General features: G+C 71.6%; 214 protein-coding genes and 4 pseudogenes (2 of these 218 cut by a window edge). 107 read left to right on the top strand and 111 right to left on the bottom strand.

The window, feature by feature from the left end; translation table 11 throughout:
- Positions 1-1,017 carry the 5' portion of an acyl-CoA dehydrogenase family protein gene (locus QRX60_RS30320; RefSeq protein ID WP_285994835.1) on the bottom strand. Its footprint begins 147 nt before the window's first position, so only the first 1,017 of its 1,164 coding nucleotides appear in the window; its start codon is at positions 1,015-1,017; its stop codon lies off the left edge, out of view.
- A 183-nt stretch (positions 1,018-1,200) separates the two neighbouring features.
- Between QRX60_RS30320 and QRX60_RS30325 the strand changes: the two genes are divergently transcribed.
- Positions 1,201-2,412 (top strand): oxygenase MpaB family protein, encoded by a 1,212-nt coding sequence (locus tag QRX60_RS30325; RefSeq protein ID WP_285994836.1) that lies wholly within the window; start codon positions 1,201-1,203, stop codon positions 2,410-2,412.
- A 38-nt stretch (positions 2,413-2,450) separates the two neighbouring features.
- On the opposite strand, the gene QRX60_RS30330 is transcribed toward QRX60_RS30325, so the two are convergent.
- Positions 2,451-3,620, bottom strand: coding sequence for a TetR/AcrR family transcriptional regulator (locus tag QRX60_RS30330; RefSeq protein ID WP_285994837.1), 1,170 nt, complete (start codon positions 3,618-3,620; stop codon positions 2,451-2,453).
- A 36-nt stretch (positions 3,621-3,656) separates the two neighbouring features.
- On the opposite strand from QRX60_RS30330, the gene QRX60_RS30335 reads away from it, so the two are divergent.
- Positions 3,657-4,094, top strand: coding sequence for an AMP-binding protein (locus QRX60_RS30335; RefSeq protein WP_285994838.1), 438 nt, complete (start codon positions 3,657-3,659; stop codon positions 4,092-4,094).
- A gap of 126 nt (positions 4,095-4,220) precedes the next feature.
- On the opposite strand, the gene QRX60_RS30340 is transcribed toward QRX60_RS30335, so the two are convergent.
- From QRX60_RS30340 to QRX60_RS30355, 4 genes are all read right to left on the bottom strand, one after another.
- Positions 4,221-5,114 carry an NAD(P)H-binding protein gene (locus QRX60_RS30340; protein WP_285994839.1) on the bottom strand — a complete coding sequence of 298 codons (894 nt, stop codon included), beginning with the start codon at positions 5,112-5,114 and terminating at the stop codon, positions 4,221-4,223.
- Positions 5,107-5,466: a muconolactone Delta-isomerase family protein gene (locus QRX60_RS30345; RefSeq protein WP_285994840.1), complete on the bottom strand. Its 360-nt coding sequence runs from the start codon at positions 5,464-5,466 to the stop codon at positions 5,107-5,109. Before QRX60_RS30345 ends, QRX60_RS30340 begins: the two co-directional genes overlap by 8 nt.
- Before the next feature lie 35 nt (positions 5,467-5,501).
- Positions 5,502-6,389: an ABC transporter substrate-binding protein gene (locus QRX60_RS30350; protein ID WP_285994841.1), complete on the bottom strand. Its 888-nt coding sequence runs from the start codon at positions 6,387-6,389 to the stop codon at positions 5,502-5,504.
- Between the two features lie 261 nt (positions 6,390-6,650).
- A complete protein-coding gene (locus QRX60_RS30355) occupies positions 6,651-7,265 on the bottom strand; it encodes a TetR/AcrR family transcriptional regulator (protein ID WP_285994842.1) in 615 nt (204 codons plus the stop codon).
- A gap of 131 nt (positions 7,266-7,396) precedes the next feature.
- Between QRX60_RS30355 and QRX60_RS30360 the strand changes: the two genes are divergently transcribed.
- Positions 7,397-7,717, top strand: a complete 321-nt coding sequence (locus QRX60_RS30360; RefSeq protein ID WP_285994843.1) for a hypothetical protein — start codon at positions 7,397-7,399, stop codon at positions 7,715-7,717.
- Between the two features lie 44 nt (positions 7,718-7,761).
- Here the strand turns inward: QRX60_RS30360 and QRX60_RS30365 are convergent, their stop codons facing one another.
- Complete coding sequence (locus tag QRX60_RS30365; protein WP_285994844.1) at positions 7,762-8,361, bottom strand: TetR/AcrR family transcriptional regulator; 600 nt, start codon at positions 8,359-8,361, stop codon at positions 7,762-7,764.
- A gap of 253 nt (positions 8,362-8,614) precedes the next feature.
- On the opposite strand from QRX60_RS30365, the gene QRX60_RS30370 reads away from it, so the two are divergent.
- Together QRX60_RS30370 and QRX60_RS30375 are read left to right on the top strand one after the other, a co-directional pair.
- Positions 8,615-12,133, top strand: a complete 3,519-nt coding sequence (locus QRX60_RS30370) for a multifunctional oxoglutarate decarboxylase/oxoglutarate dehydrogenase thiamine pyrophosphate-binding subunit/dihydrolipoyllysine-residue succinyltransferase subunit (RefSeq protein WP_285994845.1) — start codon at positions 8,615-8,617, stop codon at positions 12,131-12,133.
- Positions 12,126-12,938: an Fpg/Nei family DNA glycosylase gene (locus QRX60_RS30375; protein ID WP_285994846.1), complete on the top strand. Its 813-nt coding sequence runs from the start codon at positions 12,126-12,128 to the stop codon at positions 12,936-12,938. Before QRX60_RS30370 ends, QRX60_RS30375 begins: the two co-directional genes overlap by 8 nt.
- Positions 12,939-13,194: 256 nt before the next feature.
- Here QRX60_RS30375 and QRX60_RS30380 read toward each other — a convergent pair whose 3' ends face one another.
- From QRX60_RS30380 to QRX60_RS30435, 12 genes are read right to left on the bottom strand one after another with little or no spacing between them, the layout of a single operon-like run.
- On the bottom strand, positions 13,195-13,986 hold the full coding sequence (locus tag QRX60_RS30380) for an IclR family transcriptional regulator (protein ID WP_285994847.1): 792 nt from the start codon (positions 13,984-13,986) through the stop codon (positions 13,195-13,197).
- Between the two features lie 58 nt (positions 13,987-14,044).
- The gene (locus QRX60_RS30385) at positions 14,045-14,992 is read right to left on the bottom strand and encodes a DUF6282 family protein (RefSeq protein WP_285994848.1); all 948 of its coding nucleotides are present in this window, start codon (positions 14,990-14,992) and stop codon (positions 14,045-14,047) included.
- Between the two features lie 22 nt (positions 14,993-15,014).
- Complete coding sequence (locus QRX60_RS30390; protein ID WP_285994849.1) at positions 15,015-16,007, bottom strand: cyclase family protein; 993 nt, start codon at positions 16,005-16,007, stop codon at positions 15,015-15,017.
- On the bottom strand, positions 15,979-17,169 hold the full coding sequence (locus QRX60_RS30395; RefSeq protein WP_285994850.1) for an MFS transporter: 1,191 nt from the start codon (positions 17,167-17,169) through the stop codon (positions 15,979-15,981). Before QRX60_RS30395 ends, QRX60_RS30390 begins: the two co-directional genes overlap by 29 nt.
- 21 nt (positions 17,170-17,190) lie before the next feature.
- Entirely contained in the window at positions 17,191-18,540 is a 1,350-nt protein-coding gene (locus tag QRX60_RS30400) for an MFS transporter (protein WP_285994851.1), read from the bottom strand.
- Positions 18,541-18,570: 30 nt separating this feature from the next.
- The gene (locus QRX60_RS30405; protein WP_285994852.1) at positions 18,571-19,470 is read right to left on the bottom strand and encodes a cupin domain-containing protein; all 900 of its coding nucleotides are present in this window, start codon (positions 19,468-19,470) and stop codon (positions 18,571-18,573) included.
- A complete protein-coding gene (locus tag QRX60_RS30410; RefSeq protein WP_285994853.1) occupies positions 19,467-19,859 on the bottom strand; it encodes a Zn-ribbon domain-containing OB-fold protein in 393 nt (130 codons plus the stop codon). The genes QRX60_RS30405 and QRX60_RS30410 overlap by 4 nt, the downstream gene beginning before the upstream one ends.
- On the bottom strand, positions 19,856-21,013 hold the full coding sequence (locus QRX60_RS30415; RefSeq protein ID WP_285994854.1) for a thiolase domain-containing protein: 1,158 nt from the start codon (positions 21,011-21,013) through the stop codon (positions 19,856-19,858). The genes QRX60_RS30410 and QRX60_RS30415 overlap by 4 nt, the downstream gene beginning before the upstream one ends.
- Positions 21,010-21,681: a 3-oxoacid CoA-transferase subunit B gene (locus QRX60_RS30420; protein ID WP_285994855.1), complete on the bottom strand. Its 672-nt coding sequence runs from the start codon at positions 21,679-21,681 to the stop codon at positions 21,010-21,012. The genes QRX60_RS30415 and QRX60_RS30420 overlap by 4 nt, the downstream gene beginning before the upstream one ends.
- Positions 21,681-22,400, bottom strand: a complete 720-nt coding sequence (locus QRX60_RS30425) for a CoA transferase subunit A (RefSeq protein WP_285994856.1) — start codon at positions 22,398-22,400, stop codon at positions 21,681-21,683. Before QRX60_RS30425 ends, QRX60_RS30420 begins: the two co-directional genes overlap by 1 nt.
- Positions 22,397-23,011: an HpcH/HpaI aldolase family protein gene (locus QRX60_RS30430; protein WP_285994857.1), complete on the bottom strand. Its 615-nt coding sequence runs from the start codon at positions 23,009-23,011 to the stop codon at positions 22,397-22,399. The genes QRX60_RS30425 and QRX60_RS30430 overlap by 4 nt, the downstream gene beginning before the upstream one ends.
- 12 nt (positions 23,012-23,023) lie before the next feature.
- Entirely contained in the window at positions 23,024-23,179 is a 156-nt protein-coding gene (locus QRX60_RS30435) for an HpcH/HpaI aldolase family protein (protein WP_285994858.1), read from the bottom strand.
- 386 nt (positions 23,180-23,565) lie between these two features.
- On the opposite strand from QRX60_RS30435, the gene QRX60_RS30440 reads away from it, so the two are divergent.
- The 3 genes from QRX60_RS30440 to QRX60_RS30450 are packed head-to-tail and all read left to right on the top strand — an operon-like array spanning position 23,566 to position 25,734.
- Positions 23,566-24,003, top strand: coding sequence for a nitroreductase/quinone reductase family protein (locus QRX60_RS30440; RefSeq protein WP_285994859.1), 438 nt, complete (start codon positions 23,566-23,568; stop codon positions 24,001-24,003).
- Positions 24,000-25,235 (top strand): FAD-dependent oxidoreductase, encoded by a 1,236-nt coding sequence (locus tag QRX60_RS30445; RefSeq protein WP_285994860.1) that lies wholly within the window; start codon positions 24,000-24,002, stop codon positions 25,233-25,235. The genes QRX60_RS30440 and QRX60_RS30445 overlap by 4 nt, the downstream gene beginning before the upstream one ends.
- A gap of 22 nt (positions 25,236-25,257) precedes the next feature.
- Positions 25,258-25,734 (top strand): TspO/MBR family protein, encoded by a 477-nt coding sequence (locus QRX60_RS30450; protein ID WP_285994861.1) that lies wholly within the window; start codon positions 25,258-25,260, stop codon positions 25,732-25,734.
- 51 nt (positions 25,735-25,785) lie between these two features.
- Here QRX60_RS30450 and QRX60_RS30455 read toward each other — a convergent pair whose 3' ends face one another.
- Entirely contained in the window at positions 25,786-25,995 is a 210-nt protein-coding gene (locus QRX60_RS30455; protein ID WP_285994862.1) for a CsbD family protein, read from the bottom strand.
- A 186-nt stretch (positions 25,996-26,181) separates the two neighbouring features.
- Between QRX60_RS30455 and QRX60_RS30460 the strand changes: the two genes are divergently transcribed.
- The 5 genes from QRX60_RS30460 to QRX60_RS30480 all read left to right on the top strand — a co-directional run bounded on the left by QRX60_RS30460 (position 26,182) and on the right by QRX60_RS30480 (position 28,392).
- Positions 26,182-26,640, top strand: coding sequence for an Asp23/Gls24 family envelope stress response protein (locus QRX60_RS30460; RefSeq protein ID WP_285994863.1), 459 nt, complete (start codon positions 26,182-26,184; stop codon positions 26,638-26,640).
- Positions 26,641-26,752: 112 nt separating this feature from the next.
- Positions 26,753-26,929 (top strand): hypothetical protein, encoded by a 177-nt coding sequence (locus tag QRX60_RS30465; protein ID WP_285994864.1) that lies wholly within the window; start codon positions 26,753-26,755, stop codon positions 26,927-26,929.
- 4 nt (positions 26,930-26,933) lie between these two features.
- Complete coding sequence (locus tag QRX60_RS30470) at positions 26,934-27,308, top strand: Asp23/Gls24 family envelope stress response protein (protein WP_285994865.1); 375 nt, start codon at positions 26,934-26,936, stop codon at positions 27,306-27,308.
- Positions 27,305-27,832: a DUF6286 domain-containing protein gene (locus QRX60_RS30475; protein ID WP_285994866.1), complete on the top strand. Its 528-nt coding sequence runs from the start codon at positions 27,305-27,307 to the stop codon at positions 27,830-27,832. Before QRX60_RS30470 ends, QRX60_RS30475 begins: the two co-directional genes overlap by 4 nt.
- On the top strand, positions 27,829-28,392 hold the full coding sequence (locus tag QRX60_RS30480) for an Asp23/Gls24 family envelope stress response protein (RefSeq protein WP_285994867.1): 564 nt from the start codon (positions 27,829-27,831) through the stop codon (positions 28,390-28,392). Before QRX60_RS30475 ends, QRX60_RS30480 begins: the two co-directional genes overlap by 4 nt.
- Before the next feature lie 192 nt (positions 28,393-28,584).
- On the opposite strand, the gene QRX60_RS30485 is transcribed toward QRX60_RS30480, so the two are convergent.
- Complete coding sequence (locus tag QRX60_RS30485) at positions 28,585-30,597, bottom strand: APC family permease (protein WP_285994868.1); 2,013 nt, start codon at positions 30,595-30,597, stop codon at positions 28,585-28,587.
- Between the two features lie 176 nt (positions 30,598-30,773).
- On the opposite strand from QRX60_RS30485, the gene QRX60_RS30490 reads away from it, so the two are divergent.
- A complete protein-coding gene (locus tag QRX60_RS30490) occupies positions 30,774-31,079 on the top strand; it encodes a hypothetical protein (protein ID WP_285994869.1) in 306 nt (101 codons plus the stop codon).
- Here QRX60_RS30490 and QRX60_RS30495 read toward each other — a convergent pair.
- A complete protein-coding gene (locus QRX60_RS30495) occupies positions 31,069-31,302 on the bottom strand; it encodes a hypothetical protein (protein WP_285994870.1) in 234 nt (77 codons plus the stop codon). The genes QRX60_RS30490 and QRX60_RS30495 overlap by 11 nt on opposite strands.
- 436 nt (positions 31,303-31,738) lie before the next feature.
- On the opposite strand from QRX60_RS30495, the gene kdpF reads away from it, so the two are divergent.
- The 7 genes from kdpF (at position 31,739) to QRX60_RS30530 (ending at position 39,757) form a co-directional block, all read left to right on the top strand.
- Positions 31,739-31,840 carry a K(+)-transporting ATPase subunit F gene (kdpF, locus tag QRX60_RS30500; RefSeq protein WP_285994871.1) on the top strand — a complete coding sequence of 34 codons (102 nt, stop codon included), beginning with the start codon at positions 31,739-31,741 and terminating at the stop codon, positions 31,838-31,840.
- Positions 31,840-33,498, top strand: a complete 1,659-nt coding sequence (gene kdpA / locus QRX60_RS30505) for a potassium-transporting ATPase subunit KdpA (RefSeq protein WP_285994872.1) — start codon at positions 31,840-31,842, stop codon at positions 33,496-33,498. Before kdpF ends, kdpA begins: the two co-directional genes overlap by 1 nt.
- Entirely contained in the window at positions 33,495-35,585 is a 2,091-nt protein-coding gene (gene kdpB / locus QRX60_RS30510; RefSeq protein ID WP_285994873.1) for a potassium-transporting ATPase subunit KdpB, read from the top strand. The genes kdpA and kdpB overlap by 4 nt, the downstream gene beginning before the upstream one ends.
- Before the next feature lie 2 nt (positions 35,586-35,587).
- Complete coding sequence (locus tag QRX60_RS30515; protein ID WP_285994874.1) at positions 35,588-36,199, top strand: potassium-transporting ATPase subunit C; 612 nt, start codon at positions 35,588-35,590, stop codon at positions 36,197-36,199.
- Positions 36,200-36,202: 3 nt separating this feature from the next.
- Positions 36,203-38,731 (top strand): sensor histidine kinase, encoded by a 2,529-nt coding sequence (locus QRX60_RS30520; RefSeq protein WP_285994875.1) that lies wholly within the window; start codon positions 36,203-36,205, stop codon positions 38,729-38,731.
- The gene (locus QRX60_RS30525; protein ID WP_285994876.1) at positions 38,728-39,435 is read left to right on the top strand and encodes a response regulator; all 708 of its coding nucleotides are present in this window, start codon (positions 38,728-38,730) and stop codon (positions 39,433-39,435) included. Before QRX60_RS30520 ends, QRX60_RS30525 begins: the two co-directional genes overlap by 4 nt.
- Positions 39,436-39,622: 187 nt before the next feature.
- Positions 39,623-39,757: a hypothetical protein gene (locus tag QRX60_RS30530; RefSeq protein ID WP_285994877.1), complete on the top strand. Its 135-nt coding sequence runs from the start codon at positions 39,623-39,625 to the stop codon at positions 39,755-39,757.
- 31 nt (positions 39,758-39,788) lie between these two features.
- On the opposite strand, the gene QRX60_RS30535 is transcribed toward QRX60_RS30530, so the two are convergent.
- Positions 39,789-39,938 carry a hypothetical protein gene (locus tag QRX60_RS30535; RefSeq protein WP_285994878.1) on the bottom strand — a complete coding sequence of 50 codons (150 nt, stop codon included), beginning with the start codon at positions 39,936-39,938 and terminating at the stop codon, positions 39,789-39,791.
- 190 nt (positions 39,939-40,128) lie between these two features.
- Between QRX60_RS30535 and QRX60_RS30540 the strand changes: the two genes are divergently transcribed.
- Entirely contained in the window at positions 40,129-40,734 is a 606-nt protein-coding gene (locus QRX60_RS30540) for a phosphate signaling complex PhoU family protein (RefSeq protein WP_285994879.1), read from the top strand.
- Between the two features lie 50 nt (positions 40,735-40,784).
- Here the strand turns inward: QRX60_RS30540 and QRX60_RS30545 are convergent, their stop codons facing one another.
- Complete coding sequence (locus tag QRX60_RS30545; protein WP_285994880.1) at positions 40,785-41,366, bottom strand: hypothetical protein; 582 nt, start codon at positions 41,364-41,366, stop codon at positions 40,785-40,787.
- A 145-nt stretch (positions 41,367-41,511) separates the two neighbouring features.
- On the opposite strand from QRX60_RS30545, the gene QRX60_RS30550 reads away from it, so the two are divergent.
- Positions 41,512-42,447, top strand: a complete 936-nt coding sequence (locus QRX60_RS30550) for an ATP-binding cassette domain-containing protein (RefSeq protein ID WP_286003732.1) — start codon at positions 41,512-41,514, stop codon at positions 42,445-42,447.
- Complete coding sequence (locus QRX60_RS30555) at positions 42,444-43,220, top strand: ABC transporter permease (protein ID WP_285994881.1); 777 nt, start codon at positions 42,444-42,446, stop codon at positions 43,218-43,220. The genes QRX60_RS30550 and QRX60_RS30555 overlap by 4 nt, the downstream gene beginning before the upstream one ends.
- On the opposite strand, the gene QRX60_RS30560 is transcribed toward QRX60_RS30555, so the two are convergent.
- The 6 genes from QRX60_RS30560 to QRX60_RS30585 form a co-directional block, all read right to left on the bottom strand.
- On the bottom strand, positions 43,198-46,296 hold the full coding sequence (locus QRX60_RS30560) for an ATP-binding protein (RefSeq protein ID WP_285994882.1): 3,099 nt from the start codon (positions 46,294-46,296) through the stop codon (positions 43,198-43,200). The two genes, QRX60_RS30555 and QRX60_RS30560, sit on opposite strands and share 23 nt — an antisense overlap.
- Before the next feature lie 9 nt (positions 46,297-46,305).
- Entirely contained in the window at positions 46,306-48,087 is a 1,782-nt protein-coding gene (locus tag QRX60_RS30565) for an APC family permease (protein ID WP_285994883.1), read from the bottom strand.
- A gap of 138 nt (positions 48,088-48,225) precedes the next feature.
- The gene (locus tag QRX60_RS30570) at positions 48,226-49,392 is read right to left on the bottom strand and encodes an MFS transporter (protein ID WP_285994884.1); all 1,167 of its coding nucleotides are present in this window, start codon (positions 49,390-49,392) and stop codon (positions 48,226-48,228) included.
- A gap of 67 nt (positions 49,393-49,459) precedes the next feature.
- Positions 49,460-49,705, bottom strand: coding sequence for a hypothetical protein (locus tag QRX60_RS30575; protein ID WP_285994885.1), 246 nt, complete (start codon positions 49,703-49,705; stop codon positions 49,460-49,462).
- Between the two features lie 323 nt (positions 49,706-50,028).
- Positions 50,029-50,688, bottom strand: a complete 660-nt coding sequence (locus QRX60_RS30580) for a response regulator (RefSeq protein WP_285994886.1) — start codon at positions 50,686-50,688, stop codon at positions 50,029-50,031.
- A complete protein-coding gene (locus tag QRX60_RS30585; protein WP_285994887.1) occupies positions 50,685-51,836 on the bottom strand; it encodes a sensor histidine kinase in 1,152 nt (383 codons plus the stop codon). Before QRX60_RS30585 ends, QRX60_RS30580 begins: the two co-directional genes overlap by 4 nt.
- A gap of 210 nt (positions 51,837-52,046) precedes the next feature.
- On the opposite strand from QRX60_RS30585, the gene QRX60_RS30590 reads away from it, so the two are divergent.
- On the top strand, positions 52,047-52,958 hold the full coding sequence (locus tag QRX60_RS30590; protein WP_286003733.1) for an alpha/beta fold hydrolase: 912 nt from the start codon (positions 52,047-52,049) through the stop codon (positions 52,956-52,958).
- Here QRX60_RS30590 and QRX60_RS30595 read toward each other — a convergent pair.
- Positions 52,936-54,579 carry an FAD-dependent monooxygenase gene (locus tag QRX60_RS30595; protein ID WP_285994888.1) on the bottom strand — a complete coding sequence of 548 codons (1,644 nt, stop codon included), beginning with the start codon at positions 54,577-54,579 and terminating at the stop codon, positions 52,936-52,938. The genes QRX60_RS30590 and QRX60_RS30595 overlap by 23 nt on opposite strands.
- Positions 54,580-54,816: 237 nt before the next feature.
- Between QRX60_RS30595 and QRX60_RS30600 the strand changes: the two genes are divergently transcribed.
- A complete protein-coding gene (locus QRX60_RS30600; RefSeq protein WP_285994889.1) occupies positions 54,817-55,281 on the top strand; it encodes a hypothetical protein in 465 nt (154 codons plus the stop codon).
- Between the two features lie 186 nt (positions 55,282-55,467).
- On the opposite strand, the gene QRX60_RS30605 is transcribed toward QRX60_RS30600, so the two are convergent.
- Complete coding sequence (locus tag QRX60_RS30605; RefSeq protein WP_285994890.1) at positions 55,468-56,016, bottom strand: hypothetical protein; 549 nt, start codon at positions 56,014-56,016, stop codon at positions 55,468-55,470.
- 166 nt (positions 56,017-56,182) lie between these two features.
- Positions 56,183-57,133: an NADP-dependent oxidoreductase gene (locus QRX60_RS30610; protein WP_285994891.1), complete on the bottom strand. Its 951-nt coding sequence runs from the start codon at positions 57,131-57,133 to the stop codon at positions 56,183-56,185.
- A 130-nt stretch (positions 57,134-57,263) separates the two neighbouring features.
- Here QRX60_RS30610 and QRX60_RS30615 point away from each other — a divergent pair, with 130 nt between their 5' ends.
- Together QRX60_RS30615 and QRX60_RS30620 are read left to right on the top strand one after the other, a co-directional pair.
- Positions 57,264-58,190 (top strand): helix-turn-helix domain-containing protein, encoded by a 927-nt coding sequence (locus tag QRX60_RS30615; protein WP_285994892.1) that lies wholly within the window; start codon positions 57,264-57,266, stop codon positions 58,188-58,190.
- A 342-nt stretch (positions 58,191-58,532) separates the two neighbouring features.
- A complete protein-coding gene (locus QRX60_RS30620) occupies positions 58,533-59,492 on the top strand; it encodes an alpha/beta hydrolase family protein (protein WP_285994893.1) in 960 nt (319 codons plus the stop codon).
- 58 nt (positions 59,493-59,550) lie between these two features.
- Here the strand turns inward: QRX60_RS30620 and QRX60_RS30625 are convergent, their stop codons facing one another.
- Positions 59,551-60,147, bottom strand: a complete 597-nt coding sequence (locus QRX60_RS30625) for a LysE family translocator (RefSeq protein WP_285994894.1) — start codon at positions 60,145-60,147, stop codon at positions 59,551-59,553.
- 112 nt (positions 60,148-60,259) lie between these two features.
- On the opposite strand from QRX60_RS30625, the gene QRX60_RS30630 reads away from it, so the two are divergent.
- Both QRX60_RS30630 and QRX60_RS30635 read left to right on the top strand, forming a co-directional pair.
- Positions 60,260-60,721 (top strand): Lrp/AsnC family transcriptional regulator, encoded by a 462-nt coding sequence (locus QRX60_RS30630; protein ID WP_285994895.1) that lies wholly within the window; start codon positions 60,260-60,262, stop codon positions 60,719-60,721.
- A 301-nt stretch (positions 60,722-61,022) separates the two neighbouring features.
- Entirely contained in the window at positions 61,023-62,471 is a 1,449-nt protein-coding gene (locus tag QRX60_RS30635; RefSeq protein WP_285994896.1) for an amidase, read from the top strand.
- A gap of 18 nt (positions 62,472-62,489) precedes the next feature.
- Here the strand turns inward: QRX60_RS30635 and QRX60_RS30640 are convergent, their stop codons facing one another.
- Positions 62,490-63,425 carry an AraC family transcriptional regulator gene (locus tag QRX60_RS30640; protein WP_285994897.1) on the bottom strand — a complete coding sequence of 312 codons (936 nt, stop codon included), beginning with the start codon at positions 63,423-63,425 and terminating at the stop codon, positions 62,490-62,492.
- A 95-nt stretch (positions 63,426-63,520) separates the two neighbouring features.
- Between QRX60_RS30640 and QRX60_RS30645 the strand changes: the two genes are divergently transcribed.
- Positions 63,521-64,249 carry a class I SAM-dependent methyltransferase gene (locus QRX60_RS30645; protein ID WP_285994898.1) on the top strand — a complete coding sequence of 243 codons (729 nt, stop codon included), beginning with the start codon at positions 63,521-63,523 and terminating at the stop codon, positions 64,247-64,249.
- A gap of 35 nt (positions 64,250-64,284) precedes the next feature.
- Here QRX60_RS30645 and QRX60_RS30650 read toward each other — a convergent pair whose 3' ends face one another.
- Together QRX60_RS30650 and QRX60_RS30655 are read right to left on the bottom strand one after the other, a co-directional pair.
- The gene (locus tag QRX60_RS30650) at positions 64,285-64,746 is read right to left on the bottom strand and encodes a DUF4913 domain-containing protein (protein ID WP_285994899.1); all 462 of its coding nucleotides are present in this window, start codon (positions 64,744-64,746) and stop codon (positions 64,285-64,287) included.
- Positions 64,680-66,908, bottom strand: a complete 2,229-nt coding sequence (locus QRX60_RS30655) for a hypothetical protein (protein ID WP_285994900.1) — start codon at positions 66,906-66,908, stop codon at positions 64,680-64,682. Before QRX60_RS30655 ends, QRX60_RS30650 begins: the two co-directional genes overlap by 67 nt.
- Positions 66,909-67,133: 225 nt before the next feature.
- Here QRX60_RS30655 and QRX60_RS30660 point away from each other — a divergent pair, with 225 nt between their 5' ends.
- The 5 genes from QRX60_RS30660 to QRX60_RS30680 all read left to right on the top strand — a co-directional run bounded on the left by QRX60_RS30660 (position 67,134) and on the right by QRX60_RS30680 (position 72,429).
- Positions 67,134-67,616 carry a GNAT family N-acetyltransferase gene (locus tag QRX60_RS30660; RefSeq protein ID WP_285994901.1) on the top strand — a complete coding sequence of 161 codons (483 nt, stop codon included), beginning with the start codon at positions 67,134-67,136 and terminating at the stop codon, positions 67,614-67,616.
- Between the two features lie 144 nt (positions 67,617-67,760).
- The gene (locus tag QRX60_RS30665; protein ID WP_285994902.1) at positions 67,761-69,050 is read left to right on the top strand and encodes a hypothetical protein; all 1,290 of its coding nucleotides are present in this window, start codon (positions 67,761-67,763) and stop codon (positions 69,048-69,050) included.
- 74 nt (positions 69,051-69,124) lie between these two features.
- Complete coding sequence (locus QRX60_RS30670; RefSeq protein ID WP_285994903.1) at positions 69,125-70,348, top strand: AAA family ATPase; 1,224 nt, start codon at positions 69,125-69,127, stop codon at positions 70,346-70,348.
- Positions 70,345-71,562 (top strand): vWA domain-containing protein, encoded by a 1,218-nt coding sequence (locus tag QRX60_RS30675; protein WP_285994904.1) that lies wholly within the window; start codon positions 70,345-70,347, stop codon positions 71,560-71,562. The genes QRX60_RS30670 and QRX60_RS30675 overlap by 4 nt, the downstream gene beginning before the upstream one ends.
- A gap of 261 nt (positions 71,563-71,823) precedes the next feature.
- Positions 71,824-72,429, top strand: coding sequence for a hypothetical protein (locus QRX60_RS30680; RefSeq protein ID WP_285994905.1), 606 nt, complete (start codon positions 71,824-71,826; stop codon positions 72,427-72,429).
- Here the strand turns inward: QRX60_RS30680 and QRX60_RS30685 are convergent.
- Complete coding sequence (locus QRX60_RS30685; RefSeq protein WP_285994906.1) at positions 72,419-72,793, bottom strand: dihydrofolate reductase family protein; 375 nt, start codon at positions 72,791-72,793, stop codon at positions 72,419-72,421. The two genes, QRX60_RS30680 and QRX60_RS30685, sit on opposite strands and share 11 nt — an antisense overlap.
- An 8-nt stretch (positions 72,794-72,801) precedes the next feature.
- Positions 72,802-72,999 carry a hypothetical protein gene (locus tag QRX60_RS30690; protein ID WP_285994907.1) on the bottom strand — a complete coding sequence of 66 codons (198 nt, stop codon included), beginning with the start codon at positions 72,997-72,999 and terminating at the stop codon, positions 72,802-72,804.
- A gap of 130 nt (positions 73,000-73,129) precedes the next feature.
- Here QRX60_RS30690 and QRX60_RS30695 point away from each other — a divergent pair, with 130 nt between their 5' ends.
- Positions 73,130-73,279, top strand: a complete 150-nt coding sequence (locus QRX60_RS30695) for a YxiG-like protein (RefSeq protein ID WP_285994908.1) — start codon at positions 73,130-73,132, stop codon at positions 73,277-73,279.
- A 161-nt stretch (positions 73,280-73,440) separates the two neighbouring features.
- Here the strand turns inward: QRX60_RS30695 and QRX60_RS30700 are convergent, their stop codons facing one another.
- Together QRX60_RS30700 and QRX60_RS30705 are read right to left on the bottom strand one after the other, a co-directional pair.
- Complete coding sequence (locus QRX60_RS30700; RefSeq protein ID WP_285994909.1) at positions 73,441-74,040, bottom strand: hypothetical protein; 600 nt, start codon at positions 74,038-74,040, stop codon at positions 73,441-73,443.
- 194 nt (positions 74,041-74,234) lie between these two features.
- Entirely contained in the window at positions 74,235-74,795 is a 561-nt protein-coding gene (locus QRX60_RS30705) for a hypothetical protein (protein ID WP_285994910.1), read from the bottom strand.
- 446 nt (positions 74,796-75,241) lie between these two features.
- Between QRX60_RS30705 and QRX60_RS30710 the strand changes: the two genes are divergently transcribed.
- Positions 75,242-77,689 carry a glycoside hydrolase family 3 N-terminal domain-containing protein gene (locus QRX60_RS30710; protein ID WP_285994911.1) on the top strand — a complete coding sequence of 816 codons (2,448 nt, stop codon included), beginning with the start codon at positions 75,242-75,244 and terminating at the stop codon, positions 77,687-77,689.
- Positions 77,690-77,956: 267 nt separating this feature from the next.
- Positions 77,957-78,526: a dihydrofolate reductase family protein gene (locus QRX60_RS30715; RefSeq protein WP_285994912.1), complete on the top strand. Its 570-nt coding sequence runs from the start codon at positions 77,957-77,959 to the stop codon at positions 78,524-78,526.
- Between the two features lie 60 nt (positions 78,527-78,586).
- Here QRX60_RS30715 and QRX60_RS30720 read toward each other — a convergent pair whose 3' ends face one another.
- The 4 genes from QRX60_RS30720 to QRX60_RS30735 form a co-directional block, all read right to left on the bottom strand.
- Complete coding sequence (locus tag QRX60_RS30720) at positions 78,587-79,594, bottom strand: RNA polymerase subunit sigma-70 (protein WP_285994913.1); 1,008 nt, start codon at positions 79,592-79,594, stop codon at positions 78,587-78,589.
- A gap of 388 nt (positions 79,595-79,982) precedes the next feature.
- On the bottom strand, positions 79,983-80,882 hold the full coding sequence (locus QRX60_RS30725; RefSeq protein WP_285994914.1) for an NADP-dependent oxidoreductase: 900 nt from the start codon (positions 80,880-80,882) through the stop codon (positions 79,983-79,985).
- Between the two features lie 50 nt (positions 80,883-80,932).
- On the bottom strand, positions 80,933-81,532 hold the full coding sequence (locus tag QRX60_RS30730; protein WP_285994915.1) for a TetR/AcrR family transcriptional regulator: 600 nt from the start codon (positions 81,530-81,532) through the stop codon (positions 80,933-80,935).
- Between the two features lie 256 nt (positions 81,533-81,788).
- Positions 81,789-83,030 carry an MFS transporter gene (locus QRX60_RS30735; RefSeq protein WP_285994916.1) on the bottom strand — a complete coding sequence of 414 codons (1,242 nt, stop codon included), beginning with the start codon at positions 83,028-83,030 and terminating at the stop codon, positions 81,789-81,791.
- Positions 83,031-83,129: 99 nt separating this feature from the next.
- Here QRX60_RS30735 and QRX60_RS30740 point away from each other — a divergent pair, with 99 nt between their 5' ends.
- Entirely contained in the window at positions 83,130-84,215 is a 1,086-nt protein-coding gene (locus QRX60_RS30740) for a helix-turn-helix domain-containing protein (protein ID WP_285994917.1), read from the top strand.
- A gap of 49 nt (positions 84,216-84,264) precedes the next feature.
- Here QRX60_RS30740 and QRX60_RS30745 read toward each other — a convergent pair whose 3' ends face one another.
- Positions 84,265-85,098, bottom strand: a complete 834-nt coding sequence (locus tag QRX60_RS30745) for an SCO6745 family protein (protein WP_285994918.1) — start codon at positions 85,096-85,098, stop codon at positions 84,265-84,267.
- 466 nt (positions 85,099-85,564) lie between these two features.
- Between QRX60_RS30745 and QRX60_RS30750 the strand changes: the two genes are divergently transcribed.
- Complete coding sequence (locus QRX60_RS30750) at positions 85,565-86,326, top strand: SdrD B-like domain-containing protein (protein WP_286003734.1); 762 nt, start codon at positions 85,565-85,567, stop codon at positions 86,324-86,326.
- 56 nt (positions 86,327-86,382) lie between these two features.
- On the opposite strand, the gene QRX60_RS30755 is transcribed toward QRX60_RS30750, so the two are convergent.
- Positions 86,383-87,528 carry a hypothetical protein gene (locus QRX60_RS30755; protein ID WP_285994919.1) on the bottom strand — a complete coding sequence of 382 codons (1,146 nt, stop codon included), beginning with the start codon at positions 87,526-87,528 and terminating at the stop codon, positions 86,383-86,385.
- A 341-nt stretch (positions 87,529-87,869) separates the two neighbouring features.
- On the opposite strand from QRX60_RS30755, the gene add reads away from it, so the two are divergent.
- Entirely contained in the window at positions 87,870-88,871 is a 1,002-nt protein-coding gene (add, locus tag QRX60_RS30760) for an adenosine deaminase (protein ID WP_285994920.1), read from the top strand.
- 96 nt (positions 88,872-88,967) lie between these two features.
- On the opposite strand, the gene QRX60_RS30765 is transcribed toward add, so the two are convergent.
- Together QRX60_RS30765 and QRX60_RS30770 are read right to left on the bottom strand one after the other, a co-directional pair.
- Entirely contained in the window at positions 88,968-89,849 is an 882-nt protein-coding gene (locus QRX60_RS30765) for an aminoglycoside phosphotransferase family protein (protein ID WP_285994921.1), read from the bottom strand.
- 241 nt (positions 89,850-90,090) lie between these two features.
- Positions 90,091-90,561 carry a MarR family winged helix-turn-helix transcriptional regulator gene (locus QRX60_RS30770; RefSeq protein WP_285994922.1) on the bottom strand — a complete coding sequence of 157 codons (471 nt, stop codon included), beginning with the start codon at positions 90,559-90,561 and terminating at the stop codon, positions 90,091-90,093.
- A 36-nt stretch (positions 90,562-90,597) separates the two neighbouring features.
- Between QRX60_RS30770 and QRX60_RS30775 the strand changes: the two genes are divergently transcribed.
- From QRX60_RS30775 to QRX60_RS30790, 4 genes are all read left to right on the top strand, one after another.
- Positions 90,598-91,191: an NADPH-dependent FMN reductase gene (locus QRX60_RS30775; protein WP_285994923.1), complete on the top strand. Its 594-nt coding sequence runs from the start codon at positions 90,598-90,600 to the stop codon at positions 91,189-91,191.
- A complete protein-coding gene (locus tag QRX60_RS30780; RefSeq protein WP_285994924.1) occupies positions 91,188-92,171 on the top strand; it encodes an amidohydrolase family protein in 984 nt (327 codons plus the stop codon). The genes QRX60_RS30775 and QRX60_RS30780 overlap by 4 nt, the downstream gene beginning before the upstream one ends.
- Before the next feature lie 374 nt (positions 92,172-92,545).
- Positions 92,546-93,469, top strand: a complete 924-nt coding sequence (locus QRX60_RS30785; protein ID WP_285994925.1) for a carbon-nitrogen hydrolase family protein — start codon at positions 92,546-92,548, stop codon at positions 93,467-93,469.
- Positions 93,470-93,602: 133 nt separating this feature from the next.
- Positions 93,603-94,577 (top strand): phosphotransferase family protein, encoded by a 975-nt coding sequence (locus QRX60_RS30790; RefSeq protein WP_285994926.1) that lies wholly within the window; start codon positions 93,603-93,605, stop codon positions 94,575-94,577.
- A gap of 210 nt (positions 94,578-94,787) precedes the next feature.
- Here QRX60_RS30790 and QRX60_RS30795 read toward each other — a convergent pair whose 3' ends face one another.
- Complete coding sequence (locus QRX60_RS30795; RefSeq protein ID WP_285994927.1) at positions 94,788-95,135, bottom strand: nuclear transport factor 2 family protein; 348 nt, start codon at positions 95,133-95,135, stop codon at positions 94,788-94,790.
- A gap of 71 nt (positions 95,136-95,206) precedes the next feature.
- Between QRX60_RS30795 and QRX60_RS30800 the strand changes: the two genes are divergently transcribed.
- Both QRX60_RS30800 and QRX60_RS30805 read left to right on the top strand, forming a co-directional pair.
- On the top strand, positions 95,207-96,022 hold the full coding sequence (locus QRX60_RS30800; protein WP_285994928.1) for a MerR family transcriptional regulator: 816 nt from the start codon (positions 95,207-95,209) through the stop codon (positions 96,020-96,022).
- Between the two features lie 262 nt (positions 96,023-96,284).
- Positions 96,285-96,965: a hypothetical protein gene (locus tag QRX60_RS30805; protein WP_285994929.1), complete on the top strand. Its 681-nt coding sequence runs from the start codon at positions 96,285-96,287 to the stop codon at positions 96,963-96,965.
- 2 nt (positions 96,966-96,967) lie between these two features.
- Here the strand turns inward: QRX60_RS30805 and QRX60_RS30810 are convergent, their stop codons facing one another.
- Both QRX60_RS30810 and QRX60_RS30815 read right to left on the bottom strand, forming a co-directional pair.
- Complete coding sequence (locus QRX60_RS30810) at positions 96,968-97,234, bottom strand: hypothetical protein (RefSeq protein ID WP_285994930.1); 267 nt, start codon at positions 97,232-97,234, stop codon at positions 96,968-96,970.
- A gap of 120 nt (positions 97,235-97,354) precedes the next feature.
- The gene (locus tag QRX60_RS30815) at positions 97,355-98,041 is read right to left on the bottom strand and encodes a class I SAM-dependent methyltransferase (RefSeq protein WP_285994931.1); all 687 of its coding nucleotides are present in this window, start codon (positions 98,039-98,041) and stop codon (positions 97,355-97,357) included.
- A 45-nt stretch (positions 98,042-98,086) separates the two neighbouring features.
- Between QRX60_RS30815 and QRX60_RS30820 the strand changes: the two genes are divergently transcribed.
- Together QRX60_RS30820 and QRX60_RS30825 are read left to right on the top strand one after the other, a co-directional pair.
- Positions 98,087-98,518 carry a MarR family winged helix-turn-helix transcriptional regulator gene (locus QRX60_RS30820; protein WP_285994932.1) on the top strand — a complete coding sequence of 144 codons (432 nt, stop codon included), beginning with the start codon at positions 98,087-98,089 and terminating at the stop codon, positions 98,516-98,518.
- Positions 98,519-98,883: 365 nt separating this feature from the next.
- On the top strand, positions 98,884-99,021 hold the full coding sequence (locus QRX60_RS30825; RefSeq protein ID WP_285994933.1) for a hypothetical protein: 138 nt from the start codon (positions 98,884-98,886) through the stop codon (positions 99,019-99,021).
- Positions 99,022-99,164: 143 nt separating this feature from the next.
- On the opposite strand, the gene QRX60_RS30830 is transcribed toward QRX60_RS30825, so the two are convergent.
- The 4 genes from QRX60_RS30830 to QRX60_RS30845 all read right to left on the bottom strand — a co-directional run bounded on the left by QRX60_RS30830 (position 99,165) and on the right by QRX60_RS30845 (position 103,627).
- Positions 99,165-100,841: an alpha/beta hydrolase family protein gene (locus QRX60_RS30830; RefSeq protein WP_285994934.1), complete on the bottom strand. Its 1,677-nt coding sequence runs from the start codon at positions 100,839-100,841 to the stop codon at positions 99,165-99,167.
- 181 nt (positions 100,842-101,022) lie between these two features.
- On the bottom strand, positions 101,023-101,937 hold the full coding sequence (locus QRX60_RS30835; protein WP_285994935.1) for an IS3 family transposase: 915 nt from the start codon (positions 101,935-101,937) through the stop codon (positions 101,023-101,025).
- Entirely contained in the window at positions 101,937-102,260 is a 324-nt protein-coding gene (locus QRX60_RS30840; RefSeq protein ID WP_285994936.1) for a transposase, read from the bottom strand. The genes QRX60_RS30835 and QRX60_RS30840 overlap by 1 nt, the downstream gene beginning before the upstream one ends.
- A 626-nt stretch (positions 102,261-102,886) precedes the next feature.
- On the bottom strand, positions 102,887-103,627 hold the full coding sequence (locus tag QRX60_RS30845) for a 3-oxoacyl-ACP reductase family protein (protein WP_285994937.1): 741 nt from the start codon (positions 103,625-103,627) through the stop codon (positions 102,887-102,889).
- A 96-nt stretch (positions 103,628-103,723) separates the two neighbouring features.
- On the opposite strand from QRX60_RS30845, the gene QRX60_RS30850 reads away from it, so the two are divergent.
- Positions 103,724-104,320 carry a TetR/AcrR family transcriptional regulator gene (locus QRX60_RS30850; protein ID WP_285994938.1) on the top strand — a complete coding sequence of 199 codons (597 nt, stop codon included), beginning with the start codon at positions 103,724-103,726 and terminating at the stop codon, positions 104,318-104,320.
- 47 nt (positions 104,321-104,367) lie between these two features.
- Here the strand turns inward: QRX60_RS30850 and QRX60_RS30855 are convergent.
- The 5 genes and pseudogenes from QRX60_RS30855 to QRX60_RS30875 form a co-directional block, all read right to left on the bottom strand.
- Positions 104,368-105,145 (bottom strand): annotated as a pseudogene (locus QRX60_RS30855) (transposase family protein).
- 177 nt (positions 105,146-105,322) lie between these two features.
- A complete protein-coding gene (locus QRX60_RS30860; RefSeq protein ID WP_285994939.1) occupies positions 105,323-105,739 on the bottom strand; it encodes a TIGR03618 family F420-dependent PPOX class oxidoreductase in 417 nt (138 codons plus the stop codon).
- Between the two features lie 32 nt (positions 105,740-105,771).
- Positions 105,772-106,938 carry an epoxide hydrolase family protein gene (locus QRX60_RS30865; protein WP_285994940.1) on the bottom strand — a complete coding sequence of 389 codons (1,167 nt, stop codon included), beginning with the start codon at positions 106,936-106,938 and terminating at the stop codon, positions 105,772-105,774.
- Positions 106,939-106,968: 30 nt separating this feature from the next.
- Positions 106,969-107,562 carry a TetR/AcrR family transcriptional regulator gene (locus QRX60_RS30870; RefSeq protein WP_285994941.1) on the bottom strand — a complete coding sequence of 198 codons (594 nt, stop codon included), beginning with the start codon at positions 107,560-107,562 and terminating at the stop codon, positions 106,969-106,971.
- Positions 107,563-107,701: 139 nt separating this feature from the next.
- Positions 107,702-108,727 carry an SDR family oxidoreductase gene (locus QRX60_RS30875; RefSeq protein ID WP_285994942.1) on the bottom strand — a complete coding sequence of 342 codons (1,026 nt, stop codon included), beginning with the start codon at positions 108,725-108,727 and terminating at the stop codon, positions 107,702-107,704.
- Between the two features lie 107 nt (positions 108,728-108,834).
- On the opposite strand from QRX60_RS30875, the gene QRX60_RS30880 reads away from it, so the two are divergent.
- The gene (locus QRX60_RS30880) at positions 108,835-109,407 is read left to right on the top strand and encodes a TetR/AcrR family transcriptional regulator (RefSeq protein ID WP_285994943.1); all 573 of its coding nucleotides are present in this window, start codon (positions 108,835-108,837) and stop codon (positions 109,405-109,407) included.
- 483 nt (positions 109,408-109,890) lie between these two features.
- Here QRX60_RS30880 and QRX60_RS30885 read toward each other — a convergent pair.
- Positions 109,891-111,206, bottom strand: a protein-coding gene (locus QRX60_RS30885; protein ID WP_408630147.1) for an IS3 family transposase whose coding sequence is annotated in 2 segments (ribosomal slippage) — positions 109,891-110,912 and positions 110,912-111,206 — 1,317 coding nt in all. Because the reading frame shifts where the segments join, the coding sequence is not laid out codon by codon here.
- Between the two features lie 50 nt (positions 111,207-111,256).
- Here QRX60_RS30885 and QRX60_RS30890 point away from each other — a divergent pair.
- On the top strand, positions 111,257-111,598 hold the full coding sequence (locus tag QRX60_RS30890) for a hypothetical protein (RefSeq protein ID WP_285994945.1): 342 nt from the start codon (positions 111,257-111,259) through the stop codon (positions 111,596-111,598).
- A gap of 390 nt (positions 111,599-111,988) precedes the next feature.
- Positions 111,989-112,735 carry an SAM-dependent methyltransferase gene (locus QRX60_RS30895; protein ID WP_285994946.1) on the top strand — a complete coding sequence of 249 codons (747 nt, stop codon included), beginning with the start codon at positions 111,989-111,991 and terminating at the stop codon, positions 112,733-112,735.
- Between the two features lie 517 nt (positions 112,736-113,252).
- Here the strand turns inward: QRX60_RS30895 and QRX60_RS30900 are convergent.
- Positions 113,253-113,879, bottom strand: a complete 627-nt coding sequence (locus QRX60_RS30900) for a TetR/AcrR family transcriptional regulator (protein ID WP_285994947.1) — start codon at positions 113,877-113,879, stop codon at positions 113,253-113,255.
- Positions 113,880-114,002: 123 nt separating this feature from the next.
- Here QRX60_RS30900 and QRX60_RS30905 point away from each other — a divergent pair, with 123 nt between their 5' ends.
- Both QRX60_RS30905 and QRX60_RS30910 read left to right on the top strand, forming a co-directional pair.
- Positions 114,003-114,407: a Dabb family protein gene (locus tag QRX60_RS30905; RefSeq protein ID WP_285994948.1), complete on the top strand. Its 405-nt coding sequence runs from the start codon at positions 114,003-114,005 to the stop codon at positions 114,405-114,407.
- Positions 114,408-114,435: 28 nt separating this feature from the next.
- Positions 114,436-115,338, top strand: coding sequence for an NAD-dependent epimerase/dehydratase family protein (locus tag QRX60_RS30910; RefSeq protein ID WP_285994949.1), 903 nt, complete (start codon positions 114,436-114,438; stop codon positions 115,336-115,338).
- Between the two features lie 252 nt (positions 115,339-115,590).
- On the opposite strand, the gene QRX60_RS30915 is transcribed toward QRX60_RS30910, so the two are convergent.
- Positions 115,591-116,181 carry a TetR/AcrR family transcriptional regulator gene (locus QRX60_RS30915; RefSeq protein WP_285994950.1) on the bottom strand — a complete coding sequence of 197 codons (591 nt, stop codon included), beginning with the start codon at positions 116,179-116,181 and terminating at the stop codon, positions 115,591-115,593.
- A gap of 88 nt (positions 116,182-116,269) precedes the next feature.
- Here QRX60_RS30915 and QRX60_RS30920 point away from each other — a divergent pair, with 88 nt between their 5' ends.
- The 5 genes and pseudogenes from QRX60_RS30920 (at position 116,270) to QRX60_RS30940 (ending at position 120,831) form a co-directional block, all read left to right on the top strand.
- Positions 116,270-116,872: a nitroreductase gene (locus QRX60_RS30920; RefSeq protein ID WP_285994951.1), complete on the top strand. Its 603-nt coding sequence runs from the start codon at positions 116,270-116,272 to the stop codon at positions 116,870-116,872.
- A 466-nt stretch (positions 116,873-117,338) separates the two neighbouring features.
- A complete protein-coding gene (locus tag QRX60_RS30925) occupies positions 117,339-118,052 on the top strand; it encodes a GntR family transcriptional regulator (protein WP_285994952.1) in 714 nt (237 codons plus the stop codon).
- Positions 118,053-118,083: 31 nt separating this feature from the next.
- Complete coding sequence (locus tag QRX60_RS30930; protein WP_285994953.1) at positions 118,084-119,244, top strand: NAD(P)/FAD-dependent oxidoreductase; 1,161 nt, start codon at positions 118,084-118,086, stop codon at positions 119,242-119,244.
- Positions 119,245-119,318: 74 nt separating this feature from the next.
- A pseudogene (locus tag QRX60_RS30935) lies at positions 119,319-119,684 on the top strand (AbgT family transporter); the annotation flags it as partial.
- A gap of 61 nt (positions 119,685-119,745) precedes the next feature.
- Positions 119,746-120,831: an AbgT family transporter gene (locus tag QRX60_RS30940; protein WP_285994954.1), complete on the top strand. Its 1,086-nt coding sequence runs from the start codon at positions 119,746-119,748 to the stop codon at positions 120,829-120,831.
- A gap of 16 nt (positions 120,832-120,847) precedes the next feature.
- Here the strand turns inward: QRX60_RS30940 and QRX60_RS30945 are convergent, their stop codons facing one another.
- Both QRX60_RS30945 and wrbA read right to left on the bottom strand, forming a co-directional pair.
- Positions 120,848-122,248 (bottom strand): MFS transporter, encoded by a 1,401-nt coding sequence (locus tag QRX60_RS30945; RefSeq protein WP_285994955.1) that lies wholly within the window; start codon positions 122,246-122,248, stop codon positions 120,848-120,850.
- A 25-nt stretch (positions 122,249-122,273) separates the two neighbouring features.
- Positions 122,274-122,912, bottom strand: coding sequence for an NAD(P)H:quinone oxidoreductase (gene wrbA / locus QRX60_RS30950; protein WP_285994956.1), 639 nt, complete (start codon positions 122,910-122,912; stop codon positions 122,274-122,276).
- 79 nt (positions 122,913-122,991) lie between these two features.
- Between wrbA and QRX60_RS30955 the strand changes: the two genes are divergently transcribed.
- Positions 122,992-123,465: a MarR family winged helix-turn-helix transcriptional regulator gene (locus QRX60_RS30955; RefSeq protein WP_285994957.1), complete on the top strand. Its 474-nt coding sequence runs from the start codon at positions 122,992-122,994 to the stop codon at positions 123,463-123,465.
- 30 nt (positions 123,466-123,495) lie between these two features.
- On the opposite strand, the gene QRX60_RS30960 is transcribed toward QRX60_RS30955, so the two are convergent.
- The 3 genes from QRX60_RS30960 to QRX60_RS30970 are packed head-to-tail and all read right to left on the bottom strand — an operon-like array spanning position 123,496 to position 125,794.
- Entirely contained in the window at positions 123,496-124,701 is a 1,206-nt protein-coding gene (locus tag QRX60_RS30960) for an RNA polymerase sigma factor (protein ID WP_285994958.1), read from the bottom strand.
- A complete protein-coding gene (locus QRX60_RS30965) occupies positions 124,698-125,060 on the bottom strand; it encodes a YciI family protein (protein WP_285994959.1) in 363 nt (120 codons plus the stop codon). Before QRX60_RS30965 ends, QRX60_RS30960 begins: the two co-directional genes overlap by 4 nt.
- The gene (locus QRX60_RS30970; protein WP_285994960.1) at positions 125,057-125,794 is read right to left on the bottom strand and encodes a dihydrofolate reductase family protein; all 738 of its coding nucleotides are present in this window, start codon (positions 125,792-125,794) and stop codon (positions 125,057-125,059) included. Before QRX60_RS30970 ends, QRX60_RS30965 begins: the two co-directional genes overlap by 4 nt.
- Positions 125,795-126,011: 217 nt before the next feature.
- Here QRX60_RS30970 and QRX60_RS30975 point away from each other — a divergent pair, with 217 nt between their 5' ends.
- The gene (locus QRX60_RS30975; protein WP_285994961.1) at positions 126,012-126,230 is read left to right on the top strand and encodes an enoyl-CoA hydratase-related protein; all 219 of its coding nucleotides are present in this window, start codon (positions 126,012-126,014) and stop codon (positions 126,228-126,230) included.
- A gap of 89 nt (positions 126,231-126,319) precedes the next feature.
- On the opposite strand, the gene QRX60_RS30980 is transcribed toward QRX60_RS30975, so the two are convergent.
- Positions 126,320-127,255, bottom strand: a complete 936-nt coding sequence (locus tag QRX60_RS30980; RefSeq protein WP_285994962.1) for an alpha/beta fold hydrolase — start codon at positions 127,253-127,255, stop codon at positions 126,320-126,322.
- The gene (locus QRX60_RS30985; RefSeq protein WP_285994963.1) at positions 127,252-128,457 is read right to left on the bottom strand and encodes an MFS transporter; all 1,206 of its coding nucleotides are present in this window, start codon (positions 128,455-128,457) and stop codon (positions 127,252-127,254) included. Before QRX60_RS30985 ends, QRX60_RS30980 begins: the two co-directional genes overlap by 4 nt.
- Positions 128,458-128,561: 104 nt before the next feature.
- Here QRX60_RS30985 and QRX60_RS30990 point away from each other — a divergent pair, with 104 nt between their 5' ends.
- Complete coding sequence (locus tag QRX60_RS30990) at positions 128,562-129,158, top strand: TetR/AcrR family transcriptional regulator (RefSeq protein WP_285994964.1); 597 nt, start codon at positions 128,562-128,564, stop codon at positions 129,156-129,158.
- A 46-nt stretch (positions 129,159-129,204) separates the two neighbouring features.
- Here the strand turns inward: QRX60_RS30990 and ctaD are convergent, their stop codons facing one another.
- From ctaD to QRX60_RS31005, 3 genes are all read right to left on the bottom strand, one after another.
- Positions 129,205-130,908, bottom strand: coding sequence for an aa3-type cytochrome oxidase subunit I (gene ctaD, locus QRX60_RS30995; protein ID WP_285994965.1), 1,704 nt, complete (start codon positions 130,906-130,908; stop codon positions 129,205-129,207).
- Between the two features lie 181 nt (positions 130,909-131,089).
- The gene (locus tag QRX60_RS31000; RefSeq protein WP_285994966.1) at positions 131,090-132,673 is read right to left on the bottom strand and encodes an ABC transporter permease; all 1,584 of its coding nucleotides are present in this window, start codon (positions 132,671-132,673) and stop codon (positions 131,090-131,092) included.
- Positions 132,670-133,578: an ABC transporter ATP-binding protein gene (locus QRX60_RS31005; RefSeq protein WP_285994967.1), complete on the bottom strand. Its 909-nt coding sequence runs from the start codon at positions 133,576-133,578 to the stop codon at positions 132,670-132,672. Before QRX60_RS31005 ends, QRX60_RS31000 begins: the two co-directional genes overlap by 4 nt.
- 450 nt (positions 133,579-134,028) lie before the next feature.
- Here QRX60_RS31005 and QRX60_RS31010 point away from each other — a divergent pair, with 450 nt between their 5' ends.
- Both QRX60_RS31010 and QRX60_RS31015 read left to right on the top strand, forming a co-directional pair.
- On the top strand, positions 134,029-134,502 hold the full coding sequence (locus QRX60_RS31010; RefSeq protein ID WP_285994968.1) for a DUF2690 domain-containing protein: 474 nt from the start codon (positions 134,029-134,031) through the stop codon (positions 134,500-134,502).
- Positions 134,503-134,674: 172 nt separating this feature from the next.
- Positions 134,675-135,721, top strand: a complete 1,047-nt coding sequence (locus QRX60_RS31015; RefSeq protein ID WP_285994969.1) for a hypothetical protein — start codon at positions 134,675-134,677, stop codon at positions 135,719-135,721.
- 28 nt (positions 135,722-135,749) lie between these two features.
- Here the strand turns inward: QRX60_RS31015 and QRX60_RS31020 are convergent, their stop codons facing one another.
- From QRX60_RS31020 to QRX60_RS31035, 4 genes are read right to left on the bottom strand one after another with little or no spacing between them, the layout of a single operon-like run.
- Positions 135,750-137,054 carry an NADH-ubiquinone oxidoreductase-F iron-sulfur binding region domain-containing protein gene (locus QRX60_RS31020; protein ID WP_285994970.1) on the bottom strand — a complete coding sequence of 435 codons (1,305 nt, stop codon included), beginning with the start codon at positions 137,052-137,054 and terminating at the stop codon, positions 135,750-135,752.
- The gene (locus tag QRX60_RS31025; protein WP_285994971.1) at positions 137,051-137,611 is read right to left on the bottom strand and encodes a ferric reductase-like transmembrane domain-containing protein; all 561 of its coding nucleotides are present in this window, start codon (positions 137,609-137,611) and stop codon (positions 137,051-137,053) included. The genes QRX60_RS31020 and QRX60_RS31025 overlap by 4 nt, the downstream gene beginning before the upstream one ends.
- Positions 137,608-138,549 (bottom strand): FAD:protein FMN transferase, encoded by a 942-nt coding sequence (locus tag QRX60_RS31030; protein ID WP_285994972.1) that lies wholly within the window; start codon positions 138,547-138,549, stop codon positions 137,608-137,610. Before QRX60_RS31030 ends, QRX60_RS31025 begins: the two co-directional genes overlap by 4 nt.
- Complete coding sequence (locus tag QRX60_RS31035) at positions 138,546-138,902, bottom strand: hypothetical protein (RefSeq protein WP_285994973.1); 357 nt, start codon at positions 138,900-138,902, stop codon at positions 138,546-138,548. The genes QRX60_RS31030 and QRX60_RS31035 overlap by 4 nt, the downstream gene beginning before the upstream one ends.
- A gap of 157 nt (positions 138,903-139,059) precedes the next feature.
- Here QRX60_RS31035 and QRX60_RS31040 point away from each other — a divergent pair, with 157 nt between their 5' ends.
- Positions 139,060-139,785, top strand: coding sequence for a hypothetical protein (locus tag QRX60_RS31040; RefSeq protein ID WP_285994974.1), 726 nt, complete (start codon positions 139,060-139,062; stop codon positions 139,783-139,785).
- Between the two features lie 6 nt (positions 139,786-139,791).
- Here the strand turns inward: QRX60_RS31040 and QRX60_RS31045 are convergent, their stop codons facing one another.
- Both QRX60_RS31045 and QRX60_RS31050 read right to left on the bottom strand, forming a co-directional pair.
- Complete coding sequence (locus QRX60_RS31045) at positions 139,792-141,063, bottom strand: sensor histidine kinase (RefSeq protein WP_285994975.1); 1,272 nt, start codon at positions 141,061-141,063, stop codon at positions 139,792-139,794.
- Positions 141,060-141,734 (bottom strand): response regulator transcription factor, encoded by a 675-nt coding sequence (locus tag QRX60_RS31050; protein WP_285994976.1) that lies wholly within the window; start codon positions 141,732-141,734, stop codon positions 141,060-141,062. The genes QRX60_RS31045 and QRX60_RS31050 overlap by 4 nt, the downstream gene beginning before the upstream one ends.
- A 368-nt stretch (positions 141,735-142,102) precedes the next feature.
- Between QRX60_RS31050 and QRX60_RS31055 the strand changes: the two genes are divergently transcribed.
- Positions 142,103-142,537 (top strand): DoxX family protein, encoded by a 435-nt coding sequence (locus tag QRX60_RS31055; protein WP_285994977.1) that lies wholly within the window; start codon positions 142,103-142,105, stop codon positions 142,535-142,537.
- A gap of 67 nt (positions 142,538-142,604) precedes the next feature.
- Here QRX60_RS31055 and QRX60_RS31060 read toward each other — a convergent pair whose 3' ends face one another.
- Entirely contained in the window at positions 142,605-143,564 is a 960-nt protein-coding gene (locus QRX60_RS31060) for a LysR family transcriptional regulator (protein ID WP_285994978.1), read from the bottom strand.
- Between the two features lie 106 nt (positions 143,565-143,670).
- Here QRX60_RS31060 and QRX60_RS31065 point away from each other — a divergent pair, with 106 nt between their 5' ends.
- Positions 143,671-144,192 carry an RICIN domain-containing protein gene (locus QRX60_RS31065; protein ID WP_285994979.1) on the top strand — a complete coding sequence of 174 codons (522 nt, stop codon included), beginning with the start codon at positions 143,671-143,673 and terminating at the stop codon, positions 144,190-144,192.
- A gap of 83 nt (positions 144,193-144,275) precedes the next feature.
- On the opposite strand, the gene QRX60_RS31070 is transcribed toward QRX60_RS31065, so the two are convergent.
- Positions 144,276-144,599 (bottom strand): hypothetical protein, encoded by a 324-nt coding sequence (locus QRX60_RS31070; RefSeq protein WP_285994980.1) that lies wholly within the window; start codon positions 144,597-144,599, stop codon positions 144,276-144,278.
- Between the two features lie 777 nt (positions 144,600-145,376).
- Between QRX60_RS31070 and QRX60_RS31075 the strand changes: the two genes are divergently transcribed.
- The 5 genes from QRX60_RS31075 (at position 145,377) to QRX60_RS31095 (ending at position 149,509) form a co-directional block, all read left to right on the top strand.
- Positions 145,377-146,813: a sensor histidine kinase gene (locus QRX60_RS31075; protein WP_285994981.1), complete on the top strand. Its 1,437-nt coding sequence runs from the start codon at positions 145,377-145,379 to the stop codon at positions 146,811-146,813.
- A gap of 75 nt (positions 146,814-146,888) precedes the next feature.
- On the top strand, positions 146,889-147,308 hold the full coding sequence (locus tag QRX60_RS31080; protein ID WP_285994982.1) for a roadblock/LC7 domain-containing protein: 420 nt from the start codon (positions 146,889-146,891) through the stop codon (positions 147,306-147,308).
- Positions 147,305-147,664, top strand: a complete 360-nt coding sequence (locus tag QRX60_RS31085; protein WP_285994983.1) for a DUF742 domain-containing protein — start codon at positions 147,305-147,307, stop codon at positions 147,662-147,664. Before QRX60_RS31080 ends, QRX60_RS31085 begins: the two co-directional genes overlap by 4 nt.
- Positions 147,645-148,253 carry a GTP-binding protein gene (locus QRX60_RS31090; protein ID WP_408630148.1) on the top strand — a complete coding sequence of 203 codons (609 nt, stop codon included), beginning with the start codon at positions 147,645-147,647 and terminating at the stop codon, positions 148,251-148,253. Before QRX60_RS31085 ends, QRX60_RS31090 begins: the two co-directional genes overlap by 20 nt.
- Positions 148,250-149,509 (top strand): cytochrome P450, encoded by a 1,260-nt coding sequence (locus QRX60_RS31095; RefSeq protein ID WP_285994984.1) that lies wholly within the window; start codon positions 148,250-148,252, stop codon positions 149,507-149,509. The genes QRX60_RS31090 and QRX60_RS31095 overlap by 4 nt, the downstream gene beginning before the upstream one ends.
- Before the next feature lie 12 nt (positions 149,510-149,521).
- Here QRX60_RS31095 and QRX60_RS31100 read toward each other — a convergent pair whose 3' ends face one another.
- Both QRX60_RS31100 and QRX60_RS31105 read right to left on the bottom strand, forming a co-directional pair.
- Positions 149,522-150,736 (bottom strand): cytochrome P450, encoded by a 1,215-nt coding sequence (locus tag QRX60_RS31100; RefSeq protein WP_285994985.1) that lies wholly within the window; start codon positions 150,734-150,736, stop codon positions 149,522-149,524.
- A 204-nt stretch (positions 150,737-150,940) separates the two neighbouring features.
- A complete protein-coding gene (locus tag QRX60_RS31105; protein WP_285994986.1) occupies positions 150,941-151,756 on the bottom strand; it encodes a class I SAM-dependent methyltransferase in 816 nt (271 codons plus the stop codon).
- A gap of 133 nt (positions 151,757-151,889) precedes the next feature.
- Here QRX60_RS31105 and QRX60_RS31110 point away from each other — a divergent pair, with 133 nt between their 5' ends.
- Positions 151,890-152,078, top strand: coding sequence for a hypothetical protein (locus tag QRX60_RS31110; RefSeq protein ID WP_285994987.1), 189 nt, complete (start codon positions 151,890-151,892; stop codon positions 152,076-152,078).
- Positions 152,075-152,461 carry a peptidase inhibitor family I36 protein gene (locus QRX60_RS31115; protein ID WP_285994988.1) on the top strand — a complete coding sequence of 129 codons (387 nt, stop codon included), beginning with the start codon at positions 152,075-152,077 and terminating at the stop codon, positions 152,459-152,461. Before QRX60_RS31110 ends, QRX60_RS31115 begins: the two co-directional genes overlap by 4 nt.
- A gap of 91 nt (positions 152,462-152,552) precedes the next feature.
- Here QRX60_RS31115 and QRX60_RS31120 read toward each other — a convergent pair whose 3' ends face one another.
- Positions 152,553-154,145 (bottom strand): SMI1/KNR4 family protein, encoded by a 1,593-nt coding sequence (locus tag QRX60_RS31120; protein ID WP_285994989.1) that lies wholly within the window; start codon positions 154,143-154,145, stop codon positions 152,553-152,555.
- A 114-nt stretch (positions 154,146-154,259) separates the two neighbouring features.
- Between QRX60_RS31120 and QRX60_RS31125 the strand changes: the two genes are divergently transcribed.
- The gene (locus tag QRX60_RS31125) at positions 154,260-157,655 is read left to right on the top strand and encodes a TM0106 family RecB-like putative nuclease (protein WP_285994990.1); all 3,396 of its coding nucleotides are present in this window, start codon (positions 154,260-154,262) and stop codon (positions 157,653-157,655) included.
- A gap of 16 nt (positions 157,656-157,671) precedes the next feature.
- On the opposite strand, the gene QRX60_RS31130 is transcribed toward QRX60_RS31125, so the two are convergent.
- Complete coding sequence (locus QRX60_RS31130; RefSeq protein ID WP_285994991.1) at positions 157,672-158,376, bottom strand: TetR/AcrR family transcriptional regulator; 705 nt, start codon at positions 158,374-158,376, stop codon at positions 157,672-157,674.
- Between the two features lie 140 nt (positions 158,377-158,516).
- Between QRX60_RS31130 and QRX60_RS31135 the strand changes: the two genes are divergently transcribed.
- Positions 158,517-159,425, top strand: coding sequence for an SMP-30/gluconolactonase/LRE family protein (locus QRX60_RS31135; RefSeq protein WP_285994992.1), 909 nt, complete (start codon positions 158,517-158,519; stop codon positions 159,423-159,425).
- Positions 159,426-159,454: 29 nt separating this feature from the next.
- Positions 159,455-160,444, top strand: a complete 990-nt coding sequence (locus tag QRX60_RS31140) for an LLM class flavin-dependent oxidoreductase (protein WP_285994993.1) — start codon at positions 159,455-159,457, stop codon at positions 160,442-160,444.
- A gap of 27 nt (positions 160,445-160,471) precedes the next feature.
- On the opposite strand, the gene QRX60_RS31145 is transcribed toward QRX60_RS31140, so the two are convergent.
- Both QRX60_RS31145 and QRX60_RS31150 read right to left on the bottom strand, forming a co-directional pair.
- Complete coding sequence (locus tag QRX60_RS31145) at positions 160,472-161,680, bottom strand: MFS transporter (protein WP_285994994.1); 1,209 nt, start codon at positions 161,678-161,680, stop codon at positions 160,472-160,474.
- Positions 161,681-161,765: 85 nt separating this feature from the next.
- Positions 161,766-162,710 (bottom strand): LysR family transcriptional regulator, encoded by a 945-nt coding sequence (locus QRX60_RS31150; RefSeq protein ID WP_285994995.1) that lies wholly within the window; start codon positions 162,708-162,710, stop codon positions 161,766-161,768.
- 218 nt (positions 162,711-162,928) lie between these two features.
- On the opposite strand from QRX60_RS31150, the gene QRX60_RS31155 reads away from it, so the two are divergent.
- Positions 162,929-164,374 (top strand): nitronate monooxygenase, encoded by a 1,446-nt coding sequence (locus QRX60_RS31155; RefSeq protein WP_285994996.1) that lies wholly within the window; start codon positions 162,929-162,931, stop codon positions 164,372-164,374.
- Between the two features lie 104 nt (positions 164,375-164,478).
- On the opposite strand, the gene QRX60_RS31160 is transcribed toward QRX60_RS31155, so the two are convergent.
- Positions 164,479-165,012 (bottom strand): hypothetical protein, encoded by a 534-nt coding sequence (locus tag QRX60_RS31160; protein ID WP_285994997.1) that lies wholly within the window; start codon positions 165,010-165,012, stop codon positions 164,479-164,481.
- Positions 165,013-165,283: 271 nt separating this feature from the next.
- Here QRX60_RS31160 and QRX60_RS31165 point away from each other — a divergent pair, with 271 nt between their 5' ends.
- The 6 genes from QRX60_RS31165 (at position 165,284) to QRX60_RS31190 (ending at position 173,501) form a co-directional block, all read left to right on the top strand.
- Positions 165,284-166,600 (top strand): outer membrane protein assembly factor BamB family protein, encoded by a 1,317-nt coding sequence (locus QRX60_RS31165; RefSeq protein ID WP_285994998.1) that lies wholly within the window; start codon positions 165,284-165,286, stop codon positions 166,598-166,600.
- A 146-nt stretch (positions 166,601-166,746) separates the two neighbouring features.
- Positions 166,747-169,002: a protein kinase domain-containing protein gene (locus tag QRX60_RS31170; protein WP_285994999.1), complete on the top strand. Its 2,256-nt coding sequence runs from the start codon at positions 166,747-166,749 to the stop codon at positions 169,000-169,002.
- Between the two features lie 139 nt (positions 169,003-169,141).
- Positions 169,142-170,059 (top strand): ABC transporter ATP-binding protein, encoded by a 918-nt coding sequence (locus tag QRX60_RS31175; protein WP_285995000.1) that lies wholly within the window; start codon positions 169,142-169,144, stop codon positions 170,057-170,059.
- Complete coding sequence (locus tag QRX60_RS31180; RefSeq protein ID WP_285995001.1) at positions 170,059-170,808, top strand: ABC transporter permease; 750 nt, start codon at positions 170,059-170,061, stop codon at positions 170,806-170,808. Before QRX60_RS31175 ends, QRX60_RS31180 begins: the two co-directional genes overlap by 1 nt.
- A 4-nt stretch (positions 170,809-170,812) precedes the next feature.
- Entirely contained in the window at positions 170,813-172,162 is a 1,350-nt protein-coding gene (locus tag QRX60_RS31185) for a wax ester/triacylglycerol synthase domain-containing protein (RefSeq protein ID WP_285995002.1), read from the top strand.
- A gap of 199 nt (positions 172,163-172,361) precedes the next feature.
- Positions 172,362-173,501, top strand: a complete 1,140-nt coding sequence (locus QRX60_RS31190; protein ID WP_285995003.1) for a nitroreductase/quinone reductase family protein — start codon at positions 172,362-172,364, stop codon at positions 173,499-173,501.
- Positions 173,502-173,574: 73 nt separating this feature from the next.
- On the opposite strand, the gene QRX60_RS31195 is transcribed toward QRX60_RS31190, so the two are convergent.
- Together QRX60_RS31195 and QRX60_RS31200 are read right to left on the bottom strand one after the other, a co-directional pair.
- A complete protein-coding gene (locus QRX60_RS31195; protein ID WP_285995004.1) occupies positions 173,575-174,093 on the bottom strand; it encodes a flavodoxin domain-containing protein in 519 nt (172 codons plus the stop codon).
- 74 nt (positions 174,094-174,167) lie between these two features.
- The gene (locus tag QRX60_RS31200) at positions 174,168-175,337 is read right to left on the bottom strand and encodes a C2 family cysteine protease (RefSeq protein WP_285995005.1); all 1,170 of its coding nucleotides are present in this window, start codon (positions 175,335-175,337) and stop codon (positions 174,168-174,170) included.
- 650 nt (positions 175,338-175,987) lie between these two features.
- Between QRX60_RS31200 and QRX60_RS31205 the strand changes: the two genes are divergently transcribed.
- Positions 175,988-178,387 carry a glycoside hydrolase family 32 protein gene (locus QRX60_RS31205; RefSeq protein ID WP_285995006.1) on the top strand — a complete coding sequence of 800 codons (2,400 nt, stop codon included), beginning with the start codon at positions 175,988-175,990 and terminating at the stop codon, positions 178,385-178,387.
- 10 nt (positions 178,388-178,397) lie between these two features.
- Here QRX60_RS31205 and QRX60_RS31210 read toward each other — a convergent pair whose 3' ends face one another.
- The 3 genes from QRX60_RS31210 to QRX60_RS31220 are packed head-to-tail and all read right to left on the bottom strand — an operon-like array spanning position 178,398 to position 180,286.
- A complete protein-coding gene (locus QRX60_RS31210; RefSeq protein WP_285995007.1) occupies positions 178,398-179,633 on the bottom strand; it encodes an RNA polymerase sigma factor in 1,236 nt (411 codons plus the stop codon).
- Entirely contained in the window at positions 179,630-179,944 is a 315-nt protein-coding gene (locus QRX60_RS31215; protein ID WP_285995008.1) for a YciI family protein, read from the bottom strand. Before QRX60_RS31215 ends, QRX60_RS31210 begins: the two co-directional genes overlap by 4 nt.
- A 3-nt stretch (positions 179,945-179,947) precedes the next feature.
- Complete coding sequence (locus QRX60_RS31220) at positions 179,948-180,286, bottom strand: YciI family protein (protein WP_285995009.1); 339 nt, start codon at positions 180,284-180,286, stop codon at positions 179,948-179,950.
- Here QRX60_RS31220 and QRX60_RS31225 point away from each other — a divergent pair.
- Together QRX60_RS31225 and QRX60_RS31230 are read left to right on the top strand one after the other, a co-directional pair.
- Complete coding sequence (locus tag QRX60_RS31225; RefSeq protein ID WP_285995010.1) at positions 180,276-180,881, top strand: hypothetical protein; 606 nt, start codon at positions 180,276-180,278, stop codon at positions 180,879-180,881. The genes QRX60_RS31220 and QRX60_RS31225 overlap by 11 nt on opposite strands.
- 132 nt (positions 180,882-181,013) lie before the next feature.
- Complete coding sequence (locus QRX60_RS31230) at positions 181,014-182,237, top strand: cytochrome P450 (protein ID WP_285995011.1); 1,224 nt, start codon at positions 181,014-181,016, stop codon at positions 182,235-182,237.
- A 26-nt stretch (positions 182,238-182,263) separates the two neighbouring features.
- Here QRX60_RS31230 and QRX60_RS31235 read toward each other — a convergent pair whose 3' ends face one another.
- Positions 182,264-182,926 carry a response regulator gene (locus QRX60_RS31235; RefSeq protein ID WP_285995012.1) on the bottom strand — a complete coding sequence of 221 codons (663 nt, stop codon included), beginning with the start codon at positions 182,924-182,926 and terminating at the stop codon, positions 182,264-182,266.
- Complete coding sequence (locus tag QRX60_RS31240; protein WP_285995013.1) at positions 182,923-184,038, bottom strand: sensor histidine kinase; 1,116 nt, start codon at positions 184,036-184,038, stop codon at positions 182,923-182,925. Before QRX60_RS31240 ends, QRX60_RS31235 begins: the two co-directional genes overlap by 4 nt.
- A gap of 188 nt (positions 184,039-184,226) precedes the next feature.
- On the opposite strand from QRX60_RS31240, the gene QRX60_RS31245 reads away from it, so the two are divergent.
- Positions 184,227-184,592: a DUF6223 family protein gene (locus QRX60_RS31245; protein WP_285995014.1), complete on the top strand. Its 366-nt coding sequence runs from the start codon at positions 184,227-184,229 to the stop codon at positions 184,590-184,592.
- Here QRX60_RS31245 and QRX60_RS31250 read toward each other — a convergent pair.
- Positions 184,546-185,769, bottom strand: a complete 1,224-nt coding sequence (locus QRX60_RS31250; protein WP_285995015.1) for an MFS transporter — start codon at positions 185,767-185,769, stop codon at positions 184,546-184,548. The two genes, QRX60_RS31245 and QRX60_RS31250, sit on opposite strands and share 47 nt — an antisense overlap.
- A gap of 70 nt (positions 185,770-185,839) precedes the next feature.
- On the opposite strand from QRX60_RS31250, the gene QRX60_RS31255 reads away from it, so the two are divergent.
- Entirely contained in the window at positions 185,840-186,796 is a 957-nt protein-coding gene (locus QRX60_RS31255) for a GlxA family transcriptional regulator (protein WP_285995016.1), read from the top strand.
- Positions 186,797-186,807: 11 nt separating this feature from the next.
- On the opposite strand, the gene QRX60_RS31260 is transcribed toward QRX60_RS31255, so the two are convergent.
- Positions 186,808-187,866 (bottom strand): aldo/keto reductase, encoded by a 1,059-nt coding sequence (locus QRX60_RS31260; protein WP_285995017.1) that lies wholly within the window; start codon positions 187,864-187,866, stop codon positions 186,808-186,810.
- A gap of 116 nt (positions 187,867-187,982) precedes the next feature.
- On the opposite strand from QRX60_RS31260, the gene QRX60_RS31265 reads away from it, so the two are divergent.
- Positions 187,983-188,816 carry a helix-turn-helix transcriptional regulator gene (locus QRX60_RS31265; protein WP_285995018.1) on the top strand — a complete coding sequence of 278 codons (834 nt, stop codon included), beginning with the start codon at positions 187,983-187,985 and terminating at the stop codon, positions 188,814-188,816.
- Between the two features lie 6 nt (positions 188,817-188,822).
- Here QRX60_RS31265 and QRX60_RS31270 read toward each other — a convergent pair whose 3' ends face one another.
- The 8 genes from QRX60_RS31270 to QRX60_RS31305 form a co-directional block, all read right to left on the bottom strand.
- Positions 188,823-190,979: a carbohydrate-binding protein gene (locus tag QRX60_RS31270; RefSeq protein ID WP_285995019.1), complete on the bottom strand. Its 2,157-nt coding sequence runs from the start codon at positions 190,977-190,979 to the stop codon at positions 188,823-188,825.
- A gap of 27 nt (positions 190,980-191,006) precedes the next feature.
- Positions 191,007-192,854 (bottom strand): glycoside hydrolase family 3 protein, encoded by a 1,848-nt coding sequence (locus tag QRX60_RS31275; RefSeq protein WP_285995020.1) that lies wholly within the window; start codon positions 192,852-192,854, stop codon positions 191,007-191,009.
- Positions 192,851-194,050 (bottom strand): glycoside hydrolase family 1 protein, encoded by a 1,200-nt coding sequence (locus tag QRX60_RS31280; protein WP_285995021.1) that lies wholly within the window; start codon positions 194,048-194,050, stop codon positions 192,851-192,853. The genes QRX60_RS31275 and QRX60_RS31280 overlap by 4 nt, the downstream gene beginning before the upstream one ends.
- 47 nt (positions 194,051-194,097) lie before the next feature.
- Positions 194,098-194,994, bottom strand: a complete 897-nt coding sequence (locus QRX60_RS31285; protein ID WP_285995022.1) for a carbohydrate ABC transporter permease — start codon at positions 194,992-194,994, stop codon at positions 194,098-194,100.
- Between the two features lie 4 nt (positions 194,995-194,998).
- Complete coding sequence (locus QRX60_RS31290) at positions 194,999-195,907, bottom strand: carbohydrate ABC transporter permease (RefSeq protein WP_285995023.1); 909 nt, start codon at positions 195,905-195,907, stop codon at positions 194,999-195,001.
- Between the two features lie 3 nt (positions 195,908-195,910).
- Positions 195,911-197,161: a sugar ABC transporter substrate-binding protein gene (locus QRX60_RS31295; protein WP_285995024.1), complete on the bottom strand. Its 1,251-nt coding sequence runs from the start codon at positions 197,159-197,161 to the stop codon at positions 195,911-195,913.
- A 472-nt stretch (positions 197,162-197,633) separates the two neighbouring features.
- Positions 197,634-198,761 carry a LacI family DNA-binding transcriptional regulator gene (locus tag QRX60_RS31300; RefSeq protein ID WP_285995025.1) on the bottom strand — a complete coding sequence of 376 codons (1,128 nt, stop codon included), beginning with the start codon at positions 198,759-198,761 and terminating at the stop codon, positions 197,634-197,636.
- Between the two features lie 17 nt (positions 198,762-198,778).
- Positions 198,779-199,744, bottom strand: coding sequence for an alpha/beta fold hydrolase (locus QRX60_RS31305; RefSeq protein ID WP_285995026.1), 966 nt, complete (start codon positions 199,742-199,744; stop codon positions 198,779-198,781).
- A gap of 97 nt (positions 199,745-199,841) precedes the next feature.
- Here QRX60_RS31305 and QRX60_RS31310 point away from each other — a divergent pair, with 97 nt between their 5' ends.
- Entirely contained in the window at positions 199,842-200,297 is a 456-nt protein-coding gene (locus tag QRX60_RS31310; RefSeq protein ID WP_285995027.1) for a MarR family winged helix-turn-helix transcriptional regulator, read from the top strand.
- 3 nt (positions 200,298-200,300) lie between these two features.
- Here the strand turns inward: QRX60_RS31310 and QRX60_RS31315 are convergent, their stop codons facing one another.
- The gene (locus QRX60_RS31315) at positions 200,301-201,887 is read right to left on the bottom strand and encodes an ABC transporter substrate-binding protein (RefSeq protein ID WP_285995028.1); all 1,587 of its coding nucleotides are present in this window, start codon (positions 201,885-201,887) and stop codon (positions 200,301-200,303) included.
- Positions 201,888-202,142: 255 nt separating this feature from the next.
- On the opposite strand from QRX60_RS31315, the gene QRX60_RS31320 reads away from it, so the two are divergent.
- The 6 genes and pseudogenes from QRX60_RS31320 (at position 202,143) to QRX60_RS31345 (ending at position 209,709) form a co-directional block, all read left to right on the top strand.
- Positions 202,143-203,531: a serine hydrolase domain-containing protein gene (locus tag QRX60_RS31320; RefSeq protein WP_285995029.1), complete on the top strand. Its 1,389-nt coding sequence runs from the start codon at positions 202,143-202,145 to the stop codon at positions 203,529-203,531.
- Between the two features lie 29 nt (positions 203,532-203,560).
- Entirely contained in the window at positions 203,561-205,156 is a 1,596-nt protein-coding gene (locus QRX60_RS31325) for an ABC transporter substrate-binding protein (RefSeq protein ID WP_285995030.1), read from the top strand.
- Between the two features lie 18 nt (positions 205,157-205,174).
- Positions 205,175-206,182, top strand: coding sequence for an ABC transporter permease (locus tag QRX60_RS31330; RefSeq protein WP_285995031.1), 1,008 nt, complete (start codon positions 205,175-205,177; stop codon positions 206,180-206,182).
- Positions 206,182-208,112, top strand: a pseudogene (locus QRX60_RS31335) (dipeptide/oligopeptide/nickel ABC transporter permease/ATP-binding protein). The gene QRX60_RS31330 and the pseudogene QRX60_RS31335 overlap by 1 nt, the downstream one beginning before the upstream one ends.
- Positions 208,109-208,825, top strand: a pseudogene (locus tag QRX60_RS31340) (ABC transporter ATP-binding protein); the annotation flags it as partial. The pseudogenes QRX60_RS31335 and QRX60_RS31340, both read left to right, overlap by 4 nt.
- Before the next feature lie 20 nt (positions 208,826-208,845).
- Entirely contained in the window at positions 208,846-209,709 is an 864-nt protein-coding gene (locus QRX60_RS31345; protein WP_285995032.1) for a GNAT family N-acetyltransferase, read from the top strand.
- A 21-nt stretch (positions 209,710-209,730) separates the two neighbouring features.
- On the opposite strand, the gene QRX60_RS31350 is transcribed toward QRX60_RS31345, so the two are convergent.
- On the bottom strand, positions 209,731-211,083 hold the full coding sequence (locus QRX60_RS31350; RefSeq protein WP_285995033.1) for a cytochrome P450: 1,353 nt from the start codon (positions 211,081-211,083) through the stop codon (positions 209,731-209,733).
- A gap of 92 nt (positions 211,084-211,175) precedes the next feature.
- Here QRX60_RS31350 and QRX60_RS31355 point away from each other — a divergent pair, with 92 nt between their 5' ends.
- Positions 211,176-211,793, top strand: coding sequence for a TetR/AcrR family transcriptional regulator (locus tag QRX60_RS31355; protein ID WP_285995034.1), 618 nt, complete (start codon positions 211,176-211,178; stop codon positions 211,791-211,793).
- A 25-nt stretch (positions 211,794-211,818) separates the two neighbouring features.
- On the opposite strand, the gene QRX60_RS31360 is transcribed toward QRX60_RS31355, so the two are convergent.
- Positions 211,819-212,871: a sensor histidine kinase gene (locus QRX60_RS31360; protein ID WP_285995035.1), complete on the bottom strand. Its 1,053-nt coding sequence runs from the start codon at positions 212,869-212,871 to the stop codon at positions 211,819-211,821.
- A 34-nt stretch (positions 212,872-212,905) separates the two neighbouring features.
- Entirely contained in the window at positions 212,906-213,580 is a 675-nt protein-coding gene (locus tag QRX60_RS31365; protein ID WP_285995036.1) for a response regulator transcription factor, read from the bottom strand.
- Positions 213,581-213,801: 221 nt separating this feature from the next.
- Between QRX60_RS31365 and QRX60_RS31370 the strand changes: the two genes are divergently transcribed.
- The 7 genes from QRX60_RS31370 (at position 213,802) to QRX60_RS31400 (ending at position 227,284) form a co-directional block, all read left to right on the top strand.
- A complete protein-coding gene (locus QRX60_RS31370; RefSeq protein ID WP_285995037.1) occupies positions 213,802-218,901 on the top strand; it encodes a hypothetical protein in 5,100 nt (1,699 codons plus the stop codon).
- A gap of 109 nt (positions 218,902-219,010) precedes the next feature.
- Positions 219,011-220,294, top strand: a complete 1,284-nt coding sequence (locus QRX60_RS31375) for a multicopper oxidase domain-containing protein (protein WP_285995038.1) — start codon at positions 219,011-219,013, stop codon at positions 220,292-220,294.
- Between the two features lie 12 nt (positions 220,295-220,306).
- The gene (locus QRX60_RS31380; RefSeq protein ID WP_285995039.1) at positions 220,307-221,605 is read left to right on the top strand and encodes a multicopper oxidase domain-containing protein; all 1,299 of its coding nucleotides are present in this window, start codon (positions 220,307-220,309) and stop codon (positions 221,603-221,605) included.
- Positions 221,606-221,631: 26 nt separating this feature from the next.
- Positions 221,632-224,619, top strand: coding sequence for a multicopper oxidase domain-containing protein (locus tag QRX60_RS31385; RefSeq protein WP_285995040.1), 2,988 nt, complete (start codon positions 221,632-221,634; stop codon positions 224,617-224,619).
- A gap of 25 nt (positions 224,620-224,644) precedes the next feature.
- Entirely contained in the window at positions 224,645-225,118 is a 474-nt protein-coding gene (locus QRX60_RS31390) for a hypothetical protein (protein WP_285995041.1), read from the top strand.
- Between the two features lie 4 nt (positions 225,119-225,122).
- Complete coding sequence (locus QRX60_RS31395) at positions 225,123-226,937, top strand: copper resistance CopC/CopD family protein (protein WP_285995042.1); 1,815 nt, start codon at positions 225,123-225,125, stop codon at positions 226,935-226,937.
- Entirely contained in the window at positions 226,934-227,284 is a 351-nt protein-coding gene (locus QRX60_RS31400) for an STAS domain-containing protein (RefSeq protein ID WP_285995043.1), read from the top strand. The genes QRX60_RS31395 and QRX60_RS31400 overlap by 4 nt, the downstream gene beginning before the upstream one ends.
- A gap of 33 nt (positions 227,285-227,317) precedes the next feature.
- On the opposite strand, the gene QRX60_RS31405 is transcribed toward QRX60_RS31400, so the two are convergent.
- Positions 227,318-228,029 carry the 3' portion of a serine hydrolase domain-containing protein gene (locus QRX60_RS31405; protein WP_285995044.1) on the bottom strand. Its footprint extends 296 nt past the window's final position, so only the last 712 of its 1,008 coding nucleotides appear in the window; its start codon lies beyond the right edge, outside the window — the gene reads right to left on this strand; the stop codon is at positions 227,318-227,320.

Here is a 228,029-nt window from a genome sequence, read left to right on the forward strand (position 1 = left end):
GACGATGTCGACGTACTGCTCCGTGGTCCAGAACTTCGCCGCCGCGGCGTCCACTGCGGACAGTTCGCCGCGGGAATGCCGGGCCAGCAGGTCATCGATGTAGCTGCGGCTCACCCGCACGGCGGTGACCATTTCCGCCAGCTCGAAGCGCGTGTTCTGGAACGAGCCGATCGGCTTGCCGAACGCCGTGCGCTGCTTGACGTAGTCCAGGGTGCGCTCCAGCACGCCCTCCGAAGACGCCACGGCGTTGGCGGCGATCGAGATCCGCTCCTGGGGCAGGTTGCGCATCAGGCCGGGGAAGCCCGCTCCCTCCTCGCCGAGCAGGTTGGCGGCAGGCACCCGGACGCCCTGGAAGAAGAGCTCGCTGGTGTCCTGGGCGTGCAGGCCGATCTTCTCCAGGTTGCGGCCGCGGGAAAAGCCGGCCCGGTCGGCCTCGATGACCAGCAGGCTGAGCCCGCCGTGGCGGTCCGGGCCGGTCCGGACCGCGGTGACGACCAGGTCGGCGTTCTGGCCGTTGGAGATGAAGGCCTTGCTGCCGTCGACCACGTAGTCGTCGCCGTCGCGGACGGCGGTGGTGCTGATCCCGGCCAGGTCGCTCCCGGTGCCGGGCTCGGTCATCGCGATCGCGACGACGAGCTCTCCGGCGGCGATCCCGGGTAGCCAGCGCGCCTTCTGCTCGTCGTCGGTCAGGTCGGTGAAGTAGGGCACGACGATGTCGTTGGACAGCGCCACGCAGGCGAGCCCGTCCGAGACGGGGTTGCGCGAGAACTCCTCACCGATCACGGCGTTGAAGCGGTAGTCGGTGATGCCGCCCCCGCCGTACTCCTCGGGGATGGAGAAGCCGAGGATGCCGGCGCGGGCGGCCTCCCGGAAGAGCTCGCGGTCGACCTTGCCCTCCGCTTTCCACCGCTCGGCGTGGGGCGCGGCGTGCTTGTCGACGAAGGCGCGGACCGTGTCCCGCAGGAGCTCGTGGTCCTCGTCGTAGAGCGGCCGCTTGGCCGGGAAGACAGTGGTCACCACGAACTCCTTTGACGTCGCGAACCGGTTCCGGCCGGTGCGGGCCTTGCTGACGGACACCCAGCTTCGATATGTTAACGAGAAATCGCACCGGCGGACAAGCTCGGTCACGATGTCGTGACACCAAGTCCAGGCCAGACAGCAGAGATGCACGGTTACGCCTCCAAGGAAGCAGGTAAGTAAATGAGCAATCTCAGCAGGCGGAGCGTCTTGTCCCTCGGCGCGGCCCTGGGGCTGGCGGGTGTGGCGAGCACGGCCGCCCCCGCGTGGGCCTGGTCGTCGACGGGCTCGGTGGCCGGCACCGGCTCGGGAGCCGACCCGTGGCAGGTCTGGGACGACCCGGTCGACGGTCTGGTGGCGGGGCTCCTCGACAACGGCCAGGTGCCGGCGGTCAACGCCGCGCTGGCGGCGTGGGCGAACAACGACGACCCGGTGCCCGGCGGCCTGCCGGCCGCGCTCGCCACCCACCTCCAGCAGGCCGCCACCCTGCCCTCTTGGGCCGATCGCGCCAAGCTCCGCCTCGCCGCCGACTTCAACCGGCGCAAGGACACCTACCTGTTCATGCTGTACGGCCTCGGCAGCGGCATCATGAGCACGGTCATCCCGCGGGAGGCCGAGTCGGTCTACTGGTCGGCGGGCGGCGCCACCATGAAGGACCGCGCGGCCAAGACCTTCACCTTCGGCTACGACCTCAGCGAACTGACCGCCTTCGAACCCACCGGTCAGTTCGTGGTCACCGCCAACAAGACGCGCCTGGTGCACGCCGCGGTGCGGCACCTGCTGCCGCAGTCGACGCACTGGCGGGCGGTCACCGACACGCAGATCCCGATCAGCAACGGCGACATCCTGGTCACCTTCCACAGCCTGGGCACCTTCGTGCACCGGAAGCTGCTCGAGTGGAAGGTACCGATGACGGCCGCGGAAGAGGACGCCTTCCTGCACATGTGGCAGGTCGCCATCCACCTGCTCGGCGTGCGGGACGAGTTCATCCCGAAGACGTGGGCCGACGCGAACGCGCAGTCGGCGTACGCGCTCACGCCGATCCTCGCCCCGACGACCGAAGGCAAGGAACTGGCCCAGGACCTGCTCGGCCTGAGCGCACAGGTCGACCTGGGCGTCACTCGCGGGTTCCTCAACGAGTTCGTGCGCTACGTGCTGAACGACAAGATCGGCGACTGGCTCTCCCTGCCGCGTGACTACGCGGCGGCCGCCCTGGTCCGCACCGGGTGGCCGGCCTACATCGCGTTCCGCGAGGGGCTGCTGCCCGTCATACCCGTGGGCTTCTACATGTTCGACCAGTTCGTGCGCGCGCTGGCGATGCTGTTCCTCAACAACGGGACCTCACCGACCAGCACCACCATCGTGATCCCCACCGCGAACCGGCCCGGCGCCTGACCGGCGCGTCCGACCGCGTGACGGCCCGCCGCCGGCCGTCACGCCGGGAGCCCCAACGCACCCACGACCAAGGCGGTGACGGTGGCACGGTGGTCCGGGCTGTCCTGCCAGCGCAGTCGTCGTCCGGCCTCGACCACCACGCCGAACCCCGCGTGCACCAGGGCCCGGGCCTGGCGCGGGTCGAGGTCCGGGCGAACCAGCCGCAGCTGCTGCTCCCAGATGGCGATGTGCTCGCGCTGGGCGTCGGCCAACGGGCGCTGCAAGCCGGCCGGCAACCCGGCGACCTCGGCGTCGGCGACGCTGGTGAGGGCGGTGTGCTCGAAGCTGTAGGCCACGTACGTCGCCGCCAGGGCGACCACGGCCTCGTGCGGGCCGGCCACTCCCTGCAGGTTCTGCTCCACCGCTTGGGCCAGCAGCCCCGCCGCTTGCAGGCAGGCCGCCGCCAGGATGTCGGCCTTGCCGGGGAAGTGGCGGTAGAGCGTCGACGGGACCAGCCCCGCGGCGTCGGCGATCCGGCCGTTCGTGACGGTGGCGAAGCCGTCCCGTTCGAACAGCGGGATGGCGGCGGCGAGGATCTCCGCGCGCCGGGTGCGCGGCACGGGCAGGACAGGCAGCTCGACGGAGCGCGCGCTCCCGGCGGCCGCCGCGGGGTCGGTCGCGACGACGCGCAGGGCGGACGCCAGCAGCAGGTCCTCGGCCCGGCGCGGGGCGATCGAGGTGCGGTGCATCGTGATCGACGCGATCGCGCCGAGGGCCGCCACCGCCCGCAGGTGCTCGTCCGGCAGCGGGTACTCGCGCCGCACCACCTCGGTCACCCGCTCGACGACGTGCGCGAACTTCGCCCTGAGGACCCGGCGGTCCTCGCGGTCGAGGTAGCGCGCCTCCCACCGGTACAGCCCGCCCGACGCGCGATGGGCGACGGTGACCCGGGTGACGGCGGCGAGCAGGTCCGCCAAGGCCGCCTCGGGTGGCACCTCGTCGACGGCGGCGACGAGCCGATCCACCATGACGTTCGCGCACTCGGCGAACAGCGCGTACTTGTTCGGGAAGTGCCGGTACAGGGCCGCCGCGGTGATGCCCACGGTGGTGGCGATCTCCTCCATGGACGCGGCGTGGTAGCCGCGCTCGCTGAACACGCGGCCCGCCGCCTCGACGATGAGCTGTTTGCGGTTGCGCGGACGGGTGGCCGCGGGCGACTCGGCGGTCACCGGCGGACCCGAGCGCACGGACGCGGGAACAGGGCCATGCGTGCCAGTCAATCACGAGCCGGACCGAGCGCCCGGGATCAGCACGACCTGGCCGTCGACGCACGGCTGCTGCCGCTGCTGCGGGCCGCACCGGCCGCCGCGTCGATCGGCACGGTGATCGTCATCGGCGAGCCGGCCGCCGACGAGAGCGTGATCGGGTACGAGGAGTTCCTGTCCGCCCACGAGCCGATGGAGCTGCCCGACGTCAGCGAAGAGTCGACGGAGCTGATCATGTACACCTCGGGCACCACCGGCCGGCCGAAGGGAGTGCTGCTGTCCCACCGGAACATGCAGCTGCAGGCGATCAAGTGCATCCGCGCGATGGAGATGTCCGACGACTCCGACGTCGGCTTCCCGACCGCGCCCTTCTTCCACATCCCCGGGCCTGGGCGCCCCGGCGCCGGAGTCACGCCCCGCCGCCACCTAAAGCCGTGAATGTCGCATTGAGGGACTCTAAGTCCCTCAATGCGACATTCACGGACCGTCAGGCCTGAGGCGGAACTCGGGTGCGGTACCCACCGCCTGCGGTCACGGGAAAGACCAGCTCCATTCGCTCCGCGTTCAGCGGGTGCCTCGCGCGGTTTTCGGCGCGGGCCACCAGGCCGCGTCCGAGATCGGGGTCGCCGGCGAGCCGGTGAGCCGGGGAACGACGTCGGTGACCAGGGAAACCTCGCCCTTTTCGATGGCCTGGAACCATGAGATCCACGTCTCGATCTGGTCCCCGCGCATGCCCAGTCGCCATCGCCGTGCGAAGGCTTGCTCCAGGGTCTCCGTTTCGTAGCGGTAGGGGCGGCCGGTGGCCGCGGCGATCCGGGTGACGGCTTCCTCGAGGGTCAGGGCCTCGGGCCCGGTGATCTCGAGGGTCGCGCCGTCGTGCTCGGAGCGGGGCCCCTGGTCGAGGGCGACGGCCGTGATCGCGTCGGCGATGTCGTCGTGGGTGACGAAGGCGGCCCGGCCGGTGCTCGCTGGGCCGCTCACGACGAATTCCTCGTCGGCGAGGGCGGCCGGCGTCGACGTGTAGAAGCCCGCCCGGAGCACCGTGTGGCGGATCCCGGACCCGGCCAGGAACTGCTCGGTCAGCCACTGGTCGCGGGCGTTCAGGTAGGTGGCGGTGGGCGCCGCGCCGACGAGGGACACGTACAGGACCCGGTCCACGCCGACCTCGACGGCGGCTTCGACCGCGGTGGCGTGTTCCTCGAGCCGGCGCCCCGTGCGGTGTCCGGAGACCAGGACGAGGGTTGACGCGCCGTCGAGTGCCTTGCGCATGTCCGGGGCGTCGGCGTAGGCGGCCGGACCGCGCCGCTGGGCGCCGGGCAGTTCGGGGATGCGGTCGGGGCTGCGGCCGACGAGGAGCTGGGGGACGCCGTGGCCGGCCAGCCGGGCCGCGATCCGGCCGCCCAGTGCCCCGGTCACGCCGGTGACCGCCACCGTGGCGTGGTTGTTCCGCTCAGACACAGGTTCCTCCCCAGCCGGCGCCGCCGTCGATCGCGGTGGTCCGGCCCGCGGCCACGGCCCAGGCGGCCTGGACCGGATCTTGGGGGTGGGGTTGCAGGGCGGTGATCACCGCGGTCGCCCAAGGCCACATCGGCAGGCTTTCGAGGACCTTCTCCCGCAACTCGGTCTCGTCGTCGGCGCGCCAGACGGCGACGACACGAGGCTCCCCGGCCGTGCGCCACAGTCGCGACAGGTGACCTTCGGCGGCGAGCTCGCCGGCCCGCACGGCTTCGGCGGCGCGGCGCCGGTCGACTTCCGCTTGATCGGTCCCTTCGGGAACAGTGACGGTCAGCTCGACCAGGAACTCCTTCATGGTTCCTTCCTCCCTTGTCGCTCCGGGTGTTTCTGTTACTGAGGGCGTCCCGCAGGAGTCGCGGTGCGGTAGAACTCGGCCGCGGTGAAGGTGGCGGGGACGCCGAGTTCGGCGGCGACGGCGGTGATCGCGTCGGCGCCGATGGCACTGTCGACCCGGCCGTCGGTGGTGAACTGCCGTGCGATGTACGCCTCGTAGTGGGCCCGGACTTCGTCCTCGGTGTGCCGGCCGAGGAAGGTCCGCAGGTGCCGGACCGTGGTGCCGGGGTCGTCGCGGATCACCCGCAGGGCGCGCAGGTGGGCTCGCACGACGGCCTCGACGGCGGGGTCGTCCGGCCGGAGGTGGGTGGGGTCCACGGCCACGCCCACGGTGGGGATCCGGAAGTGGTCGCCGAAGAAGGCCAGCACCTGCCAGCCGTGTTCGGCGGCGACCGCCTCCGGCGCGATGGTGTCGCCGACCACGGCGGCGTCGATACTGCCCTCCGCCAGCCGGCGCAGGTCCATGCCGAAGTCGCCGGGCCAGCGGACGGTGGTCCGGACGTCGTGGTCCGGGTCGAGGCCGGCCTGGCGCAGCACGATCCGGGTGAAGCAGCCAGGGCCGGTGTGCGGCGGGTGCACGGTGAGCCGCCGGCCGGCCAGGTCGGCCACCGAGGAAATGCCGGGACGGGCGAGGATCCAGAACAGCGGGCGGTAGGTGTTGACGTTCAGCGCGACCCAGGGGATGCCGTCGATCAGCCGGGACAGCACTGTCCGGCCGAGTCCGATGACCGCGCCCCGGCGTAGCCGCTGTGCGTCCCAGGTGCAGCCGTCGCGCAGGGCGACGTGGACGCCCTCGTCGGCGTAGAAGTCCTCCTGGTCGGCGATGTAGGTGACCAGTTCCTCGTGCGGGCCCCGCCCGACGTAGGCGAGATCGATCGTGTGCATGGACATTTTCCTTCGAGATGCGGGTTCTCGGGGTGCGGTGGAACTCGGCCGCGGGCACACCGACGGCCTGGCCGCCGGTGGCGAACTTCGGTGTGATGAAAGACTTGCAGTGGGTGCGGGGAAGGCGATCGCATCAGCGACGTCTGTGAGGCGGCCCGGCGGGGTAGCCCACCTGCTGCCGCATACCGTGCGTGGCCGGCGGACGCGTGCCGATTCTGCTGCCGGAGCCGGTCACCCCTGCCACGCTGCCGGTTGCCCTGGTCACGAGCCCGTTTCCGGTTCAGGGCGGATCGCCCCGTAGAGCACCGTGTGGACGGTGGCGCGCAGCAGATCGGCCGCGGTGCGGTCGAGTTCGCGCGGCACCTGCGAGTTCAGCAGCCGTTCCACCGCGCCCCGGGTGATCTCGCCCAGCAGTTCGGGCGGTGCCGAGAGCAGCCCACGCCGGTGGCCGTCCCGGAACAGCTCGTCGAGCCGCCGGTAGACCACCGCGTCGATCCGTTGTTCCACGTGTCGGCGCAGGACCGCGTCGCCGCGCCCGGTGGCGAGCTGGGCCGCGCCGATCCGCTCGAGCTCACCGCATGCCGCGACCAGGAACCGCTGGACCTGCTCACCGAACGGCCTGCCTTCCGCGTCTTCGGCCGCCGCGAGCAGCGTGCGCTCGATGGCGCCGAACTGCCGGTCCAGCACGGCGGTCATCAGGGCGTGCTTGTCGGGGAAGTGGCGGTAGATCGTCTTCTTGCTCATCCCGAGCTCACCGGCGAAGTCGTCCATGCTCACCCGCCCCGGGCCCGGCGCGAGGAACAGCCGGGCGGCCGCGTCGACGATCATCTCGGCGCGGCGCTGGTCGGAAACGGAGGAAACTAACTTGGTTTCCATAGTTTCCATAGTTGCTCGCCGCTCTTTCGCTGTCAAGCCAGCCGGTCGGGTGCCGTCAAGATCGTCACACCTGATTGACGCGCCGAAGCCGGGCTCCTACGCTACGTTCGTGAGAACGATCGTTCTCAACGATGACGGGAGCGGAGCTGGTGGAAGTGGCGGCGCAGCAGGTCCGGGTCGAGCGGCTCGCGGAGCACGATTTCCTGGTCGGTGTCCCGAGTGGAGAGGACGAAGTCCTGATCCGCCTGCGGTCCGCCGCCGGCACGGTGTCCCGGCTGGAGTTCGGCGATCTCGACGAGCAGTGCCTGGTGCGCGCGATCATGGCCTACCTGCTGGCCCGTCAGGACGCCGACGACCTGCCGCAGGATCTCGACCTGGACGAAATCGCGGCGGCGTACGAAGACTTCGCCGAATCCGTGCGCGCGGCGGTGGACGCCGACGGTGCCGAGTAGCGGCGTCCGCGGCTGCCCGGACCGCACTGAAAGCGAGCTGATCCTCAGCGAGCCGAGCTGCGACGTTGTTTGCCCGGCTTCTCGGCCGCGATGAGGATCTCGGCCGCGCGGCGGGCCTCGGTCGCCGGCGCCGCGGTGTGCTGAACGGCGGCCGTCGACACGGCGCCCTCGGCCAGGAGGTGGATGGCGTTCCCGGTTTCGCGGGAGTACCCGGCGTCCACCACGATGCCGGAGAGCAGCTTGCGGAACTCGCGCTGGTGGTAGTGCACCTCGGCCGCCACGGCCGGGTTGGTCGCGCCGAGCTCGCCGAACACGTTCATCCACGGGCAGCCGCGGAAATCCGGCTCGCAGAACCACTTGTGCAGCCAGGTGAAGATCGCCGACACGCGCGCGGCGCCGTCGTCGGGCTTGCCGGCGAACTCCGCGATGCTCGCCATCATCCGCAGGTGGCGGCGGCGGAGGAACGCCACCACGAGGTCGTCCTTGCTGGGGAACAGCTGGTAGATCCGGCGCAGGGGCAGGTTCGCCGCGGTCCGCAGCCGATCCATGCCCACGGCCTGCACGCCCCGCGAGTAGAACACCTGCTCGGCGGCGTCCAGCAGCTGCTCGCGGACGGGGTCGTGGGTTTCCTCGACGCTGGTCACGGTACCTCGAGACGTTGACGGTCACAGCAACGCCGTTCAGGCTACCATCTCAGGCGAGAATGGCCGTTCTCATTCAGGGTGACGGCGGAGGTGCCATCCATCTCGAAGCCAGCCGGAAGACTCACGACCCTTGTGCGCTGCAAGGCCTTGGTCGCAGTACACCTCGTCGATCGGCTGCCGGAGGCGTAGACTCGGGTTGAGCAATGAGAACGAGCGTTCTCATATTGAACGGAGAGGAACCAGGCGAGTCGAGATGGCTGGAACAGACGTCGACGAGGAAACTCCGGCGGCCTTCGGGGCCAACGAATGGATGGTCGAGGAGCTCTACGAGCGGTACCTGCAGAACCGCGACTCGGTGGACCGGGCCTGGTGGCCGGTCTTCGAGGACTACCGGCCCGGCCCAGCCGCCGCCCCCGAGCGCGTGGCCGCTCCGACGGCTTCCCGGCCCCAGGGCGACGTCACCGTGCTGCGCGGGCCGGCCAAGACGCTCGCCGCCACCATGGACGCCAGCCTGGCCGTGCCGACCGCGACCAGCGTCCGGACCGTCCCCGCGAAGCTCATGGCCGACAACCGCGTCGTCGTCAACAACCACCTGCGGCGCACGTCGGGGGGCAAGGTCAGCTACACCCACCTGCTCGGCTGGGCGCTGGTCCAGGCCGTCAAGCGGTTCCCGAGCCAGAACGTCCACTACGACGTGGTGGACGGCAAGCCGGTCGCCGTCGCGCCGGAGCACCTGGGCCTGGGGATCGCGATCGACCTGCCGCGGTCGGACGGGCAGCGGTCCCTGCTCGTGCCGGTGATCAAGGACGCCGACACGCTGACCTTCAAGGAGTTCCTGGCGTCCTACGAGGATCTCGTCCACCGCGCCCGGGAGAACGCGCTGACCGTCGCCGACTTCGCCGGCGCCACGATGACGCTGACCAACCCCGGCGGCATCGGGACCGAGCACTCCGTGCCGCGCCTCACCCGCGGGCAGGGGTGCATCATCGGCGCGGGCGCGCTCGAGTACCCGGCCGCGTTCCAGGGTGCGAGCCAGGAATGGCTGGCGGACAACGGTGTCGGCAAGACCATGACGCTGACGAGCACGTACGACCACCGGGTGATCCAGGGCGCGGGGAGCGGTGAGTTCCTCCGCCTGGTCCACGACCTGCTCATCGGCGAGCACGACTTCTACGACGACCTCTTCACCGCGCTGCGGATCCCGTACGAGCCGATCCGGTGGGCGGCCGACACCCATGTGGACGAAGCCGTCGCGCCGGGCAAGGAAACCCGGGTGCACGACCTCGTCAACGCCTACCGCGTGCGCGGCCACCTGATGGCCGACACCGATCCGCTGGTGTACCGGCAGCGGTCGCACCCCGATCTCGAGGTGACGAACCACGGGCTCACCCTGTGGGACCTCGACCGCGAGTTCGTCACCGGGGACTTCGGCGGCGACCGGCGGCGGATGCCGCTGCGCGAGATCCTCGGCGTCCTGCGCGACGCCTACTGCCGCACCACCGGCATCGAGTACATGCACCTGGAGGACCCGGCGCAGCGCCGCTGGATCCAGGACCGGGTGGAGCGGCCGTACGAGAAGCCCACCCACACCGAACAGATGCGCATCCTCGGCAAGCTCACCGAAGCCGAGGCGTTCGAGACCTTCCTGCAGACGAAGTACGTCGGGCAGACGCGATTCAGCCTCGAAGGCGGCGAGTCCGCGATCGCGCTCCTCGACGCGATCCTGCGGAGCGCGGCGGAAGAGGGGCTGGCCGGCGCGACGATCGCGATGGCGCACCGCGGGCGGCTCAACGTCCTGGCCAACATCGCCGGCAAGACCTACCGCCAGATCTTCGCCGAGTTCGAGGACAACCGGGACCGGGAGACGGCCGACGGGTCCGGGGACGTCAAGTACCACCTCGGCACCGAAGGCGTCTTCGCCGGCCTGCACGGGTCCGAGCTGCCGGTGCACCTCGCGGCCAACCCCTCGCACCTCGACGCGGTCGACGGGGTCCTCCTCGGCGCGACCCGCGCGCGGCAGGACCGGGCCGGGGACGGGCGCTTCTCGACGTTGCCGATCATCGTGCACGGGGACGCCGCGCTCGCCGGTGAGGGAGTGGTGAGCGAGACGCTGCAGATGTCGCAGCTGCGCGGCTACCGCGTCGGTGGCACGATCCGCATCACCATCAACAACCAGGTCGGGTTCACGACCACGCCGCAGGACGGCCGCTCCTCGGTTTACTCGACGGACGTCGCGAAGACGATCCAGGCGCCGGTCCTGCACGTCAACGGCGACGACCCCGAAGCGGTCGTGCGCGCCGGGCAGCTGGCTTTCGCCTACCGGCAGGAGTTCGGGCGCGACGTGGTGATCGACCTGATCTGCTACCGGCGGCGCGGGCACAACGAGGCCGACGACCCGTCGATGACGCAGCCGCGGATGTACGCGCTGATCGAGCACAAGCGCTCGGTCCGCGAGCTGTACACCGAAGCCCTCGTCGGGCGGGGCGACATCACCGCCGACGAGTACGAACAGGCCCACCGCGACTTCCAGCGGACGCTGGAGCGGTCGTTCAGGGAAACCAAGGACAGCACTCCGGGCGCCGGCCCGGTGGACCGGCGTGCCGCCGCCGGACCGGCCCGGCCGACAGCCACCACGGACCTCGTCGTGAAGAAGGTCGCGACCGTGTTCGGCGACGCGCCGGCCGGGTTCACGGTGCACCCCAAGCTCGCCCCGCTGCTCGCGAAGCGGGCGGAGATGGCCGAGCGCGGCGGCATCGACTGGGCGTTCGCGGAGCTGCTGGCGTTCGGCTCGCTGGTGCTGGACGGGGTGCCGGTGCGGCTCGCGGGCCAGGACAGCCGGCGCGGGACCTTCGTGCAGCGGCACGCCGTCCTCCACGACCAGGCCACCGGCCGGGAGTGGACGCCGCTGGCGCACCTGGGGGAGGGGCAGGCGCCGTTCAGCGTCTACGACTCCCTGCTGAGCGAATACGCGGCACTGGGGTTCGAGTACGGCTACTCCGTCGAACGCCCGGACGCGCTCGTCCTGTGGGAGGCCCAGTTCGGGGACTTCGTCAACGGCGCCCAGGTGATCGTCGACGAGTTCGTCAGCTCGGCGGAGCAGAAGTGGGGCCAGCCCTCGTCGCTCGTCCTGCTGCTGCCGCACGGGTACGAAGGCCGGGGCCCCGACCACTCGTCGGCGCGGATCGAGCGGTTCCTCCAGCTGTGCGCCGAAGACAACCTGATCGTCGCCCAGCCCTCGACCCCGGCGTCGTACTTCCACCTGCTGCGCCGCCAGGCCCTCGCCCCGGTGCGCCGGCCGCTGGTCGTGTTCACCCCGAAGAGCATGCTCCGGCTGAAGGCGGCCACCAGCTCCGTCGCGGACTTCACCGACGGCGCGTTCGCCCCGGTGCTCGACGAGCACCGGCCGCTGGACCGGGATCGGGTCGAGCGCGTGGTGCTGGTGTCCGGCAAGCTGTACTACGACCTGCTCACGCAGCTGGAAAAGACCGGCAGGACGGACGTCGCGCTGGTGCGGCTCGAGCAGTTCTTCCCGCTGCCGCAGGCCGAGCTGACGGAGATCTTGTCGGCCTATCCGAACGCCGAGTTCCTGTGGGCGCAGGAGGAGCCGAAGAACCAGGGGGCCTGGACGTTCCTGAACAGCGAGCTCGAACTCCCCGGCGGCAAGCGGCTTTCGGTGGTGTCCCGGCCCGCTTCGGCTTCCCCCGCAACGGGGTCGCACCACCGGCACCAGGAGGAGCAGCGCGAACTGGTGCGGCGGGTCATCGATGCCTGAGCTGCCCGAGGTGGAATTCGCCCGCTCGGTGATCGAGCGGGCGGCGCTGGGCCGGCGCATCACCGAGGTCGACGACTCCGACACGTACGTGTGCCGCCCGCATCCGCCGGGCCTGCTTCGCGACGCGCTCACCGGCCGACGGCTCGTGTCCGCGCACCGGCGGGGCAAGTCGATGTGGTGCGAAACCGACGGCGGGCCGGTGCTCGGAGTCCACTTGGGAATGTCCGGTAAGATCGTGGTGGCCGGCCCGGACGGAACGGAAGCCGACGGCGGCGACCACTGGGAGGGCCGGCGCGCGCCGGGCGACTACGGCTGGGCGCGCTTCACGGTGACGTTCGAAGACGGCGGCCGGCTGATGCTGGTCGACCCCCGCCGGCTGGGCCGGATCGTGCTCGACCCGGCCCTGGACGACCTCGGCCCGGACGCGGCGACGATCGGCGCCGGCGAGTTCCGCGCGGCCGTCACCGGGGGAACGGCGGCCGTCAAGGCCCGCCTGCTGGACCAGCACGCGATCGCCGGGATCGGCAACCTGCTCGCGGACGAAATCCTGTGGCGGGCCCGGGTGCACCCCGCTCGCCCGGTGGACGAGCTCGACCGCGCGGACGTCGGCCGGCTGCTGCGTGCCACCCGGGGCGCGGTGTCCGCCGCGCTGCGGCACGGGGGAGTCCACACGCTGGACGTCGTCCCGTTCCGGAAGGCCGGCGCGCGGTGCCCGCGTGACCAGGCGCCGATGGTGCGGGGGAGAGCCGGCGGGCGCACCAGTTGGTGGTGCGGTGCGGAGCAGCGGTTGCCCGGTGACGCTTGAGTGCCCGGTCGGCTAGTGTCGCGCGTGGCAAGGTGTTTGCCGTTCGAGGTGTCGGGAGTCTGCGTCACGAGACCCCGGCCCGTGCGGCCCCTCCCGCGACGACGTGAATGAGTCATTCACCTCGTCCGGCGGCATGAATGAGTCATTCATGCCGCCGGACCAGCCGCCGCGACTCTCGGCAGATCCGGGTCCGATGCACCCGATGCCGCTTTGGCGCAGGGCCGGGCCGCTGCCAACGAACCTCAGACGCGCGACACTAGTCCCGGGTGCCGGCCGGGTCGGTGAGGACGGCGTCGCGGAGGCCGGTGCCGCCCAGTTCCGCGGTGATCGAGGAGACGGTGTGCACCAGTGCCGCCTCCATCGCGGCCGCCTTCTCCGGCAGCGACGACGTGGTGCCCACCAAGGCCACCGTCGCCGCGACGTCGTGTTCGTCGAAGACGGCCGCCGCCAGCACCACGCCGTCGATCGGGGGCACCGGGATCCGGCAGAGCCCGCGGGTGCGGCAGGCGGCGAGCTGCCCCTCCAGCTGCGTCCGCTGTTCGGGCGCCAGCCGGTCCAGGTACCGCTCGTTCCGGCTTTCGTCCTGGGACAGCGCCAGGAACAGCCGCGTCTGCGCCGAATCCCAGCCGAGCATCGAGCCGATCCGGACGGTGATCAGGATGGGGTGGGTGCCGGCCTCCGAGACCAGCGACACCACCGGCCCGGACGCGCCCCACAGCGACAGCACCACGGTCAGCCCGGTCTCGACCGACAACTCGCCCATGTGCCTGGGAGCGACGTCCAGCACCCGCCGCCGGCCCTGGGCGACCGTCCCGACCTGCAGCAGCAGCCGGCCCGGGCCGTAGGTCGTCGCGTCGTCGGGGGAACGCTCCAGGATCTCGTCCAGCACGAGCGAGCTGAAGTAGCGGTGCGTGGTGGTCCGGTTGAGGCCGAGGGTGGCGGCGGCCTCGGCGACGGTGACCCGCGGGCTGGTCAGCGTGAACAACTTCAGGATCTCCGCGACGCGGTGCACTGCCTGGATGTCACCGGTGCCGCCGCCGTTCGCCAAGGGGCCCTCCTCGATTCGCTCCGCCGGGTGCGGACTATACCCAGCTCCGGCGCCCGGCTCAGCGGTCCAGTAGCCCGCCGGCGTTGCCGCCCGTCATCGCCTTGATGTCGCCGGGGACGACCCCCGCGTCCAGTAGGGCGCGCACCATCCGGCGATAGGCGGTGACGGGCAGCGGGTTGCCCTTCTGGCCGAGGTCGGACGAGAAGATCGTCTGCCCGGGCCCGGCCGCGCGGAAGAACTCGGCGATCTTCGCGACCGGTTCGTCCTTCGGCTCCCGGCCGACGAGCATCGCCAGGCAGTGCTCGACGAACACGCCCTGGCGCGCCCACCGTCCGATCCGGTCGGGTCCCGCGCCGAGGACGAATTCGGGGTGGCTCACCACGATCCGCGTCACGCCGGCCTCGAGCGCGCCCGGGATCAGCACGTCGATCTCGGCCGCGGGCAGGTGCCCGCAGTTGAGGATCGCCGACTCCGCCGCGATGACGTCGAGGACATCCCGCGCCGCCGCGGTGAGTGCGCCGGCTTCGTCGAGCACACTGATCGGCTCGTTCTCGCGCAGCGGGACTCCCGCGACCGGGAATCCGCTGCTGTGGTTGTGCGCGTGGAACTCCAGGTGCGCGGACGAAGAGATGGTCGGGAACCACACGACGCGCCCGCCCATCCGCAGCGCCAGCTCGACGGCGTACGGGTTGAGCCCGCCGACCGTGCGGTTGAGCGCGACGCCGCCGTAGACCTTGACCGGCACGTCCTGCAGCCCGGCCGTCTCGAGCGCCAGGATGTCGGTCTGCATGCTGTGGTGGTGCGACTTCGCCACCAGGGCGCGGAATCCGACGGTCGCGGCCTCCGTCGCGGCGTCCAGGATGGACATCCGGCGGGGGAACGGGCTGGGTCCGGGGTGGGTGTGCAGGTCGACGGCGCCGCGCAGGAGCTCGTCGACCTCCGGGTCCGCCTGCTGCCGGTCGGCGTCCAGCACCGGGTCCCAGAGTTCACTGATCGTCTGCGTCACGGGAGAGTCCTCACTTTTCGGGTTACTTGACGGCCAGGGCGTTGGGTGGCGATCCGACCCCGCCCACGAGGTTGAGCGGCTTGGCGGTGAGCAGGAACTCGTAGACCCCGTCGGCGGCGCAGTCTTCGGCCAGCTCGTCGAGTTTCCAGAGCTCGCCGATGATCAGCCCGAGCAGGGCGATCAGCGGGCGGTGCAGCATGCCGTTGTGCGACGGGCCGCGGGGTGGTGGCGGCTCGTCCGGGATCACCCAGCCCGAGGCGGGGTCGACGGGGAACGCCTCGAGACCGCCGTTGTCGGCCGCCGCCAGGGAGATCCGGTGGTCCCACAGCCAGGCGAGCATTTCCTCGGACTGGTGCAGGCCCGGGCCGCCGGTGCGGGCCGCGCGCTGTGCCGGGGTGGAGCGGAGCCAGTGCTCGGCGAAGCCGGTGCGCAGCAGCAGGATGTCCCCGGACCGCACCTCCACGCCGAAGTGCGCCGCCATGGCGTCCAGCTCGGCCGGGGTGATCCCGCGGGGAGCGTCCGGCGCGAGAGGTTCGCCGACGCGCTCGAAGTACCGGACCGCGTCGAGTAGGATTCCCCGGCCCACCAGGCCCTTCTCGGCGAGCAGCTGGATGCCCAGCGCGGGCTCGCCGACGGCCACGCGGTCGTCGGCGACCCCGCCGTAGAAACCGTGCCGGGGGTGGCGGATGTGCCGCAGGCCGTCCACTTGGGACGTCGACTGGAGGTAGAAGGAGTCCAGCCAGTCGTCGCGGTGATTCGGGTTGTTGGCGAAGATGTGGTGCTCGGTCGCGGGGCGGGTCCCGGCGAGGCTGGGCACGAAGGTGTTGAGCGGGTAGTCGAGGTTGACCACCCGGCCCCGTTTCACCAGTGCCGCGCCGTCGAGCGCGCTTTGCGGGGTGAGGAAGTTCAGGGTGCCGAGCTGGTCGTCCGGCCCGAACAGGTGCCAGGACGAGCCGGGCGGGGCGTCGGTGCGGCGGCGGAGTTCTTCATACGACGGAACCGTGCTGGAGCTCATCGACCCTCCGATGCGAGCGTTTCAGCCAGGGCCGCAGGAGCGGCACGGCCACCACGTTGAGCACGAACAAGGCCAGGTAGGCGGGCAGGTAGTCCTGGGTGAGCGAGAACAGTTGCCCGAGCACGAGCGGCCCGGCCGCCGACCCCAGCGACGTCCAGGTCTGGAACCGCGCGAACTTCCGGGCGAAGTCGCCGATCCCGAACAGCTCGACGACGACCTGCGAGCGGATGAGGATCGTGTTGCCGAGACTCTGCCCGATCAGCGCGGCCCCGAGGAACAGCACCCACCCGGCCGGCGCGAGCCCGACGAGCGCCACCCCGGCCGCCTGGGCGCAGAAGCTGGTCATCGTCCAGCGGCTCAGGCCGAGCCGCCGGATCCCGGCGCTGCCGAGCCAGCGCGAGGCGACCGCCGCCGCGGTGGCGACCGAGACGGCCAGCCGGGCACCGGTGAAGTCCCGGGAGAGCCCGGTCGCCACGATGTAGGACGTCGCGCCCAGCTGGGACGCGCTGACCAGGCTGAACGCGAGGACGAGCGCCCAGTGCGCGCCGAGCCGGCCCGGCGCCGCCGCGGGCACTTCGACGGCGCCCGGCCGCGCGGTCGCCCGCCAGGCGAGCGTGAGCGCGAAACCGCTGACGGCCAGGAACCCCGCGGCCACCGCCAGGAACGAGCCGGCGGTGACCGCCTGGGTGGTCAGCAGCAGGGCCAGCAGCGGGGAGACCAGGATGCCGCCCGCCGAGGAACCGGAGGTCGCCAGCGCCATCCCGGACGTCGGCTTGCCCTCGAAGACCCGCACCAGCACGGTCGTGCCCACCACCACGAGACCGCCGTTGAAGGTCGCGCCCAGCACGCAGAACGCCGCGATCACGACCGGCCCGGACGGGGCCACGGCCAGCGCCGTGATCGCCGCCGCGGCGCCGAGGACCGAGCCCAGCAGCACCGCGTTCGGGGTGCGCCGGCCGGCGCCGCCGAACGCCGGCCCGGCCAGCGCACCCGCCAGGAAGAACGCCGTGCTCGCCAGGGACAGCTCGGCGGGGTGCACCGTGCCCGAGCGCAGGAACGCCGCGATGTAGATCGGGATGCCGTAGACCGCCACACCACTGCCCGCGGTCTGCAGGACGAAGATGGCGACGGCGACACGCGTGGTCGGGAGGTCGGTGCGCATACCTGGCTTTCGTGCGGAGGGTCATGACCCGGCCTCGCCCACGGTGTGCAGATCGCTCGCGCGCGTCTCCGGTCCGGCCATGACGGCGAACAGGATGAGCACGCCCCCGAAGGCGGCGAGGATGCCCGGGGTGAACGCGGCCGGCACCAGGTGCGCCAGCCCCAGCTGGTAGTAGGAGAAGAACGCCGGGATGACGACGGCGGTGCTGTAGGCGACGCCCCACCCCGAGGACCGGACGGCGGTGGCGAAGCGCTCGTTGATGTAGGCCGGCAGCACCCCGAGCGAGCCGAGGGTGAACACGTTCGTCAGGGCGGCGAGCAGGGTGAGGTTCGCCCAGCCGTGCACGGACCCGTTGGCCATCAGGGTGTAGGTGATCGGGGTGAGCACGATGGTGATGGTCGCCGCGATGTACAGCGCGCGCTTGCGCCCGATGCGGTCGCTGAGCCAGCCGAAGAACAGGTAGGTCGCGACGCCCGGCCACGCGTTGATCAGCTGGGTGTGGGCGAGGTCGGACGCGGTGTACCCCTTGTTGGACAGCAACAGCTGCGGCATGACGCTGCCGAGCATGTTCACCGCGAAGAAGACCCCGGTCATGATGATGTAGGACTGGAGGAAGGCGCGCCCGGAGGAGCCCTTGAGCATGTCCCGCAGCGGGGACTTGCTGCGCGTCGTCTCCTTCCAGGTCTCGGAGTCCTCCACCCGCCGCCGCAGGAACCAGGCGACGAACCAGGCCAGGAAGGCCCCGATGACGAACGGGATCCGCCAGCCCCACTGGACGTACGGCGAGTGCAGGCCCGCGTTGGGCGCGAACACCAGCACCAGCGACGTCAGCACGGCGACGACGAACGGGCCGCCGCTGGCCGAACACTGGATGAGTGCTCCGGTGAACCCGCGGCGGCCCCGGGAGGCGTATTCCAGGGCCAGCGGCGTGGCGGCGGTGTACTCGCCGCCGAGGAAGATGCCCTCGATGAACCGCAGCCCGAGCAGCAATGCGGTGGCGGCTCCCGCGCCCACCTGCTCCGCGCCCGGCAGCATCGCGATGAACAGCGAGATCGTGCCGAAGCCGTAGATCGTGATCGAGCCGACGCGGCGCCGGCCGATCCGGTCGGCGAAGTGCCCGAACAGCAGCGCGCCGATCGGCCGGCCGAGCAGGGTCGCGGCGAAGGTCATGCCGACGAACACCGACAGCTGGCTCGGCGACAGGTGCGCCTGGAAGTAGACCATCGCCGGCAGGAGCGAGGTCGATGCCACGTAGATGGAGTACGAGTCGATCGCGAAGCCCGCCCAGGCGCTCGTGATCGCCCGGCGTCTGCGGGTGATGAAGGTGGGATCGAGCGAAGTGGCCGCGACTTCGCCGGTGCTGGAGGACATGGACGTTCCCTTCGACGCTGAAGGTGGAACTCAGGCGGGTGGTGCGGGGTAGTCGCCGGCGTTGAGCACCCAGCCGGGCTGGGCCGAGAAGTCGTGGCGGGGGCCGGAGAAGATGTCGATCAGGTGGTTGGCGCCGGAGCCGATGGCCTGCGAGGTGTGCACCGTCGGCGGCGGGATGACGGTCGCCGACGGGCTGCCGACGCGGGCGTGATCTTCGGGCCGCCAGTCGTCGGCGTCGGTGCCCCACGGCGTCTGGATGTGGTGCACGTAGGTGCCGGCGACGATCAGGCTGCACTGCTCGAAGTCGTCGTGGAAGTGCGGGGACAGCTTGTGCGGGTTGCGCGGTCCCTGGTTCGGCTTGAGGAAGTTGACCATGAAGGCACGGGTGCGGAAGATGCGGCCGAAGCGCTTCGGGTCGTCGGGCACGTCGGCCATCCGGTAGGTCCGCCACCGGTAGCCCCCGACGGGCTCCGGCCACAGCTCTAGCGGCGCCACGTGAGGGTGCGGGTGGGCGTAGCTGTCCGCATTGGACGCTTTGGCCGCCCACTCGAGCTCGTCGGACTGGATCAGCTGGGTGAGCTGGCCGCCGCCGGTGCTGACGATCTCGGCGGCGCCGGGCGGGACCACGACGAGCGCCGGCCCGGTGACCGCGTGCGCCCCGGCCGAGATCCCGCTGCTTTCGTCGATCACCAGGACGACCTGCTCGGACCGCAGCTCGCCCGACCAGATGACGTCGCCGGGCACGGGTTCGGTGTGGATCAGCACGAAGTTCTGGCCCCGCACGATCCACTGCCGGCTCCCGGCGGCCGTGACGACGTCCGGCGCGGTGACGGAGAAGTCGAGGAACTCCGGGGCGGCGACCGCGCCGGAGGGCCGCGGGGCGGCGCCGGTGGTCAGAGCGGAGCGGAGATCGTCCTTGGCGTAGGTCATGAGCTCTCCTTCACGTGGGGGTCGCGCTCGAACGTCAGCCGCACCTGGCCCTCGTCGTCGAGCCCGCGGGTGAGCCGGACCGGCAGGCCGATCGCCGGTGTCCCCTCCAACCGGGCCAGGACGCGGGGGCCTTCGGCCAGTTCGACGTAGGCGATGACGAAGGGGTCGGCGCCGGTGTACTTTCCCTGGCCGCGCCGGTTGACGGTGTAGGAATAGACCGTGCCGGTGCCGGAAAGCGCTTCCCATTCAAGGCTTCCGGCCATGCAGTGCGGGCAGCGGGCGCGCGGGTACCAGACCAGTGCGCCGCAGCCGGTGCAGCGGGGGAGGTCCAGCCTTCCGGCGGACAGCGCTTCGGTGAAGCGGGCGAGCACGGGGTCTTCGACGGTCATGCGTCCTCCGTTCCGAGCAGCAGGGTGGCGGCGGCGGTGCGGAAGCCGAGGCTGCCGCCGTGGGCCTGGACGAGCCCGATCCGGGCGCCGGGCACCTGGACCTCCGGCGTGGCCTCGCCGCGCAGCTGGCGGACGGCCTCGACGGTGCGGACCATGCCGCCGCGGAAGTCCGGGTGGTTGTTGCACAGGCCACCGCCGTCGGTGTTGAACGGCAGCCGCCCGTCCGGGCCCTGCAGGGTGCCGTCGGTGACGAAGGCTCCGCCTTTGCCCTTCTCGCAGAAACCGAGGTCTTCCAGGCTCATCAGCACCGTGATGGTGAAGGAGTCGTAGATCGAGACGTAGTCGACGTCACGCGGGGTCAGGCCCGCCTCCGCGAACGCCCGGGGACCGGAGAGCGCGGCGCCGGTGTAGGTGAGGTCGATGCCGCCGGCCGCGCTGTGCTTGACCGCCTCGCCGTGGCCGAGGATCTTCACCGTGCGGCCGGGCAGTGCGCGGGCGACGTCCTCGGCGACGATCACCAGCGCGGCGCCGCCGTCGCTGGTGATGCAGCAGTCGAGCCGGTGCAGGGGGTCGGAGATCAGCGGCGACTCGACGACGTCGGCGATGGTGACGGGCTTGCGCAGCACCGCGTTCGGGTTGTACTGCGCGTGGTGCGCGGCCGCGACCTTGACCTCCGCGAGCTGTTCGGACGTGGTGCCGAACTCGTGCATGTGCCGCTGCGCCGCGAGCGCGTACCCGGCGGGAACGGTGACGCCGTAGGCCGATTCGTACGGGTGGTCCGGGCCGCGCTCGCCGCCGCCGGACCGCGCGCCCGACAACGGGAGCCCGGCCATCGCGAGCAGCGCCACCCGGCACTTGCCCGCCGCCACCGCGGCCACGGCGTGCCCGGCGTGCATGACGTAGGACGCGCCGCCGCCCTCCGTGACGTCCACATAGGACAAATCGGTGAGGCCGAGGTAGTCGGCCATCGCGATCGAGCCGAGCCCGGGGACTTCGGAGCAGAAGAAACCGTCCACGTCGGACAGGCTCAGCCCGGCGTCGGCGAGCGCGCCGTAGGCGACTTCGGCGAGCACCTGGGGCACGGTCTTGCCGGGGATCTTGCGCTGCGGATGCTCGAAGGCACCGGCGATGCGCGCGGTCACCTGCCTGGTCATGCGGGTTCTCCTCGGGTCCAGAGGTCGACGGTGTAGGCGGCCTCGGTCAGCGGGGCGAGCTGCTCGGGCCGGACGCCGGGAGCACACTCGCGCAGGGTCAGCACGCCCTCGGCGAACTCGAAGACGGCCAGGTCGGTGTAGACGCGGTCGACCACGCCCGGGCCGGTGAGCGGGAACGTGCATTCCTTGCGCAGCTTGGCGTTCCCCTGCTTGTCGACGTGGTCCATCATCACCCAGACGCGGCGGGCGCCGACGGCCAGATCCATCGCGCCGCCCACGCCGGGGTTGCCGCCGGGGACCAGCCAGTTCGCCAGGTCGCCGTTCTCGCCGACCTGCAGCGCGCCGAGCACGCACAGGTCGAGCCGCCCGCCCCGGGCGATGGCGAAGGACATCGACGAGTCGAACGCGGCCGCGCCTTCCAGCAGCGTCACCGGATTCTTGCCGGCGTCGGTGATGTCGGGGTCCGGCTCGCCTTCCGGGGGCGGGCCGACGCCGAGCAGGCCGTGTTCGCAGTGGTAGAGGACTTCCCGGCCGGGGGTGGGCTGGTCCGGCAGGAGCAGCGGTGCGCCGATGCCGACGTTGACGCACCAGCCGTCCTCGAGGTCGGCGGCGACGCGGCGGGCGAGGTCCGTCCTGGACAGTGCCCGGGGTGGGGTGACGGTGGTCATCAGGCCGCCTCCGGTTCGGTCCGCACCAGGTGGTCCACGAACGGGCCGGGCAGGTGGATGTCGTCGGGGGACAGGGAACCGGTGCGCTCGACGTGGTCGGCCTGCACGATGGTCGTCCGCGCGGCCATCGCGGCCACCGGGTTGAAGTTGCGGGCGCCGAGGCGGAACCGGAGGTTGCCGTACCGGTCCGCCCGGTCGGCCTTCACCAGGGCGAAGTCCGGCCGCAGCGGGGATTCGAGCACGTAGGTCCGGCCGTCGATCACGCGTTGCTCCTTCGGGGGAAGCGTTTTCTCCGGCTGGCCGTGCCGCAGCACGAAGCCGCCGTCGGCGAGGATGGTGCCCGCGGCGGTGGGCGTGTAGAAGCCGCCGAGGCCCGAGCCGCCCGCGCGCAGGCGTTCGGCCAGCGTCCCCTGCGGCACGAGCTCGATCTCGACCTCCCCGGCGAAGTAGCGCCGGAAGAAGGCCGGGTTCACGGGGAAGGAGCAGGAGAACTTCTTCACCCGGTGCTCGGCGAGCAGCCGCCCGATGCCGCGCTCGCCGGGCAGCCCCTGGCCGCCGTTGTTGGCGATGACGTGCAGTTCGCGGACGTCGCGGTCGCAGAGCGCGTCGATCAGGTCGACCGGCACCCCGGTCCGGCCGAACCCGCCGATCACGATGGAAGATCCACTGTGGACGGTGTCCAGCGCCGCGGCGGCGCCGGCCCGGATCTTGTCGATCACGACGCGCTCACCGGCTGGGCCAGCGCTTCGCGGGCTTGGGCGACCGCCCGGCGGGCGGCTCCGGAGATCATCCCGGTGTCGTTGCCGACGAGCAGGAACCGGCAGCCCTGCCCGGCCCGCAGCCGGAGCTGGTCCTCGCCCTGGACCACGGTGCCGACCGGGACGCCGGCCCGGACCGCGGCCTCGATCGACCGCGTCACGGCGTCGTGCACGGCCGGGGAGCCGGCGGGAACGCCCAGGCTGAGCGACAGGTCGCCGGGCCCGACGAACACGGCGTCGAGGCCGGGTGCGGTCAGGATGCCCTCGATGTCCTCGACTGCTTCCCGTTCCTCGATCATCGCGACGCGCGCGACGTCCTCCCGGCCCGCCCGCACGTATTCCGCGACGCCGCCGTCGAGGCCGCCCCACACCCCGGCGCGTGCGGCGTAGCCCATGCCGCGGGTGCCGGCGGGCGGGAACAGGAACTGCCGCATGACGGCCTTCGCCTGCGCGGCGTCGGAAACGTGCGGCACGAGCACACCGGCCGCGCCCGCGTCGAGGTAGCGCTGGGCGTCGCCGTAACCGTGGTCGGTGATCCGCACCAGCGGCGCGACGCCGATCCGGGAGTACACGACGATCAGCGCTTAGACATCGCGGACCGAAAGCAGGGCGTGTTCGGTGTCGATCACGACGAAGTCGAACCCCGCGGCCCCGATGATCTCGGCGACCTCCAGTGCGGGGATCTTGACGAACGTGCCGACCACGGGCGGACGGGACGACTTCAGCAACTGCTGGAACATGCGCGATCTCCGTGGATGAGTCCGGCTCCGAGCGAGTTCGTTATACGAACAGCCTGTTCGCGATACGTAGCATCGCACGCAGGCGCCGGTCAGGCAAGAGGCCGATTTCGCGCGGCACCTGCCGCGGCCGGGGAAGGGACGTCGAGGACGACTGAGAGATCACGGACCGGCACGGACCGGAGTCGGTGCCGGCGAAGGGGTCATCCGGAGGCGGGATCGGCCGGCGTTCGCAGGTCGGCTGTGTCGTGGGGCTCGATCAGGCCGTGGTGCACCGGAGTGCGCGGAGGCGGCTGGAGGTGTCCTGCTCGTCCGCCATGCGCCGCACCCTAATAGTCGCTAGTCTTTCTAGCGAATATTGCTAGATTGTCTAGCGATGGGAGCTGGTCATGGACGTGCGTGCCATCAACGCGCAGATGGTCGCCAAACTGCTGGCGACGGAGGGCGAGCCCGTGCCCGAAGGCGGCTACGGCCTCCGCGTGATCGAAACCCGCGGCCGGGGCTCCGGCGTGGCCCGGCACGTGCCGCTCGCCGTCGTGCAGCGCCGCGGCTGCTGGTACCTGGTGTCCCCGGACCGGAAGCGGGACTGGGTCCGGAACCTGCTCGCGACACCCGCCTGCGCGGTGATCGAGGAGACGGCCCGGCTCGAACGCCACGCGGAACCGGCCGGCGGCCCGGAGGCGGCCGCCGTCGTCGCCCAGTACCTCGAGGCGATGGCGGTGCCGTGGGCGATCGAGGCCTTCCCCGTGGCGCAGGACGCGACGGAGGACGAGATCGTCCCCCACCTCCTGGGCATGGCCGTCTTCGTGCTGCGGGAACCGGCGTGAGCGCCCCGGCGCGGGACGTCGTCATCGCCGGTGGCGGGCCCGGCGGGATGCTGCTGGGCTACCTGCTGGCCCGGGCGGGGATCGAGGTCACCGTGCTGGAGTCGCGGTCGGACTTCGACCGCGACTTCCGCGGCGACTCCCTGCACCCCTACACCCTCGAACTGCTCGACCGGCTGGGCCTCGCCGAGGGGCTGCTGCGGCTCGACCACTTCAAAGCCCGGTCGTTCCGGTTCCACACCCCGAAGGCGACGTTCAGCGTCGCCGGGTACGACCGGCTCGACACGCCGTTCAACTACATCGCCCTGATGCCGCAGGTGCGCTTCCTCGACTACCTCGCCGCGCAGGCCCGGTGCCTGCGGTCGTTCTCCCTCGAGATGGGAGCCAAGGTCACCGGCCTGATCACCGACGGGCCGGGCCGGGTCACCGGTGTCCGGCACCGGGGCGGTGAGATCTCCTGCTCGCTGGTCGTCGGCGCGGACGGGCGGTTCTCGACCGTGCGCCGCCTGGCCGACCTGCCCGCCCGCTCGCTCGGCGCGACCACCGACATCCTCTGGTTCCGCCTGCCGAGGCGGGCCGGCGATCCGCCCGACGCCGACCTCGACCTGTACTACGGGCCGGAAAGCTACGTCGGCGTGCTCGGCGGCGTGCACGACTGGCAGGTCGGCTACAGCGTCGCGAAAGGGACCTTTCCCCGGCTGCGCGAGCAGGGCGTGGCGCCGATCAGGGACTTCGTCCGCCTGCACATCCCCTGGCTCGCCGACCGCGCGGACCTGCTGACCGACTTCGCGCAGACCACGTTGCTCTCGGTCGACATCTCCCGCGTGGACAGCTGGTACCGCCCGGGCCTCCTGCTGCTGGGCGACGCCGCGCACGTGATCTCGCCGGTCGGCGGCAACGGCATCCTCATGGCCGTTCAGGACGCGGTCGCGGCGGCGAACCGGCTCGTCCCGTCCTTCCGCGAGGGCGGGCCCGGGCTCGGCGACCTCGCCGCCGTCCAGCAGGACCGGCTGCCGGCCGTCAAGAAGGTCCAGGCACAGCAGGTCCGGGTGGAACGGAGTTCGGCGCGCGCCCGGGCCAAGGGCAGGAGCGGGGCCCCGCCCGCGTTCCTGCGCTGGCTGTTCGCCGTCCCGGCGCTGCGCACCCGCGGCGCACGCGACAACGCGTACGGCCCGTACCCGCCCCACCTCGACGAGGCCGTTCTCCGGGCTTGTCGCGAGCGCGAACCGCGTTGACCTTCGACCGGGAGGATTTCCGATGACCACCCTCACCCGTTCCGCACGGGCCTCGATCGCCTTGGTGGCGTTCCTCGCCGCGGTGGCCGCGGTCGCCGTCGTCGGCGGTCTTGCCGCATCGCAGTCACGCGAGGTGTACGCCGGGCTCGTCCGGCCGTCGTGGGCTCCGCCCCCGTGGCTGTTCGGTCCGGTGTGGACCGTCCTCTACGTCCTGATCGCCTTCTCCGGCTGGCTTTTCTGGCGCTCGGGTGGACTGCGCGGCGGGCTCCGCTGGTACGCGGCCGGTCTGCTGCTCAACGCGACGTGGACGCCGCTGTTCTTCGGGGGCGGCGCCTACGCACTGGCCCTGCTCGACGTCGTGGCGCTCGATGCCGTCATCGTCGCGACGGTCGTGGTCTTCCGGCGCCGGTCGCCCGCCGCCGCGGCGATGCAGCTGCCTTACCTTGCGTGGGCGGTGTTCGCGACAGCGCTCAACGCCGCGATCGTCCTGCTCAACTGACCTGCCGGTGGTGGCCGGCGCACCCCTCGTGCGCCGGCCACCGGCCTGCGGTCAGTCCCTCTTCAGCACGTTCCGGACCTTGTCGGTGACGTCGCCGACCGCGTCCTTGACGTTTTCGACGGCGTCCTTCAGGCCGGCTTTGGCCTGATCCGCCTTCCCCTCCGCGCGCAGTTCGTCGTCGCCGGTCACGTTGCCCGCCGCTTCCTTGGCCTTACCGCCGAGATCGTCGGCCTTGGTACCGATCTTGTCGCCCAACGACATGCCGTCGCTCCTCCCACATCGGTGACCGTCCTTCGTGGACGGTCTCGTTCATGACGACACGCCCGCGGCCGATTCGTCATTTCCCCGGACGCGTGACCCTGTTCACACGAAAGTGATCGTGACGATTCCGGATCCCTCGGGTCCTTCCGACGCAACCGTTCGACAGGACATCGAAAGGGAATCACCATGGCTGAGACGATCTCGAAGGCGCCGACCACCACCGCGTCGAAGGAAACGACGACCGGAGCGCTCGTCACGGCTCAGGGCGCGACGACCATCGCGGACACGGTGGTGCAGAAGATCGCCGGGCTGGCCGCCCGGGAGATCGCGGGGGTGCACGCCCTCGGCGGCGGGGCCTCCCGCGCGTTCTCCGCGATCCGGGAGCGGATCCCGGGCGCGACGGCCTCCGCCGGTCAGGGGGTTTCGGTCGAGGTCGGGGAGAAGCAGGCCGCGGTCGACCTGCAGATCGTGGTCGAGTACGGCGTGGCGATCGCGGACGTGGCCCGGTCGGTCCGGCGCAACGTGATCACCGGCGTGGAGCGGATGACCGGCCTGGAGGTCGTCGAGGTCAACATCGCGGTCGGTGACCTGCACCTGCCCGGCGACGACGAGGGCGGCAGCACCGACACCGGCCGGGTGCAGTGATCCCAGGACCCGACGGGGATCGCCGAGGTACTGGCGGGCCTGCCTTTCTCCGAGGAGGCGGGCCCGCCCGGCTCCCGCGTCACCATTCCCCCTTTTCTCGACGGAGGTTTCCATGAATGCCACCCATCTGGGTCTGCTGACCGGCCTCGCGCTCGGTCTCGCCGTGGCTTTCGGCGGGTTCGGCGCGTTCCTGGCCGTGCTCGTGCTGGGCGCGATCGGCCTGCTGGCCGGCCGCTACCTCGACGGCAAGCTCGACGTGTCGCAGCTGCTCGGCCGGGGCCGGGGGTGATCGCGTGACCACGACGGTTCCCGTCGAGGAGCGAGGCAGCCTGGTGGTGGCGGGGCGGGCCGTCGAGCGCATCGCCGCCCACGCCGCGCGCGAGCTCCCCGACGTCGGTGGCGCGGCGGGCCGCGTGCTCGGGGTCGCAGTCGGTGGGGAAGACGCCGACCGATCGGTGAAGGTCGACGCCGCCGTCGACGGCGACACCGTCCGGTTGTCGGCTCGCCTGTCGGTCACCTACCCGGCCTCGGTCGCCCGCACCACCGAACACGCCCGCGACCACCTGCGCGAGCGGGTGCGGGAACTGACCGGGCTCGACGTGGCACGGGTGGACATCACCGTCACCGCGCTGCACGCCCCGGCCCCCGCGAGCAGGAGGGTCCGGTGAAGCGACGTCCACGCCGGAGCTTTCCGGCCACCCTGACCGCGCTGGTGCTGACGGCGGCCGGCGCGCTGGCCGCGATCGTGGCCGTCCAGATGATCGCCGGCGAACGCGCCTGGCTCGACTACGGGGCGATCGCCCGGCGCCTGACCACCCTGCGGTGGGCCGACCTGCCCGTGGTGATCACCGGCGGAGTCGTGGCCGTCCTCGGGCTGCTCCTGCTGGCCGGAGCGGTGCTGCCGGGCAAGCCGGTGGTGCTGCCCCTGCGTGGCGAGCCGGACGCGGGTGTGGCACGGCGCAGCCTCCGCTCGACGCTGCGTGCGGCCGCGGCGCGGGTCGACGGCGTCGAGCAGGTCGCCCTGACGCTGCGCCGGCGCAGCATCCGCGTCCGCGTGCGGACCCGGCGGACCCGGCCGGACGGGATCGCCGATTCGGTCCGCTCCGCGGTCGCGGCCCGGCTCGATCGGATCGACCCGGTCCGCCGGCCCGCCGTCAAGGTCCGCCTCCGCACCCCGAGGAGCACCTCGTGAACCGTCCCGCTGCCCTCAACCGCACCCTGATCGCGTTCTTCGGGCTGCTGCTCGTGGCGGCCGGTGCGATCCCGGCCGCGATCCGCTTCCGCCGGCTCCCGGTCCTCGGGGACGACCGGCCCCTGGTTCCCGGCACGGACCTCCCGCCCACCTGGGTGCTGTACGTGACCGCGGCCGCGGGAATCGTGGTCGCCTTGGCCGGGTTGCGGTGGCTGGCCGCGCAGCTGGCCCGCAAGCCGCGCAGTCGCGTCTGGCGCTTCGAGACCGACCCGGACGCGGGCGGCACCGAACTGGCCACGACCGCGGCGGTCGCGCCGTTCGCCGACGAACTGCGTGCGTATCCCGGGGTGCACGCCGCGACAGCCACCCTGGCCGGGACCCGCGAGAACCCGGCCTTGGTTGCCGTGGTCTCGGTCGAGCAGGACGGCGATCCCAGCGAGATCCGCGACCGCATCCGGACCGAAGGCATCCCGCGGCTGTGCCAGGCCCTCGACCTCGACAGCTTGCCCAGCCGGGTCGAGTTCCGGTTCACCACGACGGCCGGGACCCGCGTCGCCTGAGAGGAGAGGCTCCGCGCGCTGCGCGACCGGCAGGAGCTGCGTGCCGACGCCGACCACGAGCTCGCGTTCGCCCTGCTCGCCGCACTGCAGGGCGGCGTGCTCCTGTCCCGGGCCATCCGGCACGTCCAGCCGCTGGAAGCCGCCATGAACGTCGCGCCGGGTGGTCTGTCGAGGAACTTGCAGCGCGCGGCCCTAGCCGGGTCCGGAGCGGCGCTGCGTGGTGACACCGCGGCGGATGTCGCCGGGGAGCGGGCGGACCCGGTGCAGGTCGCGGCGGGTGGTGGAGTGCAGCTGCCAGGGAACGCTGGTGACCATGACGCCGGGTTCGAACAGCAGCCGTCCCTTCAGCCGCAGTGAGCTCTGGTTGTGGAGCACGTTTTCCCACCAGCGGCCGACGACGTACTCCGGGATGTAGACGCAGACGACGTCCCGTGGGCTGCTGCGCCGCAGGTTCTTGACGTACTGCACGACCGGCCGGGTGATTTCGCGGTACGGCGATTCGAGGACCTTGAGCGGGATCTTCATCCCGCGCCGCTCCCACTGGTGCTGGAGCTGGCGGGTGTCGGCGTCGTCGACGTTGACCGTGATCGCGGACAGGGTGTCCGGCCGGGTGGCGCGGGCGAAGGCGATCGCACGCTGGCTGGGTTTGTGCAATGTGGACACCAGCACGATCGCGTGGACGCGGCTGGGCAGCAGCTCGCTCTCGTCGTCGGGCCGGAGCTCTTCCCGGACGTGGGTGTAGTGGCGGTGGATCGCGCGCATGACGGCGTACAGCACGGGGATGGCGATGACGACCAGGTAGGCGCCGTGGGTGAACTTCGTGACGAGCACGACCACGAGCACGATCGCGGTGAGGGCCGCGCCGAGTGCGTTGATCAGCCGGGACCGGTGGGCCGCGCGGCGTTCGCGGGGGTCGGTCGCGTCGGCGAGGACCCGGTTCCAGTGCCGGACCATGCCGGCCTGGCAGAGGGTGAAGGAGGTGAACACGCCGAGGATGTAGAGCTGGATGAGCCGGGTGGTGGAGCCGTCGAAGGCGAAGATCAGGATGCCGGCGACCAGTGACAGGGCGATGATGCCGTTGGAGAAGGCGAGGCGGTCGCCGCGGGTGTGCAGCTGCCGGGGCAGGTAGCGGTCCTGGGCGAGGATCGAGGCCAGCAGCGGGAAGCCGTTGAACGCGGTGTTGGCGGCCAGGATCAGGATGAGCGCCGTGGCGGCCTGCAGGACGTAGAACAGCACGGCGTGGTCGCCGCCGAAGACCGCGGCGCCGATCTGGCTGATCACGGTGCGCTGCGGGTCGGTCGTGCAGTCGCCGCGGAAGCCCGCCAGGTCACAGGTGTTCTCGGCGATGTGGACCCGGGAGATCAGGGAGAGCGCGGTGATGCCGCCGAACATCACGACGGCGGTGGCACCCATGGCGGTCATCGTGCGGGCGGCGTTGAGGGCCTTGGGCTTGCGGAAGGCCGGGACACCGTTGGAGATGGCTTCGACTCCGGTGAGCGCCGTGCAGCCGGAGGAGAACGACCGCAGCAGCAGGAACACCAGCGCGAGCCCGGTCAGCCCGACCTGTTCCGGGCGGATCGCGTAGCCGGCGCTTTCGGCGACCGGGGCGTGCCCGGTGAAGACGCGCGCGAAGCCGACCACGATCATCAGCATGACGGTGGCGATGAACAGGTAGGTGGGCGCGGCGAAGGCGCGGCCCGACTCGCGGATGCCGCGCAGGTTCATCGCCATGAGCACGACGATGAACCCGATGTCGAGCAGGATCCGCTGGTCGTTGAGCTGGGGGACGGCCGAGATGATGTTGTCCACGCCGGAGGCGACCGAGACGGCCACGGTCATGATGTAGTCGACCATCAGCGCGCCGGCGACGACCAGGCCCGCCCGGCTCCCGAGGTTGCGGGAGGCGACCTCGTAGGAGCCGCCGCCGCTGGGGTAGGCGCGCACGACCTGCCGGTAGGAGATCACGACCACGGTGAGCAGCACGGCGACGGCCAGGCCCACCCACGGCGCGAGGCTGAAGTAGGCCAGCCCGCCGATCGAGAGGATGAGCAGGATCTCCTGCGTCGCATAGGCGACCGACGACAACGGGTCACTCGCGAAGATCGGCAGGGCGAGCCACTTGGGCAGCAGTGTCTCGCCGAGGGTGTCGCTCCGGAACGGCCGACCGAGTACCAGCCGTTTGAGCCATGACGTGGGTGCTGGCACGTACGGCAGCGTCTCTCGGATGTGCGGGAGCCGCCGTAGGGATTCCGTAAATATCCCGGCTTCGCCGTAGGGATCGCGTAAACGTCCGCCGGCTGCCCGTCAGATTCGCGTCAACGGCGGTGCCCGGGCCCGGCCGGATGCCTAGCGTCCCCGGCACCTCGTCCCCGGGAGTCGCCATGGCCGACGGCCGTCTCATGCGCGTGATCTCGTGCCCGGGTGCGGTCGAGCTCCTCGACGAACTCGGCACCGGCCCCCGCGCCTTCGACGAGCTGCGCCGGATCGTCCCGAGAAGGCTCCTCGGGCCCGCGCTCCGGGTGTTGGCAGCCGAAGGAGCGCTGCGTCGGTCCGACGCCGGGAGCTGGGACGTGCGCCCGGCCGGTGACGCGCTCTTCTCGCTCACGGGTGACGGCGGGCGCCTCGCTGACGAATTGTCCGATTTGGACGTCTGGGTCGCGGTGTACGACCGCTACCTCAACGGGTAGCCGGCCCCGGGTCGAACAGTGCCTGGGCGGAGTGGATGCACTCGAGGATGTCCTTCGCCAGCTGGGCTGCCGGTCGCGACGACACGGTATCGGCCAGCTGCAGGTCGCGCACCTGGCCGTCGAGGGACACGACCACCGAGATCGCGCCGTCGTGGCTGCTGTGGCTCACCTGGACGGTGCTCCGGCGGGGAACGGACGTGCGGAGATCGGGCTCGGCTGCCAAGGAGAACTCCCGGGATGAGAACCGGATGGGCTGCGGGAAGCGTGATCGTTCAAGCGTGGCCCGGAAACCCTGCCGAGGCGAGCCGTTCACGCCGCCGACGCCGAGTTGTGACCAAGTCCGAAATGGACACCGTGAGTGTGCGTGATCATCCGTGACGGTCCCGCGAATTGGCTCGTTCGGGTGGTTGCCGATTCATTGCGTAGTCATCGCCGTCAAGAAGGCGTCAATGCGGCGTGAAGCCGCATCAAGACTCTGTCAGGTGACATCCGGTCAGGAACTCCGGGAGGCACGCTTCCGCCAGCCGGGTCACCATTCGGTCGACCTCAGCCCGTCGTGTGTGAGAAGGGAGCAGTCGCATGGCCGATCTGGCCTATGTGCTGCTGGCGATCGTCGTGTTCGCCGTGCTGGCCTTGACCCTGCGTGGATTGGAGCGGTTGTGAGCGGCACCGGTGCGTTCGCCAACGTCGTCGGCGGTGTGCTGGCGCTGGCCCTGATCGTCTACCTGTTCATCGCGCTGATCAAACCGGAGAAGTTCTGATGTCCTCGACGTGGGCCGGCCTCGGGCAGGCCGGCCTCCTCCTGCTCGCCTTGGTGCTGGTGTACCGGCCACTGGGCGACTACATGCACCGCGTGTTCACGAGCACGAAGCACTGGCGGCTCGAGAAGGCCGTCTACAAGATCGTGCGCGCGGACCCGGAGGCCGAGCAGCACTGGAAGACCTACGCCTCCGGCGTGCTCGGCTTCTCCTTCGTCTCGGTGCTGTTCCTCTACCTGCTGCAGCGCATCCAGCCGCTGCTGCCGCTGAACTTCGGCCGCACGGTCGACCCCGGGATCGCGTTCAACACGGCGATCAGCTTCGTCACCAACACGAACTGGCAGTCCTACGTGCCCGAGGGCGTCATGGGCCACGTGGTCCAGATGGCCGGGCTGACCGTGCAGAACTTCGTCTCCGCCGGGGTGGGCCTGGCGGTGGCGATCGCGCTGACCCGCGCGTTCGTCCGCTCGAAGTCCGACCGGCTGGGCAACTTCTGGGTCGACCTGACCCGCGGCACGGTCCGCGTGCTGCTGCCGATCTCGTTCGTGTTCGCGATCGTGCTGGTGGCGCTCGGTGTCGTGCAGAGCCTCAAGTCCGGCGTCTCGGTGCTCAACCCGGACGGCTCCGGCAGCACGATCGCGCTGGCCCCGGCGGCGAGCCAGGAGGCCATCAAGGAACTGGGGACCAACGGCGGCGGCATCTACAACGCCAACTCCGCGCACCCGTTCGAGAACCCGAACTCCTGGTCCAACCTGATCGAGATCTTCCTGTTGCTGGTCATCCCGGTCAGCCTGACCCGCACCTTCGGCAAGCTCGTCGGCAACACCAAGCAGGGGTACGTCCTGCTGTCCGTGATGGGCGTGCTGTGGGCCGGGATGCTCACGGTCATCTGGTGGGGCGAGACGCACGCCAACGGCGCGGCCGCGCGATTGGCGGGCGCGGCGATGGAAGGCAAGGAGACCCGGTTCGGGCTCGCCGCGTCGGCGCTGTTCGCCGACTCGACAACGGGCACGTCGACCGGCGCGGTGAACTCGATGCACGACAGCTTCACCGGGCTCGGCGGGTTCGGGACGCTGCTGAACATGATGTTCGGCGAGCTCTCGCCGGGCGGGGTGGGCACCGGTCTGTACAGCATCCTGGTGATGGCGATCATCGCGATGTTCCTGGCCGGGCTGATGGTCGGGCGCACGCCGGAGTACCTGGGCAAGAAGCTCGGCAAGCGGGAGGTCACCTGCTCGGCCATCGCGATCCTGGCGATGCCGACGGTGCTGCTCATCGGCGCCGGTGCGGCGTTGCTGATCCCGGGCAACACCGACGCGTTCAACAACCCGGGCGCGCACGGCTTCTCGGAACTGCTCTACGCCTACACCTCGGCCAGCAACAACAACGGCAGCGCGTTCGCCGGCATCACCGTGACCAACGACTGGTACCAGTCGACGCTGGGCGTCTGCATGGCGCTGGGCCGGTTCATCCCCATCCTGGCCGTGCTGTGCCTGGCCGGCTCGCTGGCGGCGCAGAAGAAGGTGCCGGAGACCGCGGGCACCCTGCCGACCACCAGCCCGCTGTTCGCCACGATGCTCGGCGGCACGGTCGTGCTGGTCGCGGCTCTGACCTTCATCCCCGCCCTCGCCCTCGGTCCCATCGCGGAGGCCCTCGCATGACCATCACCACCCAGCGCACCGCCGAAGAAACCACCCAGCACCACGTCGAGAACGCGGGCCGGGTCGGCGCGGGCGTGTTCAACCCCCGCCAGCTGTGGACGTCGCTGCCGGACGCGTTCCGGAAGCTCAGCCCGCGCCACCAGCTGCGCAACCCCGTCATGTTCGTCGTGTGGGTGGGGTCGGTGCTCGTCACCGTCTTCGCGATCACCGACCCCGGGGTGTTCAACATCGGCGTCGCGTTGTGGCTGTGGTTCACGGTCCTGTTCGCGAACCTCGCCGAAGCCGTCGCCGAAGGACGCGGCAAGGCGCAGGCGGAGAGCCTGCGGCGGACCAAGAAGGAAACCGTCGCCCGCCGGTTGCTGCCGGACGGCAGCGAAGAGAGCGTGCCGGGCGTCGAGCTGAAGATCGGCGACCGGGTGGTCGTCGAGGCGGGTGAGGTGATCCCGGGCGACGGCGACGTCGTCGAGGGCATCGCGACCGTCGACGAATCGGCCATCACCGGCGAGTCGGCTCCGGTCATCCGCGAGTCCGGCGGCGACCGCTCGGCCGTCACCGGCGGCACGACCGTGCTGAGCGACCGGATCGTCGTGGAGGTCAAGACCAAGCCGGGCGAATCCTTCGTGGACCGGATGATCGCCCTGGTGGAGGGCGCCTCGCGGCAGAAGACACCGAACGAGATCGCGTTGACCATCCTGCTCGCGGTGCTGACGATCATCTTCGTCCTCGCCGTGGTGGCCCTGCAGCCGATGGCCGGCTACTCCGGTGGGCTGGTGTCGGTGATCGTGCTGACCGCGCTCCTGGTCTGCCTGATCCCGACGACGATCGGCGCGCTGCTGTCCGCGATCGGCATCGCGGGCATGGACCGGCTGGTGCAGCGCAACGTGCTCGCCACCTCGGGCCGCGCGGTCGAGGCCGCGGGCGACGTGTCGACGTTGCTGCTGGACAAGACCGGCACGATCACCTTCGGCAACCGGCAGGCGACCGAGCTGCTGCCGGTCGGCTCGTCCACCGTCGACGACCTGGCGATCGCGGCCCGGCTCTCCAGCCTGGCCGACGGCACACCGGAGGGCCGCAGCATCGTCGACCTGTGCGCGCGGGAGCACGTCCTGCCGGCCGAGCCGAGCGAGGCCGAGAAGTCGGGCGAGTTCGTGCCGTTCACCGCGCAGACCCGGATGAGTGGCATCGACCTGAACGGCCGGGTCGTCCGCAAGGGCGCGGCGACCGCGGTGCGCGCGTGGGTCGAAGAGCACGGCGGCACGGTGCCGGACGAGGTGCACACCGTCGTCGACGGCATCGGAGCCGAGGGCGGCACGCCGCTCGTCGTCGCCGAGCAGATCGAAGGTGTCGCCGTGGTGCGCGGGGTGATCCGGCTGTCCGACGTCGTCAAGCCGGGCATGAAGGAGCGCTTCGACGAGCTGCGCACGATGGGCATCAAGACCGTCATGATCACCGGCGACAACCCGCTCACCGCGCGGGCGATCGCCAGGGAGGCCGGTGTCGACGACTTCCTCGCCGAGGCCAAGCCCGAAGACAAGATGGCCCTGATCAAGAAGGAGCAGGAGGGCGGGCGGCTGGTCGCGATGACCGGCGACGGCACGAACGACGCTCCCGCGCTGGCGCAGGCGGACGTCGGGGTGGCGATGAACACCGGGACCATGGCGGCCAAGGAGGCCGGCAACATGGTCGACCTCGACTCCAACCCGACGAAGCTCATCGAGATCGTGGAGATCGGCAAGCAGCTGCTCATCACGCGCGGCGCGCTGACGACGTTCTCCATCGCCAACGACCTGGCCAAGTACTTCGCGATCCTGCCGGCCATGTTCGCGGCGATCTACCCGCAGCTGGGCGGGCTCAACATCATGGGCCTGCACTCGCCGGACTCGGCGATCCTCTCCGCGGTGATCTTCAACGCGCTGATCATCGTCGGCCTGATCCCGCTCGCCCTGCGCGGCGTCCGCTACAAGCCGTCCAGCGCGAAGTCGCTGCTGCGGCGCAACCTGCTGGTCTACGGCCTCGGCGGCATCGTGACGCCGTTCGCCGGGATCTGGCTGATCGACCTGCTCGTCCGACTGATCCCGGGAATGTGACCATGAAGGTGCTGTACAAGCAGACCGTCGCCGGCCTGAAGATGCTGCTGGTGCTGACCGTGCTGCTCGGCGTCGGCTACCCCCTCGCGGTGTGGGCGGTGGCCCGGATCCCCGGCCTCTCGGGCAATGCCGAGGGCTCGATCGTCACGCAGAACGGCCAGGCGGCCGGGTCGTCGCTGATCGGGGTCGACCCGGTCGCGAAGGATCCGGCGCACGACCCGTTCTTCCACAACCGGCCCTCGGCCGGGTCGAAGGACCCGCTCGGCCCGGGCGACCCGTCCACTTCGGGTGCCTCGAACAAGGGCACCGCCAACGAGGACCTGCTCGCCACGGTCAAGGAGCGGCAGGAGCTGATCGCCAAGCGCGAAGGCGTCGATGTCTCGAAGGTGCCGGCGGACGCGGTGACCGCGTCGGCGTCCGGGCTCGACCCGCAGATCAGCCCGGCCTACGCCGAGCTGCAGGTGCCGCGGGTGGCCCGGGAGACCGGGCTGAGCGAGGACGAGGTCCGCCGGATCGTCGCCGACAACACCACCGGACGCGGTCTCGGTGTGCTCGGCGACCCGGCGGTGAACGTGCTGGGGATGAACCTGGCGGTCGCGGCGGCCAGGCACTGACCGGTGACCACGGAGAACGCGAGCCCGCCCGGCGGCGAACCGAAGCGCCGCCGGGGCGAGCTCCGCATCTACCTAGGGGCCGCCCCGGGCGTGGGGAAGACCTTCGCCATGCTCGGGGAGGCCCGCCGCCGGCTCGACCGCGGCACCGACGTCGTCGTCGGCCTGGTCGAGACGCACGGCCGGCGCAAGACCGCCGAGCTGCTCGACGGCCTGGAAGTGGTGCCGCGCAAGCGGGTGGACTACCGCGGGCACGCCTTCGAAGAGATGGACGTCGACGCTCTCCTGGCGCGCGCTCCCGAGGTCGCCGTCATCGACGAGCTGGCCCACACCAACGTCGAAGGCTCGCGCCACGCGAAGCGCTGGGAAGACATCGACGACCTGCTGGACGCCGGGATCGACGTGCTGTCCACGGTGAACGTGCAACACCTGGAGAGCCTCAACGACGTCGTCGAGCGGATCACCGGGATCGCGCAGCAGGAGACGGTCCCGGACGAGGTCGTCCGCCGCGCCGAGCAGCTCGAGCTGGTCGACATCACCCCCGAGGCGCTGCGGCGGCGCCTGGCCCACGGCAACGTCTACCCGGCCGAACGGATCGACGCGGCGCTCGGCAACTACTTCCGGCCCGGCAACCTGACCGCGCTGCGCGAACTGGCCCTGTTGTGGGTGGCCGACGAGGTGGACGTCGCGCTCCAGCGCTACCGCACCGAACGCGACATCACCGACACCTGGGAAGCCCGGGAACGGGTGGTCGTCGCGATCAGCGGCGGCCGGGAGAGCGAGACGCTGATCCGGCGGGCCCGGCGGATCGCCAAGCGCGCCGGCGCCGAGCTCCTCGTCCTGCAGGTGCTGCGCGGTGACGGCCTGGCCGGGGTTTCACCGCAGGCCATCGCGGAGTGCCGCAAGCTCGCCGACGACGTCGGCGCCACGTTCCACACCGTCGTCGGCGACGACGTGCCGACCGCCCTGCTGGACTTCGCCCGTGGGGTGAACGCGACGCAGGTGGTGGTGGGCACGTCCCGGCGGTCGCGGGTGGCGCGCCTGTTCGACGAGGGCATCGGCGCGACGGTCGTGCAGGAGTCCGGCCCGATCGACGTGCACATGGTGACCCACGACGAATCCGGCGGGCGGCTGCGCGCGAAGCTGTTCCCGCGCAGCTCCCTGGCCCGGCGCCGGCTGATCCTGGGCTGGGCCCTGGCGCTCGCGCTGCCCGCGGTGGCGACGCTGATCGGCGTACTGCTGAGGCAGACGCTGATCCTGTCGACCAACGTCATCGACTACTTCCTCGCCACGATCGTCGTCGCGCTCGTCGGGGGCCTCGGGCCGGCGCTGTTCGCGTCGATCGCGAGCGCGCTGCTGCTGAACTTCTTCTTCACCCCGCCGCTGTACACGCTGACCGTCGACGCGCAGCAGAACGTCATCACGCTGATCGCGATGGTCGTCGTCGCGGTGGCGTTCGCTCTCGTGGTGGACCGCGCCGCGAGGCGCGCCGACGCCGCCGCGCGGGCCCGGACCGAAGCCGCGCTGCTGGCCTCCTATGCCCGGACGGTGCTCGGCCACGACGAGCCGTTGCAGCGGCTGCTGGCGAAGGTCCGGGAGAACTTCGGGCTGGAATCCGTGGCGTTGCTGGAAAAGCAGGGGGAGGAGTGGGTCCGCGTGGCCTGCACGGGGGAGCGGCCGTGCGACGACCCGGACGAGGCCGACGCCGACGTCCCGGTGACCGATGACGTCCACCTGGCGCTGCGCGGCCGGACGCTGCCCGCCCATGACCAACGGGTCCTCGAAGCCGCGGCGGGCCAGGCGCTGCTGGCCCTGCGGCAGCAGCGGATGGCCGTCCAGACGCAGGAGGCGCAACGCCGGGCGGAGACCACCGAGCTGCGCACGGCGCTGCTTTCGGCCATCGGGCACGACCTGCGCACGCCGCTGACGTCGATCAAGGCCGTCTTCGGCGGGCTGCGCGCCCACGACGTCAGCCTGTCCGAAGAGGACACCGAGGAACTGCTCAGCGCCGGCGAGGAGTCGACCGACCGGCTCTCCGGGCTCGTCGACAACCTCCTGGACTCGTCGCGGCTGGCGACCGGTGCGGTGCAGCCGGTCCTGCGGCCGGTCGGCTACGACGAAGTCGTCGCGACCGCGCTGTCCGCGGTGGACGGCGGCGCCAAGGTCGTGGCCGAGGTCGACGACCGGCTGCCCGCGGTCCGGGCCGATCCCGGGCTGCTGGAACGCGCTGTCGCGAACGTGATCGACAACGCTTTGCGGCACGGTGGCGGTGACGTCGCCGTGCGCGCCAGCGGGTACGCGGGCCGGGTCGAGCTGCGGGTCGTCGACCACGGCCGGGGCCTGCCGAAGGGTGCCGCCGACTCGGCGTTCGCACCGTTCCAGCGGCTCGGCGACCGCAACTCCACGACCGGGGTCGGTCTGGGCCTGTCGGTCGCGAAGGGGTTCGTGGAGGCGATGGGCGGGACCGTCCGGGCCGAGGACACCCCTGGTGGCGGGCTGACGATCGCCATCTCGTTGCCGGCGGTGACGGGATGACATCCGTGCTGGTCGTCGACGACGAAGCCGCCCTCGTCCGGGCGTTGCGGATCAACCTCACGGCCCGCGGCTACGCCGTGACCACCGCGGCCGACGGTGCCTCGGCCCTGGTCGCGGCCGCGACCGAGCACCCCGACCTGGTGCTGCTGGACCTGGGGCTGCCCGACGTCGACGGCATCGACGTGATCCGCGAGCTGCGCACCTGGAGCGCGATGCCGATCATCGTGCTCTCGGCCCGCCACGAGTCCGCCGACAAGATCCGGGCCCTCGACATCGGCGCCGACACCTACGTGACCAAGCCGTTCGGCATGGAGGAGCTGTTCGCGTGCCTGCGGGCCGTGGAACGCCGGCTCGCGCTGGGTGCGCCGCCAGAGCCGGACCTGGTCGTGGAGACCGCGGCGTTCACGGTGGACCTGGCGTCGAAGATCGTCCGCCGGGACGGCGCGCCGGTCCACCTGACCCGCACCGAGTGGGCGATCCTCGAACAGCTGGTCCGCAACCCCGATTCGCTGATCAGCGGCAAGCACCTGCTGACCACCGTCTGGGGGCCGGACCGCGCGGACCGGGGGCACTACCTGCGCGTCTACCTGGCCCAGCTGCGCCGCAAGCTCGAGCCCGAGCCGTCGTGCCCGCGCTACTTCGTCACCGAACCGGGTATCGGCTACCGCTTCGTGCCGGACGAGTCGTCCTCGAATCGCCAGTGATCCGTAAGTTCGCCGCGCCGCACCTTGTTCGCGGTCCGGCGGTGGTTTCGGCTTACGGCATGGGCAGCGGCGGCGTGCGCGGGTACGCGCGCGAAGTGCGCCACGAGGACCGGCCGCCTGATCCCGGCCACTGACCCCTGCCCGCACGGCGCTGCTCAGCGCGCCGACTATCCACTGTGGATGGATCATGCCCGGAAACCCCGTCATCGTGGTGACCGGGACGTGTGAAGGCCTCGGCTACGGGACCGCCCGACTGCTCGCCACCGGCACCGCCATCGTGCACGCCCGCCCCACGACGAGGCTGGTCCGGCGACATGAATGAGTCATTCATGTCGTCGGACGAGGTGAATGAGTCACTCACTGCATCGCGGCCGGGGCTGCCCGGGCCGGGCGGCCCCGCTCCGGTGCGGGTGCGTCTCGCACCAGCGCTCCGCCGCACGCAACACGACGGCCAGCACGACGAACCCGGTGATCAGCATCAGCGTGCAGGCGAGGTCGATCATCGGGATCCTTCGGTTCGGTGGACTCGGTGATCGAACGATCGCGCACGGCGCGCCGTCAGGCCCGGCGGCGTCATGATTCCTTCATGCCGGCGCGGCGGATGTTGACGGGACGTTGATCCGGGCCCGGTCCGGCGTCGAATTCCCGTCAAGGGCCATGGACGGCTTCGTATCACTTGGACAGGGTGGAGTCATGCGCACCGCCACTTCTGAGCAACTCGCCCGGGCCGCCGCGGACCTCCGGCGGCTGGCCCGCTCCACCGCGGCCGCGATGGAGCGGGCCAGCGTGGCGCTGGCGGAGGCCGATGCCGCGCTGGCGGACGAGATCGTGGCCGACTCGGTCCGCCTCGACCGCGAGCGCGAGGAGCTGGCGCGGAAGGCACCCGGGCTGCGGGCGCCGGCCGTGACGGTTCTCGCCACGATCCACGCGCTGACCGAGCTGGAGCGGATGAGCCTGCTCGCGCTCGCCGTCGCACGGGCGGTGCAGCGGTGCTACCCGCATCCGGTGCTGCCGCACGAGCTGACGCCGGACTTCGTCGAGATGGGGCGCATCGCGGTCTGGCTGGCGGAACTGACGGCCGGCACCGGCGAGGTCCGCTCGCTGATCAGCATCGAGGACGACCTCGACGACCTGCGCCGGATCGTGGCCGACGTCCGCAACCGGTGCGACGGCACGGCGGTGGCCGACGTCGTCCTGCTGAGCCGCCACTACGAGCGGTTCGCCGACCACGCGGTCCTGCTGGGCCGCCTGATGAAGTCCGCGGTCCCCCGCAGCCAGGCGACGGGGACAGCGGCCTGAGCGGGTCCGCGGGCTACCTGGGGGCGGCCCGCGGACCCGCTCGGTCCCCGTCAGCGGCGCCGGAAGTACTCCCGCGCCGAGGGCAGCACCAGCAAGACGATCACCAGCACTGAACCGGCCGTGGTGAACACGAGCTTCGCGCCGTCGACGACGGGCAGCCAGCCCGGAAAGGCCTGGCGGGCGGCATCGACCAGCCGGGGGACGTCGACCCGCTGGAGCAGCGGATCGCCGGAGTCGCGGAAGCTCGCGGCGAGGAACGTGGCGGTGAACAGCTGCGCCGGGACGATCAGCGCTCCGGCGACCGCCAGCAGCGGGTGGAAGACCCAGGACAGCACCTGGCCGGCCCGTCGCCCGGCCAGGTTCAGCAGCGCCAGGGCGACGAGGACCACGATGATCGCGCCCGGCAGCGGCGTCTCGGCGGTGTCCGAGCCGAAACTGACGCCGTGGCCGGCGAGCAGGGACGGAGGCAGGCCCTGCCTCGACAGCTCGGCTTCGGCGGCGGCCTGCGCCTCGGCGCCGACGGCCCGGACGACGATGATCGACAGCAGGAACGGCACAGCCGTGAGCACCTGGGTGAGCGCGGCGAGCACCACAGTCCGCGGCTTCGCCGTTCCGGCCGGCGGTCGAAGCACGGCACCTCCCTCGGTCGGCTCGTCCGATTCTGCGCCAAGGCCGGGCCGGCCGGCGGGAAACCGGACTGAAACCAGGGTGAAACCAGGGTTCCGCACGCTCGTCACGACCGCGGCCGACGAGGCCGCGGCGGACGAGAGGAGAACCGTGACCACCCCGGCGATCGCGGCCAGCGGGCTGCGCAAGACCTTCGGCGACCACGTCGTGCTCGACGACGTCGACCTGGCCGTGGCCGAAGGCACGATCTTCGCCCTGCTCGGGCCCAACGGCGCGGGCAAGACCACCGCCGTGCGGATCCTGTCCACCCTGATCCGCGCCGACGGCGGAAGCGCGGCCGTCGCCGGGCACGACGTCGCGGCCGAGCCGGACGGCGTGCGCGCCGCCATCGGGGTCACCGGGCAGTTCTCCGCGGTGGACAACCTGCTGACCGGCGAGGAGAACCTGCTGCTGATGGCGGACCTGCACCACCTCGGCCGCGCCGACGGCCGGCGGAAGACGGCCGAGCTGCTCGAGCGGTTCGACCTCGTCGACTCCGCGCGGAAGCTCGTCTCGACGTACTCCGGCGGGATGCGGCGACGGCTCGACCTGGCGATGACCCTCACCGGGCAGCCGCGCGTGCTCTTCCTCGACGAACCCACCGCCGGCCTCGACCCCCGCAGCCGGCACACGATGTGGCGGATCATCCGGGACCTCGTCGCCGGTGGTGTCACCGTCTTCCTGACCACGCAGTACCTGGAGGAAGCCGACGAACTGGCCGATCGGGTCGCCGTGCTCGACCACGGCCGCGTCGTCGCCGAGGGCACGCCGGAGGAGCTCAAGCGCCGCGTTCCCGGCGGCCACGTCCGGCTGCAGTTCGCCGACGTCGCGGACCTCGGCGCCGCCGCCCGGGCGCTGGGCGAAGGGACGCCCGACGAGTCCACGCTCACGCTGCAGGTGCCCGGCGACGGCGGGATCGGTTCGCTGCGGGCCCTGCTCGACCGGCTGGACGGCGCCGCGGTCGAAGTCGGCAGCCTGTCCGTGCACACCCCCGACCTCGACGACGTCTTCTTCGCCCTCACGACCCGGAAGGACGCCGTCCGATGAGCACCCTGGCCCTCACCGCGCGCGACTCGGCCACCATGCTGCGGCGCAACCTCCGGCACCTGCGCCGCTACCCGGGGATGATGATCATGTCCCTCGGCATGCCGGTGCTGCTGCTCCTGCTGTTCGTCGGCGTCTTCGGCGGCGCCATGCAGGCAGGTGTCGGTTCCGGGCAGTACATCGACTACGTGGTGTCCGGGATCCTGCTGATGACCGTCGGCTACGGCGCTTCGATGACGGCGCTTTCGGTGAACCGCGACATGACCGAAGGGATCATCTCCCGGTTCCGGACGATGGCGATCGCGCGGGTGTCGGTGCTGACCGGGCACGTGCTGGGCGCGGTGCTGCGGACGGTGGTGAGCGCCGCGCTGGTGGTCTTGGTGGCGCTGCTGTTCGGCTTCCGGCCCGCCGCGGGCGCCGGGGGCTGGTTCGCCGCGTTCGGCGTCGTGGTCCTGCTCGCGCTCGCGCTCACCTGGCTCGCGGTCGCGGTCGGGCTGCTGGCGAAGAACGCCGAAGGCGCGAACCTGTTCATCCTGGTCGTGCAGGTGCTGCCGTTCGTCAGCAGCGCGTTCGTGCCCCCGGACTCGATGTCCGGCGCGGTGCGGTGGTTCGCCCGCCACGAGCCCTTCACCCCGGTGATCGACACGCTGCGCGGGGCGCTGCTGGGAACCCCGGTGGGAGACAGCGGCTGGATCGCGGTCGCGTGGTGCGCCGGGTTCGCGGTGGCCGGGTACGTCTGGGCGCGGGCGCTGTTCAGGCGGGATCCCGCCGCCTGAGTTCGGCGAGTGCCGCGGCCCGCAGCTCTTCGCGGCCGAGGCCGGCGTACTCCGACACCGCGTCGGCGTACGCCGGCCCGTCGGCCTCCTGGGCCAGCGCGCGGACGCGAGCCGAGGACATCGTCGGGTGGAACCCGCGGACGAACCGGAAGCGCTCGGCGAGGGCGATCATCCGCACCGCGCCGGTCCGGCCGCGGTCGAGGTCGGCCAGCGCCACGGCGAGCAGGAGGGCACCGCAGATCGGGAAGGACGCGCCGGCGTCCTCGAGCAGGTCCGGCAGTGCGCGCCGGAGGTCGTCGGTGATCTCCGCGACGAGGTCGAGCCGGTGGTGCCGGGCGTGCGCGACCACGGTCACCGCCTGGGTCTCCCACGCCCAGGCGTCGGCGCCGGGTCCGGTGTCCTTCGCGGTCCGCAGCCGCTCGGCGGCCTGGCGCCAGAGCCGCAGTCCGGTGTCGACGTCGCCACGGGCCAGCAGGATCTCCGCGCGGGCGCCGACGTCCACCATGGACGCTCCTGCGGCTTCGGTCCCGCCGGTCAGCATCGCCTGTTCCAGCCACTGCTCGGCTTCGTCGACCGCGCCGGCCTGCAGCGCGGCCAGGACCAGCGCGCCCCGGATCCGCACGGCACCGGTCCAGGTGCCCGTCTCGTCGAGCGCCGCGAGCACGGTCAAGAGCGCGCGGCGCGCGTCCGCTCCGCGTTCGAGCTGCAGGCAGAGCTCGCCGACCCGCGCGAGCGCGACGCCGCGCAGCCAGGGCTCGTTTCTCCGGTCGAACACGGCGACCATGCGCTCGGCCGCGGCCAACGCCCGTTCCGGCTCGTCGGCCGCCTCCCACGTGTAGCTGGCGACCCCTTCGGCCAAGCCTGCCACGAGCGGGTTTTCGTTGTCGCACAACGCGAACAACGCGTCGACGTCCGCCGCGGCCGCGGTGCGGATGACCGTCTCGGCGGCGTGCATGAGCGTGCCGGGGGTCGCGGGCGGCAGCCGGCGCAGGGTGACCAGCGCCCGCGCGAGCCCCTTGCCCTGCAACAGGAAGCTGTTCACCGCGCTCAGGACGAGCGCGGCACGGGTGACGTCGACGAAACCCGGCTCGGGGTGGAAGTGCGAGAGCAGCCAGGCGGTGTCCTCGACGAGCCCGGCCATCCGGGCGAAGTTCGACTCGAACGTCCACAGCCCGGCGAGCGCGGCCGACACCGCCGCGACGGTCGGCCCGTCGCCGTGGTCCAGCCCGTGCCGCAGCGCGTGGACGAGGTTGTCCCGCTCGGCGCCGACCCGCCGCATCGCCGGGATCAGGTCGGTCGCGAGCAGCGACTCGTGGTGCGCCGTCGCGAAGTCGCGGACCCACGCCAGGAACGCGGCGGTGGCCTGCTCGGTTTCCCCGGCCTCGGTGCGGCGGGCCGCACTGAACTCGCGCACCGTCTCCAGCATCCGGAACCGCGTGCCCGCCGGGGTGTCGGCGACCTTGAGCAGCGAGTGGCCGACGAGGTGCTCGAGGACGCCGACGTCGCCCAGCAGGTACCGGGCGGCGTCCGCGGTGAAGCCGTCGGCGAAGACCGACAACGCCCGCATCGCGGCCTGACCGCTGTCGTCCAGGAGCGTCCAGCTCCAGTCGATGACCGCGTGGAGCGTCCGGTGGCGGGGTGGTGCGTCGCGGGAACCGCCGCGCAGCAGGGCGAACCGGTCGTCGAGGTGCCGGGCGATCTCGGCGACGGACATGACCCGCGTCCGCGCGGCGGCGAGTTCGACGGCGAGCGGGAGCCCGTCGAGGTGCGCGCACAGCTCCCGCACCGCGTCGGCGGGCAGGTCCGCGTCCGGCCGGACGGCCCGGGCCCGCTGCCGGAACAGCTCGGCGGCGGTGGCCGGGCTCAGTTCCGGCAGCGGGTAGACGGACTCCGACGAGAGCGCGAGCGGGGTCCGGCCGGTGGTGAGCACGCGCAGGTCGGGACTGAGCGCCACCAGGGTCCGGACGAGGTCGGCCGCCGCGTGCACGACGTGCTCGCAGTTGTCGAGCACGAGCAGCGCGGGTGCGGGGCCGAGTGCTTCGAGCACGGCGGTCACGGCGTCCCGGGGACTCGCAGCGCGGGCGCCCGGTGGCCTGCCGGTGTCCGCGCCGCCGACCACCGACGCGACCTCCGCGGCGACGTCTTCGGCGCGCGTGACGCCGGCGAGCGGGACGAAGTGCACGATCCGCTGCTCGGCCCGCCGGCCGACGGCGTGCGCCAGCCGGGTCTTGCCCAGCCCGCCCGGGCCGACGATCGAGGTGACCCGGGACGTCCGCAGCAGCGCGGTCACGGCGGCGAGGTCGTCGTCCCGGCCGAGCAGCGGGTTCGGCTCGTGCTCGACCCCGTGGCGCACGACGGGCGCCGCACCCTGCAGGAGCTGCCGGTGCAGCTCGCGCAGCGCCGGCCCGGGGTCGGTGCCGAGCTCGTCCCGCAGCGCCCGCCGGTGGCTTTCGTACCGGGCCAGCGCGGCGGACGGGCCGGCCGTGGCGGCCTCGCTGCGGAGCAGTTCGACGAGCAGCTCCTCGTCGCGCGGTCGCTCGGCGGCCAGCTCGGCCAGCGCGTCGATCGCCTCGGCGGCCCGGCCCAGCCGTGAGCGGCACAACGCCCGGGCCCGGATCAGCCACCGGCAGGTCGACGCGCGGGCCGTTCGCAGTGCGCTCAAGGGATCCGCGCTCCCGGCGTCGCCGGGCGATTCCCAAAGGGCCAGGCCCGCCTCGGCGTGGGCCAACGCGGCTTCGTGGTCGGCGGTGCGGACAAGGCGTGCGCACGCGGCGGCCTCGACCAGCAGCGCGGCCGTGTCGACCTGGTGCTCGGCCAGGGTGAGCCGGTAGCCGGCCGGAGTGGCTTCGATGACGCCGGGGCCGAGCTGGGCCCGCGCGCGGGAGACGAGGACCTGCAGCGCTTTGGCGGGGTGCTCCGGCTGCTCGTCCGGCCAGAGCCCTTCGATCAGGCGGGTGCTCGCGACGCCGGTGCGGAGGTCGTCGGCGAGCAGGGCGAGCAGGCTGCCCAGCCGCCGGCTGGTGATCTCGCGGCCGCGGTGGGCGACCCGCGGCAGCAGGACCAGCTCGATCGTCACCGCATCAGGCTAGCCGGGCACCCGGAACCGCATCCGGCAGACGACGGCGTCCGATCGGCGGCGCAGGGCCCGCGCGAGCACGGCACCGCGGCGGTTCTGCAGGAAACGCTGCCACGGGTGCTCGGGTTCGACCTCGGCGATGAGGACGAAGACGTGGCAGCCGCGGTGCTTGCGCAGGTGCTCGACGAGTGGCTCGCCGAGCCGGCGGCGTTCGTCGTGGAGCTGCACGAGCGGGACGCCGGGGTGCCACCGTTCCCACGCCTCGACGAAGGCCGCCCGGTCGTCTTCGGGGTGGACGACGTGGACGGCTTCGACGTGGTCGCCGAGCGACAGCGCGGCAGCGAGCGCGTCCCGGGTGAGCAGGGACACCGTGTGCACCGGCACGACGACGAGCGACCGGTTCGGCCGTGGCGGGGAAGGAATGCGGCCGAGTTCCAGGCGGTCGCCGATCCGGCGGTAGCTGCGGTGCACCCATTCCATGGCGAGCACGAGCACCGGCAGCGCGACGACGACGAGCCAGCCGCCTTCGCCGAACTTCGTCGCGGTGACCACGATCGCGGCGAGCCCGGTCAGCAGGGCGCCGGAACCGTTGAGGGCGGCCTTGCCGCGCCAGCCGCGGGGGCGGGCGCCCAGCCAGTGCCGCACCATGCCGGTCTGGGAGAGGGTGAAGCCGACGAACACGCCGATCGCGAACAGCGGGACGAGGGTGTTCATGTCGCCGTCCGCCAGCACCAGCAGCAGCGCCGAGGTGATCGCGAGGAAACCGACGCCGTAGCGGTAGACCTGGCGTTCGGCGCGCAGTGCGAAGACGTGCGGCAGGTTGTTGTGCTTGGCCAGGAGCTGGGCGAGCACCGGCAGGCCGCCGAAGGAGGTGTTGGCGGCGAGGGCGAGCAGGACGACCGTGGAGAACTGCACGACGTAGAAGCCGAAGCCGTCGCCGAGCGAGGCTGCGGTGACCTGGGAGAGCACGGTGACGCCGTCGACGGGGTGGATCGAGAACTTCCCGATGAGCAGGGCGATGCCGAGCAGCATCACCGCGAGCAGCCCGCCGAGCGCGACCTCGGCCCGCTGGGCGCGCCGGACCCGGGGCTTGCGGAAGGACGGGACGGCGTTGGCGATGGCCTCGACGCCGGTCAGCGCGGCGCAGCCGTTCGCGAAAGCCTTGAGCAGCAGCAGGATCCCGACGGTCTGCAGGCTTTTCCCGTGGTCCGGTGTCGCGGCCGCCGGCTCGCCGCGGAAGAGGCCCACCACGACGACGGTCAGGATCGCGCCCACGAAGATCGCGGTCGGCACGATGAACGCCCGCGCGCTTTCGGCGATGCCGCGCAGGTTCACGCCCGTGATCAGGGCCAGAACGCCGAGGCAGAGCCACGGCGTGCAGGGGCGTAGCTCGGGGAACGCCGAGGTCAGCGCCGCGACTCCGGCGGCGACGGACACGGCGACGTTGAGCACGTAGTCGACGATCAGTGAGGCGGCCGCGACGAGGGAGGCCCGCCGTCCGAGGTGGGCGCGGCTGACGCCGTAGGCGCCGCCGCCGTCGGGGAACGCGGCGATCACCTGGCGGTAGGAGAGGGTCAGCACGCCGAGCAGCAGGGCGATCGCGAGGGTGACGGGCAGGGTGCAGCCCAGTCCGGTCCCGCCGGCGACGGCCAGCACGATGACAATCGCCTCGGGCCCGTAGGCGACCGACGCCATCGCGTCGAGGGACAGGGCGGCCAGCCCGCCGACGACGGAAAGCCGGTGCCGATCGGTGCTCGGGCGGGTCTCCCGGTCCGGAAGAGTTGCGGTCACCTGGTCAGGGTGCGGCTCGGCGGGTGTTCCTTTCAGGGGCGTTGGCGTTTTCTTGACGGTGATCCAGCTCGCGCCGGCGGCGCGACACCCGTGTCAGCGCCGTGTGCCGCACCTGGAGCCGGCCTGTGCCGGGGCGCCTCAGGCCCCGACCTCGGGAATGTCCCGCCGCGGCGGCAGCGGGACTTCGGGGAAGATCCGCGGGAGCCGGCGCGGGAACGGGATCACCGTGGCCCGGCGCGCCACCGTGACGTGGCCGCTGACCACCTGGGCGAGCAGGATCACCAGGACCAGCAGCAGCGGCGTCCGCCAGCCCCCGGTGTGCGAGTGCAGCCAGCCGCAGGCCAGCACGCCGAAGCCGGCGATCACGTACCCCACGCCCTGGACCACAGTGGACAGGGAGAGCGAGCTGTCCTTGCTGCGCAACGAGATCGTCGTCAGGACGAACGCGAGCGACCCCATGCCCAGGCCGGTGGCCCCGGCCCACACCCAGGGCGCGACCGCCGGGGCGAGGAGCAGGCCGGCCACGCCGATGACGTTGGGCGTGGCCAGGACGACGACGAGGAGGGTCTGGTTGCGCCAGCGGCGTGTCCAGCCCGGCACCAGCCACATCATGGGCAGCCCCATGGCCATCGACACCGCGAGGCACGCGCCCGCGGTCGCCGGCGGGACACCCGCGTCGCGCAGGATGCCCGGGAGCCAGCCCATGACCAAGAAGGTCACCGTCGAGATGAGTCCGAAGTGGATGGTCAGTGCCTTGGCCCGGACGGGCCCCGACACCGCCCGCGGCGCCAGGAACTCGCCGGGTGTGCGCCGCCAGACCCCCTGGGCCACCAGGGCGGCGAGCGCCCACAACCCCAGGCCGACCCGCCACGACGACGACAGCACCGCCGCCGGGGTGACCAGCGCCCCGGCCGTGCTGCCCAGCCCGAGCCCGAGCGTGTAGGCGGCGGATCCCTTGGCCAGCAGCGGAAGCATGGTGCCGAGCACGGCGATCGACAGGCACGCCAGCGCGGTCCCGGCCAGCAGCGGAACCGGTCCGCCGAGGACCCGCCCGGCAAGCGAGACTGCCAGCCCGACCAGGGCCACGGTGACGGTCCGATGTGTTCCGACGCGACCGCACAGCCACGGCGCCGCCCAGCCGCCGAGCCCGATCGCCCACAGCGGGAGGGCGACGAGGACCGCGGCGACGAGGGAACTGGCCACGGAGATGTCCGGCAGTGCCGCGCCCATGCTGGTCACGGCCGGGCGCAGGTTGAGGGCCAGTACGAAGATCACGGCCGTGGACACGGTGGTGGCACGGGACATCGCTCCTCCTCGGGCCGAGGTCCGGAGCGTCGTGCTCCGTCAAGCCATGCTTCGCGGCATAAATGGGTCAGACATCGGTCACCTGACGTAAGGAATTACGTCCGCCGTTCGGCTCGCGGATTTTCGTCGATATCAAAGGAAACGGTATTCCCGCTCGAATGACAATAGCGGCGGGCGGCGGCGCGCTTTTCGACCATCGCCCGATACGGTTTCGTCCGACCCGCGCTGGTTTGGACGGGCCGGACGACAACGCGGCGCTTTCGCCGCGTGGAATCACGGTGGTGGAGCTGTTCGCCGGTGGCAGGAATGCCACCTCGGGTTCCTTCGTGAACAATTTACCTGGAGCGAACAGGACAACGCTAGATCCGGAGCGCGAAGCGTAGGTTGCGGTTGAGTAACCGCTATCACCCGGTTGACTGCGGAGGGTGATGGAACTTGGTTGACGTAGGCATTCGTGACCTCGAAAGGAGTCCGACCGTCGACGTTCGGTGGCGGAACCAGTCCTTCGGGGACAACGCACCGGCGTTCGCCGTCACCCTCGGTTTCTCCGGATTCCGTACCCGCACCGTCCGCCGGTCAGGTTTCGAAACCGAAATCATCATTGTGGACACCGGATTCCGCTCCGGACCCGCCAGGTCAGGTCACCAGTCCGTGGCGATAGGCGTGGACGACGGCCTGGACGCGGTCGCGCAGGTCGAGTTTGGTGAGGATGCGGGAAACGTAGGTCTTGACGGTCTCCTGGCTGATCACCAGGATCGCGGCGATCTCCTTGTTGGAAAGGCCGTCGGCGATGAGGCGCAGGACTTCCAGCTCGCGCGGGGTCAGCGGGGCCCCGCCGGATTCGCTTTCCGCCGGCCGGATCCGGGCGGCGTACCGGCCGACGAGCCGGCGGGTCACCTCCGGGGCCAGCAACGCGGCACCCGTGGCGACGGTCCGGATGCCGTGCAGCAGCTGCCCCGGCGGGGCGTCCTTGAGGAGGAACCCGCTGGCTCCCGCGCGCAAGGCTTCGTAGACGTACGCATCGAGGTTGAACGTGGTCACCACGAGCACCTTGACCGGCCGGGCCACTCCCGCGCCGGCCAGCAGGCGGGTCGCCTCGATGCCGTCGAGGACCGGCATCCGCACGTCCATCACCACGACGTCGGGGCGGAGCCGGCCGGCGAGGTCGACCGCGGTGCGGCCGTCACCGCACTCGCCGACCACCTCGAGGTCGGGCTGGGCGTCGATGATCGTCGTGAACCCGGTGCGGATCAGTGCCTGGTCGTCGCACACCAGGACACGGATCGGTCCGGTCACGACGCGCTGCCCGCCGGAATGCGGGCCCGCACCACGAAACCGCCGTCCTGCCGGCCGGCCCGGAATTCGCCGCCGAGCACGCCGACCCGTTCGCGGAGCCCGGCCAGGCCCCGTCCGCTGCCGCCGGGCGAAGCAGTGCGCGAACCCGTGCCGTCCGTGGCTACTTCCACAGTGATCTCCCGGTGCCCGTGGCGTACGTGAACAGTGGTGCCGCTGCCGTGCGCGTACTTGAGTGCGTTCGTCAAAGCTTCTTGCACGACACGGTATGCCGTGGCTTCGGCGCTCCCGGCCGCCTCTGCGGGACGGCCCTCCTCGGTGAACTCCACCGGCTGGCCGGCTTGCCGGGCGTGCTCCACGAGCGTGCGGAAATCGCCGGCGGACCGGCTTCGCGGCTCGGCGTCGTGCTCGGGGTCGAGCAGGTCCAGCAGGTGCCGCAGGTCCGTGATGGCCCGCCGCCCGGAGTCGGTGACGGCGGACAGGGCCTGGTCCAGGCGATCGGGGGAGCCGGTCAAGTAGCGCGCCGCCTCGGTCTGCACGACCATCGCGGTCACGTGGTGGGTCACGACGTCGTGGAGTTCGCGGGCGATGCGGGTGCGTTCGGCGATGCGGGTGGTCTCGGCGACGTGGTGACGGCGTTCCGCCTCGGCGGCCCGGGATCGGCGCAGCCAGCTCCCGATGCCCCACGCCAGAGCCAGGGCCAGGTAGAACGTCACGAAGCCGGTCACGCCCTCCGCCGCCCCGTCCCGGGTGAGGGCGATGGCCAGCGGCACGTAGGCCACCGAAGCCAGGACCGCGGTGGGCAGGCGGAACCGCTCGAGGTGGGCCGCGGTGCTGATCAGCGCGATCGGCACCGCGGTCCCCGCGACCGTGTGGTAGCCGCGGAGCTGGTCGAGGGCGAAGCCGGCCGCCACCAGGATGAGGCAGGCGGCCGGGAAACGCCTGCGGATGATCAGCGGAAGGCATTCGAGGGCGACCACGACGACGCCCAGCGCGTCCATCGGACGGGTCGGGACGTCCCCGAGCCGCGTGCCGTCGTTGTGCAGCGCGGGAACCAGCGAGGCCAGGACGAGCACCAGCGCGAGAGGGGCGTCCCGGACCGTGACGTCGAACCGTCTCCACCGGTCCGCGCCGCGCCGGAGGTCGATCACGGGACGAGGGTAGCGGCCGGGGCGGCGCGCGCCCGGCCGAGCCCACGTCCCCGCTCCGGGCGAAGGATGGTGTCCCCCGTGCGAGCTACGCGCAAGTGTCCCCTGTGCGGTGACGACTCCAAGCCGTCGGCTCCCTAGCGTTCCGGGCACCCGCGGCGCGGACCGCGGAGGCCGGGACCGGCCGAGTCGACGACCGATCGTGGGGTAGTGATGTTTCGCACTGTCAAGGCGTCCGCTGTCGCTGTGCTGTTCTGCGCGGTGGCTGTCCCGGTGCTCGCGGGGTGCGACGAGGCCTCGGACCCGGACGAGGACGCTCCGACGTCGTCGGCGGCAGCCGGCACTGGTCAGGCCGGCACGGATCCGGTTTCCGGCACGGTGAAGATCACCGTCGACGGCCGGTCGGTGAACGTGTCCTGTTCGGGTGCGCCGGCCGGCGACCGGCCGGTCGTCGTCCTGCTGGCCGGGCTGGGCGACGGCCTGGACAAGCTGGCCGGGTTCCAGAAGGCGCTGAGCGGGCAGGGCCGGGTCTGTTCCTACGACCGGCTCGGCGAAGGCGCCAGCGACCAGCCGGACGGCCCGCAGACCTTCGACAGCACCGGCAAGGTCCTGACGGGAGTGCTGGACCGGGTCGCCGGGCACCACCCGGTCGTGCTGGCCGGGCATTCCCTGGGCGGGTTGATCGCCGCCCGGTACGCACCCTCCCACCGGGACCGGGTCGCCGGGCTGGTCCTGATGGACGCGACCCCGTCGACCATCGTCGCCGACACCACGACCCTGATCCCGGAGTCGGCCACCGGCCAGGCGGCCGAGCTGCGCGGGCAGAGCCTCGCGGTCTACGGCGGCCAGAACCCGGAGAAGCTGACCATCCAGGACGGGAAAGCGGGCTCCGCCGGCGACATCCCGGTGGAGGTCGTCCAGCACGGGCAGCCCTACCTCGCCGCCGTACCCGAGTACGGGGCCGCCCTGGAAAAGGCGTGGTCCGAAGGGCAGCGCAAGTGGCTTGGGCTGTCCGGCCGCGCCAAGCCGGTCACCGCGGCCACCAGCGGCCACTACATCTACGTCGACCAGCCGGATGTCGCCGTGCAGGCCATCCAGCGCGTCACCGCGGCGGCCGCGGAATAGCCAGCTGGCCGCGGGCGGGGTCCAGGACCGTCCGCGGGTCGTCCGGGGTGGTGTCGCCGCGCCAGGCGACGTACCCGTCGGGCCGGACCAGGACGTACCGGGCGGCGTAGAGACCGTGCAGATCCGGCCGGCTGAGCCGGTACCGGATCAGCGGCACGCCGCCCGCCCGCGCTGCGGTTTCCCATTCGGGCGCGGGCGGTGCGGCGACCTCCAGCAGCGTGAAACCAGGGCCGAGCTCGTCCTGGAGCGACCGGTTCCGGTCGAGCCACAGGTGCGGCAGCCGGTGGCCGGGGGCACTGGAGGGCCGGTACTCCGACCCGGTGGAGGCCGGGTCGGGGCCGTCGTCGGGAATGACGAGCGGCGAGCCGGGATACGCGGTGCCGAGGACGAAACCGAGGGTGTACATCTCGGCCGTCTTGGCCTGCCGGATCAGCTCCGCGGTCTTGGCGCGCGCGGCCCGGCCGTCCGGCCCGTCGTCGTCCAGTCCCGGCACCGCGAGCTCACCGGTCAGCACCCGCATGTTCCGCTCGGCCTCCGCGATGGCGCGCCGGGCGACGGGACGGCGTTCGGTCTCGTAGGAGTCGAGCAGCTCGGGGCCGGCCCAGCCGCGCAGCGCGGCCGCGAGCTTCCAGCCCAGGTCGGCGGCGTCCCCGATGCCGGTGTTGGCGCCGAACCCACCCCAGGGCGGGTTCTGGTGGGCGGCGTCGCCGGCGAGGAAACAGCGGCCCGCCCGGTAGTGGTCGGCCACCAGCATCCGGGCCGTCCAGGGATCGATCGCCGTCACGGTAAGGGGTGCTTCGGCGCCGATCATGCGGTGGACCGCTCGTTCGCACCACGCGGCGTCGGCGTCTTCCGGTGCGTTGATGATGATGGCCCACCACAGGTCTTCGGTGTCGAGCGTGCCCATCAGGCCGTTGACCTCGGGGTCGACCACCCAGTACTGCACGGCGCGGCCCAGGTCGTGGCGGGCGCTCAGCCCGGGCGCGTCGAAGATGACCTGCACGTTGCGGATCTCGTGACTCCGCCCGGTCAGCGGGATGCCGCAGGCCCGCCGGACCGCGCTGCGGGCACCGTCGGCGCCGACGAGGTAGCTGCCTCGCACCACGCGCTCCCGCCCCGCACCGTCGGTCGCGGTCGCGGTGACTCCGGTGGCGTCCTGCTCGAGACCCGTCAGCGTCCAGCCCCAGCGCGCGCTGACCGTCTCCCGCCCGGCGAGGGTGTCGCGCAGGGCTGCCTCGACGTGGTTCTGCGCGCACCACAGGGCGGGCTCGGCCAGCTCGGTCCGTTGCACGTCGCTGAGGGCGAACACGCCGTCGAAGCGTTCCAGCCGGTGCCCGGTGAGGGAGGTGCAGAAGACCGCCGAATCGGACCACCCGAACGGCAGGCGTGCGTGGTCCCGGACCGCGCCGGCGATGCCCAGGCGCCGGAAGATCTCCATCGACCGGGGGTTCATCTGCTTGCACCGCGGGGACGCCAGGCTCGGCTCCGGCCGCGGTTCGAGCAGCACGCAGTCGATGCCCCGCGCGCCGAGTTCGTGGGCGAGGGTCAGGCCGACCGGGCCGCCACCGGCGATGACGACCTCGGTCGTCTCCACGCCGGGGGTGTCGATGCTGCTCGTCATGACAAGGGCTCCCAGCGAGTCGTCCGCGGCCGGCGATCGGCATGATCGTCATCGCGCAGGGTACGGCGAGCACCCCGAAAAGGGTAGGCGTGACGCGCAAAATGGATCATCGGCCGCCGGAAGATTCGTGGAACGGGATCCGGATCTCGCTTTCCCTGATGCGGCGGGTCTTTGGTCCCCGCCCATGGGGAAGAAGAACTCTGGCCCCACGCTACCCGGCTGCGGGAAATTGTCACGATGCGGAATTCATACGCCATTCTTCTCGTCGGGGCGCTTCTGGTGGGGAGCGCCGGTTGCGGTCGCGGATCGGATACCGCGCCTTCGCCGGTCGTGATCCCGGGTACTTCGGCCAATGCCTACATCGCGGCCATGGTGCCCGCGCTGGACGCGGTCAACGCGGCGGTGGCCGGAATCCCCACCGAGTGCGGACCGTGGAACGAGCAGGAGTGCCGGGTCGCGCTGCAGCGGGTCCACGACGCCAACGCCGGGCTGGAGAAGACGTTGGCGGCCGGGACCGTTCCTGATTGTCTCCGCGAGGCCGATACCGAAATGCGCACCTCGGTCAAGTTGATGGACGAGGCCATGCACAACGGGATCGACGGGCAGAGCTACACCGCCGTGCAGCACATGGCCCGCGAGCTCGAGGAAGCCGGCACGCACGAGATCCGGGCCATGAACCTTCTGCAGAACGCTTCCTGCTGAGCCTCAGTGAGGTTCAGCACGGCGTTCGTCGATGCCATACCGAGCTTATCGTGAGTGAGAAACGGGGTTAGAACACGGTTTCTCACTCACGACCCCGGTCAACGAACCTCAGACACCAGCCGGTCAGACCGGACCCGCTGGGCGCCACGGATGCAGGCCGCTCGCGCGGCCCGTCACCACGGGTCTTCAGGCGCCTATTTGCCAGACCAACGCGGCTTTGGACCATTCGTGTCCGGCCGCCTTCCACTTTTCGGCTGCCGAGCGGTAGTTGCTCACTGCCTGCTGCACACCGCCCGTGCCCGGACCGTGGAGTCGCGAACCCGTGAGGTCGGCCAGCCAGTCCCGCGCATCAGGAAGTGCGGAGGGCTCGGCCCTCCTGGCGGTTCGTTCGTAGGCCTGGGCGAGAGCCTGGTTGTGGCGGGCTTTCGCCTCGTGCTGCTGGGCGCTGTCCTGCGTGGCTTTGAAATCACCTGGCCTCAAGGCCCCGAGCAGATCGTACGGATTCATCGTGGTGATGCGCTGTCCCGGCCAGGAACGCGGCAAGCCGTACGGACCGGCGCCGGAGGGTCGTTGCGGCTTCGAGGCCCGCGCCCGCCTGGCCTTGGCGGCCGCGTCCTGGGCACTCGTGTGCGCGAAGTCCGCAAGCATGTGAGCGGAATCGGCGTCGGCACGTGCTCGCCTCAGCATGCGTTCGTCGTGCTTCGACATCGTCTTGTCGCGACCCGAAGTGACCATCGAAGTCCCTCCTTCGCTCGAACCGGTTCGGGCCCGCCCCCAGCCGGGCTCGTGGTCTCCAGTACAGCCGGTGGCGGTGGCCGAAGACATGGGACTTCCTCCCGCCGGCCGTGGCCTTTGGTCACCAGGTGCACGAGGCCGCCTCGGCACGTGCCCGTTCGCCGCCTCAGCCGGAGACGGCGAGCACGTGCTTGCCCAGTACGCCGCCGCGCTCGAAGGCCTCGTGGGCGGCGGCGATGTCGGCCAGCGGGTACACGCGGTGCACCACCGGGCGAAGTGCGCCGGAGGTGACGTGATCGGCCAGCTCGTCCAGCGCGGCGGAACCGGGGTTGGCGCTGAACGTGCGGATGCGCCGGGAGCCGTGGATGCTCGACGCCGCGATCGCGGCCAGGGCGGGAGCCGACAGCCCGACGGTGACCATCCGGCCGCCCTTGGCCAGCCTGCTGCGGTAGCAGTGCAGCTCGGCGCCGACCGTGTCGACGATGACGTCGAACGGCCCGATCTCCTCCGAGGTGGTGGTGCCGTAGTCGAGGACCTCGTCGGCTCCCAGGTCACGCAGGACCGCGGCGTGGCGGTCGCGGGCCAGCGCGGTGACGTGGCCACCCATCGCCCGGGCCAGCTGCACCGCCGCGGTGCCGACGCCACCGGCCGCGCCCCGGACCAGGACCCGCTCGCCGTCGGCCAGCCGGACACTGTCGCGCAGGGCGATCAAGGCGGTGCTGCCCGCGACGACCAGGGACGCCGCCTCGACCGCGGAAACACCCACCGGTGCGGGGCTGATGCGGTCGGCGGAAACCACGACGTACTCGGCGGCCCCGGCGACGGTGTGCCGTCCGCGGGGGTGCACCGTGCCCCACACCCGGTCCCCGGCGCGGTAGCCCCGGACGTCGGTGCCGGTCGTGACGACGACACCGGCGAAGTCCAGGCCGACCCCGATCGGGAACGCCCGGCCCGACACCATCTTCAGCCCACCGGCCCGCACGATCGTGTCGTGTCCGTTCACGCTGGACGCCTCGACCGCCACCAGGACCTCGTCGGGGCCGGGGGAGGGGCGGTCGGTTTCGGTGACCCGGAGGACGTCCGGTGCGCCGAAGCTCCCGATCTGTGCGGCCTTCATGTCGTGTTCCCTTCCGTGGTCGGCTGTGTGCCACCGATCCTGCGGGCCGCTCGCGGAAACACGGTCGTTCGCGTTGTCCTGGGACTGCCGGACCCACCTTCGCCGGGCCCGCCCCGGGCATACTGGGCCGGTGACCGACGACCCCCGCCGCGCGCTGGCCGAGTTCCTGCGGACCCGGCGGACCCGCGTGCGGCCGCAGGACGTCGGCCTGGAGCCGGGTCCGCGGCGGCGCGTCGCCGGGCTCCGCCGCGAGGAACTGGCCCTGCTGGCCGGAGTGAGCTCGGACTACTACCAGCGCATGGAGCAGGGCCGCGACGTGCGGCCGTCGGACCAGGTCCTCGACGCCATCGCCGGCGCGCTGAACTTCTCCGCCGAGGAGACCCGGCACCTGCACAGCCTCGCGGCCGCCGCGCGCACCCCGCCCCGCCCCGCCCGCCGGTACCCGCCGGAGGGGGTGCCACCGACCACGATGCGGCTGCTGCACGCGACGACCTCGCCCGCGCTGGTCGTCGGGCGCTTCCTGGACGTGCTGGCCTGGAACCCGCTGGCCGGCGCGCTGCTGGGCGCGTTCACCGAGGTGCCCCGGGCCGAGCGGAACCTCCTGGCCCTGCTGCTGCACCCGGAGGCGGGCGAGGCGTGCCCGGAGCGGGCGGCCACGGTCGCGGAGCTGACCGCGATGTTGCGGGCCCAGGTCGCCGCCGAGCCGGGGCACCCGCGCGCGGTGGAGCTGGTGGGTGAGCTGGCGGTGCGCAGCACGGAGTTCGCGACGCTGTGGGCCCGCCACGACGTCGAGGACACGACACGCGGCCGGATGCGCGTCGATCACCCGCTGGTCGGGGAGCTGAACCTGGACTGGGACGCCTACCCGATGCCGGGCGCGCCCGGGCCCGTGCTCATCGTCTACACCGCGGAGCCGGGCAGCCCGGACGACGAACGGCTTCGGCTGCTGGCCGGCGTGCTCGACGCACCCGGCCCCACAGCGAGCAACCAGTCGGCGGCCCGCGCCGGATCCGGATCGCCGGCGGCATCGGAAGCCCGCCGTTCCCAGGGCGGCTGACCGCCGAGCGAGGGGAGAGCACGCGATCGAGGCCGACACGGCCTTCCTGCCCGATCAGGGCGCGGCCACCGGTCGGCTGCCGGCTGTACGACCCGGACGACGTTGCTTGCTGCCCGACGGCAGGCGCCGCCTCGGTACGTTTTCCGTGGTTTGGCCGCAGTCTCAGACCGCTCGACACCATCCAGACTGCGGACCCGAACGGACAGCGCAGCCGTCACTGACCCTTGCCGCCACCCGGCGGTCGTGAGTTGGTGATCACCCGCGGATCCGCTCCGCTGGACCTGCACGGCATCCCCCGGCGTCATGAGAGCGCATCTCACCTGGTATCCGGATACTGGGTTGATGGGGACCGATGAGCTCGTACGCGATGTGACCTTCCCGAGCACCGACGTGGTGTTGGCTGGGTCGCTCACCGTTCCCGATCGCCGTGCTCCGGCCCCGGGGGTGGTCATGGTCGGCGGTTCCGGACCGTCGGACCGGAACAACGACACCTTCTTCCCGCCGATCCGCAGGCGACTCGCGGAAGCCGGCTTCGCCGTGCTGTCCTACGACAAGCGCGGGGTCGGCGCCTCCTCCGGTGACTGGCGCGAAGCAACCATCGACGACTTCGCGGTCGACGCCGTCGCCGCGCTGGACTTCCTCCGTGCCCAGCCAGGTGTGCGGGCCGAAGCCACCGGCCTGTTCGGGCACAGCGAAGGCGGCTGGGTCGTCCTGTGCGCCGCGGCCCGGGAGGACGTGCCCTGGGTGGTCACCAACGGCTGCCCCGGCATGACACCCGCGGCTCAGGACCGGTACGCGCTGGCCACCGCCCTTCAGGCGATAGCCGGCGTCACGTGCGACGACGCCGATGTGACACTGGCCGCGTACGACCGTCTCGTCGAGGCCGGTCGGCGCGGTGCCGGCTTCGCCGAAGCAACACGATTGGTCCGCACTTCTCCTATCCCTGCTGTGGTCACCGACCTGTTCGGCGAGTACTGGTCCGAAATGGACGAAAGCCTCTGGGAATTCACCAAGCGCAAGCAAGACCACGATCCGATCCCGAACGCGCTGCGCCTGCGCTGTCCCCACCTGGCGACCTTCGGCGGCGCCGACGAACTGGTTCCGGTGGCCGACAGCATCAGCCTGTTCGCCGCGGCCGCCTGCCATCCCGATCGCCATCCGCGGGCCACCCTGGCCGTCGAGGTGTTCCCCCATGCCGACCACCGCGTTCAGGTCGGCGGTGGCACCGCTTTGGCGTCCGGTTACCTCGAAACCCTGACCCGGTGGATCACCGAGCGGCTCGACATCGATTCGACCGCCTGAACGCACGCTCAGCGGCAATCGCGGACGTCCGGGCGGCTCCTCGATTGCCTGCGCTTCTTCACTCCAGCCAGATCGGGACGATCGACACCACGAGCAGTGCGGCCAAAGCCGTGTTCGCGACGCGCCAGTGGCGGTCGGTGGTGAGCCTGGCCGCCATCAGCCGTCCGCAGGAACACCACAGCAGCAGGTTGGGGACGACGACGACGGCGAAAACGCTGCCCAGGATCGCCGCGAGCACGAACGGGTCGGAAGAGATCGTGGAATACCCGGCGACTGCGCTCAGCGCCAGCACCCAGACCTTCGGATTCAGCCAGCTCGCCAGCAGCCCGGTGGTGAAGGTCCGGGAGCCCTGCGCGTCCTGCGTCCCGGCCGGCCTGCCGGACCGCAGAATCCGCACGGCCAGCCACAGCAGGTACCCGGTGCCCGCCGCCCGCAGGGCGACCTGGGTGTGTGGCACCGCGGTGACGACGAAGCCGAGGCCCAGCGCAGCCAGCACGACCAGCGACACGACGCCGAGGCCGAGGCCGGCCAGCAACCGCAGGCTGGCGCGCAGCCCGAACCGCAGACCGCTGTCGGTCGCCAGCACGTTGTTCGTTCCGGGACTGACCACCATGACCACCGCGAACAGCAGCAGTGGCCAGATCAACTCGGGCATCCGGGACCTCCGTTCGTTTCCTCTCCCATCGTCGGAGGCGCGCGTGCCGTCAGTCCAGCAATTACCGTTCGTCTGTTGCTCATTTTGCGCCAGATGCGCAACTATGTTGCGCATGGCACTGGACAGCATCGACCAGGCGATCCTCCGGATCCTGCAGCGCGACGGCCGGATGTCGAACCGGGACCTCGCGTCCGCGGTCGGCCTGTCGGCCGCACCGTGTCTGCGTCGCGTGCAGCGGCTGGAGGAGCAGGGCTACATCAGCGGCTACGCGGCCCTCGTCGACCGCGACCTGGTCGGCCGCGGACTCACCGTCTTCATCACGGTCCGGCTGGCGCAGCACACCAAGCGCGCCATCGAACGGTTCGAAACCGAGATCGTGCAGGACCCCGCCGTGCTGGAGTGCCACTGGACCGCCGGGGAAACGGACTACCTGCTCAAGGTCGCCGTCGCCGACCTGCGCGACCTCGACCGGTTCCTGCTCGAACGGATGACCCGGATCGAGGGCGTGGCCACCCTGCACTCCGGCATCGCGATCCGCACCGTCAAGCACACCACGGTGGTTCCGGTCGACTGATCGCCTCGGCGACCCGGGTGCGGAAAACCGCGCGGCAGAAAACGTTGACAATCACGACGGCAAATGCCCGTCGACAAACAATGTGTCGGGAGAATTGAGACGTCCATCCTGTTGCACGACGCGGCATTTCATGGCCTGCGCGGGTGTAGCTAGCTCACCGCAAGCGCTGTGACCTGCGGTAAGCCACCTAAGATGGTGGCACGAGTGCCCGACTTCGTCGGCAGGAGGTGGCCCGTTCGGACAACCTGTTGCACGAACCGGAATTTCGTGTCCTCGGTGACGCCCAGATAGCTTCGGATTCATGAATTGGAGCTTTCAGACGGCCGAAGAACTCGTTGTCGCGTTGCGCGCCGGTGCGGTGACGGCGGTGGAACTGACCGACGAGGCGATCGCCCGTATCGAGCGTGACGACGAGGTGGTCAACGCGATCTGCGTGCGGGACTTCGACCGGGCGCGGGCCGCCGCGCACCGTGCCGACCAGGCACGCGCGCGGGGGGAGGACCGGCCGCTGCTCGGTGTTCCGGTGACGGTCAAGGAGTCCTACGACATCGCCGGGCTGCCCACGACCTGGGGCATGCCGCCGCACCGGGACTATCTGCCGGCCGAGGACGCGGTCCAGGTGTCGCGGCTCAAGGCCGCGGGCGCGGTGGTGCTCGGCAAGACCAATGTGCCGCTGGGGTTGCAGGACATCCAGAGCTTCAACGAGATCTACGGCACCACCACCAACCCGTGGGATCCCGGTCGCACGTCGGGCGGATCCTCCGGCGGGTCGGCGGCGGCCCTGGCGTCCGGGTTCGGCGCGCTGTCCATCGGTTCCGACATCGCCGGCTCGCTGCGCACCCCTGCGCATTTCTGCGGCGTCTACGCGCACAAGCCGACGCTCGGGCTGGCGGCCGGCCGCGGGATGGTCCCGCCGGCCGAGCCTGCCTTGCCGGTCGAGCTCGACCTCGCCGTCGTCGGTCCGATGGCGCGCACCGCCCGCGACCTCACGCTCCTGCTCGACGTGATGGTCGGGCCGGACCCGCTGACGTTCGGCAAGGCGCACAACGTGACGCTGCCGCCCGCGCGCCACGAGCGGCTCGGCGATTTCCGGGTCCTGGTCGTCGACGAGCATCCGCTCCTTCCGACCGGGGCCGCCGTGCGGGCGGGCGTGAACCGGGTGGCCGCCGCGCTCGCCGACGGCGGCGCCCGCGTCGAACGGCACAGTCCGCTGCTGCCCGATCTGGCCGAAGCCGCGACGCTCTACATGCAGTTGCTGATTTCGGGTTCCGTTGCGCGTTTTCCCACCGAATCGCTCGAGCAGCTGCGGACCCGCGTCGCCGGACTGGGCGCCGACCGGAGTCTCGACGCGACGCGGCTGCGCGCCATGTTGTTCAGCCACCGCGACTGGATGGAGGCGAACCGCCTTCGCGAGGTCCACCGCCACGGCTGGCGGCAGCTGTTCGCCGAGTTCGACGCCGTGGTGTGCCCGATCACGCCGACGCCCGCGTTCCCGCACGACCACAGCCCCAATCCGATGGAACGGCGGATCGACATCGACGGCGTCGAGTACCCGTACTTCGACCAGCTCGTCTGGGCCGGGCTGGCCACCATGCCCGGTCTGCCCGCCACCGCGGTACCGGCGGGCCGGTCCCCCGAGGGCCTGCCGGTCGGGGTGCAGCTCATCGGTCCGATGTTCGAGGACCGCACCCCGCTGCGGCTGGCCGAACTGCTGGAGCAGGAGATCGGCGGCTTCCAGGCACCGAAGTAGGGCGCAGGGGAGCGATCGTCAGGGCTGTGCCCGCTGGGCGTGGCGCCACCGCTGCGGGGTGATGCCGTACCGGTCGCGGAAACGGCGGACGAGATAGGTGGCGTCACGCAGGCCGGTCCGGGCGGCCACGACGTCGAGGGGCAGGTCGGTTTCGCGCAGCATCCGGCGGACTTCGGTCATGCGCCGTTCGGTGATCCATTCGAGCAGGGGACGGCCGGTGCGCCGGCGGAGCACGGTGGTGAGATGCCCTGGGGTGTAGCCGAGCGCGCGGGCGACATCCGCGGCGGAGATCGGCTCCCGGAACGTCGCCTCGATCTCGGCGAAGACCCGCTCGGTGAGCGGGTCCGGCGTGCCCGGCGACGACGGTGCCAGCCGCGCGGCCGCGACCAGGAGCCGGGTGAGCAGCGCGGCGGCGGCCTCGTGGGCGCCGAGCCGATACGGGTCGGCGAGCTCCTCGGCCAGGTCCGCCATCCACGCCGACCAGCGCGCCCGGTCCGGCCCGGCGACCCGGCCGGGCACCGCGCCGGGAGCGAACAGGGCGAGCAGGGGATGGTGCGCCCAGGACAGTGGGGAGACCGAGGTCAGCGCGGGGACGGCGTCCGGCGTGAACGCGACCGACCACGCACGGCCGCGGGCGAGCTCCGCGACGTCCTCGACGCTGATGACCTGCCCGGGAGGCACGGCGTGGACCTCGCCGGCCCTCAGCAGCCGTTCGGCGCCGTCGACGGCGAACGAGCCGGTGCCGTCCTCGATGTAGACCAGGACCAGGAAGTCGTGGGCGTGCCGGTGGCCCGGCGGAAGGTGGGCGTGGGCGTCTTCGGTGTCGAAGCGCACCACCGTGACCGGAGGCACGCCGGGCCGCTGCCGGTGCCGGTAGACCGGCGTTCCATCGGGTCGCACCGTGCGCAGCACCGAAGAAGCTCCCGGCACGTCACTGACCGAAGAATGTCCCACGTTGACCACCGTACGTCCTGCTGCGGAACCGCAGGAAGTCCAAGACTGGAGGAGGGCGACACCGGGTCTGCCACCGACTGCGCAGGGAGCACTTCATGGCGACGACGAGCGACGTACGGTTCCTCGATCAGCGCACTCCGGAGGAGCGGGACCGCCCGTTCCTGCCGGGTGCCGGGAAGACCTGGCTTCTCCCGTTCTACGACGTCCTCACGCGGTTCGCCGGTGTTCGCGCGGTGCACGAGCGGCTGGCCGGACTCGCCGGCGTCGAGCCGGGCCAGGCGGTGGTCGACGTCGGCTGCGGCACGGCCAACCTGTCGCTGGCCGTGCTCGCGGCTCAGCCGGGCGCCCGGCTGACCGGCCTCGATCCCGACCGGGACGCGCTGCGGCGGGGCATGCGCAAAGCGCGCCGCCGCGGTGTCGCCCTCACCCTCGTTCAGGGTTACGCCGACCGGATCCCCGCCGAGGACGCCTCTCTGGACCACGTGATCTCGTCCTTGGCCCTGCACCACCTCGATGGCGACAGCCGGGCCGCGTTCGCCCGCGACGCATTCCGCGCCCTCCGGCCGGGAGGCAAGGTCACCATCGCCGACTTCGGCGGCTCCGGCGACCCCGCGCACGGCCACGGCCGGCACCTGCCCCGCTTCCTGCGTTTCCGGGTGGAACGGAACCCGCAGGTGGCCGCCAACCACGGCGACGGCATCGTCGCGCTGCTGGCCGATGCCGGGTTCGGCGACGCACGGGAGGCCGCGCACGCCGACCACCGGCTCGGCCGGATCACCTTCGTGCAGGCGACCCGTCCCTCCACAGGAGAGCCGGCTCGCTGACCGGTCGCGTGGGCCACGCGGTCAAGACGTCCGGCTCAGCTGAGGTCGAACGGGTTGCTGGTCTGCAGCCACTTCAACCGCTGGTCGTCGAAGAGGCCGTCCGGCACGTCGTCCAGCGGCAGCGGCTCTTCGGCCCGGTGACCGTCGACGCAGTGGGCGAACGGGCCGGTGACCGGGTCCATCAGCGCCCGCACCTGCGGGTCGGCGTGGTGCAGCCACCAGTTCGACATCCCCAACGAGGGCTCGAAGCGCAGGAACTCCCATGCACGCCACACCGAGTCCAACCGGGACAGCGCCTGGGCGTGCCGGAACCACGACGGGCACCACACCCGCCCGGAGTCCGGACCGGACAGCGGGACGAGGTACCGGAAGCGGTCGGCGACGAACTCGAGGACGTTCGAGTAGAAGAGCTGGCCCTCGTTCGCGGTCCCTAGTTCGTCCTGCTGGATTTCGGCGGGCGACTCGCCGATCTCCTCGCCGGGGAGTTGTGCTGCCATTCGGGATCTGCTCCTATCCGATGGGTTACCTCGAGCGCCTCGGCGTGGCGCCCCAGCCGTTCGAGCACGGTGACGAGGGTGGCCACAGCCGACTTCAAGGTCGCTTGGTGGTCTCGCGGATCCTGGTCGACCAAGCGGCGGTACGCCCTGAGCGCGGCCCGCGCGGGCCCTTCCGCACGCGCGGCCCGGCGCGGGTCGTGCCGCCCGCACACGCTCAGCACCCTGGCCAGCTGCAGTTGCCGCCAGGCGACGTTCGTCGGCTCGTCGTCGGCCGACGTCTCGCAGAGCTCCTCGACCTCGAGGGCAGTGCGCCAAGCCGCAGCGTCCTCGCCCACCATCACCTGTCCGCGTGCCAAGCGCACAAGCCCGAAGTAGAGGTCTCCGTCGGAGCCCGAGCGCCCTCGCCGCAAGCGCACCTCGTGCTCGGCGATCCGGACGGCTTCACGAAACCTGCTCGTCATCAGCAACGCGCGGCACAATTGCGCGCACGTGGCCGCCAGCGAGGCCACCTCGTCGTCATCGGCGTCGGCGAGGGCCACCCGCAGCTCGTATGCCTGGTACAGCGTGGTGGCCGCCCGGTCGGCGACCCCGGAGTTCAGGTAGCTGGCGCCGATGTGGTGCAGACAGGAGGCCAGCCGGCTTCGCTGGTTCGTGCCGGCTCGGGCCAGCCGCCGGTAGAGCGGAAGGGCCTGGCGCAACAGGATCCGCTCGGCGACCGGCCGGTCGTGGCGCCAATACCACTCGGACAGGTCGTACAGCGCGTCGGCGCGCAGGCCGAGGAACCCGTCGAGCGCGCCGGGCGGGGCCTCGACGGCCGTCGCGTGGGACCGCAGCGTGTCGAGGTGCCGGATCAGCTCTTCGCCGAGGTCGCGCTTCTGCTTGGCCTGTTCCGCGGGACGGCTGGCCACGCGCACCAAGCCGGCCGCACGCGTAAGCGCAGCAGGGAGGTCGTGGTCGGCGCGGTCGCGGATGGCGCGCTGGGTCAGCCGGTGCATGACCACGATGGCGTTGTCCGTGCCGGCGAACTCGACCAGCGACGCATCGAGCAGGGCGGCGAGCGCATCGTCGGCGTCGCCGTCCAGCCCGGCGGTGAGCAGGTCGCGGGAGACGCCGTCGGGCGAGAGCACGCTGAGCAGATCGAGGAGCTCCACCGGCATCCGGTGGGTTTCGTCGGCGGTGAACGGCTCGATCGCGAGCATGATCGCCTTGGCCGCCCCGAGCGGATACGGGTCGCCGGGCACCGCGGTGAGCAGCCGGTCCACGGCGACGCTCTGGTGGCGGCGCAGGTATGTCGCGTAGTCGTGGTCGATCCGGACGACGCGTGCGGCCGCCTGCGCCAGGGCCAGCGGCAGGCAACCCAGCTCGCGGGCGAGCTTGCGGGCGCCGGCCGTGTCCGGCAACCCGGTGCTGTCGGTGAGGAACCGCACGGCGGTGCCCAAGCTGAACAGATCCACCGGAACCCGGGTGCCCAGCTGATCGATCGTGTGGCTCGCGCTGGTCAGCACGATCTGCGCACTGCCGGTGGCGGGCAGATGCGGGACGACGTGCGCGGGGTCGGTCACGTTGTCGAACACCAGCAAAGCGGGCTCGCGAAGCGTCTGGAGATGGTTGCGGACCCGTGCGGTGGTCGTCGCGGTGGTGTCTCCGGGACGGCGCAACCCCAGCGCGTCGGCCAGTTCCGCCAGCCCGGCCACGACCAGTTCCTCGGACTGGGCAGGCAACCAGGCCACCAGCCAGCCGTCTGCGATCCGCTGACGCGCGTAGGCGCCGGCCGCCTGGGTCTTGCCGACCCCGCGCAGGCCGGTCACCGTGCACACCACCGCGACCGTCCCGTCGACGATGCCCGAAAGAGCGTGCACGGCGTCGACCGGCGGCTGGAAGTGCTGCGGTTTCCGGGGCACGGGCCCCACCACCACCTGCCGATCGCGAACGGCAGGGGCAGGCTCCTGGGGGCTCGGCACCGGCTCGCCGATGACCCGCACCGATGCCTCACGGCCGGCCCACCAGCCCAGCGGCGACATGATGAGCGCGCTGGGCAACGCCGCGACGCTGAGCGCGTTGCCGGTCTCCATGCCCAGCGGGAAGTCGCAGACCCACCATCCGAGGACGAACACGACGGCACCGACGACCAGCGTGATCGCCCACTTGACAGCCCGCGGCATCCACCAACCCCAACACACCGACCCTGCACCGGTCTGGACCGGAGAAGACCTTACGGCAAACAGACCAGCCGCGCCGCCGAATCGGGCGAACACCCGGACGTCAGTGGCTGGTCAAGACCGGGTGGCAAGATCAGGCCGCCCCGCCGAGGGCGAGGTGGCGCGCCGATCCGCGGCGTGGCCTGGTACCGAAACTGTGTTCGCGGCCTGCGGGCGAGGAGGGTGGCCATGGCAGACGTCCGGCTCGATCCGATGACCAGTGCGGAATACGCGGAGTACCACCGCAACGCGGTCCTGGCCTATGCCGAGGCCCATGTTTCGGCCAAGAGCTGGCCGGCCGACGGGGCGGGGCAGCGCGCCGTCGACGAGTACGCCGCGCTCTTGCCCGAGGGGGTCGCCACACCCGGCCACCACCTGTACGTCGCGCGGGACGGCGACCAGAGGGTCGGCATGGTCTGGTTCGCCGAACGACCTCACGGCGCCGGCCGGGTCGCTTACCTCTACGACATCCAGGTCGACGCGGACCTGCGTGGCCGGGGGTACGGTGACGCGCTCATGCGGGCGTTGGAGCACGAGGTGCGTTCCGCTGGCCTGAAGGCCGTGCGGCTCCAGGTTTTCGGCAACAACTCGGTCGCCCGGTCGCTTTACCGGAAACTCGGCTACGTCGAGACCAACGTCGTCATGGCCAAAGACCTCGGCCCCCGCACGTAAAGACACACAGACAGCCGGTCATGGTCCCGACGGGTTCGTCGTCGAAAATCCGGAACCCGTCGCGCACCCGGCCCTGCTACGCTCGTCCGCGATGACTACCTACTCCAGCAGATCGGGGGTTCCGTTCGCCAAAGGTGAGTGCTGATGCACCCTTTGACCGCGAACGAGGACTTCCGTCTTCTTTTCTGGGCGCGCGTGCGCGAGTTCGCCGTGCCGCCGTCGATGATCGAGTCAGCTGCCGCCCGCCGGATGGTGGGCGACTGGGCCGGGGCCTGCGCCGCCGCGCGCGTCGATGTGGATCTGAACCTGCGAGCCGTGGGTCGCGTCCACGGCGCCGGGTTGGTGGCACAGGTCCGCGCCGATCTGCGTCACCTGGCTCCTGACCTGCTTCGCTGGCATTTCCCGAGGATCAGCCCGGACGGCCTGGTGCGGCCGGGCCTCACGGTCTCCCTGGCTCGGTACGGTTCGACCACTCACCGCGGCGGTGCAGTACACCTCGTGGCGCGCACGCCGCCGGCCTGGGCGAACGCCGGTCAGCGGATCAGCCTCGCGCTGTGGACGCCGTCCCAGCGCGACGCGGGCCTGCATCCGCATCCCCGGCCCCACCGCCGGTATCGCTTCGACCTGCACCGCCACCTGTGGGACACGCGCCGGGCCGGTGAGCTACCGGAGCGGTCCGGGCACGGCGTGGGCGCCTGCGCCGTGGACCGGTGGATCGCCGAGGCGGCGCTGCTCCTGCACGCGGACAGGTGCGCGGACGACGTCGTCGTCGTGCGGCTCACCAGCCGGCGCCGGCTGCTGCTGAACCTGGGCGCGCCGGGTGCGGCAGCCGGCGGCCGGGCGGTGCCGGTCCTGCCCGACGCCGCGACCTGGGTCCCGCCCGACCTGCGGCTGCTCCACGCCGGACTGATCGACGCCGACCGGCTGCACCCGCTCGTCGCCTCGGCCCTTCGACCCGGCCACCGGCCGGCCGGTGCGGCCCGGACTCCGGACGGCTCGCCGAATTCGCGCTTCGTCGAATGCCGTGGTGCCACCCACCGGATCGCCGTGGTGGACGGGGTGCTGGTCCCGCTGGACCACGATCCCGACGAGATCCGCCGCGAAGAGCTGCTGGGCGCGCTGGGCGGCACCGAGCTGCCGTGCCTGCGCGCCATCGACGAGGCACACCGGCATCCGGAAAGTCTCGTGGACGTCCGAGCCCGGCTGGACCACGGCGACAACGCCGGCGCCCTCTCCGCCGTCGAAGGTCTGCTCGGACCGGACGTGCTGCTGCGCAGCGGCGCACTGCGCGACGAACTCGAGACGGCCGTGCGCCGGCAGGTGCTCCACGGGCTGTATCGGGCCGGGCTGGCCGGATCCGGTCCGCTTCCGTCCACAAAGGACAAGATCCGGCGCGCTGTCCGGACCCGGCCGCGCCACGCGACCCGTCCCTGACCTCTTACGTCTCCGCCCGCCTGGCCGGACACGGCCTCGAACCGACCCCAAGGTGATCAAAACTGTCTACTGCCATGGATATCCCTTCCGAAGCGGCACACCTCCGACCGCTCGACGTCGCCGCCGATCTGCTGGCCCTGTTGCACGACACGGACACCGAGCCGCGTGCCGACACCCAGCTGGAAGCCTTGACACTGGCCGTGTCCGCCGATCTGCCGGTGCTGCTGTGGGGCGAGCCGGGCATCGGCAAGACCGCCGCGCTGAACCAGCTCGCGGAAGCGCTGGAACTGCCGCTGACCACGGTGATCGCGAGCGTGCACGAGCCGTCCGACTTCTCCGGGCTGCCCGTGGTCGGCGACGATCCCGCGACGCAGGGGGTGCCGATGGCCCCGCCGGAGTGGGCCGTACGCCTGGCCCGCGCCGGACACGGTCTCCTGTTCCTGGACGAGCTGTCGACCGCGCCGCCCGCCGTCCAGGCCGCGCTGTTGCGCGTCGTGCTCGAGCGACAGGTCGGTGCCCTGCGGCTGCCGCCGGGAGTCCGGATCGTCGCCGCCGCCAACCCGCGTTCCTCCGCGGCCGACGGGTGGGAACTGAGCCCGCCGCTGGCCAACCGGTTCGTCCACCTGCAGTGGGCCCACGACCACGACGTCGTGGTCCGCGGGCTGGGCGGGACGTGGCCGAAGGCGGCGCTGCCCCGGCTGGACCGGGGACGGCTGCCCGACGCCGTGACGTTCGCCCGCCGTGCGGTCTGCGGTCTCCTGATCGCCCGGCCCGGACTGGTTCACCAGCTGCCGAAGAACGAAGCACGCCGCGGCGGTCCGTGGCCTTCCCCACGCAGCTGGGAGATGGCGCTGCGCCTCATCGCTTTCGCCACCGCGGCGGACGTCTCCCGGGACGTGCTGTCCATGCTGGTGCGGGGTGCTGTCGGCGACGGGCCGGGTCTGGAACTGCTGGCCGGCCTGGATCGGATGGATCTGCCGGACCCCGAAACACTGCTCGCGGACCCGGAGGTGGCGGTGCTGCCCGAGCGTGGCGACCTGCGCCAGACGGTGCTCGACGGCGTGGTCGCGGCGGTGCGCCGGCGGCCGGAGCGGGTTCGCTGGAACGCGGCGTGGTCGCTGCTGTTGCGAGCGCTGGAAACCGGCGCCCCGGACCTGGTGGTCGTGCCGGCGGCCACGCTCGCCTCGCTGCGCCGTGACGACTGGCCGGTGCCGGCGGCGATCGAACGGCTTTCGGGGGCGGTGTCGTTGTCGCGGCAAGCGGATCAGGCCGCGGCAGACGCGGGCGAGGACCGATGACGGCGGGGTCCATGGACGAGGAGAAGCTGTTCGCTGCCCGGTTGCACGCCGTCCGGAACCGGCCGTACCTGGCGACGGCCTTGTTCGCCTTGCACACGGTGGAGTCCCGGCGGGTGCCGACGATGGCCGTGGACCGCCACTGGCGCTGCTACGTTTCGCCGGCGTTCGTCGACCGCACTCCGCTGGCGGAGCTGGCCGGGGTCTGGGTGCACGAGGTCTCGCACCTGCTGCGCGACCACCACGGGCGCAGCGACCGGTTCGCCGCGGAGCACGAGCTGACCGGGCCTGGAGAGCGATTGCGGATGAACATCGCCGCGGACTGCGAAATCAACGACGACGTGTTCGGCGACGGCCTGGTGCGGCCCGAGGGAGCCGTCCAGCCGGCGTCGCTCAGGCTTCGCGAGGGGCAGTTGATGGAGGACTACCTGCGCCAGTTCCGCCTCGGGCCCTACACGGCCGGATACGCCTGGCTCGACTGCGGCAGCGGCGCCGACGGACTGGACCGTGACTGGGATCTGGGGGCCGACGGGGCACACGGGCTCAGCGAGCAGGAACGCGACGCCGTCCGGTTCCGGGTCGCACAAGGGATCAACGGCAGCCCGGGCGATGTCCCGAAGGGCTGGCAGCGCTGGGCGCAGGAGGCGTTCCACCCGCCGCAGCCGTGGCGGGAACTGCTGGGGGCGGCGGTCCGATCGGCGATGTCCGGTGCGGGGGAGGACTACACCTACGGCCGGCCCTCGCGCAGATCGGCCGGTCTGCCGGGCGTCGTCATGCCGAGCCTGCGGCGCCGGCCGCCGCGCGTCTGCGTGATCGTCGACACCTCCGGCTCGGTGAGCGACGCCGAGCTGGGGAGCGCGCTCCTCGAAATCGCGGCGATCGTCCGCGCGGTCGGAGGCCGGCGCGATCTCGTCTCGGTGCTGTCGTGCGACGCCGCCGCGCACGTCACCCACGAGCTGTGCCGCGCCGAAGGAATCCCTTTGGTGGGCGGCGGCGGCACGGATCTGCGCACCGGCTTCGCCCAGGTCCAGCGCGGCAATCCCCGCGCCGACGTGATCGTGGCCCTGACGGACGGCCAGACCCCCTGGCCGGAGGCACGACCGCCCGGCCGGACGGTCGTGGGCCTGTTCTCCCGGCAGCGTCCGGTGGATGAGAACAATCCCCACTACGAACCGGAAGTGCCCCCTGCTTGGGCGAGGGTGGTCACCGTGGGCTGATCGGTCCGCCGGCGGTACCGACTCTGAGCCGGCTTCGCGGTCAGGGCCGGGTCGTTTGCCGCCAGCCATTCGGCGATGTCTCTTGTGAACCGCGCGGAGCGAACGGCCGTGTCTGGTGGCAGGACCGGACGTTCGACCGGCAACGGTGAAAAAAAGGGCAAGCTTCGCACGGGACGGTTGACGGTTTCGGTCGCCTCACACCAAGCTCCGGGCCGACGAAGGCCCGCAGCCGGATTACCGGCTGAGTCAGGAGGAATCCCTGTGACGATCGCCCCGACGGTGCACGCCCGGCGACCCAAGGCGAGACGGCTTGCCCCCATGCTGCCGGTGGTGGTCATGGGCTTGACCGCGTGTGGCTCGGCCGGGGTCAGCGGATCGGCGGCGCCGGTGCCGAGCCCGTCCGCTTCGCCCGCGAGCGCTTCCCCGCAGACGTCCCAGGTGCAGCCCGCATCCGGTGCCGAGACCCTCCAGGCGGCCCTCGAGCGCTGGGTGACCCAGATCCTGAAAGAGCAGTACACGGAGGCGTGCCTCTCCGGTGCTCCCGTGCTGCCCGCCGGGCAAGACGCCGAAACGCTGTGCAAGCGTCCCGAGGTGCTCGCGAGCGCCAAGTCGCTGCGCGAGGCCTGGGCGAAGCCGGGCGTCAAGCTGCCCCCGCAGGGAGAAGTCGAGGTGACCGGGGTGACCGGGGTGACCGCGAAGGGGAACGAGGTGACCGTGCCGGACACGGCCGTCAAGCTCGACGGTCGCACGCTGCGCAGCCTCGAACTGATCGGTGCGACCGGGGACACGGGCTCGTTCAGCCTCACCTTCAAGATGCAGAAGCACGAAGGGGCTTGGTACGTCCAAGGCTTCGACCTCAAGCTCTGAGCCCGGGCGAAGAGGCGGCTCGCTCGGTGATTGCCACGTCGCGGGCAGGTATCCAGGCGCGCAGCGAGTGGACGATTTCCACGGAGCCACCGGGCAGCGAGCGGGAACTTTCGAAAGACAGTGCGGTGTCGGAGGCCAGGGAGTCGGTCAGCCGCATCCCTGCGCCGACCATGAACGGCAGCACCACCAGTTCCAGTTTGTCCACCGCGTCGAGCGCGCGGAAGGTCTCGATCGTGCTCGGGCCGCCGACCAGGTGGACGTCGCCGCCGGAGTTGTCGCTACGCAGCCGCTCCAGCAGCCGGGCGGGGTCGCTGTCGAAACACCACCTCGTCCGGTGCGCCCGTGACCGGTGGGAGCCCAGCACGAAGACGTTCAGGTCCGGCCACGGCCAGCGGTCAACGCGGGCTCGAAGGTGGTGCGCCCCATCAGCACGGCTTCGCAACCGGCGACGAATTCCCGGACTCCGTGGCTGCCGGGGCCGTGCGCGGGATCGATCACCTGCGGCGGCCATCCGTCCGGCGTGGTCACGTAGCCGTCGGCGGTCACGCACTGACGGGCGAGGATCTGCATTAAAAGCTCCCGGTCGAGACGGACTGCGCTTTCTCACGGTAAATTGCTCGCCCATTAGACACCGCTCTCGGTAACGCTCGCCTCCCGGCGTGAACGGATGTCCCTCGGCCGATGGGGTGGAATGTCTCGTGTGGACGTTCAGCAGATCCACGAGGCGCTGATCGAGACCAACAGCCACAGCATCTCGCTTGTCTTCTCCGACCTGTCGGTCGGCCGAGTCGAGCGTGGCTACTCACCGTTCACCGTGCAAGACGACCAAACCGAAGCCGGGACGCTCTGACATCGGCATGAGCGAGCACCGGAGGCAAGTCTTCGGCGGATGGGCGCGCGGCGTCAGGTGGTTGATCGGGGGAGGGGGATTTCGGCGTCGAGCACGATCGTGCCGGTGGTGTCGGTGGCGAGCAGGGTCAGGCGTCCAGACTGCGCGGGGGGTGCTGGAGATCATTGCATGCGCTGCCGGTCGAGATGGTCTCCCGATTCGGCCGAGCCGCCGGTCCGGCGATATGCGGTGTCCTGCTCGTCGCGCACTTCCCAGGTGAGGTCGATCAGTGCTGAGCCGACGAAGGCCCGGCCCGGTCGCTCGGTGGCCTGCCCGCGGCATTGGCGTTTCATCCACTCCAGGTGCTCACGCGCGGCCTGCGCCCGCCGGTCGCGGTGTTCCGGGCCGGGGTTGGTGTAGAGGTCGACCAGGAACCGGTCGCTCCACAGCTCCGCCGAGATCAGCGTCACCGGGCGTCCGTCGAGTTGCCCGAGTGGTCGCGGCCCCACCAGCACACCTCGCAACGTGGGCGGCTCGGCCGGCTCGCGGGCGACGACCGGCGCCGAACCCGCCCGTACAGCCACGGGAGCGAAGGCACCCGCGGCCATCGAGGACGACGTTGCGGCCGACGTCGTCCGGATTTCCGGCATGATTCCGGCCTTCTCGAGGGTGTCGAGCGCGGTCCTTTCCTGCTCGTCGGTGAGTACCCCGGTATCACCGAGCGCCTCGACCTGCGCCGCGAGCCGACTTCCCACCATGCGCAACGGATCTACGGAAACCACGCCGACTGACCGTTCGCGCCGAGCACGGCTCACTCCAGCCACGGCCGGTCGAAGGACCTGCGTCAACCACTGTTCCCCAGACAGCACCACGATTCCATTTTACCGTTGCCCACAAGCGCATAATCTCCTCGGCATTACCGGAAGTGAACGAGCGATCATCGACAGGACAGTGCGGTGCCGGCCTCTGCCAGAGGTCACCCGTTGTCGGTCTGGTGCTCGTGATGTCCGTGAGGAGGCTGAGAGGTGGGGAGCGTCGAGCGCAACGGCCGCGCGAGTGCCTCGACGATGGAGGCGGCCAAACGCAGCGTCGGCAGCTGCCGCAGTTCCGCCTCGAAGCCAGGATCGACCTGGACGCAGCCGCAGTCCAGATACTCTTCGACGCTGAAACATCGGCTGGCCAGGTCCGACGTGAAGTCCGGTGGCGCGAGCCGGGCCAGGAGGCGGATCATCGGCGCGGTGACCGCGGCCGGCCGGGCCCGGAGGTCGTCCGCCATCAACCGGGCCACGAGATCGGTCGACTCGTCCGCGTCGGCAGCCAAGACTCCGTAGCGCTCGCACGCGGCGGCTACCAGCGGTTCTGTGTCCCATCCGTTCGCCTGGCGGCTCAAGCCGGCCAGCTCGGCGATCTCGGGATCCTCGTTGCCTTCCAGCAGCATGCTGACCGCGACGGCCGGCCAGTCGCTCGGCTCGAGGCAACCGCAGTGTTCGGCCGCCCTGGCTACCGAGAGCGCCGTTCGCCACGTGGCATCGTCCATGGATCGACTCTAAGCGCGAAGACGCGCAGCCCTGTCAGCCGGCGGTCGTAAACAAATCACTACGAGCGCGAACACGCTGATCGCGGCAGAAGAGTGCGTCGCGTTCCCAAGGTGGGGCCACGGGGGCAGTTGCTTCAGGGGATGGTCGCGGACGAGCAGGCCGTCGGCGAGGAGTTGCGGCATCCGGGTGGCCTGATCGATCTCGGCGCCGGTCAGCATGGTGCCGGGGATGCTGGCGGAGACGCCGGCCGGTCGGACGTCGACACGCAGGCCGCCGTCGGCCTGCCGGCGTCCGGTCGGGAAGCCGACACGGGATACCGCTTACTTCAAGGTGTACAAACGGACGCCCGGCCGCCGTTCGGCGCTTTACAGCCCAGGCGGACGGTCCTACGGTGCGCTCGCACCCATGCGGCCGGTCCATGCCGACCACGGCTGAAGGAGGTCAGGTGTTCCGCAACCACAGACGCAGTACCCGCGCCACCGTCACGGTGCTCGCGGCCGCGGCCCTGCTCGCGGTTCCCGCGTTCACCGCCAGTAGCAGTGCCGCCATCGACCTGGGCGTCGCGCCCTGGCTGGACACCCACCGCCCCGTGCCGGCGCGGGTGGAGGCCCTGCTCCACGCGATGACGCTGCCCGAGAAAGTCGGCCAGATGGACCAGCAGCTGGTCACCACGCTGACCGACGCCGACGGCACGAGGTGCGGGAACAACGGTTTCAACCTACCCAATCCCGAATGCATGCGAAAAATCCTGGTCGAGGCCAACGTCGGTTCGATTCTCGCAGGCGGTACCGAGAATCCGGTCGACACCACGGGCAAGGGCGGCGTGGGCAACACCGGCTACGACTGGGCCACCGAGTACAACATCATCCAGCAGTTCGCGATCAAGAACTCGCGCCTGCACCTCCCGGTGGTGTTCGGCGTCGACGCGGTGCACGGCTTCGGCCACCCGTGGCAGGCGCCGCTGTTCCCGCAGTCCATCGGCATGGGCGCCACCTGGGACCCCGCGCTCGCCCAGGCCGGGGGCAAGGCGACCGCGGACGCCCTGCGCGCCACCGGCTGGACCTGGAACTTCGCCCCGGTCCAGGACATCGCGCGCGACAACCGGTGGGGCCGCACCTACGAGACGTGGGCCGAGCAACCGGCCCTGGCGGCCGCGATGGGCGCCGCGAACATCAAGGGCATGCAGACCCCCGGCAAGCGCGGTGAGTTGAACGTCAGCGCGACGGTCAAGCACTTCGCCGGCTACTCGCAGTCGATCAACGGCCACGACCGGGCCGAGGCGCTGCTGCCCATGAACTACCTCCAGACGACCATCCTGCCGCCGTACGCGGCGGGGATCGACGCGGGCGCCGGGACGGTGATGGTCAACTCCGGTTCGATCAACGGCGTTCCCGCCACTTCGTCGCACTACCTGCTGACCGACGTCCTGCGCGACCAGATGCACTTCCAGGGTGTCGTGATCAGCGACTACCAGGACGTCACCGCGTTGCAGACCGCCTATCACATCGCGGCGGATCTCCCGGGTGCCATCGCCGCCGCCGTGAACGCGGGCGTCGACATGAGCATGCAGGTCTCCGACGCGGCGGGGTGGCAGGCCGCGATCCTGCAGGCCGTCGACACGGGCAAGATCTCGCGCGCGCGGATCGACCAGGCCGTGCGCCGCATCCTCACGCTGAAGTTCCAGCTCGGCCTGTTCGACCAGCCGTGCGTGGCCGACCCGGCGAAACCGTGCGTCGACGCGAACGCCGCCAACGCCGCCGTCACCGCGGGCCGTGACCAGACGGCCAAGGCCGCGCGGGAGTCGATCACCTTGCTGCGCAACGAGAACAACGCGCTGCCGTTGCCGGCCGGCGCGAAGGTCGTGGTGACCGGCCCGAGCGCGGACTCGATGACCAACCAGCTCGGCGGCTGGAGCGTGAGCTGGCAGGGCGTGGCGGGTGCCGGGCACGTGTGCTGCATGGGCCCCGAGAACCAGATTCCGCCGGGCACCACCGTGCTGGGCGGCATCCGGGCCGCGGACCCGGCCGCGGTCTACGCGCCGGACCAGGCCAGCGCCGTCGCGGCCGCGGCGGACACCAGTGCCTATGTGGCGGTGGTGGGGGAGAAGGCCTATGCGGAAGGGCTGGGCGACAACCCGGCGCCGGCCCTGGCGCCCGACCAGCAGGCCCTCATCTCGGCGCTGGAGGCAACCGGCAAACCGGTGATCGTCGTGGTCGTCGCGGGCCGGCCGGTCGGGCTGGGCCCGGCCGAGAAGGCGAACGCGGTGCTGATGGCCTACCAGGGCAGCACGGAAGCCGGCACGGCTGTGGCGGATGTGCTGTTCGGGAAGACGAACCCCGCGGGCAAGCTGCCGATCAGCTGGCCGTCCGACGCGCCGGCCGTCGGCGGTGACTTCGCCGGCACGGCTCCGTCCCCGCTGGGGGACCAGCCGAAGTTCTTCGACCAGCTGCCCAGCACGGCATCCGGTCAGGGCAACGCGTACAACCCGCAGTTCCCGTTCGGTTACGGCCTGTCGTACACGACGTTCACGCACACGAACTTGGCGGTGACGCCGAAGGTCGCGCGGGGCGGCACGGCCACCGCGACGTTCACCGTCACGAACACCGGGACCCGCGCCGGCACCGACATCGTGCCGGTCTACGTGGCCCAGCCGGTGAGCCCGGTGGTCGTCCCGCCGCAACGGCTGGTCGGCTCCGCGCGGGTGACGCTCGACCCGGGCCGGTCACAGGTCGTGCGCGTGTCCTTCCCGGCGGCCACGCTGGCCGAAAGCGCGCCCGACATCAACGCGTCCGGCCCGCCCGCCGTGGTGCCGGGCAGTTATGTGCTGCAGCTGGACAAGAACGGCACGACGCCGTACGCGGTGGACGTGTCGGCGCCGTTCCTGATCCAGTAGCACCGGGTCGGTTGCGGGGCGACGCCGGCGCGTCGCCCCGCATGCCGGCCCAGGCTCTGTTCCTCTTGCTCCAGAACCACGCCCTACCGATCCCCGGCCTCGCAGCCGCGGCGCTTCCACCATGGTCACGGAGAGCCGGACAAGTCTCTCTTCGGCAGATGAGGACGTTCGGTTGTCGCATGGTGGCTGCAGACGCAGATCGCGCACCGATTAGGTTCTCGCGCCTCGCCCGTCTGTACGTGTGAGATCGACTCACAGGAGGCTGGCATGACGCGGAAACTGATCTTCGGCATGAACGTGACCCTGGACGGCTACATCGCCGCGACCGGCGTCGACATCGGCTGGAGCGGGCCGCCGAGCGATGAGCTGTTCCAGTGGTGGCTCGACCAGGAGCAGGCGATCGACCTGTTCCTGTACGGGCGCAAGCTGTGGGAGACGATGAGCTCCTACTGGCCGACCGGCGACCAGCAGCCGGACGCCACCCCGGCGGAGATCGAGTTCGCGCGGAACTGGCGGGACACGCCGAAGGTGGTGTTCTCCTCGACGATCGACAAGGTCGACTGGAACGCCCGCCTGGTCACCGGCGACGCGGTCGCCGAGATCACCCGGCTCAAGGCCGACGACGGCGGCCCGATGAGGGTGGGTGGTGCGACGCTGGCCGGGGCCGCCATGCGGGCCGGGCTGGTCGACGAGTACGAGATCGTCACCCATCCGGTCCTGGTGGGTGGCGGCACGCCGTTCTTCACGGCGCTGGACAGTTGGGTGAACCTGAACCTCGTGGAGACGCGGACGTTTCCCGGCGGCGTGGTGCAGACCCGCTACGAGACGAGGCGATAAGCCCGGGCCAAGAAGCCCCGCCGGCAACCCCGGCGGGGCGTCCACTCGGGACATGCGTGATCACAGGGTCGGGGGCAGGTCCAGCCAGGGTTTGTCGGTGACGTCGAATCCGGTGAGCTCGGCGATCTTCCCGTCGACGATGTGCAGGACCGCGAGGTTCAGCAACCGGTACTCCGGATCGTCGGGGGTGCGGCGGTACAACACGGCGGCAGGCATGCGGTTGACCGTCGTGGCGATGCAGCGCCAGTCGTCGTAGCCGCGCTGGAAGAGCCCACCGGAGACCCAGCCGTCCACCGCGTCCTCGGCCCCCACGATCACGGTGCCCGGATCGGGCAGCATCGCGAAGCGCAGGTCCTCGCGCAGCAGGGACATCAGCCCGTCGAGGTCGTTGCGCTCATGGGCGTCGATGTAGGACTTCACCACGCCGCGCTCGTCGTCCGACAGCTCGTGGGTGGCGGGGCTGCGCCAGTCGAGGCGGCGGCCGGGCAGCTGCTCGCGCATCGTCACCCGCGCCCGCTGCAGTGCGCTGGTCACCGAAGCGACGGTCAGCTCGAGGGCGTCGGCGGCCTTCGACGCCGGCCAGCCGAGGACGTCGCGCAGGATGAGCACCGCCCGCTGCCGCGGCGGCAGGTGCTGGACGGCGACGATGAACGCCAGCTCGATCGTCTCCCGCGCCACCACCGATTCCTGCGGGTCTTCGGGGAGCATCCGGTCGGGGTACGGCTGCAGGTACGGCAGCTCGGAGCCGGAGTCCGGCAGCGCGGACGGTGCGGGTGTGCGGTCGTTGCGCTTCTCCAGGAAGTCGAGGCAGACGTTCGTCGCGATCCGGTACAGCCAGGTCCGCAGCGCGGCGTGGCCCTTGAACGTCTCCCGCTTGTTCCACGCTCGCAGGAACGTCTCCTGCGTCATGTCCTGGGCGTCCTCGTAGTTCGCGAGCATCCGGTAGCAGTGCACCTGCAGCTCACGCCGGTGACGCTCCGTGATGAGCGCGAAGCGCGCCGTATCGCCTGAGCGGACCGCCGCGATGAACGTGGCCTCGTCGGCGTCCAGCGGTTTGGCGTCGGTCATGGTCAGCGATCCTTCCATCGGTGCGAGGGGCTACCAGAACTGACGACGGGGCGGGGGATTTCTGATCGGTGAAGCCGCCGGCACCGGGCCGTTCGTCAGGGCGGACGGGTCGGGTCGTTCCAGGGGAGGTGCTCCAGGTCAGGCAAGATGCCGCCCGAACCCGCCACCCGGACACCGGGTCACTTCAGAGTGCCGGCCTGGTGGCTCGGCCGGCCGAAGACCCGGGCCCCGCCCGCACGACCGCGCTGCCGCCGTTCCTGGTCGGGTCGCTGGGGGAGTACCGCGCTCGGCACTCGCACGGTTCGTGTTCACGGCGCCGAGCGCGACATGGCCGGCAGGGACCGCCGTCGACCGACTCGCGGCGTAAGCGGTGCGGGACGAGGTTGGTTCAGACGATGTCCTGGGGGTGCAGCACGATGCGCCCGTGGGTCTTGCGATCGGCCAACGCCTGATAGGCGTCGCGCACGGCCGTGAGCGGGTACGTTGCGGCGACAGGGATGTACAGGTCGCCCGTAGCGGCGAGGGCGGCCAGCCCGGCCAGTGCCGGGGGGCCGCCGGCATCGGTCGTTCCGAAAGATTTGACGCCCTTCTCCTTCGCTCCGCGATAGTCGACAACGGTGTCGATGCGGTCCACCGGAACGCCGAGGTCGATCGCGAGGTCGATGTAGCCGCCACCGACGGCGTCGATGAACGCATCTGTTCGGTCGGTCGTGGCGAGGATCCGTTCCCGTTCACCGTCGCCGTACTGGACGGGCTCGATGCCGTGATGGCGGAGCAGGTCGAAATGCGCGGCGCTGGTCAGGCCGATCACCCTCGCTCCGGTGCGGAGTGCGAGCTGTGCCGCGGTGAACCCGACGCCGCCCGATGCGCCTGAGATCACGACGGTCTCACCGGGCCGGGGCTCGACCGCCCGGATGGCACCGAGACCCGCCATCGGTGTGGTGTAGAGCGAGCCCGCCACGTCCCAGCCGAGGGCGTCAGGCTTGCTCACCAGTTGGGCTGCCGGGATGGCGACGAACTGGGCGTGGGCGTCCCAGCTCTGGAGCCACCCCAGCACCGCGTCCCCGACGGCGAAACCGGACACGTCGGCACCGACAGCGACGACTTCACCGGCGAGATCGCGCCCCGGCGTGTACGAACTGCCGTGCAGCGCCGGTAACGCCCCGGGGTTGAGCACACTGGCCGCGACCTGCATGACCACCTCGCCCGGGCCGGGCACGGGCTCGGGGACGTCGGCGAGGTAGATCCCGTCGATGCCGGAAAACCGGTCATAACGTACTGCTTTCATGAGATCTCCTGGTGTAGGTGATTCGAATCGGCCGGAACGCGAGAGCACGTTCAGGTGCGGCGCAGGAGCGGCAAGAGGATGTCGTCAACGAGGTGCGCGATGAAGGCGGCGTCGCACGGCTCACCCACGACGACGCGGTGCACGATCACTGCGGAGGCGACCTCGGCGAAGAGCGGCGCCGCTCCGGGCGCCAGGCGCTCGGCCGCTTGGCGGAGAAGTCCGTCCGTCATCGCGGTCTCGTCCCGCCGCAGGATCCGCCGCATCGCCTGGGCGAGCCCGGCGTCGTTGCGCATGCCGGCGAACAGGGCTCCGAGCAGGCCGACGTCCTGTTCGGAGATGCTCCGCGCCAGCCATGTCGCCAGAGAATGCACGTTCTCCCGGAGGCTTTCTCCCTCCGGCTGCGGGGGCGTCGCGGGCGAGCGGTGCTCGACCGCGGCGGCGACCAGGGCCGCCTTGTCGCGGTACCGGCGGTAGATCGTCGTCTTCGCCGCCCCGGAACGCCCGGCCACCGCCTCGATCGAGAGCTGCTCGTAACCCATCTCGGTCAGCAGGGACAGTGTCGCGTCCAGGATGGCTCGGTCGCGGCCGGAATCCCGCGGTCGCCCCAGCGCCGGGGATCGAGTTACGTCGTCGGGCGCCAAGGCGCTCACCTTACTTTCGCTACGATACCGTTTCGTATCGAAAGTACCCGGGGTTGACGCAACCTGCAAGCGGCCGCTTCTGTGCCTGCCCAAGGTCGGGCGTCCGCTCATCGGCTACTTGTTGAATGGCGGTAGGACCGATGCCGGGCCAGGCTTGGTCGAGGTGTTCGACGGGTGGCTCTCTCATCGGCTGCCCACCACGCTGTCGGGCGTGGCTCTCACATGGCGTGCCGCCTGTCGAGCACCGAGGCGGGGTGTGGCTGCTTCAAGCCGGCCCCCGAGGCGATCGCGCCCGGCGGCGACCGCTGGGCCGCGTTCCTCGGTCCTTCTCGGTGGCAACAGCCGAGCTTGCGAGGAGCGTCGCGGCGGCGAGGCTGCCCCAGAGGGTGGCCGGGCCGCGGGAGGCGAGTGCGGTGATGACCGCGGGGGTGACGGCGAGGCCGAAGCCCGTGGAGAGCTGGAAGCGGGCGAGGGCGCGTCCCAGGACCGGGGCCGGGGCGAGGGCGGTGACGAGCGCGGTGGCGCTGCCCCCGTAGATGATCTCGCCGAGGGTGCAGACCACGGACACCGCGGCGACGGCCGGGGGACCCCAGCCGTGTCCCAGCGAGGTGGCCGCGAGGAAGCCGAGGTAGGACGCAGCGAGGACCACGCCGGCCAGGGCCAGCACGGTCCGCCGGGAGAAGCGGGACATCAGGACGGTGACCGGCACCTGCAGGGTGACCACCAGCACCGTGTTCGCCACGAAGACGGCTGCCGACCACACCGGGGACGCGTGCAGCTGCGTCACCAGGACCAGCGGGAGCGCGATTTCGAAGAGGTTGAGGCAGAAGACGTAAACCACGTTGGCGGCCAGCAGCGTGCGCATCCGGGGTGCGGGCCGGTCGTCCCTGGCCGGGGTCGCGCCCGGATGCGCGCGGAGGTGGATCGACCACGCCAAGGTCGCCGCGGCGAAGTAGGCGAGTCCGGTGACGGCTGCCAGCGCCTCCAAGGCGGTGGTGCCGCCCGTCAGGCACGCCGTGGCGACGAGCGCACCCACACCCAGGCCGGCGTTGCGCAGGGCGCGGCTGCCCGCGAGGGCGGCGTCGCGTTCGCGGCCGTGGGTGACCGTGGCCACGACAGCCGCGTGGGCGGCCGGCCACGCCTGGTTGCCGATGCCGAGGAAGAGCGCCGCCGCCGCGAACAGCCAGACGTTCCCCGCCGGGGCGGCCAGCAGCAGCGCCACGCCCAGCACCCGCACCAGCATCGACGCCGCCACGACCGTGCTGCGGGCACCCAGGTCCAGCCAGCGGCCCACCACCGGCGTGCACACCAGAGCGACGACGACGCCGGCCGTCATGGCGATGCCGGTGACCGGCGCGGACAGCTGCAGCACGGTCACGCCGTAGAGCAGCAGAAAGGGCCGCAGCATGCCGGTGCCGAGCGCGTCCACGGCGAGAGCGACGGCGTAGCGGGGGCCGCCGGAGGCACGGACGAGGGCGCGCGGCCGGATCCCGGTGATGGTTGCCATGGCGCCCACACTGCGTTGGGCCGCCGGACCTGCCACGTCGATTGACGAACACCGTCAACCGACGCCGTCGCCGGCCGTCCGGGCGGCGAGAATGGCGGGATGACGTTGAGGATCGACATCAGCGGCCTGCCGGCCGAGCGACTGCGGTTCACCGCGTCGCCGCTGGCCGAGCTGACCGCGATGCTGCACGTCCTGGCGGAACCCGCGCATCACCCGCAGCTCGCGGGCTGGGCCGGGGACGTCTGGGCCGGGCTGCGGCCGGAGCTGGCCGAGCGGCTCAGGGAGGCGGAGTTCCTCTGGCGTTCCTCACGAGCCGACTTCCTCGTCCCCGCTCGTCCCCGGCCGACCCTCCTCGAGGAGCTGGACGACGTGGACCGGATCGACGACGAAACCTATGTGACCGCCGCACTCGTCACCACCTGCGGCAGCAACCGGGTCCACTTCGGCGCGCCGTCCCCGCTCGTCGACGCGACGGCGCGCGAGCGGGCCCTGGACCTCGCGCAAGCCCGCGGCGCGCTCCAAGAGGCCTTCGCGGAACGGCTGCTCGCGGACCCCGCCGCCGTGCGGGCGCGGGTGCGGCACACCCTCGAACAGTGCGCCGAGGCCTTCTTCGACGCCGCCTGGACGCGCGTCGCCGGGCAACTCGCCACCGACCTGCGCCTGAAGAACGACCTGCTGAAGCGCCAGGGCATCGGGGCGGCGCTCGCGTCGGTCTCCAGCGCCGTCACCCTGGCGCCGGACGGTACCTGCATCATCGTGGACAAGCTGCAGGACAACGCGACCGTCGCCCACGGGGCCGGGGTCACCTTCCTCCCCAGCGTCTTCGGCCGCCCGCATCTGGTGGCGGTGCGTGCGCCCGGGTGGCAGCCGGTGGTGCAGTATCCCGTCGCCGAGGCGAATCCCTCGGCGCCGGTCTCGCTGGAAACGGTCACGCTACGGCTCGAGGCGCTCGCGCATCCGGTGCGTTTGCGGCTGCTGCGCACCCTGGCCCGCGGCCCGCACACCACCGGCGAGCTGGCCCACGCCTGGGAACTTTCGCCCCCGGAGGTTTCCCGCCATCTCGCTGTCCTGCGTCGCGCGGGTCTGCTGACCACCCGGCGGCATGGTCGTTATGTCCGTTACACCGTCAACCTGCCCGACCTGACGGCGCTGGGGGCCGACCTGCTGGCGGCCGTACTGCGTTGAGCAGCCCCTCGAAGCGAGCACCGTTCACCTTGCCCGATGGTGGTGCTCGCTACATCGGGAAGACCGTTCGGAAGGCAGCCGAGATCGGTGCGAGGTCGGCGATGAGGCGGTCGAGTTCGCGGGGGCTCAGGGCGTTGTACGGCGCCTCCGCGAGCCGGTCGGTCAGCGCCTCGACTCGTTCCTTCGTGGCCCGCCCGGCGGCGGTGAGCCAGCCGTCGGACCCGACGAGGCCGCGGGCGCGCATGCCGTCGATGACCGCGTTCAGCTGCGCGGCGGGGAGGTGGTGGACCCGGCCGAACTCGTGCGCGGGCAGGTCCACGGACAACGCGTGCAGCACGTGCGCCTCGGTGCCGCCGATGCCTTCGGTCAGCAGTGCGGCGGTGTGGCCGTCACCGCGGTGCTCGCGCAGCAGGGTGGCCGCGTGCCACAGCCGGGCCACCGGCTCCTGCGGCACCGGCCGCGCGCGCAGCGCCGCGTAGAGGGCGCGTCCCTCGACAGGGGCGCTGGTCGCCGCTTTCAGCAACAGGTCGCCGGCGCGCGCGACGCCGGCGTCGTCGGCGAGTTCGCCGAGGATCCGCCGCATTCCCGCGACGCATCCCCGCTCGCGGGCGGCCAGCGCGGCCTCGGGGGTGGTCAGGTCCCAGACTTTCGGGAGGTGGCGGGCGACCTCGCCGGGGGCGAAGTTGTAGAAGATCGCGTGGACGACGTCGGCCGGCACGTCACGGCCGAGCGGCGCGGCCCGGCCGGCGAAGTAGGCGTCCCACGGGTTGCGCAGGCCCAGCGCCATCAGCGCCTCGTCGGACTCGTCGGCGAAGTAGGGCAGCAGGCCGATGGGCTCGACCAGGTCGTACATGCGGCGGGCCACCGGTTCCGGGTGCGACATCTCGATCTCCTGTGCTCGTGGCGGAGCTCTCGCAGCGGCCGCTCACCGACGCCACGAACGGGCAACCCGGGATCCGACAACCGAACCTCGGCCAGTCGGGGATCTGTGAAGCAGATCACAGTTGAGGGTGACCGTGGGGCAGGCCGGAGGGCCAGACCCTCCCTCGACCCGCGCCGTGCTCCCGGTCCTTCGTCCCGGCAGCCGGGTCGGCCCGCGGGGCACCCAGTACGGTTCAGAGCTGGGGCAGAACCGAATTCATCAGCGAAGCCAGATTCTTGGCGGTCACTTTTCCTCCTGTCCGACGAAGAATTCGATGTGGAACTCTCCGGGATTCTCCTGTTCGGGAGAGAGCGGGTTCTGCCGGTGACAGACGGCTGACCGGACTCCGGCTAAACCCTTTGCGCCGCAGCCGCGTGTAACTCCATGCGGGATCGTCCCGCCTCTGGATGAGGGGCAGTTCGTGTCGATGTTTTCCGAAGTCAGACGGCCGTTGATCACCGTGGCGGTGTGCTCGGCCACCCTGCTCGCCGGCGCGCTGCCCGCCGTTGCCGCGCCCGCGGAACCGAACGTTCACGTCGTGTCCACCCGGTTCGACAAGCTCACCTACCAAGCCGGCGACGCGGCCACGGTCACCTACAAGTTCGCGAACTCCGGCTCCGTCGACGCCGTCAAGGTCGTCAACGGCAGTGGCGGGAACGGCGACCCGTGGGAGCTGGAGATCACCGACTGGGCCGGCGTCGGCTACGACCAGGAGGGGATCACCATCCCCGCGGGACAGACGGTCAGCGTCGTCCTGCGCGGCATCGTGCCCGGCGGCGCCGCGAACGTCGGCCGGGTGACCATCGCCTACGGCTTCACCGCCCAGAACGGCGACACCGACCCGGGGGACAACGTCGGGGTCGCACGGGCGTCCGTGCCCGGTCTGACCGGCGAGTCGGTGGGCAGCAGCTACTACGACAAGAACGCCAACCACCGGAACGACCCCGGCGAGGGAGTCGAGGGCGTCGAGGTCACCTTGATCGGGTTGTACGACATCGACCGCCGAGCCACCACCCACACCGACCGCAACGGCGATTTCCGGTTCACCGGGCTGCCGGTCGGCGAATACGAGATCCGCGTGACCCCGCCGACCGGGTGGTGGCTGACCTACGGGGGCAACGTCGGCAGTACCGAGGTCCGCGCTGACGAGCACCCCGACCTCGTCTACGAGGTCGAGCCCCAGCCGTGAAGAACGGGCCGTCTCCCTCGGTTCGGGGGAGACGGCCCGCCGACGGGAACCGGAGGTCAGCCGCGAGCCGCGGCCACCGTGGCCGCGGCCGCCTGATCAGTGGCGGGCGGCATCAGCTTCGGGTACTCCTTCTGGAACTTCTCGATCATCGTGGCGGACGGGACGATCCGGTTCGGGTTGCCCTGGCTCGTCGCCTGCTTCTCTCCCCAGGCTCCGGCGGCCTTGCGCTGGTCCGGGGTGCCGTGGCTGTGGAAGCAGTCGCCGATGGAGGCGTCGAGGTAGGTGACCTCCTGCTGGGTGCGGGCGTTCCACCCGAAACCCTTGGCGTGCGCGACGAAGTAGCCGCCGTAGGCGTCGGGGCCCATTTCGGAGGACTCGTTGCGCGGGTAGTTGTCGTGGGCGAAGTCGACCTGGTGGCCGTACTCGTGGCCGACCACGGACTCCACCGAGACGTCGTCGAACCCGAGGACGTTGACCGTGTCGAGCAGGCCGTCGCCGAGTGCCACTCGCTTGCCGCCGAGGCTGCCGGCCGGGGCGGAGAACGCGTTCAGCGTGAGCAGCGGGTTGCGGCCGCCCTGCAGCGCCGGCACCTCGTAGAGCACCTTGGTGGCGAGCGCGGCGGCGTCCTTCACCTTCGCCGGCGCGAGACCGAGGCTGAAGGTCTGCGCCATCTTCGCCTGGCTGCCGAGATCGGTGCCCTTCCAGGCGACGAGCTGGATGTTCCAGCTTTCGATGTCCCAGAAGCCGCGCAGCTTGTCGATCGTGCCGGTGGCGCGCGAGGTGTACTGGCCGTCGGTGCCGAAGACCTGCGGGGCCTTGTCGGACGCGACGCCCTGGACGTAGAGCTGGCTGAGCCCCGACAGCGCGTTGAACGCCTGGTTCTCGAGCGGGGTGAGCTGGGACGCGAGCTTGTTCGCGTACGTCAGCAGCGAACCCTCGGTGCAGCCCGGGATCGGGTCCTGCGCCGCCTGGCTCCGGGGGCCGAGGTGCGGGATGGGCGACTCGATGAGCCGGTCGACGCCGCGCAGAGCATCCGCGGGCAGGCCGTTGTAGAGGTCGACGACGTCTTGGTACAGCTGCGCGACGTCCTGCTCGACGGTCGCTGGTGCGGCTGCGGCAGGAACGGCCGTGGCGAGCGCGAGCGCCGCCACGGTGCCCGCCGCCGCGAGCGTTCGGCCGAGAAATCTGGTCCGGTCGGGCAAGGTGGTTCCCCTCTTCGGTTCCGGTTCAAGATCACCTAGCACCGCCACGGTAGGGCGATGATCGACCGTGAAACCGGCGCCGGCAGGAGAACCCCGAAATGGCTCACGTCTTTCGGAGGGTTTTCGCCGCGCGGACATCGGCCGAAAGTACTAGGTGCGGCCGGGTCGAAGGGCGGGACCGTTTTTCCGGTTCTCGCGCCTGCGCGAACGTCCGGCGACGGCCAGGGGCGGGTCGCAATGGCATTCTTTGCCGGCAGATCCGAACATCGCCATGAGCGCGCGTCACGCAAGCTCGACCAGCGGCATGACGGGATGTCGGCGCCGTGTGGGAGAGTTCTGGTGTGACCACGTTTGGTCGGGCTGGTGCGCGCTCGTTGCTGGAGTTGCCCAAGGCTCATCTGCACCTGCACCTGGATGGTTCGCTGCGCCGGTCGACTGTTGAGGAGATCGCGCGGGAGGAGGGTTGGGAGGTTCCGCGGCCGACGGGGTACGGGTCGTTCGGGCATTTCATGGAGACCATCGCCGCGGCGGCGGCCTGTCTGCGGAATGAGGCAGATGTTCGGCGGGCGGTCCGGGAGATCGTCGAGGATGCCAAGGCCGCTGGTGTGGTCTGGCTTGAGCTTTCCGTGTGGCCGGGGCTGTTCCGGGGCCGGCTGGGCGACTACGAGGCCGCGGTCACCACGGTTCTGGCCGCCGGTCGCGCCGCGGCCGACGAGGTGGGGATCGGGTTCGGGCTCATCGCTGCCGCCAACCGCGGAATCGGTGTCGACGACGCGATCACTGTGGCCGCCATTGCCGCCGAACGCGCCGGCGATGGTGTTGTGGGGTTCGGCCTCGACGGCGACGAGGCGGCTGCCCCGGCGTCCTGGTTCAAGCGGCCGTTCGACATCGTCCGCGAGGCCGGTCTGCTTTCGGTTCCGCACGCCGGTGAGATCGCGGGGGCGGAATCGGTCCGCGACGCGCTCGAGGTGCTCGGTGCCGACCGGGTGATGCACGGAGTACGTGCCGTCGAAGACCCCGTTCTCGTCGAGGAACTCGCGGCGCGGGGCACGACGCTCGACGTCTGCCTGACGAGCAATGCCCTGCTCGGCGTCTACCACCCCGTCGAGACGAACCCCTTGCCGACATTGCTCGACGCCGGGGTCCGATGCTCGATCAACACCGACGACTCACTGCTGTTCGCCACCGACCTCGCCCGCGAATACGAACTCGCGCGCTCGGTGCTCGGCCTGAGCGACGAGCACCTCGCGGCGGCAGCGGCGGCCTCCGTCACCGGCTCGGCCGCACCGGTCCAGCTGAAGACCGCGGCGCTGAGCTCGATCGCGGCTTGGCTGGGCGACTGATCTTCGACAAGCCGCAGCAGTGCCGCAGAGGTCTGCTCCTCGGCATGACCGGACGCGAGTGCTCGATCAGCGGCATGAGCGGATATTCGTGCGAGATCACCGAGTCAGGGTGAGCAGTTCGTCGATCGCCGGATCTGAACCGTCATTCGCGAGGTACGCGATGGCGAACATCGGTGCGATCACCCGGGTCCAGGCGAACAACCTGTCCCCGTCGAGCCCGCATGCCGTCGCCACCCGTTGGCAGCGGGCCTGGACTCCCTCGTGTCCGGCCCCAGCCACCACGTAGTCGACGGCGTCGAAACACGGATCACCCAAGCACGCCTTCGGATCGATCGCGACGAGATCCCGCGACGCACCGCCGTCCAGGACGTTGCCGAGATGTAGGTCTCCGTGCAGCAACACGATCCTGGTCTGAGTGTCCAGCAGCGCCTCGCAGCGCCGGATCGTCCGCTGCCACGTTCGCTCGGCGATCCGCGCGCCGATGGCCGGTTCGGTCAGTCTGCGGCCGATTCGAGTGAAGGCCTCGTCGCATCGGCCGCGTAGGGTTCGCGGCCAGTGCGCGGGCGGGGGCACGGCGTGCAGGGCGGCAAGCAACTCGCCCCACCGCCGCGGCAACGACTCCGGTGGCAGGTCCTCAGCCTCCGTGCCAGGCAGGATCTCTTCCAGCACCATCGCCCCGGCTTCCGTATCCGCGGCCATCACGGCCGGCACCCGGCCTGAAGACGCGAACACAAGGAGCATCTCCACCTGCTCGGTCAGCAGCGCTCGATCCGGACTGAGCTTGAGCACCGCAGGCGTTCCGTCACGCCATCGACAACGCAGGACGACAGACGAGGCCCCGCTCGCGAACAGCTCACCGAGTTCGAGGCCCCACCGGGAGACCAGTCGCGAGGCGAGGGCGGGGACCTCGGCCAGCCAGCCCTCAGCCCGGAGACCGAACCGATCGACCAACCGCGCGCCGGCCTCTCCGATGTCCACCCCGGAAGTCTGCACCCGAGCGGCCGACCCGCGCATGTCGGCGCGTGCGTGCGCCGCTTTTGCGCGAGAGCGAAAAGCCATTCCTCACCCGGTCGGAAGGTGCTTCCCTTCGCGCCGCGGAAGTCTGTTCATCATGAGCACGATCGCGTTCGGTGTCAGGGCAGGTAGCGGTGTCCTGGCGGTGCCTTCTTTTACCGTGGGCGGTGATGAGACGTGCCCGACCGCGGCGGCGGACTTCCCGCTATTCGGCTTGGTCGTCGACGCGGGCCAGCACCTTGTCCGCGATCCGGCGCAGCGTGCGCAGCTCCGCCAGGGTCAGGGGGTCGGCGAACAGCTCCCGCACCTGCTCGACGTGCCCGGGCGCGACCGACTCCAGGTGCGCGAAGCCCGCGTCCGTCAGGATCGCCTGCGTGTACCGGCCGTTGCCCGGGTCCGGTTCCCGGCAGGCGAAGCCGCGCTTCTCCAGGCGGCCGATCAGGTGGGACAGCCGCGACAGCTCCGTGTTCGCCAAGGCCGCCAGCTCGCTCATCCGCGCCCGGCGATCCGGCTGCTCCGACAGGTGCGCGAGCACGTAGTACTCGAGGAAGCTCAGCCGCGCGTCGCGCTGCAGCTGCGCTTCCAGCGACGCCGGGAGTCGCTGGGCGAGCCGCATGAAAGCGCGCCACGCCGACAGCTCGTCAGTCGTGAGCCAGCGCTGCTCGGGTTCCGCCATCACCACAGTCTAGCTGACTTGAAAATTCACGTCATCATGCTAGCGTCTGACTTGAACATTCAAGCGAGAGGATTTCCCGTGAAGATTGCGATCATCCTCGGCAGCACCCGTCCCGGCCGGAAGGGCGAAGCCGTGGCGAGATGGGTGCTGGCCAAGGCCAAGGAACGGCCGGACGCCGACTACGAGCTCATCGACCTGCTCGACCACCCGCTGCCGCACCTGGACGAGGCCGTGTCCGCCAGCCGGGGCGTCTACACCAACGACCACACCAAGGCCTGGTCCGCCACGATCGCCGCCTTCGACGGGTTCGTCTTCGTCACCCCCGAGTACAACCACTCCACCTCGGGCGTCCTGAAGAACGCCATCGACTACCTCTACGCCGAGTGGAACAACAAGGCCGCCGCCTTCGTCTCCTACGGCGCGCTCGGCGGCGCCCGCGCCATCGAGCACCTGCGGGCGATCTGCAGTGAGCTGCAGCTGGCCCACGTGCGCCAGCAGCTGTCGTTCTCGCTCTTCACCGACTTCGAGAACTTCGCCGAGTTCGCCCCGTCCCCGATGCACGACGACGCCGCGTCGGTGCTGTTCGACCAGCTCGAATCCTGGGCCGGCGCGCTCAAGACCATCCGGTGAGGCTCTACGGGCTCGAGGAGCACTTCGCCACGGCCGACGTCGTCGCGGCGTGGCGGCGGCACGACCCCGCGCTCGCCGCGCCGATGATGAGCCGGGCGGTCGCCAGCACCGCGTTGCTCGACCTCGGCGAAGACCGCGTCGCCGCGATGGACGACGCCGGGATCGACACCGCCGTGCTGTCGCTCACGACGCCCGGCTTGCAGGACCTCGACCCCGCCGAAGCCGTCGCCCTGCAACGTCCCACCAACGACGTCCTCGCCGACGCCGTCGGCCGGTATCCCGGGCGGTTCCGGGGGTTCGCGGCCCTCGCGACGTCCACGCCCTCGGCGGCGGCCGACGAGCTGCGGCGGGCCGTCGCGGACCTCGGGTTCGACGGGGCGCTGGTGAACGCGAACTCCCGCGGCCAGGCTCTCGACGAGCCGCGCTTCTGGGACATCTTCGAGGCCGCCGAGGACCTGCGCGCCCCGGTGTACCTGCACCCGAGCGTGCCGGTCCAGGCGGTCACCGGGGCCTACTACCGGCGCTTCGGCGGCCCGGTGGACGAGCTGCTGGCCACCGGGACGTTCGGCTGGCACTACGACGCCGGGCTGACCGCGCTCCGGCTGATCGTCGCCGGGGTCTTCGACCGGTTCCCGGGGCTGCAGCTGATCCTGGGGCACTGGGGCGAGGTCGTGCTGTTCTACCTTGACCGCGTGGCGGCCCTGGACGCGGTGACCACGCTGGAGCGCCCGATCGCGGAGTACTTCCGCACGAACGTCTTCATCACCCCGGGTGGCATCGCCAGCCACCGGTACCTGCGGTGGAGCCTGGAGACCGTGGGCGCGGACCGGATCATGTACGCCTCGGACCACCCGTTCAACCGCGAGCACAGCGGTTCCGCCCGGCGGTTCGTGGCGACCGCCCCGATCAGCGACGCCGACCGGGCGCGAATCGCCCACGAGAACTGGGAAAACCTCATCGCGGGCATCCGGCGCCAGTGAGTCTACGGCCGGTTTTCCCCTGCGAGCGAACCCGTTGCTCGCCGGCACCGGAGCATCGGAGGGCCGGCACAAGCGCAAGACACGAACCGCGAGGAGCCCGACGGAGTTCGACCCGGGTACGGCCGCGGCGGACCCGGCCTCGCGTCTCCGTGGTCGCGTGCCGGGGCGCCGGCCGCTGGGAAACTCCGGCCCGGTGCCGACCCGGTCACCGCTCATCGGCAGAAGCGGATGTTCCACTTCGTGCCCGATCCGTAGGTGTAGAGAGTGCGTTCGCAACTCGAACGGCTCGTCCGTAGGGCCAGTTCTCAACGGGGCGCCCGCTTCACCGAGTGCGAACACAGGACTGCCCGGTTCGGGTCTGACAAGCTGGCCAGATGAATCAGACGCTGCAGTTGGCGGTCGCGCAGAGCACGGTGCCTGAGGATCCGGCGGATCGGGACGCTCTTCGTGCAAGCGGAGCTGAGATCCGCGCTCTGATGCAGGAGGCGAGTGCTGCGGGTGCCCGGCTTGTGCAGTTCCCGGAGGGCGCGATTACGTATCCCAGGAAGTACGCGGTGTCCAGCGGCGGCATGGAGGAGTTGACCGAGGCGGATTGGTCGCGTGCCGCTTGGGGTGTCATGCGAGAAGAGGCCGAGGCCGTCGCGGATCTCGCGGGTGAACTTGGCATCTGGACGGTGTTCGGCTCGATCCACCGGTTGTCCGGGGCGAACCGTCCGCGCAACAGCCTGTACGTGGTCTCCGACCAAGGTGAGCTGGTCGGCCGCTATGACAAGTGGTACCCGTCCAACACCGAGATTAGCTACATGTGCACGCCGGGAGTGGGGCCGCTGGTGTTCGAGGTCGACGGTTTCCGATTCGGTTGCGTGCTCTGCATCGAAGTCAGCTTCCCCGAACTGTTCGCCGAGTACGAACGTCTGGACCTCGACTGCGTGCTGGCATCGGTGATGGTCGACGACGCGCCGAGATCGGTCGTGGCCCAGGCGTACGGGACGCTCTGCAACTACTGGGTCGGCTACTCCGTCCCGGCTCAGTTCAGCGCGACGGCTCCGGCCGGCGTCGTCGCGCCCGGCGGTCGGTGGATCGGACGCTGTCACGGCGACGGGCGGCATGGCCTCGCCGTCGCGGAGTTCGATCGTGCCGCGCCTGACGCCGACATCGACGTGGCCATCCGGCTGGCACGGCCCTGGCGCCGCACGGCGAGAGCAAGTCTCTACGTACACCGCGTCGTGCACGGAGACCCACGAGCGACACCCACACCGCATTTTGACGTGTCCCTTCGACCAACGGACGCCATGTGACGGCTCGTCGGTGGAGAAGGACGTTCGATTCGGCCACCGTGCCACCCTGTGCAATGGTCTTCAAGTCGGGATGTGAGTACGCCGCAACGCTCGATCGGCGGCAGAAGAGTGCGTCCGGTTGTAGGGTGCGGAAATGGTCCGGATCCGGGGGCGGCTCGGCAGGGGTGAGTTGTCGGGTGTCGCGCGGGCGGCGTTCGGTGGGCGTGAACTGGTCTCGGTGGAACGGTTGCGCGGCGGTTCCAAGAAGGGCGTCTACCGGCTGGTGTTGGATGACCGTACGACGGGCATCGCCTATGTGTGGAACGCGGATGAGGACTACTGGACGGACGTGGCAACGCAGGACCGGAGCGACCCGTTCGGTCATGCCAGCGGTCTCGACCTGTTCGAGACTGCTCATGCCGCTTTGTCCTCGACCGCCGTTCGGGTCCCCCGGGTGGAGATGCTGGACCGCAGCAGGAGTCTGCTCGCGGGTGAGGTGGCCGTGCTGGAGGACGTGCGTGGCGGCACGCTCGAAGCCCTGTGGGAACGGGACCCGGGGCGAGCCGGGCGGGTGTCGGCTCGCCTTGGTGACGTGGTCCGGACGATGCACGACAGTCGGCGCGACCGATACGGTCGCCCGGGCATCGACCGGGCCGGCGTCGATCCGGTGGAGTGGCTCGTGTTGTGCCGTGCGTTACGCCATCTCGGCGAGGCCGCGGCTCGCGTCGACCGGATCGCGGCGGTCGAGCATCGCCTCCTGGGCCTTCTCCACGACCGCCACGCCGCGGTGGCTCCACGTACCGAGTACGGGTTCATCCACGGCGAACTGGGCCCCGACCACGTCTTGGTCGACGACCATGACGAGCCGGTGCTGATCGACATCGAGGGTGCCATGTTCTTCGATATCGAATGGGAGCACGTGTTCCTGGAGCTGCGCTTCGGAAGCAGGTATTCCCATTTCCGCCGGAACGACCTGGACGGCGACCGGGTGCGCTTCTACCGTCTCGCGATGTATCTGTCGCTTGTGGCAGGCCCGTTGCGGCTGCTTGAGGGTGACTTCCCGGATCGGCCGGCAATGCTGGAGATCGTGGAGCAGAACATCGGTCGGACCCTGGCTCAGCTTTCCTGACATCCTTGGTTTTCGCTCGCTCTGTCATCGGCAGAAGAGGACGTTCGAGCGGCGGGTGAGTCCCGCAAGGAGCCGCAGTGCACCGGCAGCTGAAGCCACTCTTCGTCACTGCTGCGGCCTACCGGCGCTGTCAGCTACCAGCTGTGCCGTCTCGTCGGATCGACTGCCGCACCAAGCCCAACGAGCCTCGTCGCACCGTGCTCCCGTCCCTCACGGTTCGATCACCAGTTCGGCGATGCGGTCGCCGTCCAGGGTGAACCGGAACCGCAGGTCGGCGACCCCGCCGGGGAAGTCGCCCTCGAGGTGGTGCACCGCCACGTAGTGCTCGTGGTCGACGCGGTGGGCGGCGACGAGCGTCGTGGTGTACGTGTACTGGCTCGCGGCGCGGGCGAGCCAGGCGCGGATCTCGGGCTTGCCGCGGTGGGTCCGGCCCTCGTCGGTGACGACGGCGTCCTCGGTGTACCAGGCCAGCGCCGGGTCCAGGTCGCGGGCCTGGTGGGCGGTCAGGTAGCCGGTGATCACCGCGGGCAGCTCGCGGGTGTCGATTGCTTCACTCATGCCGACCACGGTGGGCCCTCCCGCGGGGAGAGGGTCAAGCGCGCCGGGTGAGGTGGGTGCACAGTGGGGGGATGTTCCGTGGTCTGACGATCGGCGAGTTCGCGCAGCTGACGCACCTGAGCGTGCGGACCCTGCGCCGGTACCACGAGTCCGGGCTGCTGGAGCCGGCCTCGGTCGACCCCGCCAGCGGCTACCGGTACTACACCGCCGAGCAGATCCCGGCGGCACAGGTCATCCACCGGCTGCGGGAGCTGGACGTGCCGCTGGCCGACGTGGCCAAGATCCTCGCGACCGAGGACGCGGCGGAGCGCGCGGACCTGGCCGGCGGGCACCTGCGGCGGCTGGAGGAGGAGCTGGCGCGGACCCGCGCCGCGGTGGTGTCGCTGCGGCGGCTGCTGCGTCCCGACGACGGTGGGCTGGACGTCGAGCTCCGCTCGGTTGCGGCTCGGACGGTCGCCGCGGTCGAGGGCGTCGTCGACCACGACGAGGTGCTGTCCTGGTACGGCGAGGCGATGGCGGAACTCGACGCGGCGGTCGCCGGTCTGCCGCGGCTCGGGCCGCCGGGCGGCCGCTACGCCAACGAGGTGTTCACCGGTGGCCGGGGTGCGGTCCTGGTCCACCGGCCGGTCGCGGACCCGCCCGTCCGCGGCCGGGTGCGGCCCGTGCACCTGCCGCCCGCGGAGCTCGCGGTCGTCGTCCACTGCGGACCCCATGACGACATCGACGTCACCTACGGCCGGCTCGGCGCCTGGGTGGTCGACCACGCCCTCGTCGTGGACGGCCCTGTCCACGAGACGTACCTCGTCGGCCCGCGCGACGATCCGGATCCGGCGACCTGGCGGACCGAGATCGGCTGGCCCGTGTTCCGGCTCGCGTCCTCGCCGTGACCGCTCCGCCACCACGCGTATCGGCGCGTCGCGGCGGCGCGGTCAGCGGCTACTTAAGACTGGGCGGCAGGACATGAAGGTCAGGCCTCTGTCGTCTCGCGGCGGAACGGGCGGTCGACCAGCGGGAGCCGCCGCTGGCGGACGTCGGTGGCGCTCACCGCGTCACGTCCGGCGCGGGAACGTCGGGCAGGTGCCGCATCCGGTCCAGCAGCGAGGACATCGCCGTGATGGGCGCGGTGTCCGGACGGGAAGCGGTGAGGGCGTGATGGAGGAGGTGGCCGAACTCCGCGAAGGCGCCGTGATGCGGTCCTTCGGGCAGCTCCGGTGTCCAGGGCCGGCTCAGCCGGAACCGGGCAGTTCGGCCGCCTGGGGCAACCCGGAGGGCCCTCCCTGGCGTCAGTCCGGCAAAGAACGCCGGGAGGTCGCCGTGGACGTGCCAACGAACGTTCTGCTGCCGGGTGAGCGGCTGCTGTGGTCGGGACGGCCACAGCGTCTCATCTTTGCTCGGTTCGACTGGTACCAGTTCGCATTCGGCCTGCTCTGGGGGATCGCGACCATCGTGGTCCCGGTGGCCAGGCACGAACCGCTGTCGTTCTTCGCATGGGCCGTCGGGGTGGGTGGTGTCGCGTTCGTCTGGGTGCCGGTCGTCGCCAGGTTGCGAGGGCGGCGCGGTGTTGAGTACGTCGTGACCGACCGGCGGATCGTGCTGGCCGATCGCTTCTCGGGAAGGACGCGCGCATCGGCGTATCTCGGCACGCTGCCGCCGCCGGTCGCCCGGATCCGGCAGGACGGCAGCGGAACCATCGTCTTCGGCAGGTTCTGGCGCGCCCCTTTGATGCCCCTTCCTTCGTCGGGGCCCCTGATGGTGACGGGACTGGTCGCCGTGCCGGAGGCCGGGCGCGTCCGTGACCTGATCGCGTGGGCACAGGCCGGGCAGGCCTGACCTCACCCGGACGCGTCCGATTCCGCTGCCCGCATAATTACCGGCCGGTTGGCAACGGCCCGGATCACCTGCCCGGTGATCGGGTCCAACGCAGTCAGCCGCGGTATCTGTTGGCGGGCCTGGAGCGTGCCGTCACGAGTCAGCGACCGCAGCGGTTCACGCGCGTCCGTGGCGAGCCAGCGTGCGACGGCGTCGGCGAGCGGTACGTCCAGGTCCGATCGGTCGGCCCCTTTGAGGGCGGCACTGCGCGAGTTGGACGCCGAGGGCATGGGTTCTTGCCGCCCTGGTGCCCGTCGGGTGCGGCTGCTGGTGCATCCCCACGGCGACGCCGACAACGGCGGTCTCGAACCGAAGGCTGGGCGGCGCAGCGTGTCGGCACGACGTCATGGTCAGGACAAGTGTGCCGACAGCAGCCAGGCAGGTGTCGACTTGCGGCCGTTGCCCTCGTTCCGGACATCGCTGCCGGCGAAGTCCGCGAAGTCCGGGAAGTTCTCGGGGACGTTGGCGTGGATGCGGGCCGGCCGGATATCGTCGATCGTCCAGTACGCGCCCACCACCTCCCGCAGTTCCTCCGCGGAGACCGAGTTGACCCTGCCGGTGGGCACGGTCGCGCTGTCGAACACCAGCACGAAATAGGATGCGCCGGGCGCTGCGGCGCGCACGATCGATTCCTGATATCCCTGGCGCAGTTCGACCGGCATCGAGTGGAACAAGGTGCTGTCGACAACGGTGCCGAAACGGCCGTCGTAGCCGGTGAACGTGCTGATGTCGGCGATCGCGAAGCCGGCGTTGGCCAAGCCGCGCTGGGCGGCTTCTGCACGCGCGAGCTCGATCGCGGTCGGCGACTGGTCCAGGCCGACCGTCGTGAAGCCCCGCTCGGCGAGGTAGAGCGACGTCGCGCCCTCGCCGCAGCCGGCGTCGAGGACCTCACCGTGGAATGCGCCCGTGTCGATGAGCGCGGCGATCTCGGGTTGCGGTTCGCCGATGCTCCAAGGCGGCCGGAGGCCCTGCCCCATCTCGGGAGCTTGACCACGATAGGCGGATTCGAACAACGCGTCGCTGGATGAGCTCGTCATGCGCTCAGAGTGTCAACCAGGTTGATATATGTCAACATGGTTGACATGGAAACCTTCCGGGACGAGCCCCTCGGCTACCTGCTGCATCGGGTCACCGCGGCATTGCGCGCGGAGGTGGCCGCCACCGTGCTCGAGCCGTCGGAGCTGGCGGCGCCCGAGTACCTCTGCCTGCGGATGCTGGCGCAGTCGCCGAAGTCCAACGCCCAGTTGGCCCGCGAGGCGCAGGTGTCGCCGCAGGCGATGAACAAGGTGGTTCTCGCGCTGCAGGATCGCGGCCTGGTGGCGCGACCCGCCACGGTGTCGTCCGGGAGGTCGTTGCCTGCCACGTTGACGCGCGAGGGGGTGACCATGCTTGCGCGCCTCGACCCCGAGGTGGCCGAGGCCGAGAATCGGGTTCTGGCCGAGCTCGACGAACACGATCGGCGCGAGCTCCGGCGGCTCCTCGTCGCGGCCGGCGGGGTGGTGTCCCGGCGGTGATTCCGTCGGGACACCACCACAGCGGTCACGCGAGCGCCGCCGACCACATCCTCACTGCGGCATGAGCGGATGTTCGCAACCTTGATCACCGGCTGTGGGTGGCCGATTTGTGGAGAAGGGTGCGCCGGGCATCGTTACTGAGGGCGGCGTGGAACGCCGTATCGACCTCAGCAACCTTGATCTGGACCGGGCGGCCGCGATGGTGGCCGCCCGGTGTGCCGGCTGGCGTGAGCGCGGGCTTGTGGCTGCTGAGCTCACCTGGATGGACAACGACGTCTCGTGGCCGGCACCGCTTCTGCGGGCTCGTGGCCAGGCGAGTCGGCCGATGTCGTTGGGTGTACGGGGATGCGGGGGAGGCGGAGTTCGTGCTGTACGCCGGTGGCTGGGCGGACGTGGTCGTCATTCATCCGGGCATTGACGAGCCGGCCAGTGAGTATGTCGAACTGGACGATGTTGAGGAGTTCGGGTCCGTGCTCGACCGCGTCGTCGGGCTTCTTGCTTGAACCGGTCGAGCGTGAGGTCGGTCATCGAATACCTCGAGGCTTGCGGGCAACTTCATACCCGGCATAACTGAACGTTCAGCGGAGTCTAAGAAAGTCTCGCTGGCGCTTGATACAAGACTGAGAATCCCCGGAATTGTTCCCGCTCAGGGCCGGAGCCAGCGGTCGAACCAGGCCCGGGTGCGGCGCAGGACGTCGAGTTGGTGGTTGCGTTCCCGGATCGAGTGGCCTTCCCTGGGGTAGATCACGAACTCGTGCTCGGCGCCGAAGTAGCGCAGTGCCCGGTGGAAGTACACGGCTTGGCTGAGGGGGACGTTGGTGTCCTCGGCGCCGTGCAGGATGAGCACCGGGGTGCGGACGCGGCTGGCAAAGGAGACCGGGCTGACCGCGTCATGCGGGTGTGGGCCGATCCCCTCCCACCCGATGCTGCCGCTCAGCGCGCCGTCGAGCTGGCCGTACTCCCCGGTCGCGGCGAGCATCCCCCAGTCGGTGATACCCGCGTCGACCAGCGCGGCGCGAAACCGGTTTGTCTGCCCGATCGCCCAGGCGGCCATGAATCCGCCGTGACTCCCGCCGGCGATGCCCAGCCGGTCGGGGTCGGCGATGCCCTCGGCGACGAGCAGGTCGATGCCGGTCAGGATGTCGGTCCACTCCTCCCGGCCGACCCTGCCCGCGACGCTGGCCGCGAACTTGTGGCCGTGGCCCTGACCGCCGCGCGGGTTGGGAAGGAACACCGCGTATCCGGCGGTGGCCAGCCACTGTGCCCGAGCGCTGGGGAACGAGAACAACTGGAGGCGATCGGCGTACCGGTCGTCGGGGCCTCCGTGCACGATCGTGACGAGTGGGAACGGGCCGTCCGAAGCGGATTTCCCGGCCGGCAGTACGAGCAGACCGTCCAGATCGAGTCCGTCGGCGGCTCGATAGGCCAGCGGTCGCTGGGTACCGAATGCGATGTCGTCCAGTTCGGGGCGGGTGTCGGTGATCTTCCGCAGCGGCCCGGTCGGTGGCCCGACATAAACGTTCGTGGGTTGGTAACGGGAACCGGTCAGTACCGCGATCGTCGTACCCGCAGGGGTGGTGGTGAGGGCGTCGAGGTGGCCGGGGTGCTGCGACAGCGGCGCGGGACCGTCGGGAGCGAGCCGGGCCAGGGTCGTGTTCAGGCCGTTGGCGAACACCACCAAAGGGGCGGCATCGGTCTGGCACAGTTCGGTGGGGCACATCGGCAGGTCGGCGGTGCGGTTGCGGCGCACGCGGCTGCTCATAGCCAGGTCGAACGCGGCGGTGCCGGCGTGGAGGACCGGTGGGGTGAGGGCGATGTAACCCAGGTGCCAACCGTCTTCAGCCGGCCACCAGGCCAGGGATTGTGCGTCGACCTCGACCGGTCCGAGGTCCTCCGCGGTCCCCGTGGTGGGGTCGAACAGGTGCAGCTGGCCGGTGCGGGGGCCGTAGTCCTTGTCGGCGCTGGCCTGGGTGAGCACGGCGAGCGGGCCACCGTCGGGTCGTTGCCGCAGTTCCACAACGTGCCGGCCGTCGAACACCCTGGGGGTGGTGACGTGGCCGGTGCGCAGGTCGAGCAGGCGCAGCCGGGCACGGGGTTCGCGTTCGCCGACGACGATGGCGTCGTCGCGGTCCTGGGCGCGGCGCGTGTCCTGTTCGGTGGGCTCGTCCTCGGCGAGCAGAGCGACCAGGTCGGGATCGGCGAGCGGCAGATGGTCGACGATGCCAGCGCGCCAGCGGGTCAACGCGATCACCACGCCGTCGGCAAGGGTGAGTCGGTGCAGCTGCGCAGTACCACGCTCGGCGCGGTCGGACAGGAAGTACAACGTGCGCGAGTCCGCGGACCAGCGAGGCCGGGACTCCGTCGCGGTGTCGGCTGTCGCCCTCCGCCACGCACCGTCGCCTTTGATGTCGGCGAGCCAGAGTGCGGTGTCGAGGTGGTCACCGATTCGGCTGGTGGGGGCGAGTGAGGTTCACCCCGAACGGTGGACAGGGGCTTACGAGGGATCAGGCAGCCGTGCGAAGTGACTGCTCGAAATTGTCGGGACTGAGCATCCCGATTGCGGAGTGCCGCCGCACACTGTTGTAGAAACGAACCCAATTGTCAACTGCGGCAACGAGTTCCATCTTCGTGGCGTAGGCATGCCGGTAGTAGTGCTCATGTTTGAACGTCGACCAGAACGACTCTGCCGGGCTGTTGTCCCAGCAGATACCGGTTTCGCCCATCGACCGGCGCAGCCCGTGCCGGAAGCACGCTTGCGCCGTCAGATGCGCCGTGAACTCCCCGCCGCGGTCGGAATGCAGTACCGTGCCGCGACATTCACCGCCACGGGCGGCGACCGCGTCGTGGATGGCGTCCGTGACCATCTCAGCGCTGATACGGTCAGATACACTGTGGCCCAACACTTTCCGAGAGTGCCCGTCCCGGATCGCACACAGGAACATCGCGCCCTCACCACACGTCAAATACGTGATGTCGGTCAGCCAGACCGCGTCCAGCCGGCCCCGGTCGAAAAGCCGGTCGACCAGATCCGGCGGGAACGACGCGGCCGGATCGACCACCGTCGTCTTCACCTTGAACGTGCGCGGGCTGATGCCCTCCAGCCCGATCGAGGCCATGATCTTGGCGACCGTCTTCGCTGTGACCACCTCGCCCTGGTCACGCAGTTCGGCGGTGATCCGCGGCGACCCGTAGGTTCCGCGGGAGTCCTTGTGCGCCTCGGTGATCTTCACCTCGAGGTCGGCGCGGCGTTGCTGCCGTGGCGTCAGCACCCTTGCCGCGGCGCGTTTGGCGTGCGCGTAGTAGCCGGCTCTCGACACGCTCAGCAGCCGCGCCATCCGCCGGACCGAGAACCGGGTGTGCTGCGGCGAGGTGGAGCCGGCCGTCTCGGCGAACTCGTCGGGGCCGGCGTACTTGGCCATCAGAGCGAACCGGGCCGGTTCTTCTGCATCGCGGCAAAGTACGCCGAAGCTTTTACCAGGAACGCGTTGTCCTTCTCCAGTTCGGCCACCTGCCCGCGCAAGCGCAGCAGCTCGGCCCGCTCGGCCGCCTGCAAGGGGTTGTCCCCGTGGACCTCAGCCGCGGTGATCCGGCGTCGTTCGTCTTTGACCCAGACACTCAACATGCCCGCGTCGATGCCCAGCTCGCGGGCGACCTCAGCGATCGTGCGGCCGGAATCGATCACACGGTGAGCAGCCTCGACCTTGTACTCAGCCGGGTACGACCGGCGCTTGCGAGCAGGCATGAGGACATCCTTTCAGCAGGACATCTGATCCTGCTAACTCGGTGTCCACTACCCGGGGTGAACCTCAGAGGACGTAGCAGAGCAGATGTCCGTTCGGAGCGAGAGCCGGGGTCTGCGGGACGCGACCCTCGACCACGAGTTCGGCAGTCAGATCTGTCATGCGATCAGTCTGCCAACGTCAACGGCGCACCATATGGACGAGCCAGCGCGCTCGGACGAAGCGTGCAATCGCATCGACTGCATCGACCTGAAGCCGCCACCGTGCGTGGTTACGAACCCGGCTGACGGTGCGCCCAACATCCGCTCATCGGCTACTTGTTGAATGGCGGTACGACCGATGCCGGGCCAGGCTTGGTCGAGGTGTTCGACGGGTGGCTCTCTCATCGGCTGCCCACCATGCTGTCGGGTGTGGCTCTCACATGGCGTGCCCCGTCGAGCACCGTGGCGGGGTGTGGCTCAAGAGGGGTCTGCTCAGCTCGAAGTAGCGCTGCCCACCTCGCTGGATACCCATCCCCGGTACGGCGAGGAGAACAGCGTGGCACCAGTGATCTGAGGTTCACCAGTCGCGGGACTCAGTCTCTCGTGTGATGTGATCGAGCTGTTACGTCCGTGCGATGGGCGTGACCTCAGGCATTGAATCCGCCGTCCAGCGTGATGGTGGTGCCGGTGACGTGTCGTCCGCCTGGGCCAGCCAGGAAGGCGACCATTTTTGCGATGTCGTCGACCTGTCCGTAGCGGCGCAGCGGGGTGCGGGCAATGGTCTGCTCGGCGTGTGGACCGTGGGCGGGGTTGGCGTCGGTGTCGGTGGGTCCGGGCTGCACCACGACGGCGGTGATCCCGCGCGGCCCGAACTCGTGGGCGAGCCCGCGGGTCAGGCCGGCCAGCGCAGACTTGCTGGCCGCGTAGATACTGCCGCCCGGCCCGGGTACCCGGTCGGCGACGTTGCTGCCGATGGTGATGATCCGACCGCCGCTTGTCATGTGCCGCACCGCGGCCTGGGTGGCGACGATCGTGGCGCGCACGTTGACGGTGAACGTCCGGTCGATGTCGGCCAGCGTCATCTTCTCCAGCGGGCCGAGCACCACCACGCCGGCGTTGTTGACCAGGATGTCGAGCCCGCCGAAGGTCGCGGCAGCGGCGTCGACGGCCGCGGTGACAGCCGCCGGGTCGCCGCTGTCGGCCTGGATCGCGACGGCCCGGCGGCCCAGAGCCTCGATTTGCGCAACGACGTCGGCGGCCCGTGACGTGGTGGAGGCGTAGGTCAGCACGACGTTCGCGCCCTCCCGTGCCAGCGTCAAGGCGATGGCGGCACCGATACCCCGGCTCGCTCCGGTCACCAGCGCGGTCCTGCCCTCGATCGCGTCCACGGCAGCTCCAATTCTGTAGCGACTGGCATATAATCAGTGTCGCCACCGTATCAGTCGCCGAAGAATTCTGTATCGATCGCCAGGGAAAGGTGTTGCATGCCATCCAGAGGTCGCCCGCGCTCGTTCGACCGGGACGCGGCGTTGCGGCAGGCGATGCTGCTGTTCTGGGAACGCGGTTACGAGTGCACCTCGATGGCCGACCTGACCGCCACCATGCGAATCGGCTCGCCCAGCCTGTACGCCGCATTCGGCAGCAAGGAGGCGCTCTTCCGGGAGGCCGTCGCGCTGTACGCGGCGACGGCCGGAAGCCTGACCGCTCGAGTACTCACCGAGGAACCCACCGCGCGGGCGGCGATCGAGGCGATGCTGCGAGGTAACGCCGCGGACTACCTGCGCCCGGGCCGCCCGGCTGGCTGCATGGCCGTGCTTGCCGCGCTCAACTGCTCCCACCCGAGCGTGCGCGCGTTCATGGCGGATCGTCGCCGTGACGGACGGGAGCTTGTCCGCCGACGGCTGTGCCGGGGGATCGAGGACTGCGATCTGCCCGCCGATGTCGACGTCGACGCGATGGCTGGCTTCTACCACGCCACGCTGATGAGCCTGTCGCTGTTGGCACGCGACGGTGCCACGGCAGCAGACTTGACCGCCGTCGCCGACGGCGCGATGGCGGCCTGGTCCAGCTATCTTGACTAAGGGCTGTCTCGTAACTCGTGGTGTGGTTGGTGGCGCTGGTATTGCGGTCAGTCGGTGAGGAGGATGTTGTGCAGATGCGCGATGCCGGACACCGTGCCGGCGAGTGTGCTGCCCGCTCGGCGGTAGTCGCGGAGAATCTTGAAGTTCTTCATCTGGGCCAAGGCGTGCTCGGCGCGGGCCCGGATGTTGCGGTGGGTGGCGTTGAGATCTTCCTTCCGCTCGAGCAGGTCGCTGCCGTTGCGGGGTTTGCGATAGGGCATGACGACGTCGGGGTTGCCTTGGTAGCCGCCGTCGGCCATGACCGGCCGGTCGGCGAGTTTGTCAGCGATGCCGCAGGCGCGGTAGACGGTGCAGTCGTTGCGGCTGCCCGGTTGCGGGTCACCGGTGGCGATCACCAGTCTGGTCTCGGCATCGATCGCGACCTGCACGTTGGTCGAGTATCGGTAGTTCTTCGACGGGGTCGCCAGCCGATGATCCCGCGTGGGCACCAGTGTGCCGTCCACGATCGCGACCGCATCGACCCGGCGTTTGCGGACCGGCGCCAGCGCCAGCAAGGGCCCGATCGTGTCGATCACCCGGTGCGCGGTGGAATGCGACACTCCGAACAGCGGCCCGATCTGGCGCATCGTCAGGTTCGTCCGGCAGTAGGTCGCGACCAGCAGCACCCGGTCTGCCAGCGGCAACGCCCACTGCCGGCCCAGGCGTCCGTCAGATCTCGTCTCCGCCGCGCTTCGCGACCAGCCGTACCAGCTTGCGGAACTGGCCCGGTTCCAGCCCGGTGAACGGGGCAATCCACTCCGGCCGCGACGCGGTGATCACCTGCACCACAACGACATGATCAACTATCGGCCCGGTCGGCCGCTCACCGGGTTACGAGACATCCCTTAGGCGGGTGCGTCGGCGGGCGAGAGGATGAAGGACGTAGCCCTGGCTGATGGTGTGAAGCTCATGGGAATGACCTGTGTGGAACTCCGTTGTGGACCGGAATGGAGGGTGCTTCCGCTACGTGCGGGGCGCGTGGGCGATGGAGTCCACCGCGATGGTGAGCAGCAACCGGGTCTCGGGTTTGCCGCTGAAGTTGGGGTGGGGTGTGCCGAGGTACTTGTGGGAGAGCTCCTCGACGTTCTCGGCCGCGCCGTCGGTGGTGGAGTCGATGACGTGCCCGCGGAGCGCGTAGTAGCGGGAAACGTCGTCGGGGTCGGTCACGCTGATGGCCACACGGGGGTCGCGGGCGATGTTCTTGGCCTTGCGGTAGCCCACCACGGTGTTGATCAGGATGTGGTGGCCGTCGGTATCGACCCAGGTCTGGGTCATCTGGGGTGATCCGTCGGGCATCACGGTGGAGATGAAGCACGGGCTGGGCCGGCGGAGCAGGCCGATCAGGTCGTCGGGCAGCAGGACGGCTGGGGTGCCGGACACGGGAGGTCTCCTGGGGATGAGGGTGATGGGGTTCAGCGCAGGGTGGCGAAGGTCGCACGGATGCTGTCGATGAGCGCCTCGGGGTTCTCGAGCGCGGCGAAGTGACCGCCGGGGCCCTCGGCGAAATGGACGAGGTCGGTGTAGCGGCGCTCGATCCAGCGCCGGCTCTTGCGGACATGTTCGCCGGCGAGCTGGACGAAGCCGGTCGGCACGGTGATCGGCGAGGCGGCCGTGACAGGCGCGGGTGCGCCGCCGTTGAGCATGTCCCAGTAGATCCGCGCGGATGACGCGCCAGCGTTGGGCAGCCAATACATCATGATCGCGTCGAGCAGCTCGTCGTAGGTGAACGACGCCGGCGCGTCACCGGGGGTGGCGCAGGTGTCCTGGAACATCGCGTAGATCCAGGCGGCGAGACCGACGGGTGAGTCGGCGAGGGAATAGCCGATGGTCTGCGGGCGGGTGCCCTGCTCCTTCGCGTAGCCCGAGAGCTTGTCCCAGAAGTAGCCGGCACTCGCGAGCATGGCCTGCTCCTCGGGGGTCGCATCGGCGATCTCGTCGGGATCGGGGCCGAACATGCCCATGCTGAGGTGGATACCGGCCAGCTGCGGGATGCCCTTCGCGGCGATGGTGTTGGTCACCGCGGTGCCCAGGTCACCGCCGTGCGCGCCCCAGCGGTCGTAGCCGAGCCGGTCCATCAGGGTGATCCAGGCGTCGGCGATCCGGGGGAAGCCCCAGCCGGTGGTGTCGGGTTGGGCGGAGAACCCGAAGCCCGGCAGGGACGGGATCACCAGGTGGAACGCCTGCCGGGGGTCGCCCCGGTGAGCGGCGGGGTCGGTGAGCGGCCCGACCGTCTTGGCGAAGTCGAGCACGGAGCTGGGCCAGCCGTGGGTCATCAGCAGCGGCAGCGCGTCGGCCTCGGGTGAATGCACATGCAGGAAGTGGATGTCCAGGCCGTCGATGGTGGTGCGGTAGGAGCCCATGCCGTTGAGCAGGGCCTCTGCGCGGCGCCAGTCGTAGGTCTCGGCCCAGTAATCGGTCAAAGCCCGGATCGCCCCGGTGGTGGGGCCCTGGCTGGTGTCGGTGACGGTCTCGATGCCCGGCCACCGGGTGAGAGCGAGCCGGGTGCGCAGGTCGTCGAGGTCGCCCTGCGGAACGTGGATCGGGAACTGCTCGATGTCGGTGGTGAGGGTGCTGTGCATGACGATTCTCTTTCAGCTGCCGGCGTGGGTTCAGTGCGTGGAGCCGAGGAGCGGGAGGAGGACCTCGTCGACGAGCTCCCGCTGGGCGGCCTCGTCGAGCGGAACGCCGCGCAGCAAAGTAAGCAGGAGAACCCTGGCGATGGCCACGTCCAACGCCAGGGCGACCCGCTCGGTCGCGACAGCCTCGCCACGAGCGCGCGCGTGGGTGGCGATCATCTCGGCATCGGCGCGGCCCCGTCGGGCGATCTGGTCGGCGATGAGCTCGCGGAGGGCCGGGTCGGAGCGGATGCCCTCGACCAGTCCCAGCAGTGCCGGCCCACCCGCACCGGTCACGGCCCGGGTGATGCCGGCCACGGCGTCGAGGAGATCGCCACGCACCGTTCCGGTGTCCGGCGGCGCCGCGCCGGCGCCCTCGGCCGACCGCCGCAACGCCTCGGCGACCAGTTCGGCCTTGCCCGCCCAGCGCCGGTACATCGTGGCCTTCGACGATTTGGCCCGGGTCGCGATCGCATCGACGGTCACGCGCTCGTACCCGATCTCGGTGACCAGCTCGGACGCCGCCGTCAGAATGGCGTCCTCTCGCCCGGCTCCTCGAGACGGCGGTGCAGGCCGCTCGGCATCCATGAGTCCTCCGTCCCGTCGATGTGAACGAAACGGTACCGTACACTTGCGGGGATGGTGTGTGACCTCGACCACTTGGCTGCCCGGGCGGCCATCGGTCGTACTGTTCAGCTCCGCTGGCCCACGCCGAGGTGAAGAAGATTCAGTGCTTGATCAGACCGCGTCGCAGGAGACTCTCGCCGGTGGCGATCAAGGCGTCTTCGGCGGAGCGCGGTTGCCAGCCCAGGACGCGGCGCGACTTGTCGTTGCTGAGCGGCTTGAACACGCCGAGGTCGTGCACCATCGGCCGGACCGACGAGTTCACCAGGGCGAGGGCGCGGACCGCGACGTTGGGTAGCGTCCGGGTCGGAACGCGTTTGCCCGCGTCGCCGAGGCCGTCCCGGAGGATGCGGGCGATCTCGGCCGCCCACAGCGAGTCGCCGGCCGTGGCGAGAAAGCGTTCACCGCGGGCCGCGGGGTCGGTCATGGCCCGGAGGTGCAGGTCGGCCACGTCGCGTACGTCGACGAGCCCGTAGGACAGGCGGGGCAGGGCGGGCAGTTCGTTGTTGAGCAGGCTCAGTATCAGCAGGATTGAGGTGGTCGGGTTGCCGAGTAGAGGCCCCACGATGCCGACGGGATTGACGACCGCGAGTTCGAGGCCGCCGCCCTGGACGAAGTCCCACGCGGCGCGTTCGGCCAGGGTCTTCGATCGCTGGTAGGGCTCGACGCCGGGGTTGTCGGGGTCGGTCCAGTCGAGTTCGGTGAACACGTGGTCCACGCGGGCGTGGCCGTAGCCGATCGCGGCGAATGACGAAGTGAGCACCACTCGCCGGACGCCGGCGTCACGCGCGGCGCGCAGGACGCGCAGCGTGCCGTCACGCGCCGGGATGATCAGCTCGTTCTCGTCGCGCGGGGCCCGCGCCGGGAACGGGGAGGCCACGTGCAGCACATAGGTGCAGCCGGCGACCGCGGCGGACCAGCCTTCGTCCCTGGTGAGGTCGGCCGGGACGAATTCCACGGCGGCATCGTCGCTGGCCCCGCCGTTGCGCAGCATCTCGCGCACGTCCGCCGAGCGTCGGAGGTCGCGGACGGTGGTGCGCACTCGGTAACCGGTCTGGAGCAGCCGCAGGATGCAGTACGCACCGAGAAACCCGGTGCCTCCGGTGACGAGCACGGTGTCGTCGTTCATATTTCCGCCCTTTCCGGTACGGCTGTCTTCTCGACAGCAGGACCGTAGCACACAGTATGACCGTACGGTCACTTTTTTCTGACTGTCGGGTCAGGTAGGCTCTCCGCATGCCGGCGATGCGCCCCGGGGATCTCCCGGTCACCCCTAAAGGCCGCGAGACCAGGGACGGGCTGCTCGACGCCGGCGAAACGGTGGCGGCCCGCGCCGGGCTCGCCGGGCTCAGCGTCGCAGCGGTGACGGCCCAGGCCGGCGTGGCCAAGGGCACCTTCTACGTGCACTTCACCGATCGCGCCGCGTTCGTCGCGGCGATCGAACGCCGGTTCTACGACCGCGTGGCGGAGCGCGTGCTCGCCGCGGTCGCCTCACTGGACCCAGGCCGAGCCTTCCTCGTGGCCGCCGTCGAGGCGTACCTCGACGCGTGTCTGGCCAACCGGGCGGTCAAGGCGCTGATCCTGGATTCACGCGCGCACGCGGAGCGCGGCGCGCTGTTCACCGAGCTTCTCGACCGGTTCGAGGCGCTCGTGGCCCCCAGCATGAAGGTGACCGGCATGATGCCGGTGGGTGTCAACGTCCGCCTGCTCATCGCGCTCGCCTCCGAGGCGGTGCTCATCGAGCTCGAACACGGGAACCAGGTCGACGAGGTCCGCGACTCCGTCCGCGCGATGCTGAGAGGCGCCTGAACAACAGCCGAGACGGCGTGCCCAGGCGTGTGCGACGGCGTCGAGCACTGAGCCTTTCAGCCTGGATCACCGTCGGCTTCGACCTCGTGCCGACGAGGATGGCCTGCTGGACAAACACACCGTCCGCGCCGCCGGTAGTGCTGCACCTGCTGAGCACTGGCAGAAAACGGTTGAGCATCCACGGGCACGCAAGCTCCTCAACTCGGCATGAGCGCGCGTGCGGTAGGCGACCGGTCACCGGCCGGAAGGTTCGCTCGGCTGCAAGGTGGGAAGAGCCGCGAAATCGGGTGCGAGACTGGGCTCGCTTGGGCAAGGTGAGAGCGTGGACATTCTTCGTGATGTGGTGTGGCGGCACGCTGCGGGGATGGTGTATCCGGAAGACCTGCCGATGGCCGCGGCGGAGGCGTTGGTGCGGGGTGTTGACTCGCCGGCATTGCGAGAGCTGGTGATGCGCCCCGGGTCTGGTGCAGGTCTCGTTGTCTGTCACCGAGCCCGGGCAGGCTCGAAGCACTGATCGTAGCGTGACACTTGGTGGCTGGCTTCGGCCTGGGCTGGAGTGCGCTGGCCGAGTTCGCCGTGGACGCGGCGATGGTTGTACCAGTCGACGTATTCGGCGACGGCTATCTCGACATCACGAACTGATTGCCAACCGCGGCCACAGGCAACAGGGTTATGGATCAACTCTCCCTTGAACAGCGAATTGAACGCCTCGGCCATCGCGTTATCGTAGGAATCTCCGCGCGAACCGACCGAGGCGACCACTGCCGCTTCCGCCAAGCGCTCGGTATAACGAATCGCTCGATATTGAACTCCGCGATCGGAATGATGAACAAGCCCGGTCACATCTTGTCCGGCCCGTTTCCTGGCCCAGATCCCCATCTCCAACGCGTCGAGTGCAAGATTCGTGTGCAACGAGGTCGACACCTGCCAGCCCACAACCATTCTCGAGAACACATCGATGACGAACGCGGCATACACCCATCCCGAAAACGTCCGGATATAGGTGGTGTCCGCCACCCAGAGCCGGTTCGGCTGATCGGCAGCGAAGCGGCGGTCGACCAGGTCCGCCGGCGAAGGTGAGGCAGCAGCGATGGTGGTCCTGGGCCGCCTGCCTCGCCGTAGTCCCTGCAACCCCTTCTGGCGCATCAGCCGCTCGACCGTGCAGCGAGCCACGCCGATTCCCTCACGGTTGAGCTGAGCATGGACTTTCCGCGCTCCGTAGACGCCGTAATTCCCGCGAAACACGCGCTCGATCTCGACGAGCAGTTCCGCGTCCCGCACGGCACGTTTCGACGGTATGCGCTTCTTGGCTGCCCAGAAACTTCTCGGGGCGATCCGCACATCCGCATCGTTCAAGACTGCGCAGATCGACTCGACCCCGAGCTTCTTCCCCTCGACAACCCGCTCGCGGTGGTCGTCGATATAGTCGATGACCACCGCGAGCGGAACCTCCCGCCGAGGTGTGGAATCGTCAGGAGTTACTTGATTTTGCGGTCGAGCTCCGCGGCGGCGAAAAACGCCGAGGCCGTCTTCAGGATCTCATTCGCCCGCCGCAGCTCACGCACCTCGCGTTCCAGCTCGGCGATCCGCGCGGCATCATCGCTGGTGCGGCCGGGTGCCGTGCCGGCGTCGATCTCGGCGCGCTTGACCCAGGTCCGCAACGCCTCCGGGTGCACGTCCAACTGGCCCGCGACACGGCGGATCGCCACCATCCGCTGCCCCTCGGCCGCGATCGCGTCCAACGCCATCCGCGTCGCCCGCTCACGCAGCTCGTCGCTGTACTTCTTCGGTGCCGGCATGCTCTGCATCCTCCCTGGGATCAGAGCCTGCACAGAACCCGGGGCGCATCATGGCGGGGCTCGGCAAGGCATCAGCCACGACGGAGATCGAGAATCTCTACTGGGATGCATTGGCTGAGCTGGGTATCACGAGACCTGATCGGCGGGAGGCGGTTCGGTGGTGGTTGGGTGAACTGGCCGAGGAGCTAGTTCAGGGCAGGCTCTCGGTTGCTGGGCTCGCGCGCAAGATCGTGCCTGGTGAAGAGTGGATGACTGGGGATGAGTACCGCTTCGCGTATCTGAGCTACTACTGGCAGGACATGGTGGATCTGGCCTCGGCTCCGCAGGTCCGCGCCGCTGAGATCGACTTGCTCGACGCGGCCAGGGCGATCCTGCCGCAGCCCTCGATATGAGCGCGTGTGCTTTCCGGCAACCACCGGCGTCAGGTTGGCGAGTTCGTCGCCGCCAACGAACTCGGACTCGCCCTCGAGATCCTCGCTGACTTGCTGCGCGAGGGCGAGTAGCCGGTCTCGGCGACGTGCGCTCTGACGGCATTACCAACTCGGCAACGCTCCATCATCGGCATGACCGGACGTGAGTGCTCGATCAGCGGCATGAGCGCGCGTTCGGGTCGACGCGATAACCGGTGGACCGGCACGTGCGACCCGCCTAGCCTTCCGTCGAACCGTATGGCCTTCCGTCCGAAGAGGTGCATTTCATGAATGTCCGGGTAGCCCGGCCGTCGACCGCCGACCCAGTGCTGGCCACTGTGAACTACCCCTTGGACGTAAGGAATCCCCGAAGTGGATCTACCCCGTAGCTTCACCATCCGCGAGAGCAGCCACCGCATCCACAACCCGCTCACCAGCCAGAAACTGGCCGTCCTGGGCGAGGCGCTGAACCCACCACCCGGCACTCGGATACTCGACCTGGCCTGTGGCTCGGGCGAGCTGCTGTGCACCTGGGCCCGCGATCACCGCATCACCGGAACCGGCGTGGACATCAGCACCGTGTTCCTGGCCACGGCCCGGGCCCGAGCGATCGAACTGGAGGTCGCCGGACAGGTCACCTTCACCCATGGTGACGCGTCGACCCACGTTGCCGACGACCCGGTCGACATCGGGGCGTGCGTCGGTGCGAGCTGGATCGGAGGTGGCGTTGCCGGCACCGTGGACCTGCTCCGACGCAGCCTGCGCCCCGGCGGCATGATGCTGATCGGCGAACCGTACTGGCGTAGGGAACCCCCGGACCAGGCCACCGTCGAGGGCTGTCACGCCACCAGTGAAGACGACTTCCGCGTCCTCCCGGAATTGCTGGAACAGTTCGGGGAGCTGGGTTGTGACGTCGTGGAGATGGTCTTGGCCGACCAGGACAGCTGGGACCGCTACGTCGCGGCTCAGTGGCTCAACACCCGCCGCTGGCTGGACGCACATCCCGTCGACGAGCTGGCCGGGCAGATGCGCGCGGAACTCACTGCCGCTCCGGTACGCCACGTCCGATACCAACGCGAATACCTCGGCTGGGGCATCTTCGCTCTGATGAACCGCTGACACCAGCGGCCGAGTGATTCCCGGTGACCCGACACCGGGACTCACTCTCTTCGGCACGACAGTGCGCTACTGATCGAGCCGCGTTGCGTGGATTTGCGTTCGGCCGATGCGTGTGGTGTCGCGTGGTTGCCGGCAAGCCGGGTCGGGGCGATGATGCTGGTGTTGGCCAGGAAGATCGATTACCGGGTCAACGATCTGCGACGAGCTATGAGACGCGTCGACCGTGGTGGTGGCGGTGGTCGCGGATCCGGGCGTGTTACGCGGAAGGTCCACTCGGCGACAGGCGGTGTATGAGTCGGTTGCGCGGAGTGCGGTGGTGGCACGGACTGGGTTCGGTGGTCACCGCGGCAGGAGCCGGAGTGGTGACCAATCTCGCCACCGACGAGTTGCGTGGGCGTTGATTGCTTCTTTGGCTTCGCCGACTGCCCCGGTCGGTCCCACTCCGTTGTGGGGACGTAGTGCCGCTCACGACCGGCTAGTGGCGTGGCGTGAGGATCGTGACCCGCGCGGTCCGTGGTCATGGCGCCGGCTGCTCGGCCGCCCGTTCGTCGGCCGACGCCTCGGTTCGCCAGCCGAGAAGAATCGCGTGGAGAGCCTGTTCTGCGAGGCGGCGGGCGCGATCGTTGCCGATGTTGCTGAGGTGACCGAGCGACGCGATGCCGTACAGCGTGCCCCAGAGGATCTCGCAGGCCTCCTCGAGATCGGCCAGGACCACGTCGTGTGCGGCCGACCAGGTGGTGAGCAACTCCTTGAGGGAGTCGATGGCCGGTTCCGCGACGCGCCGGCGTTCGTCCGCGTCGACCCCGGGGCCGTTCATGACCTGGTAGAGGTGGGGGTGCTCGCCGGCGAACCGCACGTACTCCGACGCGATGCGCCTCATGCGCAGGTCCACGTCGGCCTCCTGTGAGGCTTGGAGGAACCCGGTCAGCATCAGGCGGTGGCCGTGCGCGACCAGTTCCAGGACGAGCGCGTCCTTGTTGGCGAAGTGCTGGTAGACGACGGGTGCGGAATATTCGACGTCGTTGGCGATGCGCCGGATCGTCAGAGCCGCAGGGCCCTCGGTCTCGAGGACGTGCAGCGCGGCGTCGATGATCCGCTCCTGGGTGTTCGCCCGTTCGCGGGCCCGTCTCGTGCTGATCGACATGGTCCGTCACTTCGCTTCGATGGTGTCTTCGAACACTAACCGCCGCCCTTGACTGCGCTGACGGCGTGCGCCAGAGTTAACGACGTTAGAAATTCTAACAACGTTAGAAGTCTGGAGTGGATCATGATCCATCACGTCAGCCGCGTCACGATGAAGGCCACCGCGACGCCCGAACAGATCGAGGCGGCGCTGGAGGGCTGGCGCAACCAGGGCCGGTCGAACCCGGCCGTCAAGTCGTTCATCGTCGGCCGCGACCACGGTGGTGACTACACGTACAGCTCGGTGTTCGTCGTGGAGGACCTCGACGGGCTTTTCGCCTACCTGACGCACCCGACCACCTATCAAACCGACCACCTGGGGCTGAACCTCGTTGAACGGCTGGAGATCTTCGACGTCAGTGACGACGAGGACCCGGGCCTGAACGGCAAGATCCAGGAGCTGCACCGACGCCGCAACGAGCTCAACCCGCGGATCGCCGGCATGCTCGCCGACGTGCCCAGCTACGCCGGCTCCGGCGTGGACGACTGACCGAGACTCCGGAACGGAGAGAACCGTCATGGTCACACACGTCGTCATCGGCGCCGGTTCCATCGGCAGCACCGTCGCTCGTCTGCTCGCCGAGCGCGGCCAGAGCGTCCGGATCGTCACCCGCAGCGGCTCCGGCCCCGAACACCCGCTGATCGACCGGGTCGCCGCGGACGCATCCGACCCGGCCGGCCTGACCGAGCTGTCCCGCGGTGCCGAAGTGATCTACCACTGCGCCAATCCGCCCTCGTACACGGAATGGGAACGCCTGCTACCGCCCCTGCAAACGGCGGCCATCGCCGCCGCCGAGGCGAACGACGCCGTCCTCGCCCTGACCGGCAGCCTGTACGCCTACGGCCCGCAGCCCGGTGGCCGGATGAACGAACACACCCCCATGGCCGCCGTCGGGCACAAGGGCCGCCTGCGCAGACGGATGTGGGAACAGGCCCTCGCCGCGGGCATCCGCACGGTCGAGGTCCGCGGCTCCGACTACATCGGCAAGGGCGCCAACGGCATCTACTCCCTGCTCATCGAGCCGGCCCTGACGAAAGGGAAGGCGGCCTGGATCACCGGTCACCTGGACATGCCACACACCTTCACCGTCAACACCGACATGGCACAGGCGCTCGTCACGCTGGCGTCGGAAGAACGGGCGTGGGGCCGGGCCTGGCACGTGCCGTCCCCGCCGGCCGTCACCATCCGCGAGCTTGCTGGGCGCTACGCCGCCGCAGCGGGCCGACCACCGATCAAACTGATCCAGCTGCCGCGCTTCGTGATGCGCGCGGCCGGACTGGTCGTGCCGATCGCCCGCGAGATGGCCGAGATGGACTACCAGTGGTACGCGCCGTTCCACATGGACGCGACGGAGACGGCCGGCACCTTCCGCCTGACCGCCACCGATCTCGACACGGCCGTCCGCAACGAGGTCAGCTGAACTCCTCATCGAGTGCGAAGGCTCCGGCCCGGCGGTGCGTTGACGATCGCGATGCCGACCCCAGGCCGCTGTCGTCGGTCTCGGTGGAAATGCAGGGTCCACGGGATGCGTTCGCCGTCGCGTGCGGCGGTCTCCAGCAACTGACCGAGGTCATGACGCTGGGGATGATCAGCGACCGCACGGTCGGCGGCCACTTGAGACTGTGCGCCGGGAAGGCCTGCCTGTCACCGCCGGGTAGCCCCGGAGTGCGGTCTACTTGCCGGGGCGACGTGGCGCGTGGTCGAGCAGGGTCTCGACGGCCTTGCGGGCGTGACGGCCGTAGTCGGGGTCGTTGAGCACCATCGCGCGGCTCGCGGCGCCGTCGGAGAGGGTGACGAGCTGCTCGGCCAGCGGTTCCGGCTCGTCGATGCCGAGTTCGTCCAGCAGGCCGGTCACCAGGGCGAGCACGAGGAGTTTCTGCTCGCGCGCGAAGGCGTGCACGCGGTCGGCGGGGTCGGGGTGCTCGACCGCGGCGTGGATGAACGGGCAGCCCCGGACGGTTCCGTCCGGCCATGGTTGCACCGCGAACATCGCGAGGAGCCGGTCGCGCGGGGGCAGGTCGTCGCGCCTGAGGGTTTCGAGCAGCGAGTAGCCGGACCGCAGGAGGTGGTCCAGCTGGGCCAGGACGAGGTCCTCCTTGGTGGGGAAGTGGGCGTACAGGGTCCGCTTGGACACCGGGGCATGGGCGGCGATGTCTTCCATCGTGGTCGCGGTGATGCCGCGCGCCGCGAACAGGCTGATCGCGGCGGTCACCACGCGTTCCCGGCCGCCCCGGCCTGCTCGGCGTGCCGGTTCGTCGTTCATGCCACCAGCTATACGTCAGCGTTTACATAGCGCGGGAGGTTCGCCACGGTCACCCAGGTAAACGTAATCGTGTATCTAAGGAGGAAGTGTGGCGACGGTGACGAGCCTGGTGGAGCGGCTCATCCGGGATCGGCGCGCGACCCGGGCGTTCCTGCCCGACCCTGTTCCGGACGAGACGATCGAGGCCGTGTTCCGCCTGGCCGGCGCTGCGCCGTCGAACTCCAATGCGCAGCCCTGGCAGGTCGAGGTGGTCAGCGGAGCCGCGCGGGACAACTTCGCCGAAGCGCTCGTGGCCGCGGGCCGGGCGGGCCGGCAGACCGTCGATTTCCCGTACAGCGACGGCATTTACTCGCCGGTGCACCAACGACGGCGCGCGGAGTTCGGTGCCGTGCTCTACGACGCGCCCCACGTCGCCCTGCTGTACGCGCCGGAATCCGGCGACGCGCGGCTGACCGCGGACGTCGGCATGTACGCGCAGACACTGTTGCTGGCCATGGCGGCCTACGGGGTGGCCAGTTGCCCTCAGACGTTGCTGAGCTTCTACGCCGACACGGTGCGCGAGACGCTCGGCGTCACCGGCGGGAAGCTGCTGTTCGGTATCGCGTTCGGCTACGCCGACCCGACGGCGGCGATCAACTCCGTCGCCGTCGGCCGCGAGCCGTTGGAGAAGACGACACGCTTCCACCGCTGACGGTAGCTGCGGCGGTCACTGGGGGTCGTATTCGTTGCCGTTTTCGTTGAGCAGCACGTAGTCGGGCGACAGTTCGGTCAGGCACCCGCTCAGTGACGCCGGCAGCTCGCATCGCCTTGATGTCAGGCGCGTCCGACACGACGTCGTGCCAGGTCGGCACGCCGACGACCAAGCGGATCACGGCGTCCAAGCCGGCGGGCCGGTGATGGGGAAACCCCGCCGCGGCAGCGAGTTCCCGCGCTTGATCGCGGTCGGCCGGGACCGCGGAGATGCCGCCCTGGCGCCGTTCCCACGGCCCGAACCGGCCCCGGACGTTCCAGGTGACCAGCCGGAGCCGCGAGCCGATCAGCGGGCCATGCGGCTGCAGGGTCGACGGTCATGACCTTGAGACGACGAACCGACGTGTCCGGAGACCGCGACCGGATCGACACTTGACCGGACATTTGCTCAATTGTACGTTCAAATCATGTCCGAGGCCCTGCACCTGCAGATCAAACGGGTGATCGAAGAGCAGATCCACTCCGGGGCGCTGCCCGCGGGAGCGCGGCTGCCGACCGAGAAGGACCTGTGCGAGCAGTACGGCGTCAGCCGGGCCACCGCGCAGCGCGTGCTCAACGACCTGGCGAAAGCGGGCCTGGCCGTCCGCCGGCGACGGCACGGCACGTTCGTCGCGGACGGCGTGCGGCAGGTCAACCTGCTCAACTTCGTCGTGCCCGGGACCGCCGAGAAGGGCGCTCCCGGCCGCCACGAAGTCGTGTCCGCGCGGATCACCACGGCCGGTGACGCCGTTCTCGCGCTTCCCGGCGCGGAGCCCGGCACCGCGGTGGTGGAACTGGTCCGCCGGAAGCTGGACCTGCGCGAACGGCCGCAGTCGGTCGAGCGCCACGTCGTGCTCTTCTCGGTGGCTTCCGACCTGCTGGACGAAGACCTCGAGCACCTCGTGAGCCTGGCCTACCTGCGGGGCAGGGGAGTGCCGGTCGACACGATCCGGCTCTACCTCGACCCGGTGAGCCTCGACGAGCGCGACGCGGAGTTGCTGGACAGCGCACCGGGCACGGCGACCCTGCGGCGGCGCCGGGAGCTGCGCGTCACCGACGGGACCGTCGTCGAAGTGGTCACGGCGCTCGTCCGCCCGGGCACCGCGGAGTTCTTCGTCGAGCTGCCCGCCTCGGCCGTGTGAGCACCGTCCACTTCGGAAGGGAAGGTCGGAGATGAAGGTCATCGTGGTCGGGGCGGGCGTGCTGGGGACCGCGGTCGCCCGGGCGCTCGCGGTCGCCGGCGCGGAAGTGCTGCTGCTGGACCGGCGGGGGCCCGGCACCGGGACCACGTCGACGACGTTCGCGTGGACCAACGCGAACCGCAAGCTCGACCCGGCCTACCACCGGCTGAACGTCGCGGGGATGACCGAGCACGCGGACCTCGCCCGCCGGCTGCCCGGCGCGCCGTCGTACTTCCCCAGCGGAGCCCTGCACTGGGCGAACTCCGCGAGCGCGCCGTGGCTCGCCGACAACGTCGACCGGTTGCTGGCCCTCGGGTATCCGGTGCGCTGGATCGGGCGCGACGAAGCGACGCCGATCACCGGCGCCCTCCGGATCCCGGCGAACGCGGTGTCGTTCGCGCACTTCCCCGGTGAGGGGTACGTCCTGCCGGACCGGCTGCTGGGAAACCTCCTCGCGGACGCCGGGCGGCACGGTGCGACGTGCGCGATCGGCGAGGTCGCCGCCGTCGACGACGGTCCCGGCGGGGTGTCCGTCACGCTGGCCGGCGGCGAGGTCCACCGGGCCGACCGGGTCGTCCTGGCGACTGGCCGCTGGAGCGAGCGGCTCGCCGCGGGCGCCGGGATCGACCTGCCCATGCTGGCCGGCATCGAGCGGGGATCACCGGCGGTCGGGTTGCTCGGCTACGTGCGGGCGCCCGGGATCGACCTGCGCTGCGTGGTCCACTCGCCGACGCTCAACCTGCGCCCCGCGGCCGGCGGGCACACCGTCGTGCAGGCGCTCGACCTGAACGCCGCGGTCGATCCCGCCGACCCGCCGGCCCCGGACGGGCCGCTCGCGCGCACGATCGCCCGGCGCCTCTCGGCTCTGCTGCCCGAACCGGCGCCCACCCCGGAAATCGACCTGCGCGTCGGGTTCCGCTCCCTGCCCGCGGACGGCCACACGATCGCCGGCTTCGGCTCGCCGCGCGTCTACTGCCTCGTCTCGCACAGCGGCATCACCCTGGGGCCGCTCCTGGGACGCCTGGCCGCGGCCGAGGTCGTGACCGGCCGGGGCCAGGAACTCCTCGACCCGTTCCGCCCCACCCGGTTCGCCGGACGGCGGCGCGCGGACTTCGAGGTGACCCAGCAGGCCACCCGGCTGGGTGAGCAGTAACCGACAGTCCCCACCACGGAAGGCCGATCGGGATGACGGAAACGCACCCACGCACCACGGGTCCCCGGACCCGGATGACCACCCTCTTCCGCGTCATCGGCGCGATCGAGCGCGCGGGGAACAAGCTCCCGCACCCGTTCTGGCTCTTCTGGATCCTGGCCGCGGTGCTGGCGGTCACCAGCCTCGTCCTGGCGCTGCTCGGCGTCCACGTCACGCTGCCGAAGACCGGCGAAGTCGTCGAGGTCAAGAATCTCCTTTCGCTCGACGGGATCGGCTTCGCGGCGAAGTCCGCATTGGACAACCTCGCGAAGTTCCCGCCGCTGGCGGTCATCCTCGTCATGCTGCTCGGGGTGAGCGTCGCCGAGAAGAGCGGGCTGCTCGAGGCTCTCCTCCGGATCACCGTCGTCCGCCTCCCCGGGCGCTGGGTGACGTTCGCGATCGCGGTCAGCGGGATGATCGCGCACGTCATGAGCGATTCGGCGTATCTCGTGATGATCCCGTTTGGGGGCGCTCGCTTTCCGCGCGGCCGGCCGCAGTCCCGTGCTCGGGGTGATGGTCGCCTACGTCGCGGTGTCGGCGGGGTTCAACGCCAGCCCGCTGGTCACCCCGTCCGACGCCATCCGGTCGTCGCTGACCGCCGCGGCGGCGAAGACCGTCGACCCGGGCTACGTGGTGACGCCCGTCGCGACGTACTTCTTCTCCGCGGTGTCGTCGGTGTTCCTGGCGGGGATCATCACGCTGGTGGTCGAGCTGGTCCTGGCCAAGCGGCCCGAATACGCGCCCTCCGAGGAGGACGGCGACCCGGCTGCCGACGGCCCGGCCATCCGGCTCACCGCCGTGGAACGCCGGGCGATGAAGCTGACCGCCGGGGTTTTGGAGCTGTTCGTGGCCGTGGTCGCCGTGCTGCTGGTGGTGCCGGGCTCGCCGCTGCTGGGGGCCGGCGGCAGCCTCGTGCAGTCGGCGGTCGTGGTGAACATCAGCGTGTTCATCGCCCTGCTGTTCGCGATCCTGGGCTTCGGTTACGGCCGGGTGACCGGGACCATCCCTTCGCTGTCGGCCGTCCCGGCGATCATGGCCGGGGGAGTGGCCAAGATCGCCCCGGTGATCGTGCTCTTCTTCGCCGTCTCACAGTTCCTCGCCTACTTCACGTGGACCGGCATCGGGTCGGTGGTGGCGGTCGGGGGTGCGGACCTCCTGCGCTCGCTGAACGCGCCGCACCTGGTCGTGCTGCTCGCCACCGTGCTGGCCGTCGCCCTGCTGAACATGCTCGTGACCAGCGGGTCGGCGATGTGGGCGATCCTCGCGCCGATCGTGGTGCCGATGATGATGTACCTGCAGGTGCGCCCGGAAGCGGCGATGGGCGCGTTCATGATCGGCGACTCGGTCACCAACGCGGTGACCCCGATGAGCCCGTATTTCGTGCTGGCACTGGGATTCGTGCAGCAGTACCGGAAGAACGCGGGGATCGGGACCCTGATGTCGTTCACCGTCCCGATCGCGGTCGTCTTCCTGATCGCCTGGTCGGCGCTGTTCGCGATCTGGTACGGCCTCGGCATTCCGCTGGGCCCGGGGGTGTCCCTCCGGTAGCGCGGGAACGTCTCCTTCAGCCGCGCCGGTGTCGCGGCAGCAGCACGGTGACGGCCGCGATGGCCAGGCCGAGCCCGGCCGCCACCAGGAACACCAGGTCGTAGCCGGCGGCGAGGGAGTTCTCGCCCGCGGCTCCGGTGGCGGCGATCGTCGCGAGCACCGCCAAGCCGATCGACCCACCCACCTGGCTGGCGGTGGTGGCCAGGCCGCCGACCGTTCCCGCGTCGGCTTCGGGGACACCGGCGGTCGCCGCGGCCATGAGAGTGGGGAAGGTCAGCCCGATGCCGATCGCGACGAGCAGCGTCGGCCCGAGCACGCCGACGGCGTAGCCGCTGCCGGCGTGCGCCTGGGCGAGCCAGCCGAAACCGGCCACGAAGCAGGCACAGCCGGCCAGCACCAGCGGGCGCACGCCGGTGCGCGGCAGCAGCGCGGCGGCCAGTCGCGCGATCACCACGAACGTCACCGCCGCCGGTGTCTGGCCGAGCCCGGCTTGAAGCGCGCTGAAACCGAGGACGTTCTGCAGGAGCAGCGAAGTGAAGTACCACATCGCGATGGCGATCCCGCCGAACAGCAGCAGCATGGCGTTGCCGACAGCCACCCCGCGGATGCCGAACAGCCGCAACGGCGTCATCGGCCGGCCGGCGAACCGCGCCTCCACGACGGTGAAGACGACGAGCAGGAGCAGGCCCGCCACGACCGGTGCGACGACCCGCGGAGACGTCCAGCCGTGCTCGGCGCTCTGCATGACCCCGTAGATCAGCGCGGCCAGTCCCGCCGTTCCGGTGATCGCGCCGGTGAGGTCGAGCGGTTCCCGCCGGCCGGTCCGCGTGCCGGTCAGCGACAGCGCGGCCACCGCGATCAGGGCCGCGCCGATCGGCACGTTGAGCAGGAAGACCCACCGCCAGGACAGGCCCGTGGTGATGGCGCCGCCGGCGACCGCGCCGGCCATCCCGCCCACGCCACCGGCGGCGGACCAGGCGCCGAAGGCCCGGGCGCGTGCGCGCGCTTCGGTGAAGCCGGTGGTGATCACGGCCAGCGTCGCCGGGGCGAGCGCGGCGGCTCCCATCCCCTGTACGACGCGGGAGGTCACCAGGACCTCCGGCGTGGTCGCCAGCCCGGCCGCCAGGCTGGCGGCGGAGAACACGAAGAGTCCGGCGGTCAGCAGCCGGCGGTGGCCGAACACGTCGGCGGCGCGGCCGCCGAGCAGCATGAACCCGGCGAAGGTGAGCAGGTAGCCGTTCACGACCCAGGCCAGTCCGGTCGGCGTGAAGCCGAGATCCCGGCGGACCGAGGGCAGGGCGACGTTCACGATGGACGCGTCCAGGATCACCATGAACTGGCAGGCACACACCAGGGCCAGGACCAGCCAGGCGGGGCGGGCGTGCGCCGGGGGCCGCCGCGTTGCGGTGCTCGTCATGATTTCCTCCTTTCCGGGCCCGCGCTCACGCGGTCCGTGCCGGTGCGGCGGTGACGTGGTCGCTTCCCAGCAGCCGCAGCGTGATCGTGGCCAGCCGGCGGCCCTGGTACCGGGCCGCGTCCAGGGTCGCGGCGTCCGGGCCGGCCCCGGCCGGGCCGGACACCGACGACGTGCCGTAGGGATTCCCGCCGGCGGCGGAGACGGCCGGATCGGTGAAGCCGGGCGGGACGATCAGGGCTCCCCAGTGGTAGAAGACGTTGCCCAGCGACAGGATCGTGGCCTCGTTGCCGCCGTGGCGGTTGAACGCCGAGGTGAAGGCCGTGACCGGTTTGTCGGCCAGGATCCCTTCCCGCCACAGCCCGCCTGCCTGGTCGATGAACTGCTTGAGCTGCGCAGCCGGCGCGCCGAACCGGGTGGGGGTCCCGAACGCGAACGCGTCGGCCCACGCGAGGTCCTCGAGCGAGGCCTCGGTGATCGACGAGGTGGCGTCGAGGTGCTGCCGCCACTGCGGGTTCTGGTCGATCGCGTTGTCGGGTGCCAGTTCGGCGACGCGCCGCAGCCGGACGTCGGCCCCGGCCGAGGCGGCGCCTTCGGCGACGGCTTGGGCGAGCGCGTGCACGGTGCCTGTCGCGCTGTAGTAGACGACGGTGATCTTCGCGGACATGACGGGTCCCCCGGTGCCGGTGTAGGATTAGTTATGCGGATAACATTATGCGCGTAACTATCTTTGTCAAGGAGCGCCCGTGGAGTTCGAGCAAGCCGACGCCCTCAACCAGGCGATCCGTCTCCTGAGCCTGCGGCACCGCGCCAGGGCCGCCGCCCTGCTGGCCCCGCTCGGCCTGCACCCCGGTCAGGAGGCGCTCCTGCTCGAGCTCGCCCGGACCGGCCCGAGGATCCAGGCGCAGCTCAGCGACGCGCTCGGGTGCGAGCCGCCGAGTGTCACGCTCATGGTTCGCAAGCTCGAGGCCTCCGGCCACCTCCGACGCGGGCCGGCACCGTCCGACAAACGCGCGAGCGTCGTCGAACTCACCGACCAGGGCCGGGCACTCGCCGGCCAGGTCAAGCGGCTGTGGTGCGAGCTGGCGGAGGAAACCGTCGCCGGCCTGCCCGACCGAACCGTGGCGGCACTGCCCGAGACCCTCCGGACCATGACCGGCAACGTCGACACCAGGCACACCCGGACCTCGCGCGGCCGCGGGGACGGCGGGCGGGCTTAGGCGGAGCGCACGAGCCGTGTCGCGGGCGGTTCACCCCAGGCGCGCGGCGCGGGCCAGGAGGTGGCGCCTCTCGGGTTCGCTGGTGGTGCGCCGGGCCGCCTCCCGGTAGCCGGCGCGCGCCGCGCCGTGGTCGCCGGCCATCTCCAGCAGGTGGGCCCGCACGGACACCAGGTGGTGGGAGGCGCAGACGCGCTCGTCGGCCGAGACGGCGTCGAGCAGGGCCAGCCCGGCCGCGGGGCCTCGCACCATGGCCACCGCCACCGCCCGGTTGAGCGTCACGGTTGGGTTCGGGGCCACGCGCTCCAGAACCGTGTAGAGAGCCAGGATCTGCGGCCAGTCGGTGACGCCGGCGATGGGCGCCTCGTCGTGGACGGCGGCGATGGCGGCCTGCAGCTGGTACGGGCCGATCGGGCCCCGCGCCAAGGTGTCGGTCACGAGGGCCACGCCCTCGGCGATGGCCTCGGCGTTCCAGAGGGTGCGGTCCTGTTCGCTCAGCGGCACCAGCGACCCGTCCGGGGCCGTGCGGGCCGGACGGCGCGCGTCGGTCAGCAGCAGCAGGGCCAGGAGCCCGGCCACCTCGCCGTCGCCGGGGACCAGCCGGTGCAGCTCGCGGGCCAGCCGGATGGCCTCGGCCGTCAGCTCGGCCCGCACCAGGTTCGCCCCCGCCGTGGCCGTGTAGCCCTCGTTGAAGACGAGGTAGACCACCTGGAGCACGACGCCGAGCCGCTCCGCCTGCTCGGCCGGCGGCGGCAGGGCGAAGCCGGCGCCGGCCGCCTTGATCCGGTGCTTCGCCCGGCTGATGCGCTGCGCCATGGTCGCCTCGGGCACGAGGAAGGCCCGGGCGATCTCGGCGGTCGACAGGCCGCCGACGGCCCGCAGGGTCAGCGCGACCTGCGACGGGGGAGTCAGGGCGGGGTGGCAGCACAGGAACAGCAGCGTCAGGGTGTCGTCGTCGGCCTGCACCTCGCCGCCGGCGGGCGGAGTGCGGAGGGCGTCGGCCTCCTCCCGCCGGCGGCGCGCGGCGTCGCTGCGCACCTGGTCGGCGAGGCGGCGCGTCGCCACCGTCACCAACCACGCCCGGGGGTTCTCCGGCCACCCCTCCACCGGCCACTGGGCCGTGGCCGCCACCAGCGCCTCCTGGACGGCGTCCTCGCAGGCGTCGAACCGGCCGTGGCGGCGCACCAGCGCCCCGAGCACCTCCGGGACCAGCCGCCGGACGGCCTGCCAGTCGGTCACGGCCCGACGTTGGCCTCGTGCATGAGGGGCCGCACCTCGACCCCCCAGTAGCGCGACGACGGGTTGCGAGCCGCGATCTCCAGGGCCCGCTCCAGGCTGTCGCAGTCGACGATCGTGAAGCTGCCCAGGTACTCCTTGGCCTCGGCGTAGGGGCCGTCGGTCACCGCCGGCGTCCCGCCGGTGACCCGGACCATCTTGGCGTTGACCTGGTCGGCCACGCCATAGGCGCCGACCAGCTCACCCGACTCGAACAGCTCCTGGTTGAGGGCGTCGGTCTCGCGGATCAGCTCGGCGAGGGTCTCCGCACCTATCGAGGTGAAGGCTTCCTCGTTGCCGTAGATCAGCAGCATGTACTTCACAGCGCGCTCCTCTGCTCCGGCTGGGCCGGGGCGACCAGGTCGCCGCCGGCACCGCGGTCGTCCAGCACCAGTTTCGACCGCCCGGCGACGCGGTAGCGGAGGTGGGTGACCCCGGGCGCGTCGACGACCCGGTCCGGGACCAGTTCGATGCCGTCATCCGCGCCGAGACCGAGGCCGGGGCCGAACAGGCGCTGGCCCTCGCCGAGCAGCACCGGGGCGATGTGCACCTCGAGCTGGTCGAGCAGCCCGGCGGCCAGCACCTGGCGCAGGAGCTCCCCGCCGCCGGCCACCGCCACGTTCTTGCCGCCGGCGGCGTCCCGGGCCAGCTCGACGGCCCGCTCGGGTCCTTCGGTGACGAAGGTGAAGGAGGTGCCGCCCCGGCGTTCGAGCACGGCCCGGGGGCGGTGGGTGACGACGAACACCGGGGCGCGGAACGGCGGCTCCTCGCCCCAGGGGACCTCGCCGGCGTCGAACATGCGCCGGCCCATGACGTAGGCGCCGGCGGCCGCGAACGTCTCCTCGACGATCTCCGAGTCCACCGACCGCTCTCCGCCGGCGAAGCCCTGCCGCTCGCGCCAGGCCGCGGCGTCGACGGCCCAGCGGGTGACCCGGAAGAAGCCGGGCGCTTCGGGGCCCCGCATCCAGCCGCTCATGTCCTGGGGGGTCCGCGGGTCCCGCGGTCCGGTGTAGAAGCCGTCGAGGGACATCGACATCTGGGCGGTCACCTGGGTCATCGTGCGTGCTCCACTCGTCGTGGCGGCCTCCTTGCGGCCGCCGGTGCCCTTGAGTCGGAGCCGGCCGCTCGTTCTCGACACGCGCCGACGAGAAAGCCGGAGAAGATTCCCGGCGACCGCGCCGGGCTCACGAGGGAGAGCCGCGGCCTGCGCTGTGGTCGTAGGCCTGCTGGGCTCGGTGGATCTGGGCGCTGTGGTCGACGGTCCAGGCGTAGAGGTGACCGAACAGGCGGCCGGGCTCGGTCAGATCGAGTCGCTCATGGGCATCGTCCCGGGTGGCGGCGGCACGCAGTACCTGCGCGAGCGGGTCGGGCGGAACCGCGCCCTGGAGATCGTCCTGGCCGCCGATCTGTTCGACGCACAGACCGCCGCGGCCTACGGCTGGATCAACCGAGCCGCACCGGCGTCGGAGCTGCGCGGTTCGTCGCCGCGGTGAAGCACGCCCTGCCCGCGCACGGCGTGGGCGAACGGGACGATTCCGGAGCCCCGCGCAGCACGCTCGCCGTCCTGCGCGGGCCCCGGGCCTCAGCGGTACCCGGCCAGGAATGCCGCCAGCGCGGCGAGCATCTCGTCCGGGGCTTCCTCGGCGGGGAAGTGGCCACAGCCGGGAATCACGACCGAGACGAGGTCGTCCGCGACGAGGGCCATCGTGTCGGCGACGACGTTTGCGGTGGAGAGCTCGCCCGCGACGGCCAGCACGGGCATCCGGAGGCGGTGTTCCCGGCGCCGGCCGTTCTGGGCGATCGTCGTGTCGAGGGCCCGGTAGAACTCGAAACTCGCCCGCAGCGCCTCCCGGTCCGATGCCAGGACGTCGACGTAGTGGTCGATCGCCTGCTCCGGCAGCGGCCGGGCCGCTTTGGCGGTGAACTGATGGCCGAAGAACAAGCGTTCCCGCCCTTCGACCAGGTGCTCGTTCAGCGCGCCGAGCCGGTTGAACCCGAAGTGCCACAGCCGGTTCATCGCTTCCTGAGGCATGTGCAGGGGCGGCGAGGGCGTCAGCCCGGGGATGACGGCTTCGGCGACGGCCAGCCGCTCGACCCGCGCGGGGTGGTCGGCGGCCATCGCGTACCCGGTCCACATGCCGACGTCGTGCCCGGCCACCGCGAACCGCCGGTGCCCGAGCGCGTCCATCAGCTTCACCATGTCGTCGGCCAGGGTGCCGGTGTCGTAGCCTTCCCGCGGCTTGGCCGACAACCCCACGCCACGCGGATCGGGGGCGACGACGGTGAAGTCCCGGGCCAGCGTGGGCATCAGGTGGCGCCACGCGTACCAGGTCTGCGGCCAGCCCGGGATCAGGAGCAGCGGCGGCCCGTCTCCTCCGGTGACCGCGTGCAGGCGCAGGGTTCCCGCCCGCACCCACCGGCTGCGGAAGGTGTCCGAGAACCCCTCGGGCAGCCCTGGTGCTTCGCGCACCGAGCCGGGTCCCATGGGTTCGGCCGCCTGGTGGGCAAGCTCGGTCATGATTCTTCCTTTCCTCGGGTTCCGGCGGCCGCGAGCGCGATCCCGCCGACGCCGGCGGCGAGCAGGAGCGTCGCGATGTTCTGGTCGAGCACCTGGTCGAGCAGGCCGAGCAGGAGGGTCGGGCCGATCAGCCCGGCGTAAGCGGCCAGGAAGTAGGAGGCGAACAGGTCGGCGCGCCGCCCCGGGACTGCCAGGCCGGCCGTGACGGCGATCCCCTGCCGGAACACCAGTCCCGCTCCGATACCGGCGAAGACCGTGCCGGTGACGAAGGCCGGCAGCGAGTGGGTCCAGAGCCCGGTCTCGAACACCGCCACGCCCACGACGAGCGCGACGGGGGCGAAGAGGGGGTGGGACGCCGGCCACCTGGCCGGTGGCACGAGCTGGGCGGCCAGCGCCACGGCGAACAGCAGGCCGACCTCGGCCCCCACGGCCACGGCACTGCGGACGTGCATCCCGTCGCGGAGGAAGCCTGGCACAAGGGAGGAGAACAGGCCGTTGACCGCGAACGCGGCGAACACCGCGGCGGCCGCGGAAAGGAACTGCCGGCGCGGCCCGGAGCCGGCCGGCATGGCCGGGCGGCGCACCGCGACGGCGAAGCTCCGGGGTGCGCGGACCGTTTCCGGGGTCGCCACGATCGCGACCGTCGCCGGGACGAGCGTGCCGAGGTAGCACCAGTAGACCAGGTGCGTGGGGTCGGGCGCGAACTCGGCGAACACCCCGGCGACGACGGTGCCGAGCGCCAGGCCGCCGAGGTTCGCCCCGCTGGCCGTCATCGACGCCGTCCGGGCCCGGCCAGGACCGGCCAGTTCCTCGAGAGCCGCCGTCGCGGTCGCGGTGATCACGCCGGTGGCGATCCCGTAGAGGAAACGCGCGAGCAAGAGCATCGCGACGTCGTGGGCCGCCAGGAAACAGGCGGTGCTGGCCGCGAGCGCGACCAGGGAGACCAGGAGCAGGGGCCGACGGCCCGCCCGGTCGGACATCGGGGCGAACAGCAGCAGGGCCACCGCCACCCCCACCGCGTAGATCGCGAAGATCGCGGTCGTCGTGAACGGACCGAAGCCCATGCGCGGGGCCCAGAGCACGTACAGCGGGACCGGCAGGGTGCCGCCCAGCATCGCCAGCACGTACACGGCCGCCACGGCCCGGAAGCCGATCGAAGCGCGGCGCGACGGGGACGGCGGACGGTCGGTGCGAGTGGACATCGTCTGACCATAGCTATCTTGGAATGATCGGTCCATCATTGTTTGACTGATCGGTCCAAGAAGAGGGTAGGATCACAGTCACGGTCGACGGCGAAAGGCAGGGCATGTCCGGGCGCAAGCAGTTCGACGTGGACGAGGTCGTGGCCAAGGCCATGGTCGTGTTCTGGGGCCAGGGGTACGCCGACGCCTCGCTCGACCTGCTCACCGCGGCGACCGGGCTCGGCCGCGGTTCTCTCTACGGCGCGTTCGGGGACAAGGACGGCTTGTTCCGCCGCGCTCTGGACCACTACTCAGCGACCTACGGCGAACGCTACGAAGAAGCGCTCACCGCCCACGCGGACGACCCGGTCCAGGCGATCGACGCCTTCTTCGGCGTGACCCTGGCGAGGATCGAAGACCCGGCCGTCCCGGACGGCTGCCTCATCGCCCAGTCGGCGCTCCTGACACCGGTGCTGACCCCGGGCGCCGCCGCGCACGTCCGCCGCCTGCTCGACGCGCAGCGGACGAGGCTCGTGGCCGCGTTCGCGAGCGCCGGCGCCGGCGCCGGCGCCGGCGCGGGCGAGCTCGACGATCTCGCGACCTACGTGCTCGCGATCAACCAGTCGCTGGCGGTGCTCAGCCGCGCCGGGGCCACCCGGGCCGAGCTGCTCACTGTGACACGCCTCGCGAGCGAAACGGTGGCTGCCCGCCTGAACCGGTAGCCGGTGTCCACTTCGGACCGCCGGGAACCGTTTGCCGCGTCCTGGGTCACTGCCCCACGGGTGGTTTCGGTTTGCCCGTGAAGGTGATGTCGCTTTCGGTGCGGATGCGTTCCACCATGTGCGGGTAGTGCAGTTCGAACGCGGGCCGTTCGGAGCGGATGCGGGGCAGCTCGGTGAAGTTGTGCCGTGGTGGCGGGCAGGTGGTGGCCCATTCGAGGGAGTTGCCGTAACCCCACGGGTCGTCGACGGTGACGATCTCGCCGTACCGGTAGCTCTTGACCACGTTCCACAGGAACGGCAGGACCGACGCGCCGAGCAGGTACGCCCCGACCGTGGAGATGGTGTTGAGGGTGGTGAAGCCGTCGGTGCCGAGGTAGTCGGCGTAGCGGCGGGGCATGCCTTCGTTGCCGAGCCAGTGCTGGACCAGGAACGTGGTGTGGAAGCCGAGGAAGGTGGTCCAGAAGTGCCAGCGGGCGAGGCGTTCGTCCATCATCCGGCCGGTGATCTTCGGGAACCAGAAGTAGATGCCGGCGAAGGTGGCGAACACGATCGTGCCGTAGAGCACGTAGTGGAAGTGGGCGACGACGAAGTAGGTGTCGGACACGTGGAAGTCCAGGGCCGGCGCGGCCAGCAGCACGCCGGACAGGCCGCCGAAGAGGAAGGTGACCAGGAATCCGACGGAGAACAGCATCGGGGATTCGAACGTCAGCTGTCCCTTCCACATGGTGCCGATCCAGTTGAAGAACTTGACGCCGGTGGGGACGGCGACGAGGAAGGTCATGAAGGAGAAGAACGGCAGCAGCACGGCACCGGTGGCGTACATGTGGTGCGCCCACACGGCGACCGACAGGGCGGCGATGGACAGCGTCGCCCAGACCAGGCTCCGGTAACCGAACAGCGGCTTGCGGGAGAAGACCGGCAGGATCTCCGACACGACCCCGAAGAACGGCAGCGCGAGGATGTAGACCTCGGGGTGGCCGAAGAACCAGAACAGGTGCTGCCACAGCACGGTGCCGCCGTTGGCGGGGTCGAACACGTGCGCGCCGATCAGCCGGTCGGCGAGCAGGCCGAAGCCGGCCGCGGTGAGGATCGGGAACACGATCAGCACCAGGATGCTGGTGACCAGGATGTTCCAGGTGAAGATCGGCATCCGCCACATCGTCATACCCGGCGCGCGCAGGCAGACCACGGTCGTGACCATGTTGACCGCGCCCAGGATCGTGCCCAGCCCGCCGACGGCGACCCCGACGATCCACAGGTTGGCGCCGACGCCCGGCGAATGGATCACGTCCGAGAGCGGCGTGTAGGCGAACCAGCCGAAGTCGGCGGCGCCGCCGGGGGTCAGGAAGCCGCCGAGCATGAGCAGTCCGCCGAAGAGGAACAGCCAGAAGGAGAACGCGTTCAGCCGCGGGAACGCGACGTCGGGTGAGCCGATCTGCAGCGGGAGCACGAAGTTCGCGAACCCGAACACGCTCGGGGTGGCGTAGAGCAGCAGCATCACCGTGCCGTGCATGGTGAACAGCTGGTTGTACTGTTCCTGCGACAGGAACTGCAGGCCGGGCCGGGCGAGCTCCGAGCGGATCAGCATGGCCATCGCGCCGCCGATCAGGAAGAACGCGAACGTGGTGACCAGGTACATCACCCCGATCACCTTGTGGTCGGTCGTCCGGAACAGTCCCAGCAGGACCGAACCCTTCACCTGCCTGCGCTTCGCTCGCAAAGCGACGGGAACGGGGGTCACGGTGCGCACTGGGGACCTCCTGGCGGTACGAGTCGTGCGCGCGCCAGGTTCGCCGGGGGCGGGCCGGTGCCGCTAGGGCCGAAAGTCCTCGTGGATCGACCCGGCCCGGCCGAGGGCCGCACCGGATGCCGAAGGGCCCGAAGGTGATGACTTTGGCCCCTGGTCACGCCGCGATGCTCGCCGGGAGGACTCAGCCGGTGGTGAGGTCGCGGCGGTTGCTCCCGAAGACGCCGAGCAGGAAAGCACCGCCGGCGAAGGCGATGAGCACCAGGAGCCCGCGGAAGTCCGGGTCCGGCGAGACGACGTCGGGAACGTGCTGGAACACACCGAGGTCCCGGACGGGCTGGGGGATGCCGAGCAGGCCGCCGAGCAGAGCGAACGTTCCGCCCGCGACGAGGGGTATCCAGGCCGGCCAGCTCACGCGCGGCCGGAGACCGACGAGCAGCGCCGCCCACCCGGTCACCGCCAGCATCGCCGGCCACTGGCCGACCACGTAGGTGAAGGCGTGCACCGCCACGTCGGAACCGTCGATGACGGCCGGGGCGATGAGTGCGCTGAGGGTGCCGGTGGCGGTGAGGATGAGCAGGCTGCCGACGGCCGTCACCGCTGCCTGCGCGGCGAGCGGCGTCCAGCGACGGGCTCCCGTGGCGAGGACGTGGTCGGTCAGGCCACGGGCCTCGTCGTGCCTGCTCGTCAGGACGGAGAGCACGGCGAACGAGGACACCACCATGCCGACGACCGTGCCGGAGTAGGCGAAGTAGGCCGCGACCGGGTCACCCGTGCCCAGTTGCGAGCCGAGGAAGCCGCCGAGATCCCCGTTCTCGCTCTGCCGCACCACTCCTGAACCCATGGCCGAGAACAGTGTCCCGACGCAGGCCACCGCGACGGTCCAGGTGAGCACCTGCCGGCGGGCGAGACGGCCGGCCAGTGCGAAGCCGGACCGGATGTTCAGCCGGGTGCCACGCATGTCGCGACGCGTGATCAGGCCCGCGCCGTACTCACGCCGGGCGGACAGCACGAGCGCGAGCCACGCCAGCACCGCGGCTGCGAAGAGGCCGGTCGCGAACACCCACCAGCGCTCCTGCGCGAACGGCCGCACCGTGGCCCGCAAACCCAGTGGAGTCAGCCAGTTCAGCCACCCCACGTGCCGGGTGTCGGCGAGGGTGCGGACCGCGAACGCGACGCCCACGGCGGCGAATCCCAGGGTGCGCGCGCCGGTCGCGGTGGGGGCCACCTGTGCGAGGACGGCGGCGAGTGTCCCGGCCAGGAGGAACGTCAGTCCCACGACCGAGCCGAACGCGACGGCGCCCGGCCAGGTGACGGCGTCGACGTGGCCGGCCGAGAGGCCGACGGCGAACGCGCAGCCGAGGGCGAGGACCGCGGCCACCATGCCCAGCACCAGGAGGGCGCTGCGCAGCGGAACCGGCGGGGCGACGCCGGAACCGCGGACGAGCTCGAGGGTTCCCTCGTCCTCTGCCGCGCGGGTCAGGGCGATCGCGACCAGCACGCCCATGATCGCCGCCAGGATCGTGGCGATGGCGCCGATCTCCCAGGCGAACATCAGGGCCGGGGTGCCCGGATCGGGCAGGTTGCCGTACAGCAGGGTGGTCGCGGCGTTGTGCTGCGCCAGCTGGACGGCGAGCCGGCGCTGAGCCTCCGTCGGGTACGTCGACTGGTAGGCCGAAACGGTTCCGCCGCTCAACGCGATCATGAGCAGCAGCCACGAAGTGAGCAGCATCCGGTGCCGGCGGACCATCAGCTTCACGAGCGTCATCGCGCCGCGACCTCGTAGTGGCGCAGGAACAGGTCCTCCAGTTTCGCCGGCGTGCAGGTGATGTCCTGCGCGGCGGCTTCGGCCAGCAGGCCGAGCACGGCCGGGACCTGCTCCCGGAGCACACTCAGCCGCAGGTCGTGCGCCATCGGGACCTGGCCGGCCAGGCCGATGCGGGACAGCCCTTCCTTGACGGCGATCACCTGGTCGTCCGAGAGCTTCGCGGTGACCTCGGACGCGGCGAGGTGGCGCATGTCGGCGAGGCGCCCGGATTCGACGAGCTTGCCGTCCTTGATGATCGTCACGGACTCGCACAGCTCTTCGGCCTCGGCGAGGATGTGGCTCGAGAGCAGGACCGTCCGGCCCGCGGCGGCCGCTTCCCGCACGCAGCTCCGGAAGAGCTCTTCCATGAGGGGGTCGAGACCGGAGGTCGGCTCGTCCAGCACGAGCAGTTCGGTGGGGGCGGCGAACGCGGCCACCAGGATCACCTTCTGCCGGTTGCCCTTGGAGTAGGTGCGGACCAGCCGGCGCGTGTCCAGCGCGAACTCGGCCGCGAGCCGTCGTTCGGCGGCGACGTCACGGGTGCCGCGCAGCCCGGCCAGTGCGTCGAGCACCTCCTGCCCGCTGAGGTTCGGCCACAGGTTCACTTCACCCGGTACGTAGGAGACCTTGCGGGTGACCTCGGCGGCACGGAGGGCGGGATCCAGGCCCAGGACGCGGACCCGGCCCGCGGTGGCCCGGTAGAGGCCGAGCAGGACCCTGATCGTGGTCGACTTGCCGGCGCCGTTGGGACCGAGGAAGCCGTGCACCTCGCCGCGGCCGACGGCCAGGTCGAGTCCGTCGACGGCCGCGAACGAGCCGAACCGCTTGACCAGTCCCACCACGTCGATGGTCTTGTCACGCACCATGAGGAAGTCCTCTCGCGGGCCGCAAGCTGCCGAAGGGAGTCCAGATTGCTTTCGCTCAGCTGCCGGTGGTGGTCACCGGTGTGGCGACCCCGACGCCGGTGCTCCGGAACGTCGTAGGCACCAGGGGTTTCTCACGTGCGAGGTCCGTCTTCATGGCGCAGCCCCTTCGAATCGGCTCGGCCACGACCCCCGTGCCGACGCCCGACAAGGCGAAACCGTAGTGACGGCGCACCGGCCCGCGCGGCTGCGCAACGGCCCCACTCCAGGGGTCTTTCGTCCCTGGACCGCCGTGCTCCGGCCCTATTTTCCCCGAGCCGGGGAGAACCCGGCCGAGTGTGCAGGCGAACCGTAGAGGTTGTCGCTGGTCGTCCCCGCGGGCGGCGGCCACGCTGGCAGCACGCGCCGGGGGCCTTCGGCGCGGGCTCAGTCACCCAGGGAAACGAGGGAAACGTGACCGTACGCACGGGAATCACCCGGGCCGCCATCGGTTTGATGACCGCCGGGCTGCTGCCGCTGACGGCGGCCGTCCCGGCCGAAGCCGCGACCTACGCCTACGACGGCAAGGACCCGATCGCGGCCGGATGCGCGAACGACGCCACGACGAAGGCGACCTCACACCTGCACGCCGGGAACGACTGGAGTCTCGCGTACGTCGAGCTGCGCTACAGCGTCAAATGCCACACCGCGTGGGCCCGGCTGAGCGACGCCTACGGTCCCGTCCCGTTCGAATTCACCGGCGGCTCCGCCCTGATCCACCGGAATTCCGACGGCAAGGAGTACAAGTGCGCTCTCCCCGACGACACCGCCACGACGTGCTACACCGCGATGGTCTACGACAAGGACCCGATCACGTCCAGTGCCTACGGTGAAGACCACGACTGGCACCTGCGCCACTGGGTCTCGGCCTGGACCTCCCCGTACTGATCCGGCCACCGTCGAGCCGGGCGCCGGGAAGGCCTGGGCCGTTCGGGTGGCGTGGCGGCCGGCGGGTCAACCGCCGGGCGCCCGCGGACGTGGGGGTGACGGTCTCCGAGGGGAGATCCAGGCCCGCCCGGGTGGTTCCACCCGTCGGCGCGGGCACGGAAGAGGGGGAGTCGTGTTCGGTGTCGGAGCCCGCATGGGCGTGGTGGCCGCAGTCGTGGCGGGGCTGGTGTCGGCGCCTTCGGCGGCGCCGGCGGCGGAGTGCACGTGGCCGATGACGCCGCTGGCGTTGCCGGCGCCGTACACGAGCAGCAGCGTCATCGCCGCGGCGGAGGGTGGCTGGTTCGTCGGGGAAGCGCGCAGCGCCACCGCGGCTCCGACCGTGCGGTGGCACGGCGACCAGGTGGAGGACATCGACACGCCGTCCCGCCGCCTGTCCGAGGTCCGCGACATCAACTCGTCCGGGGATGTCGTGGGGGACGGGGGCACGGGTGACTGGTGGAGTGCCGTGCCCGTCGTCCACCGCGCCGGCCGCTACGAGAACCTGCCCGTCCCGCAAGGGTTCCGTTCGGCCAAAGCCACGCACATCGACAACGCCGGAGACGTCGTCGGTGTCGCCTACGGCGAGTTCGCCACCGTCCACCCGGTACTTTGGGCGGCGGCGCGGCCCGGCACCGCCGAGGTCCTGGACCCGGATCCCCAGCACCTCTACGACACCTACCCGGTCGACATCGACGAGCAGGGCCGCGTTCTCCTCTACACCGACGGCGGCGATCGTTCGGGCGAGGTGTTCGTCCGGTCCGCCGACGGCGGCTACCGGCAGCTTCCGCCTCTGTACCCCGGCGGTTCGGTCTACCTCGAGGCCTTCCACGGCGGCCGGATCGCCGCTTCGGTGGTCACCCCCGAGCTGACGACGATCGCCGTCGAGGCGGATCTGGACGGCCGCATCGTGCACACGCTCGACGAGGCCGCCGACACCCTGGTCGTCGACTCCGGCACGACCATGGCCGGCGTGACCCGGACGTTCGACCCCGGCACCTACGAACTGCGCGTCTGGGACGGCGGGGAACTGACCGCCACCCTCGCCGCCGATCCCGACTTCAACGCGGCTCCGCGGCCTGCGGCTCTCACGGACGACGGAACCCTGGCGGCCACCATCAGGGTGCCCGGCACGTCGCAGCAGCGCGCCGTGGCGTACCACCGCGGCTGCGGCGGGCCGTGACGGAACGGAAACCCCCGCAGCCGGCCGGTCACGGCTCGTACCCGAACCCTGGCACGGGCAGGTGCGCGAAGGCCGCGTACGGGCACGGCCGGCCGGAAAGGTGCGCGCGGAGGTCGTCGTCGAAGGCTCGCAGCCCGCTCACCGCGAGCCGGACGGCGCCATCGGGATGGGCGCACGCGCCCCGCCCGGAGATGTCCGGCAGCCTGCTCCGCAGCCGCTGCCGGGCAGCCGCGGCGGTGCGGCCGCCGAGGACGAGCTGCGCGTAGTCTTCGGCGATCGCGGGCAGGCCGAACATGCACGGGCCGCACTGGGCGGCCGACTCACCGGCGAGGTAGCGGAGCACCCTGGCGGTCTCGGCGATCCCGCAGGCGGCGGCGGGCAGGACGACCAGCGAGCCGACCCCGAGGGTGGCTCCGGCCGCACGCAGGCCATCGTGGTCCAGTGGCACGCGGGCGGCCGCGGGGAACCGCAGCCACGCTCCGCCGTAGCCGCCCACCAGCACGGCCTGGACAGCTTCGCTCGGGCCGCCGGCGCAGTCGAGCGCGCCGGCGATCGGGGTTCCCAAGGCGACTTCGTGGACACCGGGCGCCCGGACCGCGCCCCAGGCGGTGACCAGGGTGGTGCCCGCGGCGGTGTCCGTCCCGCAGCCGCGGAACCAGGCCGCCCCGTAGCGGGCGATCAAGGCCAGCTGGGCGAGCGTCTCGACGTTGTCCACCAGCGTGGGCCGGCCGCCGACGCCGCGTTCGGACGGGCGCGGTGGTTTGGTCGTCGGACGGGCGTCGCCGGTGTTGACGAAGTTCACCAGCGCGGACTCTTCGCTGGCGACGTACCGTTTCGGCACGCCCACCACGCGGAGGCCGACCTCCGAGGACGGGCGTTCGGCGTAGGCGGCTTCCAGCGTTTCGACGAGCGGATCTCCCCGGTGCACGCACAGCGCGACTTCCCGGGCGCCGACGAGCTGGGCGGCGAGTTCGGCGCCGTCGAAGACCAGGTGCGGGGCCACGGTCAGCAACGCGTGGTCCTTGTCGCTGACCGGCTCGCCTTCGCAGCCGTTCGCGATGACGAAGGGACGTCGTGCGGCCGCGACCGCCCGGAGCTTGCGGGCGGTCGGGAATCCCGCGCCGCCGCGGCCGAGCAGCCCGGCGGCCTCGACTTCCGCGAGCAGCCATCGCCGGCCGATCCGGTCCGCCGACTGCGGCGGTCCGTAGCGGGCCCGGTGTTCGGCGAAACCCGCCGGCCGCCGGGTGGCCGCCCAGCCCGCGAGGAGCCGGTGCCGGTCACCCGCGGGTGGCGGGGACAGCGGCGTGCGACGCGCGTTCGTCGTGCTGCTCACCGGAACTCACCGTCGCGCCGGGCCTCCGTGTCGGCGTGGCTGCTCCTGATGCGCCAGCCGACCGCGGCGGGCACCGCGAGCACGCACGCGGCGGTCAGCACCCGTACCCAGCCGAGCCGCGCGTCCGCTCCGCCGATCCCGAAACCGTGCACGACCGCGACCGGCCAGCACACGTAGGCCGCCCAGTGCACCAGCCGCCACCACCGGAGGCTGATCCGCGGCCGGAGGAGGCTGGACACCACCAGCGCGAGCAGCAGGTCGAAGGCGATGCTCCCGAGGCCCAGCCAGAAGCCCTGGTACGCGGAGCTGAACGGCACGAGCACGCTCACCCAGCGGATCCCCGCGTAGGGGTCGATGATCGCCGTCGAGACGTGCACGGCCAGGAACGCGACGGTCAGCAGCGAGAGACCGCGGTGCACTTCGGCCAGGGCGAACCGGGGCCAGCCGCGGGCCGCGAACCGGGCGGCGTTGGCCGCGCCCAGCACGACGACCGCGGTGAGCAGGACGAGGGCGACCAGGCCGGTGCCCCTGCTCGCGTACCAGAGCGCGGTGCTCATCGTGGCCGGTCCTCCCGCTCGTCGTCGGGCCAGCCGGCCACCGTCGTCACCCGGCCGTCCCGGCTGACCAGCCGGGCGGGCAGCCGGTGCCCGGTGAGCCAGTCCGCGGCGGTGTCGCCCAGCACGATGGCGGCGGTGGCCGCCGTGTTGGCGTCGGTGCAGGTGCCGGCGGCGACGCTGACGGTCCGCCACACCGGTGCGGCCGGCAACCCGGTCCGCGGATCGACGATGTGGTGGACGAGGCGGCCACCACGGCGCCAGAACCGGCAGGTCGTGCTCGAGGTGGCCAGCCCGCCGCCGTGGATCGCGATCGCCGGGTCCCGGTCCGGATCGGTCCTGGCGTGGTCGTCGCCGACCCTGATGCCCCAGCCTCGCGGGGGCACCTGGCCGGCGACGGCGATGTCCCCGCCGAGCCCCACCAGCACCCCGCAGCCGGCGGACCGCGCCGCCCGCTCGGCGGCGCGGTCCGCCGCCAGTGCCTTCGCGGTGGCCCCCAGGTCGAGCCGGATCCCGTGCGGGACGACGACCTCCCGGCGCAGCGGATCCAGCCGCACCCGCCACCATCCGGGGACCGGCCCGGCCGGGGTGAGCGGTCCGGGCTGGTCACGGTCGAGGCCCTCGAAGTCGCCGTCGTAGCCGAGTGCCTCGAGCGCGGCCCCGACCGTGGGATCGACCGCGCCACCGGTCAGCTCCGCCGCGCGCAGGGCCACGCCGAGGGCCTCGGCCAGCAGGGGCGTGACGGGTGCGGCCGTGCCCCGGCGGCCGTGCAGCCGGGAAATCTCGGAGTCGGCCCGGAAGCGGCTGCAGGCGTCGTCGACGGCGGCCAGTTCGGCGGTCACGGCGGCTTCGGCGGCGGGCAGCCGGGCCGGATCGGTGACCGCCACCTCGGCGGTCGTGCCCAGAGCCCGGAAGCGGGCCACCGCGGGTGCGGTGGTCACGATCCGCCGGTGCTGCCCGTGGCCGTGGTGGTGACGACCGGGGGCTGCGGGGGCGGCTGCAGGGTCCGGTGGCGCGGGACGCGGGGCGCCGTGGTGGTCGCCGGCGCCGGGCGTGCGCTCGACGGTGGCACCGCGGTGGTCGGCGGGGCCGCCGGTACGCCGGTCGCCGGGCGGGGTGCCACAGGTGCGGGGGAGGCGGCAGGCGCGGCTTTGGCCGGCGGATGCTGGGCCAGGACCACTCCGAACACGACGGCCAGGCCCGTGCCCGCGACGGCGGCCGAACGGACCACCACTCTCGCGCGCCGGTGGCCCAGCTCGCGCAGCGCGCGGCGTTCACGGTGGGAACGGCTCATGCCCGGACTCCCTTTCGTCAGTGGTCGAACGTGAGTCTCGCCGCGCGTCCTGGGGGATTTCTGGGAACCGCGTCCTCCCAGGAATCCCCCAGGACCGGCGACGACACTGGCCTCGACCGGCGGTGGCGCCGAGGACGACCGGACGAAAGGGCCCGCGGTGAACGTGCAGGAGTGGGCGGGGGAGACCTTCGCCGAAGCGACCGGGCAGCAGCGCCGGGCCGACCCCGTGCTGCCTCGCGGCGGCGGCCCGGCGGGCAACGCCCGGCTGACCGCGTGGACGGGAGTACTGCTGCTCGCCCTGTTCCTGGCGGAACTGGTGACGCTGCTGAACCTGGACGGGTTGATCAGCTGGCACATCGTCATCGGGGTCCTGCTCGTCCCGCCCGCGCTGCTGAAGACCGCGACCACCGGGTGGCGCGTCATCGGGTACTACACGCGGCGCCCGGCCTACCGGCAGGCCGGGCCACCGCCGATGCTGCTGCGGCTGCTGGGACCGCTGGTGGTCGTGGGCACCCTCGCCGTCCTCGGCTCCGGACTGGCCCTGATCGCGCTCGGGCCGGTGTCGAGCCGCACGGTCCTGTTCAGCGTGGTCGGGCAGGACATCGACGCCGTGTCCATCCACCAGGCGACCTTCCTGGCCTGGGCGGTCGTGACCGGCCTGCACGTCCTCGCCCGGCTGGTCCCGGCGATGCGCATCGTGACCTCTTCGCGGGACGGCGGGCAGCGGGTGCCCGGCCGCCCGTCGCGGGCGGTGGTGCTGCTCGCGAGCATGGTCGTCGCCGTGGTCGCCGGCGCCGTCCTGCTCGGCGCCTCCGGCGCCTGGGTTTCCGGGGGCCTGCACCACGGGCACCACGCCGCCCCGAGCCGGAGCCGATCGGGCTGAGCCACCTCACGGGAGCCGGCGCCGCCACCTCCGCGGAGCCGGGCCCGGCCGGTCGTCCGGCCCGGCGATGGGCAAGGTCAGGCGGAAGGCGGCGCCCGTTCCTTCGGTGTTGACCGCCGTCACCGAGCCACCGTGCCGCGCGGCGATCTCGCTGACCAGCGCGAGGCCGAGCCCGTAGCGGCGTGCACCGCCGCGGGCGTGGTCGGCCGGCCCGGTGGCGAAGCGGGCGAACAACGTGGGCAGGACCGCCGGATCGATACCCGGTCCGTCATCGGCGACCTCGAGCGTCAGCTCGCCTCCACCGGCACTCGTCGTCAACCGCACCTGCGAAGCCGCGTGCCGGACCGCGTTGTCCACCAGCGCGGTGATCGCCCGGCGCACCCCGGCTTCGGAAGCCCGGACCGGCCCGGCCGGCTCGGTGGCGACGACGATGTCGACGCCGCCCTCCGCGGCGGCCGGTCCCGCCAGCTGGGCCACCTCGGCGGCCAGGCCGGGCAGATCGACCAGGTCGCTCACGGCGGATTCGCGCGGATCGACCGAAATCAGCATGTCGTCCAGGATCTCCGCGAGCCGGCCGGTGTCCCGCACCAGATCGTCCACATCGGACTCCAGGGTCGCGCCGCCGGCGGCCGGGCTCCGCACCGCGCGCCGGAGCAACTGCGCGCGCGTGCTGATCAACGTCAGCGGCGTGCGCAGCTCGTGCCCGGCGTCGGCGACGAACCGCCGCTGCAACGCCAGCGCACGAGCCATCGGCACCATCGCCCGGCGGCCCAGCCAGACCCCGATCCCCGCGGCGAGCAGCAGCCCCGCTCCGCCGACCACCAGGAACGCGTCGAGCAGCCGCGATCGCTCCGCGTGCGCGGCCCCCAGGTCCAGCACCGCCTGGATCGCCCCGCCCGGCCCGGAGGGCTCGGTCCGCACGCGGTACTCCCGGCCGGACTCGACGACGTCGACCGAGCGCGCCGTGCGGTCCGCCGCGGTCGACGTCAGCTGGTCCTGCACCGGAAGCCCGCGCGGCAGGCCGGGGCTGACCAGCTGGAGGCCGCCCTTGTCCATGACCAGCCACATCCCGGCCGGCGGGTCGTTGACGTCGTCGGCGTGCGCGATCGTGGTTTCGATGAGGTCGCTCTGGGTCTGCTGCTGGCTGCGGAGCACGATGAAGATCGCGATCCCGGACAGCACCAGCACGGTGACCACGACCGCGACCGCGGTCTGGACCCCGATCCGCGCCGCCGTCCGGCGCAGGAGCCGTTCGTCCACCGAGCGCACGCGCGTCACGCCTGCCGCCCCAGCTGGTAGCCCCGGCCGCGCACCGTGTCCACGACCCCGCGGCCGAGCTTGCGCCGCAGGTAGTGCACGTAGGTCTCGATCACGTCCGTTCCGGCGTCGTCGAAGACCAGGCTCTGCAGGTCCTCGCGGGTGAACACCCGCGAGGGACGGCCGGCCAGCGTCGCCAGCAGCGCGCACTCCCGCTCGGAAAGCCGGACCGGGTCCTGGTCCCCGATCGTGGCCTGCCGGGTGTCGAGGTCGAGCAAGCCACCGGGCACGGGCAGCGTCCGCGCGGTGTCGAGGTGCCTGCGCCGCAAGGCGCGCAACCGGGCGAGCAGTTCGTCGATGTCGAAGGGCTTGGCCAGGTAGTCCTCCGCGCCCGCGTCCAGCCCGGCCACGCGGTCCGCCGGATTGCCCAGCGCGGACAACACCAGCGTCGGCACGGTGACACCGCGGCTGCGCAGGCGAGTCAGCAGATCGAGGCCTTCCACCGCCGGCAGCCCGCGGTCCAGGAGCAGCACGTCGTACCGGCGCGTCAGCCCGAGGTGCAGACCGCGCTGGCCGTCCGGCGCGACGTCGACCTCGTAGCCTTCCTCGCTCAGCAACGCGCTCAGCATGGCCACCAGTGCCGGCTCGTCCTCGATCAGCAACAGCCGCGGCGTTTCTCCGGAAGAACTCACCCGTCCAGTATCCGGCGTGCCGGGCCGGGACCGCGATGGCGGAACCGCCACCGATGGGTGAGGGGTCGGGAGCGTAGGTGGTCCAGACAATGCCGAGGGTGGGAATTCGGTGATAGCCGGGTAAGAACTCGGTAAGAGCACACCTTCGAGGGTGTTGCCGGATGATGTTGTCCGGTATATCTGTGCGCGCCACTTTGCATGTTATTGCCCAACTGTCGCGCTGTCGCGGCGGTCGCTGCGCATTTTTCCCACGCACCAACGGGTTTCGGTGAAGGCGCCGGAACCCGCTTCGGTCGACGGCCGCGCCGGATGCCGTCGATCGTGCCCGGCCATGAGAACCCGTCGCAACCGTCCTTTGTGGAGGAAAGATGAACCGGCTCGACATCGCTCGTGACCACGTGCTCGGGCTCTTCCGCATCGTCCTGGGTTTCCTGTTCGCCTGCCACGGCGCGAAAACGATCTTCGGGATCCTGGGCGCCAAGGCGCCCGCGGCCGTCGGGCTGTGGCCGAGCTGGTGGGCCGCGCTCATCCAGCTCGTCGGCGGCACGCTGGTGCTGCTCGGGATCGGGACCCGGATCGCCGCGCTGATCAGCTCGGGATCCATGGCCTACGCCTACTTCTCGGTGCACGTCCTCACCGGGATCTGGCCGATCCAGAACGGCGGTGAAGCGGCCGCCCTGTTCTGCTGGGCATTCCTGCTGATCGCCTTCACGGGACCGGGCCGGTTCGCGCTCGCTTCCGCCGTGTCGCCCTCACGTGCCGCTGCCGCTGCCGAGCCTGTCGAAGCCGAAACCCGGGCTTGACCGGCGGGCGCGAATCCCCGAGTGGGGCGGGGATCCCTTGGGGTGGCAGGGACACTCTGGGAAAAGGTCAGCGGAGTTCCGCGGCAGTCCGGACGTCGAGCTGAAGGCCGGGTACGGCGAGCCGGGCGAGCTCCTCGCGCAGCGTGGCCACCAGCCGGTCGGTGGCGGGGGGCTGGTAGCCCGTGGTCCGGGTGACCGCGGCGATGCTCCGGCTGATCCGGGCGTCGCGCAACGGGCGCACCGCCACCGTGGCCGGAAGGGGCGCCCGCGCCATGATCCGGGGCACCACCGCGACGCCGATCCCGGCCGACACCAGGCCGATCATGGCGGCGTAGTCGTTCGACATCGACACGATGTCGGGGTCGAACCGCGCGCCGCGGCAGGCGCCCACGAAGGCGTCCAGGCACGGGCAGGGGTTCGGGGCGATCCACTGCTCGCCGGCCAGCGCGGCCAGGGGCACCTCGGCCGTGGCGGCGAGCGGGTGGCCGGCCGGCAGGACCACGGCCATCCGGTCGTCGGCGACGACCTCCCAGCGCAGCCGCGGATCGCGGGGCTCGCCGGCGGCCGGATAGTCGTAGACCAGCGCCAGGTCGGCGTCACCCATGAGGAGGCGGGGCAGCGCCACCGCGGGATCGGCTTCGGAGAGCAGCACCTTCGCCTTCGGCAGCGCACGGCGGAACGTGCCGACGACCGGCGGCACGATCGTGGCCGCCGCGCTCGGGAACGTCACCATCCGCACCTCGCCGCCGTCCGGGTGGGCGAGCGCGGTCAGTTCCCTCGTCGCTTCCCGCAAATGGCTCAGCAGTCCTTCGGTGTGGTGGAGCAGCACCTTGCCGGGGTAGGTGATCCGCATCCCGCGGCCGGCGCGGTCCAGCAACTGCATCCCGACTTCCTGTTCCAGCCGGGCGATGTGCTGCGACACGGCGGGCTGGCTGATGCCGAGCGCGGCGGCCGCCGCGGTGAACGAGCCACAGGTGACGACCTGACGGAAGACGGCCAGCCGGGTCGTGTCGACGCTGGCGAACATCCCAGCAGCATAAGCCAAAAATTATGCGTACTACAGGGATCCGCCAGGGGCTCTTGTTCCGCGGCCGGCAAGGACGTCGGCCACACCCGGACCATGGAGGAATTCGATGCGCCAGCTGATCCAGCGTCACGGCCGCAAGTTCGCCGCCGCCACCGCCGTCTCGGCCGCCCTGGCCGTGGGCACGGCCCTGCCCGCGCACGCCGCGCCCACCGTCTACCGCATCACCACCGTCGCCACGCTCGCCGTCGACGTCGCGGGGTCGTCCAGCGACAGCGGTGCCGCGGTGATCCAGTGGCCGATCAACAACGGCCAGAACCAGGAGTGGACGCTCGTGGGGAAGAGCTACGGCAGCTGGCTCGTCAACTACCGCACCGGCAAGTGCCTGAGCGTCTCCGGCGCGAGCACCTCGGCCGGCGCCCCGCTGGTCCAGTACCCCTGCGGCGATGTCGCCCACGAGGAGTGGGCGCTGGAGCCGGTCAATTCCGGCACCGCATACGTGCTGCGCAACGCCAACAGCCACCAGGTGATCGACGTGCCGGGCGGTACCGGCAACTGGGGGACCCAGCTCGAGCAGTGGCCTTCCAACGGGAACCCGAACCAGTACTTCTGGTTCCAGAGCGTGGCCTGACCGGAGGACGGCCGGCCGCACTGCTCGCGGCCGGCCGGGCTTTCGGTGGAGCACAGGGACACCGTGACACGGCAGCCCACCTGTCAGACCACGGTAGCCGGCGGCCGCAGGAACAGCGGCGCGGTGAGCAGGCACAAGCCGAGCGCGCCCGAAACGGGCGCCGGGCCGGTGACCGCGGCGGCCAGTTGCGTCGCGCCGGTGGCCGCGGCTGCCGCGGCCAGTACCCGGACGCCGAGCCGGAAGCGCCACGGGCGCACGGCCGGATCGGAGCCGACTCCGGCGATGGTCCTCGCGACCTGGATCACGGCCGGGCCCCAGGCACCCCACCAGCACGCCAGCAGGGTGAGCCGGACCGGCGGGGTGACGGAACCGCCGCGATCGTGTGCGGTGCCGACCCGAAGGCGCACGCGGAGCGGGTGCGCCAGTACGTCGACGCCGGGGTGGACGAGATCTACGTCCAGCAGGTCGGCTCCGACCACGAAGGGTTCTTCCGCGGCTGGCGGGAGCACGTCCTGCCCGAGTTCCGCTGACGAGGGGCGAGGGACCGGCCGGCTCGGTGCGGCCGGTCCGCGCCCGTCGCGCCGAGGGGAAAGTCGGCTTGCCGCAGCGGTCGTGCGGCAGAGCACGGGCACGTGCAGAAAGCCTGCGTCCGCCCGAAGATGTCAGGCGAGCGGAAGAACCCCGGGAAGGGCGCCCCGGTGACACCGGTCGGCCGGCGGCGGCCTGAGGACCGGCCGGGCAAGCACGCGCGGTCGTCGCGACGCTTCGGCCCGGTGTCGAATTCGTCGAACCCGCCCGGCTGCCGGTGAGCGTGCAGGTCACGTCCGTTTCCCGGGGCACGAAGAGCACCTTTCCGCGCGCGGTTGCCGGACACCGGCAAAGCCCCGGCACGACGATCGCGTGCGACGGCGGAATTGCTCCGAGCCCGCGCGGTCTCCCCGGCACAGCGTCGGCAGGGTGTTTTCCGGTACGGCCGGCGACGTGAATTCTGGGGTTTCGAACCTTGCGGATTCGGCCGAATGCGAGTAAGAGCCGGCGGCCGCCCGAAACCGGACCCGCGCGGCCCGGCCGCTGGTACCGGCGCTATTGTCTCCGCGGTCGCGGGGCCAATGAAACCAACCCGTGATCTCCGTCGGCAAACCGAGTACTGTTCGGGCACCAATCGGACTCGAGGAAGTGGAGCGATGTCGGAACGACCGCCCGCACAGCATCGGGAAGAACGCGAGTCAGTCGGCCGGGCCGTAATCGGGGTACTGGTCACCGCGGTCGTCGCCGCGGCGATCTGGACCTGGATATCCCTCTCGGTTTCCGGTGCTCAGGGGATTGTCGTCGCCATCGCCGGCGCGTTCACCGGGATCGTCGCGTGCGTCGCCGTGTTCTTCGCGCTGCGCCGCACCGACCAGGTCGCGCACGCGACGGGACAGGTCCAGGCCGCGCTCGCCGAGGCCGGCCAGGCCCGCGAACTCGTCCGGTCCCACGACGGCGAACTGGCCCGGCTGCTCGACGAGACGGTGCCGGACGTGGTCCGGCGGCTGCGCGGCGGCACGCCCGCCGACAGCGTGCTCGCCGAAGTCCCGCGCCCCGCCGACGAACTCCACCAGCGCGTCCTGCGGCTGCTGGTCGACGAGATCGCCGTCGGGGAACGGCGGCGCGCGGCCGCGACGGCCGCCTGCGCGAACGCCGCCGGCCGGCTGCAGGCGCTGGCGACCAGCACCCTCGGGGACCTGCGGGAAATGGAGAACCGGTCTTCCGACGCGATGCTCGGGGACCTCCTGAAAGTGGACCACAGCACGGCGCAGGCGGGCCGGCTGGCCGACAGCATCGCCGTGCTCACCGGCGCGCGCTCCGGCCGCCGCTGGACGAAACCGATCCGGATGGAGAGCATCCTGCGCGGCGCGCTCGGCCGCATCGGTGCTTACCAGCGGGTCCGGGTGCACTCCGCGAGCGGGGTGGCGGTGGTCGGTTACGCGGCGGAAGACGTCATGCACGCGCTCGCCGAACTCATGGACAACGCCACGAAGTTCTCGGCGCCGTCGGAGGAAGTCCACGTCTATGTCGAAGATCTGCACAACGGCGCGGTGATCACCATCGAGGACGGCGGCCTCGGAATGAAAGCGCAGGCCCTCGTCCGCGCCGAGCGCGCGGTGTCCCTCGACCAGCCGCTCGACCTCACCTCGATGTCGGGGACGCGGCTCGGCCTCGCGGTCGTGGGCTGCCTGGCGCGCAAGCACCAGCTGCACGTCTTCTTCCGGCCGTCCTCGCGCGGGGGGATCGGGGTGGTCATGCGCATCCCGACGCAGCTGATCACGCAGCCCCGGCCGGAAGTGCTGCCGGACAAGGAAGAGCCCGCCGTCGCGTGGCCCGGGCCCGACACGAGCCACGAGGTCGCCGGCGACCTGACCGACGTGACCGAGCTGGCCGAGCCCTCCGAACTGCCGAAGCGCTCGCGCGGGCAGACGCTGACCGCCGCGTCGCGCCGGCCGCCGTCGCCCACCCCGAGCACCACCCGGGCCGAGCGGGACACCGGTTCCCGGTTCGGGGCCTTCCAGCAGCGGCGCAGCGGCAGTGCCGCGCCGTCGCGCCCCACCGCCTCCCCGGCGGACACCGGCGAAGACGCGTGACCCGCCGCTCTCCCTGTACACCCGCACCCCGCCAGATTGGAGCGAGGGGACCCGCCCGGCCGGTCCCCGGATTCGATGACTGATTCGGACAAGAGCCTCGAATGGCTCCTCGAAAACCTCGTCGGCAACACGGCAGGCGCCTGTCACGCCCTCGTGCTGTCCCGTGACGGCCTGAAGCTCTGCCACACCCGGGGCCTCACCGTCGACCGCGCCGACCAGCTGGCCGCGATCGCCGCCGGCGTCCAGGCGCTGGCGCACGGCGCGTCGGTCGAATTCGGCGACGGCACCGGCGGCGTGCGCAATTCGATGACCGAGTTCCACGGCGGGATCCTCTTCATCGTGGAGGCGGGGGTCGGCTCGCACCTGGCCGTGATCGCGACGGAAGACGCCGACGTGGGCCTCATCGGGCACAACATGGACGAGCTGGTGGAGCAGATCGGCTCGGTCTTCACCGCCCCGCCGCGCTTCGCGGCGGCCGACAACCCGGCTTCGTGACCCGCTCGGCGCTCGACGGGGAAGACCCGGACCGGCTCTACACGGTCACGGGCGGGCGCAGCAGCGCGGACGACATCGACCTCGACCTCGTCACGCTGATCGTCCGGGAGTCGGAGCCGTCGGCGGGCATGCAGTCCGAGCACGTCCGGATTCTCGAGATCGCCGCGAAACCGACGTCCGTCGTCGAGCTGTCGTCCTATCTGTCGCTCCCGGTGAGCGTGATCAAGATTCTGCTCGCGGACCTGCTGGCCACGGGCAAGGTGTCCGCCCGCCATCCGTCGTCGGCCCAGGCCGCGGGACGGACCTCCGACTCGGAATTCCTCAAGAAGGTGCTCGTTGGACTCCGCAATCTCTGAACAAGACGAACGGCTGCCCCTGGCCGACACCGCGACCGACGGCCTGAAGATCGTCATCGTCGGCGGCTTCGGCGTCGGGAAGACGACCATGGTCCGGTCGGTCAGCGAGATCCGGCCGCTGAGCACCGAAGAGACGATGACCCAGGCCGGGATCGGCGTCGACCAGACCCGGGGCGTGCAGGCCAAGACGACGACCACGGTGGCGTTCGACTTCGGCCGGATCAGCCTCGACGAGCAGATGGTGCTCTACCTGTTCGGCGCCCCCGGGCAGGAACGGTTCTGGTTCCTCTGGGACAGCCTCTTCGCCGGCACCCTCGGCGCCGTCGTCCTGGTGGACGCCCGGCGGCTGGCCGACTCCTGGTACGCGATCGACCGGCTCGAACACCACGGGACGCCGTTCATCGTGGCACGCAACAACTTCGGCCCGCCGAAGCACAGCCTCGACGACGTCCGCGCCGCGCTCGACCTGGCCGACGAGGTGCCGCTCGTCGACTGCGACGCCCGCGACCGGGACTCGTCCAAGCAGGTGCTGATCTCGCTCGTCGACCACCTCTACACCCTGTCCAAAGTCCGGGAGGGCGCATCGTGACCGGTTACCAGACCAGCACCCCGGCGGACCCGATCCCCGCCGCGGACCGGGTCCGGTTGTACGGACCCGAGTTCCAGAAGGACCCGGCCGCGCTGTACGCCCGGATCCGGCGCCAGTACGGCGGGGTCGTCCCGGTGCTGCTCGACGGCGACATCCCCGCCTGGCTGCTGACCGGCTACCGCGAGATCCACCAGGTGTGCCAGGACTCGCAGCTGTTCGCCCGCGACACCCGCCGGTGGAACCAGTGGGGCAACGTCCCCGACGACTGGCCGCTGCTGCCGTACGTCATGCACAACCCGTCGGTGATGTTCACCGAGGCCGCCGAGCACCGGCGCCGGGCGGGCGCGATCGGCGACGCGCTGTCCGCCGTCGACCAGTTCGACCTCGGCGCGCACTGCGAACGCATCGCGGACCGGCTGATCGACGAATTCGCGGGCACCGGCGAAGCCGATCTGATCGCCCAGTTCGCGCAGCAGGCGCCGTTGCTCGCGCTCGCGAAGATGTACGGCATGCCCGACTCGGAGGCCCCCGCGCTGGTGCGGGACGTCGCGCTGTCGCTGGACGTCGGCCCCGAGGCACTGCCCGCGTACGGGCGCGTGCAGGAGGCGATGGCGCGCCTGGTCGCGGTCAAGCACCAGCAGCCGGGCGCGGACGTGCCGACGTCGATGATGCAGGACCCGGCGAACCTGACCGACGACGAGGTCGTCCAGGACCTGCTCGTGGTGACCGCCGCGGCGCAGCAGCCGACGGCGAACTGGATCGGCAACACCATCCGGCTGATGCTGACCGACAGCCGGTTCGCGATGACGCTGTCGGGCGGCCGGGGCAGCGTCGGCCAGGCCCTCAACGAGGTGCTGTGGCACGACACGCCCACGCAGAACTTCATCGGCCGCTTCGCGACCCGCGACACCGTGCTCAGCGGTGTCCGCGTCCGGCAGGGGGACCTGGTGGTGCTCGGGCTGGCGGCGGGCAACGCCGACCCGCACGCCCGCCCCGACGCGGCGTCGGGCGCCCTGGGCAACCACGCGCACATGTCGTTCGGCCACGGCGAGCACGGATGTCCCTACCCGGCACCGGAAGTGGCCGAGGTCATCGCCCGCACCACCGTCGAGGTCCTGCTGGACCGCCTCCCGGACCTCGAGCTGGCGGTCCCGGCGGAGAACCTGGTGTGGCGGCCGTCGGTGTGGATGCGGGGGCTGGAGAGCCTGCCGGTGGTCTTCACCCCGGTCCACGTCGCGGGACCGGGGGTGTGGTGACCGCTCGGCCGGCTACGCCGGGGTGAACGTCACCGGCAGCGACGCCGGGCCCCGGGTGAACACGCCCTGTTCGCCCGGGATCGTTCCCTCGGCGAGCCGCACGTCCGGCATGGCGTCGAGCAGCTGGCCGACGCCCACCTCGATCTCGGTCTTCGCCAGCAGCGCGCCGACGCAGAAATGCCGGCCCAAGGCGAAGGACAGGTGGCTCGCCGCAGCGGAAAACGCTGTCTCGGTCGGGAGATCGGTGCGGAAGATGTCGAACGCGCCGGGGTTCGCGAACCGGCGCGGATCGCGGTTCGCGGCGCCGATCAGGCAGGTCACCGTGCTGCCGGCGGGAATCGTCTCGCCGCAGATCTCGACGTCCTCCGCCGGCTGCCGCATGATCATGTGCACCGGCGGGGTGTGGCGCAGGGTTTCGGCGAACGCCTTCGGGATCAGGCCGCGGTCCGCACGCACGGCGTCGAGCTGCTCGGGGTGCTCGAGGAGGTTCCGGAACAGGCTGGCGATCGCCTTGTCGGTGGTCTCGCCCCCGGCGGCCAGCAGCAGGCTGACGAAGGCCTTGATGTCCTCGTCGCTCATCGTGGTGCCGTCGACTTCGGTGGCGCACAGCGCCGAAAGCAGGTCGTCGCCGGGGTTTTCGCGGCGGTCCCGGATGACCGGGATCATGTACGCGGCGAGCTCGTCGTGGGTTTCCAGGCCGGCCGCGGTGACGGCCTCGTCCTGGCTGAGGTTGCCGAGGAAGGCGATGATCGCGCTGTACCAGCGCTGGAACCGGGCGTGGTCGCTCTGGTCGAGGCCCAGCATGTCGACGATGACGTTGATCGGGAAGTGGCGGGCGTAGTCCGCGACGATGTCAGCCGTTCCGCGGCCGCGGAAGACGTCGATGAGCTGCGCGGAATTGCGTTCGATCACCGGGCGGAACTTCTGCTCCAGCTCGTTGCCGCGGAACGCCGGCGCCACCAGGGCCCGGCGGATCGAGTGCTCCCGGCCGCTCATCTGCAGGATCGTCCGGCCGTGCACGGGTTCCAGCTGCCAGCCGTAGTTCTCGGTGGTGAACGCGCCGTCCTTGAAGGCGCGCGACACGTCCTCGTAGCGCGAAATGACGTAGCTCTGCATTCCTTCGTGCCAGATCACCGGCGAATGCTCGAGCATGACGTCGTAGGCGGTGTACGGATCGGCGGCGAACTCCGGAGACAGTAGGTCCGGCGCGTGCCCTGCTGAAGTCACGAGGCTCCTTTTCTCGACGGTCGGTCAGCAGGTTATCGGGGATAGTTGTCAGTGCGAAAGAGTTTCCGCCCGGCCATCTCCCCGAACGGTCGAACAGGGTGCCGCCTCTTCCGGGGCGGCCGGCGATCGGGATTTCGCTTTGTCATTTCGGCGGCACCGGCTCACTGCCGGGCGGCTCGTGAGGCTTCCCCCGGCGTCGGCGTGTCAGAACCGGAACCGCACGATGCGGCTGGACCGTTTCATGCCCGGCAGCAGATTCAGGATGCGGTACATGCGGCGCACGTTCGCGGGCGCCTTGGCCATCAGCAGCGGTGAATCGTTCATCGGTGCCTCGTCGACGTATTCGAGCCGCGGGTGCCAGCCGGCCAGCGCGGCCGGATCGTCGAAGCCGCAGCGAAACCGGGTGCCGTACCTGCGCAGCGTGGGGTCCCACTTCGAGGTGCGCCACGCCCAGACCGACACCGTGTCGAGCTGGATCTGCCCGGAGGGGAAGGCATCGACGACGCCGGCCAGCAGGCGCCGGACGTCGGCTTCGGTCAGGTAGGGCACCAGGCCCTCGGCGATCATCAGCACCGGCCGGCCGCGGGGGATGCGGTCCAGCCAGGTCAGGTCGGTGACGCCGGAGCCGATCAGCGTGCAGTGCTCCCGTGGCGGCAGGAACTGCTGCCGCAGCTCGATGATGGCGGGGTAGTCGAGGTCGTACCAGTCGACGGTGGCGGGCGGGTCGATCCGGTACACCCTGGCGTCGAGGCCGCAGCCCAGGTGCAGCACCACCGCGTCGGAGTGCTCGGCGAGAAAGCTCCGGGCCCAGTCGTCGTGGGCCTTGGCCCGCACGACGGCGGCGAGGCCCAGCTGGCTGGTGCCGAACCTGCGGTGGTCGTAGTCGGGGTCGAGGCGGCGCATCGCCTCCTCGGCGTAGTGGTCGCCGAGAATCGGGTCCGGCAGCCGGTTGTCCAGTGCCTTGGCCCTGAGCACCGGGGTGAGGGTCTTCTGCACTCCGACGAGTTCGCCGTCTTCCACGCCCGCGAGGCTACTCCCGTTCCGGGGCACCGGCGCGCGTAACGGAACGAGATCCGCCGTCGATGGACGGGCAAGGGGTCCCCCGGGCTGCATCACACCGCTCTGATCGCTCTGACGGGGAGGACGGATCGACATGAGTGGCCTGCTGGAAGAGCTGATGAAACGAGCCGACGCCAACGCGCGCGCCGAGCTGAAAGCCTGTGAACGCGAGCTTCCGGAATACCGGATCCGCGCCGAGAATCCGCGCTCCCGGGCGGAGATGCTGGATTATGCGGTGTGGTTTCGCCGCCACTCGCGGGAATCGGTGCCACCTTTTTCTTGACGGTCACGGGTGTCGCCGCGGCCGGGTCCGGGACCCCGGTCGCGCTGCCGGCCGCCGTGCTCGCCTCCTGCCCGGCGAATTCGGTTTGCCTGTACGAACACAAGGACTTCGGGGGAACCGTGCTGGCCATCCCGGCCGGTGCGGCCTACGCGGACCTCCGCGCCTTCGCCTGTTCGGGATGCCGCAGCTCCAAGCACAACAACAACGACGGAACCTGGTCCGACCAGCTGAGCTCGTGGGTCAACAACACGGGACAGGTGTACTGCTGGTACTGGGACGAGAACTACGTCGGCCGCAACGACACCCTCATGAACGCGGGCACGGCGCTCAGCTACGTCGGCAAGAACCCGAACGACCAGGCTTCCTCCCTCGCTCCCTGCTGACCCGCCGCCGGGTGTCCCCGGGGCACACGACCGCCCGGCGTGAAGGCCACCTCGGAGTCCCTCGATGCGGCCTTCACGCACTCGGGCGTTTTCAGGGCAGCACGCCGGAAAACTCGGTCACCTTCCCTTCCGGGGCGCCGTCACCGAACGCGGCGCACAGTTCGCTCATCTCCCGCAGCGTCGTCCTGCCGCTGACGAACAACGCCGCGAGCCGGGGCAGCGGGTGGCCCGAGCCGAGCAGGTCGCGGACCTGGTCCGCGTCCACCTTCAGCACCCGCAGGGCCGGCAGGGCGCAGACCGGCCCCCAGTCCGGCACCGCCGACCTTTCGAGGCCCAGCCGGGTCAGGCGCGGCAGCGTGCGCAACACCGTGAGGTCGAGCGGGGCGCCGACGCCCGTCAGCTGGAGATCCCACAGCACCGGATGCCCGGCGACCGCGGCGAGCGCGACCCGGTCCGCGTCGATCCGCAGCGACCCCAGCGCCGCGAGCCCGCCGATCGCCGGGGTCACCGCGCCGGCGCGGTTGACACTCAGCGACCGCAGCGACTCCAAAGGCCCGAACGCCGACAAGTCGACATCGCCGGCGTCGTTGAGGTAGACCTCCTGGATCAGCTCGCGCCCGGGAAGCCCGGCCACCGCGCTCGGCAGCTCCACCGCGGCCGCGTTCGAGATCACCTCGGAGTACGACCGCGTCGCGGCGTCCCGGAGTCCGGTTTCGGGGAACAGGTACGTCCCGTCGTCGTCCGGATCCTCGTACTTGCCGGCCCGCAGCGCCTCGACGACCTCGGTGAGCATGGCGGTGATCGACTCCGCCACGTACCGCAGCGGGCCGTAGATGTCCCGGCCGTAGTCCAGGACCTGGCCCGGGCGCCCCCGTTCGGCGGGATCGAGGTCCGCCGCGAGGTAGTTCCCCGAGCGGTCGCTGCCGAACGTGACCCACCAGTCGTTGCGGGACAAGCGTTTCACGTGGCCGAAGGGTGCCGTCTCGAACACCACCCCGTCGTCGTCCGGTTCGTCTTCCCAGCCGTACGAGCCGGGTTCGCCGTCCAGGTAGTGGTCCACCAGCTCGCCGAGGGGGTCGTGGGAGTAGGGGCCGAGCAGGCCGCTTTCCCGCGGGTCACCGTCCGCGACGAGGTACAGCGCGCGCAGGTCTTCCGGCAGCCGCACGCCGATCCGCGCCTCGGCGGCGGCCAGGTCGGCCTCGGTCCGGCCGGACGGCCACGGCGGCGGATCGCCCTTGATCCCGGCGTACAGCGCGGCGAACTCGGAGGTCAGCCGGGTGACTTCGGCGAGCACCGCCGGGTCGGTCGGCGCTCCGGCCGGTTCGGCGGCCGCGAGCCGGGGCAGCCCCGGCCGCGGGTGCCCGGGACAGCGGAACCCCGCGTCGAGCACGAGCCGCCCGGGCGAGACCGACGCGACGTCCGGCCGCGCGGTGAACGTGTAGCGGCCGCCGGGGTCCAGCCGCACCTCCAGCGCCGCGGGCGGGCGGTCCCACAGGAGCTGGGCGATCGGCCCGAAGTCGACGGACAGGTGTTCTCGCACGTCGGTCCAGGCGCAGCACGAAACGGCGCCGCCGGTGTGCCGCAACTGCAGGGTGGCGGCCGACGACGCGGTGCCCGCGCTCGCGCGCAGGGCGTCGGCCATGGCTCTCGCGATTTCGCCGAATCCGGCGTCCCCAGAGGTCATGCGGCGGACCCTGGCGACGGGGTCCGACAAAACCGGCCCGCCCGTCCCGGCGGTCGGCGTGTCGGGAGCGGGGTGCCCCGGCCGGGGTGCCCGCCCGTGCCAGACTCCGCGTCGATGGACACCCCAGCCGACCTCGCCGACCTGCTCGAATGCGAACACCGCAGTGTGCTGAACCAGGCACTGGCCGCGGGCCTGCCGGGGGCACCGCGACCCGGCCCCGGGCCCGATCAGCCGGAGGCGCGGCGAGGCCGCGCGGCGGTGGCGGCGCTGCTCGCCCGGTTCCGCGGCGAAGGGCGCACCGTGGTCGAGATCGACGTCCGGGACCCGGTGGCGGCCGCGAAGGCGACCGAGGAGGCGGTGCGGTCGGGGGTGCCGGTGATCCACCGGGCCGTCGTCGGCGACAGCGAGTTCTCGGGGTGCGCGGACTTCCTGGTCCTGGACGGCGAAGGCCGCTACGAGGTCTACGGCGCGAAGCCGGCCCGGCAAGCGAAGCCCGCCGCGGTGGTGGAGCTGACCGCGTGCGCCGACGCGGTGCGGCGGGCCGGCTGGCCTGCCGGGCCCCACCTGCACCTGGGCCTCGGCGACGGCAGCACCCGGACGTTGCGGGTCGAGGACTTCCTGCCCCTGGTGAACCGCCTGCGGGCCCGGCTGCGCGGCCGGGCGCCCGAGCTGCCGGCCCGGCTCTGGGCCGACGAACGCCCGGCCTGCGCCGGCTGCGGCTTCGCCCAGCACTGCGCGTCGGCCCGCGAAGCCGACCGCGACCTGTCGCTCGTGGCCGGGATGCGCGGCGACCAGCGCCGCAAGCTGGTGGCCGCCGGGCTGGGCTCGATCGACGCGCTGGCCGCGGCCGCGCCGGGCGACCGGCCGCGCGACCTGTCCGTCACGGCGTTCGAGACCCTGCGTGCCCAGGCCGCGCTCCAGGTCCGGCAGGACGCCACCGGCGAGGTCGCCTACGAGATCGTCGATCCCGGCGCGCTGGCCGCCCTGCCGGCCCCCGCGCCGGGGGACGTGTTCCTCGACCTGGCGGGCGATCCGCACGCGTTGTCCGGCGAAGGGCTCGAGTACCTCTTCGGCGCGCTCACCGCGGAGGACGACCGGCGGTTCACCCCGTTCTGGGCGCACAGCCGGGCCGAGGAGAAGCGGGCGTTCGAGGAGTTCGTCGACTTCGCCGCGGCGCGGGTCGCCGACCACCCCGGTTCGCACGTCTACCACTACGCGCCCTACGAGGTCACCGCGATCAAGCGGCTCGCGGCCGTGCACGGCACCCGGGAAGAGACCGTCGACCACCTGCTGCGCAGCGGGGCGGTCGTGGACCTGCACGCGGTGGTGCGCAAGGCGATGCGCGTGTCGCAGCGGTCGTACTCGATCCGGCACCTCGAGCCGCTCTTCCTGCCCGGCGCCCGGGACGGCAGCACGAAGGCCGCGATGTCGGCCGTCGAGGCGTACGAGGAGTACCTGGCGTTCGCGCGCTCGGGTGAGCCGGAGCGGGCGGGCGAGGTCCTGCGCGGCATCGGCGAAAACACCGAGTACGACTGCGTTTCCGCTCTGCGGCTGTTCGAGTTCCTGCACCGGGTCCGCGCCGAAGCGGGGGTCGAGGTGCCGGTGCCGGAAGAGGAATCCGCCGAGGACGCGCTGCTGCGCGCGGCCGAGGAGGACGTCGCCGCCGAGCGCCGCGCCGAACGCGCCGCCCAGCTGGCCGCGCTGGTCGACCCGCTGCTCGACGGGCTGCCGGACGACCCGGGTGACTTCACCGGCGACGAGCGGGCCCGCGCGCTGCTCGCGGCGTCCGTCGGCTACCACCGCCGCGAGACGAACCCCGCGTGGTGGGAGTACTTCCGCCGGCTGGCCGCGCCGCTCGGCGACCTCGAGATCGACACGGCGTGCGCCGTGCCGGTGTCGCTCGAAGCGGGCGAGTGGGTGCCCCCCGCCGGGCGGGTCCGCACCGCGAAGCGGACCCTGCTCGTCGCGTGCGACCCGGACCGGCCGCACCCGTTCACCCCGGGCGACGAAGTGCGGCTGCGCTACGGCGACACCGCGCGGGACGCCAAGGTCGTCGCCGCGTCGGCCGTGGAGCTGACGTTGGAGGAGAGCAGCCCGCCGGACGCCACCACCGCGGACCGGCCGGTCGCGGTGCTGCCCGGGAGCCCGGTGCGGCCCTCGCCGAAGGACGAGGCGGTCGCCGACCTCGCCCGCCTGGTCGTCGACGCGCTCCCGGAGCTGCCTCGGCACCCCGGTGTCGACCTGCTCCGCCGGACCCCGCCGCGGCTGCGCATGGGTGCCGCGCTGCCGGAACCGGGGGAGGACCTGGTCGCCGCGGTGATCGACGCGGTCGAGGAGCTCGACGGGTCCGCACTCGCGGTGCAGGGCCCGCCGGGGGCCGGCAAGACGTACCTCGCGGGCAAGCTGATCGCCCGGCTCGTGCGTGCCGGGCGGACCGTCGCGGTCACCTCCACGAGCCACAAAGCCGTCGAGAACGTGTTGAGCGCGGCGAAGAAGAGCGCGCCCGACCTGCCGTGCGCCAAGCGGGCGAAGAAGACCCCGGACCCGGCCGCGCCGTGGGAGCAGCCGAAGAGCAACCCGGCGCTGGTGAAGTGGCGCGAAGAGCACGACGACGGGCACCTGGTCGGCGGGACGGCGTGGACGTTCGCCAACGCCGCGATCCGGGAGGAGCCCTTCGACCTGCTGATCATCGACGAGGCGGGCCAGTTCGCCCTCGCCGACGCGCTCGCGGTGTCGATGTGCGCGAAGAACGTCCTGCTGCTGGGCGATCCGCAGCAGCTGCCGCAGGTCGTGCAGGGCACGCACCCGGCGGGCGCGGAGGCGTCGGCGCTGGGGCACGTGATCGGCGGGGCCGACATCATGCCGGCGTCGCTGGGCTACTTCCTCGACGAGACGCGGCGCATGCACCCGGCCGTGTGCGAGCCGGTGTCGAACCTGTCCTACGCCGGCCGGCTGCACGCCCACCCCTCGGCCGCCGGCCGGGCACTGGACGGTATCGCCGCGGGGCTGTATCTGGCCGAGGTCGACCACCACGGCAACACGACCCGCTCGGCGGAGGAAGCCGCCGCGGTCACGGAAATCGTGGCCGGCCTGCACGGCCGCCCGTGGACGGACCACGGCACGACCCGGCCGCTCAGGGACGCCGACATCGTCGTCGTGGCGCCCTACAACCTGCAGGCGCGGACGGTGACCCGGGCCTTGGAAGAGGCGGGGTTCCCGGGGGTCCGGGTGGGCACGGTCGACCGGTTCCAGGGCCAGGAGGCACCGGTGGTGATCACGACGATGACGTCGTCGTCGGCGATCGACCTGCCCCGCGGGCTCGACTTCCTGCTGTCCCGCAACCGGCTCAACGTGGCCCTGTCGCGGGCGCAGGCGCTGGCGATCCTGGTGTGCTCGCCCCGGCTCGTCGAGGCCGACATCCGGACGGTGGAGGAGATGCGGCTCGTGGCGGGCATGATCGGCCTGATGACCGGCGCGCGGCCGTGGGCCGGCCCGACGGCACCGCGCTGACGGGCCTGCCGCGGCGTCAGCCGAGCGGGTCGCCGCCCGGGGACGGGGCGCCGAGCATCCGGGCGGCGAGCTCGGCGTAGGACTCACCGAGTGCCTCGGGCGAGTCCGCGCCGTCGAGGCGGTACCAGCGCACGAGGTCGATGCCGAGCGACAGGATCGCGCGCACCGCCCGGTCGACGTCGGGCACGTCGAAGACGCCTTCCCGGACTCCGCGTTCGACAGCGGCCTGCACCGTCGCGGAAAACTGCTGCCGCAGCCGGAGAACCTCGTCGAAGTGCGCCGGCTCGAGCGCCGCCAGTTCGTACTGGCAGACCCTCGCCACGGTGTGGTGGCGAGCGTGCCACGACACGTGCCCGGCCACCAGCCGCCGGACGTGGCGCCGGGGGTCGCCGTCGTCGTGCTGGGCCGCCAGCGCCGCGAGGGCGCGCTCGTGGCCGGTCCGTGCGATGTGGAACAGCACGGCCTCCTTCGAGGCGAAGTGCACGTACAGCGAACCGGGACTGAGGCCGACGACGGCGGTGATGTCGCGGGTGGTGGTGGCGTGGAAACCCTTGCGGGCGAAGCACTGCACGGCCGAGGACAGCAGCGCGCGGGCCACCGGGGAGGTGTGTTCTCCCCAGAACTCGCCGGGGACCGTTTCGGGCCCGAGGTTGGTCGTGAGCTCCATCGCGGCCGTCGACGGGTACCTTCCGCCGCCGCGACGGCGTTCTTTCGCCGGCATCGCCGATCTCCCCTCCGCACGGGCCGGGCGCGTCGGTTGGACTTGACACGTCCGGGCCTCGTGGTCATGGTAACTGTGCGCTCAGTTAGCTGGCGCGAAGACCCTGCGGAACTGTCGACGAGGACGTAAGGAGGGTCGCGATGGGACGAGGACAGCCCGCGACCGGGCAGCCGGCCGTCGTGCTCGAAGGCTTCTCCTACCTCGAGTGCCCGAGGTGGCACGAAGGCCGGCTGTGGGTGTCGGACTTCTACACCGAGCGGGTCGTGGCGGTCGACAGCCGAGGCGGCACCGAGGTCGTCGCCGAGGTCCCCGGGCAGCCGTCGGGCCTCGGGTTCCTCCCCGACGGGCGCCTGCTCGTCGTGTCGATGCGCGACCACCGCGTCCTCGTGCGCGAGCGGTCGGGGCGGCTGGCGGAGCACGCCGACCTGTCCGGTGTGGTGTCCGGGGTGCTCAACGACATGGTCGTCGACGACCGCGGACGCGCCTGGGTGGGCAACTTCGGGTTCGACCTCATGGGCGGCGCTCCGCTGCGCTACACCACGCTCACCCGCGTCGACCCGGACGGGAGCGTCGCCGTCGCCGCCGAGGACCTCGGGTTCCCCAACGGCATGGTGATCCTGCCCGGCGGTGTGCTGGTCGTCGCCGAGACCTTCGCCGGGCGGCTGACCGCCTTCGACATCGGCGAGGACGGCGAACTGAGCGGGCGGCGCGTGTGGGCGCAGTTCGGGCAGACCCCGCAGACCGACGACGTCGAAGCAGCGGTGCAGCGCCTCGAAGTGGCCCCCGACGGCATCTGCGCCGACGCCGAAGGCGCGATCTGGGTGGCCGACGCCGTCCACAACCGCGTCATCCGGGTTCAGGAGGGCGGCCGGATCCTCGACGAGATCGACGCCGGCACCGGAGTCTTCGCCTGCATGCTCGGCGGCGGCGACGGACGGACGCTGTTCCTTTGCGCGGCACCGTCCTTCGCCGAGCACGAACGCCGTCCGGTCCGGGAGGCCCAGCTTCTCGCGGTCGGAGTCGAGGTCCCGCACGCCGGGCTGCCCTGAGCCGATCGCCGAGTGGAATGGAGGGCCCCATGGAGGTTTCCTGCGCTTTCCCGACCGCACTGGATTCACCGGACAACATAGTCATGGCCGAAGAACTGGGCTACCGGCGGGCGTGGGTCTACGACACCCCTCAGCAGAGCCCCGACGTGTGGATGACCCTCGCGCTGGCCGCCGAGCGGACCGAGCGGATCGGGCTCGCCCCCGGCGTGCTGGTGCCCAGCCTGCGGCACCCGATGGTCAACGCCGCGGCGACCGCCACCCTCGCCGCGCTGGCGCCCGGCCGCGTCGCGGTTTCCTTCGGCACCGGGTTCACCGGCCGCCGCGCCATGGGGTACCGCGCGATCACCTGGTCCTACATGGAGTCCTACATCCGGGCCTATCGCGGTCTCCTGCAGGGCCGGGTCGTCGAATGGGAAGGGGCGCAGATGCAGATGCTGCACCCCGGCGGGCACGCTCCCACTCGGCCGGTCGACGTCCCGATCCTGATCGGGGCGCTGGGGCCGAAGGGGCACCGGGTGGCCAAGGAACTCGGCGACGGGCTGTACGTCACGTTGCAGCTGCCCGAATTCGCGAGCGAGTACTCGTGGGTGCCCTACCTCGTGTGGGGCACGGTGTTCGACGAGGGAGAGCGCACCGACACCGAGCACGCACGCCAGGCCGCCGGGCCCGGCTGGGCGCTGGCTTACCACGGCGCGTACGAGTTCGGCGGCGCGTCCGCCGTGCGCGCACTCCCGGGCGGCCCGGAGTGGTTGGACGTGGTGGAGCGGACACCGCCGGAGCGGCGGCACCTCGCGGTCCACTCCGGACACTGCGTGGAGCTGGGGGAGGCCGACCAGGCGGCGTGGAAAGCCGGCGGCCACACGATGGTGCCGGACGTGACGATGAGCGGGACGCCCGCCCGGATCCGGCAGCGGCTGGCCGAGGCCGCCGCCCGGGGAGTCACCGAGATCGTGTTCCAGCCCTGCGGGCCCGACATCCGGGCCGAGCTCGAGAGGTTCCTCGACGCCGCGACCACCTGACGCGGCCCGGGCGGGACTCGCGTCCGGTCAGCTCCGGGCGCCGGTTCCCCGGACGGGCCGGACGATCCTGACCACCACGGCGAGCGCCAGCGCCGCGCCGCCGACGGCGAGCAACGCGGGGGAAAGCCCGCCGGCCGCCCCGGTCAGGGCGAGCACGAGCAGCGGGCCGGCGAACTGGCCGATGAACAGGGCCGAGGTCCAGATCCCGGTGCCGCGGCCGCGCTGGGCGAAGGTCAGCTCGCCCAGCGCCCAGGTGAGCAGGGCGGGCAGCATCAGCCCGTTGCCGAGGCCGGTCACGACCGCGCCGAGCACCACCACGGGCACCGAGGGAGCCAGGGCGAGGCCGAGGATGCCGAGTCCGCACAGGACGAACGCCGCCGGGATCGTGCCGGCCGGGCCCAGCCGGCTGACGCGGGGGAACAGGGCGGCCGCGACGGCGGTCGCCAGCGAACCGACGGCACTGACCAGCCCGATCGTGGCGGTCGAGGTGACGCCGATGCCGTCGAGCACATAGGACAGTTCGACGATGAGAACGTAGAAGACGAGCCCGCCGGCGAGGGTGACGGCGACCGGGACCAGCAGCCCCCGCCACGGCAGCGGCGGGAGCTTCTCCCGGGTCCGCTGCGGGGGCTGCCAGACCACCCGGGCCGCGGCGAACGCGAGCGGCAGGCTGACCGCGTAGAGCCAGAACGGCGTGCGCCAGCCCCACGAGCCGAGCAGGCCGCCGACGGCGAAGAAGACGGTTGCGGCGACGGTGGTGCAGACGGTCTGCAGGCCGAAGTACCGCTCCCGCCGCGGCCCCTGGAAGTAGTCGGCGAGCAGGGTCGTGCAGCAGGTCATGATCGCGGCCTCGGTGAGGCCGACGAGGACCCGGCCGGCGACGATCAGCGGCAGGGACGACAGCCACAGCGGTGCGGTGCCGACGAACGCGTACACCACGAGTGCGCCCACCAGCAGCCGTTTGCGGCCGAGCCGGTCGACGATGCGGCCGGTGATCGACGCGGTCAGCCCGATGACCAGGGCCGGCACGGTCAGCACCGTCGGGGTGAGGGTGGCGACGCCCGGCGTCCCGGCGAAGGCGTCCTGGATGCGGGGCAGCACCGGCGCGAGCAGCACGGCGCCGAGCACGGACAGGCAGCTGGCGAGGAGCAGCACGGCGGCCTGGGCGGGCCCCGCCGGCCGCCCCGTCGCGGGGTCGGCGGCGAGCGGGGGAGCGGAGACGGACTGATCGGACACGGGCAGCTCCGGGAAGGCACCGAGCCGGTCCTCGGCGACCGGCGTGTGCGTCGAAGTGTCGGCGCCGCACGCCGGTGAGCGGAAATCACTTCTGCCGAAGCGGCTCATCCACGCCGTCGATGCCGGTCACGGCGGCCGCCGCGCGCAGGACGACGTCCCGCAGGTAGCGGTGCTCGGGGTCGTCCTCGTACATCGGGTGCCACCACATCGCCTCGACGAGCGGGGCGGCCTCGAACGGGCACGGCAGGGCCCGCACCCCGAGTTCGGCGGGAACCCGATCGGCCATCCGCCGCTGGAGCAGCGCCACGCGGTTCGTGCCGGCGACGAGCCCGGGCACCGTCAGGAACGTCTCCGTGACCACCTGCACGTGCGGCTCGATCCCGAGCATCCGCATCTGCCGCGCGGCCGGCGTGGACGCGGTGGGCCCGTGGTAGGTCACCACCCACGGCATCGTCTCCAGCTGACCGACCGTCAGCGACTCCCCGACGGCCGTGTTGCCCGCCGCGACCAGGCACACCCACTCGTCCCGGTAGAGGTCCTGGTGTGGCAGGTCGTCGACGAACCCGTGCGGGATCACCAGCAGGTCGGTGTGGACGAGCTCGTGGACGGCCGCGTCGACCATCTTCGGCGTGTTCGCGGGGAACCGCAGCCGGGTGCCCGGCGCCTCCTCGGCGAGCCGGGCCGCGATGCCGGGGCCGAGGACGGCCACGCCGTAGTCGCTCATCAGCATCGAGAACTCCCGCGTGGACGACGCGGGGTCGAAGTCGGGTTCCGCCGCGAAGACCCGTTCGGCGCCGGACAGTGCGACCCGCACGCGTTCCTTGAGCTGCACGGCCAGCGGCGTGAGCCGGTACTGGTTCCCCGCCCTGGCGAGCAGGTCGTCGTGGAAGTGCCGGCGCAACCGCCCGAGCTGCGCCGAAACCGCGGGCTGGCTGAGCCCCATCCGCTCGGCCGCGCGCGTCACGCTGCGCTCCTGCAGCAGGGCGTCCAGCGCCACCAGCAGGTTCAGGTCGAGCCGTGCGAGGTTCACAGCCGACCACGGTATCAACGCGGCTGATGATCAGCAGTGCCGTTTTCGCCTTCCTCGATACCGATCTCGAGAGCGCGACGGAGGTCCCGGTGTCCGGTGTCGTTCGGCCCTGCCGGGGACAGGACGGGTTCGTCACGGTGAGAACCGGGCGACCAGGACGGGCAGCGTTCAGGGCTGTCCACGGTCACCTTCACGGCTGTCAGGTGAGGAGACCGAACGTGAGTACCGACGATTCCGGCACGCCTCGGATCATCCAGGGCGGCATGGGGGTGGCGATCTCGTCCTGGCCGCTGGCCAGGGCGGTGTCCCGGACCGGCCAGCTGGGGGTCGTGTCGGGCACGGCTCTCGAGATCGTGTGCGCGCGCCGGCTGCAGCAAGGCGATCCCGGCGGCCACGTCCGCCGTGCGCTGGAGCGGTTCCCGCTGCCGGGAGCCGCCGAGCGGATCCTGCGCACCTTCTACGTGCCGGCCGGCAAGGCCCCGGCGGCCGGGTACCGCCCGGTGCCGCGGTTCACCCTGAACCCGGCGAACGCGCTGCGGGAGCTGACCGTCGCGGCGAACTTCGTCGAGGTGTTCCTGGCCAAGGAGAACCACGACGGGCTGATCGGGATCAACTACCTGCGCAAGATCGAACTGCCGATCCCGTTCGCCTGCTACGGCGCGATGCTCGCGGGGGTCGACCACGTGCTGATGGGGGCCGGCAACCCCGCCGACCTGCCCCTGATCCTGAGCCGCCTGGCCCGCCACGAGCCGGTCTCGCTGCCGGTCCGGGTCCAGGGCGCCACCTCGGCCGACGGTGACTTCGCCGTCCACTTCGACCCGCGTGACCTGGCCATCGAAGACCGGCCGGAACTGCGCCGGCCCCGCTTCGACGCGATCGTGGCCTCGGTCGACCTCGCCACCGGGCTGGCCGGCGATCCCGCCACCCGGCCGGACGGATTCGTGGTCGAGGGCTACACCGCCGGCGGTCACAACGCGCCGCCCCGCGGACCACGTCGACTCGACGAGTTGGGGCAACCGCGCTACGACGACCGGGACGTCGTGGAGCCGCGGGAGATGGCCGGCATCGGCCTGCCGTTCTGGATGGCGGGTTCGTACGGCACTCCGGCCGGCCTCGCCCGTGCGGTGGCCGGCGGCGCGGCCGGTGTGCAGGTCGGCACCGCGTTCGCCCTGTGCCGTGAGTCGGGCATGGACGACGACTACAAGTACCGCCTGCTCGAGCAGGCGGCCCGGGGACAGGTCGACGTCCGCACCGACGGCCGCGATTCACCGACCGGTTTCCCGTTCAAGGTCGCGCAGTTGGCGGGCACCCTCTCCGACGAGCAGGTCTATGCCGACCGGCAGCGTGTCTGCGATCTCGGCGTGCTGCGTTCCGCCTACCGCAAGCCCGACGGCACGATCGGCTACCGGTGCCCGTCCGAACCGACGGCGGTCTACGAACGCCACGGCGGACGACTGGCGAACACCGTCGGCCGGCGCTGCCTGTGCAACGCGCTGCTGGCCACCGCCGGCTTCGCCCAGCAACGTCCCGGTGGCTACCGCGAGCCCGCGATCGTCACGACGGGCGTCGACTACACGGCGGTTCGAGACCTCCTCGCCCGCGTGCCCGCCGGCGAACGCACCTACACCGCCCAGGACGTCGTCACCTACCTGCTCGGCGACTGAGCGCGCGGCTCATGCGGTGATCGGGGCCGCGCCCGGCCCGACCACCGTCAGCCGAACGCGACCCCGAGTCAGTGTCCACAGTGGCCGTCCGATGAGGACAGCGCTCAGTCGGTGATGTACCACTTGCCGTCGCGGAGTTCCAGGACGGCGTCGCCCAGGTCGCTTTCGGTGAACTTGACGGCGGCCCGGACCGCCTTGGCGGGGATCTCGACCTTCGTCGGGCCCTCGGTGACGCGACCCCGGTCCACGGTCGCGCTCAGCAGTGCTTTCCGCTCCCCGGCGGAGAACATCCGGAACGAGATCGGGAGTGTCTTCTCGCACGGCCCGAAGCCTTCGTCTTCCGCCTTCTTGGCGGCGGGCGCGGCGATCTCGCAGGCCGTCGTGACGTCTTCTTCGCCCACCGCGTGCAGATAGGTCTCGTACCGTTCGACCGCCCCGGCGGCCTGCTTCACCGGGGTGGACCGGGGCGTGGCCGGGGGTTGCTCTGTCGTCGTGGGGGACGGCGACGGCGCGGCGGAGGTCGGTGCCGCGGCGGTGCTCGACGACGCCGGTGCCGCCGCGTCGCTTCCCCCACCCGAACAGCCGGCGATCAGCAGGACCGCGCCCGTGGCCAGGAACGGTAGTGCGCGAGCGGACATGGAACACCCTTCGATCGGGAAACGGCCGCAGCATAAGCGACGGCGAGCGGGGCGGTGGACCGAACCGCGGACCCCGGGCCGGATTGGCCGGAACCGGCCACTGTCCGCGAATCGGCCACTCCACATTTGTCCACAGTGGCCTGATGTGACGTCGTGAACAGGAAACAGTGACACTTTTGTGTGAACTGCTACGCGCATGGTCGCCCCTCCGTTAAGGTGCAGCCCGTGGTCCCGATCGGGGCGAAAACCACTCGGGGGAAGGTGCAGGCGAATGCGGCGAACTCTGGTCATCGTGACGTGCCTGGCGGTCACGGCCGCCGGCTGCGGCGGGACCGACGGCCATCCGATGCCGGCGTCGAGCGGAACGGGGTCCGCCGCGCAGCCGCCGACGTCCGCCGAGCCCGCGGCCGAGACCGCCGACCCGCCCACGGCCTTCGACGCCGGCGCCGCCGTCGCACTGCCCGACGGTGCGTTGCGCGCCAACGCAGCCGGGAACGTCACCTCGACGTTCCTCACCTTGCGCGACCGCACCGGCTACGTCGTCACCCCCACCTCGATGAACGCGGTGGACGTGCTGACCGGCAAGCAGAAGTGGACCGTCCCGGTCGAGCGTCAACCCGGCGACCCGAACAACCAGAGCGGGCCGTTCGTCAACACCACCGGGCCGCGCCCGCCGGCCGTCGCCGGCGGGCTCGCCGTCGCCGCCGTCCCGGTCGTCATCCCGGAAAAGGGCACCACCCCGGCCGCCATCGCGCTGTCGGTGGTCGCCGCCGACCCGGAGAAGGGCACCAAGACCTGGCAGGCCGACATCCAGGTGTCCGACAGCCAGTACGCCGACGCCGGCAACGCCGTCACCCAGGTCGTCGCCGTCACCGGCAAGGCCGTCATCGCCCGCTACAGCCGCCAGGACGAGGAACACGTGACGGTCGCGCTCGACCCCGCGAGCGGCCGGACCCTCTGGGAGCGCAAGGACTACGACGCCGGCAGCGTCCACGGCGACATCCTCGTCGGCACCGACTACAACGTGGCCGAGAACTCCTCGATGACCCAGGCCACCGCCCTCGACCTGGTCACCGGACAGCAGAAATGGGTCGGTGCCGCGAAGTCCTCCGGCCTCACCCTGATCCCCGCCGACCCGGCGCTGGTCGTGCTCACCCGGACCGACTACGGCAGCGGTGACTCGTCCCTGCTGTTCCTCGACCCCGCCACCGGCGCGGAGAAGCTGAAGCTCGAGGGCGAGAAGGAGTTCGGCAGCCTGCCCTACGGCGACTGCTTCTACGACGAGCAGTCCGTGCTCGTGTGCCAGTCGAGCGGCGTGCTGACCGGCTACGACGCCAAGACCGCCGGGAAACTCTGGGCCCTGCCCGACCAGGCGAGCAACCGGGTGGCCCCCGTCCTCACCGCCGTGTGGCACGGCGCCCTCTACGGCGTCACCCAAGGGGGCCGGCCGATCGTGCTGGACGCCAAGACGGGCAAGGACCTGTCGGTGGACGACGTCGGTGCGGCCCCGGTCCTGGTCAGCAAGTACGCCGGGATCACCGTCGACAAGCAGCGCGGCATGCCCGTGGCGTACCCGGTCAAGAAGTGATCGAACGCCGAGCGGGGGGTGTGCTTCGCCCGCGACGGCGAGACCGCGGCGCCGGCCGCGCCGGCTCGTTCGGATCCACAGCCCGAAGACGAAAGTCACGACTCCGGAGGTCCTCCGCGAGACACGGCGAGGGGAAAGCAGCGGGGATGAACGACACCTGGCACGTGCCCGGGTACGCCGAAGTGGACGTGCTCGGCACCGGCGGATTCGGGCGGGTCGTGCTGGCCAAGCACGAGGCCTCGGGGAAGATGGCGGCGATCAAGTACCTGCGCGCCGACTTCCTCGGCGACGCGCGGATCGTGGACGGCTTCCGGCGGGAGGCGTGGCTGCTGTCCGGCGTGCGGAGCCGGCACGTGGTCCGGCTTTTCGACTTCGTCGAGACGCCGCAGGGTGCCGCGCTGGTCATGGAGGCGGTGCCCGGCGTGTCGCTGCGCGCGTTGCTGGTGGCGGAGAACGTCCTGGCACCCGAGGCGGCGCTGGCGATCCTGAAGGGCTCACTGCTCGGCCTCGCCGACGCGCACGCGGTCGGCGTGGTCCACCGGGACTACAAGCCGGGGAACGTGCTGGTGTCGCGGGAGGGCGAGTCGAAGCTGGTCGACTTCGGACTGGCCACTTTGGACGGACACAACGGACTGACCGCCGGTTCCCCGGCCTACATGGCGCCGGAGCAGTGGGCCGGGCGGCCCGGCCTGCCCGCCACCGACGTGTACGCGGCCACGTGCGTGTTCTACCAGTGCATCACCGGGCACCGGCCGTTCGAGGCGGACACGAGCGAGCAGCTGCGCGCCCTGCACGGGGCGGCGCCGGTGCCGCTGGAAGTGGTGCCCGAGGCGCTGCGCCCGCTGATTGCGCGGGGCATGGCGAAGGACCCGGCGTGGCGGCCGGCGACGGCGGACGCCTTCGTGGCCGAACTGGAAGCCGTCGCCCGCGAGGCCTACGGGAAGAACTGGGAGAAGCGCGGCTGGAAGCGGCTGGCCACCTCGGCCGCGGCGCTGACGGCGCTGACCCCGCTGGCGCTCCTGACGGCCGCCGGCACCGCGGCCGCGCCGGTCGCGGCGGCCGGCGCCGGGGCCGGCGTGACGGCCGCGGGCACCGGGACGGGGGTGACCGCGGCGATGGTGGGCAAGGTCGCCGCCGCGGTCGCGATCGCCGGCGGGCTGGTCGCCGGCGGGCTGGTGGTCTTCCAGGGCGGGGACGACCCGCCCGCCCCGCCCGCGGCGCTGTCGGTCGCCGTGCAGACCCTGTCCGGACGGGACCAGGCGCTGCCGGTCAGCTACGAACTCCAGTACCCGCAGGTCTCCGGCGGTCCGGACGCGGCGGTCCGGCAGCGGATCAACGACGCGCTGCGGGCGCCGGTCGACAAACGGCTGAAGTCGGTGCGGGACACGGTCGCCGACCCGAGCACGCTCGAGCAGATCCGGCAGGAGGGCGAAACACCCGCGATGCACACGTCCGCACGGGTCCTGCTGCAGACGCCGCGTCTGCTTTCCGTGCGGTACGAGCACGGCCTCGACTCGGACGTGCTGGGGCACACCACCTGGCGGTTCCCCGAAGCGCTCTCCGTCGACCTCACCACGGGGCAGGTGCTGGGCCCCGCCGACGTGTTCCGGCCCGAGGTCCTGACGGCCGCCGGCATGCGGACGCTGACCCGGCGGCTGGCGCCGCACACGAAGAACGGTTTCTGCACCGTGCCCACGGTCGTCGGGTACCCGGAGCGACAGGTCAGCATGGACGCCGCGGAGCGGCCCGGCGGCGGCGAGCACGTGCCGGCCGCGACGTTCGGGGTCACCGGCACCGGGGCCGAGTTCGAGATCCTGTGGTACGACCTGGGCTGCGCCTCGGCGGCGGGCAACGAGACCGTGGCGCTGCCGTACGGCGAACTCGACGACCTGCTGCAGCCGAAGTTCCTGACGATGCTGGGCCGGGCGGCGCCGCCGGCCACCTCTCCGGCACCACCACCGTCGACCTCGGGGCAGGGAGGCACGTACACGAACTCCCGCTTCGGGTTCACCACGCAGGTGCCGCCGGGCTACACCGCGTCGTCGTGGACCCCGGAGAACGGCGAGGGGATGCGGTTCACCAACGCCGATCTCGACGCGACGATGACGGTGTGGGGAACCAATTCGGGAGGCCGCCGCCCGGCGGATCAGCTGGCCCAGCTGGTCGCTTCGGTGGAAGGGGACGGCGGCCGGGTGACTTTGCGCTCCGCCGACGCCGACGGGTACACGGCTTCCGGCTACCAGGGCGACGGCCGGATCTTCTACGAGCACGAGTCCATCGGGACCGGTTCGACGGCCGGGCTGCGCTGGGTCTACCCGGCCGCCCACAAGGCGGAGCTCGACAAGCCCGTCACCGATACGGTGAAAGCCTTCCGGCCCGGGGATCTCTCCCGGCCGCACTGACCGCGCCCGGCCGGCGTGACCGGCTTCAGCGGGACCGGCCGCCGCGGGCAACGGGACGGGCCGGACAGTGTCCATGGTCCCCCGCCGGCCGTGACCCAGGACCCTAGGGCGAGGGGCCTTCCCGGCGCAGCCTGGAGCGGTGACCCCTGCCTTGCTCGTCGACGGCCTGTCCAAGCGCTATGGACGGGTCCTCGCCGTGGACGGGGTCGGCTTCGAGGTCGCCGAGGGCGAGATCTTCGGCCTGGTCGGGCCGAACGGCTCCGGGAAGACGACGACCGCGGAGTGCGTGCAGGGCCTGCGCCGCCCGGACTCGGGCCGGGTGCGGATCTTCGGTGTCGACCCGCACGACCAGCCCGGCCGGATGGCCCGGCTGGTGGGTACGCAGCTGCAGGACTCCACGTTGCCGGACCGGATCCGGGTCGGGGAAGCACTGCACCTGTTCGCTTCGCTCGCCCCCGAACCGGTCGACGAAACCGAACTCCTGGAGCAGTGGGGGCTGGCGGACAAGCGGCGGGCCTCCTTCGCGAGCCTGTCCGGCGGCCAGAAGCAGCGCTTGTTCGTGGCGTTGGCGCTGGTGACCCGCCCGCGGCTGGTCTTCCTCGACGAAATGACCACCGGGCTGGATCCCGGAGCGCGGCGTGAGGCGTGGCGGCTGATCGGGCAGGCCCGCCGGAAGGGGGCGACGATCGTGCTGGTCACGCACTTCATGGACGAAGTCGAGCGGTTGTGCGACCGGGTGGCCGTGCTGGTCGACGGGCGGGTGATCGACATCGATACGCCTGCCGGCCTGATCACGCGGCACGGCGGCGGGATCTCGGTGCGATTCCCGGTGCCGAAGCCGGCCGGGCTCGACGCGCTGCGGCGGTTGCCGGGCGTCAGCGGGGTGTCCGTGGGAGACGGGCTCGTGGAGGTGCGGGGAACCGGCCGGTCGTTGACCGCGCTCGGGCACTTCCTGTCCACGCACGGGGCGGCCGACGCGGAGCTGCAGGTACGGCAGCCCGGCCTCGAGGACGTCTACCTCGAGCTGGTCGCCGGTGCCAGGAAGGCGCGGGCGTGATGGCCGGCACCCGCACGCTGTCCTGGGTCGAGCTCAAGCTCTTCCTGCGCGAGCCGATCACCGTCGTGTTCACGCTCGCCCTGCCGCCGCTGGTGCTCTACGTGCTGGCCCAGGTGTTCGGCAACGCCCCGGACCCGGCCGGCCGCGTCTACGGCGGCGCCGGCCCGGTCGACTACTACACACCGGCCTACATCGGCCTCGTGATCGTCTCCCTCGGGGTCATCGGGCTCCCGGTGCACCTGGCCTCCTACCGTGAACGCGGGGTGCTGCGCCGGTTCCAGGCGGCCCGCATGCCGGCGTACGCGATCCTCGTCGCGCAGCTGGCCGTGCTGTTCGCCGCGGTGCTGGCCGGCAGCGCGCTGCTGCTGATCCTGGCCCGGCTGAGTTTCCACGTGCACTGGCCGGCCTCCTGGTGGGGCGTGGGCCTCGCGGTCGTCCTCGGCACGCTGACCTTCGCCGCCATCGGCGTGCTGCTCGGCGCGGTCCTGCCCACTGCCCGGGCGGCCCAGGGGATCGGGGTGCTGCTGTGGTTCCTCATGATGATGATCTCCGGTGCCGGCCCGCCGCCCGAGGTGCTCGGCCCGGTGCTGCGCCGCATCGGCGACTTCACGCCGCTGAAGCCGTTGCGGGTGGCGATCCAGGATCCGTGGCTCGGCCACGGCGTGAACTGGACGCAGATGCTGGTCCTGTTCGCCCTTCTCGTCGTCTGCGCCGCCTTGTCGGCCATGGCCCTGCGCCGGCGGGACTAGCGCGATGACCCGGACCAGCAACGCCCCGCCGCCGGCCGTCGACCGCGCGAGTGCCACCGATCGCGCGTTCCTCGCCATGGACACCGCCGACGTGCCGGAGCAGTTCGGCGTGATCCTGCGGTTCGGCCCGGACAGCGGGTTCGACCTGGCGCGGGTCCGGAAGCTGATCGCCGAGCGCGTCCCGGCCGTCCCGCGGCTGCGCCGGCTGCTCGTCCGGACACCGTTCGGGGGTGGTGGGCCGATCTGGGTCGACGACGACGGCTTCGACATCCGCCACCACGTCCGCGCGGTGGAGTGCCCCGCACCGGGGGACGAGCAGGCGCTGCTGGAGACCGCCGTGTCGCTGGTCGAAACGCCGCTGCGGCGGGACGCGCCGTTGTGGTCGGTGGTGCTGGTGACCGGTCTGGCCGGCGGGGAAGCCGCGGTGGTGATCGTGCTGCACCACGTCCTCGCGGACGGCGTCGGTGGTCTCGCGGTCCTGGGCACCCTGGTGGACGGGGGCGCCGGGGCACCCGGGATGCCCTTTCCGCGGCCCCGGCCCACAGCAGGAGCCCTGGTCCGAGAGGCTTTCCTGGGCAGGCTGCGCGCCCTGCGCCGGGGCCGGCAGGCCGTCCGGGCGCTGCGGACCTCCCTGGCCGCCGGCGGTGGTCTGCACCCACCGCGGGCGACCCCGTGCTCGCTGGTCCGGCCGACCGGGCGGCACCATCGGCTGGCGGTCGTCCGGGCCGACCTCGGGACCCTCAGGTCGGCCGCGCACCGGCTCGGCGCGTCGGCGAACGACGCCGTCCTGGTCGCGGTGGCCGGAGCGCTGCACCGGCTGCTGGCGGCGAGAGGCGAGCTCGTCGACACGTTCGTGATCACCGTGCCGGTGTCGGGCCGCCGCGCGGACAGCGGTGCCGCGCTCGGCAACATGGTCAGCCCGATGCTCGTGGCGGTCCCCGGCACCGGCGACGTGGCCGGGCGGCTCCAGCGGGTCGCGGCCGAGGTCCGGGCGAACAAGGCGGCCGCGACCGGGCCGCCCCCGATCGCCGTGCTGGGTGCGGGGTTCCGGTTGCTGGCGGCACTCGGCGGCTACCGGTGGTACATGAACCACCAGCGCCGGATGCACACGCTGGTCAGCCACGTGCGCGGGCCCGCCGTGCCGGTCACCTTCGGGGGCGTCCCGATCGCTTCGGCGATCCCGGTCGGGGTGGGCGACGGCGGGAACATGACGGTCTTCTTCGAGGTGCTCTCCTACGCCGGCACGCTGGCCGTTTCGGTGGTCGCGGACCGGGACCACTTCCCGGACCTCGGCACGCTGGCCGACGGCCTGCGCGCCGAACTGGCCCTGGTGGCCGGTGCGGACCAGGCGTAGCCGGCGACGCTCTTTCGGCCCTGTTCCCGCGGACCTAAGCCTCTGCCGGCGACGGGGTGCCGGCCGGATCATCGTGGCGGGGGAGCGGAGGTCACGGTGGCTGTCAAGGCACTCGTCCGGCTGGTGACTCTCGTGCGCGCCGGTATCCGTTCCGCCCGCCGAGCCCGGGGTTCCCGTTCTGACGACGAAAGGTGACGTCATGACCACTTCCACCGACCGCGCGCCCGGACTTGCCGGCGCGGACCTGCTGATCGACCGGTTCCTGCCGGAGTTCGACGTGACGCTGATCGAGCACGTCGTCGTCGAAGCCGAGGTCGGCCGGACCTGGCAGGCTGTCCGTGATCTCGATCTGACGCGGGTGCACACGCCCCTGATGGACGCGGCGATGTTCGTGCGGGGCGTCCCCGCCGGGGTGGCCCGGCGGTTCGGGCGGGCCGGGCCCGCCGAGCAGCCCGCCGAGCTGAAGCTCTTCGGCCCGGGCACCGGACTGCCGGGCTGGCTGTCGCTGGGGGAAGCCCCCGGACAGGAGGTCGTGCTCGGCGCGATCGGGCGGTTCTGGCAACCGGACATCGAGTGGTACGACGTGACGGGGATGACGCCCGAGCAGTTCGCCGGGTTCACCGAGCCGGGCTGGGGCCGGATCGCGGCGGGGTTCTCCCTGCGTCCGTACGGCACCGGCCGCACCCTGGTCTCCTACGAGGCGCGCACCGCCACGGACGACCCCGCCTCGGCGCGCCGGTTCTCGCGCTACTGGTCGTTCGTGCGGCCGTTCGTGCGGATCGTCATGCGGGCCACCCTGGCCAGGATCCGCGAGGACGCCGAATCCGTGGGCGCGAGCCGCACGGAGGAGGCACCGGCGGCGAACCCGATCCACCGGTGGGAACGGTGGCTCTACCGCGGCGGCCGGCCCCATCCGGTGGCCCGGGTGCTGAACCGGGGCGCGGCCCTGGCGTATTCGGCCGGTGTGCTGCCGCACCGGCTGGTCACCCTGGAGGTGCCCGGCCGGCGCTCGGGCAAGCTCGTCACGGTCCCGCTGGTGGTGGCCGACCACGAGGGCGAGCGCTATCTCGTGGCGATGCTCGGCGCGGACGCCCAGTGGGTGCGCAACGTCCGCGCGGCACACGGGGACGTGGTGCTGCGGCACGGGACCGCCGAGGACGTTCACCTCGAAGAGGTGCCCGTGGAGCTGCGCGCACCGGTGCTGCGCCGCTACCTGGCCTGCGCGCCGGGAGGCCGTGCCCACATCCCGGTCGACCGCCGGGCACCGATCGAGGAGTTCGCCCGGATCGCCCCGGACATTCCGGTCTTCCGCGTCGTGGCCCGGCAGGCCGAATCCTGATGAGCCGGACCCGGGCGGCGGGTCCGCCGCGGTCCTGACGGGTGCGGCGGCGGTCGGACGCGACCGCCGCCGGTCACCCGTCGGCGGGTCGCGAACGCGGAGGACCACCCGGCTCCGCTCGCCTCCGTGCCTGCTCGAGCACCTGGCGAGCCCAGTCCCGGATGGCGTCCCAGTCCCGCATGTCCCGTCGTTCCCGCTTCGTCCGCCCCGGTGGATCGACGCCGCCGAACACGGCGACGGCGACCGGGTTCACCCAGCTTCGTTTGGCCAGCGCCCGGTCGAGCTGGGCGCGGGAGCGCCGCCAGGCCTCCTCGTCACCGGTACGCGGCCCCATCCCGAACACCGCGAGCGGCACACCGGCGGTGAGCTCCCGGCGGTGCCGCTTGAGGAACCGGTGGGCGTCGCGGTGCCAGCGTCCGGAGTACAGCGCACCGCCCAGCACGACGAGGTCGCGGCCGGCCGGTGATTCCCGGGCCTGGCTCGCCGGGCGCAGCTCGACGCCTGCGGCGTGTTCGTGAAGTGCCGCGGCGATCGCCTCGGCGACCTCTCGCGTCGAGCCGTTCTTGGTCGCGTACGCCACCAGGACGTCCATGACCCACCTCCGGACACTCGTGGTCGAGGGGGTCCCTCGGTGACCGGCGTGCCGGCCACCGGGGGACCACCGGGTTACTTCGCCCAGCCGAACTGCCAGTAGTACTTCTTGAAGGTGCCGGCGGGGATCGCGAAGACGCCGCCCGAGTTCAGCGGTACGTTCCGCCAGAAGCTCTGGTCGTACGCCAGCCAGCTCCCCGGCAGGCCGTCGACGACCGGGCCGTTGTCCCCCCACGGGTTGCGCAGCACGATGTACTTGGTGCCGTTGACGTACGCCCAGCCCAGGATCGTGTAGGCGTGGTAGGCGTAGATGCCCGTGTCCGAGTAGTCGACCGGGGTCGGCGTCTGGCACCAGGTCCACGCGGTCATCGGGTTGAACGTGCGGCAGGACAGGGAGTGGGAGCGGACGGTGGCCCAGATGTCGTCCGCGCTGACGTCCCCACAGGTCGTGGTCTGCCCCGGCAGGCCGGTCAGTTCCGTGGTCGCGATCACCGGCCAGCCACCGGCGATCGGGCCGTAGTCGGGCTCATCGGTGGCGTCGCCCGTCTTCCACTTGGCGTAGGCCTTCTCGTAGACGGCCGGCCAGATTTCGCCGGGCTCCGAGGACCGGGCGTAGATCCAGGCGTGGCTGCCCTGGACGAGCGGCATCCGCTCCGAAACCTCGATCGCCTTGAGCCCGCCGGAGTAGAAGTCGATGTGGTCGACGAAGTCCTGCTGCTGCGGGCCGGTCACCCGCGGGCGGTTCGCGATGACGTACGGCCGTGCCCACGCGACCGCGGACAGCGCGGCGATGAAGTAGCAGTCGCCCAGCCCGCCTTGGACCGGATCGAAGAACTCGCCCGCTTCTTCGAAGAAATCGCCGGGGTCGGCCCACTCGGCGCCGTCCGGGGTGTAGCCCGGCCGGTCGTCGCGCCGGCCGCCGGCCAGCGCGCCGACGATCCTGGACCGGGCCGCGGGGGAGATCTTCGTCAGCATCTCCTCGACGGGCCCCCGCGCCAGCGAGCTGAAGGTCTTCTCCCGTCCCGTGGCCGCTTCGCGGGTTTCGGCCAGCGCCTCCCGGACGTCCGCGGCCCCGCTGACGAGCATGTTGCCCGGAACCGGCCGGCACAACCGGTCGATCGAGACGCCCAGCGTCTTCGCGACGAACGCTTCGTGGTCCAGGACCGCGGACCATCTCACTTTCCTGCCGAGTGCCAGTTCGGCGAGTGCGTAGGGGTTCGCCAAGCCGACCATGGATTCAGTCATGTCTCGTTCCCCTCTTCCCCTGGTTCGACCGGCTCGGAATGCCGGTCTCTCTTCTTTTTGCGCGCCCGATCCTCAGCCGGGCTCAGGCAGGCGGAGATGTGTCGCTGCGCGCAGGTGGCAAGGGGAGAGCCGTCCGGCCGATGCCGGATCCGGTGCTCTCCCGCAAGCGGACCTTCCACGACGGGGATCGACCGCGGACGGCGAGGCCGCGCTCGCAGCGCTCGCTCCGGCCGCGGGACCGGCGGGAAGATGTCGCCGCTCGAGGGGTCCGGCCCGGCTCGGAATCCGTCCTCGCCAGTACCTCGTCCCCGGGGTTCCCCTCTGGTGGTTTCCTGTCGCCGGCCGCCACGGCCCCTCGCTTCGATGAGATTGGGAGCGCTCCCAGAGTTCGCTGCCACCATGGCTACGGCTAGGGACCAAGGTCCCCGGGGCAGGGGGCCAACGTCGGCGGATCCGGGCAAAAGGTCCGTCGCGGGGAGGGCCGGTGTCGCGGACGGCCACGAGATCCGTGCGACCCCGGCTTCGCGGGCCACCTCCGGAGCGACGTCGTCCGGGATCTTGTCCTGATGCTTGTCCGGCCGGGCGTTGTGACCGGCTCCGCGCTGTGCGACCGTCGAGTGAGGCAATGCCGCCGGGGAAGGGATGGCCAGGTGGTTCGCAGCGCCCGGGTGTTACTCGTCGTTCTCCTGACCGCCTCGGCACTTCTCGGGCCCGTCGTCCCCGCGACGGCGGGAACCGCCTGGGAGTACCCGGAGTTCCCGTACCCGGCGACCACCTACCAGGAGCCGTTCCGGGGGCAGTTCCACTTCAGCTCGCAGTCCGGGTGGATGAACGACCCCAACGGGCTGGTGTTCGCCAATGGTCTCTACCACTTCTTCTACCAGCACAATCCCCACGGGCTCGAGTGGGACACGATGCACTGGGGCCACGCCACGAGCCCGGACCTGGTGCACTGGACGCAGAAGCCGATCGCGCTGGAGCCGGGCGTGCACCCCGGCACCCTGTTCTCCGGTGGCGGGGTCGTCGACCGCGACAACACCTCGGGACTCAAGACCGGCCCGCTCGACCCGATCGTGGTCTTCTCCGGCACCAACGGCGTCAGCATCTTCGTCAGCAACGACAACGGCCGCAGCTTCCAGGCCTACGACAAGGGGCGCAAGCAGATCGAGATCCCGGAGGAGAGCCGGGACCCGAAGGTGATCCGCGACGACGCGCGGGGGCAGTGGGTGATGGTCGTCTGGTCGAACCGGGGCGGCAACGGCGTCGACGTCTACACCTCGCCGGACCTGCTGCACTGGACCTTCGGCAGCCGGTACGCGGCGGACTGGCTGTTCGAGTGCCCGGACCTGTTCCCGCTGCCACTGGCCGGCGACCGGCGGTGGGTGCTCACCTCGGCGACGGGGGAGTACGTGGTCGGCACCTTCGACGGCACCACCTTCCGCACCGAGCGGCCGCAGCCGAAGAAGATGAACCTCGGCACCACCTACGCCGGGGGCACGTTCTACGCGGCCGAAACCTTCACCGGCGCGCCGGACGGGCGAATGGTCCAGATGGCCTGGCAGGGCGGCAACCGCGGCAGCTCGTGGACCGGCAACGCCACGTTCCCGGTCGCGCTCGGCCTCGTGGACACCCCCGACGGCCCCCGGATCACCCGGACCCCGGTCGCCGAGCTCGGCTCGCTGCGCGCCGACAGCCGGACCTGGCGGAACGAAACCGTGCGCGACGGGCACGATCCCTTCGCCGGGATCCTCGCCGACACCTACGAAATCACCGCGACCTTCGACGTCGCGAGTGCCACCGCCGGCCAGTTCGGCTTCGCGCTGCACAGCCGCGGCGACGGCTCCGCCGACCGCACCGTGGTCTACGACCGTGCGGCGGGCACCCTGGACGGCAAGCCGTTGCCGCCCACCGGCGGCGAGGTCAGCCTGCGCCTGCTGGTGGACCGCGGTCAGCTGGAGATCTTCAGCGGTGACGGGCTGTTCTCCGTCGCCGACAACGTGAACTTCGACTCCGCCGCGGTCAGCCAGGGCATCCGGCTCTTCGCGACCGGCGGGCAGGTGCGGGTGAAGAACGCGACGTTCACCCGGCTGAGCACGAGCTGGGGCACCGCACAGCCGACGCTGGAGAGCACCCTCGCGGGCCCGTGGCATGCGGCGGGCGGCTCGTGGACCGACGTCGGGGCGGGCAAGCAGGCGCAGGTCACCGGCGACGGCTTCTACCTGAGCGCGAGCACCGCGGGCGACGCCGAATACCAGGGCGACGTCCGGCTGGGCACCGCGCGAGCGGCCGGGCTGACGTTCCGGGCGACCGCCGACGGCGCCGGCTACACGGCGAACGTCGACACGAGCGGGGTGGTCAAGCTCTGGCGGCCCGGCCGCGACATCGCGACGTACCCGACGCCCATCGCCGCGGACACCACCTACCACCTCCGGGTCCGGACGACCGGTCCCCGCATCCAGGTCTGGCTGAACCACGGCACCGCCCCGGTCATCGATGCGACCGACGACGGCTACGCGTCGGGCCGGTTCGGGGCGAACGCGTACCAGGGTTCGGCGACCGTGCAGAACCTGAACACGGGACCCGCCGGGTTCACCTCGTTCACCTCCGGCCCGTGGACGGCGGTGGGCGGCACGTGGACCACGACTCCGGACGGCGTGCGCGCCAGCTCGGCCGGGGACGGCTTCTACCTCAGTGACCGCGAAGGCACCGACTTCACCTACGAAGGCGACGTGTCCGTCACCAACGGCGCGGCGGCCGGCCTGACGTTCCGGGCCGCCGCCGACGGCGCCGGCTACACGGCGAACATCGACACCGACGGCCTGGTCAAGCTCTGGCGGCCCGGCCGCGACATCGCGACGTACGCCGCGCCGGTCGTGGAAGGCCGCACCTACCACTTGAAGGTGCAGACGGCCGGCTCGCGGATCCGGGTGTGGTTCGACCACGGCGCCACTCCGGTCATCGACGCGGCCGACACCACCTACCCCGCCGGCCGGTTCGGCCTCGACGCCTACGCCGGCAACGCGAAAGCCCAGAACCTCACGATCACCTGACCGCCGGTCGTCACGGGTCCAGTTCTCCGATCCGCCGGGCGAGATACCGGCGTTCCGCACCGGTCGGAGCCAGGTCCAGCGCCGCCCGGTACGCCGCCACCGCTTCCTCGTCCCGGCCCAAGCGGCGGAGGAAGTCCGCGCGCGTCGCCGGGAGCAGGTGGTAGCCGGCCAGGTTCCCGCCCTCGGCGAGGCCGTCGACCAGGGCGAGGCCCGCCGCGGGGCCGTCGGCCATGGCCACCGCCACCGCTCGGTTCAGCTCGACCACGGGGGACGGGTTCAGCCGCGCCACCAGCTCGTACAACCGGGCGATCCGGGCCCAGTCCGTGTCTTCGGCGCGCGCGGCCGTCGCGTGGCAGGCGGCGATCGCCGCCTGCAGCTGGTACGGGCCCGGCCTGCCGAGGGCCAGCGCCTCGTCCAGCACCCGGACGCCCTCGTCGATCAGCGTGCGGTCCCAGCGGGTGCGGTCCTGGTCGGCGAGGGTGACCAGGTCGCCGGCGTCGTCGGTGCGGGTCGCGCGGCGGGCGTCGTGGAACAGCATCAGCGCCAGCAGCCCGCCCGCTTCCGGTGCGGCCGGGAGCAGCCCGGCGACGACGCGCGCGAGCCGGATCGCCTCGGCCGTCAGGGACTGGCGGACCAGGTCGGCTCCGGCGCTGGCCGCATAACCCTCGTTGAACAGCAGGTAGAGCACGCCGAGCACCCCTGACGTCCGTTCGGGCAGCAGCTCGGCCGGCGGGACGCGGTAGGGGATGCGCGCGTTGCGGATCTTCCGCTTGGCGCGCACGATCCGCTGCGCCATCGTCGCTTCGGGCACCAGGAAAGCGCGGGCGATCTCCGGCGTCGTCAGCCCGGCGAGGGTCCGCAGCGTCAGCGCCACCTGCGCCTCCAACGGCAGGGCCGGGTGGCAGCAGGTGAACATCAGCCGCAGCCGGTCGTCGGGGACGTCGTCCGGCTCCGGCGCCTCGTCGTCGTCCGCGGCCGTGAGGGCGAGGCCCCGCAGCCGGGTCTCCTCGGCGGCGCCGCGCCGCAGCTTGTCCAGAGCCCGGTTGCGGGCGGCCGTCGTCAGCCACGCCCCGGGGCGGCGCGGCACGCCGTCCCGGGGCCAGCTGGCCAGCGCCTTGGCGAACGCCTCCTGGGCGCACTCCTCGGCCAGGTCCCAGTCGCCGGTGACCCGGATCAGGGTGGCGACGACGTGGCCCCACTCGGTGCGGAACGCCTCGTCGACAGCCGCGCGGACGGGGTCGGTCACCCCCACACCGGGCGCAGTTCGATCGCGCCGAACCGCGCGACCGGGTGCGCCGCGGCGACGTCGATCGCTTCGGCCAGATCGGCGCATTCGAGGATGTCGTACCCGGCGATCTGCTCCTTCGTCTCGGCGAAGGGACCGTCCGAGACGAACGTGCCGCCGTCCCGCGGCCACAGCGTCGTCGCGTCGGAGACCGGCCGCAGCCGGTGGCCTTCGAGGCGGCGTTCGCCGGCCTCGGCGACCCAGTCCTGCGGCTTGTCTTCCGCGGTGCCGACCAGTTCGGGGTCGACGCACACCCACATCAGGAACTTCATCGCTCAGTCCTCCCCGAACGGCCGGATCTCGATGGGGAACCGCCCGGCGGCGGGGTGCGTGGACGCGATCGCGATGGCTTCGTCCAGGTCTTCGCATTCGACGACCTCGCAGCCGGCGATCCACTCCTTCGTCTCGGCGAACGGGCCGTCCGACGTCAGCCGCTTTCCGCCGCGCACCCGCACGGTGACGGCTTCGGCCGGCGGCCGGAGAAGCGTCCCGGCGCGGCGGGCGCCACGGGCTTCGACGTCTCGCAGCCACGCGACGAACGCGGGCTGGGCGTCGATCTCGGGCGGGCTGAACAGCTCCGCGCCGTCGTCGCAGATCATCAGCATGTACCGCAAGGCTCCTCCTGATCGTCCGGTGCAGCTTCTCACCCACTCGACGCCGCCGCGGCCCGGAATCGACAGCGGCCCGAGAAGTTTTTCCGGCGACCTGTCGATCCGGGCGAAGCGCGGCGTCGTCCGGGCGAAGACCCGTGACAGAGGAGCTGCCATGATCCCGATCGGCCCGGCCGGACAACTGTGGATCGCCACCCACCAGAACGAGCGGGACCGCCGCCTGGCGGAGGAGCGCCTCGGCCGGCTGGCCGCCCGGTGGACCCGTCGCCGATGGCTCGCGCCGGGGCGAATGCGAGGGCCGGCTCTCGAAGAACCCGGGCGGATCAGGCCGTCGCGCACGCGTGGTTCGGGTAGCGCCCGGGAAAACGGGTATGCCCGGACGATGACGATCGATGAGGAAGCCCCGAGGGCGGGCAGCACCGGTACGCCTGAGGCAGACGAGCCCACGGGCCGCCCCGCCGAAGCATCGCCCTTGGACCGAGGACTTGCTCCACCGTCGGTGGAGCCCGAGATCACCTCGACCCACGCCCTGGATCGAGGACTTGCGCCCCCCGACGACGAAGGGACCGAAGACACCGGCGAAACAAGCCGCCCGTAGGCGCCGGAGGGTCTCGATCGAGGATGCATACCGCGTCCTGCCATCCGGGTGAAGCCGGGCACGGACCCTGCCCCGGCGCGGGCACCGGGGAGAAGACTGCGGGAACCGTCTCGCGACCCGGAGGGAAACATCGTGTCCGCAGCAGCCGACGAACTCCTGTTGTCCCTGTCCACCCCGGCCGGGCTCGCCGATCCGTACCCGGTCTACGCGAAGCTCCGCGAAGAGACGCCGGTCTTCCGCAGCGCGGTCTTCGGCGGCTGGGTGCTCAGCCGGTTCGCCGACTGCCAACCGGTGCTGGCCGACGGCGAGACCTTCCTGGTGCTGGACGCGCAGTGGCGCGACCGGCACACGCCGGGCTGGCGGGACAACCCGGCCATGGCGCTGCTGGCCGACCTCCTGCCGTGGAAGAACCCGCCGGAACACACCCGTGAGCGCCGCCTGCTCCTGCGGGACTTCACCGTCCGGCGCGTGCAGGGGCTGGAGCCCGCGGTCCGCCGGGCCGTCGACCGGGTGCTGGACCGCTTCGCCGACGCCACGGCGGACGGGACCGCGGCGGAGTTCGTCGGCACGGTGCTCTACCCGCTCGGGATGGCGGTGATCGGCGACCTGGTCGGCGTGCCCGAAGCCGACCACGACCGGCTCCGCCGCGTCACCGACCTGATCGGCAAGCAGGTCGACCCGGCGATGTCGGCGGACCTGCGCGCCGAGGTCGACGCGGCCGCCGTCGAATTCCGTGCCTACTGCGCGGATCTGATCGCGCTGCGGCGCACGGAACCCCGCGACGACCTGACGTCCGCGCTGCTGGCCCGGCCCACCGCGGACGCGGAGCTGATGTCCGCCGACGACGTGCTCAATTCGCTCGTGGTGCTGTTCGGCGGCGGCTACGAGACCACCGCGGGGGCGCTGGGCCTCGGCATCCACGCGCTGCTGACCCATCCGGAGCAGTTCGCCTTGCTCGCGGGGGATCCGGGGCTGGCGGCCGGGGCGGCCGAGGAGATGCTGCGGTGGGACGGATCCGCCCAGATGAGCCAGCGCGCGGCCGTCCGCCCGGCGGTGGTCGACGGCGTGGAGATCCCGGCGGGGGACGTGATCGTGGTGCTCATCGGGGCGGCGAACCGGGATCCGGCGCGGTTCGCGGACCCGGACCGGTTCGACATCACCCGGGACGCCGGCCGGGGCCTGTTCTTCGGGCACGGCCTGCACCTGTGCCTCGGCGCGGCACTGGCGCGGCTCGAGATGACCGTGCTGCTCGAACAGCTCGGCAAGCGCTTCCCGGCGTTGCGGATCGCCGGTGCGGTCCAGCGCCGCCAGAACCCGGCGCTGCGCGGGATGGCGGCCTTGCCCCTCACCCGGTGACGCGGGGCCGCGCGCTCGCCAGAGGGTCAGGAGGTGCGCGGTGTCACGAGGCCGGATTCGTAGGCGAGGACCACGAGCTGGGCGCGGTCGCGGGCGTGGAGCTTGGTCATCGCCCGGTTGATGTGGGTCTTCGCGGTCAGCGGGCTGATCACCATGCGGGCCGCGATCTGGTCGTTGGCCAGCCCCTGCGCGACCAGGGCGACGGCTTCGCGTTCGCGGTTGGTCAGGTGGGCCAGCCCGGCCGGGGCGCCGGTCGCGGGTGGCTGGGTGACGTACCGGTCGATCAGCTTGCGGGTGATCGAGGGGGCGAGCAGGGCGTCGCCACGGGCGGCCACCCGCACGGCGTGGAGGAAGTCCTCCGGCTCGATGTCCTTGACGAGGAACCCGGCCGCGCCGGCACGCAGCGCGTCGAAGACGTACTCGTCCAGGCCGTAGTTGGTCAGGATGACGACGTGCACCCCGGCCAGGGCCGGCTCGGCGGCGATGCGCCGGGTCGCCTCGATGCCGTCGACGACCGGCATCCGGATGTCGATGAGCGCGATGTCGGGCAGGTGCCGGGTGGCCAGCGCGACGGCCTCGCCGCCGTCGGCCGCCTCGGCCACCACGTCGATGTCGTCCTCGATGTCGAGGAGGGCGCGGAACCCGCTGCGGATGAGCGGCTGGTCGTCGGCCAGCAGGACCCTGATCACGGTGCGGGCTCCACGGGAAGTTCCGCGTGGACGGTGAAACCGCCTTCGCTGCGCGGGGCCGCCCGCAGCCGGCCGCCGAGCGCGGTGACCCGTTCGCGCATCCCGAGCAACCCCACGCCGGGAACCGGCGCGGCGTCCGGAGTGGCTTTGCCGTCGTCGTCGACGCGGATGACCAGCGTCCCGGGGCGGTAGCCGATGTGGACCGACGCGGTCCCGGCGGAGGCGTGCCGGGCGATGTTGGTCAGCGACTCCTGGACGATCCGGTAGCCGGTCCGGCCCGCCGCGGCGCTGACATCGTTGCGCTGGCCCTCGATCGTCAGCGTCGCGTCCAGGCCGGCCGCCCGGGCCCGTCGCACCAGTTCCGGGACGTCGTCGAGCCCGTGCGAGGGGTTCTTGTCGTCCCGCAACGCTTCCAGGGTCGCGCGCAGTTCGCGGGCCGCCTCCCGGCCGGCGTCCCGGATCGCCAGCAGCGCGTCCGGCACCTGCTCGCCCCGCTTGCCGGCGAGGTGGACGGCGACCTCGGCCTGCACCTTGATGACGGAGATCTGGTGGGTCAGCGAGTCGTGCAGCTCCCGCGCGATGTGCAGCCGTTCCTCGTCGGCACGGCGGCGCGCGGTCTCCTCCCGGGTGCGCTCGGCCTCGTCCGCCCGGCGCTCGGCCTGCCGCAGCGCCTCGCCCGCCGCGCCGGCGGCGATCAGCCACGCGATCTGGAGGACGTCGCGGGTGTGCGTGACCGCCGCTCCCACGGGCAGGTCGCCGGGCGCGGCCAGGATCGCGAGCGGGAGCGCGACCAGCATGACCACCGCGCTCACCACCGCGATCAGGCGGTGTCCCGCCCGGACCACGGCGTACACCGCCAGCAGGTACGCGACGGCGGGCACGTCGACGCCGGCGGCCTGGTAGCCCAGCGCGCACAACCCGGTCACGGCCAGCACGGTGACCGGGGCCCGGCGGTAGGCGGCCAGCGCCAGGCCGCCGATCACCAGCAGCGCGTAGCCCAGCGGGACGAGGCCCGTGGCCGGGTGGTGCCCGGACAGCCCGGCGACGAGCAGGGCCGTGGCCACCCCGGCGGCGATCAGCGCGTCCCGGAGCCGGATCCGTCCCGTGCTCATGCCTGCACCGTAGCCGGATGTCCGGCCGGGCGACTCCTGCGCACGGACGATCCGGGGACTACCGCGGGCGCGGTACACCGCCGGTTCCTGCGGTGGCCGTGGTAGCGCGAAGTGCCTGCGCCTGCCGGACGACCGGAGGCGGTCCGGCGGACAGGATCGGACGACATCCGCTCGAGAAGGAGAACGTCATGTCCGTCACCCACGCCGTACTCGGCGCCGCCACCCCGATGCCGGCCGCCGTCACCGCGTACACCGTGACCGCCGCACGGGTCTGGGCCACCGCGGCCGCGTTGCTGGGGCTGGCCGGTGCGATCATCGGCGGCCGCGCGCTGGCCCGCACCCGCCGCCGGGCCGGCGACGGGAGAAGGGGAGCGATCGTGGCGCTGGCGACCGGACTGGCCGCCGTCGTCGTCGGCGGGCTCAACCTGGCCGTCGCCGACGGCGGTCCCGGCACCGGCAACGGGGTCGTCGGTGGCGCCGCGGCCGTGGTCGCCGGTCTCCTGGCCCTCACCTTCGGCGGGCTGACGCTGGCCCGCGCGGTGCGTGTGCCGTGACGGCGATCCAGGCCGTGGCCACCACGGCCGCGCCGAGCACGACGAGCAGGAGGACCGCGGGGGCCACGTGCGTGCGCGCCTGCGCGAAGGAGATCAGGAACGGGAGCGCGAAGCCGAGGTAGCTGAGCACCTGGTAGGCCGCGGTCGCGGTGCCGAGCGCCCGGTCGGCGGCGATCTCCTGGACCTTGACCAGGCCGGCGAACTGGGTGAGGCCGTAGGCGGCGCCGAGCACCGCGGAGGCGAGCAGCACGGCCGCGGGAGACATCGCCGAGGCGGCCCAGGCCGCGCAGCCGATGCCGGTGAGCACCGCCAGCATCGCTGCCGGGAGCAGGCGGGATCCGCCGGTGCGGTGGATCTTCTTCGCCAGTGGCTGGACGAGGATCCCGGTCAGCGCGGTCGTCGCGGTGGCGACGGCGCTGAAGAGCAGGGCGTGCTCGCTGACCTGGTCGGCGACCAGCGCCGGCAGGTAGGCGAGGGCGATCGCGGCGGTGCCGAACACCCAGGGCGCGAACGGCAGCAGCACCACCATGAACGGCACGGCCACCCCGGAGTTCCCGGCCGGCCGGGTGCGCGTCGCCGCCGGGCCCCCGGGATCCGGCGTCCGCCGCACTGCGATCGCCGCGGCGAGCAGCAGCAGCAAATGCGGCCCGTAGGCGGTCGTGGCCGGGGCCGGCAGCCACTGGGCGCACAGTCCGGCGACGAAGGGGCCGGCCGCGAACCCGACGGTCATGGACACGGTCGTCCGCCGGGGCCCGGCCGCGGCGTCGCCCGCGCCCGCCGACAGCTCTTTCAGCCACGCGGCTCCGGTGCCGAACGCGAGACCGCTCGCCACGCCGGCCAGCAGCCGGCCCGCGTAGAGCCCGATCGGCTGCGTGCCGCCGGCCATCAGCAGGCAGGTCGCGGCGAACGACATGGCCAGCGCGGTCAGCACGACCGGCCGGCGGCCCGCGGCGTCCGACCACTTCCCCCCGGCGAGCAGGGCCGGGATCAGGCCCAGGGCGTACAGGCCGAACACGGCGCCGGCGGCCGCGGGGGAGAGGCCGAAGCGCTGCTGGTAGAGCACGATCAAGGGGGCGAACTGGTTCGCGCCCCATCCGATCGCGGCCAGGGCGAGGCCGGCGCCCAGCCACGCTCGGGCCGGTCCGGCCACGGGCGGCGAAAACTGCGTCGAGGTCACCTGGCCAAGGTCCCCGACCGGCGCCGTCTCCACGAGTGTCCGATCCGACAACCTGCGTACACTATCGGACATGACCGTCGTGGCACTCGCCCTGAGCGACGGCGTGCCGCTGTACGAGCTGGCGGCGCCCTGCGCGATCTTCGGGACCGACCGCTCGGACCTCGTCGGCTCGCCGTGGTACCGGTTCGAGGTGTGCGCGCCGGCGGACGCGCGGGTGGACCGGTGGTTCCGCGCGACCACCGAGCACACCTACGACGACCTCGTGGCCGCCGACACCGTCGTGGTGCCGGCGTGCCACGACGGCGCGCTGCGGCCGCCGGACGACCTGGTCGACGCGGTGCGAGCGGCCTTCGAACGCGGGGCGCGGGTGATTTCGATCTGCACCGGCGCGTTCGTGCTCGCGGCGGCGGGCCTGCTCGACGGCCGCCGGGCGGCCACCCACTGGCTGCACGCCGAGACCCTCGCGAAGCGCCACCCGGCCATCACCGTCGACGCGAACGCGCTGTACGTCGACGAGGGGCGGGTCCTCACCTCGGCGGGCAAAGCCGCCGGCACGGACCTGTGCCTGCACGTCGTCCGGCTCGACCACGGCGCCGCCGTCGCGAACGAGATCGCCCGGCTGCTCGTGACGCCCCCGCACCGCGAAGGCGGGCAAGCGCAGTACGTGGCGTCATCGAGCCCCCGGACGTCCTACGACGAGCTGGCGACCGTGATGGACTGGGCGCTCGACAACCTCGGCCGGCCGATCACGATCGAGCAGCTGGCCCAGCACGCCCATCTCGGCGTGCGCACGCTGAACCGGCACTTCCACGCCCGGGTCGGCACGAATCCGTCGCAATGGCTGCAGAGCCAGCGCGTCCGCCGCGCACAGCACCTGCTCGAGCAGACCGGCGACAGCGTCGAGTCCATCGCGGGCCAGGTCGGCTTCGGCACCGCCGCGGCCCTGCGGCGCCACTTCCGGCAGGTTCTCGGCACCAGCCCGGACACCTATCGCCGTGCCTTCACGCGGAAGGCGGCGGCGGACTGAAGTGCCCGTCGTCAGCGGCGGGTTTCGACCTTCAGATCGCCCACGGTCACCTTGCGGATGTGGGGACCGGCGAGCAGGTCGTGCGGGTAGCCGAGGTCGATCGCGCTGACCTCGTCGAGGCGCGCCAGGTGCTCGGCGGTGAAGCCGACCTCCAGCGCGCCGAGGTTCCCCAGCAGCTGCTCGGGGGTGCGAGCGCCGAGGACGGGTGCCGTCACGCCCGGGTTCTGCAGGGTCCAGGCCAGTGCGACCTGGGCGGCCGAGTGCCCCAGCTCCCCGGCGATCTCCCGCACGACGTCGGCGATGGCGAGCGTGCGTTCGGTGACCATGCCCAGGCGGGCGTTGAAGCTCCTGCGGGTGCTTTCCCCGGGGTCGTCGCCCGTCGCGGTCAGGTCGGCGCGGGTGTACTTGCCGGAGAGCACGCCGCCGCCCAGGGGTGAGTACGGGTTCACGCCCAGTCCCAGCTCCCGTGCCATCGGGATCAGGTCACGTTCCCCGCCCCGGTTGATGAGGCTGTAGTCGATCTGCAGCGCGACCAGGGGCGCCCAGCCGCGCAGGTCCGCGATCGCCTGCATCCGCGAGATCTCCCACGCCGGCACGTTCGACATCCCCACGTACAGGACCTTGCCCTGCCGGACCAGGTCGTCCAGGCCGCGCAGGATCTCCTCCACCGAGGTCGAGAAATCCCACACGTGCAGGTGGAGCAGGTCGAGGTAGTCCGTGTTCAGCCGCCGCAGGCTGGATTCCACCGACGCGAACAGGTTCTTGCGGTGAGCGCCCCCGGAATTCGGATCGCCCGGCCGCCGCTGCGTCGTGTACTTCGTGGCCAGCACCAGGCTTTCGCGGCGGTCGCGGGTGAACTCGCCCAGCATGCTTTCGGAGCTGCCGTAGCTGTCGGCGGTGTCGATGAAGTTGCCACCGCGCTCGACGTAGGTGTCGAACAGCTCGCGCGCGTCGTCCTGCTCCGCGCCCCAGCCCCACTCGTTGCCGAAGGTCGCCGTGCCCAGCGCCAGCGGTGACACCCGCAGCCCGGACCGGCCCAGCAGCCGGTAGGTGTCGAGGGTGAGCGACATCGGGTCCTCCTGTGCTCGTGATCGTCGTCGGGTACCAGCCTGCGACCACCGCGAGCCCGGGGTAAGGGAGGGAACTTCCTGGGAATACGAGTCCCAGGCAGGCCGTTGGACGACCCATGATCACCGGCACCGTGGACATCGCCCGGGAGCTGGCCGTCTTCCTGCGGACCCGGCGCGAAAGCCTGGATCCCCGGGATTTCGGCCTGCCGGCGCGCCGGCAGGCCCGGCGGACCCCCGGACTGCGCCGCGAGGAGGTCGCCGAGCTGGCCGGGGTCAGCACCGACTACATCGTGCGGCTGGAACAGGCCCGCGGGCTGCGGCCCTCGGCGGCCGTGGCGGAGATGCTGGCCCGGGCACTGCGCCTCGGCCCCGAGGAGCGCGCCTACCTCTTCGGCCTGGCGCAGCAGCGTCCCCGAGACGTCGGCGAACCCGCCACGGCCGCGGCGCCGTCACTGGCCCGGCTGGTCGCCGACCTGTCGCCGCGGCCGGCCATGCTCATGAACCACCGCTACGACATCCTCGCCTGGAACGGCGAAATGGCGGAGCTGCTGGTGGACTTCGGCGCCCTGCCACCGGCCGAGCGCAACGGGATCCGGCTGTGCCTGCTGCACCCGCAGCTCCAGGAGTCCTACGTCGACCGGGAACGCGTGGTGCGGGACGGGATCGCCCACCTGCGCGCCGCGTGGTCCAGGCACCCGGGGGACGAGGCGCTGAACGCCCTCATCGCCGAATGCCTGGACCGTGACCGGGAGTTCGCGCGGTTGTGGGCCGAGCGGGACGTCCGGATCAGCGGCCGCGGGCACAAAGTGCTGCGGCATCCCGCTGTCGGCGTGATCGCCCTGCAGTTCGAAGTGCTCATGCCCCTGCAGGACCCGGACCAGCGCCTGCTGATCTACCGCGCCGCGGACGAGGAGAGCCAGGCGGCACTGGACCGGTTGCCCTCCCGGTGACGTCGCTCAGCCGGACACGCGCAGCCAGTCGACCGTCAGGCCGGCGGCCTGGTCGTCGGCGTTGCGCTGCACGATCACCGTCGCGCCCGCCGGGATCGGCACCGCGGCGCTGACCGTGCGGTAGGCACCGCCCGTCGACGGGAAGTCGACCCGGTGGCCCTGGCCGTGCACGATCACGGTCATGCTGGCGTCCCGGGTCGCCGCGTAGCGGAAGGTCGCGGTCGTGCCGGCGATCACGGTGTCGACCACCATCGACGCGCCCACCACGTCGAACGACGTCGCGGCGGCACCCTCCGCCGCCGCGGCCGCCCGGATGCCGTGCGCCCCGTTGTACAGCCCGCCGGCCGCCTCGGCCTCGTACTGCCCGGTCACCAGCAGGTAGTCCACCGCCAGATCGGCGCCGTCGGCCCCGCGCGCCACCGTGATCCGGGTGCCCGAGGGCACGTCGAGCGGCACGGTCCGGGACGCGTAGCCGCCGCCGGTGGCCGGCAGGTCGGCCGGGACGTCGTGCCCGTCGAGCAGCACCCGCACCCGGGCCGGAGCGGTGGCCGCGTAGCGGAAGGTCAGGTGGCTGCCGCCGGCGACCGGGCCCACCGAGAAGGCCGCGGGACGCCCACCGCGCAGCAGCAGGCTCGCGCCGTCCGAGGCGTCGGCCGCGGCGATCCGGTCGGCGCCCACCGCCTGCGTGGCCTCGGCCTCCAGGTTGGCCATCGGCCGCAGCCAGTCGACCAGCACGTCACCGCGTGCGGCGACCCGCACCGCGCCCTGCCGGGGTACCGACAGCGGCAGGCTCGCCACCCGCCAGTCCCGCGCGGCGGGCACTCGCACCACGCGCGGGGCCGCGCCGTTGACCGACAGTTCCAGGTCGGCCGGCCGCGCCGCCCGGTAGCGGACCTGGATCGCGCTGGCCGTGGCGAGGCCGTAGAACTCGAGCGCGGAACCGTTGCCGCGCAACGGCACCGCCTGCCCGCCCGCGTCCGTGACGACCGGCGCGGCCGCCGGGTGGCCGTTCCGGAAGAACCCGGTCGTGCTCCGGTCCTCGGCCTGGACCGCGGCGGTCGCCGGGTAGTCCAGCGTCCAGTCCATGAGCGCGGCCGGATCGCCTTCCTCCTTGTAGAGGTTCTGCGCGAAGTACATGGTGCCCCGGACCCGGAACGGCACCCCGTTCGACGAGCCGCCGCGGTAGTAGGACGTGGTCGCGGGCAGTGCCTTCCGCTTGGCGTCGAGCGACTGCACCAGGCCCGCGGTCTGGGCGGGCGGCACACCGTTGTTGAAGTCCACCGTGTGGAAGCCGTACTCGACGACCTTGGGCTGGGTCGGGTACTGGGCGACGAGCTTGTCCATCGCGGTCTGCAGCCGAGGCTGGTTCAGCAGCGTGGACGTCGGCGCGTCCGCGGTCGGCGGGGCGCCGGCCGGGTAGCTGTAGTTGTTGAAGAAGTAGCCGTCCGCCGGGTTCGGGATGCCGGCGTAGCCCGGTGTCGGGTAGGACTGGTCCCAGCCGTAGAACACGCTCAGGTAGAACTTCGAGCTCGCGCCGAGCACCTGGCGCAGCCGGCTCAGCAGGTACTGCGCGTACGGCGGCTGGCTCGAGGCCCACCGCGGGTTGCTCCGCTCACCGGTGAAGTGCCCGGCGACCGTGCCGTCGTCGACCGGCATGTTCACCGAGAAGTACGCGATGTCCCGCAAGCGGTTCGTGCGCTTGAGGTAGGTCAGCAGCGCGGTGTAGCCGTGGGCCGGGTCGTCGGTGTCGTAGTAGCGCAGCACGCTCTCGGCGTCGTCGTGGGTGCCGTCGTCGTCGAAGTCGAAGGTGTTCGCGTCGTACCACTCGATGCGGAGCATGGCCTTCTGGTTGTTGTTCTCCAGGTTGGTGAACAGCGTGTCCCGGTCGGCGTCGGACATCTGCACCAGGTTGTAGAACCCGACGGTGTTGACCCCGACGTCGCGCATGTGCGCGAAGTCGTGGGCGATCCGGTCGGGGAAGTTCGGGGTGGGGCTGAAGATGTAGGTCGAGCCGGTGATCGGCCCGTCGGGAGTGGTGTACAGGTTGGTGTAGCTCGCGGGGGCGTACGGGGTCAGCGACACCGCGTCGGCCGCGGCGGCCGTGGGCGGGAGCTCGCCGGCGAGCAGCGCCAGCGCGGCCACGACGGGTAATGCCTTGCGCATGAGGACTCCTTTGTCGTCTGCGGGGGATCAGCGGTGGACGGGCAGGCGCAGGCCGTGCCCGGCGGGGAACAGCGGGTCCGCGCTGTCGTTCGGCACGTCCTCGCGGCTCGCTTCGACGGCGGCCGTGCTCGACGGGAGCTCGGCCGGAAGCCGTCCGTCCGGAGTGGACCGTCCGAACAGGACGTCGAGCACGGCCGCGTCGGTGGCGCCGAACTCGCCGACGGTCGCCGCGGCGGCCGCCACCAGCTCGGGGAGCACCGCGGGCCGGTCCAGGTGCACCACCAGCACGGTCGGCACCGCGCGCAGCCGGGCGACCAGCCGCGCGACCTCGTCCGGCGGGAAGTCGAGCCTGCCCTGGTGGAAGGCGGACTCGTAGTCGATGCCGCTGTCGCGCCGCTCGTACGGCGCCGCGATCCGGACGACCGCCACTTCGGCGCCTTCCGGGCCGGGCACGACGGTGGCGTACTCCGCGGCCACGGCGGGGTCGACGCCGTCGACGTGCAGGCGGCACCCCTCCCGCAGCGGCAGCACCGGCGTGGATCCGTTGTCCAGCACTGTGATCGCCCGCCGCTGGGCCGCGGCGCCGGCCGCCGAGAACGCGGGGTTGCCGACGATCCGCTCCGCCTCGTCCGGGTCGACGTAGGGATCGTCGAACAACCCGAGCCGGAACTTCTGCCGCAGGACGCGGCGGACCGAGTCGTCGATCCGCGCCTCCGGCAGCCGGCCCGCCTCGACGAGTTCGACGACCAGCTCCGGGCAGAACTCGCCGCCGAGCTGGTCGACGCCCGCGTCGATGATCCGGTGCACCCGCTCGATCCGGCTCAGGTCCTCGGCACCCCAGCACCGCGCCGGCCAGCGGGTGCCGCCGACCCGGACGTCGGTGACGAGGCCCCAGTCCGAGCAGACCACCCCGTCGAAGCCGTCGCGCTCGCGCAGCCGGCCGGTGATCACCTCGCGGTTGAACCCGAACCCCACCTCCGGCACGCCGAGGCCGACCGGGATGGCGTAGTACGGCATCACCGCCGCCGTCCCGGCCTCGAACGCCGCGCGGAACGGGCGCAGGTGGTACTCGGCGTTGCCGCCGGGGTAGACCTGCTCGCGGCCGTACGGGAAATGCGCGTCCTCCCCGCGCAGCTGCGGGCCCGCACCCGGGTAGTGCTTGGTCATGCAGGCCACGCTGTGCGGGCCGAGCCGCTCACCCTGCATGGCGCGGACGTACCGGGCGACGAAGGTGGCCGCGAGGTCCGCGTCCGCACCGAACGTGCCCACCCCGCGCGACCAGCGCGGCTCGGTCGCCAGGTCGGCCTGCGGGCCCAGCGCCATCCGGATGCCGACCGCCAGGTACTCCCGGCGCACGACGTCGGCGAACTCGGCGACGAGCTCGGGATCGCCGGCCGCGGCCAGCCCGAGCGGTTCCGGCCACCGGGAGAACGTGGTGGTGGCGAGGCTCGTGGCCGGGTTGTCCACGAACCCGTGCACGGGGTCGCTGGAGAGCGTCACCGGGATGCCGAGCCGGGACTCGGCGGCCAGGTCCTGCAGCCGGTTGTGCCACCGCGCGTAGTCCGCGGGCGCGATCCGCGGCGCGGCGTTGAAGTGGCGGATGTGCGCTTCGGTCACCAGCCGGCCGGTCGACAGCACGTCGTGGGGAACGTCGTCGCAGTCCGGACCCGGCTCGTACAGCCCCTCCGGCTCGGCGCGCATCATGGTGTGGAACATCAGCCCGGCCTTCTCGGCCAGGGTCATCCGGGCGAGCAGGTCTTCCGTTCGCTCTTCGGCCGGCCGGCGGGGATCGGTGTAGGGCACCATCCGGCCGGTGCCGGTCAGGTCCCGGAAGCGCACACCGTCCACAGTGGAGACACGGGGGTCGGGCCTCACGCCGCCACCGCCCTGGGCAGCGCGTTGTGCCGGGCGATGTCGCCGAGCCAGCGCGCGCTCGGCTTGACCGTGCGCCGGAAGGTCTTCCGGTCGACCGCGATCAGCCCGAAGGTGGGCGAGTACCGGCCCCACTCGTAGTTGTCCAGCGCGCTCCAGTGCAGGTAGCCCCGCACGTCGATCCCGTCGGACATCGCCTCGTGCAGGCCGTGGAGGGCGTCTCGCGTGTAGTCGACGCGCCGGTTGTCGTCCTGCGTCGCGATGCCGTTCTCGGTCACCACGATCGGCACCCCCTCCGCGTGCGACCAGGCGTTGCGCACGCCGATGGCCAGCGCGTCGGGGAAGTACTCCCAGCCGGTGAGCGTCTTCTCGACGTCGTCCGCCGGCGGGAGCGGCCCGTCCGGGCCGACGAAGGTCCGCGTGTAGGCCTGCACCCCGAGCCAGTCGTCCCCGCGCGAGGCCTCGAGGAAGAACTCCTCCATCGGCCGGCTGTAGTCCCGCGCGACCTGCTCGCTGCCGGGCAGCGCGTGGATCGCCTGGGTGGCCACCGCCCAGCCCGACCGGATCCCGCCTTCGCGCGCCAGCACCTCGCGCGAGAGCCGGTGCGCCCGCACGAGCTGCTCGGACACCCGGGCACTCGGCCGGGCCAAGCCGTGCGCCACCAGGTTGGCCGCGCCCTCCTGGCTGCCCGCGATGCAGGCGACGATGTTGGGCTCGTTGATGGTGCACACCCACTCGACGCCCTCGCGCAGGACCGGCAGCGCCGCCTCGGTGAAGCCGGCGAACAACTCGGGCGCCGCCTCGTCCCACCACCAGCCGCGCGCGTGCATCCACTGCGGCACGGTGAAGTGGTTCAGCGTGACCATCGGCGTCAGCCCGGCCTCGTGGCAGGCGGCGACCATCCGCTGGTAGTGGTCGAGCTCCGCGCGCGAGACGTGACCGGGCGCCGGTTCGATCCGGCTCCACTCGATGCCGAACCGGTAGGTGGTGAACCCCAGCCCGGCCAGCAGCGCGATGTCCTCGCGGTAGCGGTGGTAGCTGTCGCAGGCGTCACCGCTCGGCTCCGGGACGTCCGTGCCGGGCGCGTATTCGCGGTGCCAGTAGTCGCTGTTGACGTTGTTGCCCTCGATCTGGTGCCCGGCCGTGGCCGCCCCCCAGAGGAATCCGTCCGGAAAGGACAGTGCGTCCTCGTTCGGCATGTGCCTCTCCTGTGTGTCGTCTTCGCGTGTGTCGGTGCCGGCTGGTGTCAGCGGATCCCCGTCGTCGCCACCCCCTGGGTGAACAGGCGCTGCAGCAGGACGAACGCCAGCACGATGGGGGAGATGAGGATCACCGAGCCGGCGAGCAGCAGCCCGTACTCGGTCGCGTGTTCACTGGTCGAGTACAGCGACAGCGCGACCGGCAGCGTGTAGCTGTCCTGGTTCTGCGCCACCACCAGCGGCCACAGGAAGTTGTTCCACGAGGTGAGGAAGGTCAGGATGCCGAGCGTGGCCAGCGGCGGCCCGCACAGCGGCAGCACGATCCGCGCGAAGATCCGGAACTCGCCCGCGCCGTCCATCCTGGCCGACTCGAGCAGGGCGTCCGGGACGGTGCCGATGAACTGCCGCATCAGGAACACCCCGAGCGGGGACACCAGGAACGGCAGGATCAGCCCGGGGAACGTGTTGATCAGGCCCATCCGGGCGACCAGGACGAACAGCGGGATGAACGTGACCACCCCCGGGACCATGAGCGTGGTCATGACCACCGCGAACAACGCCCGCTTGCCGGGGAACCGCAGCTTGGCCAGCGCGTAGCCCACCATCGAGCAGAACAGCAGGTTCCCGGCGACGGTGAACAGCGCGACCACCACGCTGTTGAGGAAGTAGGTCCCGATGCCGAAGTCGCCGAACCAGGACAGGTAGTTGGCCGGGGTGGGGGAGTGCGGCAGCCAGCCGTTCGGGTCGCGCAGGATCTCGTCCTGGTTCTTGAGCGAACCGAGGACCATCCACAGGAACGGCATCAGGGTCAGGCCGACCGCGACCAGCAGTGCGGCGTAGGTCAGCCACTGTCCCTTGCCCGTCGAGCCGGACCGGGCCGGGGCGGGGCGGCGGCGCGGCGGAGTGGCCGCCGTGGGCCGCTCCTCGGTGGACACCAGGGTCACGGGATCACCTCTTCGTCCGGAGGATGCGGAACTGCACGATGCTGAGCAGGGCGATCAGGGCGAACAGCAGGTAGCTCGCGGCGGCCGCGTAGCCGTAGTCGCCGAACCCGAACTGCTGGAACGTGAAGTAGGTGATCGACAGCGTCGCGTCGAGCGGCCCGCCCCTGGTCATCACGAACGGCTCTTCGAAGAACTGCAGGTAGCCGACCGAGAGCAGGACCGCGCCCAGCAGCAGGGTCGGGCGCAGGATCGGCAGGGTCACCGCGGTGAACCGCCGCCACGGCCCGGCGCCGTCGAGCAGGGCGGCCTCGTGCAGCTCGGCGGGGACGTTCTGCAACCCGGCGAGGAAGATGACGATCAGCGTCCCCATGTTCCGCCAGGCGGCCATCACGATCAGCGACGGCATGGCCCACGTCGTGCTGTGCAGCCAGTCCGGACCGCTGATGCCGAGCCAGGCGAGCACGGTGTTGAGGAGCCCGTCGGGCTGCAGGATGAACCGCCACACCACCGCGACGGCGACCACGCTGGTGACCACCGGGGTGTAGAACCCGACCCGGAACGCGGTCCGGAACCGCGTGATGCCGTTGTTCAGCGCCACCGCGAGCAGCAGCGCCACGGCCATGGTCAGCGGGATGCCGACCACGACGAAGTAGCCGGTGTTGCGCAGCGCGTGCAGGAACCGGGCGTCGGACAGCAGCGCGAGGTAGTGGGCCGGCCCGACGAAGTCCACCGCCGCCGGGTCCGCGACGTCGCTGCCGCGGAAGTCGGTGAACGACATGACGAACGACGACACCAGCGGCACCACCATGAAGATGCCGAACACGACCACGAACGGAGCGGCGAACAGCCACGCCACCACGGCTTGGCGGCGGGCGCCGGGGCTCCGGCGCCGCCGGTTCACGACGGAGGCCACGGCTCAGCGCCCGGTGCCGATCGAGGTGGCCGCTGACTGGATCGCCCGCACCACCGCGTCGACGTCCTTGGTGCCGGTGGTGAGCTGTTCGGTCTGCTGGCTCGCGGTTTCCTGCACCTGGGCCCACCGGGTCGAGGCGGGCGGTGACTGGACGCTCTTGAGCTGCTGCCCGAACACCGCCAGCTTGGGGTCGTCGCGCAGCGTCGGGTCGTCCCAGGCCTGCGGCACCGCCGGCAGGTCGCCGGTCATCTTGTACCACTGCGCCTGGATCTCGGGCTTGGCGAGGAACTTGGCGAGCTTCCAGGCCGCGTCCGGGTTCTTGGCCTGCTTGAACACCACCAGGTCGCTGCCGCCGACGAAGGAGGTGCCGGTGCCGGACTCCTTGGCCGGAACGGTCGCCGTGGCGTACTTGTTCGCGAAGTCCGGGCCGCCGAGCTTGGTGAACTCGCCGACCTCGTAGGCGCCGCCGATGAACATCGGCACCGTGCCCTTGACGAAGTCGTTCTCCCCGGCACCGGTCTCGGTGCTCGGGTGCTTGTCCGCGAGGCCGTCGGTGAAGAACTTCTGGTAGTACGCCAGCGCGTCACGCATCTGCGGCGAATCCAGTGTCCACTTCGTCCCGTCGTCGGTGGCCAGCTTGGCCCCCGCGGACCAGGCGAAGGGCAGGAACGCCTGGAAGTCCTTGGGGGGCAGGGAGATCCCGTACCGGGCGCCGGCCTTCTGCTGCATGGCCGCGGCCAGGGCGCGCAGCTGGTCCCAGTTCGCCGGCGCCGAGTCGAAGCCCGCCTGGTGGGCCAGGTCGGTGCGGTAGTAGAGCACCGCGGTGTCGACGTACCACGGCACGCCGAAGGTGCCACCGCCCACCTTGGTCGAGTCCACCGAGCCCGGGTAGAACGACCCCGCGCCGAGGTTGCCCGGCGTCGGCGCGAACGCCTTGGCCTCGGCGAACTCGCCCATCCAGGTGGTGCCCATCTGCCCGATGTCGGGCGTGGTCCCCGCGGCGATGGCGGCCTGGAACTTGTCGTGGCCCGACGGCCACGGCACGGCGGTGACCTGGACGTCCACCTCGGGGTTCTGGTCCTTGAAGGCGCGCAACAGCTCGGGCAGCTTCTCGGCCTCGGCGCCCATGGCCCAGATCGAGACGGTGCCGGTGGCCGGCCCGTCGGACACCACGGCGGCCGAGGCCGTCCCCGGGTCGTCCGCGGTGCGCCCGCAGGCGGTGAGCAGGAGGGCCGCGGCGGCCAGGAGGGCCACTCGGCGAACTGGACGTGACATCATTGTCCCTTCTCCGGGTTCTAAGCGCTTAGATTCTAAGCGCTTAGATTTTCGGCTGACAAGACCCGGTTTTGAGGCCGGGTCGCTGTGCGCCGGGGGAGCGCACCGGTTCGCGGGTCTGCCGCGGCTTGTCGTGAGTGGGAAGCAGGGTTAGAACACGGTTTCCCACTCACGACCCCGGGTCACCGCCGACGAACCTCAGGCGCCTAGTGTCGCGCGTGGCAGGTGTTTGACGTTCGGGGCGGCCGGAACCTGCGTCATGAGACCCCGGCCCGTGCAGCCCCTCCCGCGACGACATGAATGAGTCATTCACCTCGTCCGGCGACATGAATGACTCATTCATGTCGCCGGACCAGCTGGCGCGACCCTCGGCAGATCCCGGTCCGAGTCGCCCGACGCCACCTTGGCACGCAGGGCCGGGCCGCCGTCGACGAACCTCAGGCGCGCGACACTAGCTGCGCCAGATGGCGGACCGGGGCGGGCAGCCGCAGCTCTCGCGGAGGACGACCTCGACCGGCAGCTCGCGGACCTCCGGCGCCCGGGCGGGCTCCGCGATCTGGGCCAGCAGGATGTCCACGACGGCCTGGCCCATCTCCACCATGGGCTGGCGCACCGTGGTCAGCGCCGGCCGGACGACCCGGCCGGCCGCCACGCCGTCGAACCCGGTCACCGCCACCGTGGCCGGCACGTCGACCCCGCGGTCCGCGAGGATCCGCATGACGTCCAGGGCCACCTCGTCGGTGGCGCAGACGAACGCCTCGGGCAGCGGCAGGTCGGCCGGCAGCGCCACGACCGCGCGCCCGGCGTCGTCCGGCCGGGTCGGCGGCACCAGCGGCTTGCGCGGCACCCGCAACCCGGCGGCCCGCAGCGCGTCCCGGAAGCCGGCGAAGCGCGCCTTGGCCTCCGCGGGGTTGAGGCCGCCGACGAACAGCAGGTCGCGCCGGCCGTGGTCGATGATCAGGTGCTCGGTGACGGCCCGCGTGCCGGCCCGGTTGTCGACGGTCACGTGGCTCGCGCGGTCGTCCTCGGGCGGCTCGGACACCGCGACCACGGGGATGCGGCTCGCGACGTGCGCCAGCGCTTCGGGGGAAAGCGTTTGCGGGAACACGGCGAGGCCGTCGACCCGCCCGGCGATGTCGGTGACGACGGCGTCCGACCTGCTGTGGCTCGGCCCGCCGATCATCAGCGCGTAGCCGAGCTCCCAGCAGGCCACTTCCATGCCGCGCTGGATTTCGTCCACGTACAGCGGGAACTCCCGGCACAGCTCGTCGGGCCCCTCCCGCACGATCGGCACCGCGGTCCGCCGGCCGACCGGCACCGGCGCGCGCGGGGCGGTGCGGTAGCCGACCAGGTAGTCGTAGGAGAAGAGGCCGAGTGCGCCGGTCCGCCCCTTGGCCAGGCCGCGCGCGCTCGCCGAGGGGACGTAGTTCAGCGCCTGCGCCGCGTCGAAGACGAGGGCCCGGGTGGTCTCGCGCACCTTCTCCGGCCGCCGGAAGGCCATCGACACGGTGGCGATCGACACGCCGGCCCGCGCGGCGACGTCGTACACCGTAGCCGCCTTCGCCGGCGGTTCCGCCATGCCGTCGCCCTCCCGGTCTATGCGCTTCGATCGCTCTCACCGTACCGTGCGCCCTCCCGCGAAGGCGCGGCCACCGCGCGACGTTCTCGGTGCGTTTCCGCCCGTGAGCCGTCGACCTTCGCGTAGAACGCGCGGAGGACTTCGGCGAGCCGGCCGGGTGCTTCCATCGCGACGTAGTGCCCGATGCCGTCGATCGACACCGCGGACACGTCCGTGGCCACCTGGCGGACCGTGGCCGACGTGAACTCACCGCACCCGCCGCCCACGGCGAGCACGGGCACGGTGAGCTTCTGCTTCGCCAGTTCGCGGATTTCGCCGCCTTCGGCGAGCATCGAACGGTAGAGGCCGGTCGCGCCCCGGAAGGCGTCCGGTCGGCGGTAGGTGCGGACCAGCTCGTCGACGTCGGAGTCCGTGAACGCGCCCGGGGTCGCGTTCAGGGAAGGGATCGCGTAGCCGCCGAGGAACTCGCGCTCCCGGCCGGACAGCAGCAGTTCGGGAATGCCGGGCGCGGCCAGGACGCCGATGTGCCAGGCGCCGCCGCGGGTGACGTCGGCCAGCGTCTCGAGGCCGAATCCCGGCAGGCCGGTTTCGATCGCCGTGTAGCTCCGGAGCAGGTGCGGGTGGCCGGCCGCGACGCGGAAGGTGGCGGGCCCGCTGATGTCCTGGCCGGTGAGGTGGACGGGGCCGACGTCGAGCCGGGTGATCAGCTCGACCAGGTCGGCGGCCGCCGTCGCGCCGCTGTGCTCGCCGGTCGCGGTCGCGGAATCGCCGAAGCCGCGCAGGTCGGCCGCGAACACCCGGTGGTGCCCGCTCAGCAGCGGGATCAGCTTGTGGAAGGTCCACCACGTCTCGGGGAAGCCGTGGACCAGCAGCACCGGTGTGCCGGAGGTGCCCGCGGTGACGTAGTGCAGGTCGGTGCCGTTGACGTCGGCGCGGTGGTGGGTGACGCCGGGAATGGTCGCGCTGCCGGGGGCGAGGGTCATGGGAAGGCCGCTCCTCAAGGATGGACAAGTACCTTGTCCAAGGTAGCGATTGGACAAGCGACTTGTCCACCCTGCGGGGTTTCGTATGATCGGCGGCATGGAGCGATCTCCGGGTGCCGATCTGGCACTCCTGCTGCTGCGCGGGTTCCGTTCGATGGTGGACGACGTGAGCGCCGGGCTGGCGGACCGTGGGCACCCGGGGGTGCGTCCCGCGGACGAGTTCGCCCTGCGGGCCATCGAGGAGGGGGCCGACAGCGCGTCCGAGCTCGGGCGCCGGTTGTCGATCACCAAGCAGGCCGCCGCCCAGCGGATCGCCATCCTGGAACAGCTGGGATACGTCGAGCGCGAGGCGCACCCCGCCGACGCGCGCCGCAAGCGGCTGCGGGTCACGGCGCGCGGCTCCGAGATGATGCGGATCGGCGGCGAACTGCTCGACGAGGTGCGTGAGCGCTGGTCGGCCGACATCGGACGCCGTCAGCTGGCTGCCCTCGAGGCGCACCTGGCCAGGCTCACCGACCGGGCGGCGGTCCCGGTCGACGACGTGACCGGCTGAGGGTCACTCCGCGTACATCCGGATCGAGGACGGCTTGATGCTCGTCTGGCTGATCTCGAACCCCGCGCCGTGGGCGTAGGTGGGCACGACGGAGTCGATGTAGGGAACCGCGTCCACCCTGGCGATGAGCGCCGTCTCCGCCGCGGTCCACAGTGGACAGCCGGTGTCGTTGACCATGGTCGCCGCTTGCCGGGCCCGCTCGTCGTAGCCGGCGTTCTCGATGTGCGCGAAGTTCGTCCCGGCCGGGACGGCCGGCCCGGACACGAAGGGCACCATCTGGTTCGGTGACGCGAAGCCGATCGGGCCGAGCAGGACGTCCCAGCCGCCGGTGCCGAAGAGCTCCTGGCTGAGCGCCGGGCCGTCGAGCCCCCGGACGGTGACGGCGGCGCCGAGGGACTGCCAGGCCTGCCGGGCCAGTTCGGCGGTGGCGGTCATGGTGGGGCCGAGCTGGGTTCCGTAGAGGACGGTGAGCTCGAGGCGCCTGCCCTTCTTCACGCGAACGCCGTCCGGCCCCGGCTTCCAGCCGGCGGTGTCCAATGCGGATGCGGCCGCGGCCGGGTCGTGGACCGGCAGGTTCCCGGTGACGGTGTCGCCGGGGCACGGGGTCATCGCGGCGGTGACCATTCCCGTGGACGGTGTACCCGTGCCGTCGGTGAGCACGCTGCCGAGCCGGGCCAGGTCCAGGGCCTGGGTGAGACCGCGCCGGACCGATTCGTCGTGGCCGGGCCGTCCGTCGGCCTGGTTGTAGAACAGTTCCCCGAGCGGTGCCACGAAATCGGCGTGCGCGAGCCCCTTCGCGTCGGGCAATTGCCGCTCCGGCCCGGTGATCGTGGCGGCGTTCAGCTCGCCCGACAGCAGCAGCCCGGCCGCCGTCCTGGTGTCCGGGACGACCCGGACGACGACCCGGTCGGGGAGTCCGGGGCGGGTCGCCTGCCCGGTGCCGGGTCCCCAGGCGTAGTCGGTGCGGCGCGTCAGCGTGTAGTGGTCACCGGGCACGGCTTCGGTGATCGTGAACATGCCGGTGCCGCCTTCGCCTTTCGTGGCCAGCTTCCGGTCCCGCAGGGCCTTGCCGCAGACGATCGGCAGCGTGCCGATGTCGCGGAGGAGGAACGCGTCGGGCTTCCCGCTGGTGACGGTGATCGTGCGGGTGGCTTCGTCCGCGGTGGCGCTCGTCCCCGGTGCGACCGTCTGGCCGGTGACGGGTGACTTGCTGGCCGGGTCGCCGACGAAGTCGATGTTCGCCGCGACGTCGGCGGCGGTCAGCGGGGTGTCGTCCGCACAGGAGATACCGGCGCGGAGGGTGAAGGACGCGGTCGTCGTCGTGGCGGTCCACTTCCCGGCCAGCCCGGCGACGGGCTTCCCGTCCGCGGTGAGGTCGAGCAGGCTGTCGTAGAGGAACCGGTCGACCTGGCTGGTCACGGACAGCACGGTCAAGTGCGGATCCAGGGAGGCCGGGTCGGAGCCGATCGCGAGGGTGAACGTCCGGCCGTCCACCGGCTGGCGGCCGGCGGTGCTCGTGCAGCCGGCACAGCCGCTCGCGGCCATGGCCAGCACGCCCAGGACCGCGGCGGAGTTCCGGGGGTGTGCCATGGGCATTCTCCGTTCGAGAGCGGTGCCGGCGATGCCCGGGCATGGTATGAACGGGGCCGGGCCACCGGTTCGTGCGCCGCGACAGTTTTCCGGATCCCGGTTCATCCCGGACGACGAGCGGGCCTGCCCGCGGAAAACACCTCGGTGCTCGCTCCACGCCGGACCGGCGAGTCGTCGCCGCCGACGAAGTTCTCCCCGCCACCTTGTCGGTGACGACGAACACATCGCCGCACGCCGTTCCTAGCATCTTCCGGCATGAGCAACCTCGACGAGGTCAACGCGTGGATCGGCGAACAGGTCCCGAAGCTGCTTCGACAGTACGACGTCCCCGGCGCGGCGTGGGCCGTGCTGCAGGGCGAGCAGGTGGCCGACGGAGCAGCCGGACTGCTCAACAAGGCCACCGGGGTCGAGGCGACCCCGGACTCGGTCTTCCAGATCGGGTCGATCACCAAGCTCTGGACGAGCACGCTGGTGCTGCAGCTCGCCGACGAGGGCAAGGTGGACATCGGGAACCCGGTCCGCACCTACCTGCCGGAGTTCCGCATCGCCGACGAGGGGGCGGCCGGGCAGATCACCGTGCGGCAGCTGCTCAACCACACCGCCGGGTTCGAAGGGGACATCTTCACCGACACCGGAGTGGGCGACGACTGCCTGGAGAAGTACGTCGCGACGCTCGCGGGGACACCGCAGCTCTTCCCGCCCGGCGAGCAGTTCTCCTACAACAACGCGGGTTATTGCGTGCTCGGCCGGCTGGTCGAGGTACTGCGCGGGAAGCCGTACGACGCCTGCCTGCGCGAGCACCTCATCGCGCCGCTGGGGCTCACCCACACCGCGACGGGACCCTACGAGGCGATCATGTTCCGGGCCGCGATGGGGCACGTCCAGCCGGCGCCCGGCGGCGAATACGTGCCGGCGCCGATGTGGGCGATGGCGCGGTCGAACGCGCCGGCCGGGTCGATGCTCGCGATGCGGCCGCGGGATCTGGTGGCCTTCGCGCGGATGCACCTCGAGGACGGTCTCGCGGCCGACGGGACCCGGGTGCTGGCGCCGGGCACCCCGGCCCGCATGCACGCACGGGAGGTCGGCCTGCCCGACCTCGGCCTGATGGGAACGTCGTGGGGGCTGGGCTTCGAACGGTTCGAGACGCCGGCCGGGACGATCATCGGCCACGACGGCAGCACCATCGGGCAGGGCGCCTTCCTGCGGATGGTTCCCGAGGCCGGGCTCGCCGTCGCGCTGACGACCAACGGCGGGGACACGGTTTCGCTCTACCGCGACGTCGTGGGGCACGTCCTGGACGAGCTTTCCGGGGCGACGTTGCCCGCGCTGCCCGTGCCGCCGGCGGATCCGCGGCGGATCGACGCCGAGCGGTTCGTCGGCACCTATTCGGCCGACGTCTTCGACCTCACCGTCAGCCAGGACGACGAGCACCGCATCTGGATCGAGCAGATCCCCAAGGGCGTCTTCGTGGAGATGGGCGGGCAGGTCGAACGGACCGAGCTCGTCCACTACCGCGACGACATGCTGATCCCGGTCGAGGCCGATCGCGGGATGCACATGCCGCACGCGTTCCTGGGCGACGACGGCACGGGGCACGCCCTCTACCTGCACCTCGGTCGCGCCGTCCGGCGCGCCGGAGCCTGATCCCCTAGCACGTACGGAACGGAACCGTCATGAAGCTGACCACCGCGGGCCTCCACGGCCTGTGTCTCGTGCTGGCCGCCGCCGCGCTGACCGGTTGCGGAGGAGCCTCCGACAGCAGCGGGAAGGCCGCGGTCGTCGACGGCGGCACCTTCACCCTCGGGCTCTCCTCGGACCCCGGCAACCTCGACCCGCAGATGGGTGCGGGCAGCGCGCTGTACACCGTCACGCAGTTCGCCTACGACCCGCTGCTCAGCGTCGACGGCGAAACCGGGGAAATCCGCTCCGGACTGGCGAAGAGCTGGAAACTGCGCGACACCACGGTCTCGCTGACCCTCGCCCCGGGCATCACGTGCGCCGACGGTGCCAAGCTGACCGCCACGGACGTCGCCGCCAACCTGAACTTCGTCGCGGACCCGAACAACAAGAGTCCTTTCCTGGGGGCGTTCTTCCCGCCGGGGGCGAAGACGGTGGGCGACAACGCGGCCGGCACGGTCACGATCACCCTGGCCCAGCCGGCCCCGTTCGTCCTCAACGGACTGGCCGGCCTGCCGATCGTCTGCCCGGGCGGCCTGGCCGACCGCGGTGCGCTCAAGACGGCGACGGCCGGCACCGGACCCTACAAGCTCGTCGAGGCCGCGCCGGGCGACCACTACACGTACGCGCTGCGGGAGGGCTACACCTGGGGGCCGGACGGCGCCACCACCGCGACCAAGGGGCTGCCGAAGACGGTCGTCATGAAGGTGGTGCAGAACGAGACCACCGCGGCGAACCTGTTGCTCTCCGGCGGCCTGAGCGCCGCCCAGATCGCCGGTCCGGACGCGGACCGGCTGGAGAAGGCGGGACTGTTCGCCGCCAAGACCCCGGCGCTCGTGGGGGAGCAGTGGTACAACCAGGCCGCGGGCCGGGTCACCGCCGACCCGAAGGTCCGGATGGCGCTGACCCAGGCACTCGACCTCGGCCAGCTGCAGAAGGTGCTCACCTCCGGGCAGGGCTCCCCGGCGACCACGCTGGCCGCGAACGAGCCGGTCGCCTGCCCCGGCGATTCGGTCTCCCGCGCGCTGCCCGCCGCCAACCCCCAGGCGGCGGCCGCCCTGCTCGACCAGGCGGGGTGGCTGGCCGGCGGCGACGGCAAGCGCACCAAGGGCGGCAAGCCGCTGGCGCTGGTGTTCCTCTACCAGAACAACAACGGCAGCGGCGGCGACGCGGCGGCCGAGCTCGCGGTGAAGCAGTGGAAGGCGATCGGGGTCGAAGCCACCGCGCGCAGCCAGGACGAGACGACCTTGACCACCGCGTTGTTCGGGGCGGGGGACTGGGACGTCGCCTGGGTGTCGGTCAACGTCAGCACCCCGGACCAGCTCGTGCCGTTCCTCTCCGGGCCGGCGGCGCCACAGGGGAACAACTTCGCCGCGATCGCCGACCCGGAGTACGACAAGGCGGTCAAGGCGGCGATGGCGACGCAGGGCACCGCCGGCTGCGGGGCGTGGCTCGCCGCGGAGTCCGGCCTGATCGCGCGGGCGGCGCTCGTCCCGTTCGCCGGCAAGGTCGTGCGCACGTTCGGCAAGGCCGCCGAGTTCCGGACCCCGGGCCAGCTGATCCCCACGAGCATCCGCATGCTGGCGAAGTAGCGAGGGGTGACGACAGACATGCCCGTGACCCTGACCGTCCCGGCCCCGCCGGCGGATCCGGCCCGGCCGCGGCCGTGGGCGCACCCGTGGGCGCGGTTCGGCCTCCGGCGCCTCGGCCGGCTGCTGGTCTCGCTGTGGGTCCTGGTGACCGCGTCGTTCGCGATGATCCACCTCATCCCCGGGGACCCGGTCCGCGCGGCGCTCGGCCCGACGGCGCCGGCGGACCTGGTCGAGGCGCGCCGGCACGCACTGGGACTGGACGACCCGATCCTCGTCCAGTACGCCCACTACCTGAAGGGGCTGTTCACCGGCGATCTCGGGACCTCGCTGGCCTCCCAGCTCCCGGTCTCCGACGTCATCGCCCAGCGGCTGACCGCGACCCTGCTGCTGGCCGTGTTCGCCTTCGTGGCGGCCGTGGTCATCGCGGTCCCGCTGGGCGTGTCGATGGGCGTGCTGACCCGGCGCGGCCACGGCCGGCGCACCGAGCTCGCCTTCACCACGACCAGCATCGTCGTGGCGACCATCCCCGACTTCCTGATCGGGGTCGCGCTCGTCTACGTCTTCGGGATCCGGCTCGGGTGGCTGCCGGTCGCCGGCAACGACACGGCGTCGGCCTACGTGCTTCCCGTGGTCTCGCTGGCGATCGGGCCCGCGGCCATCCTGGCCCGCATCGTGCGCGTCGAGATGGCCGGCGTGCTCGAAGCGGACTTCGTCCGCACCGCACGGGCCAAGCGGCTGCCCGCCCGGACGATCTACCTCAAGCACGCGCTGCCGAACGCCGTCACCGCGGCGCTGACCCTGGGCGGGCTCCTGCTGAGCGCGCTGGTCGCCGGCACCGTCCTGGTCGAGAACGTCTTCGCCTGGCCGGGCCTGGGCAGCACGATCGTGCAGTCCATCCTCACCCGGGACTACCCGGTGGTGCAGGCGATCGTCCTCGTCTACGGCCTGGGCGTGCTCCTCACCAACCTCGTCGTCGACATCGCCCTCGCCGTGCTCGACCCGCGCTCGAAGATCCGGGAGGACTGATGCGAGGACGCTGGACCCGGGTGGTCCGCACCCCACTGGGCCTCACGGCGACCGTGCTCGTGGTCGTGGTGCTCGCCCTGGCCTGTTTCGCACCGCTGCTGTGGGGAGCCGGCGCCGACGCCGTCGACACCGACAACCTGCTCGCCCCGCCGTCGGGACAGCACTGGGCGGGAACGGACAACCTCGGCCGCGACATCCTCCTGCGCGTCCTCGTCGCGTCGCGGCTTTCCATCGAGCTCGCCCTGCTGGCCATCGTGCTCACCGTGGTCGCCGGCCTGGCCATCGGCGCCGCGCCGTTCGTGCTCGGCAGGCGATCCGGCCGGGTGGTGACGGCCGGGGTCAACATCGCGGTCGCCTTCCCGGGGCTGCTGCTGGCGCTGTTCTTCGCGGTCGTGTTCGGGGCCGGCGCGACGGGGGCGGTGCTGGCCATCGGGCTCGCCGGCGCCCCGGCGTTCGCGCGGATGACCCAGACCCTGGTGGCCGGGGTCGCGGCGCGGGAGTACGTCGCGGCCGCCCGGACCGTGGGGATCGGCCGGTTCCGGATCCTCTTCCGCCACGTCCTGCCGAACATCGCCGAGCCGCTCGTCGTCAACACGACCATCGGCGCCGGCAACGCGCTGCTCGCGTTCGCCGGGCTTTCGTTCATCGGCCTCGGTGTCCAGCAGCCCGCCTACGACTGGGGCCGCCTGCTGAACGACGGGGTCGGCGCGATCTACTCGAACGCGAGCGCCGCCCTCGTGCCCGGAGCCGCGGTGCTGCTGGCCGGCCTGGCGTTCAACCTCTTCGGCGAGTCGGTCGCCAAGGGGCTCGGGGTCTCCGTGGGTACCGGGCTCCGCGCCTTGCCGCGACCGCGCGCCGGAGCGTCCCGCGTCCCCGCTTCCGCCGGTGAGGAGCCGCGGATGAACTCCTACCAGGCGGTGCTGGAGGTCCGGGACCTCCAGGTCACCTTTCCCGGGCCGGCCGGTCCGGTGCGGCCAGTCCGCGGGGTGTCCTTCCAGGTGGGCCGGGGGAAGCGGTCGGCATCGTCGGGGAGTCGGGTTCCGGCAAGTCCCTGACCGCGCTGGCGATCACGCGGCTGCTCGGCGACCACGCCCGGGTCGACGCCTCCCGGCTGGAACTGCTCGGGGACGACCTCCTGGCCCCGGACACGGCGGTGCAGCGCCGGATGCTGGGCACGTCCCTGGCCATGGTCTTCCAGGACCCGATGACCGCGTTCAACCCCACCCACCGGATCGGGGGCCAGCTGGCCGAGGTGGCCACCCACCACCAGGGCATGAACCGCCGCCAGGCGATGGCCCGCGCGGTGGACCGGCTGACCGCGGTCCGCATCCCGGACGCGGACGCGCGCGTCCGGCAGTACCCGCACGAGTTCTCCGGCGGAATGCGCCAGCGGGCCATGATCGGCATGGGCCTGATGGGGTCGCCGGCGCTGATCGTCGCCGACGAGCCGACCACCGCGCTCGACGTCACGGTGCAGCAGCAGGTGCTGGACCTGCTCGCCGCGATCCGGGCGGCGGACGACGTGGCGCTCGTGCTGATCAGCCACGACATCACCGTGGTCGGGGAGGTCTGCGACCGGGTCCTGGTGATGTACGCCGGCCGGATCGTCGAGGACCTGCCGGCCGCCGGCCTCACCACCAGCGCCCGGCACCCCTACACCCGGGCGCTGGTCGAGGCGGTGCCCGGCATGGCCACCGACCTGGCCGAGCCGCTCGCCACGATCCCGGGCCGCCCGGTCGCCCCGGCCGACGTGCCCCGCGGCTGCGCCTACGCCGACCGGTGCCCGCTCGCCGACGCGCGGTGCCGGGCCGAGGATCCGCCGCTGGCGGCCGACGCGGCCGCCGCGCGCCACCACCGGGTGGCGTGCTGGCACGCCGGTGAGCCGCTGCCCGCCGACCGCAGCCCCGACGAACTGGTGGAGTCACCGTGAGCGAGCTGAACTTCGAGGATGTCACCGTCCGATATGGACGGACGACCGCGGTCGACGGGGTCAGCCTGACCGTGCCCGCGGGCGCGGTGGTCGGGCTCGTGGGCGAGTCCGGGTCCGGCAAGTCCACGCTCGCCAGGGCCGCCGTCGGCCTGGCTCCGGTGGCCGACGGCCGGATCACCCTCGGCGGCGCGCCGGTCCCCACCCGGGGCCGGCCGCGGCCGCTGCAGATGGTCTTCCAGGACCCCTACTCGTCGCTGGACCCCCGCATGACGGTCGGCGACAGCGTGGCCGAGGCCATGCCGCCGGACGCCGGGCGTGCCGCGCGGCGAGCCGAGGTCGGGCGGCTCCTGGACCTGGTGCACCTCGATCCCGGCTGCGCCGGATCCGTGCCGTCCCGGCTGTCCGGCGGCCAGCGCCAGCGAGTCGCGCTGGCGCGGGCGCTGGCGGCCCGTCCCCGGGTGATCGTCGCCGACGAGATCACCTCCGCCCTGGACGTCTCCGTGCAGGGGGCCGTGCTCAACCTGGTCCGCGAGCTGCAGCGCAGCCTGGGTCTCTCGATGCTGTTCATCTCCCACAACCTCGCCGTGGTCCGGTACGTCGCCTCGCACGTCGCCGTCATGCGCCACGGCCGGATCGTCGAGCAGGGGCCCACGACGCGCGTCCTGTCCGAACCCGACCACGACTACACGCGCGAGCTGCTCGCCGCCGTACCCGGGCGGAAAGCCGGAAAGCCGTGACCGGAACGCGAGCGACCGCGGACTCCGTGCTCGACGGCGCGGGTTCGGCCGCGGAGGCGGCGGCCCGGGCTTCCGGCGTCGTGGTGCGCGAACTCGCCGGCATCGCCGAGCTCACCGAGGCGGTCGTCCTCTTCGCCACCATCTGGGGGCGGTCGGCGAACCCGCCGGTGACCATCGAGCTGTTGCGCGCCTTCACCAAGGCCGGCAACTACGTCGCCGGCGCGTTCGACACGGGCCGGCTGGTCGGCGCGTGCGTGGGCTTCTTCCACGCCCCGGCGGGCGGCGCGCTCCACAGCCACATCGCCGGCGTGTCCCCGACGGCCGCCGGCCGCAAGGTCGGGTTCGCGCTCAAACTGCACCAGCGCGCGTGGGCGCTGAGCCGCGGGGTCTCGGAAATCGCCTGGACCTTCGATCCGCTGGTGGCCCGCAACGCGTACTTCAACCTCGTGAAGCTGGCCGCGCGGCCGGTCGAGTACCTGCCGGACTTCTACGGCCCGATGTCCGACGCCATCAACGGGGACGCGGCTTCGGACCGGCTCCTGGTGCGGTGGCGGCTCCGCGACAGCGCGGTGGTCCTCGCCGGCCTCGGCGGCGGCGTGGGCGCGGTCGCCGAGGACGAGATCGCGGCGGGGGCCACGGTGGCGCTGGGCATCGCCGAAGACGGCGGTCCCGTTCCCGGGCGGCTGGACGGAGCCGTCTCGCTCGTCGCCGTCCCGTCCGACATCGAGACGCTTCGCACGACCGCGCCGGACCTGGCCCGGCGCTGGCGGATCGCGGTCCGCGACGCGCTCACCGGCCTGGCCGCCGGCGGCGGCCGGATCGACGGGTTCGACCGGGCGGGGTGGTACGTCGTGCGGTGAGCGACCCCTCGCCCCCGCGGGTCACCGCGAGACCAGGTGCACGGGATGCCCGTCTGCCGGGTAGGGCAGTGAGGTGTAGTTCATCGGTGCCCGGTAGCCGGCGGGCACCGTCCAGTCGAAGCGCAGCAGCAGCTGGTGCAGCACCGCCTTGACCTCCACCGCCGAGAAGTGCATCCCCAGGCACTTGTGCACCCCGCCGCCGAACGGCTGCCACGCGTAGCGGTGCACCTTGTCCTCACGGCGCTCCGGCGCGAACCGGCCGGGGTCGAACCGGTCCGGTTCCGGCCAGTACTCCGGCATCCGGTGACTGAAGATCGGCGTGACGACCGCCTTCGTCCCCTGGGGCACGTAGTGGCCGAGCACCTCGGTGTCCTTCACGGTGATCCGTGCCATCGTCGGCACCGGCGTCACCAGCCGCAGCGACTCCTTCATGACGAGGTCCAACGCCTCGAGCCCGTCCAGGTCGGAGTGTTCGGCGAACTCCTTGCCCAGGGCGAGGGATTCCTCCCGGCACCGTTCACGCCACAGCGGGTGCTGCCCGAGGTAGGACATCATCGTCGAGATGGTGATGGTGGACGTGTCGTGCGCCGCCATCAGCAGGAACACCATGTGGTCGATGACGTCGTCGTCGGAGAACCGGGCGCCGTCGTCGTCGGTGAGGTGGCAGAGCACCGAGTAGAGGTCGTCACCGTCGCCGCCGCGGCGCGCCGGCAGGTACGAGCGCAGGAACCGGTCCAGCCGCTCGCGGCCGGCCAGGCCCTTGCGCCAGCGCCCACCGGGAACAGGCGCGCGGACGATCGCGGTCGCGGCCTGCACGCAGTCGACGAAGGCCCGGTTGATCCGGTCCATTTCGGACCGTGCGGTGCCCTCGGCGCCGCCCATGAAGATGTCCGTGGCGAGGTCGAGCGTGAGCTGCTTGGCCGCCGGGTACACCCGGAAGCCCGCACCCGGGCGCCAGGCGCGGAGGCCGTCGGCGATGGCCGGGTTGAGCGCTTCGACGTAGCCCGTGAGCCGCTCCCGGGTGAAGGCCTGCTGCATGATCCGCCGGTGCGCCAGGTGCTCGTCGAAATCGAGCAGCATGAGCCCGCGGTCGAAGAACGGCCCGATGAGGTAGCGCCAGCCCTCGGCGTTGGCGAACGCGCGGTCGCGGTTGGCCAGCACCACCTCGTTGGCGTCCGGACCGAGGAGCGCGACGAACCGGCTCCCGAACCCGCCGAACCACGAGACCGGGCCGTACCGCTCGTACCGTTCCCGCCACAGCCCGACCGGGTCCCGCATGTACCGGGCGGTGTAGCCGAGGAGCGGGAGACCGGCGTCGCCGGGCACCGGCCGCAAGGGGGACCGAGGGGGTGTCGGGGCCAGGACTCGGCTCATCGGAACCTCCGTAAATCTGACAGGGCGTTCTGTCAACCTGGTCGAGCATGATTCCGACAGGGCGTCCTGTCAAGATGTGCCACAATGGCGGGATGTCCACCCCGACCCGCCCCTACCGCGGCGTCAGCGCTCGCGAACGCGCCGCCGGACGCCGTACCCGCCTGCTCGAAGCGGGCCTCGAGCTGCTGGGCACGGCCGGCGGCGAGCGCACCACCATGACCGCGGTCTGCGCCCGGGCCAAGCTCACCGAGCGCTACTTCTACGAGAGCTTCCGCAATCGCGAGGACCTGCTGATCGCCGTGGTCGACCACGTCGCCGGGGAACTGCGGCACACCGTGCTCACCGCCCTGGAGGAAGCCGACGGCGACGCCGGGACGAAGGGCCGGGCCGCGATCGCCGCGTTCGTCCACCGCATCGACGAAGACCCCCGGCTGGGCCGCGCCGGGCTCGTCGAGTCGGCGGCCGTGGCCGTGCTGCGCCCGCGCCGGCACCAGCTCCTGCGCACCTTCGCCGACCTCGTCGTCGCGCAGGCCGAGCTGCTGTACGGAGCCGAGGCGCTGCCCGAGCCCCGTGACCGCGTCCACGCGCTGCTGTTCGTCGGCGGGCTCGCGGAGCTGCTCACGGCCTGGCTCACCGGAGAGCTCACGGTGACCGCGGAGGAAATCGTCGACGCGGCCACCCACCAGTTCGTCACGAGCATGCACGTCTGAGCGGCGCCCGCCGGGCAGGCGGGCCTCACGGAGCCTGGCCGGCCGCCCCGGGGTGGACTCCGGCCGGATTCGCCTGCGGCGGCGGGAAGTTCGTCGTGTGCCGGGGCGCATCGGGGACCGCGTCGGGGATCCGCAAGGTGAACTTCGTGCCCGCTCCGGGCGAACTGACGACGGAGACCTTCCCACCGCGGGCTTCGACCGCGGCGCGGACGATCGCCAGCCCGAGCCCGGTGCCCCCGCGGGGGTCGCCGTGGCGGGTCGACCACGACCGCTCGAAGATGTGCGCCAGATGCTCCTCGGCGATGCCCCGGCCGGTGTCGGCGACCTCGATGTGGAACCCGGGTGGCGCGATCCACGCCCGCACCGTGATCCGGTCGCCGTTCTGGGTGAAGGCGATCGCGTTTTCGAGCAGGCTGTCCATCGCGGCCTGCAGCCGTTCCGGGTTGGCGAGCACGGTGCCCACCCGGCTCTCGCACGACCACTGGCGGTCGGCCACCGGCACCCAGCGGCGGACCAGTCGTTCGAGGAAGGCGTCGAAGTCGATCGGGGGAGTGCTGACCGGTGAGTCGAGCCGCATCAGGGTGGTCAGGCCGCCGGTGAGGCGGTCGAGCTTGCCCAGCTCGTCCAGCACGATGCCGGCGTCCTCGTCGGTCTGCTGGTCTTCGTGCGCCGAGCGGATCAGCTCCACGTAACCGCGGGCGACGGTGATCGAGGTCCGCAGCTCGTGCGAGCCCAAGCGGACGAACAGGTCCTGGGTCTCGGCGCGCTGCCGCTCGAGGGCCGCCACCCGTTGCAGTTCTTCCAGGGCGCGCTGGCGTCCCCGGACGTGCCACACCATCACGAGGAAGACGGCGGCCATCAGCGGGACCTCCGCGGTCTCCTCGAACCGGATCTCGCCGCGGGTGGCCTGGTCGAGCATCAGGAAGCCGGTCGACGCCGTGACCGCGCCCAGCGCCGTGAGCATCCCGGCGAGCGGCCACGAGTTGACGCCGAACACCAGCGCGATGCTGATCCACACGAAGTGGAACGGGATCGTCTCGCCTTCGGGGAACCGCCACATCGCGACGAGGTTCACCACGGCGAAGGCGATCCAGCAGAAAAGGACTGTCCGTTTAGCCCGCGGAGAGGCAGTAACCCACATTGCGCACCGTTTCGATCCGGCGGAGCCCGTCGAGCTTCGAACGCAGGCGCCGGACGTAGACGTCGACGACGTTGCTCCCCGGGTCGAACTGGTAGCCCCAGACGTCGGCGAGCAGCTCCTCCCTGCTGCACACCTGGTCGGCCCGCTGCATGAGGTGGCTCAGCAGGACGAACTCCCGTTGCGACAACGCGGTCTGTTGGTTGCCCACCGAAACGATCCGGCGTTGCGTGTCCAGCCGCAGATCGCCGACCTGGAGGAACCGCGACCCCGCGGTGGTCCCGGACTGCTGCTCGCGCAGCCGGACCCGGACGCGGGCCAGGAGTTCCGCGGTGACAAAGGGTTTCGGGAGGAAGTCGAGCGCGCCCGCGTCGAGCACGTGCACGCGCGTCCCGATCTCGGGCACCGCCGACAGCACGACGACCCTCGACCCCGGCAGCCGGTCGAGGAGTTCGGAGAGCACGGCGGCGCCCGAGACGTCGGGGAGCATGAGGTCCAGCACGATCAGGTCGTAGCTACGCTCGGTAGCGGCGGTGAGCCCTTCGGCACCCGTCGCGGCCAAGTCCACGGCGTAGCCCTCGGCTTGCAGCACGCGCTGCAGCAGACGCCGGATCCGTTCTTCGTCATCGACAACCAGCAGGCGGCTCAACGACTTCACCTCACTCACCGGTGGAGCGGGACCGGGACGCGTCCGTTTCCGGCCGTCTCGTCGTCCCTGCACGTTGTCGACCGGCCCGCCCACTTCGTTACACCAGGTCATAACGATTGGAACACCGTGACAACCGGATGACGGATCTTTCATCTTCGGCGGCGCGGCTCCTCGGGCATCCGACGATCGGGTCATCCGCAGCGCCCCACTGGAGGCTGGCCATGGCTCGTCCGACCTTCCGCTCCGCGGCCATCGTCGTCGCCGTGCTCACCGGAATCGCGCTCGCCCTGCCGGTGGTGCTGCAGCACGGCACACCGCAAGCCCGTGCCGCGCAACCGGGTTCGATCACCCTGCACGCGGAAAGCGCGCGCACGGTGGGAACCGCACCGGGTCAGGTCCGCAAAGGTGACGCGATCACCGGGTACAAGTGGCTGATCGCCGCGGAAGACGTGGGGAATCCTCGGGACAGCCTGCAGAACTGCCTTCCCGCGCGGGCCGGCGGTTCCGCGGACTTCGCCACGAAGTGCCAGTGGCCGTCCATCCGGTACACCCCGGGCAGTGTGCCGATCGTCGCGCAGGGCGACCAGAACGACCTCAACGACAGCAAGGCACTCGACGCGCTGCCGCCGGGCAGGTACCTGATCTCCCTCACCGCCGACGGCTACAAGATCGACGGCGCGCACTTCACCGTGGACGGTGGCACGCAGCGGGTGAACGTCACCATGCAGCCCTACCCGCTGCCCCTGGGCAACGTCCGGATCCGCGTGTTCCAGGACTCCGTGCCGGTCGACGCGACCTACGAGGTCGGGGCCGAGTCCGGCCTGGCGGGGTTCACCGCGCACCTGTCCGATGTGCTCGGTGAAGTGTCCACCGACTACTACGGGAACCCGTTGTGCACCAAATACGTCCACAACGGCGCCGGCCAGATCGTCTTCACCGGCGGCAAACCCCAGATCGACCCGGCCTCGACCGGCAAGTGCGTCAGCGACGCCCAGGGCGACATCCTGATCCCGAACATGGGACCGGACCGCTACGCCGCCACCGTAATCCCGCCGGTCGGCACCGACTGGGCGCAGACCACGACCCTGGAGGGCGCGCACGACTGGGACATCTGGACCCAGGAGGGCGACACCGGGTTCGACACCGAACAGACCATCGGCGCCGAGCCGGTGCCCGCGGTCGACTTCGGCTTCGTCCGGCCCAAGGCACTGCCTGCCGGGCCGACCGGCGAGATCAAGGGCGTCGCCGTCCAGATCGACACCTACGTCGGCGGCACCGGGGGAGTGGGCGTGCCCAACGCCGGCGTGGCCGGGGCGAGCGTCCGCGGCCCGGTCGACCGGCCGTTCGTCGCGCTGTCCGCGCTGGGCAACAACGACCAGGTGGCCTACATGGCCCGGGCGGGCAGCGACGGGAAGTTCGACATCAAGAACGTGCCCAACGGCGACTACCAGCTCACGCTGTGGGACTACCCGCAGGAGGTGATCCTCGACAGCTTCAACGTCACGGTGAACAACGGCGGTGTGGTCGACGTCGGGCAGAAGGGGCTCGTCGGCTGGCACGCGGCGATCGAGGGCACGATCTTCATCGACACCAACGGGAACGGCAAGCGTGACCCCGGGGAAGCGGGCGTGCCGCAGTTCCCGGTGTCGGTGAAGGAACGCGACAACTCCACCATGGACCAGGGCATCGCCGGCGTCACCACCGACGCCACCGGGCACTACTCGATCCCCGAGGTCTACCCGCTGAGCAAGTTCCTGGTGCTGGAGGCGTTCAACACCCGCTACAAGACCACCGGGATCACCTACCAGGCCGACAACCAGCCGACGCCGACCACGATGCTCGGTGCCGCCGTGGACGTGTCCATCCTGCCGATCATCGGGCTCAAGGGCCGGGTCGACTGGGGCGTGCAGCCCTACGCCGGCGCGGAGAACGGCGGGATCGTCGGCACCGTCACCTACGACACCACCCGCAACGAGCTCGACCCGCGCTACGCCGTCACCGAGACCTACCAGCCGGGCGTGCCCAACGTCGGCGTGCACCTCTTCGCGGTGAAGCGCGACGACAACGGGGACCCGGTCGTCAACCCGGACGGCTCGATCGCGCGCGGTCCCGAACTGGCGGACACTTACACGTCCGAGACGTGGGAGCAGCCGAAGGGGTGCACCCCGCGCCTGTACAACGGAGACGTCCTGACCGGCCAGCAGGCGGTCGGCATCCCCGGGCAGGACCCGCCGTCCTGTGTGGAGTCCCCGATGAGCGGGATCCAGGTGCAGCCGAGCGACACCACGCCGGGCAACTTCGGGCAGACCGTGAACGGCAACTACGGCTTCGGCACCTCCAAGCTCAACCTGTACCCGCCGGGTGACGAGAACAACCCGGCGCCGGGCAAGGACCTGCCGCTCTACGCCAACCTGGCCGACAACCACTACGACGACCAGCCGCTGGTCCCCGACGACTACCTCGTCTCGGTCGACGTCCCGCAGAACCCGGTCGGCGGCAAGCCGATGTACCAGGTGACGAAGGAAGAGGACGTCAACATCTTCGACGGCGACGGGTACCTGCCGCAGGAGAACTTCCCGCCGGCACCGGACCTGTCCAGTGACCCGCCGAACCCGGCGCAGCCCCAGCCGGACCCGGGCGCGCCACCGTCGCAGGGCAACGGCTTCACCCCGCCGTGCGCGGGTGCGAACCACACCGTGCACGTGACCGACCAGAACTTCGTCGACGGCGGCGGCAGCCCGTTCGAAGGCCAGGCGAAGCCGCTGTGCGACCAGAAGCTCGTGACCGTCCGGGGTGGACAGTCGACGGCGCCGAACTTCAGCCTCTTCACCGACGTGCCGCTGCCGACCCACTTCTACGGCCTGACCATCAACGACCTCGGCCTGTCCAACGACCAGCGGTCCATCCAGTACGGCGAGGCCCAGCCGCTGCCGAACGTCCCGATGGGCGTCTACGACTGGAGCGGCCGGCTCGTCGACACCGTCACCACCGACTTCAACGGCTACTACGAGGCCCTGGAGCCCTCGACGTCGACGTACAACTGCCCGCTGCCCGCCGGGCCGTGCCCCGGCATGTACCGGTTCGTCGGCAACGACCCCGGCCAGCCCGGTCACGTCAACCGCGACTACAACCCGCGGTTCCGCACCATCGCGACCAACTTCCAGGCCTGGCCCGGGCTCTACACGGTGACCGACACCGCGCCGACCCAGGTGGGCGTCGTGGCGGTGGCGCCGGGCTCGACCCAGGTCAACCCGGTCAACTGCACCCCACCGGCCACCGCGCCGCAGATCTTCGCGCTCGACCGGCCCGTCCTGCGGCTGACCGACGTCCTGAACCGCACCGTCACCCTCGACGGTCTCGGGTTCGGGGCTGCCAAGGGCACCGGCCAGGTCGTGATGACCCGCGCCGACGGCTCGACGGTGAACCTGGGGACCACGGCCTGGAGCGACACGCAGATCAAGTTCACCGTCCCGATCACGCTGACCGGCGGACCGGTGAAGATCTCCGTCCGCAAGGCCGACGGCCAGACGACGGTCAACGGCGTCGGGCTGCAGGTCCTCGGGCTCGCCTACAACCCGCGGATCCTGCAGGTGAACCCGCCGACCCCGGCGCCGGCCGGTACCGGCTTCACCACCGTCCAGGCCGCGCTCGAGGCGGCCGCGCGCGGCACCGGCCAGCAGGTCGTCGTCGTGTGGCCGGGCCCGCAGGGGCAGGACAACCCGCAGGGCGCGTACTTCGAGAACGTCGTCGTCCACTCCCAGGTGCGCCTGCAGGGCGTCGGCCCGGGCGGCTTCCGGCCGGACGGCAGCTACGTGCGGGGCTCGGTGCTCAACGGCCTGGGCTTCAACCCGGACAACCCCTCGGGCACGGCCTGGTTCGCCCTCGTCGGCGGGCTGGCGCACCAGGGGCCGGCGAATGTCCCCGATTCCGCGGTCGTCACCGTGCTCGCCCCGCCCGCCGGCAACACCGGCTCCGCCATCGACGGGTTCACCATCACCGGCGGCGCGCAGGCGGACTTCGCCACCAACATCAACGACGTCTACGGCGGCACCAAGACACCCGCCGGGGCGCCGGGCGCGGCCATCACCCAGGGCGGCGGCGTGTACGTCCACGCCGGGGTCACCGGGCTGGGCGTGTCGGACAACGTGATCGTCGGCAACGGCGGCTCGTACGGCGGCGGCGTGCGCGTCGGGACGCCGTACGACACGACCATCCACAACCGGAACCTCACCATCGACCACAACCAGATCCGCGACAACGGTGGCACCAACCTGGCCGGCGGGATCGGGCTGTTCGACGGCACCGACAACTACTCCGTGCAGCACAACGACCTGTGCGGCAACTTCTCCGCCGAGTACGGCGGCGGGATCAGCCACTACGGCCGCGGCACGGGCGGCGACATCGGCAGCAACCGGCTGTGGTTCAACCAGTCCTACGACGAGGCCGGCGGCATCATGATCGCCGGTGAGCTCAACGCCAACCTGAACCAGCCGTCGGCGGGTTCCGGACCGGTGACCGTGCACGAGAACCTCGTGCAGGACAACCTCGCCAACGACGACGGCGGCGGCATCCGGCTGCTGCAGGCCGGGACCTTCCCGATCTCGATCGTCAACAACATGATCACCGACAACATCTCCACGCACGAAGGCGGCGGCCTGGCGCTCGACGACGCGACCAACGTCCGGATCGTCAACAACACGGTGATGAAGAACGTCACCACGGCCACCGCGGTCACCAGCACCGGCGAGGCGGCCCCGGCCGGGCTGTCCACCGCGCTGAACAGCGCGCAGCTGCAGGCGACCCTGCCCGCGAACGCGCCGAAGTACAGCAAACCGCTGCTGTTCAACAACATCTTCTACGACAACCGGGCCGGGAACTGGAACGGGCTCTACGTCTCCGGCATCGCTTCGCCGCAGGCACCGGGCGGCGACCCGGTCCGGCACTGGGACCTGGGTTCGGTGGACGCGGGCGTCACGCTGACCCCGACGTACTCGGTGCTGCAGCAGTACGACCCCGGCGTCACCCCGAGCCCGACGAACAAGATCGGCACCGACCCGCACGTGCGGACCCCGTTCGACGTCTCGGCCACGATCCTCACCTCCCGGACGTTCCCGTCCTTCCGGGAAGCGGTGATCGTCGCCAAGAACGTGCCGCCGGAGCTGCAGGGCGACTACCACCTGAGCGGACCGGTGCCCCCGGCCAACGGCGGCGGCACGGGCTCGCAGCCCAACCAGGGCGGCGCGGTCCAGGCACCCGCGATCGACTACGACGGGCAGCGGCGGGCCACCCCGCCGGACATCGGGGCCGACGAAGCGTTCTAGGCCCGCTCCCGCGGTTCCGGTCCGGCCGTACCCCCAGCCCCCCCCCGAGGGCACGGCCGGACCGGTTCCACCCACCCAGCATCGGCAACCGGCTCGCCGGGAGGACACCGTGACCAGCGACAACCAGCAGCGGCCGCCGAGGCCGATGAGCCGCCGGGCCCTGCTCCAGGGCGGCGCCGCGACCGTGGCGGCCGTCGCGGGCGGGCGCCTGCTCGGCTCCCGCCTCGATGCGCCGGCCCCGACCACCGTCCGGCCGGCCGCCGCGGTCGTGCCCCCGGTGACCGAGGTGCACTTCGCCGCGACCGACGGCTGGGTCTCGATGCCGTCCGGCGCTCGCCAGAACCCGCCGTTCTGGCCGGACTCCCTGGCGCCGAGCCCGTTCGACCTCTACGTCTTCGGCTTCCGGGACGTGACCGGGCTGGACGACGCCACGGTCAAGGCCCAGCGCGGCAAGGCCCAGATCTCCGCGCCCCTGCTGGCCTTCGACCAGGGCACCGACATCAAGCTCACGCTCACCAACCTCGGCCTGTCGGTCCGGCCGGACCTCACCGACGGGCACACCGTGCACTGGCACGGGTTCCAGAACGCCATCCCGCTGTTCGACGGCGTGCCGGAGCTGTCGATCTCGGTGCCGATCGGCCGGGACTTCACCTACTTCTACCGTCCGCACGAGGCCGGGACGTACATGTACCACTGCCACTTCGAGGACGTCGAACACGTGCAGATGGGCATGACCGGGGTGGTCTTCGTCCGCCCCGCGCAGAACAAGGCCCCGGTCGGCGGCGACCCGCTCGGCACCAAGTACGCCTACAACGACGGCGACGGCTCCACCCGCTACCAGCGCGAGTTCGCCTTCATGCTGACCGAGATCTGGGCCGAGGCGCACTACCGCGACGCCCACATCCAGACCACCGACTGGACCGACTTCTCGCCCAGCTTCTGGACGATGAACGGCCGCTGCTACCCGGACACGCTGGCCCCGAACGGCAACCCGATGACGACCACCGCGGGCCGGTTGCAGTACCAGCCGAACAGCTCGCTGATCACCGCCAACGAAGGCGACCGTGTCCTGCTTCGGCTGGCCAACCTCGGCTACCAGAACCACTCGCTGACCGCCGACGGGATCACGCTGACCACGGTCGCCAAGGACGCGGCCCCGCTCGTCGGCCGGGACGGCACGAAGCACTACCTGACCGGCAACAGCGTCGAGATCGGCCCGGGGGAGAGCCGGGACGTGCTGTTCACCGCACCCTCGCCGGGCACCTACCTGCTCTACGACCGCGACTACGGCTACCTGAACAACGGCGGGGGCGGCGGGTACGGCGGCCAGCTGACCGAGATCCGGGTCAGCCCCGCCGGCACCCTCGGCCCGCAGACCACCCCCAACTCCTGAGCAGGACACGCCATGAACCCGACGCGTTCGCCCCGCTTCACCTCCGCGGCCCCGGTCGTCCTGGCCGTCGCCATCGTCGTCGCGCTCACCATGCCGATGCCGTCGGCGGCCGCGGCCACCACCGACGGACTGCCCTGCGAAGCCAACTCCGCCAACACGTTCTCCCTGGACGCCAAGGCGGGGTACGTCTCGACCCCGGACGGCAACTCGATCTACATGTGGAGCTACTCCTCGAGCACCAAGGCGTTCCAGCTGCCCGGGCCGATGCTCTGCGTGGACTCCGGGGTCACGGTCACGGTCGTCCTGCACAACACGCTGCCGGAGGCGACCTCGATCGTCTTCCCCGGCCAGCACCACCAGCGGGCGAACGGCCATCCCGCGCAGCCGCAGGCCGACACCACCGGCCTGACGTCACTGACCGACGCGGCCGCACCGCTGACGGGCTCGGTGACCTACACCTTCACCGCCGGCTCGCCGGGCACCTACCTCTACGAGAGCGGCACCGACGTCGCCAAGCAGCGGGAGATGGGGCTGTCGGGCGCGCTGGTCGTGCGCCCGCCAGGACAGCCCGACCACGCCAACGGCCGGGCCGACTCGGCGTTCGACCTCAACCGCGAGTACGTCTACCTGCTGTCCGAAGTGGACCCCGACCTGCACCTCGCCGTCGAGCGGAAGCGGGCCTTCGACGTCACCAAGACCAAGGCGCGGTACTTCTTCATCAACGGCCGCAGCATGCCCGACACGATCGCGCCCACCGGTGCGGCCTGGCTGCCCAACCAGCCCTACGGCTCGCTGGTGCACCTCAAGCCGTTCGTGCCCGGCGATCCGGACAGCCGGCCCGCGCTGGTGCGCTACCTCAACGCCGGTTCGGTGAACTACCCGTTCCACCCGCACGGCAACGACCAGCGCGTGATCACCGAAGACGGCCAGCCGGTGCAGGGCGCCGGCGGCAGCGACGCCTCCTACGACAAGTTCCTCATCGACATCGGGCCCGGCCAGAGCGCCGACACCCTCGACCAGTGGGTCGACGCCGAGCACTGGAACGGCGAGACCAACCCGATCCCGGTCCCGCTGCCGCAGCTGCAGGACCAGATCGTCGGACCGGGTACGGAGACGTGGTTCAGCGAGAACCCGTATCTGGGCGGCCAGCCGGGCGAGGTGCCCGCCGGGGTCGTCCGCAACAACCAGTGCGGCGAGTACTACATGGTCGCCCACAGCCACGCACTCGAACAGGCCACCAACTACGGCGCGAGCTTCGGCGGGATGATGACGCTCGTGCGCATCGACCCGGCCGCCGGGTGCCCGTCATGACGACCCCGGGCCGAGAGGACAGGACCATGCGCAGCAGCACACGCCGCACGGCCGGGAGAGCGGTGCTCGCCCTCGCGGTCGCCGGGCTCACCGTCGTCGTCCCGCACCCCGCCGCGGCGGCGGTCGCCGCTCCGGTGGCGGCCCCGCTCGCGCACGCGGCGACCCCGCAGGGCGCGCTGCCCGCGACCGGCTGCACGACCGCGGGCACCGCGGCGACGTGCGAGCTGTACGCCAAGCCGGGCACGCTCACGGTGTCCAGCATCGCCATTCCGATCTGGGGACTGTCCTCGACGGACACCGGCGTGCCCGGCACGCCGGGGCCGGTGCTCGTGGTCACCGAAGGCAGCACCGTGACGGTCAACGTCCACAACGGACTGCCCGGTGCGCTGAGCCTGGCCGTCCCCGGTCTGCTGGGCGGCGCCGACGACCGCGTCGGTGCCGCTCCGGGCGCCACCAAGTCGTACACGTTCACCGCGAACCGGGCCGGCACGTACCTGTACGAAGCCGGGCACACCGCCGACGGCGCCCGGCAGGCCGCGATGGGCGTGGTGGGCGCGATGATCGTGCGTCCCGCCACCGGGCCGGGCACCGCGTACGGCGCCGCGTTCGACGACGAGACCGCGCTCGTGCTGTCCGAAGTGGACCCGGCGTTCAACGCCGATCCGGCGGGCTACGACCTGCGGAAGTTCCAGCCGGTCTACCGCTTGATCAACGGCAAGGCCTACCCCGAGACCGACCCGGTCGCGACCGGCGCCGGGCGCCGCGTCCTGCTCCGGTACGTCAACGCCGGGCTGTCCGCGCACGCGATGGGCACGCTCGGCACCGAACAGTCGGTGCTGGCGAAGGACGCCCGGCCGAGCGAAGCCCCGTACCTCAAGGTCTCCGACAGCATCGCGCCCGGGAGCACCGAGGACACCCTGGTCACCGTGCCCCCGGCCGAGGACGGCCCGAAGTTCGCGGTCTACGAGACCGCCGGGCGGCTCGACACCGCCGGCCACCGCGTCGGCACCACGAACACCGTGGCCTTCGGCGGGATGATGACGTTCCTCGACACCGGCGCGGCGCCGTCCGGCACCGACACCGCCGGCCCGGTCACGCAGAAGCTCGCCGCGGCGCCCGCGACGGCGACCGCGTTGCAGACGGTGACCTTCACCGCCGACTTCACCGACGTGCCCAACGGCGGCTCGAACGTCACCCGCGCCGAGTTCGTGGTCGACGACCCGGCGATCGCCGTGGGCACCGGGACACCGTTCACCGGCACCTTCGGCGGCCCCACGGTCACCGGCGCGCAGGCGACGCTGAACCTGGCCACCCTCAGCCCGGCGCTGGCGGCGGGCAAGCACGTCGTCTACGTCCGCGCGCTCGACACCCAGGGCAACTGGGGCGTGGTGAACTCCGTGGTCCTGACGGTCAGCAGCTCCGGGCCGGTCACCACCGGCGGGTCGCTGACCCCGGCCGCCGGCAACGGCTCGGCCGCGGTGGTCGTGTCCGCCACCGGCGACGACTCCCTGCTCGGCGGGACCGTCGACCAGGCGGAGTACTTCCTCGGCACGCAGGGTGCCAACGGCACCGGCAGTCCGATGGCGCTGAACCCCGGCACCGTCGTGGCGGAGTCGGCGACCATCCCGGCGCTCGCGCTCTCGGCCCTGCCCGAGGGCCCGGTGACGGTGTACGCGCACAGCCACGACTCGTTCGGGCTGTGGGGACCGGCGCAGTCCCTGCAGTTCACCCTCGACCGGACCCCGCCCGCGATGACCAGCGGCGTCGTCGAGCCGAGCCCGAACAACGGCACGGCCGGCTCGCCGGTCGACCCGACGGCGATCAAGGTGACCGCCGCGTTCGCCGACCCGGTGACCAACGGCGTCGCCACGGCGATCACCGCGGCCGAAGGCTTCCTCGACAACCCGAACGGCGTCCCGGGCACCGGGCTCACGTTCGTCGCGTCGGACGGGTCCTTCAACGCCACCGCCGAGGGCGCCTACGGCCTGATCCCGCTCAGCCAGCTCACCGGGATGGCCGAAGGCCCGCACCAGGTCTACGTCCACGCCAGGGACGCGGCCGGCAACTGGGGCCCCTACGCCCCGCTCACGCTGGTCGTCGACCGCAGCGGCCCGGTGCTCAGCGCCGCGAGCGCGACGCCGAACACGGTCGTCCGGACCACCACCGGCGTCGTGCTGGCCGCGACCGCGACCGACAACCAGACCGCGGTCACCGGCGCGGAGTGGTTCGAGGGCACCGATCCGGGCAAGGGCCTCGGCCACCCGATGACGGTCACGGTCACCGGCCCGAAGACGGCGAACGTCAGCGTGACGGCCGGACCGGGCGGGTTCGCCGCCGGCACGCACGTCCTGTCGCTGCGTGCCCGCGACGCCGCCGGGAACTGGGGTGCCCCGGTGACGGTGACCCTCACCGTCACGGCGCTGAGCAACATCGTGTTCTCCGACGGGTTCGAGTCCGGGAACACCGGCGCCTGGGCGGCGGCCACCGGGCCGGTCGCCGTGCTCCCCGGCTCCGCGCTCAGCGGCACCCAGGGCCTCCAGGCCACCGCCGGGGGAGCGGCGCCGGCGTACCTCACGGACACCACGCCGCTGAACGAGTCCGCCTACCACCTGCAGTTCCAGTTCCGGCCCGACACCCTGGCCACCGGGACCGGCACGGTGAACCTGGCGGCCGGGCTGTCCGCGGCCGGCCAGCAGCTGTTCGTGGTGCAGTACCGCAAGTCCACCGGCGCGGCGCAGGTCCGGCTCGGCGTGCGGCGCAGCACCGGCGCCGTGGCCTACACGCCGTACCTGACGCTGGGCACCGGCGTGCAGACGATCCGGGTGGACTGGGCGGCCGGGACGTCGACGACGCACAAGCTGACCGTCGGCACCGCGAGCCAGCAGCTCACCGGCGTCAACACCGGCACCGTCCGGCTCGACGCGCTCTGGCTCGGCCTGTCCGGCGGCGGTGCCGCCACCACGGGGGCGGCGTCGTTCGACGCGGTCCTCTCCACCCGGTTCACGCTGCCCTGACCCGCCCGACGCGAGGAGAACGACGATGTTGCAGAGGAAACTGGGCGAGTGGTGGCGGCGCGGCGCGGTCCGGATCGCGGTCCTGACGGTGCTGGTCCTCACCTTCGCGGCGGTGCTGACGTGGCGGGTCCAGTCGAGCGCCGACGCCGGGAAGCCGTACCAGGTACCGCAGGACCGGCAGCTGGAAAGCAGCCTCGGGATCCGGATCGCGCAGGCGGCCGTGGTCGCCGACGGCGGCATCGTCGAGCTGCGCTACACGGTGCTCGACGGCCAGAAGGCGTCGAAGTTCCAGAACGACGTCCACCACCCGCCGGTCCTGCGCAGCGAGCGGCGCAAGGGCGACGTCTACCGGGCCGCCCTGATGAAGCAGGGCCACGAACTGCGGCCCGGGCAGACCTACTACATCCTCTACCTCAACAACGGCAACGCGATCCGCAGCGGCGAGACCCTCGAGGTCGACGCAGGCGGGGCCAAGCTGCAGCACGTCCCGGTGCGGTGACCCGGTGAGCGGACGGACGCGGATGGCGGTGGTCGCCGGGGCGGTGCTCGCGGCGGCGGGGTTCGCGGTCCTCTCGGCGGCGCCCGCCTGGGCGCACGCCGAGCCGATCGGCGTGGCTCCCGCCGACGGATCCACTGTGGACAGTTCGCCGCCGGCGGCCGAGATCCGGCTGACCGAGCCGGTGGAGACCGCCGCGACGAAGGTCTCGCTGGTGGACGGGGCCGGGCACACCCTGCCGACCGGGCCCGCGGCACTGCTGCGCACCGCGGGCGCCGGCCCGGAGGAACCGGTCACCCTGCGGATCCCGCTGCCGGTGCTGCCCCCGGACGCCTACCGGCTGTCCTGGACGACGGTGTCGAGCGACGATCTCCACCCGACCGCCGGCACCCTGGTCTTCGGCGTGCAGCGGGCGGTGGCACCGGCCACGGCGGGCCCGCCCGCCGACCCGCTCCCCGGCGCGGGCGAGGTGCTCGCGCAGGCGGCGGTCTACCTCGGGCTCGGTGGCTGGATCGGGTCGATGGTGCTGCTGTTCCTGCGCCGCCCGCCCGACGGTCCCGCCCGGCGGGTCCGGGCGCGGCTGCTGCGGACCGGAGCGGTCGCCGCCGTCGCGGCGTTCTTCGGTGGCCTCGCCCTGATGCTGGTGCGGGCGGCCGTGTTCGGGTCCGACGTCGTGCCGCTGGCCTGGCAGCTGGTCTCCGGCACCACCGCCGGGCCGCCGTGGGTGATCCGCGAGGCCGTCGCGCTGGGCATGGCGGCCCTGTCGGTCACCGCGCTGCGCCGCGGCTCGCTGCCGAGACGGCCCGTGGCCGCCGCGGTGCTGGTGCTCGCGTCCGCCGGGGCCGGCACGACGGCCCTGCTGGGGCACCTCGGCCGCTCCGGTCCACTGCTGCTGGCCACGGACGTCCTGCACATCCTCGCGACCATGACGTGGGCCGGGACGGTGCTCGTCGCGGGCGTCGTCCTGGTCGGCCTGCGGGGGCACCGCGAGCAGGCTCGGGCGATCCTCCGCCGCTTCGGGCTCGTCGCGACCGGCGCGCTGACCGTCCTGGTGGCGACCGGGTTGCTGCTGGCCGGGGACCGGGTGGCGTCGCTGGACGCGCTCCTGCTGTCGACCTACGGCCGGATCCTGCTGCTGAAGGCCGGGCTCGTCGCCGTCGCCGCGCTGGCCGGCCTCGTGACCACCCGCAGCCTGCACGGGCGGACGCAGGATCCGGCTCGGACCCGGCCCGCCGTCCGGGCCGAGACGGTGGTGCTGGCCGGCGTCCTCGTCGTCACCGCCGGGCTGGTGTCGACCCACCAGGCGACCGGGGCGCAGTGGCGTCCGCCGGGGCCCGTCGTCGCGCAGAACTCGCTGACGGCCGACGACCTCATCGGGACTGTCGACGTCCGCCCGAACCTGCCGGGCCGCAACTTCGTCACGGTGAGCCTGTTCGACACCCGGCGCCCGGCACCGGCGCCGATCCGGGCCGTCGACGTGGTGCTGCGCGGCCCGGGCGGGGCGGCGGTCACCCGCACGGCGAGCCCGGCCGGCCCCGGTGCCTACCTGCTGGCCACCGACGACCTGGCCGACAGCGGGAACTGGACGATCTCCGTCACCGCGCACCGCCCCGGCTTGGCCCCGGCGACGGCGACGCTGCCGTGGGAAGTGCCGCCACCGGCGGCGTTCACCCGGCCGACGGTCTTCTCTGACGCGCCCTTGACGGGGTACACCGCCTGGCCGGCCGCCTTGGCGCTGCTCGTGGGCGCCGCCGCCCTGCGCCTGCTGACCGGCCGCGGGACACGCCGGGCACGGCAAGCCGAAAAGGTGCCGGTGCCGTGACGGCGGCCGGAACCGGGTTCACCATCTCCTTCGCCGAGGACGACCGGCGGATCGTCGTGCGCATCGCCGGTGTTCTCGACGAGAACGGCAGCAGCCTCGTCGCCCTCTGGCTGACGCCGCACGTCCTCCTGACGCCGGAGCGCCCCGTCGTGCTCGACCTGACGGAGCTGACCGCCCTGCACCACACCGGCTTGGCGACCCTCGCCGACCTGGCCGAGCTCGCCGTGCACCGCCACTGCCCCTTCGAGCTCGTCGCGGGCGACGGGGACACCACCCGGCCGTTGCGCCTCGCCGGCGTCGCAGGTGCGCTGTCCTCGGTCTCGAGGACACTCCGGACGTCCGGCTGACGGCGTGCCGGTGCTCCGGCCGAAGTTCGTCCGCTACCCCGGAAGCCGGACCGCGGCGTCGTGGAAGCGGCGGCGGACCCCGGCGATGGCGTCCGACGTGCGAACCGGGTGGACGCGGTTGGTCAGCAGCACGTAGTACCGGCCGCGACCCGGCTCCACCCAGAGGCTCGTGCCGGTGAACCCGGTGTGCCCGTACGAGTCCGGCTCGAGCGCGACGCCCACCGGGGAGCCGGGGACGTCGAGCCCCTGCCAGCCGAGGCCCCGGCGCAGGCCGGTCGTGTGGTCGGCGATCATCTCGGCGTGCGTGGCCGGTTTCAGCAACGGCGCCGCGCCGTCGGCCAGCACCCGGCCCAGGCGTTCGACGTCGGCCAGCGGGGCGAACAGTCCCGCGTGGCCGCAGATGCCGCCCAGCACCACCGCGTTCTCGTCGTGCACCTGGCCGGTCACCACGTGGCCGCGCCAGCCGCAGTCTTCGGTCGCCACCGCGTCGGCCACCGGGCCGAACCCGGTGGCGGGCAGGCCCGCCGGCGTCGTCACGTACTCGGCGACCAGGTCGTCCAACGGAGTTCCGGTGGCGGCCGACGCGAGGAGACCCAGCAGGATGAAGCCCTGCGACGAGTACTCCACCCGGCTGCCGGGTGCGACGGGCAGGGGTGTCGTCCGGATCGCTTCGAGGAGTGCGTCGCGGGTGCCGTGGGTGCGCCACAGCGGCGTGCCGCCCGGCAGGCCCGACGTGTGGGTGAGC

This window comes from Amycolatopsis mongoliensis (assembly GCF_030285665.1).
GTDB lineage: Bacteria > Actinomycetota > Actinomycetes > Mycobacteriales > Pseudonocardiaceae > Amycolatopsis > Amycolatopsis mongoliensis.

Coding starts and splice junctions, on each gene's coding strand:
- QRX60_RS30325 (WP_285994836.1), top strand. CDS start 1,201: ATGAGCAATCTCAGCAGGCGGAGCGTCTTGTCCCTCGGCGCGGCCCTG.
- QRX60_RS30335 (WP_285994838.1), top strand. CDS start 3,657: ATGCGTGCCAGTCAATCACGAGCCGGACCGAGCGCCCGGGATCAGCAC.
- QRX60_RS30345 (WP_285994840.1), bottom strand. CDS start 5,466: ATGAAGGAGTTCCTGGTCGAGCTGACCGTCACTGTTCCCGAAGGGACC.
- QRX60_RS30350 (WP_285994841.1), bottom strand. CDS start 6,389: ATGCACACGATCGATCTCGCCTACGTCGGGCGGGGCCCGCACGAGGAA.
- QRX60_RS30355 (WP_285994842.1), bottom strand. CDS start 7,265: ATGGAAACCAAGTTAGTTTCCTCCGTTTCCGACCAGCGCCGCGCCGAG.
- QRX60_RS30360 (WP_285994843.1), top strand. CDS start 7,397: ATGACGGGAGCGGAGCTGGTGGAAGTGGCGGCGCAGCAGGTCCGGGTC.
- QRX60_RS30370 (WP_285994845.1), top strand. CDS start 8,615: ATGGCTGGAACAGACGTCGACGAGGAAACTCCGGCGGCCTTCGGGGCC.
- QRX60_RS30375 (WP_285994846.1), top strand. CDS start 12,126: ATGCCTGAGCTGCCCGAGGTGGAATTCGCCCGCTCGGTGATCGAGCGG.
- QRX60_RS30390 (WP_285994849.1), bottom strand. CDS start 16,007: ATGAGCTCCAGCACGGTTCCGTCGTATGAAGAACTCCGCCGCCGCACC.
- QRX60_RS30395 (WP_285994850.1), bottom strand. CDS start 17,169: ATGCGCACCGACCTCCCGACCACGCGTGTCGCCGTCGCCATCTTCGTC.
- QRX60_RS30400 (WP_285994851.1), bottom strand. CDS start 18,540: ATGTCCTCCAGCACCGGCGAAGTCGCGGCCACTTCGCTCGATCCCACC.
- QRX60_RS30405 (WP_285994852.1), bottom strand. CDS start 19,470: ATGACCTACGCCAAGGACGATCTCCGCTCCGCTCTGACCACCGGCGCC.
- QRX60_RS30410 (WP_285994853.1), bottom strand. CDS start 19,859: ATGACCGTCGAAGACCCCGTGCTCGCCCGCTTCACCGAAGCGCTGTCC.
- QRX60_RS30415 (WP_285994854.1), bottom strand. CDS start 21,013: ATGACCAGGCAGGTGACCGCGCGCATCGCCGGTGCCTTCGAGCATCCG.
- QRX60_RS30420 (WP_285994855.1), bottom strand. CDS start 21,681: ATGACCACCGTCACCCCACCCCGGGCACTGTCCAGGACGGACCTCGCC.
- QRX60_RS30435 (WP_285994858.1), bottom strand. CDS start 23,179: ATGTTCCAGCAGTTGCTGAAGTCGTCCCGTCCGCCCGTGGTCGGCACG.
- QRX60_RS30440 (WP_285994859.1), top strand. CDS start 23,566: ATGGACGTGCGTGCCATCAACGCGCAGATGGTCGCCAAACTGCTGGCG.
- QRX60_RS30450 (WP_285994861.1), top strand. CDS start 25,258: ATGACCACCCTCACCCGTTCCGCACGGGCCTCGATCGCCTTGGTGGCG.
- QRX60_RS30455 (WP_285994862.1), bottom strand. CDS start 25,995: ATGTCGTTGGGCGACAAGATCGGTACCAAGGCCGACGATCTCGGCGGT.
- QRX60_RS30460 (WP_285994863.1), top strand. CDS start 26,182: ATGGCTGAGACGATCTCGAAGGCGCCGACCACCACCGCGTCGAAGGAA.
- QRX60_RS30465 (WP_285994864.1), top strand. CDS start 26,753: ATGAATGCCACCCATCTGGGTCTGCTGACCGGCCTCGCGCTCGGTCTC.
- QRX60_RS30490 (WP_285994869.1), top strand. CDS start 30,774: ATGGCCGACGGCCGTCTCATGCGCGTGATCTCGTGCCCGGGTGCGGTC.
- kdpA (WP_285994872.1), top strand. CDS start 31,840: ATGTCCTCGACGTGGGCCGGCCTCGGGCAGGCCGGCCTCCTCCTGCTC.
- kdpB (WP_285994873.1), top strand. CDS start 33,495: ATGACCATCACCACCCAGCGCACCGCCGAAGAAACCACCCAGCACCAC.
- QRX60_RS30515 (WP_285994874.1), top strand. CDS start 35,588: ATGAAGGTGCTGTACAAGCAGACCGTCGCCGGCCTGAAGATGCTGCTG.
- QRX60_RS30525 (WP_285994876.1), top strand. CDS start 38,728: ATGACATCCGTGCTGGTCGTCGACGACGAAGCCGCCCTCGTCCGGGCG.
- QRX60_RS30530 (WP_285994877.1), top strand. CDS start 39,623: ATGCCCGGAAACCCCGTCATCGTGGTGACCGGGACGTGTGAAGGCCTC.
- QRX60_RS30535 (WP_285994878.1), bottom strand. CDS start 39,938: ATGATCGACCTCGCCTGCACGCTGATGCTGATCACCGGGTTCGTCGTG.
- QRX60_RS30540 (WP_285994879.1), top strand. CDS start 40,129: ATGCGCACCGCCACTTCTGAGCAACTCGCCCGGGCCGCCGCGGACCTC.
- QRX60_RS30555 (WP_285994881.1), top strand. CDS start 42,444: ATGAGCACCCTGGCCCTCACCGCGCGCGACTCGGCCACCATGCTGCGG.
- QRX60_RS30570 (WP_285994884.1), bottom strand. CDS start 49,392: ATGTCCCGTGCCACCACCGTGTCCACGGCCGTGATCTTCGTACTGGCC.
- QRX60_RS30590 (WP_286003733.1), top strand. CDS start 52,047: ATGTTTCGCACTGTCAAGGCGTCCGCTGTCGCTGTGCTGTTCTGCGCG.
- QRX60_RS30595 (WP_285994888.1), bottom strand. CDS start 54,579: ATGACGAGCAGCATCGACACCCCCGGCGTGGAGACGACCGAGGTCGTC.
- QRX60_RS30600 (WP_285994889.1), top strand. CDS start 54,817: ATGCGGAATTCATACGCCATTCTTCTCGTCGGGGCGCTTCTGGTGGGG.
- QRX60_RS30605 (WP_285994890.1), bottom strand. CDS start 56,016: ATGGTCACTTCGGGTCGCGACAAGACGATGTCGAAGCACGACGAACGC.
- QRX60_RS30610 (WP_285994891.1), bottom strand. CDS start 57,133: ATGAAGGCCGCACAGATCGGGAGCTTCGGCGCACCGGACGTCCTCCGG.
- QRX60_RS30620 (WP_285994893.1), top strand. CDS start 58,533: ATGGGGACCGATGAGCTCGTACGCGATGTGACCTTCCCGAGCACCGAC.
- QRX60_RS30625 (WP_285994894.1), bottom strand. CDS start 60,147: ATGCCCGAGTTGATCTGGCCACTGCTGCTGTTCGCGGTGGTCATGGTG.
- QRX60_RS30630 (WP_285994895.1), top strand. CDS start 60,260: ATGGCACTGGACAGCATCGACCAGGCGATCCTCCGGATCCTGCAGCGC.
- QRX60_RS30635 (WP_285994896.1), top strand. CDS start 61,023: ATGAATTGGAGCTTTCAGACGGCCGAAGAACTCGTTGTCGCGTTGCGC.
- QRX60_RS30645 (WP_285994898.1), top strand. CDS start 63,521: ATGGCGACGACGAGCGACGTACGGTTCCTCGATCAGCGCACTCCGGAG.
- QRX60_RS30650 (WP_285994899.1), bottom strand. CDS start 64,746: ATGGCAGCACAACTCCCCGGCGAGGAGATCGGCGAGTCGCCCGCCGAA.
- QRX60_RS30655 (WP_285994900.1), bottom strand. CDS start 66,908: ATGCCGCGGGCTGTCAAGTGGGCGATCACGCTGGTCGTCGGTGCCGTC.
- QRX60_RS30660 (WP_285994901.1), top strand. CDS start 67,134: ATGGCAGACGTCCGGCTCGATCCGATGACCAGTGCGGAATACGCGGAG.
- QRX60_RS30665 (WP_285994902.1), top strand. CDS start 67,761: ATGCACCCTTTGACCGCGAACGAGGACTTCCGTCTTCTTTTCTGGGCG.
- QRX60_RS30670 (WP_285994903.1), top strand. CDS start 69,125: ATGGATATCCCTTCCGAAGCGGCACACCTCCGACCGCTCGACGTCGCC.
- QRX60_RS30675 (WP_285994904.1), top strand. CDS start 70,345: ATGACGGCGGGGTCCATGGACGAGGAGAAGCTGTTCGCTGCCCGGTTG.
- QRX60_RS30690 (WP_285994907.1), bottom strand. CDS start 72,999: ATGCAGATCCTCGCCCGTCAGTGCGTGACCGCCGACGGCTACGTGACC.
- QRX60_RS30705 (WP_285994910.1), bottom strand. CDS start 74,795: ATGGACGATGCCACGTGGCGAACGGCGCTCTCGGTAGCCAGGGCGGCC.
- QRX60_RS30715 (WP_285994912.1), top strand. CDS start 77,957: ATGACGCGGAAACTGATCTTCGGCATGAACGTGACCCTGGACGGCTAC.
- QRX60_RS30720 (WP_285994913.1), bottom strand. CDS start 79,594: ATGACCGACGCCAAACCGCTGGACGCCGACGAGGCCACGTTCATCGCG.
- QRX60_RS30725 (WP_285994914.1), bottom strand. CDS start 80,882: ATGAAAGCAGTACGTTATGACCGGTTTTCCGGCATCGACGGGATCTAC.
- QRX60_RS30735 (WP_285994916.1), bottom strand. CDS start 83,030: ATGGCAACCATCACCGGGATCCGGCCGCGCGCCCTCGTCCGTGCCTCC.
- QRX60_RS30740 (WP_285994917.1), top strand. CDS start 83,130: ATGACGTTGAGGATCGACATCAGCGGCCTGCCGGCCGAGCGACTGCGG.
- QRX60_RS30745 (WP_285994918.1), bottom strand. CDS start 85,098: ATGTCGCACCCGGAACCGGTGGCCCGCCGCATGTACGACCTGGTCGAG.
- QRX60_RS30750 (WP_286003734.1), top strand. CDS start 85,565: ATGTTTTCCGAAGTCAGACGGCCGTTGATCACCGTGGCGGTGTGCTCG.
- QRX60_RS30770 (WP_285994922.1), bottom strand. CDS start 90,561: ATGGCGGAACCCGAGCAGCGCTGGCTCACGACTGACGAGCTGTCGGCG.
- QRX60_RS30775 (WP_285994923.1), top strand. CDS start 90,598: ATGCTAGCGTCTGACTTGAACATTCAAGCGAGAGGATTTCCCGTGAAG.
- QRX60_RS30785 (WP_285994925.1), top strand. CDS start 92,546: ATGAATCAGACGCTGCAGTTGGCGGTCGCGCAGAGCACGGTGCCTGAG.
- QRX60_RS30790 (WP_285994926.1), top strand. CDS start 93,603: ATGGTCCGGATCCGGGGGCGGCTCGGCAGGGGTGAGTTGTCGGGTGTC.
- QRX60_RS30795 (WP_285994927.1), bottom strand. CDS start 95,135: ATGAGTGAAGCAATCGACACCCGCGAGCTGCCCGCGGTGATCACCGGC.
- QRX60_RS30800 (WP_285994928.1), top strand. CDS start 95,207: ATGTTCCGTGGTCTGACGATCGGCGAGTTCGCGCAGCTGACGCACCTG.
- QRX60_RS30810 (WP_285994930.1), bottom strand. CDS start 97,234: ATGCCCTCGGCGTCCAACTCGCGCAGTGCCGCCCTCAAAGGGGCCGAC.
- QRX60_RS30815 (WP_285994931.1), bottom strand. CDS start 98,041: ATGACGAGCTCATCCAGCGACGCGTTGTTCGAATCCGCCTATCGTGGT.
- QRX60_RS30820 (WP_285994932.1), top strand. CDS start 98,087: ATGGAAACCTTCCGGGACGAGCCCCTCGGCTACCTGCTGCATCGGGTC.
- QRX60_RS30835 (WP_285994935.1), bottom strand. CDS start 101,937: ATGGCCAAGTACGCCGGCCCCGACGAGTTCGCCGAGACGGCCGGCTCC.
- QRX60_RS30840 (WP_285994936.1), bottom strand. CDS start 102,260: ATGCCTGCTCGCAAGCGCCGGTCGTACCCGGCTGAGTACAAGGTCGAG.
- QRX60_RS30850 (WP_285994938.1), top strand. CDS start 103,724: ATGCCATCCAGAGGTCGCCCGCGCTCGTTCGACCGGGACGCGGCGTTG.
- QRX60_RS30865 (WP_285994940.1), bottom strand. CDS start 106,938: ATGCACAGCACCCTCACCACCGACATCGAGCAGTTCCCGATCCACGTT.
- QRX60_RS30870 (WP_285994941.1), bottom strand. CDS start 107,562: ATGGATGCCGAGCGGCCTGCACCGCCGTCTCGAGGAGCCGGGCGAGAG.
- QRX60_RS30875 (WP_285994942.1), bottom strand. CDS start 108,727: ATGAACGACGACACCGTGCTCGTCACCGGAGGCACCGGGTTTCTCGGT.
- QRX60_RS30880 (WP_285994943.1), top strand. CDS start 108,835: ATGCCGGCGATGCGCCCCGGGGATCTCCCGGTCACCCCTAAAGGCCGC.
- QRX60_RS30890 (WP_285994945.1), top strand. CDS start 111,257: ATGGCGGGGCTCGGCAAGGCATCAGCCACGACGGAGATCGAGAATCTC.
- QRX60_RS30900 (WP_285994947.1), bottom strand. CDS start 113,879: ATGTCGATCAGCACGAGACGGGCCCGCGAACGGGCGAACACCCAGGAG.
- QRX60_RS30905 (WP_285994948.1), top strand. CDS start 114,003: ATGATCCATCACGTCAGCCGCGTCACGATGAAGGCCACCGCGACGCCC.
- QRX60_RS30910 (WP_285994949.1), top strand. CDS start 114,436: ATGGTCACACACGTCGTCATCGGCGCCGGTTCCATCGGCAGCACCGTC.
- QRX60_RS30915 (WP_285994950.1), bottom strand. CDS start 116,181: ATGAACGACGAACCGGCACGCCGAGCAGGCCGGGGCGGCCGGGAACGC.
- QRX60_RS30925 (WP_285994952.1), top strand. CDS start 117,339: ATGTCCGAGGCCCTGCACCTGCAGATCAAACGGGTGATCGAAGAGCAG.
- QRX60_RS30930 (WP_285994953.1), top strand. CDS start 118,084: ATGAAGGTCATCGTGGTCGGGGCGGGCGTGCTGGGGACCGCGGTCGCC.
- QRX60_RS30945 (WP_285994955.1), bottom strand. CDS start 122,248: ATGACGAGCACCGCAACGCGGCGGCCCCCGGCGCACGCCCGCCCCGCC.
- wrbA (WP_285994956.1), bottom strand. CDS start 122,912: ATGTCCGCGAAGATCACCGTCGTCTACTACAGCGCGACAGGCACCGTG.
- QRX60_RS30970 (WP_285994960.1), bottom strand. CDS start 125,794: ATGACCCAGGTGACCGCCCAGATGTCGATGTCCCTCGACGGCTTCTAC.
- QRX60_RS30980 (WP_285994962.1), bottom strand. CDS start 127,255: ATGACCGAGCTTGCCCACCAGGCGGCCGAACCCATGGGACCCGGCTCG.
- QRX60_RS30985 (WP_285994963.1), bottom strand. CDS start 128,457: ATGTCCACTCGCACCGACCGTCCGCCGTCCCCGTCGCGCCGCGCTTCG.
- QRX60_RS30990 (WP_285994964.1), top strand. CDS start 128,562: ATGTCCGGGCGCAAGCAGTTCGACGTGGACGAGGTCGTGGCCAAGGCC.
- QRX60_RS31000 (WP_285994966.1), bottom strand. CDS start 132,673: ATGACGCTCGTGAAGCTGATGGTCCGCCGGCACCGGATGCTGCTCACT.
- QRX60_RS31005 (WP_285994967.1), bottom strand. CDS start 133,578: ATGGTGCGTGACAAGACCATCGACGTGGTGGGACTGGTCAAGCGGTTC.
- QRX60_RS31025 (WP_285994971.1), bottom strand. CDS start 137,611: ATGAGCACCGCGCTCTGGTACGCGAGCAGGGGCACCGGCCTGGTCGCC.
- QRX60_RS31035 (WP_285994973.1), bottom strand. CDS start 138,902: ATGAGCCGTTCCCACCGTGAACGCCGCGCGCTGCGCGAGCTGGGCCAC.
- QRX60_RS31055 (WP_285994977.1), top strand. CDS start 142,103: ATGAACCGGCTCGACATCGCTCGTGACCACGTGCTCGGGCTCTTCCGC.
- QRX60_RS31060 (WP_285994978.1), bottom strand. CDS start 143,564: ATGTTCGCCAGCGTCGACACGACCCGGCTGGCCGTCTTCCGTCAGGTC.
- QRX60_RS31065 (WP_285994979.1), top strand. CDS start 143,671: ATGCGCCAGCTGATCCAGCGTCACGGCCGCAAGTTCGCCGCCGCCACC.
- QRX60_RS31075 (WP_285994981.1), top strand. CDS start 145,377: ATGTCGGAACGACCGCCCGCACAGCATCGGGAAGAACGCGAGTCAGTC.
- QRX60_RS31080 (WP_285994982.1), top strand. CDS start 146,889: ATGACTGATTCGGACAAGAGCCTCGAATGGCTCCTCGAAAACCTCGTC.
- QRX60_RS31110 (WP_285994987.1), top strand. CDS start 151,890: ATGAGTGGCCTGCTGGAAGAGCTGATGAAACGAGCCGACGCCAACGCG.
- QRX60_RS31120 (WP_285994989.1), bottom strand. CDS start 154,145: ATGACCTCTGGGGACGCCGGATTCGGCGAAATCGCGAGAGCCATGGCC.
- QRX60_RS31125 (WP_285994990.1), top strand. CDS start 154,260: ATGGACACCCCAGCCGACCTCGCCGACCTGCTCGAATGCGAACACCGC.
- QRX60_RS31130 (WP_285994991.1), bottom strand. CDS start 158,376: ATGCCGGCGAAAGAACGCCGTCGCGGCGGCGGAAGGTACCCGTCGACG.
- QRX60_RS31135 (WP_285994992.1), top strand. CDS start 158,517: ATGGGACGAGGACAGCCCGCGACCGGGCAGCCGGCCGTCGTGCTCGAA.
- QRX60_RS31140 (WP_285994993.1), top strand. CDS start 159,455: ATGGAGGTTTCCTGCGCTTTCCCGACCGCACTGGATTCACCGGACAAC.
- QRX60_RS31160 (WP_285994997.1), bottom strand. CDS start 165,012: ATGTCCGCTCGCGCACTACCGTTCCTGGCCACGGGCGCGGTCCTGCTG.
- QRX60_RS31165 (WP_285994998.1), top strand. CDS start 165,284: ATGCGGCGAACTCTGGTCATCGTGACGTGCCTGGCGGTCACGGCCGCC.
- QRX60_RS31170 (WP_285994999.1), top strand. CDS start 166,747: ATGAACGACACCTGGCACGTGCCCGGGTACGCCGAAGTGGACGTGCTC.
- QRX60_RS31180 (WP_285995001.1), top strand. CDS start 170,059: ATGGCCGGCACCCGCACGCTGTCCTGGGTCGAGCTCAAGCTCTTCCTG.
- QRX60_RS31185 (WP_285995002.1), top strand. CDS start 170,813: ATGACCCGGACCAGCAACGCCCCGCCGCCGGCCGTCGACCGCGCGAGT.
- QRX60_RS31190 (WP_285995003.1), top strand. CDS start 172,362: ATGACCACTTCCACCGACCGCGCGCCCGGACTTGCCGGCGCGGACCTG.
- QRX60_RS31195 (WP_285995004.1), bottom strand. CDS start 174,093: ATGGACGTCCTGGTGGCGTACGCGACCAAGAACGGCTCGACGCGAGAG.
- QRX60_RS31200 (WP_285995005.1), bottom strand. CDS start 175,337: ATGACTGAATCCATGGTCGGCTTGGCGAACCCCTACGCACTCGCCGAA.
- QRX60_RS31215 (WP_285995008.1), bottom strand. CDS start 179,944: ATGAAGTTCCTGATGTGGGTGTGCGTCGACCCCGAACTGGTCGGCACC.
- QRX60_RS31225 (WP_285995010.1), top strand. CDS start 180,276: ATGTACCGCAAGGCTCCTCCTGATCGTCCGGTGCAGCTTCTCACCCAC.
- QRX60_RS31240 (WP_285995013.1), bottom strand. CDS start 184,038: ATGAGCACGGGACGGATCCGGCTCCGGGACGCGCTGATCGCCGCCGGG.
- QRX60_RS31245 (WP_285995014.1), top strand. CDS start 184,227: ATGTCCGTCACCCACGCCGTACTCGGCGCCGCCACCCCGATGCCGGCC.
- QRX60_RS31255 (WP_285995016.1), top strand. CDS start 185,840: ATGACCGTCGTGGCACTCGCCCTGAGCGACGGCGTGCCGCTGTACGAG.
- QRX60_RS31260 (WP_285995017.1), bottom strand. CDS start 187,866: ATGTCGCTCACCCTCGACACCTACCGGCTGCTGGGCCGGTCCGGGCTG.
- QRX60_RS31265 (WP_285995018.1), top strand. CDS start 187,983: ATGATCACCGGCACCGTGGACATCGCCCGGGAGCTGGCCGTCTTCCTG.
- QRX60_RS31270 (WP_285995019.1), bottom strand. CDS start 190,979: ATGCGCAAGGCATTACCCGTCGTGGCCGCGCTGGCGCTGCTCGCCGGC.
- QRX60_RS31280 (WP_285995021.1), bottom strand. CDS start 194,050: ATGCCGAACGAGGACGCACTGTCCTTTCCGGACGGATTCCTCTGGGGG.
- QRX60_RS31300 (WP_285995025.1), bottom strand. CDS start 198,761: ATGGCGGAACCGCCGGCGAAGGCGGCTACGGTGTACGACGTCGCCGCG.
- QRX60_RS31305 (WP_285995026.1), bottom strand. CDS start 199,744: ATGACCCTCGCCCCCGGCAGCGCGACCATTCCCGGCGTCACCCACCAC.
- QRX60_RS31310 (WP_285995027.1), top strand. CDS start 199,842: ATGGAGCGATCTCCGGGTGCCGATCTGGCACTCCTGCTGCTGCGCGGG.
- QRX60_RS31315 (WP_285995028.1), bottom strand. CDS start 201,887: ATGGCACACCCCCGGAACTCCGCCGCGGTCCTGGGCGTGCTGGCCATG.
- QRX60_RS31320 (WP_285995029.1), top strand. CDS start 202,143: ATGAGCAACCTCGACGAGGTCAACGCGTGGATCGGCGAACAGGTCCCG.
- QRX60_RS31325 (WP_285995030.1), top strand. CDS start 203,561: ATGAAGCTGACCACCGCGGGCCTCCACGGCCTGTGTCTCGTGCTGGCC.
- QRX60_RS31330 (WP_285995031.1), top strand. CDS start 205,175: ATGCCCGTGACCCTGACCGTCCCGGCCCCGCCGGCGGATCCGGCCCGG.
- QRX60_RS31350 (WP_285995033.1), bottom strand. CDS start 211,083: ATGAGCCGAGTCCTGGCCCCGACACCCCCTCGGTCCCCCTTGCGGCCG.
- QRX60_RS31355 (WP_285995034.1), top strand. CDS start 211,176: ATGTCCACCCCGACCCGCCCCTACCGCGGCGTCAGCGCTCGCGAACGC.
- QRX60_RS31370 (WP_285995037.1), top strand. CDS start 213,802: ATGGCTCGTCCGACCTTCCGCTCCGCGGCCATCGTCGTCGCCGTGCTC.
- QRX60_RS31380 (WP_285995039.1), top strand. CDS start 220,307: ATGAACCCGACGCGTTCGCCCCGCTTCACCTCCGCGGCCCCGGTCGTC.
- QRX60_RS31385 (WP_285995040.1), top strand. CDS start 221,632: ATGCGCAGCAGCACACGCCGCACGGCCGGGAGAGCGGTGCTCGCCCTC.
- QRX60_RS31390 (WP_285995041.1), top strand. CDS start 224,645: ATGTTGCAGAGGAAACTGGGCGAGTGGTGGCGGCGCGGCGCGGTCCGG.